Genomic DNA, 230,686 nt, shown 5'->3' on the forward strand with positions numbered 1-230,686 from the left:
AAATAGAAAAGACAGGCCCGAACTCCTTGTAAATCAAGGTTTTTCGTCCTGTCATTAATATAACATGTGCTCCTGTAACTGATATCAGCAAAGCACGTTTCCTCTGCTCCGTTATCTTATCGATTATCAATTTTCTCCGGAAACATATCATGATTACTCATACGATTCCAGGCAACCTGCTCCCAGTTGGTACCTGGCTTTCCATAATTACAATACGGATCGATGGACAAACCTCCACGTGGAAGGAATTTTCCCCAGACTTCTATATATTTTGGTTCAAGAAGCTTGACAAGATCTTTCATAATTATATTGATCACATCTTCATGAAAATCTCCATGGTTTCGGAATGAGAACAAATACAATTTCAAGGATTTACTCTCCACAAGACGTTCGTCCGGAACATAGGAAATCGTGATCGTTGCAAAATCTGGCTGTCCGGTGATTGGGCACAGACTTGTGAATTCCGGACAGTTGAACTTGACGAAGTAATCGTTTTCAGGATGTTTATTCTGAAATGCCTCCAATACAGACGGATCATAATCCATACGATATTCTGTTTGCTGATTTCCCAATAATGTTAAATTTTCTTTTTCTCTCATTGCTTCCTCCTCTATCTCAACGCAGGGTCTTCTACGTGATTCGCCTGAAATGCTGCTGCGCGATCAATGCATGTTCCGCATTTTCCGCAAGGCTTCTCTCCACCTTCGTAACAGGACCATGTCAATTCATACGGAACTCCCAGTTCTAATCCAATCCGTACTACTTCGGCTTTGGATACATTTACAAAAGGAGCTTCTATTTTCAGCTGATGTCCGGAGCCTTCCCAGATTGCTTCATTCATCGCCTGATTGAATACAGGTGAGCAATCCGGATAAGCAAAACCGGCAGAATCATCTGCATGAGCTCCATAATAAATCACTCCACATTCCTTGCTCAGTGCGATACTTGCTGCCGAAGAAAGAAATAACCCATTTCGGAACGGTACGTATGTGCTTACAGGCTTATCGCCATTTGTTTTTGAAATCTGCTCTGCGTAACTCTCCTCCGGAATTTCTTCCGTGGACTGTTGAAGCAGTGAACAGTTGCTATATTGAAATATCTTGCTTAAATCCAGGAACAGATGCTCCACGCCATAATATTCGGCAACTGCTATTGCAGCCCTGATTTCTTTATCGTGCTTCTGTCCATAGGAAACCGAGAGTGCAATCACCTGGTCTTTCCCGTACTTTTTGATTGCCAGTCCTAATGCCGTTGTTGAATCAATTCCTCCACTAAAGAGAACTAATGCTTTCATCTCCATCACCTCACTACTTATTTATACGCCCCGTTCATTTGGATCCCAGATTACTTTATGCATCTGAATCTGCAGACGCACACCATTTAACCGATGTTTCAGCATAAATTCTACGATCTGCACTGGTTCTATGGATCCAAAAACAGGACTAAGATACACATGACACCTGTTTGTCAGATTATAAGTCTGAATCACGTCCAGTGCTTTTAACAGATCTTTCTGGCTGCCACATACAAACTTTACAGTATCATCCTTTCCTAGCAGTTCCATGTTCTCTGTTATCATATATTCTTCGCACCCGCTTGACGGTAACTTATAATCCATTGTAAATACCGGTCGTTCTTCACAAAATGCAGATAAATCAACTGCGCCATTTGTCTCAATTTCGACCTGTAAACCGGCTTGTAAAAGAAGGTGAATCAATTCTCTGATGTCTTTTTGCAGTAACGGTTCTCCACCTGTAAGTGTCACATTGCGAATTCCGGTTCCTAAAACATAATTTAAAATCTCTTCCGGGGTTTCCTCTTCATATGGGCAATCCGGTTCATTGGCCCACATAGTATCACAATAGCTACAACGCAGATTGCATCCTTTGAAACGAACAAAGACTGCCAATTCTCCTGCCCGTGTGCCTTCCCCATTAATACTGGTGAATTTTTCTACTACTTTCATCTACTCTTCCTCATAAACCGCACAATTATTCGGTGTCTCATATACTTCCACACAATGAACCTCATATCCCAATTCCGTTAATTCCTTGTAGAAATAATATGCAAAATTTTCTGCTGTGGGACGAAAGGAAACTTTCTCCAAATGAAAGTCCTCATTCTGAAGTGCAGCTACTGTTTCTGCTTTCAGTGATCCTGTCTCGTAAATCAGACTATGATCAAAGGAATCGCAAAGTTTTTTCAGATCCTTTTTCAAATTACCAAAGTCCACTACCATTCCCCGTGTCTGTCCTTCTTGCTCCAGCTCCTGACTTTTGATTTTTGCAACAACATTCCAACGATGTCCGTGGATATTTTTACATTTTCCTTCGTATTTCCATAAAAAATGCGCTGCGTCAAAACTGGCTTTTGTTTGCAAATAATACATATTTCAACTCTCCTGTATGTGAAATGTATGTACCTTTTAAGAGCTGTGTATCCTAAGCGGAGCGTTTTATATATATGGGAAAGTATTTCCTGAATATAAAAAGCTCTGCGTACTTCTTTGCACGCAGAGCCTAGAATCTTCTTAACTAGCCCTGGTTTTGTTTTTCGACAGGAAGGTACAAATGAACTGTCGGCTGTTTTTCACAGCATGAAAATTATACCACAGAAAATCAGTTTGTCAAATTGGTTTTTCTATTTTAACGAAATGGTATCCTATTTCCCATATTCTATTCTCCCAGGAAATATCTTCCGTAAGCATCTGCTGCCTTAATTGCTGCGCATACAGTCTCAGGTGTCACCTCAAATGGCATGTTATGAAGTGTATCATTCTCTGCACAGGCTGCTGTCGCAACTGCCATAAGCTTCTCGTCTGTCACTTCTGTGATACCAAGTTCTTTTAATGTAACAGGAAGTCCCAGTTCAATGCACCAATCTATAATGTCTTCCAGTTCTTCTGCCGGAATGTCTTCCAGAACAAGCTGTGTGATTGTTCCAAATGCAACTTTCTCTCCATGATACATATGATGACACTCGTCCAAAACTGTGAATCCATTATGGATTGCATGTGCTCCTGCAAGACCGCCACTCTCAAATCCGATTCCACTAAGCAATGTATTAGCTTCAATTACCTTCTCAACAGCTTTTGTGCAGGCTCCTGCTTCCAGAGCAAGTTTTGCCTTCACACCTTCATTCATCAATGTATCAAAGCACAGTTTTGCGAGTGACATCGCTGCCATAGTAACATTTCCACCAGCACAAGTTGTTGCTTCGCTAGCCTGACAGGCTCTTGCTTCAAAATAAGTTGCAAGTGCATCACCCATTCCGGAAACTGTCAGTCTGACTGGTGATTTTGCAATGATTTCTGTGTCCATCAGAACCATGTTTGGATTAGCTGGGAGGAATAAGTATTCTTCGAATACGCCTTCATCAGTATAAATAACAGAAAGTGCACTGCATGGCGCATCTGTAGATGCAATTGTCGGACAGATCAGTACCGGCACTTCTTTGTAATAAGCAACTGCTTTCGCAGTATCAAGGATCTTTCCTCCGCCAATACCAATAACAACATCACAGCCCTTTTCATTCATAACGGCTACCAAACGATTAATTTCTGTCTTGCTACATTCTCTGTTGAAATACTCATACACTGGTTCAATATCATATCCTTCAAATCCAACTTTGAGAACGTCTTCAATACGTTTATACCCCGACTCTGTGATCAGTACAAGTGCTTTTTTACCATACTTCTGAGCATATTCACCCAGCTTTTTCATCTCACCTGCACCTTGAACATATTTGCTCGGACTACATAAAATATTTGCCATTTTTGTCTGCCTCCTAAACTCTTTATTTGTATGTTATTAAATTAACAATCTAAAGATATTGTAGTCCTTATCTACAAAAGTGTCAATAAAATCCAATTGAATTTTCTGTAAGAAATCGGCTATATAATCACTACTCACAGCTGTCTGTATCAAACAACCCTTTTATTCATCTCAACGTGCAAATAGCCCCGTAAAAAATCCTCTTTTCTTCACCTGCTGAACTTCTGCTCCGCTTCTCATGATCAATGCAAACATTCCCATATTGCGAAGATCCTGCCGAAGGTTCACTGCCTGCCCCTCTGCCAAACCGTCTTTTACCAGGAAAGGCGTATCATTCAGACTCACATTCTTCGGGAAATCATATTTTCTCGCGATGCTTACAAACTCTGACCTCTTTCCGATGTAATCAACCATACTTCCAAGCGCGATCACCTGTTTTGAAGGATACACCGATGGCTCTACTTCATACACTTCTTTTTCATCACCGACTGGTTCAAACTTATATTTTGCTGTATAGAAATCCAGTGCCTCCTCAATATAAGAACACGCCTCTCCGTCAAGCTCTTCATACAAAACACACGGCAAACTTGCTACAATTCTTCTTGTTTCTGTTTTTTCCATTCCTGTTAAAATCTGCAGAAATTTAGCAACTTCCAATTCTTTTCCGTTACAATCAATTAATGTTACTTTATAAAATAGTTCTTTGTTTATCATAGCCTTGCTCCATTTTCATTTTTTATAACAAAAATTTTATTTTATTATAACTGAAACAGGGTGATACTGTCTACAGATTTTCTGTTTACAGCACCACCCTGTATTTTACTTATTTTCTCACTGAATAAAATTTAAAAATTCTCAGATTTCATTTCCAGCCTGATATCCGCTGCGGATTGCTGCTGAGATATCTGCTGTTCTCTCACCGCTACAGTCTCCAACATATACAAATGGAACTGTCAGCTTACTGTCGTCGAAGAGATTCTTCTTAGACCCAAGTGCATTCACAATTGTATCAGCTTCAATTGTAACCTCTGACTCGTCTTTTGTATTCACAGCATGAATCACATTATTCTCGATGGAATTCACTCTTGTATTCACATACTCTTTTACATCGTGTTCTTCAAAGTCTTTTTTGATCAGTGGCATTACTGTCTCGGATTCTCCTGTTGCAATCTGATCCAGCATCTCGACAATGCTTACTTTGAGACCTTTCTGTGCAAGGAATTCTGCTGTTTCAGTTCCAACTAATCCTCCGCCAAGTACTGCACATGCTCCACTCACTTCGCATCCTACAAGAACATCCCAGGCAGAAACAACATTGCTGTCTGTAACAGACATTGGAAGATCCATGTTATGCGCACCGATAGCAAGAATTACATGATCAAACTTATTCAGCTCTTCACAATCTGCTTCTGTATTTAATTTCACATCCACAGAGAGTTCCGGGAGAATCTTCTCATAATATTCAATAGATCTTAAAATCTCGCTCTTTCTTGGCGGAACTGCTGCCAAATGAATCTGTCCACCAATCTTATCTGATTTCTCAAATACGGTTACTTCATGTCCACGTTTTGCTGCAACTCTTGCTGCCTCAAGTCCGGCGATTCCGGCACCTACAACTGCAACCTTTTTCTTCTCGTCTGCAGGTTTGATAAATATAGTTCCTTCGTTTCCGTTCTCTGCATTTAATACGCAGGAAATGTATTTACGTCCCTGAATTGCATCTACGCATCCTTTATTACAGTTCAAGCATTCTCTGATGCACTCTCCGGATATAGCTTTATTGGCAATATCTGCATCTGCAAGCATGGAACGTCCATAAGCTACGATATCGGCATCTCCGTCTTCGAGGATCTTCTCTCCTGCTTCTAAGCTGACAACACGACCAACTGTTGCAACCGGAACGGATACCAGTTTTTTCACTTCTCTGGCTACCGGAAGTGTCCAGTTATATGGAACATCTCCCATTGGCGGGATTGTATCTCCCATATTTCCTGTATGGTTCGCCTGAGCAACCTGGATCATATCGATTCCTGCCTCTTCAAGCATCTTGGCAAAACGGATTCCTTCTTCTGCCTCAAGTCCACCTTTTCCACGAAGTGTTCCATCTGGATTTACGGTGATGATTGGCAACTTGTACTCGATCATAAGATCCGGTGCTGCTTCTTTAATTGCTGCTACTACTTCGAGTGCATATCTTGTACGGTTCTCAAGACTTCCCCCGTACTGATCTTCTCTGTGATTCAGAATTTTTGAGCAAAGGGAACCAAGAAGACGATCTCCATGTACTTCAATCGCATCGATTCCTGCTTTCTGCGCCTTTGCTGCACATGCAGCGATACTGTTTTTAATATCTTCTAACTGTTCAACCGTTGCCTCTGTTACAAAATGCTGCATATCATGATGAAGTTTTGCATAAGCGCCTTTCGTAAGTCTGTCGCATTCTTCCATCTGTTTCTTTGCTTCTTCTGCGTTTCCCTCTGCCTGTGCTTTTGCCGCAGCCTGTCTTGCAATACCTGCCTCCATGATCATGCGTCCAACTCCAGGAACATCATACTCCGGATGGAATAACTGAAGTGCAAGCTTACAGTCATACTTATGTAATGTGTCTGCCAGATTTTTATATACCGGAATCTGGCTGTCATCATAAAGCTTTGGTGTCGGTGAAGCTGTTCTTACAGGAGCTACATCTCCGATAACAACATATGCTGCTCCACCTTTCGCAAGTCTTTCATAGAAATTCAGGCTTCTCTCCCCAATCGATCCGTCTCTTTCTTCATATCCTGTTGTGAGTGGTGGAAACATGATTCTATTTTTAAAAGTAAGATTTCCAACTTTAATTGGTTCTGATAATTTATTCCCCATCTTTTTTCTCCTTTTTTCAATTACAGTTCTTCTGCCAGTTTATGTCCTGCAGCAATTGCATCTTTCAAAGTTCCGACTTTGTCACAGTCTCCGATAAAATGAACTCTCTCTTCTGTAGTCTCTACCTTGTTCGGTGCATAACCGACTGCAAAGATCAGTGTATCCGCATCTGTGATATGATATTCCTGTCCGTCTTTCTCATAAGTGATCGTAGTCTCATCAACCTTCGTCACCTGACTGTTCAATTCAATCTTCACACCTTTTCTCTTGAGTCTCATTGTCAGCTGGCTCTTAGCTGCTCCGCCTTCTCCCGGCATCAGTGACGCTGTCATCTCGATCACTGTAATGTCACGGTTTGCAGGGAACATATCATCAATCAGTGGTGCAAGATAGTCTGCTGTCTCACATCCAACAGATCCACCACCAAGAATAACAATCTTTCTTCCCGGATATTTTCTTCCTGCAAGTACATCATCTGCTGTCATTGTCTGCTTAAATACTTTGAATGGAGGGATTTCTTTCGGAACTGCTCCTGTAGAACAGACAACCTCATAATCCTTAAATTCTCCCGCAAGCATTTCCGGTGTTACTTCGCAGTTCATACGAACTTCAATTCCTTCATTTCTCAGACGACGTGCCATGAATTTAATCACTTTACAAAGTTCCTGCTTAGCGATTGGGACTGCTGCAAGTCTTAAAAGACCTCCGAACTCTCCGCTTTTTTCGCAGAGAATAACTTCATGTCCGCGTTTCTTAGCAACGTAAGCTGTTTCCATTCCTGCCGGACCTGCACCGATCACAAGAACTTTCTTCTTCTCATCTGCTTCTTTGATCTCGTCAGACTCTACAGATGGATTCACTGTACAGCTGATCGGATTACCAAACATAATTCCTGTCAGGCAGCGTCCACATCCGATACATGGACGGATATCATCTGTTTTTCCTTCTGCAGCTTTATTAACAAATTCACTGTCACATAGGTTCGGACGACCGATCATACAGATATCTGTCTTTCCGTTTGCGATAAGTTCTTCCGCCACCCATGGTTCATTGATTCTTGCAACTGTAGATACCGGAATGTTCACATGCTTTCTGATCTCCTCACTTGCGTGTGCATGCGGTGCCGGTGATGTACCAGGTGCAGGCATGGAACTTCCTCTCTTGATTGTATTTCCTCCGGAAACATGGATGAAATCAACACCTGTTTTCTCAAGCTGTTTGGATACATAGATCATGTCGTTCAGTGTCAGACCACCTTCACTGTACTCATCTCCTGAAATACGAACATCAATAATGAAATCATCACCACAAAGTTCACGGATCTTTGCAATTACTTCAAGTGTCAGTCTGAGACGTCCGTTAATGTCTCCGCCGTACTCATCTGTTCTCTTATTATAAAGTGGTGTAAGGAATCCACCGAGCAGTCCATGCGCATGTGCACACTGAATCTCAACTCCGTCTCCGCCTGCGATCTGAAAACGGCGTGCAGCCTCTCCAAACTGCTGAACAAGTACATGCAGTTCTTCTACTGTTACTGCTCTCGGTGCTGATTTTGCATAATAAGGACCAACATTGGACGGTGCAATCAGCTGAGGTGTTCCCGGAATTGGAAATGCCATATAAGCCGGATGAAATAGCTGTGCTAAAATCTTCGTATCATACTGATGTACTGCATCTACCAGTTTCTTCCATCCCGGAATATAAGAGTCATCATAGATTGACATATCTCCCGGCAAGTATGTATATACCGGCTCTACTGTCGTAACTTCTGTAACAATCAGTCCAACTCCGCCCTTCGCTCTGGCTGAATAATGCTCAACCAGCGCATCTGTCACATAGCCTTTATCTGCCATGTTTGTGGAAATCGGCGGCATAAAGATTCTGTTCTTTACCGTTGTCTTTCCAATCTTAATTGGTTCAAATAAATGTGGAAAATATTCATTCATCTTCTGTTCCTCCAATTTGTTTTCTTTTCCCGTTCTTTTATCATCTCGCTGCAGATTGAAATTGATAAATTTTTCACTATTATATTATACCAGTTTTTTAATAATTATGGTGTTGTATTTGTATGATTTTTATAACTAATTCTCTTACAAATCAATATGATTATGCAAATAATCAAAAAGAGTTTCTGAATCTTGTGAATTTTCACACAATCCAAAAACTCTTTTTGTTCATCTTGTTCTTTTGTCTTACGATTATTTTAACTTATAATCATTTCTGCTTCTGTGTATATCTTAACTTTAGACATTGAATACTGACGAATCTTTTTATCCAGTAAATCCATTGTAAGAAGAACACCTTCTATTTCAGATATCCTTATTTGTACCAACTTTAGATCCTGATATATATAGTCAGGAATCATACCAAATCCGACAACTTTCACTTCCTGTGGGATGTTCACTCCATACTTTCGAAGCGCCGTCAACGCACCGATTGAAATCTGTTGATTTTCAAATAAAATTCCTTGCGGAAGCGGATTTTTTCTCAACCAGTCTAACAAAGTCTCCGTTATCTTTGGAATTTCATCTCCAAGATCAAGAATATGTTTTGCAGATGCAGTATCTTCGTTAGACTTTGTATTTAAAAATGCTTCTTTACGAACTCGATAATTATAATTATCTTTCCCTGTGCAGAAATAATAAATATCTGATGCACCTTCCTTGTACAGATAATCCACAGCACTTTTTAGCATTTGTCTATTGTCTGCACATACGCTGCTATACCGACTATTTGGAAGTTCACAGTCATAAAGAACCAATGGTTTTTTGATTCTTTCAAGCAGGTTTTGATCTTCTTCTTTTAATTCGGTTCCAAAAAGAAGAACGCCTGCCACAAAATCCATATTACATTCCGTAATTACTGCTTCTGTTTGCGCAATGTCATCATTTAAATACGTCACTCCATAAAGATATCCAAGTCTTCTTGCTTCAGAATCAAATGTAGCAAATACATCTGACCAGAGATCTGTTTCTGAATTACACGCAGCACCTTTGCTGTGATTAACGATCACTATTTTGATCATCTGATTCACCGGATGGCCAGACACTGTAACAATATTCTCTTTTACCGGAATTACTCCGTTATTCTTCTTCATTTCTTCCAGACATTCCAAAACCATTCTTCTGGTTTCTTCATTGACTCCCGGCTTTCCGTTCACCGCAAGCGAAACTGTCGCTTTGGAAACTCCGAGATGCCTTGCAATGTCTACCATCTTTATCTTCATGTGTGATGCCTCGTTTTTTCTAGATTGTAGTAAAATTAATTTCAAAATCGTCATATATTCAAACTTTAACTATTTCTGAAAATGAATACTGTTCGTAATCATTAATTCTTATATTCCTTTATTATCCTATATAACTCATTGTTTTAATTATTATAACAAACTATCTTGAAATAAGACAGTTTTTTGTGGGTAATATTTATGGATTAAAATATTTACGGATTATATTTTTGTTGCTCTTCATTTCATACATGTAGCTATGAACACATTTTTAGGAAAAATAAAAAATAGACAATGAACACTTTGAATTGCGAACATTGTCTATTTTCAACCTTTGATTTTACTGGGATTCTTAGAATTTACCAGCCTTTGCAGCTTCTTCTACAGCAACTGCTACAGCAACAGTCATACCAACCATCGGGTTGTTTCCTGCTCCGATAAGTCCCATCATCTCAACGTGAGCCGGTACAGATGAAGATCCAGCGAACTGTGCATCAGAGTGCATACGTCCCATTGTATCTGTCATTCCGTAAGAAGCCGGTCCAGCTGCCATGTTGTCTGGGTGAAGTGTACGTCCTGTACCACCACCTGAAGCAACTGAGAAGTATTTCTTTCCAGCTTCGATACGCTCTTTCTTATATGTTCCTGCTACTGGGTGCTGGAATCTTGTAGGGTTTGTAGAGTTACCTGTGATAGATACGTCTACATTCTCTTTCCACATGATCTTAACACCTTCTACTACGTCGTTAGCTCCGTAGCAGTTAACTTTCGCACGAAGTCCTTCAGAGTATGCTTTACGGAATACTTCTTTCAGTTCTCCTGTGTGATAGTCAAGCTCTGTCTCAACATATGTAAATCCGTTGATACGTGCGATGATCTGAGCAGCGTCTTTTCCAAGACCGTTCAGGATAACACGCAGAGGTTTTTTACGAACTTTGTTTGCTTTCTCAGCGATACCGATAGCACCCTCAGCTGCTGCGAATGACTCGTGTCCAGCCAGGAATGCGAAGCACTCTGTATCTTCTTCAAGAAGCATTTTTCCAAGGTTACCATGTCCAAGACCAACTTTTCTCTGATCTGCAACAGATCCCGGAATACAGAAAGACTGAAGTCCTTCTCCGATTGCTGCTGCTGCATCAGCTGCCTTTGTACATCCCTTTTTGATTGCGATAGCAGCACCTACTGTGTAAGCCCACTTAGCGTTCTCGAAACAGATTGGCTGAATTCCTTCAACCATCTTGTAAACGTCAAGACCAGCTGCTTTAGTTACTTCTGCAGCTTCTTCGATGGAGTTGATTCCATACTCAGCGAGTTTTGCAAGAATCTGTTTTTCTCTTCTTTCATATGATTCAAATAATGCCATTGAAATAGTCCTCCTTACTCTTTTCTTGGGTCAATGATCTTAACAGCATCGTCAACACGTCCGTACTGTCCTTTTGCTTTCTCAAGCGCTACAGCCGGCTCGTCTCCAGCTTTGATGAAGTCCATCATCTTACCGAAGTTTACAAACTGATATCCGATGATCTCGTCATCTTCGTTCAGTGCGATTCCTGTTACATAACCATCTGTCATCTCAAGATAACGAGGTCCTTTTTTCAGTGTTCCGTACATTGTACCAACCTGTGAACGAAGTCCTTTTCCAAGGTCCTCAAGTCCTGCTCCTATCGGAAGTCCGTCCTCTGAGAATGCACTCTGAGTTCTTCCGTAAACAATCTGAAGGAACAGTTCTCTCATAGCTGTGTTGATAGCATCACATACAAGGTCTGTATTCAGAGCTTCAAGAAGTGTTCTTCCCGGAAGGATCTCAGAAGCCATAGCTGCGGAATGTGTCATTCCTGAACATCCGATTGTCTCAACAAGTGCCTCCTGGATGATTCCGTCTTTTACGTTCAGTGTGAGCTTACAAGTACCCTGCTGTGGAGCACACCAGCCTACACCGTGTGTAAGTCCGGAGATATCTTTGATTTCTTTTGCCTTTACCCATTTAGCTTCTTCTGGAATTGGAGCTGCGCCATGGTTTACGCCCTGGGCTACCGGACACATCATTTCTACTTCGTGTGAATAAATCATGTTAATACTCCTTTCAATATGTATGATTTTCTTCGTATACGGTACACTATTTTTTTCGCACAAAAACTGACAGCTCTGCATTATTTTTTAACACTGAACTGTCTGCGCGGTGAGAAGTTGATTTGTCACCTGCCACAAACTCTTTCTCCCTGCACCATATGTATTTATTTTCGCACAATTTGTCGCATTCGTCAATCACAACTTTGACAAGATTTTCACCATCTGAGGGAAAGAATTATATAAATATGACACTTGACAAATTTATGTATAAGAAAAGCAGCTTCTGTATCCTTTTGGAAACAGTTACTGCTTCAACTTAATCTTTTCTTATTACACCGACATCTCTTCCACCAGACGTTCCTTCAGCATCTCCAATGCTGCTTTCACAGTATCCAATCTGTTCTCCATCCGGCTTCCATTCCAACGACACTCTTTCACTGTCGTCTTCCCATTCAGATAACACCCAATATATACAAGACCAACCGGCTTTTCTTCTGTTCCACCTCCAGGCCCTGCAATTCCTGTTGCACTTAGTGCCGCATCCGCATTCGCAGCCTTTGCAGCACCCTCAGCCATCTCATGCGCTGTCTGTTCACTCACGGCACCGTAAGTTTCAAGTGTCTCATGAGAAACGTGAATTAGACGTTCCTTTGCCTCATTCGAATACGTAACGTATCCCTCGTTCAGCACATCTGATGCTCCTGCCACATTGACTAACGTTCCTGCAATCAATCCACCTGTACAGGATTCTGCTGTTGTCACATGAAGTTTACGCTCTGCAAGAAGATCTACTACAACTTCTTCCAGACTTTTCTCACCTGCAGCTTTCTCTTTAAAAAACCACTCCAGATACATCTCTTACATGCCTCCCTTTGTAAGAACCTCTCTGTTTGCCCACACATAGTCTACCAGAGAAATCACAGTAAGTGCTGTGGCAATCCAGATCAGTACTGTTCCAACCATGTCGAATACACCGCCAAAATCAGCAATCAGAACAATGATCATTGCCATCTGGGATACTGTCTTGAATTTTCCCCAGTAATTTGCTGCGATAACAACGCCATTATCAGATGCTACCAGACGGAAACCACTGATAATAAACTCTCTTGCAATAATAACAATAACAACTGCTGTCGGAAGTTTTCCTGAAGGAATCAGACAGATCATTGCTGAGCAGACAAGAAGTTTATCTGCCAGCGGATCCATAAACTTTCCAAAATTTGTTACAAGATTGTATTTTCTTGCAATCTTACCATCCAGCATATCTGTCAGACTTGCAACAATAAAAAGTACAAGTGCGATCCATTTATTCGCAGCTCCGCCTACATCTGTCAACATAAAGAAAACAAAAAACGGAACCATAATCACACGTAATACTGTTAATTTATTTGGTAAATTCATACTACATCAACTCTCCTATCAAATCATAATCTAATGCTCCGGTCACTTTAACCTTTGCAAAATCTCCGGAAATCAATTCTACGTCAGTATTGATAAAGATCAGGCCGTCTACATTCGGTGCATCACGATAAGTTCTTCCAACGTAGGCATTCTCATCTGCGACTTTACCTTCGATCATGACAAGAACTTCTCTTCCAATCATGTCTTCCGCTTTATCGAATGCAATTTCCTGCTGAAGTTCCATGATATCTGCCTGACGATTCTCTTTCACTTCTTCATCAATCTGATCTTCGAATGTGGCTGCCGGTGTATCTTCCTCCGGAGAATACGTAAATGCTCCAAGACGATCAAACTCAAGTGTGTCAATGAATTCCATCACCTCTTCATGCTGCTCCTGCGTCTCTCCCGGAAATCCTGTGATCAGTGTTGTTCTAAGACAGATATCCGGAATTTCCTTACGAAGCTTCTGCACAATGTCGATCAGCTCCTGTTTTGAAGTTCTGCGTCCCATTCTCTTCAAGATGGTATCATTCGCATGCTGGATTGGGAGATCAAGATAATGACAGATTTTCGGTTCTTCTTTCATTACCTGGATCAGTTCATCTGTGATTTCCTCCGGATAACAATATAAAATACGGATCCAACGGATTCCACTGATCTTGCAAAGTTCACGGAGCAGCTTTGGAAGAGATTTCTCTCCATAAAGATCTTTTCCATAAAGCGTTGTCTCCTGAGCAACAAGAATCAATTCTTTTACGCCCTGCTCTGCCAGATCCTGTGCTTCTTTCAGAAGGCGTTCCATCGGTACACTTCTAAAGTTTCCACGGATTTTCGGAATGATGCAGTACGTACAATGTTTGTCACATCCTTCTGCGATCTTCAGATATGCAAAATGTCCTCCTGTTGTTACAAGACGCTTCGTCTCCGGTAATGGAAGAGCATCAAGGTCAGCTGTCATAACTTCATGCTGTCCGGCAAGTGCCGCATCTACCGCATCCAGAATGCGATCATATGCAGTTGTTCCAAGAACTTCATCTACCTCCGGAATCTCATCAAGAATCTCCTGACGATAACGCTCTGCCATACATCCTGTAACGATCAATGCCTTTGCACTGCCATTCTTCTTATATTCTGCCATCTCAAGAATATTCTGGATGCTTTCCTCTTTCGCATCATGGATAAAACAACAGGTGTTGATCACAATAATATCAGCCTCCTGTTCATCATTCGTCATCTCGTAACCTCTTGAAGCAAGCATTCCAAGCATTACTTCTGTATCCACCAGATTTTTATCACATCCTAAGGATATAAAAAGTATCTTCATATATTAGTAAAACCTCCTGGTCATCCTCTCTAAAAAATATAAATAAATCTCACCTTCTGTGCATCATTTCATACATTCCATGCATGTACAAAACGTTCAACAACAACGTCAAAAGAGCAGATTGCACTTTTCTGCATCTGCTCCGTTACTGTTCTGATTCTACTCTTCGTCAGTGTCCTCAGGTAAGATCTTAAGCTCACCTTCATTCAGTTCTTCGATTGCAATGGAAAGCGGCTTCTGTCCGTCTTTCACAGGTACAAGCGGAAGTTCTCCGGCGATCAGCTGTCTTGCACGCTTAGATGTAGCCATTACGATAGAATAACGGCTGTTTACAACCTTAGAATCTCCCTCTTCAACGTCTTTGTTAACTACTTTCATCAAGTCAGTATAAGATGGATGCAGCATATTAATTTTCTCCTTTCAACTCTTCCAATTCTTCTTTTATGTCATTCATAAAATTCACATTGCGTGAACTTCTGTGGTGTTCTCCCTGGATAATAGAATGCATCTCTTCAACACAATCATCCAGTTCATCATTCACGACAAGATAGTCATAAGCACTCATTCCCTCTGCCTCTTCACAGGCACGGTTCATTCTGGACTCAATAACCTCCATCGTCTCTGTCCCTCTTCCTACCAGACGGGACTTCAATTCTCTGGCATTCGGCGGTGTCACAAACATCAGAAGCGTATCCGGGAACTTTTCTTTCACTTTCAGTGCTCCCTGAATCTCAATCTCAAGAATCACATCTTTCCCTTCATCCAACATCTTCTCAACATATGCACGCGGTGTGCCATAATAGTTTTCCACATATTTAGCATACTCTATCAATTCATTATTGGCAATCATTTTTTCAAATTTCTCCCTGGAAAGGAAGAAATATTCTCTGCCATCTACTTCCCCGTCACGTGGACCTCTTGTTGTCGCAGAGATGGATAAAGCATAATTCTCCGGATATTTTCTCATTAATTCTTTCATCAATGTACCTTTTCCGGCTCCTGAGAATCCGGATACGACAATTAAAATACCTTTCTTATTCATGATCCTGCCCTCTTTTACTCTATTCTATATTCTGTATCTGCTCTCTGATCTTCTCAATCTCTGTCTTCAGACTGATCGCATGATTGGAAACCTCGATATCATTCGCTTTAGACAAAATCGTATTTGCTTCGCGATTCATCTCCTGCGCAATGAAATCCAGCTTACGCCCGATTCCTTCTTTCTCCTCCAATGTTGCTCTCATATGCTGAATATGGCTCTTCAACCGCACAACTTCCTCATCTGTACAGATCTTATCTGCATACAGAATCACTTCTGCTGCCAGGCGGTTTTCTTCCATCTGTGTATCTGCCAGCAACTCAGCCACTTTCTCTTCCAGCTTCTGTCGGTATTCTGCCACAATCTGTGGAGAACGTTCTTCTACCGCAGAGACTTCCTGCTCCAGAAATGTAAGCTTCGCAAGAATATCTTTCTTCAGGTTCTCGCCCTCTGTTATTCTCGTCTCAACAAACTGTGTAAAAGCCCCTTCCAGTGCTTTCTTCAGTCCATTCCAAAGCTCCTCTTCATCTTCCACTTGCTCTTCCATCGTAAGAACTTCCGGAAATCTTGCAAGTGCAGATACGCTGATGTCATTTTCCAGCCCGAATTCTTCTTCCATCTGCTTAAAATACTTCATATATTCCGCCGCGATCAATGGATTATATTTCACAGAGCTCTGCGCCTGTGACAGATCTTCATATGTAATAAAGATATCAACTTTCCCGCGGTTCGCATAAGACTTCAGAAGTGTCCGGATGGATGTTTCAAAAAAATTAAGTTTCTTCGGCATTCTGATGTTCACATCAAGATAACGGTGGTTTACACTCTTTAACTCAACGGTAAACTTCTTGGAATCCTGCTGAATCTCACATCTGCCAAAGCCTGTCATACTTTTGATCATTGTCTTCATCCTCTGTTTACTATAATCTAATCTATTATACATCAAATGTTTGTAAATGGTCAACAAGTCTTTTATAAAGATTCGATTTATGTTACAATAAAAAAACATGAAAATAAACGTTACTGTTCACTCCCGTGTCAATCACTCCGCTGATTGACACGGAGGATGCGTGTTTTGACTTGAATGCATCTCGCCCCATCGCCAAAGGCGATTTAAAATGGCGAGATGCGTTGCTGGTCGCACATCGTGTGAACAGTAACAAACCTTTTATTCAGGAGGAAACAATATGGCTTTTGATGGAATCGTTGTGGCGAGTCTCGCCAGCGAATTAAAACATAAATTATTAAACGGAAGAATTTCAAAGATTGCACAACCGGAAGCGGATGAGCTTCTTCTGACAGTCAAAGCAACGGAAGGTCAGTATCGTCTGTCGATTTCGGCGGATGCTTCTCTTCCGCTGGTCTATCTGACCTCGAAGAATAAGCCAAGTCCGATGACTGCCCCAAACTTCTGTATGCTTCTTCGTAAACATATCAGCGGCGGCCGCATTGTTGATATCTGGCAGCCGGGACTTGAGCGTATTATTCATTTTACAATTGAACATCTCGATGAACTTGGTGACCTCTGCCGGAAAGATCTGATCGTCGAGATCATGGGAAAACACAGCAATATTATTTTCTGTAACGATCAGGGTAAGATCATTGACAGTATCAAACATGTATCTGCACAGATGAGTTCTGTCCGGGAAGTTCTTCCGGGAAGAGAGTATTTCATTCCGGACACCATGCAGAAAGTAGATCCGCTCACGGTAACTTCTGAAGAATTCGCAGCGCATCTGACAGGTAAACCAATGCCACTTGCCAAAGCAATTTACACAAGTTTTACCGGAATCAGTCCTGTAACCGCGGAGGAGATCTGCTCCCTTGCAGGAATGGATTCTTCTGTCCCGGCCCAGGAGTATTCTGCTGATATTTTACTTCATCTATATACACAGTTTGAGATTTATTTATCCGCGATCAAAGAAGATACCTTTTCACCCGGTATTTATTTCGATGGAAAAGAGCCAAAAGAATTCTCTGCTCTTCCACTGAGTCATTTTGTCAACTATACAAGGGTAGAATATGATTCTGTTTCCGAAGTACTTGAAACTTATTATTCGACACGCAGTCTCATTACCCGCATCCGACAGAAATCGGTTGATCTGCGTCACGTAGTTCAGACTGCATTAGAACGAAACCGGAAAAAATATGACTTGCAGCTGCGTCAGTTGAAAGACACAGAAAATCGTGAAAAATATAAAGTGTACGGCGAATTGATCAACACTTATGGATACAATCTGGAGGAAGGCGCAAAGACTCTTGAATGCCTAAACTATTACACCAATGAAATGGTATCCATTCCGATGGATCCATTAAAGACACCGCAGGAGAATTCCCAGCGTTATTTTGCAAAATATAACAAGCAAAAACGTACTTTTGAAGCACTTTCTGTTCTTTGCAAAGAGACATTGGACGAGATCACTTATCTGGAATCCATTCAGACGGCACTTGATATTGCACTGACAGAAGATGATCTTGCTGAAATCAAAGAAGAGCTCACAAACTCCGGCTATATCCGCAGAAAATATACAAAGAAAAAAGTCAAGATCAAAAACAAACCACTCCATTACATTTCCAGTGACGGTTATCATATGTATGTCGGAAAGAACAATCTTCAGAATGAAGAACTGACATTCCACTTTGCAGTCGGAAATGACTGGTGGTTCCATGCAAAACAAGCTCCGGGATCCCATGTCATTGTCAAAACACATGGGGATGAACTTCCGGACCGTACATTCGAAGAAGCAGCCAGACTTGCAGCTTATTATTCCAGCATGCGTGGTTCCGATAAAGTTGAGATTGACTACGTGGAGAAAAAACAGGTCAAAAAACCAAATGGTGGGAAACCTGGATTTGTCGTCTATTATACAAATTACTCCATGGTGATTGACAGCGATATCAGCAATATAGAAGAACTTGAGTAATATGAAACCTGTATAATATGAAATAGGTGGTAATAACAAAAAGAAGGAAGACTTCAGCGGCATGTGCCCGGTCTGAAGCTTCCTTCTTTTTATATACCATCAGCCCATGGGATTTCTGGCAACGTTTCTTTTATTTCGCAGAATTCTTTATTTCATCCGGAACATGGATCTCATCCACCTTGTTATAGTCCGTAAACTGAAGCACGATCGAGTAAAGATTTACTTTCGTAGTCTCTCCGTAAGACTTATATAAATCTCCCATTACATCACTCATGTCTACAACGATCTTCGCCGGAAGCAGTTCTTCTTTGTAAATGTCAAAAATAACAGGAATTTTCAAATTACGGATTGCATCCTCCTCCGGGAGATTCACCAGATGATATGCTTCTACCATCTCTTTGCCAAGAAGACCCATAAGCTCCGTTCCTGTTACATCGCCATACAACTGATAACATGCCTTGCCATTTACTGTTGTCTCCTGCTCGGACAGGTGGAAAGACTCAAGCGCTTTCCCCTCCTGTGCGAAAATATTTCCGTCAATACCAAGGTGATTCTCGCTGCTTCCTTCTGCACTCTCTTTCTTCCAGGATCCATTCGTGCCACTATATGTCACTTGTTTTCCGTCTTCCTCCACCTGATAAAGTTCCAGATCTGCAGATACCTCAGAATCTTTAATCGTCACCCTGGCAGTTCCTTTCGCATGACCAGCCGGAGGCTCTGTCGTGTTCTCCAGGTCCATCTCCATGTTTACTTCCATCAGATTTAAAATATCAGACATCTGAATTGCCAGCTCCACATGGTTTGCTGAAGAAGTTACTTTCTGCATATTTTCCGAAGACTGACGAAAAATCTTCTTTGCATTCATCTTCCCGGCACATCCAGAACAAAACAGCATAACCGCAACAAGTACGATCAGTAACTGTACAGATATCAGCTTTTTGCGAAATCCACTCTTGTTTTTCTCTTCTGTTATTCCATTTTCCAAGCTCTGTTTGACTCTAAAAGCCTTCCACACAATGCATTACTCCCGTCCTGCCAGATAATCAATAAACTGCTGTGCTGTTCTTCCAGACAAACCGCCATGAGACAGTTCCCATGCATTCGCCTCAAGAAGCAGCTGCTCTTCCGGCATATTGATTCCATTCTTTTTCGCAAGTACACGCACGATCTCCTGAAATGCCTTCTTATCCGGTGAACCGAAATAAATCGTAACGCCAAATCTTGCAACCAATGACAGCTTCTCCTGTACTGTATCATTTGTATGCATATCTTCATCTCTGTCCTGCTTATCACGGAATGTCTCACGGATCAGATGACGGCGGTTTGATGTCGCATAGATCAACACATTCTTCGGTTTCTTCTCCAGACCACCTTCGATTACTGCCTTCAAATATTTGTATTCAATTTCAAATTCTTCAAAAGAAAGATCGTCCATATAAATAATGAATTTATAATTTCTATTCTTAATCTGAGCGATTACATCATTCAGATCCTGGAACTGGTGTTTATACACCTCGATCATACGAAGTCCCTGGTCATAATACTGATTTAAAATAGCCTTGATCGAGGAAGATTTTCCTGTTCCGGCATCTCCGAACATCAGACAGTTATTTGCTTTCTTTCCTTCTACAAATGCTTTCGTGTTATCAACCAGCTTTTTCTTTGCATCTTCATAACCTACAAGATCATCGAGATGTACATGTGCAATGTTTGTAATCGGTATGATCTCCACATCAGAATTCTCCGGATGCTCCACACGAAATGCCTTGTGAAGTCCAAGTTTACCAACTCCAAATTCCTTATAAAACTGCGTCAGTGTACGCTTGAAATGATCTACGTTCTGCGTCGCGGCAAGGGCACGGCTGAGATCACAGATTCTGTCCCTGACACGACGGTTGAACACTTTACCGCCACTGTTACCGCTCTTATAATCCATGATGATCTTCAGGCAGTCAGCGTCCAAACTCTTTTCCAGTTCCTCGAAATCATAGTCAAACATTTCCTTAAAAATAGCAAAATCATGAAGTGCAATCTCATTCAGACTACCTTCAATCTCTCCTACGATCTCACAGGAAGTGCTGTATGCATTCTCATCACTTGCAAGAAGAAATGTCAGATAAGTATGCCACAGATTCCCTTCAAAACCGTGGCTTACTGATAATTCCAAAAGTTCATTGATACAATCAAAAAGGAGTCCTCTTAAATCTTCTTTGTTATAAAATTCACTCTCATAATTATCAATCAGGAATGTGATATCCTTTAGAATCTCTCCATATTCCATATTTTTATACAGCATCAGTTCGTTTGTACGCATTCTAAATAACCTCTTTTCCAGTAAATTCCTCTGGAGTTTTCGCTCCACCTGCTCTGTATTCTGTTTTTCTATCTATTCTAAATCTAGTAATTTCCAAGAATTCTCAAATTCGTTGCTTCTTCTCTCAGTCCACGCAATGCATTCTTCACTGCTGCGTCCTCCAGACTTCCATCAAAATCTACAAAGAAACGATACTCCCACTGTTTTCCTTTCACAGGTCTTGATTCAATCTTTGTCATATTTATATTATTGTATACAAAATGTGACAGAAGATCATAAAGAGACCCACTCTGAGCCCCACTCTGATGCGGAAGTTCGAATTCAATACTGATCTTTGACGCATGCTTCAGATAAACCTTCTGATTTGTCACCACGATAAAGCGTGTACAGTTATCCGGCTCGTCATTTATATTATCTGCGAGAACTTCCAACCCATGAATCTTCGCCGCATAGGCACTACATACAGCTGCCTGTGCCTTATCTCCATCTTTTACTACTTTCTGCGCAGCGATTGCCGTATTCACTACACTGATCTGCTGCCAGTCTGCATGGTCATTCAAAAGCCCTGTCGTTTGCATAAGGGCTTCTGCTTTCGAATAAACACGTTTGATATCTGTAAGTGTTGTTCCCGGAAGTCCTGACAAAGTATGCACTACCGGAAGGATCGTCTCAGCAACAATATAATTCTCAAATTCATCCAGAAGATCATACATCTCGTTCACCGGACCTGCAGATGAATTTTCAATCGGAAGAACCGCATAATCCGCAGCACCTTCTTCAATCGCAGTCATCGCATCACGGAATGTTCTTACATGAAAGCAATTCACATCTTCTCCAAAGAACTGATGCATTGCTGCTTCTCCGTAAGCACCTTCTGTTCCCTGGAACACAACTCTGGCAGTATCCTTCTCAAGAGAATCAATCTGAATAAAAGGAAGCCTTCCAAGTGCGCCTGCTTCTACCAGCTTCTGATACTGCAGTTTTCTGCTCATAGACATCAGCTGCGTATATAATTCACGAACTCCGTTCTTATCAAAATCATTGTCAACCTTTGATGCCACATCTGCAAGTTTCTCCTGCTCCCGCTGCCGGTCATACACTTTACGTCCGGCTTTCACCTTATAATCTCCAACTTCACGGCAGACATTCATTCTCTTCTGATAAAGTTCCACCATCTGGTTATCTATCTTGTCGAGCTCTACTCTCAGTTCTTCAAGTGTTGCCATCCTAACTTCTCCTTACTAAAAAACTCCATCCATACTGCATCTCTTTTATACTGATTTGTAACACAATTAATTATAGTAAAAACACTGCATGAACAGTACCAAGTATAATACATTTTTTCCACAAAATCTATCCTTTGAAAAAAGTTTATTTTCCTGTTGAAAATCTTCTCGTTTTAGTATATCATGGTATGGAATACGAGAACAATCGGTTTTTATCTGATTCAAGCGTCTCGAATAAAACATTGGGAGGTATACAAATGAACGTTTCTGATTGTATCAAGATGCGCAGAAGCATAAGGAAATATAAACCTGATCATATTGATCATTCTATTATTGATTCTATTATTTCTATTGCTTCCTATTCTCCATCTTGGAAAAACACACAGATCACTCGTTATATCGCAATTGAAGACCCCTCTATTCTCAAAAAGATCGCTGATGATTATACCCCTGTTTACAATTCTAATATTATCCGTCAAATTCCTATGCTGGTTGCTGTTACTTTTATCAAAGGCAGATCCGGTTTTGAACGTGACGGATCCTACAGCACAAAAAAGGGAGACAGATGGCAAATGTTTGACGTTGGTGTTGCTTGCCAGTCTTTCTGTCTTGCTGCAAAAGAACAGGGACTTGGTACTGTGATCATGGGCATCTTTGATGAAGAAAAAATTACAGAACTTTTAGAGATTCCGCCAGAGAGGGAACTGGCAGCTCTGATTGCAGTCGGCTGGCCGGATGATGATCCACAAGCACCTAAGAGAAAAGCCGTTACTGATCTACTAGAATATAAATAATGTGATTCAATCACACAAGGAGGTTACTTATGAGACATTTAATGAGCCCACTGGACTTCTCAGTGGAAGAACTGGACGAACTGTTGAAACTTGCGCAGGATATTGAGGCACATCCTGACAAATACGCACATGCCTGCGACGGAAAGAAACTTGCGACTTTATTCTATGAGCCAAGTACTCGTACACGTTTAAGCCATGAAGCCGCAATGCTGAACCTTGGAGGAAGCGTTATGGGGTTCTCTTCCGCAAGCTCCAGTTCTGCTGCAAAAGGAGAAAGTGTATCTGATACAATCCGTACAATCTCCTGCTACGCAGATATCTGTGCAATGAGACACCCAAAAGAAGGTGCTCCGATGGTTGCCTGCCAGCATTCCAAAATTCCGGTGATCAACGCAGGAGACGGTGGACATCAGCACCCGACACAGACACTGACAGACCTTCTCACAATCCTTAACGTAAAAGGCAGACTTGACAACATGACAATCGGTCTGTGCGGAGACTTAAAATTCGGTCGTACTGTTCACTCACTGATCACAGCACTCGTGAGATACACAGGCATCCGTTTTGTACTGATCTCTCCAGAAGAATTAAGACTTCCGGAATACATCCGTCATGATGTACTTGACAAGATGAACATTCCTTACGAAGAAGTTGTACGTCTGGAAGAAGCAATGCCAAAACTTGATATTCTGTACATGACACGTGTTCAGAAAGAACGTTTCTTCAACGAAGAGGACTATGTACGTATGAAAGACTTCTACATTCTCGACAAAGAGAAAATGAAACTCGCTCCGGAAGATATGTATATTCTTCATCCGCTTCCGCGTGTAAATGAAATCTCTGTTGACGTTGATGACGATCCACGTGCTGCTTATTTCCGTCAGGTTCAGTACGGAGTATATGTACGTATGGCTCTGATCCTTACACTTTTGGATATTCACGTTGACTAATATAATCATATTTCATAGTACGAAAGGGGTAACAAAATGTTAGAAAATACATTAACTGTAGGACGCATCTCTGAAGGATTCGTTCTTGACCATATTGAAGCCGGCAAAAGCATGGAGATTTATAAATACCTTCACCTGGATAAATTAGACTGCTGTGTTGCCATCATCAAAAATGCAAAAAGTAATAAAATGGGAAAAAAAGATATCATGAAGATTGAATGCCCGATCGATTTCATGGATCTTGATATTCTCGGATTCATCGATCACAACATTACTGTAAATATTATTGAAAACGGAGAGATCATCTCCAAGAAACCTCTGACTCTTCCTAAGAAGATCAAAAATGTGATCCGCTGCAAGAACCCAAGATGTATCACATCAATCGAGCAGGGACTTGATCATGTATTTGTACTGACTGATGAAGAGAATCAGGTATACAGATGCCAGTACTGCGAGGAGAAATATAGCCGCAGATAATCCATCGTTTATCTATATCAGATGTGGGATTGACTCCCACATCTAATATAAGAGCCAGAGCAGTTACCGTGTGTGGTATCTGTCCTGGCTCTTATAAATTTAACACTCTTCTGCAATTTTATAAATCAGCTTCTCTGTATCTTCCCATCCCAGACATGGATCTGTAATAGATTTTCCGTAAGTCATATGATCGCAGATCTTCTGATTTCCTTCTTCGATATAACTTTCGATCATAACTCCCTTGACCATCTTCTTCACATCATCATTATATCTTCTGCTGTGAAGAATTTCGCTGACAATACGAATTTGTTCTTTGAACTGCTTATTGGAGTTGGAATGGTTCGCATCAATGATCGCTGCCGGGTTTTTCAGGTCTTTCTTCGCATAAACATCTACCAGACGGACAAGATCCTCATAATGGTAGTTCGGAATACAGGTTCCATATTTGTCAACACCACCACGAAGAATTACATGTGCAAGATCATTTCCTTCTGTTGTAACATCCATTCCTCTGTAAATGAAGTTATGGGAGTTCTGAGCAGCAATTACGGAGTTCATCATAACTGAAAAGTCTCCACTGGTCGGATTCTTCATACCAACCGGAATGTCCATTCCACTGGCTGTCAGACGGTGCTGCTGGTTCTCTACCGAACGGGCACCGATTGCCTCATAAGAAAGGATATCGTCAAGATAGCTTCTGTTCTCCGGATAAAGCATCTCGTCTGCGGATGTCAGTCCTGTCTCTTTGATCGCGCGGATATGCATTCTGCGGATTGCAATGATACCCTCAAGAAGGTTTGGAGCCTGATCCGGATCCGGCTGATGAAGCATTCCCTTATATCCTTCTCCTGTTGTACGTGGTTTGTTTGTATAAATACGAGGAATGATCATCAGACGGTCTGATACCTTCTCGTTCACTTTTGCAAGACGATTCACATAGTCGCACACAGAATCTTCATTGTCTGCGGAACATGGTCCCACGATAACAACAAATTTATCGGATTTTCCTTCAAAAATCTCCCGAATCTCCGCATCACGTTTCTTCTTGATCTCTGCCAGTTCTTTCGGAAGCGGGTATTCCGCCTTCAGGTTTGCAGGTAATGGTAATTCTGCATTAATTTTCATTCCCATGGTCTTAATTCCTCCGTTGTCTGTCTCTTGCAAAAGAATCTATCTCAAATAACTTCTTCCGCATTATTAATAACTGAAATACAAAAGGAGTTTCTAAACAGAAACTCCCTCCATTGATTGAGCAAAACGATAAGCCGGGTTATGTCGTTGAACAATCATCTATCTAGGCGCCACGTTACCGCTGCGCTCAAGCGACCCACCTTAAGCGTGACGGGCAGCCACATTGCTTATATTCGGTCTTGCTTCGGATGGGGTTTACATGTGCCCTTCCTGTTACCAGCAAGGCGGTAGTCTCTTACACTGCCTTTCCACCCTTACCTGCACAAAATGCACAGGCGGTTTATTTCTGTTGCACTGGCCTGGGAGTTACCTCCACCGGACGTTATCCGGCATCCTGCCCTATGAAGCCCGGACTTTCCTCACCTGCGGCCTTTCGGCACTTGCAGCCGCGATTGTCTGTCTTACTCAACACAGTTTTCAATTATACTAAGAAATCCCTCTGTTGTCCACTGTTTTCAAGATTTTCTTCTTGATTTTTATTAATCAGTTACTGTTCACACGATGTGCGACCAGCAACGCATCTCGCCATTTTAAATCGCCTTTGGCGATGGGGCGAGATGCATTCAAGCCAAAACATGCATCCTCCGTGTCAATCAGCGGAGTGATTGACACGGGAGTGAACAGTAACATTAATCAATCATTGTTTTCGAATTCTTACAGCCCTTCATCTACGATAAGATCTGTTCCGTCTGCTGCAGTTGTCGCAAGCTCATCACATCTTTCATTCTGTGGATGTCCATCATGCCCCTTTACCCAGTGAAATGTCACGCTGTGTTTCTGCTTTGCTTCTAACAGACGTTTCCAAAGGTCTACATTCTTCACCGGTTCATTCTTCCCGCGTTTCCATCCCTTCTTGATCCAGCCGTCTACCCAGTGCTGGTTAAACGCATTCACAACATATTGTGAATCCGAATAGACTTCTACTTCACAGGAACGGTTTAAAGCCTCCAGACCTGCAATTACAGCCATCAGCTCCATTCTGTTATTCGTTGTCTTCTCATATCCCTGGGACAATTCCTTCTTATGAAGCTGTCCCTTCGTGTCGACATACTCAAGCACTGTTCCATATCCGCCCGGTCCGTCCGGGTTTCCGCGCGCTGCACCATCTGTATATATTTTTACCAGCATTTTCAATCTCTCCTGTTATTCCATCCTTCTGTTTTTATCTTAATGAAAAAGTATCTACCACCTGTACCACTTCTGGAAGTATATATTCTAGATCTTCCTTTGCCATCTTGGCACTCTCCGGCAGATTGATCATCAATGTCTTCTTTCTGATTCCAGCCTCTGAACGATCCAGAATCACTTTCTTTGTATGACGAAGATTATAAGCCCTGAGTGCTTCCGGAATACCTGGAAGCAGACGGTCTGCTGTCTCCCTCACAGCATCCGGCGCACAATGCTTCTCCAGGAATCCAACTGCTCCGGTTGTCAGAACCAGCTCAACCATTCCCGCATCTGCCAGCTTACAGAGCACTGTTTTCAGCATTTCTTTATCCTCTGGAAATGCTTTTGCTGCCCGAACTTCAATCCCAACCTGCTCCAGCATTCTTTTGAGTGATGCTGCCGCTGCCACATCCGCTTTTGCTTTATATGCCCCTGTATCTAATGATAAAATAACCGCTCTCATCTTCTGTCTGCCCCTTTCTTAATTCTACTATGATCTCCACTCGTACTTTCTCATTATACAAAACAATAAACTTTTGTGCAACCAGAACAAAGAATGTGCCTCGGCACATTCTTGCGCCTGCGGCGGTCGCTTGCGACGCCTACATTATACGCCACAGTGCGCATCCTAAGCGGAGCGTTTTATCAATAAAAACAAAAAGATGTCCTGACAGATCTTTCTTCCGGAGGGCTAATCCTTATTATCGATCTGTTAAAACATCTTTTCTTAACTAGAAATTAAATGAGTATATGTATGACTTTCTCTTACAGGTTTGCTTTGAAGAACTCTTCCATCTTAGCTGCTGCAGCTTCTTCGTTCTCACCTTCAACTGTCACTTCAACTTCCATGCCTTTTTTGATACCCATAGCCATGATAGCCATCAGTCTTGTAGCGTCAGCTGTTTTTCCGTTTCCAGCGATTGTAACCTTAACTCCCTCAAGAGCTTTTGCTTCTTTTGCAAGCATTCCTGCCGGTCTTGCGTGGATTCCTTCGTTGTCCTGTACTACATAAGTAAATTTTGCCATGATACATTCTCCTATCTTTAATTTATTTTATTTATCACCTATTTGTCCAGACAGGTCTGGAAATGCCTGCTCCAGTACAGCCTTCGCATCCATTGCTCCGAAATGCTCCGGATCAATCCTGTCTATGCGGATGCCTTTAGACTCATACTGTTCTTTCAGGCTTTCGAACCGATGTCCCAGCTGCGGACCAAGCAGCAGAACATCTGTCTGACCTGTGTAACCCTGAAATGCACGTTCCGACATCGCTGTGACTGCGATTTCAAGATTCTCATTCCGAATCAGCCGTTTCATCTTATTCACTAAGAGGCTCGTTGAAATACCTGCCATACAGATCAATGTTAGATGTCTCATCGTCATTTCCTTTCCTGTCCCTCGACTGACCTTAATTTAACATATATTTTTAAAAAGCTCCACTCAAAAAATGACCACAATGAATGTGGTCACTTTTGAGTTACTGTTCACTCCCGTGTCAATCACTCCGCTGATTGACACGGAGGATGCGTGTTTTGACTTGAATGCATCTCGCCTCATCGCCAAAGGCGATTTAAAATGGCGAGATGCGTTGCTGGTCGCACATCGTGTGAACAGCAACACTTTTGAATCACTGAATATATGATCACATTCATCAAGGAGATTAAATACATTTTATTCTTCTGCTCTGCGCAATAACTGGATCAACCTGTCATAATCCGGATGACGAATCAGATTCTGCACATCTGCCGGACGAAGGATCAGATCTGTCGTTGCCTCATAGAACTGCTGCAGATTCTCATCCTCTTCCCTTCCGATCGCTGTCAAAAATACAACCTGCACCTTTTGCCGGAACCAGAATATCGGTTCTTTCAGAACTGCCACTGCAACAAAAGCACGCTCCTGGAAGGCACGCTCCGGGTGTGGAAGTGCCACCAGATTACCATAATCTGTTGGTGTAAGTTCCTCTCTCTTCAAAACAGATGCAGTAAATGTCTCTGGAAGTCCCTTCTCCTGCTCAACCCTCCGGCACAGATTCTTTAGAACCTCTTCCTTCGTCTTTCCTTCCACATCCGTAAAAAATAATTCCTTCTTAAAATATTTCTGTAGAAAATCCTTACTCTCTCTTACAAAAAGCTTTCTCACTCTGTCAATGTCATTGTCCTTCAGAAATGAACCAATCTCTAAGATTGGTACCGGTACATAGGAAGAAATGTGTACCGTTGTAAACACATAATCCACTTTTTCAAACGGAAAGTTCTCCAGCTCATAAAGATTACATACATAAATCTTTTCAATATACTCTTTAAATTCTTTGCTGTACTTATATCTGAGAATTTCTGAACTCGTCTTCCCAGATGCACATACGATCAGAATTGAAAACTTCTTCTGTTCATTCTCCTGCTGCTCCAATGCCAACTCAAAAATCTCTGCCAATCCGGCAATCTCATCTTCTGAAATCGACTGCTGAAAGTATTCTCCTAATGCAATTGCCGCCTGGGATGCCATCGTATAAGAAAGTACATAATTCTTGCGAATCTCCTCCAGCATCGGATTACGCAGAATCATATGATATTTCATACGAAGGACAAACGGAACCATATGTCGGTTCAGCTTCATACGCAGATGAAAATCATTCCTGAAATCAACATGGAATTCCCGGTAGATCATATCCAACATCTCCGTAACAAGACGATCGATCTCGCTTTCCATCACAAAATTTTCCTGTTCTTTCGAATCTTCATTCCATTCACTGTCGATATAAACCTTTCCCGCAAGCTGCAGCGCCAGATAATTCTTCTCATCCTGAGAAAAACGAATCTGATAATGCGCTCCCACCAGTTCTGTCAATTCTTCCACAAACTGCTTCTCTTTTCTTCCAAGCATATCCGCTGCCTGCGGTTCAACATATTTCTCCTGACGGATTCTTCGCATCGCCACATAAATATGTTCCACAAAGTCATTGTAAGTAATCTCAGAAAGTTCGATTTCATATTTCTTCAGGCACTGATAGACCATCTTCCCCAGTGTCTCGATCTCATCCGTCTGATGCCGTCTTCCGATTCCTTCCAGACTGTCCTGCTTTACAAAGACATCTACCATGCACTGACGCAGATTAAATTCGCTGCCTTCCACACGGATACCATATCCCGGCTTCTTATGAACTGTAATACCATACTTCTGATAAGTTTCCTCAACCTGCCGGAGTGTATTCGTCAGCGTTCCTTTAGAAATGTAAAGGAAATCACACAACTCCTCTGACTTGATATATTCCGTTCTGTTCAGAAGATATGCAAGGAGAAAATGCACTCTCTCCTGATTGTTCGACGGAATCACCGGATCTTCATTCTCCTTCGGATTCAGCAGTCCTTCGATACCTTCCGGCTGTCTTGGATCCAAATAATATCCGTACCTGGACTTTGATAAAATCTGGATCCCATTCTTCTCAAGCTCTGGATTCAGTTCTTTGATCCTGACTCTTACCGTCTTCACGCCAATTCCAAGCTGACCGGCCAGTTCACTCGCAGTCACATGTTCTGTTTTACACAATAATTCAAGAATCTTTCTCTGTTGGTGATTCAGCAACACTGAATTCCTCGCTTTCTTTTGCATATTTTACTTACTGTTTATCTTATCATATTTCCCTGTAAAAAAAAAGCTCACGATCACTATATAATAATACACGCTATATAATAATGCAGACCAGACCACCATTGCTGTCATTTACGATCTTCTGCATAGAATCCTGCAGTTTCACCTGACTTTCTTCGTTGATCAGTGTAATCTTATTACGCATACCATCCATTACAAGATCTTCGATTGATTTACCGAAAATATTTGTTCCCCAGACGCCTTGTGGACCTTCGCTCTCTTTTTTTATATATGCAACAAGGTCTTCTGCCTGTTTCTCACTTCCCACAATCGGTGCGATCTCCGTTTCTATATTCGCACGAATCATATGGATCGATGGTGCCTCGGAACGGATCTTTACTCCATATCTGCTTCCCTGCTTGATGATTACCGGCTCATCCAGATGAATCTCTTCTTTCTTCGGGCTGACTACTCCGTAGCCTTTCATCTTCACATCCGCAAATGCATCCTTGATCTGACTGAATTCTTCTTTTATAGAAGAAAGCTCTTTCATCAGAGAAATCAATTCATACTCACTGCGGATCTGAGTTCCTGTCAACTCACTCAACACTTCATAATAATACTTCTGGCAGAAAGAAATCCGCAATATAACCTTGCCTGTGTCCATCTCTACCTGATCCAGCAGGATCTGGTCTATGTATGGACTTTCTGTCTTCCAGTCTTTTCCGGAGACACTTCGCAGATCCGACATCTGAGCCATAATTTTCTTCACATTCTCAATCAGATCTTTCTTGATTCTGTGATCGCATGACAACATTTCCACCCATTTCGGAATATAAAATTCTATTTCCGTGACAGGAAATTCATACAGTACCTGGCGCATCATTTCATAAATGTCGTCTTCCTTGAGCTGTTCACAATTCACCGGATAAACAGGTGCCGCATATTTCTCTTCAAGCGCTGATTTCAGACGTTCCGTCTCTTTCGAATACGGTTTCTGGCAATTTAATAAAATAAGAAATGGCTTCCCAATCTGTCGAAGTTCTTTCACTGTCCGCTCTTCTGCTGCCACATAGTTTTCTCTTGGCAGATCTGTCACACTTCCATCTGTAGTCACAACAAATCCAATCGTCGCATGATCGTGTATCACCTTTTGTGTTCCAATCTCGGCTGCCTTTGTAAATGGTATCTCATAGTCATACCATGGCGTCTTCACCTGACGCTCCTGCCCATTCTCGGTATGGCCATTCGCTCCATCCACCATGAACCCAACACAGTCTGCCAGCCGGATCTTCACCTCTATGTCATCTGAAAGCTTTACATCCGCTGCTTCTTTTGGAACAAACTTCGGCTCTGTTGTCATGATCGTAGTTCCCGATGCTGCCTGAGGAAGTTCATCTTGTGTCCGCTGCTTTACATACTCTTCCTTAAGATTCGGCAAAATCAAAAGCTCCGCAAGACGCCTGATGAACGTTGACTTGCCTGTCCGAACCGGCCCCACAACTCCGATGTAGATTTCTCCGTTTGTCCGTGCTTTCATATCTTTGTATACCTGAAATGAATCCATAAAAATACCCCCTTGTTCTGCTGATACCAATGTATGCAGCCAGACAAAGGGGTATGACTTTTAATTTTATATTCGTTTCGTTCTCTTATTCTTCCCAGAGAAGAGAAGAGTTCTCAATCTTAGACTCGCGAAGCATCAGATCATCTACTGCCTGTTTTGGATCCTTTCCTTCAAAAAGAACCTTGTTAATCTCATCTACGATCGGCATTGGAACCTCATATTTCTGTGCAAGCTTTGCAGCTGCTTTCGCAGAATAGACACCTTCAACAACCATGTTTACTTCCTTCATAGCCTCTTCCATAGACTTGCCCTGTCCCATTAAGTAACCGGCTTTACGATTACGGCTATGAACACTGGCACAAGTAACGATCAGATCACCGATTCCGGTAAGTCCACAAAAGCTCTCGAACTTGCCGCCCATCTTCACGCCAAGTCTTCCGATCTCAACAATACCACGTGTGATCAGAGCAGCCTTCGTATTATCTCCATAGCCGAGACCATCTGCAATTCCTGCCGCAAGTGCGATGACATTCTTAAGAGAACCTCCAAGCTCGATTCCAAGCATGTCAGGACTTGTATACACACGGAATACTTTACTGTTAAATGCGGACTGCAAGTACTCTGCTGTCTTTTTTGTCTTTGCACCGATCACGCAGGATGTTGGAAGCTTTCTTCCTACTTCTTCTGCATGTGTCGGTCCACTGAGCACTGCTACGTCTGCCTGCGGAATCTCCTGGCTGATCTGCTGAGACAGCGTCATCAGTGTATCTTCCTCGATTCCCTTCGCTACATCAACGATCATCTGCCCATCAACAACATACGGCTTCATCTTTGCCGCTGTACTCCTTGTAAAGATAGAAGGAACTGCAAGAACTAAAAAATCTTTTCCTTTAATAGCCTCTTCCATCTCATTTGTGATCATAATCTCTTCTGAAATATGGACACCCGGAAGTTTTGATACATGCTCCCGCTTCTCGCTCAACATCTCCACTTCTTTCGGATCGATCGACCAGACAGTTACATCATGTCCATTATCATGAAGAAGGATTGCCAGGGCTGTTCCCCAGCTTCCTGCCCCAAGAACTCCTACTTTTGCCATATCATCTCTCCTTTTCTTCGCTTCTTTTATTTCTTTGAACCGAATTTATTCTCTGTTCCATTCAACAGACGTTTAATATTGGCGCGGTGTCTGTACCATGCAAGTGCTGTAAGTAAGAACGTGATCACATATAACTCATATACCGCACCCTTCGCCATATCAAACCATCCAAGCTGTCCGAAGATCACCATCTGGATAAAAAACACTGCATAAGCAAGCAATGAACCAAGGGAAACATATCTTGTCACAAGCACCGGCACAAGAAAGAATGCCAGTGTGACAAAAAACAGGATGGAACTGTACGGCAGATGCCAGAAACAGTTGCTTACCACAAGTGCTGCCATAACAGCGATTCCCTTCCCACCTTTAAAATTCATATAAAATGGGAAGTTATGTCCCAAAGTAACTCCTGCTCCTGCATACATTATCAAAAGCGGAAGAATATTACTTCCATGATATATTGCACGGACAATGAGCACTGCTGCAAAACACTTCAACACATCTCCTGCGAATGTCATAAGTCCTGCTTTCAATCCCATAACACGCAGTGCATTCGTCGAACCGGAATTTCCGCTTCCTGCTTTTCTTATATCAATATGATGCATCTTTCCGACCAGATAACCGCTCTGCAGAAGTCCGCAGGCATATCCGATCACCAGACAGATAATACGTTCCATTCTACTGATCCTTTTCCTTTCTCTCACGGATGAAGAACTTCAGTGAAGTTCCTCTGAAGCCAAATGCCTCTCGGATCTTATTCTCAAGATATCTTGTATAGGAGAAATGCATCAGCTCCTTGTCATTTACAAAGATAACAAATGTCGGTGGCTTAACAGCAACCTGTGTAATATAATAAAGTTTTAATCTCTTACCTTTATCTGACGGTGGCTGCTGCATAGCAACTGCCTCTGTCATGATCTCATTGAGAACTCCTGTCGCAATACGAAGTGTCTGGTTCTCAATAACCATATCGATCATATCATACAGTTTCGGAAGTCTCTGTCCTGTCAGTGCAGATACATACATGATCTCTGCATATGGCATATAAGAAAGTACCTGACGGATCTTTCCTTCGTATTCTTTCATTGTCTTATCATTCTTCTCAATGGCATCCCATTTATTAACGACAATGATAACTCCCTTGCCTCTTTCATGAGCGATTCCGGCAATCTTCGCATCCTGTTCTGTGACACCTTCTGTCGCATCGATCACCATAAGGACAACATCGGCACGCTCCACTGCACTTACAGTACGGATGATACTATAACGCTCCAGTTCTTCCTTGATCTTATTCTTTCTACGAAGACCTGCTGTGTCGATAAAAATGTATTCCTTTCCGTCATGCACGATCTCTGTATCAATCGCATCTCTTGTTGTACCTGCGATATTGGATACAATTACGCGGTTCTCACCAAGCAGACGGTTTACGATAGAGGATTTACCAACATTTGGTTTACCTACGATTGCGATACGCGGACGGTCGTCATCCTCTTCTGATGGATCCCACTCCGGAAAATGTGCTGCAACCGCATCAAGCATATCTCCAAGACCAAGTCTGGATGCTGCTGAGATCGGCACCGGATCTCCGATTCCGAGATTGTAGAATTCATAGACATCAGCCATATATTTATCAAAATTGTCAACCTTATTTACAACAAGGACAACCGGCTTACCGGAGCGGCGAAGCATATCCGCAACCTTAGAATCTGAATCCACAAGCCCCTGCTTTACATCTGTGATAAAGATAATAACATCTGCTGTGTCAATGGCGATCTGAGCCTGCTCTCTCATCTGGGAGAGAATGATATCACTGCTGTCCGGCTCAATACCACCTGTGTCGATCAGTGTGAACTCTCTGTCAAGCCAGTCAACATCTGCATAAATTCTGTCTCTTGTAACACCCGGTGTATCCTTAACGATGGAGATCATCTCTCCTGCCAGGACATTGAAAAGTGTTGATTTACCCACATTCGGGCGCCCTACAATGGCAACTACTGGTTTACTCATTCTATTCTTACCTTCCTGTTTTCTCTTATTTTCTCTTAAATAGTTTCTCTTAAGCCGTAGTGATCCTACGGTCTTTCATCTGATTCTCATCTATATCTGTGGGATTCGGACCTGCGACACCTAAAATAGCATCGATCAGATCCTGTCCGCTTGATTTTACAATATCTATAGGAACTTGTAAAGTATCTGATACTTCTTTCAATGTAAAGTCATCAAGGAAAATGTCCTCGTCCATCTTCAGCATATTGCATGGGATCAGAAGCCTGCTTCCAAGTGGCTGATCTTTTAACTGCTTCATCAGATCCTGTCCTGTGATCAGACCAGAGACTGTGATACGCTCTCCGAAGAAATCATTCCGGATACAATATGTGTGAACCTTAAGTCCCTCATACTTCTCCTCCATCTTCTTCGCCATACGCTCAAGATACGGATATGCAAGCTTTGCTGTTGCAAGAGAAATCTCTTCCTGATGTTCTCCGCTTTCCAGCTTCGCATAACCTTCTTCAAACTCATTAAATAAAAGACGAAGCATTCCAACTCCATTCTCCAGCTGAAGATATCCGTCATAACGTTCCTCTTCCGGAACTTCTTCCTCTGCCAGCAGATACCACTCATCTCCTGCATGAATAAAATGGATCCCGTATTCTGCGTAGACTTTCTTCTGCCACTTCTCAATCGTGCGAATGACTTCCTTCGCCTCTTCCTTTGTAAATGGCTCTAATGGGTACAATCCATCTCGATACTTGGAAAGTCCAACCGGCACAACTGACACACTGCGTAAAAGCGGCAGATACTGCGTCAGATCACGAATACTCCGTTCCAATTCTTCCCCGTCATTCACTCCACGGCAAAGAACAATCTGTCCGTTCATCTCAATGCCGCCCTGATACAGAATATCAACTTTCTTCAAAGCCTCCCCTGCAAAACGGTTATGAAGCATCTTACAACGAAGCTCCGGATTCGTCGTCTGGAACGAAATATTGATCGGTTCCAGTCTATAGCGGACAATACGATTCATATCCTTCTCACTCATATTTGTCAGTGTGACATAGTTTCCCTGAAGGAATGACAGTCTGGAATCATCATCCTTAAAATACAGCGTATCACGCATCCCCGGCGGCATCTGATCGATAAAGCAGAAAATACATTTATTATGGCAGGAATGATACTCATCCATCAGTCCCTTACCGAAATCAATTCCCAGATCCTCATCAACATCTTTCTCAATTTCAAGCTCCCATTCTTCCCCGTTCGCTTTTCGGATCACAACAAGCAGCTCCTCAGATTCCACATAAAACTGATAGTCAAAAATATCCTCGATCACCTGACCATCAATCTCCAGCAGAACATCTCCCGGTTCAATTCCAAGCTCTTCCGCAATGCTTCCTGGCCTCACACTTTCTATGATGTGTTCGTGCTTTTTCTTCATCTATAAAAATAAACTCCTTTATTCAATTCCATAAAAATCCTTCTGTTAATTTCTTTGCAGCAAAAATCCCCATATTATAGAAGAAAGACTTTCATGATTCTTAATTTTACACCATATCTTATAATATCACAATTTTCCAGACGAATAAAGCATTGTTTTTTTGCAACATTTTTTGCAAGAATCTTGCATTTTTGTTCCATTTTCACTTGACGTATCAAATAATCGTGCTATAATTTAACACATGACATCATACAGTTTAGTACTTTAAAGCGTAACGGTTTAAAGCGTAGATTGTATGAATCGAAAAAGGGAGGACACAATCATGAAATCTAAGAAAATTTTAGCAGTACTTATGGCTGCCGGAATGACACTTTCACTTGCAGCATGCGGAAGTTCATCCGACTCTACAGATAAGAGCGCAGACAACGGATCCGATTCAGGAAAGACTTATAAGATCGGTATCTTACAGCAGTTAGAGCATGCTGCTCTTGACGAAGCAACAAAAGGATTTGAAGATGCCTGTACAGAAAAGTTCGGAGAAGGCAATGTCAAATTCGACCTTCAGAACGGCCAGGGCGAGCAGGCTAACTGTGCTACAATCGCAAATAACTTTGTAGCGGATAATGTAGATCTGATTCTTGCAAATGCAACAACAGCACTCCAGTGTGCAAGCGCAGCAACAAGTGATATCCCGATTCTTGGAACATCTGTTACAGACTATGCTACAGCACTTGATATCTCTGACTGGACAGGAACAACAGGAATGAATATTTCCGGAACAAGCGATCTTGCACCGATTGATGAGCAGGAGGCAATGCTGAAAGAACTCATTCCTGATGCTAAAACAGTCGGACTTCTCTACTGCTCCGCTGAACCGAACTCAGCATATCAGGCAAAGCTTTTCGCTGAAGCATTAGAGAAAGATGGAATCGCATACAAAGAGTACACAGCTGCTGATTCTAATGAAATTCAGTCTGTTGTAACAAATGCAGTTTCCGAATGTGATGCACTTTACATTCCTACAGATAACACAATGGCTTCAAACACAGAAATCATCAATAACATCTGTCTGCCGGCTAAGGTTCCTGTAATCGCCGGTGAGCAGGGAATCTGTGAAGGATGCGGTATTGCAACACTTTCTATCAGCTACTACGATATCGGATACAAAGCTGGTGAGATGGCTTACGACATCCTTGTAAACGGTGCTGACATTACTACAATGAAGATTGAAAGTGCCCCGAATGTAACAAAGATGTACAATTCTACCATCTGTGAAGAACTTGGAATTACTATTCCAGACGGATATGAGGCAATCGAAGAATAAGATTCTTCCATTCAACCGGAACATATTAATTAGAAGATATTAAACAGAACATATTTTTCTCAAGAGCGAGCTTCATCCAGATGAATGGTCGCTCTTGATTCTAGTTACTGTTCACTCCGTTCACAGCAACTTGGTCAAAATTCATTCCAAATCACCTTCGGTGATGGAATTATCTATTTATATGAAACAATAAAAAGAAAGATTAGAGGGATAAATCATGGCAGCATATTTCGCAGCCCTTGATCCAATGACTCTGGTACGTGCTCTCCCGGGCAACGTGGCCCAGGGCATTATCTGGGGAATTATGGCACTCGGTGTTTACATTACATTTCGTATACTTGACTTTGCGGATCTGACCGTAGACGGTTCACTTGCAACCGGCGGTGCAGTCGCAGTTATGCTCATCCGCGCAGGTGTGAATCCTGCACTTGCACTTGTCTTTGCATTTCTTGCAGGTATGGCAGCAGGATTTGTAACAGGAGTCTTACATACATTTTTCGGAATTCCTGGAATTCTGGCAAGTATCCTGACACAGATCGGACTTTACTCCGTAAACCTTGGCATTATGGGAAAATCCAACCAGGCGGTCAATGTCATGCAGTACAAACTGGTTGCTTCTCTTCGTTATGTAACCGGAGAAGGCAACTGGATCTTTTTCCTGAAATTAATCCTTGCAGCACTGATCCTGATCGCACTCTGCTACTGGTTCTTCGGAACAGAACTCGGTGCATCCATCCGTGCGACAGGATGTAACGAACAGATGGCTCGTGCTCAGGGCATCAACACAGGATTCAACAAAGTTCTTGCACTTATGATCTCCAACGGTCTTGTAGGACTTTGCGGTGGAATTTATGCACAGTACCAGGGCGCAGCTGATGTCAATATGGGACGTGGCGCGATTGTTATCGGACTTGCCGCCGTCATCATCAGCGAAGTGATCTTCGGAAAATTCTGTGCACACAGAAAAGCAGCTTTTGCCTTCACACTCGGTGCAGTCTTCATCGGAGCAATCCTTTACTACCTTGTAATCGCATTAGTACTCTGGCTGAAGATGCCATCTGATTATATGAAACTGTTCTCAGCTGTAGTTGTTGCATGCTTCCTTGCAGTTCCTTATATGAAAGATACTTACTTCAAGAAAGGACGGGCAAAATAATGGGATACATGTTAGAAATCAAAGATATTTATAAAACATTTAACGCCGGTACAATCAATGAAAAACGTGCCCTCAACGGAGTTAACCTCAACTTAAACCCTGGCGATTTTGTAACGATCATCGGTGGAAATGGTGCTGGAAAATCAACAACACTGAATGCGATTGCAGGTGTATGGGGAATCGATAAGGGAAATATCATCATCGACGGTACTGACATCACAAAACTTTCCGAACATAAACGTGCACTCTTCCTTGGCCGTGTGTTCCAGGATCCTATGACAGGAACCGCAGCAACGATGTCTATTGAAGAAAATATGGCCATCGCTGCACGCCGTGGTCAGAAAAGAGGACTTGGCTGGGGCGTTACAAAGAAAGAACGTGAACACTATAGAGAAGCGTTAAAAGAACTTGATCTTGGACTTGAAGACCGCTTAAGCAGTAAGGTTGGTCTCCTCTCCGGCGGACAGCGTCAGGCGATCACACTTCTGATGGCTTCCCTTAAAAAGCCGAAACTTCTGCTCCTTGATGAGCATACAGCCGCTCTTGATCCAAAGACTGCCGCAAAAGTACTTGCACTCTCCGACAAGATCATCAGCGAAAATAACCTGACAGCCATGATGGTAACACATAATATGAAAGATGCCATCGCACACGGCAACCGCCTGATCATGATGCATGAAGGAAGAGTCATCTACGATGTATCCGGTGAAGAAAAGAAAAACCTCAAAGTATCCGACCTTCTTGCAAAATTCGAGGAAGTCAGCGGCGGAGAATTCGCAAATGACCGTATGATGTTAAGTTAATCATCTGCGTTATAATTATGCCATCTTCATAATAAACTTTTTATAACCTTAAAAGGAAAGACGATAGGTTCACATGAGCTTATCGTCTTTCCTTAAATAATCTTTAGTATAAATCAAATTCTTCCAGCAACTTTTTCTGATATTCCTCATCAGCTGCTGCTTTCACGATATCATCTGTACGTCCAAGCTTTGATAATTCAAGAATTAATTGATTAATCCTGCTTACTCCCAAAGTAAAGTGTACCCCTTGTCAAGGACAAATTAAGAAGAAGGGATTTTTATTTTCCGGCCAGTAGATGGCTATATCATTACCTTTCTTTACCTTCTTCATCTTTTATATCTGTTAAAGGGACTCGCCCTTTTATCGGATATATACCTGTTATTATATACTGGTAGTATTCATTGGGGGATAGTCTGGCCAACCTCCATTGATATCTGTCATTATTATAATAATCCATCCAGTCATCTATAACGTTTTGTATTTCTTTATATGTTGTACATTTTCGTATTCTTTCTCCTATATGATCTTTCATACGTCCAAAGAAGCTTTCCTGCGGTGCATTATCCCAGCAGTTACCTTTCCTGGACATGGACTGTCTCAGCCCTTTATCCTTTACCAATTGAATAAAGCTACAGCTTGTATAATGGCATCCCTGATCACTATGTATGATAGTATCTGTTGCAAGAGAAATTCCGTGTTTTTCAACCATCCGATTCACTGTTTCAAGTACAAAATCAACATCCAATGATTCACTCAACACATAGGATAATATCTGCTTCGTAAAAGCATCTATGATCGTTGACAAATAGCAGAAACGCCCATCATATGGAATATACGTAATATCCGTAAGCAGTGTCTTTCTTGCTCCATATTTCTCAAATTCCCGCTTTACAAGATTCTCTGCAACATTATTTGTCTTTATTGCTTTTGCTATCCGTCTGTAAGGATTTGCTTTTCGTATACTGCATATAAGTCCATACTTTTTCATTAATCGTCTTATTTTCTTGACGTTCATGATTACAGGTGGTTCCATATGCAGCAATCTCATATATATTCCCTGGGCTCCTTTATCATATCCCCTGAAGCTATAAGCCATTAAGATCAGTTCGAAATCAGCTCTGTCCTGCCTTTCCTTTTCATTCCGTTTATCTGCTGCTTTTACCCAATTATAATAACCAGATCTCGAAACGCCAGCGATTTCACAAAGCATTTTTACCGACAATGTATTATTGGCTTTACCAAGGGTTTCATGGATGATTGCAAATTTATTTTCTGCTGTTTCCATGATTACTTTTTCTTTCTCGAATTGTCCGCAATAATAATTTTTTTTAGAAATTCTACTTCTTGTCTCAGATATAAAAGTTCATTTTGCATACGTTCTATAGACTGTGGTGACGACATGTCTTCTTCAGAGGTTGCTTTCATAGGAATTCTTTTGTTTCTATTTTCACCTTCTGTAAAACCATTACCTGACAATGCCTGATGTTTTATTCTTTGTACCAGACTATCAATTTGCTTTTGTTCAAAATATTCCAGATTATACCCAAAATCTTTAAGGATTTTTCTAGGAGCATTTCCCGCCTGATAGCTGGTCCAAAAATCTTCTTTGAATTTAATTGTGAAATATAGCTTGTTCTTGGTTACTTTTAATGTATAAGGATTCGCTTTAAGTTCTTTGATTTGTTTCGCTGTATATTCTCTCATATTCCCTCCAGTAGACATTTTTATTATACATCATCTACCAGAAGAAATCCCCACCTTTTACTGTCCATAATCCGGGTTTTTATCCCTTCTTCTTATGTCCATTTTTCAGGAACCCTTCTTCTTATCATGTCCACTTTATAGGGTATATTTTATCCATCATAAGCCGTATCCCGACTTTCAGACCTTCCTCAAAAGCAGTCTTCTCCCATGCACAGCACACCGTCCCCTGCCGGTCCATGATCTTTTCCCAAAGTGGAATCTTATCTCCGACATAATCATCTACCAACCTATCCATACCATCTAGCCCACGCAGCCACTCTTCCAGTTCCTTTTCCTTTGCCTTTGCTGCCTTCCCGGCAACTGTGTTTTTCTCTGCGGGGTTGTTCTCTGTGTAATGCTCGTAAATCAGATCCAGCAGATTTTCTACAGGCGGATAATACTCTGGCTCTGTTTTCTTCAAATACTCCTCCAGCATTTCCTTCAATTTTTCTATAATGCTACCATCCTTCCCAACTGAGATTCACATCCTCAGTTACGGCACATATTACCGTAGACTTTTGCACATAGCAACCTATTTTTGGCGTTTTTCGGATGACCCATCTTCTCCTTTACTTCATCCGGCACATCGATTAGTCCGAACCGATAGAACATCCCGTAGATGTAAGTCACGCCCCGGATATCACCCAGAGCTTTCGGTCGGTCTACCACTTCTCCCACCTTTTTAATATTCTTCAATGCCAACAGCACTGAACTCCACGCCAAACTTTTACTCTTCTCCCGGCGGTCGATCCACAGCTCTTTTGTGTACTCACCGTTCCTGCCTTTCCGTACCTCATAAGAAAATGACAGCCCAGAGTAAGTTTTGAATTTTACACCGGCATAAGCCACAACCACACCCCAGAAGTTTTCTTCTGTCGGATCAGTCTTCCACCGCTTCATCGCTCTGTATCTCCGTTGCCGCTCTGCTCCGACACTGATTTTCTTTTTATCTGCTGTACTTGGAAAGTACACACCTTTTTTATATGGCAGGTACGAGGTGACTGAGGCTTTGGAGATCTGGAGAGCATTTGCGGTTGAGAAAATTGCTTCTTTATAGTTCTGTGTTTCTCGATACTCCTCAAAGGTATCCCGCACCTTCTCCGCCACTTCCGATTCATACACGTCGGCTGTGATGAGCAGCTTCCGTACCTTTATTGGATTTAATCCCAGTTCCTCACCGATGGCCTGCAAGGACATCTCAGAATTATAAAGGGTCACAGCAGCGTCCATCTGCTCTTTCAGATTTTTCCCGGCATCGTACTCCGGCTTCAGCTTCTTTCGGCCCCCGCCGGGCTTCCGTGGTTTATATGCTCTTTTCTCTCCCATAATTACTCATGCAACTCCAGCGGCAGTCCATCCGGGTCATGAAAGAAAGTCATCTTCTTGCCGGTGTAATCATCCACACGGATTGGCTCACATTCAATGCCAACTTCCACCAATTCTTTGACCGTCTGCTCCACACCGTCTACGCAGAACGCAAGGTGACGCAATCCACAGGCTTCCGGGCGGTTCACACGCTTTGGAGGATTTTCTTCAGCAAAAATCTCCAGCTCTGTGTGCTCGTTAACATACAGATCCAACTTCCAGTCCTTACGCTCTAGGCGGTAGTTTTCCCTGATGACAGAGAAACCCAGTTTGTTTACATAGAAATCCTTTGCGGCTTCGTAGTCAGATACGATGATTGCAATATGATGTATTTTTGATAAGTTCATTTTTCTCACACTCCTTTTTATTTTCGTTATAAACTATATAGTTACCTTCATAATATACCGTGTGAACTTCTGGAGTTCAGTTTGTCCACACGGCATTTCTTTTTTTCTTGGGTTCTTGTTTATTTCAGTTTTTCGAGGATCTCATCCGCACTCATCACACTGGCTAACAATCTCTCAACCACAAACCACACTCTCGGCTTCAGCCTTCTTAGCTTCTTCAGCGACCTTAGCATCTGCCTTTGCCTTCTTCTCTTTCAGATCTGCCTTCAAAGTGTCGATGTTTGCGGTGATGGATGCGATCTCTGCAGTCAGGGAAACGATAGATTCCTGCCTCTCTGCAATCTGGGATGCGTAGTCTTTGGTGGTGTTGGTTTTGGGACGGTTTTTGTTGCCTTTCGTTCTGGGCATAGGTGATAACCTATTTCCTTTCATAGTGACTTATGTAAATTAAACATTAGGATTTGGATAGATTTTATCATTTGCTAATGTTGCCAAACCATACTTAATAAGTCTTTTCAAGGGCTTTGATATATCATTTTTTACTAATAGATTACCATGATATTGATTATTGTTCGTAGGTCGTCTCTCATAACTCAATCTTCCCGCTAAAAAATGTGCCTTCATTTTTGTAGCGATTTCTATTCGATCCAGTTCCGCTGCACCTGCTTGAAATTGTATTTCATTACGTCTATCGCTTTTTTGTGACATTATAACATCGAAAGCTTCTTGATTATCATACCATGTAACTGATATTTCGCAAAAGCCATCATCCCTCACTGGATCCAAATTAAATGCTTCCTCCGTCAAAACGCCTTCAAGAATAAAATTATTTGAAGAAATTCCACAAAGCATTTTTTGTGGGTAAACTTCTTTACTATTCTCCATAATTAGTACACTCTAAAAATAAAATCTAAAACTTCATGGATAATTTCATCGACATTATTTAAAACTATACTTCCACTTCTTGATTCAAAATTTCTTTTTAAATCATCATTCCAAACCATTCCAAAACTACTTTCATCTTCATCTTTCTCAAATGCGAAATACAAAGATGCATTTCCACTCTTCCATGAAGACGCTAGCTGAACTACTAACGCACCTTCTTCATCCTCATAACACCTTAATTTAGGCATAACAAGGGTTGATTCTTTTTGACATATACAGCGAATATACTCTCTTTTAAATTTTGTCATTACGCTTGATATCTGTCTTCCAGACGATTCCGAAAAAAGTGATAGTGGAATATCTGAAAATATGTCAGCTTCTGATTCAATGCTCATCGTGTATATATCCTGCAAAGAAATCATATTTGGCTGACTTAAATAACTTTTCTTTTCATTCATCGAATCTGTTTTTATAAAATAATTATTTTCCATTTTTATTTTAACTCTTGCGGGTCCATTGCTTCATGAAGTTTACAGGTAATTGATTTTCTAAAAAACTCTGTTGACTTTTGGTGTAAACCTTCGGCAACTTCACCAATTTTATCCATATCAACTTTTCCAACTTGGTAATAGTCACAGTCCAAAATAAATGCATTATCCGGTTCTTTATTATCGGTATTAATAATTCCTAAACCAGAAGATATTCTAACAGATGTTCCGTCCATCACAATTTCCGCTCTTAAAGTGCTTAAGTTGACCTTTTCTACTTCTTCTTGCGAAAAGCTTAAACATCCCAACAAGTGAGGCTTAATAAGTTCTTTCCATTCTACGCCCACGAGCCCCAGTTCCGAACGCTTTATGGCATCCACATATCTCAGACCAACACGTTCAAAATAGGATTGATCATATACTTCACTGAACGCTTTTAAAGGTTTTTCAAAGCGTCTCATCATATCTTCCCACTGTTCATATTTTAATGTTGAAATAGCCAACTGATTCTTTGCCAGCGTAATTTTCCACATTCCATCTTCTGAAATAAATTGGTGCAGCTTTCTTACTGGGCTGTGTCTGAACATAGGATTTATATCTTCACCAGTGATATTCACCGTTATTTCATTTTCTTGTTCAGTTTGCATTTGGTACTGTGGAAATGCTTTTCTTATTTCATCTTGAAATTTGACAGGCATTTCAGCCTCAATAGATAGAATGGTTGGAAAATTTAGCTGATACGCGACCTCGACTAATGGGCATTTTCTATACCTGACTCTCTCAATTTGACACACAGTGCTTTCCTCCTTTTCCACCATTGATAATATTAAACATTTTGTTCCTATGACAAAAGTTCTGTTCCATTTTATTCTTCACATCTTCGCCAATCATAATAGATTGTTGCCTGCTGCTCACCATGGAGAGGTGTGTGATTATTTATAGAGCAGCGTAGGGAGCTTCCGCTCCCAGTATATCACAATTTCATCCAGTTTTACAGACGTTTTCTTGCCTTTATCACTGCACAATACATCATTCCACCAAGTGTGTTATAGAAGATGTCTGATAGCTGAAACGTTCCTAAGCGAAGCAACAACTGCAACATCTCAATGCTTATCGAGAAGATGAACGCTATCTTACCGCTTTGCCACAGTATTTTCTTCCAGCCGTTTCCTATCTTCTCTCCGAATGTCCACATCACTACTGCTGAGAACGGCACCATCATGATTACATTCTCAATACACTCCGTTGTCACAGCTTCTGTTCGCCGTTCACTGTCTCCCAGATGCCCCAGCCGCCCATGACATCGGATAAAGGATTCATCCACAGCTGACGGTTTAACAGGGTTCGGAACAGAATAAGTGAGGTCACAAAAAATAAGAAAAACAACTTCCGAAAGAATACACTCTCCTTGAATTTCTGATACCATGTCACTATGGCACTCTTCCAGCCTTTGCCAGCATGTATTGGCTCATACGCATACAGGTAGAAAAACATAGCAAGAAAAGAAAGCAAGAGCGAGAATCCAAATGGCTCATAAAGAACAGTTAAAATGTTTGTGAGGATCCTTCCGAGTAAATCGATGGTTTCTTTCATCGTCGTTTACAGATCACTGAACAGGTCAGCCTTGTACATGCCATCCGCCAGCATCTTCTTGAAGCTGTCCTTTACTGCTGCAACATCTTCATGATAGGTCATGCCATACCAGGTATCGTTGGTTTTCAGAACCTTCACGGACATTTTACCCTGCTCCAGCAATTCACCGATGAAGATGGGAATTAAGTATTCCGCTTTCAGCGGATTGCCCGGGACTTCCTTCTCGAAAAACTCTTTGAAGCCTTCCTCCAGAACATCCAGAAAATCAGGAGTTAATCCCCACATATTCATAGAAACCAAAGAATTCACATCAATCACTTTTCCGTCTACTTCTGCTCCATCTTTACTTTTTACAATATTCTTTGTCTCCACAACTTCGGTCAGGTTGTTCTGCTCATCCATCTTGCAGATGCCGCGGGTCACACCACCATTATCGGACAGTGTGTTCTTCAGCACAAAACCTGCCATACAGGACTTACCGCCGTTCACCAAATAGTCATGGACGGCTTTAAAGCCCTCTTTGCCGTAGTAATCATCTGCATTAATCACAATGAATGGGGTTTTGATTGCTTTCTTCGCCGCAAGCACGGCCTGTCCAGTTCCCCACGGCTTTGTACGTCCTTCCGGCAGAGCTCCCGAGATGTCGTTGATATCCTGGAAAGCGTAGTCCACAGTGACATCATGAGAAGCGCAAATGGAAGCAATGCGGTCACCGATGACCTCTTTGAACTCTTTCTCGATATCCTTACGGATGATAAATACTACATGGTTGAATCCAGCCTCAATTGCATCATGGATTGAGTAGTCCATGATGATATGGTTAGCATCATCAACCGGCTCCAACTGTTTGATTCCTGTTCCGAAACGGCTGCCGATACCGGCTGCCATGATAAGTAATGTTGTTTTCATGTCCTCTCCTATCTAATTCGACATACCATTGTATGCACTCGTTCATATACTTATAATACATTAATTGTTTCTTGCTTCTATATAGACGACTTACAATGCAAGACTGTGCAGTCAGGGAGGCAGAAGTGTCGAAATCTATGTGCGGTTCGTGCCTCCCACAATGTGCCGTCTGACAGCATTACCCACTAGCCATCCAAAAAATACCCCTCTATAACATCTAATTCATCCGAAGATAAAACATTAGCATGATTATTGATTCGCCAGGCAATGTAGTCAATAAAATCCTGCGATTCTTTATGTAAATATTCCAAGATTTCTATAATATTTTCAAAGTCATGCCAATTACATACCCACGGATAAGGCTCATCCGCATCTTTTTCTAATATTAAAGATGTATTTACTGCCAAGTCTCCGACTTGATTTAAAGTAAGTACAAGTGGTAATATAATCTTCGGAGGAACATTTTCAATGTGAAATTTGTTGGTTTTATTTTCATATAAAATTATGTCCTTCTGCCTTTCTATCCCTGATAACTACCTTGACAATCAGCACCTTCGCATCAATCATTTTTATCTTCTCTTAATATTCGTATTTCAGAACAAATATTACGTGTGCTTGCTTAATGCTGCATAATCAAAGTCGCTAATATACTGCCAGTAATACCTTCTGCTATATTTAACGTTTCCCTTCCCATACATTTCACTGCTTTCATAAACTTTGACTCATCTACATCTTTAACCGCAAGAAGTGCCTCCTCAACAATTTTTACTTCTTCTTCATGTGATTTACTCTCCAACACTTTTTTGATTTCTTCCAATTCTTTTTCGAGCCTCATATATGTTTCTTTATTGCTCCAGTCTATGGATATAGTACGATTATCATTTCCTATAATGGTACTTCCTGATTCCACTTTTTCAATAATATTTCCAACAGATCCATAAACTTTAATATCCATAAAATTTGTTCCCCCCTTCTTCTTTTAATTGTGATTTTCTATTTTTGCATTTGAACCATTTTCAATAATAGCCCCAACATCTCCATAAATAGAAGTTTCACCCCTATGTTTTCTTGATGTCAAAAAATGTATATCATAATTAGAAAGAAAATAATTATTCTGTATAGCAACAGTTTCCCCTTTTTTCTCCAGTCTGAATAATTGAGACTTTAATTCGAGTGGCAATTTTTCTGTAACTTTACAAACAAAAAATTCCAACTCTCCTCGACCATTTAATTTTTCCTTTTTTGTAACATCTCTTACAATTTTTTCAATGAATCGTCCAGTAGCATCATATCCACTATATATCATTGCTTCATACCAAACCCTAGCTGAATGATAAATCAACGTGATTTCTGAATCCTCAATTATCTGTTTATCCTCCATTTCAGAAAATTTAGTCATTAACATATCAATATCTTCTGTTAATCTTTTAGATATTTTATCTTTCTCATAATTTTTATCATCAACTATTCTAAAACATCTAAAAAACCTAGTTTTTTTTACCCCAACCTTCCCTGTTCTCGACTGATTGTAGTTGCATGATGAAGATGAAATTTGAAGTTCTTTTAATATATCTGGATTATTAGCACATATTATAAGCGTATGGTAACATATTTTATAATCAAATGCTTTTTGCTTTAAATACAAGTCACAAATGTCAAGCATAGCATTTGCCTCTCTTTTTAAATCCCGCAAATCTTTTCTTGATTTTTCCTCTATCTTATTTGTAGGGCAAGCATTATATTCATTTAGTATTTGATGTCTTAATTTTTTATAACGTCTTTCAAATTTCAACCGATCAGGTATACTACACTTTTCTTCAAGATTAATCCTCTGCGAATGTTCATTTATGCTCAGCAATGTATAATATGTCTTGTAAAAAAATGTTCCACAATCTGAAAGAAACTTTTCAATACCAGTATTTCTATCAACTCTACCAGAACCCTCAACGTGAGTAGCGAAAATTTTTTCTATATCACGACAATCTCTAGAAGACCTTCCCTGTTTCAGCATCTCCTGAACACAGAATAGGGAATCATCTCTTACATAACATCTCCCTTTCCACATTCCTTCTCTGATACATTCCATATTATTTTTAAAATAATTCATTGCTGACTGAGGACGCTCTGTATTCATATCAGCAATTACTTTAATCTCTGCAATAATAGAAAGTGTACGCTGCATTTCATTTTCACCAATTGACATTATTGTTAATAACTGCTCAAATGTACGCACTTTTGATAAAACATTTCTTTTAAGTTTTTCCTCGTCAGTCTTATCCTTTTTTTTGTTTTGTAATACAAAAAATGCTTCCCGTTCTTCCGGAGTCGGAAAACAATATTGCAAAAAAGTCATATCATCCGAAAATATATTAGCCTCACGTTTCCAGCCGTCAGTTAATTCTGAATAATCCTTTTCATCAATTACATATTCATCCCTATTAAGATTATGAACAAGCCCATATTCCACCAAATTATCAAATAAAGATTCTTTTTTACCCACTTCATATTCTTTCCCTTTTGCCTTTGAAACAAGCGGACCAAATACCGAATAATAAACAGAATAAGCGTCATCTGTGCCATCTATTTCATCATATAAACTGCCAAACAATTTTTTCTTTGCCGCATTTCTAAAAAACAATACACATAATTGTTCTGCTTCAATTTTCCCAATATGTTTATCACTTTCTACATTTTTTTCAATTAAATCTCCATTTTCCCATTTAAAGCTTGCGTATCGGGCAAGCATATAACTAAACAAATCAAACTCTTTATCCGTCAACCTGGCTACTTCTCCACAACGATAAGCTCTTACAATACTATCGTCCTGAGTATGTACTAAAATTGGCACAAGCATCCCCCGGTCTATAAGTACATCAATTATATTTGATACAATGCAAAAATCCACTTCATTATTTTTCTGCTCTGCTTCGTCATTTTTCTGTTTGGAAAAAGCATACTTTCTTAACTTCTCATAAAGGCATTGATAAGTTATTACTTTTTTGCTAATCAGATTTCCTTTTGCATCAAAAAAACTTTGTTTTTCTCCTTCGCTGCAATTTATATCTCCAAAAATCATAACATAAGCAGCACCTAAATATTCATTAAAAAATAATTGCCTTACTTGTGTTTTTTGTTCCAATTTATATGGCATTTGTAAATCAGATATTTTCTCAATCAGTGTATTTTTTACATAGTCTGAATTTAGCAAACTCTTAGAAAACAATATTTTTTCGTTACTATCAACCCAAACATATTTAAAATCACGTCCATGCACACGCTCACACCATAAGAATCTACTTAAAATATAATGATTCACCGCATAGATCAGAACTTTTGTCCTGTTTTCTTCTATAACAGCCTTATTTTCATTCCAAATAAATTCGTCCAACTTTTCTGTTTGAATATAACTATAAATATGATCAATCGTTTTAGCAGAAATAATAGGAAACAATATTATTGGAAAAATCATCAGTTGATGACTATCTAAATCATGAAAAATCCTAAGTTTTATGCAAATTTCATCAAGATTGATATTAACTCTGCCCAATATTGGACGCAAAATTTCTCCACTATAATGAATTACCTTATTTTCTATACCGTACTTTTTTTGAACTGTACTTGTAATATCCGTCAGCCTATGTTCATGCAAAAAATCATCTAATTCTTCCGAACCATATTCAACAAGCACCGTTGGCTGGTCAATATTATATGGCAACATAGATGCCTCTATGTATCTTGTAATATAATTAGCATAGGAATATATATCCGTTTCATCTAAATATACAAATGGCTCCTGCAAATCTTCACGTAAGTCGGAAAGATTTTGTCCTCTTTCATCTTTCTCAAAATCATTATCCATCCATGCAGAAATATATATATCAGCAATAATTCCATGCTTTAACAAAATCTGTCTTGCATCATTCACAGAACTACCATGAATTACAACATCATCTACCAAAGCTACTATTTTCCCCGATAACTCATCCCATACATTATAAGAAAGAATCCGACTGGAATAAACTTCGCAAGAATACTCATTTGTGATAACTCCATTAAGAAGCAGTGCTTTAAAAAAGCAAATCGCTTTCCGCGCCATAAAGATAACTACATCATAGTGGACAAGAACCTCCTCTAATTTTCTCACATATGAATACGAAATATCGTAAAATTTGTTCGGAAAAATATCGGCAATGTTGACGCAAATATGTTCCCACGCCATTCCCTCAATATCTGATTCTTGAGGAAGTTCATATATAAATTCTTCAATTTTACGCTCATCGATACTCATATTTTCGCTACCTTTGATTTTTTCTTTTGTAATTCCAGTATATGCCTTTATTGCACAATTAACAAATGTTATTTTTTCTGTTATTTAATCCCTCTGGCCCCAATGTGGTCAACTTAAGTATTTTAGAAAAATTTCAGAATTCCTTCAGCCCTGATTTCATCGACATTTGAAGAAATTCTTTTCTTTTTTTACAAAAAAGTACTTGACAAAACCTCTTGAAAGTGAGGTCGCTTCGCGACCTATTAATTAAGGAATTGTTCGTCTCGCCACGAACCTTAATTACACTTTAGGAGGTATGTCATATGAATCGAATTGACATCTGCAAAAATATCATCCAATCCATTAAGGAGTATATCACAACCCCAGAAAAACTGGAACCTCATCGTGCGAAAAATCATTTTGTTCGTAAACGAAAACTTTCTCTTTTTCAAGTAATTATGTATCTGCTTTACACTTCAAAGGCCTCCATGTTTCAAAATCTTTCCCGTATTCGGGAAGATCTTGGAAATCTTGATTTCCCTGACATTTCAAAACAGGCTCTGTCAAAGGCTCGCCAATTTATTAACCCTGCCTTATTTAAAGAGCTCTACTATTTATCAGTTGATTTATTCTATAAGCAGCTCCCATCTCGTAAACTTTGGAATGGATATCATTTATTTGCCATTGATGGTTCCAAAATAGAATTGCCTAATTCGAAATCGAATTTCGAGTTCTTTGGTGAAATGTTTGGATATCCTGATCCAAGCCGGCGTTTTACTATGGGACTTGGTTCCATTGTTTATGATGTTCTTGATGATTATATTGTCCATGCTTCTTTTCAACGGTATCTTGCATCTGAACGTTCCGCCGCTTTAGAGCATTCGCATAATTTAGAAGATTTAAATATCTATCAAAACAGCGTTGCAATCTTTGATCGTGGCTATTATTCTGAAGATATGTTTCGTTACTGTGTCGAGCATCAGCACCTTTGTCTTATGCGCTTAAAACAGAATTATAACATTGCTAAGAAATGCTCTGGAGACATAATCACAATTCTTCCTAGCAACGAAAAAGACGGGACTGAGGATATCAGGATAAGAGTCATCGAAGTTATTCTCGATGATGGAATGAAAGAGCATCTTGCCACCAATCTTTTTAATTCACATATTTCTCAACAGATGTTCCGCGAACTTTACTTCTATCGCTAGCCAGTCGAAGCAAAATATAAGGAATTGAAAAGCCGCCTTGTTATTGAAGAATTTTCCGGTGCAACAACTACTTCAGTGCTTCAAGAATTTTATATCAACGTACTTCTTTCAAACCTGTCATCTCTTATTAAAAATCAAGTTGATGAAGAAATTCAGATTACCTCTAAAAGTACGAATAAATATCGCTACCAAGTAAACCGAGCATTTATTATCGGACGTATCAAAACAATAGTTTCCAAAATCCTGTGTAATCTTTTCAATTTATCTGCAATTGATAGACTATATAAGGAATCTCTCCGATGCCGATCTCAGATTATGCCCGGAAGAACATTCAGGCGGAAAAAGAACAAAGCAATAGGCAGAACACATTTTAACAATAAAAAAGTTGGATTCTAAAATCAATAGCTGTTAATAGGGCTTTTCTGTGAAGCTCTATTAAAGTGCGTCTTCTTTTCAAATCTACCTTCCTCTTTTCTCGATTTCGCACCGTTATTCATTAACCTGAGCAGGCACTTGTCTTAAGTTGACATTAGGTTGACCACATTGGGGTCTGACCCCAATGTGCCCCTTAGCCATCTACTTTATGTACTTCCCTTAACGGTGTCAGTCTGGCCTGCAGTGACTTCATAACAATTTTATTAATATTTTGTGTAAAAAGTACACTTTACTTCCCAAAATTTTATCCATCAACATTACGGCCTGTTTAAATTCTTTTTTGTGTCGATATGCTAATAAGTAAAAAGCATTTGGAATAATGCAACAAAGTATTAATCTAACAACTATACTCATAATACCATCCACAGGTATAGCTTCACAAACCAGATACGTTAGTAATACATTTATGCATGTTACTCCTATATAAAAAACAAAATTGCGTAAAAATTCACCCATTTTTACATGAAATATAACAGTAAATATATTATTTAAAAGCCAAGGCATTCCTACAACAAGTGTACTGATTACTGTTGAAAGCAGTACACCATAAATTCCAATAATTTGAACCAAAATAAGATTTAAAATTAAATTTGTTAATGCTGTTGCTAGCGGTCTAAATCTGTCTTCATGCCACATACCTGCTGCATCTTTATATACGATAAACAGCTGATTAACACATCTGAAAAAGAAATATATAACAAAACAAACTACGCAGCTAATAGGAAAAATATTCTCTTCGCCAATCCATATCTTCATAAACGGCTGATAAATACACATAAGACAGCAGGAACAAAATCCAGTAATCCACGTCACTATTAATGTCAATTTTTTTAAGTCGTTGTAGTTTTTTTCTGGTGTTTCCACAATTAGACTATTTCCAATTCCTGCAGTACACGCTTGTAAAAAGAGCAGAACAAAACCCAATATAGCCGAGAGAATATAAAAATAACTATTATAAGATGCTAAAATTGTTAGTCCCAAAAAAGCAGAAATCACAATACTATCTGCCGAGTTAACAATAATTTCTCCAATCTTTGATGTAAATAAGTCCTTTATTCTTTGGTTAATATCTTTCGACAATTTTTTATTAAAAATTTTAGATGGTCGATATTCTGGAAACATCCTATCAGCTGTTATTGCTGTACCAATATTAAGCAATATCTGGCCTAAAAGAGCTATTATTAGATAGATATAATAGTTCTTAAACAAAAGCAGTGCTATAATTTGACCAACATACATTACTGTATTAGTAATAATAGTAACTTTACTAATCACATCATTTCTCTGATGTGCTGTTAGCAAGCAATTTTTATAGGCAAAAAGCCAATAAGATATAACTGTTGCACCCAAATTCAAATAATACAATATATATATATTCAGCCCTGATGGTATATCGCTTTTAATTAATTTAGGTATAAATGGAGTAATGATAATTCCCACAGTAAGAATAATTATTCCAATAATTCGATAATAAAACTGATAAAGTCTCATTAAATCATTAATTGTTGCGCTATCATCCTCTGCGATAGGTTTATACATACTAAAGACCATAGCTGACCCTACGCCCAATTCCGCCAAATTCAAAACTTGTAGAATTGAGGTAAATAAGCTATTAAGCCCTAAATACTCCATTCCCAACATATGAATCATTACTGTTCTAATGACAAACGGAACAAGAAGCTGATAAATTTTCAGTATCATACCTACAACTATATTTCTCGTTGCATTTTTAGTTCTCTCTATACGCATAAGTACTTATCTCCACAAATTATTTTTTGTTTGGAAATAGATATTCATGCGCTCTTTTCCAAACAATTAAAAGCGTCTTGTATTTTCCTTTTTTATCTGGCTTCCAATACTTTTCTAATACTTTTGCAAAGCCACCATCATAATATGTGTTCCAAAAGTTTTTATAATCGGTTGGAATAGTATTCGGTTTTGTAAACTGAAGATTCGATATATATGCTTCTTTCCAAGTATGCTCTTCCTTTTTGATCTTATTTCCAACACTTTCAAAGTATCTTTTTCCAAGTTCAGTATTAATCAAAACAAGACTAACACCCTTCTCTGATCCTCTACTTGAATAAGTTTTAGCCCTATACTGCCAAAAATCAGCCAGCGTAATATCTCCAACTCGCTCCGGGGAGGTGAAGTGACACTTAAAGCAGGACTGCCTTAACGTCAGATCGCCCCCCCCAACGAGAAAAAACAGTGATAAGGATCTTCATATTTAGATGAGACATATGACTTTCCATTTTCAAAATCCGCCTTCATTGAAAACACAGTCCATCCAGGCTTTTTATAACGAAAATCCAGCTTTCTAATTTTACTTTTTTGCTTATTCTCAAGCCACTTCCGATAGTCATCATAAATTAGCGGCGATGGTACTCCGTGACACATAATATCTACAAGGAGAAGGTTCTCATAATCTTTTCCTAAATAGTTTTTCAATGCAGCTACTTGGCAAGGAGTTCCCGAAAATAGCACCTTTTTTCCTATACTTAAATCTGCTTTGACCTTTTTATAAATCTGAGATGTATCACTTTGTACATACTTTGAACCACGCATTTGAGTAACTTCATTCAACGATGTAATTCTTTTATGTACCACCTTCATGCTACTATCATAAGCGGCTCCATATGCTACTCCGCCGTCTTCCACAAATTTTTTAGCCAAACACGTAAAAAAGCCGCCAGACGTTGCTGATTTTCTTTCCTTATCATCTTTATCCCAGCATGCAAAAGGAACTGCAGCAGCCTTATTTTTTTTCTGAACATTAACCGGACAAACAGATACGCATTTTCCACAGCGCACACACACAGAATCGTTAATGACCGGATAACTAAATCCCTGTCTATTCTTCTTTACTGAGATTGCCTGCATTTTACAAGTATCAGCACAAGCCAGGCAACCCGTACATGATAATTCGTCACATATTTTCATGCTCTTCTCCATTGTTCTATCACATCTTTCAGCTTTGAATAATATTCTTCTTTAAAATACGGCTTTAATTCATGATAATCAAATTTATCATAAATGCTTCGTATCGTAGGCGCAGCTCTATTTATATCAGAAATATAACATACATTACTATCATATATTCCTTTAAACCAGTCAACACCAGTTACCACCTTATGATCATTTGATTTAATAACAATGACCGGTGTTCCTGCAATTAATGAAAAAATTGTTCCATGGTATCGATCTGTTACAACAACCCTATATTTTCCAAATTCTTTTATCATTGTTTCAACATGTCCATTGATATTTGCTTTTAGATTCTTAAAATCATCTTGAACTGTTGTATCAGATATCTCTACCTCATCAATCTTTTCTAACTCTTTTTTCAAACCCTCGATTTCACCATCGCTATAGAATCGTTCCGAGTCATTGCGACAACATATAAGTATCCCTTTTCGATTTTCTTTTGGTGCAGCTTTCATTGTTCCAATAAGTGATGTAACAATATCCGGATATAATTCTAATCTATTTTTTGAAAAAATACTTTGAGCCATCTGATATGATACTTTGTCACGGCACATTAACATCACATGACTATTTTGCGCATACACTTTTTTAGCCTGTGCTTCTCTATTTTTATTTTTATACATGATGGTTTGAGGCAACATCACTATTGGTACATTATGCACACTTTTTACAATCAATTTATGAATATAGTCATGTGATCCACCTAAGTCCTGTGTGCAATATCCGCTTTGAAAGAAAATTATATTTTCTTTGTCATCATGCGCTTTTATAAAAGACACAAATTCATCTTCCGCATATGTAATAGTCTCAGCTGACACTTCAATTAAATTATATTCCGAATAATTTTCAGCCAGCCAATTTTTTATACAACAATATTGAGCGAGATCTCCCATATTAGGGTGAGTTGGTACATCAAGGTAAAAAAGAACTTTATCTGTTTCATTCACCTTAAGCATCGCCTTTTCAATTTCTAATATGGCACTTTTTCTTAACCGTTTTTCCTTTACCATCATATAAATTTTTTTAATTGTTGCTTCGACAATTGGATTTGACCCAATTTTTTTTCTTATTGAATATAATTTACTCATAAGCATACTCCCTTCCTATAATGTCAATAAAGTATTGATTGATTATACGGACTTTTTCCTTAAATATCACCTTTCTTACTGACCTTATGATTCTACAAGGTGCGGTTTCCCGCAGACACTTACTCTGCCTCTCTCAACCAGTCATTTCGTCATGATCCGCTTTCCTTTACACGTTTATGCGGTTAGACCTTCCTAGTCGGCTCCTTGCTGGATGTCTTTTCGCATCTTTCAGAAACCCATACCTGACTCCCTTCCGTTTTATGCTTACCGGAACTGTTTTCCAATTATAATTTCTCAAATTATACCTTGCTGCCTAATAAAAACAAGTCAATACGGTTCATTACACTAGCAATCAATAGCGTAACACCAAATGCAATTGCTGTCTTGTAATCATTATTTACCAAATCCATATTTTTTTGTACGCATAAGAAAACAATGCCATGATATAAATATAGTTCATAAGATATTTTTCCCATAAATAAACATATTCTAGATAGTTTATTTTTTCTACATTGAAGCTTTGAAAAAAGCAAATATATAAAAGAAAAAAAACAAACTGAACTAATACAGGCAAACACAACCGAAATTATTTGATACCCTATATAATCACCTATAATCTTTAAAAGGAAGCTGATTCCAAAAGCGACTAGCGTACTCAATACATGCCATACTTTCACCTTAATATTCGGGTGTATCCACCAAAATATTCCTACGATAAAAGCAAAAGCAGAATTATACCAATGTGATCCATACCTTGCTAAAAGTATAAGCACGATATAAAGAATTAAACTAATTCCAATCCAAATAATTCCACTATTTCTCTTCTTATATTTTAAATATACTATTGCAAAAACCTCATACAAATAAAAAAGTGCTATAATATACCAAAAATTTTGATGTATTGGCTGACCTACAGCCAACCAAGATTTAAAGTCAATATCAATTCCAAGTGATTTATAAACAAATAAATAAATCACACAAGCAAGAGTAAATGGAATCAGTATTGTTTTTAAACGTTTTTTTGAAACAATCTAATATCTCTATACTTGTCTTGTTGCAATTGCACAGTTAATCCATATCCTGACAGCCCGAAGAAAATCGCAGTTGTAATATACCCCGTAAACTTAAAAAACCATAAGTATGTAGTGCCAAATATTAAAACAGCGTGATATAACATTATTAATATAGCACATAAACCTTTTAGAAATATATTATTTTCCCTGTCTACCCCCCCTCTCCATTTTTATGGGTTAATGAGAAACATATAATTACTGTTAAAGCTGTAATAAAAACAAGGCTCTTAATCATTTCTATCAAATCTCTCCATTCTTTTTCATGCATGTCCAACTAAAAGCCTTAATTTTCCTAATTTTGTCGAACAGTTAATAAGTTACACTCTACTTTACAACTTTATAAATGATCCTCCTGTTGGTGAATCAGCCTTTTTATTTAGCTCGTCCTGTTTTTCTTCTCGTTGCCAATTAAACATATATATCAAATACAACAAAATCCCCAATGCCCCACCTTCTGAATTAACGCATAACAAAAAGAACACAAATACTAGCAAATAAAACATTGTTCCTGCATTTCTAAAGCTGTTTTTCATCCCACGGTAAATCAAACTTAAATATCCCACACCCAAAAGTAAACCAGCATCAACCAGAAAACTGGCTAAACCGTTTGAAATATTAACAACACCAAATGACTTGAGAGTTTCAACCATTGTCGTATTGAATAAACCATGCCCCATAAAAGGTTCTCTAAAAGCGATCATATATCCCACCAATGTGTCATTATATCGAGTTGCTGCTGACGAGTGACCCGTGTACATTCCATCAAATTTATATTCTATAACATGAGTAGTACTTTCTACGGCGACTAACACAAGTAATCCAGCAACGGCTATATAACGGAGATTTCTTATTAATTGCTTTTCTGAATTATTGTTGTTATTAGCCTTCATAAACATAACTGCCATCATAATAACAAACAAACACATATATCCTGTTGTAGATAGAGTAGTCAGCACTGTTATAAGCACTACTACAACTCTTGACCTGTACTGTCTTTTTGAAAAACCTAGTTCTGATCCATTTGCAAGTAAAAACAATAATGCAAAATTGAGGAAAATTTGATGGGCACCTGGCTCCAAGAACCACCCCGCATTACGATGGAATACAGGGATATTTTTCCATCCAATTGTATAATATGGAGTGAGATAGTAGCCATTAACAGTTCCTTGAGTGAAATGCTGCATTGGCAGTGATCCTATTGTAAGAATATCAGCATATAAAAAACAAACCAAACTTAATACCGCTTCAAAATACATTATATCAACAAAAATTTTTTGAAACCTTTTCTCACTCAAATTGCTTTGAATCATTATACAAAAAAGCATTCTTAATATTACAAGAATAAAGTCATTTAAATCAAACCCATTCATAAATGTAAATGCTGTATTTATCATCATTATGATGATGTAAATCAACAAAAGCTTGCCATTAACTTTTGTTATCTTCCATCCGCAAACAGCCATCAAAACTATTGTGAATCCTATTATGAGCATTGTCGGTCGTATTCTCAAAACTTGAAAATATAAAGACCCGGAAAACAAAATAAACCATAAAATCCCCCAATACTCAAGGAAGTGATTTTTATTTATCTTAAACACAATTAGATTATTCCTTTCCAACCATTTCCTGATAAATTTTTAGCAACTGTTTCATATTCGTTTCTGGACAATGTGTGATTTTCGCATGCTCTCTTGCCTTCTGTGCCATTTGGATTGCTTTTTCACTATCTGAAAAAATGCAATTCACATAATATGCTAACATATATATCTCATCAGCTGGATATGTATAACCTTCAATCGCATGAGTCATCATATTATGAACACCGCCAACCTGAGATGATATACATGGAACCCCCAGAAGCATCGCTTCTCCTAAAGAATTTGGCGAGTTTTCTATAGAAGATGCAGAAATAAAAACATTGCTTTTCAAATATCTGTTTTTCATTTGCTCTGCATTTAAAAAGCCAGTAAAACTAACATTTTTCTCCAAACCGTATTGTTTAATCAGGGATACTAAATATTTTCCGTAACTGCTCTGTTTATAAAAAGGCAAACTTAAATAATCTTTTCCACCAATATATAAGTGCGCATCTGGGTATTCTTTTACGATTCGATTGAGGGCTTCAATTACTAAATGAATACCTTTAATAGGATAATGTCCTTGGCTGCAAAAAATAGAATGTTTTTCGCAATCAGAATAGTTCCATTCTCCCTCGTAAAATTCATCTCTCAGTGTCTCATTATTAAAATGATATGTCACATTAGGATTAATGTCCCAGGCACACCCTCTATCCCAGTCGGTTCTTCCTATAACATGTTTTACACGGCGAATCGCCTCTTTTTCAAGGACTCCTCGCTTATAAAATACATCTTTTCCTTTTTGAAGATTGCCTTTGAACAAATCTCTTAATGTGTATCGTGTAACAATTTTATGTGGCAAATATGCTGTATAATGATAATAATATTCAGACACTAAACCTTGAATAGAGATTACAACTCTGTCAATAATGCCCACTCTTTCACATGCTTCAACCATTGCCAGACTATGCGAACCTTCTGTTCCCCAAATATGCACAATATCAGGATTCTCTTTTTTTAATATTTTCATTGCCGGTATTATATAACTATCACCAAATCGCTCCACCGATGTCTTATCACACATAATACCATAGTAATTATAGAATTCAGTGCTTCCCTTAATTTCTCGATCAGAATCAAACACATACACCAAAGACGTCCCCTTTGGCATATTTTCAGATGTTTTTATCAGCCAACCATTCATGTTATTAAGTGGGAGGCCTTCCTTTTTTGCAATCCTAGGAAGAGCAATTCCTCCTAACCATAATATTTTCATAGCCTACTCCTCTAATTCAGTACTAAGTACAAAATTCACAAGTCTCTTTCTATGCATTTCTTGCTCTTGTAAATACTTATCAATACTATCAATAAATATTTGATATTGATTTCTTTCTAAACTAGCAGAAAAATCAAAGTCACTAATATCATCATAAACAAACCCAATATTATGAGTTTTCACAAACTCTGCATATTTTCTCTTCCTTACAATCACCGGAGTTTTCCTATATATAGCATCTAAAATCACACCGCTACTTCTAAGAGCATATGAATCAGAATAATTCAAAACTATAAATTTCGTTTCTCTAATATAGGTATCATATGCTTTATCCGACAGATAACCAATTTCTAAATCAATATTATTGTGTTCCGCACATAGTCTTTTTAACTTTACAATCATCTCTTGATCTTCGGCTAAATTTGCAACCTTCCCTGCTATTTTAACCTGAAAATTGGTCTTAGCTAATGCTTCTGCTGCTTCATATATACCTTTACCATATGCAAGAATGCCAAACACGCCAAAGTCATACTTTTTTTCAAACTGTTCATTACATTTATTATTTTCACAATAAATGTAATCTGGCACTACACATTGCCTAACTTGTAAAGCTTCACCAATTTCGCTTCCAGGGCAAATAATACCTTTAATTCTTTTCCTTGCTAAATTGAAAATTAGTTTTTTCATTCTAGATGCAAGCATATATGTATCATATTGAATCAGATAAACCTCACTTTTAGGTTTAATTAAAGCCAATGCCAAACAAACAGTGCTGACTGCACTACACTGAAATACGATGACACTATTTTTAATTTTTTTCAAAACAAAACAAGCGTTAATAAATGTAGCTATTTTGTTTCGATATTTTCCTTTAGAAGAAATGGAATCGTACGGAAGTGCATAATAATTGGCAAATCTATCTTTATAAACGGGTCCACCAGCAACAAACACATCTGCATATTCCTTAAAAAGTCTGGTATAATTTTCCGCAACAGAAAAATAATGACCCACGGATTTTCCCTTACTATTTGCGCTTTTTATATCAGCAATATATAAATTTTTCATTGACCACTCCTTAACAATCACTGTTCAGCAGAACACATTTTTAATAATTCCTGAGCTAAATTTTCCATAACTTTTTTAGTTGAATAATTTTCAACTATTTCTTCAGATGCTGCGGACATTGATTCTAAATCTGTTTGATACATTGTTTCCAAAACTTTAATTACTTCCGGTTTGTTCAATGTGTCAAATATATATCCATTTCTACCCTCTTCTACAAATTGTCGTGCTCCGTTATAAACCGTCGTTAATACAGGTTTCTTTGCCGCCATAGCTTCTAACACTGATAAGCTACACAAATCCTCTAAAGTAGGAAGAACAAAAACATCACCACACTGCAAATAATGTGATACCTCTTCGTATGACTTATTTCCAACCAATTTCACATTCTTTAACCCATTCTCAATAGTATATCTGCAAATATCATTTTTTAGAATACCGTCTCCGAGAATAAATAAATCCGAATCACGTTGAAATTCTATTTTCATTTCCTTCCATGCTTCCAAAAACTGCAAGATTCCTTTTCTTGGAATTAAACCGGCCACCAAAACATAATTACATTTTTTTATCATGCCATACTCGATCTTCTTTTTCTCAATCTCTGCTTGTGATAAATCTCTAAAGAAATCCACATCCATACTCCAAGTACTTCTAATAAAAGGACCCTTTATGCCATTTGCTTCTAAGAAAGCAACTGCATCATCACTAAATGGCAAGTAAAAATCTGCTGTCTTTAGCATCATTTTTTTAATAAAAGCATCAACGGTTGATCGACCTTCAGCAGCCCTTAAGGTATCTTCTACGACGACACCCAATTTGTATGTTCTTTTCTGTCCAAGAAGTAACATAAGTTGCGTAGAATTACATGCTAATACAACATCAGGTTCAATTTCCTTAATCTTCTTTCTCAATTCGGTAGAAAAAACTCTAGATTTTTGCATCTTATAGCCATCTTTTCTATTTTTTATTTCAAAACTTTTTGTGATTTTTCCTTGAAGAAGATAAGTTTTTACACCTTCTATATTTTGAAAGTGCCAGCCCGCTCTTTCCGCATTGGTATCTCTTTCTGCAATTACATGCACTTCAATATCTTTATTTTTTGCTAATTCCTGATATCTAGGAATTGCGTATGGAGCAATAATTGGCACGACATATACGACTTTTATCATAACAATCCCCTTTTCACTTAGATTTCCCATACAATATCTTTCTTCAATATTTTAGGAGGATTTCCACCAACAACAATATTATTTTCCTTAAATGATTTTGATAACACAGTACCTTCCGCTATAACAGTATCATTTCCCACTATAACGCCTTTAAGTGTTTTTACATGTGCTGAAAACCAAACTCTATCGCCAATAATAATAGGTTTATTTACATTTTTTCTTTCCTTCTTATCGAAATCAGTACTATCGTAAATTTTATGTGCATCTCCATCTGCAAATTCACAGTCCCATCCAATCAATACATTACTGCCAAATCGTATATGCTTATAACAAATTATCCTAGATGGTGCAGAGATATGAAATTTATTACCCATAATCAGATGTCCATAATTTCTTATTACTGATCCATTTCTAATGCTTGCTGTATTTTCAAATTCAACTAATCCATCGTTAATCCAAACAAACGATAATTTAGAGTTGTCATACATTTCTGGTGCTTGAAACCCTAATTTTATCATTCCTGTTTTATAAGGAGCATTTATTAAAATAGAACCCTTCATTTTTCTCATCTTTGTTTTAGAACTAACTAAAACTGGTAGTTTTATACCTTTAAGACCAAAATAATGCAAATTAAATAGGATACTCTTAGGAATTCCCAATAACACCTGCACTATCAAGACTAATTTTGTCTTCTTAGACTTTTTTTCCCAGTATTCCTCTGGTTTCTCATATGAAGAATAATCCATCATATATTCCTTCCCACTACTTTTGAATAAATTTCTATAAGTCTTTGATAATTTATGTTCTGAGAATACATTCTCTCAAACATATTTTTTACTTCAAGATTATCAATTGAATCTATTTTAAGAATACTCTTAATCAATGACTCAACATTATTCAATATAAATGTATATCCAGTCACACCGTTTTCAATTAGACTTCCCACATTACCCATCGCTGTACCAACTACAGGCGTACCTACACTATATGCCTCAACTATTGTCATGGGAAAACCTTCATACCACTGGGTTGGTAAAACGAGAGCTTTTGATTTGGCAATAATTTTTCTAACTTCTGTATTAGCTACAAAACCTTTCATCACAATCTTAGTGCAATCATGCTCTGCAATAAACTTTGAGCACCATTCCTGCATGGGACCGGATCCGTATATGTGTAACTCAGGAATACTATCACCATATCTTCTTTCAAATTCCAACCAGGCTTCCATTAGGAAATCTATTCCTTTTAACTTATCTAACCGCCCCACGAATACAATTTGATTTTCCCTTTTCCTATCGCATAATGGAACATCTAAATTCAAAACGAAATTAGGTTTAACAAATACCTTTTCTGGTTTAATTTGATTTATTTCTAACAGCTTATTTTTATTAAACTCTGTAAGACATATATAATTTAATTTTCCATATACCCTCGTCATCCTATGAACAATTGTATTTACTGCACAAAACAACGTTTGAGCTCTGCTATTTCTATAACATCCGTGTTGAATTGAACAAAATATATTTTTTTTTACACAATCTTCACATATATGTCCATTTCGATATAAAGTTGCCCCCGGACACATAAGTCTAAAATTATGTATTGTTTGCACAACAGGAACCTTGCACGAAAGTGCAGAATAATATACTGACGGACTAACAAGAGTTAATGTATTATGCACATGAACAACATCTATATTATTTTCTTTGATTATCTGACGAACTTCAAAATATGTTCGCATAGAAAAAAGCGCAGAAAAAGGCAATAGTATTTTCTTTAACTTTGAAATATTCTTTATTTCCGAATTGTTTCTTGTATATAGTACTACGTTATGCCCATTCGCTTCTAGAAGATGCTTTTCATTATTTACAACTGTATCTTCTCCTCCTGGGACTTGATAATAGTTGTGTACAATCAGTATATTCAAAGCACTCCCTCCGTTCTAATATCTTCTCTTTTACTTAATTAAGCCAATATAGTTTGCTAAATACTTAATATAATATCTAATGCGACCTTTTAAATTAAAACCAGCATACTTACTAAGAATTGCATCAAATCCGTATTTACTCATATATTCTCTAAAAGCCTCATTATCGTTCGGCTTTACAGTTGGAGAATTTAGACCTGTTTGATACTTAATAAAAGAATCATCAATACATTTATGAAGAATCCAATTGAACTCAACAGACATATTTGTTAACAATTCAATGATACCCTTTCCCTTATCAGAGTTTACTGTAATTAAACTTACACCAGCTTCTTTTTGTTTTTGAGTAATAATTCCCGAAAAAATGTCTTCTGCACCCCAAAAATCACCTAGCGTAATATCTCCAGGTCTATCTGTTGATGAAAATTTACATTGATAGCAGCTTCGTCTCATTATTTGATGGGTAAAGTATAAATCCATATAGACCTGTAAATCGTGCGAGTTAACTATTCTTTCTCCATCTTCAAATTCAGCCATTAGCGAATATCCGTGCCAACGCATACCCTTATATCTAAATGAAAAACTTTTGATTTTTTTTTCATGTCGTTTTTCTAACCATTCTTTATACTGCCGCCACAAACTTTTCTCTGGTGATCCATGACAAATCAAATCAATTGTTAATAGATTGTTTGTATTAAAATTCTCTCTGTCTAAAAACGACTTTAATGCATACACTTGACACGGAGTTCCCGTAAATATTACATATGCACCCTTTATTAAGTCTTCTTTAACTTGCATTAACGACTTGTTATATTCACTAAATACATATTTTGATCCTCGTAAAGAACTATAGTCCTCTTTAGCCTCATATCTTTGATGAACTAAATTTAAATGTTCATCAAATGCGGCACCATATACAATCACATCTTGATTTTCTTTCTTTGATACCGCAGTAACAATAGCTGAAAAAGCTCCACCAGAAGAAGATTCTTTTATAATCTCTGGAGTGTTGCAAAACAAATATCCCTTCATTCCTTATCCCCACTTATACATTTTTCTAAAAACATGATAGATTTCTTTCTTTCAGCCTTAAGTATCTGCTCGACTGCGGTATAGTCTGGCTCTATATCATACATTTCATCTGCAAGGCGGCTTTCCAATTCTAGCTTTGTCAAGATACTATTTAATCTATCTGAATATTTTGGAGGCATTACAACCGTAAATTTTTTGTGTAGATTAATAGAAAACGCTGTTCCGTGGAAAGAATCTGTAACAATATAATCGGCATTTGCAATCATTGAAACAAAATACTCTGGACGCTGGAATGCCATATTAATATCTACTCCTGCTTTTTTCACAACATCACGGCTAAACTTCACTACTTTAAGGTTATGTTCTTTAGCTATTCGATTTGCAATTTCCAGCAATTTAGGATTTGGATTAAGCTGATATACCAACACATACTTCTCTTTAACCAAACGTTTATTGGAAAAAGTTCTCCACTCATTCCCGTCGAGTAAAAAAGTAGGATCAAGTAAATACTCAGCATCAAGCCCTAAATTTGTAATAATTTCTTTTCCAGACTTCTCTCTCACTGATATATAATCATATCGACTAAGTAACTTTTTTACCTCTGCTGCCTCTATATCTGATAAACTACCCTTTCCAAAACTTGATGCATACGCAACCTTTCGCACTGTATCCGGTGCGAACTTCAAAAAAAATGCGGAATCAATGCGACCTTCAAATTCTGGATTCCACACCTGATCGCTTCCTGACATATACACATCATATTTAGGAATCTTTGTTTCTAAGTCTTCTTCTGAATAATAAACATTCTTACCAACTGGCAGATATTCTTTCAAAAATGTGTTATATCTATAATAAATCAAGGCTCTAATAGGAAGCGATGCCGCCATAATAATATATTTTTTTAAAGTACTATTATATCTACGCGGATGAACATAAAAAAACTGTACAGATGTTTTAAATCGCTCAGGAATATAATTTATAATTTCCGCCTTTGCTCCAACTTTTTCAATTGCTTTTACTAACGCATAAGATTGTAAGACTGCACCATAGTTATCAGATTTATGCATTGTAATGATTCCAACACTGGTTAATTTCTTTTCCATACTTATTTCCTTCTAATCATTGCATTCCAAATAAACTTTGTATTAGTGCTCCAATATCTCTTAAACAGTCTCTTCGGATCTTGTACTAAGCGATATACCCATTCCAGGTTATGTTTCTGCATCCACATCGGAGCACGCTTAATATTCTCTGCATAATAGTCAAATCCAGCTCCGACACCTATCATCAACCCATTTACTTTTCCATGATGTTCCGCCATCCATTTTTCCTGTTTCGGAGCGCCAAGACCAACCCATACGAAATCTGGCTTCACTTCATTAATTCTCTCTACAACTGCCTTGTCTTCCTCTTCTGTCATTGGACGAAATGGAGGGCTGTACATTCCTGCAATCTGAATTCCCGGATAATTTTCATTCAACTTTTTATAAAAAAGTTCCAGGGTTTCCTCTGTACTTCCGTAAAAATAATGACGGTATCCTTTCTCCGCTGAGATTTTGAATATCTCTCCCATCAGACTTGGCCCCGTCGTACGTTCCATGTTTTGATATCCACGTTTTCGACCTACAGAAGAAAGTGGTCCTCCATCTGGAATTGCCATAAGTCCTCCGTTTTGAATGGAACAATAGGATGGATGTTCATAACTTGTTACTGTCGTGTGTACATTCGACACGCAGATGTAATCTCCTTTTATATCATCCAGATTCTTATCCAGATACTCCAACAACCATTCCATATTGATAGCTGCTATATTAACGCCCATAATATTGCAGGTAGGTATCTGCTTCTTGTCCACTTTTCTCTGATAGGTACTTCTCATTTCTATCTTGTCTCCATAAACATTTTCAATCAAACTTCTTTTATACTTTTCTCACAACTTCCAGCCCCACCGTAACTTTCGTCTTCCTTCCCAGAAACTCCAGTTCCAGCACAGCTGTCCGTTTATGCCGGTCGATCTTCATGACTTTCCCCTGATAATCTTTCAGAGGTCCGTCTGTTACAACCAGCTCAGATCCAACCAGATATCCTTCGGACATCTTCAGAATCCGTTCTTCACCCGTATATCTCTGAAGGAATTCTACTTCCTCCTGATACAACGGAATTGCTCCGTCATCATCACCTAGTGTTTTTGCGAACTCCGGAATTCTTTTCAAAAGTTTCTGGAGTTCCTGCGGATGGTCACTGACAAAGAAGAGGTATCCGGGCAATAAATGAGCCAGCTGTTTTGTCGGCTGGCCTTTTACTTTTCTATATTTTTCATACGTCGGAATAAAGCATTCCTCGTATGCGTCCGGATAATAATGACGGAATGTCTTACATAACTCCAGAACTCTGTCTTCCTGTCCACTTCGTACCCATACTGCATACCACATAACTTTATTCACTCAACTTTCCCTGCTTTTAAGCGTGCTTCGCCATATCACAGGGAATTCATTGAACATATCATTTCTTTCTCTGTGACTCTCTTCTTTCCCTATGACCATATACACTGGAAACGCGGCGATGCGACGATTTCTTCCTGTATAATCCTGCCTGCCGCTCACCTGATTCCGATAAACTGCAGGGAATCATTTCTGTCCATCTCAACTAGTCTTAATTTCCTGACATCCTGCTTCTACCTGTAATTCTCCGTTCACTTTCCGAACATTGAATACGAGCGGATGCTCCTTTCCCCACTGGGGATCTTCCTGATCTTTCTGATTCCATTCCTTCCATATATTAATGAAACTGTTATGGATCAGATTTTCTGCTTCCAGACGCGCCTGAACTGCTTCGTCATAATCTTCAAAGAGTCCGACGTAATACCGCTTCCCTTTGAATCCGATATCCACACGGTAACGGTTGCTGTTCTTCAGATAAAAGACACCTCGGAAACCACTTTCGTTGTCTCTTCGCTTCTTTCTCTTCTCCAGAACTTCCACACAGGTTCCATCGACAAGATGTCTTCTCTGTGCAATCTGCTTCTGGTTCTTGTCTTTCAGACATCCACAGCTTCTGTTATTGCCATCCAGTAATGCACCGGCAGCTACATCAATCTCATTACCACATTCACAGACACAATGCCAATACACAGAACCTCTATGATCTCTGCGTTCTGTCGGATATACTGCTGTAAGTAGTCCAAACTTCTGTCCGCTTAGATCTCTGGGTCTTCTTCCCATACTCATTCCTGTCCTTATTCTGCTTTTAAATTTCGTAGAGTATACAACTCTACGAATTCCTTTATAGTTAATTTACGGTTTAAAAAGACTTTAATCATTGATATCTTACTCTCATTATACGTTCAAGTCAAGGAAGAAATGTCGAAATTTGTGTATTTTTATCAAAAATACGCAAAAATCATTTTCATTACACAACACTGCTTATTTTTTTGTGATTATTGACTTATTTACCGTCAAAAAAATGGTCAAAATGGAGGAGAAACACATGCCACGAAAAGGAGAAAATATTTACAAAAGGAAGGACGGACGCTGGGAAGCCAGATACATTTATGCATTCAAAGAAGATGGGAGTCCCAGATACCGTTCTATCTATGCAGCAGATTATTTAACTGTTAAGAAAAAGCAAAATGATGCAAAGCGAAAAATGGATCCACGTCTTTTTCAAAGTGTCCGTATGAAGAAAAACATTTCCTTTTATGGACTGCTCTGGCTGGAGCGACTGAAGCCTTCCAGCAAGGAATCTACTTATGTAAGATACCATTATCTTTTCAGCCACTATATCAGTCCTATGATTGGTGATCGTCTTGTCTATACGTTCAGCAATAAAGATTGTGAAGTATTTCTGAACAGGTTGTTGGTTTCAGGGAAAAGTGATGGTTCTGGATTGGCTCCGAAAACAGTTACCGATATCCGTTCTGTTGTCAAATTAATTTTAAAGACTGCTGAAAAGGAAGGGGAACTGTCTCTTTGTAACCCGGAACTTTGTCCTGTTAAGCCTGTCAGAAAACCGCTTCGGATTCTCTCTTTAAAGGAACAGCAGACCTTGCAGGACTACTTATTGGGGAATCCGACACATAAAAACATCGGGACACTGATTGCACTATATACAGGAGTACGTCTTGGGGAACTTTGCGCAATGCAGTGGAAGGATATTCATTTTCAGGAACAATATCTGGAGATATCTAAGACTTTACACAGAGTTAAGGACCACACAGATGATTCGGAACATAATACAAAAATCATTATCACTCCACCAAAAACAGAAAGCTCCATCCGTAATATTCCGATTCCCGATTTCCTGTTTGAGATCTTGCAGCAATACGTCCAATCTCACAAGATAGATCTCGAAGCATATATCCTCACCGGAAAGAAGATGAATTTTCGCGAACCGCGGTCGATCGAATATTATTTCAAAAAAACTCTGAAAAAATGTCAGATCGAACCACTTCATTTTCACTGTCTGCGACATACTTTTGCAACCCGTTGCGTAGAACTTGGATTCGATATGAAGACGTTAAGTGAGATTTTAGGACATTCCAATATTAACACAACTCTAAACCGGTATGTGCATCCTTCTATGGAGCAGAAACATCAAAACATGGATAAGCTAAACGCTGTATTTACCGTCAAATAATTGGTCATATCTTTTAAAAACCCCATAAATTCAACTTAATTTCATTTTTTCGTAGAGTTGTATACTCTACGAATTTTTTCTAATATAACATTTTTTGAAGCAGATGAAAATCTGCTTATTTGTCGTGGAAAAATATAATATCATTCATTTATAATTGAACATCCAACTGCATTTAGAACATACAACAAAAAGGAGATACTTATACATGAATACACTTATTACCATTACTGAAAAATACCTTGAATACTGTAAATCACAGAAAAGACTAGACTATAAGACAATTAAAGCATATCGAATTGATTTAAAACAGTTTACATCCTTTTGCAACAATACAGATATACACACTTTATCTGCAGCCGATATTGAAAACTTCATCGGATATTTACATCAAAATTTCAAACCTAAAACAGTAAAAAGGAAATTAGCCTCGTTAAAAGCCTTTTTTCACTATTTAGAATACAAAAGTATTATAGAGATAAACCCTTTCAATAGAATTAAAACTAAATTTAGAGAACCATTGCTTCTCCCTAAGACAATTCCTTTACATACGGTTGAAAATCTATTATCAACAGTGTATAAAGAATACTCCCTTTCCCATACTGATTACCGAAAAAAACGTACACTCCTAGATATTGCTGTTTTAGAAACATTATTCTCTACCGGTATGAGAATTTCTGAGCTATGTAATTTAAAAAGTTCTGATGTTGATATGCATGATGCAGTAATTCGAATATATGGCAAAGGTGCCAAAGAACGCATAATTCAGATTGGAAATGAAGATGTTATTAGCCTACTTAAAAGCTATGAAAATAAATATGTTTCAGAAATACAAGATTGCGGTTATTTTTTTACAAACCAAAATGCAACATCACTCTCCGATCAAGCGGTTAGGCGAATGATTAATAAATACTGCTCACTCGCAGCAATTGAATTACATATAACACCACATATGTTCCGACACACCTTTGCTACAAGCCTGTTAGAAGCTGATGTTGATATCCGATATATTCAGGAAATGCTTGGACACAGTTCTATTACAGTGACTGAAATTTATACACATGTTACACTTTCTAAACAAAAAGACATCCTTACTACAAAACATCCAAGGCAGAATTTTTCTTTTCCTGAAATGTATGCTAAATAAGTGATAGATAATTCTGAGTTATCCGTCAGAAATACAATACAAGGGAGAAAATGCAGATGCTAGAAATAATTGGACAATCTTTATTAGAGGCGGCAGCTCAAACTTTTGTTGGTGCTATTGCTGGATACTCTTTTGATAAAATGAAAAACAGGATTTACGGAGACAATAGCTTTGATGGTCCTTTTGATTTATGGCAAAGAGGAATTCATTGCCAAAACATTACATATGAAGATACTATTGCATTTGATGGATTGTTGTCTCCTTACATTCAACTTTTTCCAAGAGATCCATATGAAAATGCCGTTCGATGGAATTCACTATATAGTTTTGAAGGAAAAATTGATGCGAAGGAATTTAGCAACTTGGAATTTTATGCCGGCTCAGATGAGACAATCCGTACAGGTTCTCTCAATGGTGAAACATTAGTCGGATTATATAGTAGGTATGGATATATCGGAGAAGGGATATTAGGTGTAATATCTACATCATATTTATTGAAACATATTCCAGAATTTTTTCAAGAGGATTTTTATGGAAAACATGTAAGAATTACAGCTACATTATCAAAATGTCCTGCCCAACATGGATTTGTAGCTCAAGGTATGTTTCAGAAAGCGGGATTGACTTTAAATACGGATCAATATAGTGAAATCCCTTATTTAAAGATAAATTCGATTAAATTATATAATAAGGATAGAGATAATATTTGTTCTTTATTAGGTTCACCATGGGCTGCAACAGCACAAGAAAATGAGCCATATTTAGTCCAATATGGTTATATTAGCAATCGCAACGAAATAAACTCTTGTATAGGAAGAATGATTAATTCTCCTTCATGGGACAAGGTGAAGGTGTATTATGATGCGATAAAATCACCTTCACCATCAATAAGTTTTACTAATCAGTTTATTCTATAACATTGCCTTTATGTATGGCGGTAAATATAAATAATAGGGCAAATTTTGTGGTGAATAGAACTCAAATGGTAAATTATTGGTTTCCAAACACTTTTTTTGAAACGAATTAAGGGTACTCTTACATGTCTGAGCAATATTTTTGTTTTTTCCCCAAATTGTTTGAATATGTAAGATGCCTGGATATTCAGGGACTGTGACCAACGATAATGCAATGTTGCTACATTTTTTGATTTCCTGAATAGAATCATGAGTTATGGTTCCGTCAAAAATATGTCGGTATATGATGTCTGAACAAACTCCTTTATCAGTAAGCATATCATTCATTTTTTTAAAGAATGAATATCCGTATGTGTTGCTTTCTTTCAATAAATTAAAGCAATCATTAACGATTACATCATAATGTGTTTTATCACTATCCAAAAATTCCACACCATCATTTTCTACAAAGTGAAATCTTTTATCAGCAAGAACCGTCTTAGCATGATTGTAATAATGCTCCATCAGCTTTAATACAGTGTAATCGTGGTCGCATAATGTTATTGCTTGTATTGATGGATATTTCAGCAATTCATAGGCAGCAAATAATGAGCCTCCACCAAGTACAAGAGCTGTTTGTGGACAGTCACAAAAGCTTATAGGTAAATGAACCAGTTGTTCATGATACATACATTGGTAATTTTCGATATGTTGTATCTCACCATTTATTACCAAGACTAAACCGAGTGTATCGTGACGATATATTTTAATTTTTTGTTTTAGAGTAACCATAGATTCCAGTAGTTTCAAATTATCCAAATATAGTGAGATATTCTCTTTTTCGTAAAAATTCAAATCTTATCCTCCCCTTGTCTATATTTCTGACAGATAACTCAGAATTATCTATCACTCATATTATAATATCATAATATATCTTCCGCAATACCACTGTATCGTTCAGATATTAAAGCTCTTTTTATTCCTTTTATTTTTCTTATACTACAGCTTCTATGATCGTCTTAGAATCCACTTCTACCTGCCGCACTCCGATCTCTTTCTTCTGATTGAAACTGAATGTCACCATATAGCCCTTATCCAGATGATAGCTGTTCAAGTAATCAACCAACTGTTCTTCTCCCTGTCGGTTATACTCCTCCCCATGCCAGATCTTCAGTTCGATTATATATCGTTCTCCAAGATAGTCTACAATCACATCTGTCCTGCGCTGATCCCTTGTCTCAGCTTCAATATAATAATTACCGACTCCATTAATAATTGGTCTGAGATACAACAGAAAGTATTTTCTGCCTTCTTTTTCAATGAATTTCTCATCCCGATCTCCGTAAATATCATGAAAATGAACAACGAACCGTTCTAAGATCAAATCCATGTTCAAGTGCCCATTCATCACAAATTGATTTTTATCCAGCAAGGATTTATCATAAATATCTTTACTCTGCATTTCAACGGTTGACAGATAATAGTTGTATAATCGTGTCTCAAAGATTCGGTTCGCAATCACAACTTTTCCATTCTGATTTTTCACAAAGCCAAACATTGTCGCAATATCAATGGATGTCTCATCTGCATTATATGCAATACTCTTCCCTGTGAAGAGAATCGTTTGAATGGTCTGGTTCAGTTCCGGATAATCCTTTAACTTATTGAACAATGATTCGAACAACGTATTTTTTTCTGATAAAAGCATGCGGACAGCTTCCTCAAAGCCTTTTTTTGTCCACACATCACTAAGTGAAGGATATGACTCTTCCTGACTTATTCTTTCATCCATCAATTGACAAAGGCGTGATACAAGAAATGGGTATCCTGAAGTATAATTATGCAACCATTGTGCCATATCATTTATGTTCATGCCGGTATGATAATCCGCTTCATATTCTTCCAGCATTCCTGCAATTTCTTCCTTGGAAAAGCTCATATCGACTGTAAACTCTGCTGCGATATTCCATGGACTGTTATATTTATGTTCTTCTTCCGGTCGGAGTTTTCTTTTCAGATTCTTAATATCATACACTCCTGCAAGGATGACAGATTGAAATGCAGGCTGAATATCTCTGTCGATATATTGAGCCCGCAACTGTGCCAGAAAGTCTAAAAAGACCTGATTATTCGACGCACTGTCTACTTCATCAATCATAATTACAATCGGTTTATCAGCGGAAGCACAAAGATCACTAAGATAGCCAAAAAGTGAACGGAGTGTAAAGTTCTCATTTAATGGACGCTCACTGATCTTTCTTCTTAAGTTCTCTAAAGATTCTTCCATTTTCTTTGGAAACTCTCTGTATCTTCTCTCAAACTCCTCCAAAATGGAATCTGCAAATGAATTTGCAAATCTGCTTTCTGTTTCGAACTCAGCACTTCCAAATGTCTGGAAATCCAAGGAAACCACATAATAGTCTTTCATCAGATTTCTATACAAAGCTCTCAGCGTGGTCGTCTTTCCATACTGCCGCGCACGGTTGATCGTAAAATATTTCCCTGCATCAACCAGTTTCTTTATCTCTCTCACTCTGCTATCCAGATTAATCATGTAATGTTCCTGTGGGATACATATTGCTGCTGTATTGAATACTTTCGGCATATTATCGCTCCTTTTTGTCCTGCACATTTTCCTACTTAAGATTCTACCATTGCACCTTATAAAAGGCAAGTTTGTTATTTTCTGTCTTGTTCTGCAAAAAATACATTTTATCGTCCACTCTCCGCCCTGCCCTCCTTGAATTTTCTCCTGAAAAATGGTATAACGTTAAATGTATAATGATTAATCTGTTAATTCTAATTAATCAATTCACGTTACTGTCTGATTTCTTAAGACAGTTAAAAACTAATTCACACTGAGGAGAAGAAAATGACGAACATCGAAATGTTAGAAAACACACTCCCGATTGCACCTCTGAAACTGATTGCTATGGAGAGTTGCAAACCTCTGGGACAGAAGGTAAATGATTATATTGTTTCCTTCCGTGAGAACACGATCAACGAAGTAACAGAATCCCCACTTTACAGAAACTATAAGGCCAACAATTACCAGGTAGACTGTAGTTGTCCGAGATTCGGTTCCGGTGAAGCTAAGGGTATCCTGAAAGAGACAATCCGTGGTACTGACCTTTTTATCATGACTGATGTATGCAACTACAGCCTGACTTACACAGTAAACGGACATCTTAACCATATGTCTCCAGATGACCATTATCAGGATCTGAAGAGAATTATCGCTGCTGCAACAGGTAAGGCTCGCCGTATCAATGTTATCATGCCTTTCCTTTACGAAAGCAGACAGCACAAGCGTACAAGAAGAGAGTCTCTGGACTGTGCTCTTGCACTGGAAGAACTGGACGCAATGGGCGTTTCCAACATCATTACATTTGATGCTCATGACCCACGTGTACAGAATGCAATTCCACTTAGTGGATTTGACAGCTTTAACCCACAGTATCAGTTCTTAAAGGCACTGTTCCGTGCAGTACCGGATCTGAAAGCTGACAAAGAACATCTGATGATCATCAGCCCGGACGAGGGAGCTATGCACCGTGCGGTTTACTTCTCTAACGTACTTGGTGTTGATATGGGTATGTTCTACAAGCGTCGTGACTACTCTACAGTTGTAAACGGAAAGAACCCGATCGTTGCCCATGAATTCCTCGGTGATGATGTGACAGGAAAGGATGTTCTTATCGTTGATGATATGATCTCTTCCGGAGAAAGTATGCTTGATGTTGCAAAACAGCTGAAAGAGCGTAATGCCGGACGTGTCTTTGTATGTACAACATTCGGACTGTTCACAGACGGATTTGATAAATTCGATGAGTATTACAATAAGGGATATATCAGTAAAGTTATTACAACAAACCTTACATATCTCCCACCGGAACTTTATGAGAAACCTTACTTTGTAAAAGCTGATATGAGTAAGTTCATCGCACTGATCATTGATTCCCTGAACCATGATGTGCCGATCAGCTCTGTTATCAGCCCGACAGATAAGATTCATGCTCTTCTTGAAAAGCGTGAAAAAGGGCTTCTGTAAAAATCTATAAAAATACCTGCAAGATGTCAAAATTGATATCTGCAGGTATTTTTTTAATGCTTGAATTATTTTATTTCATCTCCGCAACGCGGTCCTGAATCGTCTTATTGAAATTCTCAATCTGTCTGGAATAAGGCTCGTTCATGAACTTGGAGTTCAGCATGAAGTCTGCTGTTGCAAGGTTGTTCGCAACCGGAATGTCATATACTACAGCAATTCTAAGAAGCGCCTTAACATCCGGGTCATGTGGCTGTGCCTCTAACGGATCCCACAGGAAGATCATGAAATCAATCTGTCCTTCTACGATCTTCGCACCGATCTGCTGGTCTCCACCAAGTGGTCCACTGCAGTATCCCTTTACCGGGAGTCCTGTTTTCTCTGCGATCAGACGGGCTGTTGTTCCTGTTCCGCAGAGGAAATGTCCCTGTAATACTTCTTTATTTCTATCGCACCATTCAATCAGTTCTTTCTTTTTTCCATCATGGGCTACAAGTGCAATGTGTTTTGCTTTTCCAATTTCCATTGTCACAAAATTATCTGTAAGCATTTTTGTGTCCTCCTTCAAGTCTTCCTGTTGTTGATCTTTTTTATCATTTTCAACAGTTTTCCTTCTGGTGTCTATTATATTTTCTTTTCCCTGTTACTTCAACCTGTTTTGTTGATTCTTAATAGAACTTTTACGGTTATCATTCACAGATTTTTTACTCTTCCATGTTCCGATGTTCTTCATCATAGAATTTCATCAACGCCTGTGTTCCGAGATCTCCGAATCCTTCCTGCTCAAGTTCTTCGTAATTGGCAAGAACCATACTGAGTACATCAAGGGAAAGTCCTTTTCTGTTCGCTTCGATCAGTGCAAGCTTCATATCTTTGATGAAGTGTTTCATAAAGAATCCCGGTGCATAATCATCTTTTAAGATCTTTGGTCCGAATGTATCAAGCTGCTTGCTTCCTGCTGCCCCTGTCGCAACGGACTTCATGAATACTTCCGGATCCAGTCCCTGTTCTTTTGCATAAGTAAGTGCCTCGCACACACCGGACAGTGTTCCGGCGATCATGATCTGGTTCGCCAGCTTGCAGTGCTGTCCGCATCCAGCCTTCCCCTGATAATTAATGTTTGTTCCCATCGCCTCAAAGAGTGGCATACAGGCTTCATAATCTTCCTTTTCTCCACCAACGAGAATAGATAATGTTCCGGCTTTCGCTCCTGTATCTCCGCCTGTGACAGGTGCATCCATCACATGGAAACCTCGTTTTGTACCTTCCTCGTAAATCTTCTCAGCAATCTGCGGACTTGTTGTTGTCATATCGATCAGATAAGCGCCTTCCTTTGCACTGTCTAAGATATTCCCCTCATCAAAATATACTTCTTCTACATCCTGTGGGAACCCAACGATCGTAATAACTGCATCACAATCCTGCACGCAATCCTTGATTGACTCATGGAACTGTGCTCCTTCGCCGATCACATCTTCTACTTTACTCTTTGTTCTTGCATAGATATGTAATTCAAATCCGGCTTTCATAAGATTTCTGACCATGGATTTTCCCATGATCCCTACACCGATAAAACCTACTTTATTCATCTGCTTCATTCCTCCTGTCTAAGATAGCTCCCATGTTATCACACAGGAGCCATTCTTATCATTTTCTATTTTCAACTATCTTTCTTCTTTTGTCACAACTTCGCCCTGTTTTTTGTAAATGCTGTTTGACGGAACAAATCCACGTACAGAAGAAAGTGGATAGATATTGCTGTGATTTCCAACAACTGTTCCCGGATTCAGAACGCTTCCGCATCCTACTTCTACTTCATCTCCGAGCATTGCGCCGAACTTCTTCATACCTGTTTCAATCTTCTCATCTCCGGCTTTTACTACAACAAGTTTCTTATCTGATTTTACGTTAGATGTAATTGATCCGGCTCCCATATGAGATTTGTATCCAAGAACAGAATCACCTACATAATTATAGTGCGGAACCTGAACTTTATTAAAAAGGATCACGTTCTTAAGCTCTGTGGAATTTCCTACAACAGCTCCTTCTCCTACGATCGCATTTCCACGGATAAATGCACAGTGACGAACCTCTGCATCCTTTCCGATGATTGCCGGTCCATTGATAAATGCAGTCGGAGCAACCTTTGCAGATTTCGCTACCCATACATTTTCTCCGCGTTTCTCATATTCATCCTCACTCAATGTAGCTCCAAGTTCAAGGATGAAGCTACTGATCTTCGGAAGTACTTCCCACGGATAAGTAACTCCGTTGAAGATATCTTTTGCGATTGTCTGGTCTAATGAATAATTTTCTTTTACTGTTAATGCTTCTAACATGGTAATTCCTTTCTGCCGGTTAGAACCGACTTACATTTATGCTTTTTAATTGTGTCATTTACTTTTGTTGCCTGTTTTTGTTCTACCTGTCGTTTTATTACTGTTTACAGACGGATAAAACCCTGCTGCTTTTTCATAGCAGGCTCTAAGCTGATATTGATTGTTCAATCCTTTCACCCCAACGGTTCTGCTGGTGATGAAATGATCGAGTTTTCTCATATATTCATCTGATGTGATGGAACCTTCTGCCACATAGTTCAGCCCCTTCTCCCAGCTTGCTGTAAGTTCCGGGTTCAGGAGTGACCGGATGGAATGATCAACAACATCATAGATCATCTCTCCCTGCAGCGTCGGTGTGATCACCTGTGTCTTCTTGTTCAATGCGAGATACTTGATATTCACAAGCTTTTTCAGAATCTCTGCTCTTGTCGCACTTGTTCCGATTCCGCTTCCTTTGATCTGGGCACGAAGTTCTTCGTCCTCGATCAGCTGTCCTGCATTCTCCATTGCCAGGATCATGGAACCGGAATTGTAACGCTTCGGAGGTGATGTCTCTCCTTCTTTGATATCCAATGCTCTGACCTGAAGGACTGCACCCTTCTTTAATGACTTGATCACTTCGAACAATCCGGTGTCCAGGCTTTGATCGGAAGAATCGGAACCTGCCTCGTCATTTGTATCATTGTTATTATTCTCACTGTTTCCATTCCCGCTATCTTTTGTGGCTGTCTGAGAAGCTTTCTTCTTCGGAATGCCTGCCACTTTCAGATAACCTTCCTCAGCAAGTACTTTGAAGCTTGAGAAGAAGCTTTCTTCTTTGATCTTCGTCACGATAGCAACCTTCTGGTAAACTGCCGGCGGATAGAAGATACTCAGGAATCTTCGCACGATCAGGTCGTACACACCCTTCGCAGTAGATGAAACAGTAGTCAATGCATTCAACCCTTGTCCTGTAGGAATGATTGCATAATGGTCTGTGATCTGCTTGTCATTCACATAACGTGTCTTTGCAAGTGTCTTATAACTTCCGAAATTCAAGATATCCTGCATATACGGTGCCGCCATCGGATATTTTGACAGCCCGTTCAGATTTCTTGTGATTTCCTTTGCCACTGCAGTAGACAGAACACGGGCATCTGTTCTTGGATAAGTCACAAGTTTTTTCTCATACAGTTCCTGCACGATTCGTAGTGTCTCATCCGGACTGATCTTAAATCTCTTGGAGCAATCATTCTGAAGCTCCGCAAGGTTGTACAAAAGAGGAGGATTCTTCTTCTCTTTCTTTTTCTCGATCGACTCAATCCGGCAGTTTAGTCCTGATTGTTCCTGCATTTCTGCTGCTACATTTACAGACTCGTCATCCGGTGTCTGCAGGTATTGAATCAATTCTTCTGCTTTCTTGCGCTCCTTGAATCCATTTTCCTTATAAAGGTCATAGGACTCAAAATAGCGAGAGCCTTTCACTGCTCTCCACTCACCCTCGAACGTATGCCCCTGTGCATCGATCGTGCTAAGTACGCGGTAAAACGGTGTCTTGACGAAATCACGGATCTCGCGTTCTCTGCGCACAACCATGCCAAGAACACACGTCATAACGCGTCCTACAGATACAACGGAATACTTCGTTTGCAGAAAATTTGAAATACTATTTCCATACTTCAAAGTCAGCAGACGGGAGAAGTTAATTCCCATCAGATAATCTTCCTTGGCACGCAGGTATGCAGATGCTCCGAGGTTATCATACTCTGACAGATCTTTGGCTTCACGGATTCCTCGAAGAATCTCTTCTTCTGTCTGGGAATCGATCCACACTCTCCGGCGCTTTTTTCCTTCCACGTGTGCTTCCTGTTCTACGAGACGGTAGATATATTCTCCCTCTCGCCCGGAGTCGGTACAGACATAGATCGTATCGACATCTTCCCGGTTCAGGATCCCGCTGACGATCTGGAACTGCTTTGCCACTGACGGAATGACTTCGTATTTGAATTCTTCCGGGATAAATGGCAGCGTCTGCAGGTTCCATTTCTTAAGTGCCGGATCATATTCCTCCGGATAACTCATCGTCACCAGGTGACCTACGCACCAGGTGACAATGGCTTCGTCTGACTCAAGATATCCGTCCCGTCGTTTTGTATTTAGTTTCAATGCTTTTGCGAATTCCTGGGCAACGCTCGGTTTCTCCGCAATGTATACTGATTTTCCCATAAATTAATTATTTATCTTCCATTCACTTATTTTACACGAAATCTGTAGGTAGTACGAGTATCATATTTCTCGCCTTTCTTACAGATCGGTCCCGGGAAGTTTTCATGGTGGATTGCATCCGGATAGTACTGTGTCTCCAGACAGATCGCATCTCTCATCTCATAAACCGCTCCGTCTCTTCCTTTCTCTCCGTCAAGGAAGTTCGCAGTATAGATCTGCACACCCGGAAGATCTGTCAGTACGCTCATATGGATTCCACTTTCATCCCCGGCTACTTCTGCTACTTTATCAAATTCGCCTTCATTTTTCAATACCCAATTGTGGTCGTATCCATTTCCGAATACCAGCGGTTCATAGTCTGCTTCAATATCTTTTCCGATTGTCTTATCTATTCTGAAATCCATCGGAGTTCCTTCCACACTGCGGATCTCACCTGTCGGAATGGATGCTGCGTCTGCCGGTGTAAATGCATCCGCATTCAGCCATAATGTGTGATTCAGAACATCTCCGCTCTTATGTCCGTTCAGGTTAAAGTAACTGTGATTTGTCATATTGATGATCGTATCCTGATCCGGCTCTGCTTCGTAGTGGATCATCAAAGTATTCTCTTCATCCAGAGAATAGGTCACTTTCATAACAAGTGCTCCCGGATATCCCTGATCCCCATCTGGGCTGTCCATCTCAAATGTTACATGAGTATCATCTGCATCCGCAACCTTCCACAATCTTCCGTGATAGAAATCAAGTCCGCTGTGTAAGTTATTCTCTCCGTCATTCTTTGTCAAGTGATATTCTGTTCCATTGATCTCGATCACTGCCCCACCGATACGATTTGCGTTACGTCCGACAGATGCTCCAAATGCATTTCCAAGTCCGGCTTCATATCCAGCTGCATCATCATATCCCAGTGTCACTTCTACCGGATTGTTATCCTTATCCGGAACAAGTACACTTGTCAGTGTTGCTCCGAAGTCGGATACACTGATCTGCATTCCTGCTTCGTTTTCAAGAATGTATAATGTTGCCAATTCCCCTTTCGATGTCTTTCCAAAGTCTTTTTTCTGTAACGGTTTCATCTTTCTCTGCTCCTCCATCTCTCGTCCTTCTATTGTTTTTTTCTGAAAATCTTCAGTACAGCTGTTAAGAATCCTTCTTTTTTCTTCTTCGGCACATTGGCTGCAGCCGGACGTTTTGCCTGTGATGCTTCTCGCATAAAGGTCTCCTGTGCATTCACAAGATTTGCTCCGTCTTCCACCGGTTTCTTCACATATGTTCCGTCACTTGTCATCGCACGGGCTTTCACATTGTCAGAGAGCATCACATGAAGCTGATGGAACAGGCGTTTCCGGATCTCTACATCATAGACCGGGCACGCGACTTCTACACGCTTCTCTGTATTTCTCGTCATCATATCTGCAGAACCGATATACATCTTGGCATCTGCTCCTTTTCCGAAGACGAAAAGTCTTGGATGCTCCAGATATCTTCCGACGATACTTGTCACACGCAGATTCTCTGTCTTTCCCTTGATTCCCGGGAGGATACAGCAGATTCCACGCACGATCAGATCTATCTTCACCCCTGCCTGAGATGCTTCTGTTACTTTGCGAATGAAATCCATGTCCGTAACAGAATTCATTTTCATAATGATTCTTCCGCTCTCACCTTTTGCAATTTCTTCATCCATCAAGGCAAGTACTTTCTGTTTCAGGCTTGTCGGTGAAACAATCAGATGCTTGTAAACTCCATTCAGATTGCTGATCGACATATTCTGGAAAAAGACTGCTGCGTCTTCACCAATCTCTTGTCTGCTTGTCATCAGCGAGTAATCGGTATACATCTTCGCTGTCTTTTCGTTATAATTTCCGGTTCCAATCTGTGTAATGTAATGAATTCCGGTACGGTTTCTGTATGTGATCAGGCAGATCTTGGAGTGTACCTTATAACCCTCGAATCCGTACAGAACACGGCATCCGGCCTCTTCCAGACGCTCGGACCAGTCAATGTTGTTCTGCTCATCAAAACGTGCTCTCAGCTCGATCAGAACCGTAACCTCTTTTCCATTCTCAGCCGCTGCACAGAGATATTCTACAAGTCGTGCTTTCTTCGCCAGACGATAGATTGTGATCTTGATCGTCAGAACTTCCGGGTCTGTTGATGCTTCTTTGATCAGCTGGAGGAACGGTTCCATGCTTTCGTATGGATAGCAAAGGAGTACATCTTTCTTCTTTATCTGCGGAATCACCTTACCCTCTGCAAGCATGGAAGACGGCTGCGGAGAAAATGGTACATCCACGAGCGTTGTTTTCTTCGAATCCGGAAGTTTATCAGCGATTGCAAAGATAAAGTCCAGCTTCATCGGCATCTTTGTTCGGAAAATGCATTCCGGATGGATATTGAATTTCTCACAGAAATATTTCTCCATCTCTTTACTCAGAGAATTGGCTGCCTCAAGACGGACAACGGCCATCCTTCTTCTCTTGTGAAGTGTCTCCTGCATCACATGACGGAAATCTCCACTGTCTGCATAAGCTTCATCATCCGGTGATACATCTGCATTTCTCGTTACACGAATATAATTCTTGTCTGAGATCTGATACTGGTCAAAAACAAGATCAATAAATTCCAGGATAATCTTTTCCATACGGATATAACGGATGTCATACCCCGGAAGATAGAGAATATTAGAAATATATTGTGGTACCGGGATGATTCCGAGCATCGTCTTGTCTCCCTGCTTCAGATTCGCAACCACATACAGTTCTTTACTTAACAGATGTGGGAACGGATGGTTCGCATCTACGATCTGTGGGGAAAGCACCGGCATTACTTCTTCTTTGAAATATTTCTTTACAAACTTCTTCTCCTGCTGTTCCAGTTCCCTGAAGTCAAGACCGCAGACACCATACGGACTTAACTGTTTCTTGATCTCTGCATATGTCTTATCTCGTTCCTTGTAAAGTGGGGAAACAGCTCGATAAATTGCATCTAACTGCTGTTTTGCTGTCATACCAGATCGCTGATCGATCTTTTTGCTGTCTGCTGATGCCATATCATACAGACTTCCTACGCGGATCATAAAAAACTCGTCTAAGTTGCTTGTGAAAATAGCTACAAATTTCATACGTTCCATCAAAGGAACTGTCTCGTCCCGTGCTTCTTCGAGAACGCGCTGGTTGAACCGAAGCCACGATAATTCACGGTTCTGAGTTTCTTCTAAAATCTCTCTCATATAACTCAACTCCCTTTTCTCTCTTCTTTTAACAAGTCGATTTATTTTTATTACTGTTCAAGATACTTCAGCATTTCTTCTGTCTTTCGCTCCATCAGATGATATCCATGCTCATAAAATGCATGCAGGACATCCGGATGCTGTTCGAGCCGTGATACTGGTTTTACATGTGGACGAAGAACATAAATCTCTCCTCGCTTTTCAAGCTGGTCCAGATAATTCATCGTCTTATTATAGATAAAACTTCTTCTGAAGATTGTCCGGACTGCATTCGGATAGGACTTATATGCCTGTCTGTAAAGCTTCTGCACTGCCGATGAGATTACTTTCTTACGATAGCCCTGATTTCTCGTCAGGATCACTATGATCTTCTCATTCCCAAGCTTCTGTGCACGACGGATTGGAACAGAATCTGCAAGTCCGCCATCCAGATACGGGACACCGTCAATATTCACCATCGGAGTCACAAGCGGCATGCTGCTTGATGCACGACAGATCTTCATCAATCGGTCAGGATCTTCTGTTTCCGTCATATATTCTGCATTTCCAGTCAGACAGTTTGTCGTTACCAGCTCACAGTGCATCTCTGACTGAAAATATGTATCAAAATCAAATGGGATCAGTTCATTCGGATATTTATCAAAAATCAAATCCATATTCATCAGACTTTTCTCCCTGATCGTATCTTTCACTCCATTAATATACTTCATATCTTTTGTATTCGGAATCATACAGTCTCTTGTACGTCCCGGCTGTCTGGAAACATAATCTACTGCATTACATGCGCCGGCAGACACACCGATCACATCTGAAAAATAAATATCCTGTTCCATAAGGTAATCCAGAGCACCAGAAGTAAATATGCCTCTTGTTGCTCCACCTTCCAGTACGATTGTTGCTTTCTTAAGTGCCATGGTTTCTCCTCTTTTCTACTGCTATTTATATTGTGAGATTCTTAGTAACATTATAACTTTTTACAATGGAAAGAACAAGGATTAGTTCTTATACATTTTCACACAGTTTGCCCTGCTTTTTCGTATGCATTTTTCTATTTCAGTACTTGTCAGCACCCTTTCTTCTATGTTAATATATGGATTGGTATGTTCTTATTCACACGTATTTGAAAAAGGACAATTATAACAACGTAATCACAATTCTAATTTATTTACAAGGAGACTTTCAAATGATTAGTGCAAATAACGTAACCCTTCGCGTCGGGAAAAAGGCGCTGTTCGAAGATGTTAACATCAAATTCACAGAAGGGAACTGCTACGGAATGATCGGTGCGAACGGTGCCGGTAAATCTACATTTCTTAAGATTCTTTCCGGACAGCTTGAGCCGACATCCGGTGATGTAGTTATCTCCCCGGGCGAGAGACTTTCTTTCCTTCAGCAGGATCATTTCAAATATGACGAATTCCCTGTTCTTGATACAGTTATCATGGGAAATGCACGTCTGTATGAAATCATGAAAGAGAAAGAAGAAATTTACGCAAAAGAAGATTTCACAGATGAAGACGGAATCAAAGCAAGTGAGCTGGAAGCTGAGTTCGCTACAATGGATGGATGGGAAGCAGAATCTGATGCTGCCAACCTCCTGAACGGACTTGGTATCGAGACAGAGCTTCATTATAAACTGATGAAAGACCTGACAGGTTCTGAGAAGGTCAAGGTTCTTCTTGCACAGGCATTGTTCGGAAATCCGGATATCCTGCTTCTTGACGAGCCTACCAACCACTTGGATCTTGATGCAATCGCATGGTTGGAAGAATTCCTGATCAACTTTGACAACACAGTTATCGTTGTATCCCATGACCGTTACTTCCTGAACAAGGTATGTACACAGATTGCCGATATCGATTACGGTAAGATCCAGCTTTACGCAGGAAACTATGACTTCTGGTATGAGTCAAGCCAGCTGCTGATCCGTCAGATGAAAGAGGCCAACAAGAAAAAAGAAGAAAAGATCAAAGAGCTGCAGGAATTTATTTCCCGATTCAGTGCGAACGCTTCCAAGTCCAAACAGGCTACTTCCAGAAAGCGTGCCCTGGAGAAAATCCAGCTTGATGAGATCAGACCTTCCAGCCGTAAATATCCTTACATTGACTTCCGTCCGAACCGTGAGATTGGTAATGAAGTTCTCACTGTAGAAGGACTTTCCAAGACAATTGACGGCGAAAAGATTCTTGATAATCTTACATTCACACTTGGCCGTGAGGATAAAGTTGCTTTCGTTGGTGGAAATGAATTTGCTAAGACAATCCTCTTCAAAATCCTGATTGGCGAGATGGAACCGGATGAGGGAACATATAAATGGGGAGTTACAACTTCTCAGGCTTACTTCCCGAAGGATTTCGGCGGAGAATTCGACAATGACTACAATATCACAGAGTGGCTGACACAGTACTCTGAGGAAAAGGATGTAACTTATGTTCGTGGATTCCTTGGAAGAATGCTCTTCTCCGGTGAAGACGGAGTGAAGAAAGTTGCTGTACTTTCCGGTGGTGAGAAAGTTCGCTGCCTGCTCTCCAAGATGATGATCTCAGGAGCAAATGTACTGCTTCTTGATGAGCCAACGAACCACCTGGATATGGAGTCTATCACAGCACTCAACAATGGTCTGATCAAATTCCCTGGAGTACTTCTCTTTACTTCCAGAGACCACCAGATCGTACAGACAACAGCGAACCGTATCATGGAGATTGTTCCGGGCGGTAAGCTGATCGATAAGATCACAACTTATGATGAATATCTTGAGAGCGATGAGATGGCCAGAAAGAGACAGACTTACTCTGTACAGACAGATGATGAGGATTAAGATATAATGATCAAGAGCCAGAACAGACACCGTGTGTTGTCAATGTGTAATCTAATTTTGCACTTTTGGGGCAAATAATTTTTGCGTTTTATAAAAGGGTACTAAACCAGCAATTCGCTAAGTCTAGTACCCTTTATTTTTACTTTTTCATGTGGATTTTGAGTTTGAATGAAATTGGTATTTCATTATGTTTTTGACCCTCGAAAATGCCTTAAATTCAAGGACTTTACAAAATCAACATAGAGGAAAAATTGGGTACTAAAACCATTTTCTTAGATTTTCCCAAAAACACTATCATCTATGTCTGTTTTGTAAACTATTTCGTTTATTTGACGTTCGACAAAAGTGCAAAAATAATTTACACAATTTTGATGAAAAAATGCAAATTTGGATTGCACAGCGACATGTGTTGTGCCTGTCCTGGCTCTTTCTAATCTTTATCAATTATTCACTCCATGGTGCGCTGCCACACTATCAACGGTCAGTCCTTTGAATGTGTATCCCTGACTTCTATAGTAATCAATAATCTGTGGCAATGCCTGTACGGTTGTATCTTTTGCATCTGTATCATGCATCAGAATATCAACATGATTTGCCGTGCAGGATGTTGCGTTGGAAACCAGCTTTTCTACCGGCACATTATTTCCGCTTGCGTCAGTAGAATCACAGTTCCAGTCAAAATACTGATATCCTTTGTCTCTCACTGCTTTCGTAAGTGTTGTCATCAATCCTTTGACATATTTTGCACTGACGGTGTTGCTGGATCCTCCCGGGAAACGAATGATCATGGATTTCGTTCCTGTGATACTCTCTACCAGATCCGATACTTTCTGCAGATCTGCGAAGTATGCATCTTCGGATGCGTAAACTGTTGCATAATCATGTGTATAGGTATGAAGTCCAATCGAATGTCCTTCGGAAAAGGCTCTTTTTATCATAGCATCATGTTCCTGATTATTTCCTGTGACGAAGAAGGTTGCCTTTGCATTTTTTTCTTTCAGGATATCAAGAATCTTTCCGGTATTCTCTGACGGACCATCATCGAAAGTCAGATAAACAACTTTCTCATTCCAATCCGGATTCTCTTTCACTTTGATCTTTCGCTCAATCTTTGTCTCGTTTCCGGAACGGTCTTTTGCAAGATAGGTAACAATATAGGTTCCCGGTGTTGCAAAATCCACTTTGTCAGCACCCTGTACTTCCAATGTTGGCTCTGGATCCATATCATCCTTTATCGTAACCCCTTCATTAAAGTCCATCGTATCGCCCTGTGCAAGTTCTTTATCATCTGCTCCTTCAATCGTCGGTCCTGTTGTATCCTCTTCCAGATTCAGTGTTGATTTACCTTCTGTTTTATGACCGTCACTATCTGTTGCAGCAACAGTTACTCCGTATTTTCCTTTCTTCTCCCAGGAATCCTGTCCGACAAATTCAAGTGTGACATCTGATGCATCTTTTACTGATTCTACAAAATCTTCCGGCTTGATATCTTTCGGAAGTTCTGTTGTATAACTGTCTTTCATTTTAAGCTCAGGTGCTTTTGTATCCTTAACTTCGACTTCAGCTTTTACTTTTTGTTTACCATAGACATAGTAAACCGTATATTTTCCTTCTTTATTCGTATCTACTTTCCCTTCTGTCTTCACATCTTTCGCTTTCCCACCAACAACGAAACGGATGTTGGACATTAGATCCATACTTTCCTTCTTTTCCTGCGCGATCACTTTACTCCGTAATACAATCGGATTCATTTTAAAATAAGTAAATGTTGAAACTGCCGGAACTAATACAACGAACAGAATCAATATGATTGCAATTCTCCTTCGTCTCTTGAGGCGTCGAATGCGTTGTTCATTCCTCTTGCGCCTCTCCCACTCTTTTCTAATGGAATCTGTGCTTTTTCCCATCGCGCCATAATGTTCATAAAACGCTTGTTCTTTCTTGCGTTCTTTTTCTTCTTTTGTTTCTTTAGACCACATGCTTATCCCTTTTTTTCTTTTCTATTCTTAGAATCAGGGGACAATCAAAATTGTCCCCTGACTTTTTCTTCCATATTAATCATAGCATTCCTTTTTTGCAGAAACAAGGGAACTTTAACAATCCTAATGATTTATTAAGAATCTTAAAGATTGTTCTTTAGAATTCTTCATCTTTCCAGTGTTTCAGACGCTTTACTGCATCTGGATTCTGTTTCTCAAGTCTTCGCTCCAGCCGCTCTCTTCGCTCTTCAATATGCTCAACAATCTCTGGATGCTCTTTCAGAAGACGATCTCTAAGTTTTCTTCTTCTACGCTCGATCAATTCAATGACGAGTTTTTTGTTTTCTTTTACATCACTTGGAAGATCATCTAAGTGAAGCTCCATTCTGCGGAGCAACTCATCTTCATCAAGTGCTCCAAGTGAATTCCAAAATTCCAGTTTTTCTTCGATTCCTTCTTCGGAAAGTTTCTCGAGATCTGTAATCTCATGGATCTGCTTCACAATAGAAAGCACTCGTTTCTCAATTTCTTTGACTGCATCATCACCAAATGCCCATGCAAACTCTTCCAGTGTATTTTCTTCTTCTGCAGGAAGGGAAAAATATTCTCTTCGCTTAAGTTTTTCGAGATCTTCTTCTGGAATATCCAATGGGCAAGGCTGCTCAATCCCCGCATCATGAAGTGCCGCAAGAATTGTTCTTCGCACAGCACCTTCTTTGATCAGATGTCCGATTCCAAGCTTTCTCATCTGATCGTTAACTTCTCTGGAATGTTCTGTGATATAGAACTTAATTCCACGTTTTTTCAGACTTGCTGCAAGCATTTCGAGAGCATCTGCCGCTGTAATATCCAGGCTGTTGATTGCTGATGCGTCCAGAATTACGGCCTTTGTATCCTCTTTGATACTGTTTTCAATATCTGAAACCAGCACTTTGATATTTGCAAAGAAAAGGTTCTCGCTAAATCTGTAAATAATCACATGCTTGATTGGATATGCAAAACGGTTTCTCTCCAGATCATAATAAACTTCTTTTCCCGGAATCATTCCACGGAAAGATCTCGGAGGGTTTGTAGCCCTTAAAATCACTGCAACAAAAGATAACAAAATTCCGATCACAACTCCGTAAATCGTACCAAGGAACAGCACACCGATCCCTGCTGCAATAAAAATATAGAATTCGTTTCTGCTTACTTTAAACAAGCGTACTGCAAGATGTGTCTCTACAACATTCATCAGTGCAGAGATTACGATTGCCGTCAATACCGGAACCGGAAGATATTCGATAAATCCGGTTGCACCTATAAGTACAACTGCCATGGTCAGTCCCGCTGTAATGGATACAACCTGTGTCTTTCCTCCATACTGTTCATTCATGGAAGTCCTGGAAATACTTCCATTTACCGGGCAGCATCCAACTGCACCGGCAGCAAGATTTCCTGCGGCACAGGCAAGGATTTCCTGACGGTCATCCAGTTCATATCCGTTTTTGGATGCAAAATTGTTCTCTGACAAAAGTGTCTCTGCCATGATCACAACAGCAACCATAAGTGCTCTTCCCACAGCCTGGGTAAGATTGATCCCTGTAAAATCCGGGAAAATAAGCCGCGGAAGCCCTGGTTGAACTGCCTGCAGGAGAACTACACCATACTGGTTTACATGAAAGACAATTGTCGAGAGAACTCCGACAATCATAATAACGATTGCCATCGGGAACTTTGGAATCAGTTTTTTGGATACAATCAAGATTACAAGTGCTCCAATTCCCATTCCAAAGGACAACCAGTTTATCTTTGTGATTGCCAGAAAAATGTGTTCTGCAAGTTCTATGAATTCTCCAGTCCCCGCCGGGCTTCCCATCAGTTTCGGAATCTGCATCATAATAATTGTCACTGCAATACCACTGATAAATCCACCCATAACCGGTGTTGAGATAAAATCAACAATCTTATCTGCATGTAAAAGATAAAACAACAATAACCAGAGTCCTGTAAACAATGCGATCAATGGTACATACTGCAATGCCTGGGCTGATTCTGCCGTCACTCCAAGTGTTGCCAGTGCAGCTCCGACAATTGCCGCCGGTGCCGCATCTACTCCGAAGATAAACTGTTTTGAAGTTGAGAGCATGGCAAATAGCAGGATCGGCAGAACAGATCCATAAAGTCCATACACCGCCGGAACACCTGCGATCTGTGCATACCCCATAGAGATTGGAATTGAGACCGCTACCATGATAATTCCGCTTAAAATATCTTTTGGCAAATATTCTTTTTTATAATTTTTTAATGTTGGAAATATTTTTACAGACACTTTTATGTCACTTCTTTCTTTTACTTCTTTTTTGCTGTTAATTCTCTACGCTTCCAAATGGTCCGATGTCCAGAGGATTCTGGTTCTGAACTGCGTCTGTCCCATCAGCATCTTCTGATATACCGTAACCTTTTTTATCACCTGCTGTCACTTCTTGAATCTTATCAAGAAAAACTGCTCCGTACTGTTCATATTTCTTAAATCCCATACCGTGTACTTCAAGCAATTCCTCTTTTTCAAATGGAACAAGTACACACATCTCATGTAAGGTACGATCTGAAGCGACCATATATGGCGGAATTCCTTTTTTCTTTGCCAAAGAATAACGCACAGAGCGCAATTCTTCGAATAATTCTCGGCTTTTATCTGTAAGATTCCCGAAACTCTCTCCCTTTCTATGAGACGCTTTCTTTCCACTTCCGGACTTTTTCTTTTCTGTAAGTTCTGACTTCTTGCAACGAAGTTTCAATTCTCTCGATTTCAGTAATTCTTCTGACCGGTCTGTTAGTTTCAGGATCGCATAACGATCTGCGCTCTGTTGAAGGTATCCGTGTTCGAGCAGTGTATAAACTACGTCTTTCAGCCTCTGCTGAGAGCATTTACTCTGTCTTCCATAAACAGAAAGTTCATTCATCCCTGCACTTCTGATCTTCGCTGTATTCGCTCCCGCCAGTGTGGAAAGGATCATTGTCATACCGTATCTCTGTCTGGATTCGCGCGCACACTCGATCACGTCTGCCGCAATCTCTCCGACATCAAGCTCTACGAATTCTTCCAGACAATTGGAACAATTCCCACAATGTTCTTCTGTCTCTTGTCCAAAATAATTCAATATGTATTTTCTAAGACACATGCTTGTCGTACAATAATTACTCATCTTACGCAGCCGGAGAACATCCTGTTCCCGGATCACCCGGAGTTCTTCTTCTGTGTATTCTCCAATCTGCTCTTTACTATCCAGCAGGAGCTGATTGATCATGATATCCTGCGGTGAATAGAAAAGGATACATTCTGCCGGTTCTCCGTCTCGTCCGGCTCTGCCTGCCTCCTGGTAATAATTTTCCATGCTCTGCGGCATATTATAATGAAGTACAAAACGGACATTGGACTTATCTATTCCCATTCCAAATGCATTCGTTGCGATCATAATCTCTATCCTGTCATAAATGAAATCTTCCTGACTTTCATTTCTTGCCTCTGTCCCCATTCCTGCATGATATCTTCCGACAGAAAATCCGGCATTCTGCAATTCCAAATAGAGTTCATCTACATTTTTTCTTGTTGCACAGTAAATAATTCCACTGTCTTCTCTGTGCTGTGTAAGATATTCCTTAATTGCATCCTTCTTCCCACGCGCTGGTCTTACTTCGAAGTAAAGGTTCTCTCTGTCAAAACCGGATACATTTATATAAGGAGATTCAAGATCAAGTACTTCAAGAATATCTTCTCTTACTTTCTGTGTTGCTGTTGCTGTAAATGCACTGACGACCGGGCGTCTTGGAAGCTGGCGGATGAATTCTGTGATCTTCACATAACTTGGGCGGAAATCCTGTCCCCACTGGGAAATACAGTGAGCCTCATCGATTGTCACCATAGAAAGTTCTGTATGACATGCAAAGTCCAGAAACCGTGGTGCCAACAAGCGTTCCGGAGCGACATAGATCATCTTATATCTGCCTGCCGCTGCCAGTTCTAATGCTTTTGTAATCTGCCGTTCTGTCAGTGCACTGTTAATATACGCTGCATGAACTCCTGCTTCATTCAGTGCCTTCACCTGATCGATCATCAATGAAATCAGCGGTGATACTACGATCGTGATCCCAGACATCAGAAGTGCCGGAACCTGATAACAAAGTGACTTTCCTGCTCCGGTCGGCATGATTGCCAACACATCTCTTCCATTCAAAATCTGATCTACAATCTCCTCCTGTCCTTTACGGAAAGAATCGTATCCAAAAATTTCTTTTAATATCTGTGTTTTTCTACTGTTGCTTTCCATCTACTGCTGCCTTTCACCTGTTGTTAACTTTCACTTCTAAAATCCAAACATTGCATTCAGTCGTTCCAGTCTTTCTTCAAATTCCGGATAAAACTGTGCTTCTTCCTCTGCCTGATAAGGCATTTGATAAAAGTTGCGGAGAACCACAACCGTCAGTACTTTCGCGTTCTGCTCATCAAGTTCTTTCATTCCTTCTTCACAGTTCTTAAGAAATGTATGCCATCTCCACACGAAATCTTCGTATCTCTTCTGATCTGCAATTCCAAGCCACTTCTTAATCTTCACTTTACCACGTTCCTGCTTCTTACACTCATGGACCTGGATAAAATACTTGAATCCATTCTCCTCATAAATACGTCCAAGAGGGAACAAACGGCAGATTCCCGGTCTGTATCCATGAATAGAACATCTTCCACCTTTCAAGAACAGACAGGCTTCTTCCTCTCCTGCCATCTTTAAATTAGGAAGTACCATCCCGTCAACTACATTCAATTCCAGATAGTTTGCAAGCAGTGTATCAAAATTCTCTTTTTTTCCGAGTTGCAATCTCCACAGATCCATTGGATCCAATATGATGGAATTTCCCATTCCCTGGCAGCATGCAGAGCAGCCTTCACAGTCATGACAGTCCACCTTAACCATATCTCCAGAGGAATACAGACGTCCGTCTGAAATTTCATTAAGATCTACTTTGCGCTTCATTTTCTATCTATCTCCATTTTTTCTGAATTTAATCGTGTTCTATTAGTATAATACAGATGGACTGTTGGTTGCAAGAGCTGTGTTATTGTTCGCGGTTGGTCAACATAATTTACAAATGATACAAAAAAGTTGTTGATGGCACAGGAAACCACACTATCATCGCGCGCCCCTGCTCATCAACAACTTTCCATTTCACATTATAAATGATTAATCAATCTTAATCCTCGTATCCGTTTGGATTCATGCTCTGCCATCTCCAGGAATCTTCACACATCTTGTTCAGATCTCTCTCAGCTACCCAGTGAAGTTCTTTCTTTGCCTTGGAAGCATCACAGTAACATGTAGCAATGTCTCCTGCACGGCGTGGTTTGATCTGGTAAGGAATCTCTTTTCCACAAGCTTTGGAGAATGCTTTTACCATATCAAGTACGGAATATCCATTTCCTGTTCCAAGATTGTAAACAGAAACTCCTGCTTTCTCTTTCAGTTTCTCTACTGCACGGACATGTCCAACTGCAAGATCAACTACGTGGATGTAATCACGGACACCTGTTCCGTCGTGTGTATCATAATCATCTCCAAATACACCGAGGCACTCAAGTTTACCGATTGCAACCTGTGTAATGTATGGAATCAAGTTGTTCGGAATTCCCTTTGGATCTTCTCCGATCAGTCCGCTCTCATGAGCTCCGATTGGATTGAAGTAACGAAGAAGTACGACATTCCACTCCGGATCAGCTGTATGAAGATCTGTCAGAATCTGCTCCAGCATCCATTTTGTCCATCCATATGGGTTTGTGCATGTTCCCTTCGGGCACTCTTCTGTGATCGGGATAAATGCCGGGTCACCATATACTGTTGCAGAAGAACTGAAGATGATATTCTTCACGCCGTGATTTCTCATTACATCACAGAGAACCAAAGTTCCGGCAATGTTATTCTCGTAGTATTCGAGTGGTTTAACAACTGATTCACCTACTGCCTTGAGTCCTGCGAAATGAATAACTGACTCGATCTCTTCTTTCTCAAAGATCTCGTTCATTGCTTCTTTGTCGCGGATATCTGCTTTATAGAACTTCAGATCTTTTCCTGTGATCTGTTTTACTCTGTCTACAGCTTTCTCTGATGCGTTGTAAAGGTTATCTGCGATTACAACATCATATCCTGCATTCAAAAGTTCTACACATGTGTGGCTTCCGATAAATCCGGCGCCTCCTGTTACTAAAATTGCCATTTTTAAAATCCTCCTTTGAGCTTTGACTGCTCAGGCTGCTGCTCCTCACAGTAACTGTGTTCAGTAGCTTGCTTATCTTTGCTTTGTTGTCTCTGATTATAACACATCCACCACAAAAATCTTTATACGAATAGTTCCTCTTATGGTAAAAATGTTGCATGATCATTATGATTCACAAATTCTGTAACTGACAACACATAATCTAATCCCACAATTTTTGTGGATAAAGACCTTCGTCTTTCAAAGCCTGTACCGCTGCAACTACAACCGGCTTGTCCTCTTTGTATGTAACTCCATACCATTTATCTTCGGATTCAAGCACTCTTACGGTTGCTCTGCCCTCTGCCAGAAGGTCACTGACTACGGATGGCAGGAAGTACTCACATTTCATCGGATTCTCCTTAATACCTTTCTCAAGGAATGCCGGGAATCCTGCTTTGATCTCATCTAAAATACTTCTTGTGAATCCCCACATATTCATGGATACAAGAGTATCTCCGTCGATAGTTGTCCATGTCTCTCCGTCGTCTTCTAAAAAAGCGATTCCACCGTCACGTTTCTCGATCTTTGTACGCTCTGTGATTCCAACCAGCTCTTTCGCCTCATTGAGTTCACATACGCCACGAGCAACATGTCCGTTATCTGTAACTGTATTCTTCAGACGATAACCTACCATTGTATAACGGTACTTATCATCATCTTCATGTGTTGTAAGGAATTCATAGATTGTCTCAAATGCATGGCGTCCGTAATAATCGTCCGCGTTGATTACTGCAAATGGTCCATCCACCTCATCAATCGCACTTAAAACAGCATGTGCTGTTCCCCAAGGCTTTACACGTCCTTCCGGAACTTCGTAACCTTCCGGGAGATTGTTCAGATCCTGGAATACATACGCTACATCCATGATCTTCTCAATTCTCTTTCCAACAGCCTCTTTAAAATCTGCTTCATTTTCTTTCTTAATAATAAATACGACTTTCTCAAATCCTGCGCGTTTTGCATCAAAGATCGAGAAATCCATAATAATATGTCCTTCCTGATCTACCGGGTCAATCTGCTTCAGCCCGCCATATCTGCTTCCCATTCCTGCTGCCATAATGACCAGAACCGGTTTCTTCATAATGAAATCCTCCAAATATTTTTAAATATTATGTTGCCTGATGGCAATTACATTTCTATTGTATGACATATAGATAAAAAAATCTAGATGAAAATCAAAGAAATATATACACAAAAATCCATGCATTTCATCCCACTGAGATCATAAAATGCATGGATTTCCTGACTGTCAGGTTATTTTACTGATGTTATCTCACATTAAATGCGTCATTTCCCGGATATACTGCGCTTGTTCCAAGTTCTTCCTCGATGCGGAGTAACTGATTATATTTCGCTACACGCTCCGAACGGCTCGGCGCTCCGGTCTTGATCTGGCAGGTATTCAGCGCTACTGCAAGATCTGCAATCGTTGTGTCCTCTGTCTCACCGGAACGGTGGGAAGAAATTGCTGTGTAACCTGCTTTGTGTGCCATCTTGATTGCTTCAAGAGTCTCAGATACAGATCCAATCTGATTCAGTTTGATCAGAATAGAATTTCCGCATCCAAGCTTAATTCCTTTCGCCAGTCTCTCTGTGTTTGTGACAAAAAGATCATCTCCAACCAGCTGAACTTTATCTCCCAGCTCTGCTGTCAGCTTTTTCCAGCCTTCCCAGTCTTCCTCATCAAGTGCATCTTCGATTGAGATGATCGGATATTTCTCTACCAGTTTCTTCCAGTGGTCAATGAGCTGTTCTGAAGTATAGACTGTTCCTGCCTTTGGAAGTTTATACTCTCCAACCGTTCCTGTCTTCCATTCTGAGGATGCCGCATCCATTGCGATCTTGAAGTCTTTTCCAGGCTCATATCCGGCCTTCTTCACAGCCTCAAGAATTGTCTCGATCGCTTCTTCGTCTGATTTCAGTGCCGGGGCAAATCCACCCTCATCACCTACAGATGTTGCAAGTCCTCTGTCTTTCAAGATTCCTGCAAGTGCATGGAATACCTCTGTACACCAGCGGATGCATTCTCTAAAAGACGGCGCTCCAACCGGCATGATCATGAACTCCTGCACATCCAGTCCGGAAGAAAGTGCATGACACCCGCCATTTACAATGTTCATCATTGGAACAGGAAGTCTGTTTCCATTCACTCCTCCAAGAAAACGGTACAACGGAATCTCAAGTGCATCTGCTGCCGCTCTTGCACATGCGATTGAAACCGCAAGAATTGCATTTGCGCCAAGATTCGATTTATCTTTTGTTCCATCTGCCTGGATCATAGCCTGATCAATTGCATAAGTGTCGCCTGCATCCATTCCAACTAACGCACTGTTGATCGTTGTATTAATATTTTCTACCGCACGGGAAACACCTTTTCCACCGAATCTTGACTTGTCTCCATCACGAAGTTCAAGTGCCTCAAATTCTCCGGTAGAAGCACCACTTGGAGCCGCACCTCTTGCTACAGTTCCATCTACAAGATGCACTTCTGCCTCAACCGTTGGATTTCCGCGTGAGTCGATAATTTCTCTTCCAATTACTTTTTCAATTTCCAGATAATTCATAGTTGTCCATCCTTTCTGAGGACTCCCTCGCCTGTGTTCAGGTATTACAGACAAAGGAGTATACATGATTTATTCACACAGTTAGTTTTCTCTAACCATATGTATTCTATCAAGTTTCTTTGCAAAACGCAATATTTCTACATGATAATGATTCTCATTTTATAGGCTTCTACATATTATCTGCACTTGCTATTATTTATATTCTTACTTTTTTATAAATACTCCCTCAGCTTCTCAACCTTCCCCATATCTGTCGCCCAGCTCGTAGCAAATCTGACTACCGTATGTTTCTCATCCGTCTTCTCCCAGAAGCTGACCCTGACATTCTTCTCAAGTTCTTTCAGCTTCTCATCTTCCATCTCAACAAAGATCTGGTTCGTCGGAGAATCAATATAGAAGTCATATCCTTTTTCTTTCAGGATTTCCTTCAGTCTCGCAGCTGTTTCGATTGCATTCTTACTGATTTTCATATACAGATCATCTGTAAATAACGTATCAAACTGAACACCAAGGAACCATCCTTTGGCAAGCAGTGCTCCGTGCTGTTTGATCAGTGTCACAAAATGTCTCGGTGCATTTTCTTTTGTAAATACAACTGCCTCTCCGCAAAAGGCACCTACCTTTGTTCCACCAATATAGAAAATGTCACAGTATTCTGCGATATCTTCCATTGTCACATCTGTATCTTCTACTGCAAGACCGTATCCAAGACGTGCTCCATCAAGATACAGCGGAATATGGTACTGCTGACAGATATCAGAAAGCTCTGCGAGTTCACCACGTGTATACAGTGTGCCATACTCTGTTGGGTGAGAGATGTAGACCATCCCCGGGAAAACCATGTGTTCATGATTCCCATCACTATAAAACTGATTCAAATAATCTGCCACATCTTTGGGCTGAATCTTTCCTTCCAGCTGCGGAAGGGTCAGTACTTTATGACCGGATGCTTCAATCGCACCCGCCTCGTGTGATGCAACATGACCTGTCTCAGCCGCGATAACGCCTTCATAGCTCTGGAGCACGGAATCAATTACTGTCTGATTTGTCTGTGTTCCTCCCACAAGGAAGTAAATGTCTGCCTCCGGGCATTTACATGCCTGACGGATCTTTTCCTTTGCGGATTCACAATATGAATCATTTCCGTATCCTGTAATTCCTTCTTTATTTACTTCTGCCAGTCTGCGCAGGATTTCCTCATGTGCGCCTTCTGAATAGTCATTTTCAAATGAAATCATTTCTTAGCTTTTCCTTTCTTTCTGAATGTTGCATTTTTATTTACAGTTCTTTTCTCTGGAGATTTCTTGCTCCTTGATTCATTTTTTGTTGTGATCTTCTTAGCAGTTCGTTTGTCAACGGTCTTCTTTTTTCTCACGCTGTACCCAAACGTTCCGATCTTTTTTCCAAGTCCAAGATATTCTCCATGGGAATATGCCAGAAGACCTGTCTTATTGAGTTCGAATTTGCCTTTCTCATCCATATAGGACTCGTCCACCTGAACCGCCTTCACCTCTGCAAGAAACATGTGATGGCTTCCAAGTTTCTCAATTTTTGTCACTACACATTCAATATTGACCGGTGCTTCTTCAATGACCGGTGCGTAAGTAAGCTTCTCTGCCTTTTTCGCAGTCAGATGACACTCTTTCCATTTATCCACATCCCGGCCGGAGCGCACACCACAGTAATCAGTCGCATGGGCGAGCTGTTCGGTTGTCAGATTGATCACAAACTCTCCGCTCTCTTCAATCATATGATACGAATATCTTTCCGGTCTTACGGAAATGTATACCATCGCCGGATTTGTACATACAGTTCCTGTCCATGCAACGGTAAAAATGTTCGTATTTCCTTCTTTATCTGCCGTACTTACCATAACTGCCGGAAGCGGGTAGACCATATTACCGGCTTTCCATACCTGTTTCGCCATTTCTCTTTCCTCCTGAAAACCGTCCCCTGTTACGGAGACGGTTCTGACTTTCTATTTGAAAATATCTTGGGCTTCTTACTGCTGCAGTGCTGATACAAGTGCCGGAACGAGCTGTTTCTTACGTGATACGACACCTTTGAGCATCAGTTTCTGTGCATTGTCTTCCAAATCATAAGCTCCGATAATCTTTTCTCTTGCTTCATTACCACTGCAGATCAGTTCAGAAGACTCTGCAATAATATTTGTCAGCATAAAGAAAATCATATCCAGACTGTGATTTTGTCTTGTCTTTTCCATCTCCGGAAGTACTGTTGCCTTAATCTCTTCAAGCTCTTCTTCGCTCATTGAATTCACCTGACCAACACCAAATACCGTATCATTCACTGTAAACTGTTTGAAATCAAGGAAGAGAATCTCCTCGGCTGTCTTTCCTTTGAGGTTACTTCCTGCCTTGAACATCGCTTGTGCAAGTTTCTCTATATTGATCCCGGCAATCTCTGCAAGCCTTTTCGCTGTGCTTTCATCAAGTGGTGTACAAGTTGGGGAACGGAACATCAATGTATCGGAAATAATTGCGGAACAAAGAAGTCCTGCATTCACCGGATCTATTTCGACACCATTTTCCTCATACATCTGAGATACAATTGTTGCTGTACATCCAACCGGCTGATTTCTGAAAAATACAGGTCCGATCGTCTCGATACTGCTCAACCTGTGGTGATCAATAATCTCCTGGACATCTGCCTCTTCCACTCCGTCGACTGCCTGATTCTTCTCATTATGATCGACAAGGATCACCTGTTTCTTGCTGACATTAAGAAGTCTTCGTCTGGAAACAAGACCTAAGAATTTTCCATCTTCATCTACAACCGGGAAATCACGGAAACGCTTGCGTGCCATGACTTCTTTCACATCATCTACATAATCATTCTTGCGGAATGTTACGAGGTGATCTTTCGTCATGAAAGATCTGACCGGAATACTCTGGCTGATATGCTGCGCTGCGGTAAATGTATCATGCCGTGTCCAGATAACAACAATTTCTTTTGCCTCTGCCTGACGCAGAATATCTTCTGAGATCGGATCATTCTGGCAGACTACCATACAGCTTGCATCTAGATCAACTGCACACTGCTGTGCATCAATTCGATCCCCAATGATAACAAGATCATCTTTCTCGATAAAGCTTGTCATCAACTCTTTGCTTGATGCTGCAACAGTTACTTTTCCTTTATAAAAATAACCATGTTCATTTCCTGTTACAATTTCACCTTCTACTGCCGCTGCAATATTACGGTACTGTGTTCTTGCCTTCGCTAGCATTGTGTTATCATAGACTTCCATATAAGATTTCGCAATATCACCTTTTGTGATCACACCTTCCAGCACACCGTTACGTGTGATTGGAATTGTATGAGTATTCATCTCTGACATCTTTTCCCATGCTGTACGGATTGAGAGGCTTCCTTGAATTTCCTGACTTTCTTTCAGTTCCACATTCTTTATCTGTTCTCTAAGATCAGAAAGCAATGTCGGAACTTTTACACCAAAGTGTTCCAGTACATATTGTGTCTCTTCGTTAAGCTGCCCTGCACGACGAGGCTCATACGTTTCTCCGGTGATCTTTGTCTTAAGATTTGCATAAGCAATTGCTGTACAGATAGAATCTGTATCCGGATTCTTATGACCTACAACATACACCTTTTTATTCTCAGCCATTTTTCTATCTCTCCTTCTCAAATTTATCTCTTATTTACTTTTACACTCACATCAATTTATCTCTGTATTCTGTCATCTTACATGAACAGCTTCTTCATTAAGTATTAAACCTGACAATTTACTATTCAATAAGTAGAGTAACATTTTTTTTCTATTAATCCAACCGCATTTTTCATTTTCTTCACGGATTTTGGCTCTTTTGTTGTATTTTTTCTCATACATATGTTATACTTTTGATTAACGAGAAAAAGAAAATGAGGTGCTTTTAATGAGCGAAGAAATGAAAGAATTACAGACAAATGAAGTAACAGAAACAATGGCAGACTATGAAGATCATTTCGATGATGCGAATCCATGGAACAGAGTCCAGGATTATATGGATAAGAAAACTGTTCTTCCTGTTAAAATTGAAGGTGTTGTCAACGGTGGCGTAATTGTAATGGTAGAAGGACTTCGCGGATTCGTTCCGGCTTCTAAGCTGTCCCTTTCCTATATCGAGAATCTGGAAGATTATCTTCTCAAGGATATCGAAGTACAGGTTATCGATGTTGATCAGGCGAATAACCGTCTTGTCCTTTCTGCACGTGAACTTCTGAAAGAAAAAGAGAAAGCCGCACGTGATGCACAGGTTGCAAGTCTGAAAGTTGGAACTGTTCTGAAAGGAACTGTAGAGACACTTCAGAACTATGGAGCATTTGTGAAATTAGAGAACGGCCTTTCCGGTCTGGTTCACGTATCCCAGATTTCCCAGAAGCGTGTGAAAATGCCTTCTGATGTTCTCACAGTTGGTGACGAAGTTGAAGTAAAGGTGATCGGTATCAAAGATGGTAAGATCAGCCTGAGCATGAAAGCTCTCGAAGAAGACAAAGAAAAAGCTGAAGAGAAAGCGGAAAAGGTAGTGATCCCGAAAGCGGAAGATATCGGAACAAACCTTGGGGATCTCTTTAAAAATATCCAGTTATAAGAATTGATGCTGTGATCCTGTTCAGATTGATAATCTACGTAATTGGCAGCATGATACAGAAAAATCCCTTTCAGAAGTTTATTTCTTCTGAAGGGACTTTTCTATTTTCATTGTTTCAATAACTCAGATATATTTATCTTGAATTCAGAGTAAATCCCAACAGGAATCTCTTCTTCAAATGAATACTGCATGAAATCTTCCTGGTTTCCAAATATATATACTAATATCTTTTCTTGTGCAGGATCAACGATCCAATATTCCCTTACACCGGCAGTACGATACTTGAACAACTTTGTCATATAATCCATTCGCTGACTGCCTGGCGATACTATCTCGATAATCCAATCAGGAGCTCCGCTACAGCCTCTATCATCAAGTTTATTCTGATCACAGATCACAGAAATATCTGGTTCTACATATGTTTTATCATCTTTATTTAAAAATACTGCAAATGGTGCAGGATACACTTCGCACGCTCCATGATTCTCACTGATATAACGATCAATAATGCTCGTCAATTTTGTTACAAGTTTTTGGTGCATTCGACTTGGTGGAGCCATATCATAAATAGTTCCGTCAATTAATTCTGCCCTCTCTCCTTCTGGTAAATCATAAATATCTTTTATTGTATAATTACTTTCCTTTGATAATGGCATAATATTCACCATCCTTTCGCATTCCAGTCAAGAACTGATATAGCATACAGCCTTTTGAATAGTATATCATATCTCCATGAATCTGTCATACCCTTTTAGATGGTGCTTATAACGACATTTATTCGTTACTGTTCACTCCCGTGTCAATCACTTCGCTGATTGACACGGAGGATGCGTGTTTTGACTTGAATGCATCTCGCCCCATCGCCAAAGGCGATTTAAAATGGCGAGATGCGTTGCTGGTCGCACATCGTGTGAACAGTAACAATTATTCTATTATGCACAAGCATTCTCCAAAATTTCTTCCAGCGCATTCTTACTGCTGGTGTGACAACGAATCACATCCGCATTGCATCTGCCGGCTTCTTCTACCGCACAGCGAACCATTTTATGGGATACTGTGTTTGTGAAAAGAACGATCAGATCAGGACTTCCAATCTGTTTGCTTAAGCTTGCTGACATCTGGGTGAAGATCTTCGCCTTACAATTAAACTGTTTACAGACTTTCTTATACTGACATACCATTCTGTCATGTCCTCCAATGATTACTACACTCATACTGAATTACCTCCTGAAATCTGAATCTGATTGTCTATTACTTTACCTATTTTTTTCCTGTATGTTTTATGAATTCATTTCCACATATCTTCCTCGTTTGTTAGTTGTGTCTAACCCATGTATTTACTATACTATAACGAAAACGTAATATCAATATCATTTACTGATAATGTTTCTCATTAGAATAAAGAATGTGCCTTGGCACATTCTTGCGCCTGCGGTGGTCGCTTGCGACACCTACCTTGTACGCCGCAGTGCGCATCCTGAGCGGAGCGTTTTTTATATGTTAGGAAAGAACTTTCCTAACATATAAAAAAGAACTACCGGGACAAACCTCTACAAAAGTTAATCCCGGCAGTTCTTTTTCTTGCCTTTTTTATTTTATGTTGTTTCACTCAAGATTGCTGTTCACAGTAACTACTCAAGTTCTGTTCTATTATTTTCATCCAGCAGATTCTTCATACTTCCAAGGCTTATCATCAATGTAGACGCATTGTGCAAAAGTGCAGATACTGTCGGCTGGACAATTCCTGTCACGCCAAGCAGAATCAGTCCTGAATTGATTCCGACGATATTTCTGTAATTCTTATGTATCCGCTTCATCATGGCATTTGCCAGAAGTTTCAGTGTCACAACTTCACGCAGGTCATCTGCCGCAATCGTGATATCTGCAATCTCTCTTGCAATCTCAGCGCCATCACTGATCGCAATTCCTGCATCCGCCGCCGAAAGAGCCGGTGAATCGTTGATTCCATCACCGATCATAATTACTTTTCTTCCTTCTGATTTCTCTTTCTCAACAAAATTAGCTTTGTCTTCCGGAAGAACTTCTGCATAATATTCGTCAACACCAACACGTTTCGCAATTGCCGCTGCTGTACGTTCACTGTCACCTGTCATCATAACAACTTTACGAATACCGGCTTTCTTCAAATCACGAACCATTTCCACAGCCTCTTCACGAAGCGGATCTTCTATACAGATAACTGCAACAAGTTGTTTCTCGATTGCCAGATACAGATGAGAGTATTCTGGTTTTAACGAATCGTATCTATCCTGATATTCGGATGGAATCGTACATCCTTCATCTTCGAAAATGAAATGACTGCTTCCGATCAGAACCTTTTTATCATCAATAGAGGAAGAGATTCCATGTGCCACAACATATTCTACCTTTGAGTGCATTTCTTCATGAAACAAATGTCTTTCTTTCGCTGCATCTACAACGGCCTTTGCCATAGAATGAGGAAAATGTTCTTCCAGACATGCTGCAATACGAAGCAGATCATTTTCTGAGTATTCACTGAAAGCAACAATCTCTTTCACTGTCGGCGTTGCCTTTGTCAATGTTCCTGTCTTATCGAAAACGATTGTATCTGCATCGGCCACGGCCTCTAAGAACTTACCACCCTTTACTGTGATATTGTTCTCGCCTGCCTCACGGATTGCCGAAAGTACAGTGATCGGCATCGCAAGCTTCAATGCACAGGAGAAATCTACCATCAGAACAGACAGTGTCTTCGTAATATTTCTTGTCAGAAGCCAGACTGCACCTGTCCCCAGTAATGTATATGGAACAAGTCTATCTGCAAGATGTTCTGCCTTACCTTCTACAGAAGACTTCAGTTTTTCAGAATCCTCGATCATTGTCACAATCTTCTCAAATCTCGTAGAGCCTGATACCGCTTTGACAAGAACTTCAATCTCGCCTTCTTCGAGAACTGTTCCGGCGAAAACAGACTGTCCTACACTTCTTCTTACAGGAAGTGACTCACCTGTAAGAGATGCCTGATTGACCATTCCTTCACCAGTAACTACTTCCCCATCAAACGGGATCACATTTCCCATACGGATCACAACATGGTCTCCCGGCTCAATATCGGATGATCTCACAAGAATCTCCTGTTCGTCTCTCTTCAGCCAAACTTTGTTGACATTCAGTGACATACTGCGCGCAAGATCTCCCACAGATTTTTTATGTGTCCACTCTTCAATGATCTCGCCAATTCCAAGCAGGAACATGACAGATCCAGCTGTAGCATAATCTCTACGGAATACGGAAACGCTGATTGCTGTAGCATCCAGGACAGGAACCTCTATCTTACCATGCATCAGGCAACGGATTCCGTGCCAGATATATTTCACTGATTTTACAGATGTAATCACTGCACGGACCGGCATTGGAAGGAATAACTTGCTTCCATAATGAAGAACTGTCTTCATGACCAACTTTTCCTGATAAACAGCATTCAGCTCTCTTCCAGAACCTGCGGCAACATGTTCCGGAAGAATTGCATTTTCATAAGAAAACTGCTTTAATAAATTCAAGACCTCTTCCTTATCTCCAACATAACAGATCACAGCATCTGCGGTGCGTTCATATACTTTTACATCTGTTACATTCTTCTGATTGGAGAGAAACCAGGATAGAGTATCCGCCTCCGTATATGTCATCCTTTTCTGGACGACATGGATACGAAGGCGGCCATTGATCTCATGCTTTACAATGAATTTCATAGAGAATTAAACTTCTTCCTCTTTGAAATCCTGCGCACCTGTATTCTCTTCCTGAGTTTCTGTCTCTTCTGCTTCTTCTGCTTCTTCTGCTTCGTAGACAGCCTCAGCCTCTTTTGCTGCACGTGACTCATTGATCTGCTGAGCCTCTGCAAGGATATCCTCTGCATTCTCCTGAACAGTTGTTGCTGTCTTCATCACACAGTCTTTTGCTCTTAAAACTGCTGCTGTACAGTTTGTGTAAACTTTCTTTGCATCATCACTCGCAAGAATTTTCACTCCCGCTGTTCCGAAAAGAACACCTCCTGCAAAGATTCCTGCTTTTTTCAATTTAAATATATCCCACATTGTATAAAACCTCCTAAATTTTTTATACATCATATCAACCCAGTATACAGATAGTCAATTCTAACTGCATTTATCGATAAATTTTATCGTTTATTCTCCGGTAATTTAATCGATGTTACTTTTTGGTCTTTTACATAACCGCAATGTTTTAATCCTTCGCGAACCACCTTATTCCATCCTGTTTCTGTGAGTTTAAAAATCGTATCATCATCCAACATGATAATACAGCCTCCCTCTTCCGGGCAATCCTGCGCACAATCAACTTTATACATATTTTTTCTGTTGATTGCTCCGATTTCTTCTAATGCATTGATCATTCTGTAAACAGTTGCCACACCGATCTTTTCATCTGCCTGGGATGCCTTATAAAAGATTTCTTTACAGCTTGAGCATTCATTTTCTAAAATAATATCAATCAACATCTTACGCTGTTTTGTGATCCGGCATCCGTTTTCTTTTAATTTTTCAATAATTTGCTCTTTCTTACTCACGGTACACCTCCTGCTTTCTGGTCTTCGCTGTATCAGTTACTTCGCCATCTCACAGAGAGTTTCGCTCTCATGAGATAGAGGTGACCTCATAACCTGCATTTTTTACTGCATTTTTTAAATCTGCCAGATCAATTTCTCTGTCATAGGAAACTTCTGCACTATTTTCCTTCAAACTCACCTTTGCAGTAACACCATCCAATCCATTCAATGCATTCGTTACGGTATTTGCACAATGCTCGCAGTGCATTCCTGAAATCTTCAACGTCTTTCTGCCAATCACCGGACCGTCTAAAAACTTTGTTTTTGCTTTCTTGCTACTTCCTGAACCGCCTCCGCAACAAGGACCTTCTCCTTTAAAATGTTTGATTGATCCTTTCAGAGCCAACCCAAGCAAGATGATTACAATTAATATAATGATAATATCTGCCATTTTGTGATCCCTCTTTTAGTCTTCTTTCTCTTCTCTGTTTTCTCGCCATTTCTTGATCCACAGATAAATCTGATAGATGGATACACCAACAAGGTAAATCAAAAGAAATGCACCAAATGCGTAAAACATAGAACCTGTTGAATTTCCCATTCTAATCACCTTTTACTTTTTCTTTGTATATTGAGATTTTCCAGCTGCCGCACTGCATCCGCCGCAGCTTCCACAATTGCCGCTGCATCCGGCGCATCCGACATGTTTCCCTTCTTTATGGTTCTTATATCCTTTATAAATGAGAAAAATACAATATCCGATAATTAAAGTTATTATTACAATATTTGCTATCATTGTCATCAACACCTCTTTTTTCTCTTATTATAACAGAGAGCCGGATACATTTCCTGCATCCAGCTCTATTTTTCAAGAACGCTTTCACGTTCTTGTTTCTCTCATATTACGCTGCCTGCACAGAACGTTTTGAGTATACTTTCTGATCTTTGTACGGATCTGGTCTGAAGAGCATGAACAGAAGGAAGATCAATAAGATAAATCCTACTGCTGTACCTACGCCAAATGCTCCGCCTGTTACGAAAGATCCTACCTGGTATACGATCAGGCAAACAACATAAGCAAATACATTCTGGAACAGGATTGCAAACCAGAACCATTTTCTGGACTGCATCTGCTGTGCCATTGTCGCGATTGCTGCAAGACAAGGTGAGTCAAGCAGGTTGAACAGAAGGAATGTAAATGCTGCAATTGTTGACGGGAACCAGGAAGCAACTCCCTGCGCTACTGTCACTGCGTCTTCTGTATCTCCGGACACATTTGCAAGAACTCCCATTGTAGAAACGATTGCTTCTTTCGCTGTAAATCCTGAGATAGATGCTGCTACAGGCTGCCACTCACCAAATCCAAGTGGTGCGAACAGTGGAGCGATCACTCCGCCGATTGCTGCCATTAAGCTGTCTGCGCTGTCTTCTACAAGTCCGAATCCATCTGCTGTAAATCCGAATCCTCCAAGGAACCACATTACTACGCATGCAAGGAACAGGATTGTTCCGGCTTTGATGATGAATCCTTTCAGTCTCTCCCAAACATGAAGGAGAACTGTCTTAGCCTGTGGAATATGGTACTGTGGAAGCTCCATTACGAACGGAGCCGGTTTTCCTGAGAAAGGTTTTGTCTTCTTCAGGATGATTGCAGAAACAAGTACTGCAACGATTCCTACAAAGTACATCAGTGGTGCAATGAAGGAGCTCTCCTGATATCCTGCTACTTCACCGGCAATAACTCCACCCATCATAGCGATAACCGGAAGTTTTGCTCCACATGGAATAAATGTTGCTGTCATGATTGTAAGACGTCTGTCGTTGTCCTGCTCAATTGTCTTGGAAGCCATGATTCCAGGGATTCCACATCCTGAAGAAATCAGAAGAGGAATAAAGCTCTTGCCTGAAAGTCCGAAATGTCTGAACACACGGTCCATGACGAATGCAATACGTACCATGTATCCACAGTCTTCAAGAATAGACAGGAAGAGGAACAGAATCGCCATCTGTGGAACGAATCCAAGTACTGCTCCAAGTCCGCCGATGATACCATCCACTACAAGTCCGTTAATCAGGTCACTTGCTCCGATATTCGTAAGGAATCCTCCGACTGCATTCTGGATTGCTCCAACGAATGTATCATTTGTCCAGTCTGTTACAAATGTACCTACTGTTGTGACAGATATGTAATATACAAGCCACATAACTGCGATAAAAATCGGAATACCAAGGATTCGGTTTGTAACGATACGGTCAATCTTATCCGATGTTGTCAGTTTTTCTTTTGCTTTTTTAACAGTAGTTCCGACAATCTTCTGGATAAACTGATAACGTCCGTCAGTTACAATACTTTCCATATCGTCATCATGTTTCTTTTCCAGTTTTGTTCTTTCATCTTCAACAACTGCTTTTGCTGCACCTGAGAGCTTTATCTGATCTACAACTTTGCTGTCATTTTCAAGGAACTTTACAGCGTACCATCTTTTTTTATCTTCTGTAATTGTATCAGGAAGGATTTCCTTTACGCTTTCTACAGCAGCTTCTATATCTTTTGCAAAGATCTCACTAGGAAGTTTTACTTCCTTCTGCTTTGCAACTTTGATTGCTTCATCGATCAGTTCATCCAAACCTTTCTGCTTCAATGCTGAAATCTCAACAATTGGGCATCCGATCAGCATGGAAAGACGTTTGACATCAATCTTAATACCTCTCTTAGCGAGAAGATCGCACATGTTCAATGCGATTACAACCGGTACCCCTGTCTCAACAAGCTGTGTTGTAAGATACAGGTTACGTTCAATGTTTGTTGCATCAACAAGGTCAACGATTACATCCGGATTCTCATTCAGAACATAATCACGGCTGACAACCTCCTCAAGTGTATATGGAGAAAGGGAATAGATTCCCGGAAGGTCAGTTACTGTAACATCTTCCTTTTTATACTTCTTGTTCTTGATCTTACCTTCTTTTTTTTCTACCGTTACGCCCGGCCAGTTACCAACATACTGGTTTGCTCCTGTAAGAGCATTAAACAGTGTTGTCTTACCACAGTTCGGGTTTCCTGCAAGTGCAATTGTGATTGCCATTACTCTCTTTACCTCCTTAAGTTATATCAATCAGGCTATTCTGCATATAAGGTTTTATTTAACTTCTACACACTGTGCATCCGCTTTTCTGACAGTAAGTTCGTATCCACGGACTGTAATTTCAACCGGATCACCAAGTGGTGCAACTTTTCTGATAAAAAGTTCACTTCCTTTTGTGATCCCCATATCCATAATACGGCGTTTGTAAGCACTGTCTCCATCGATTTTTGTAACTACAACAGTAGTTCCTACTTTTGCATCACCCAAAGTCATAACACATACTCCTTCCTTTCTTTACTTTACTTATCACTTTTTCGGCGTCTCAATCAGATCATAATATGGCGCGCCATATCAGCATTTACTGCTACTCTCGAATCTTTAATATTAACAATAACGTTACCGCCAATTGCAGATAGCACGATCACTTCTGCTCCGGGCACAAATCCAAGATTTGCAAGAAAACGCTTCGTCTCATCATTTCCGCTTACTCTCTTAATTGTATTGGCTTCGCCAATGTTGGCCATTGTAAGTGGCATAATCTCACGCTTCTTTCTAAAATGATATTGGAATCCATTTCCATTTGATATAGATTATTAAAAACAGTTGAGATTGATAATTTTTTTCATTTTCTCTTCTGTTCGTAAGTTAGTATATGCTAATTCTCATTAGTTGTCAATGACTAATTTGCAGTTTTTCTAATTTTTTCTGTTCAACGCCAATGTTGAATTTGTCTGGCAAATTGTTTGCTGTCAGGAATAAATTATGATATACTAAGAAAAGACATGAAAATTCACTGTGAATAGTGATACGAATAAATTCTAATTTATATAGAGGAGGCCATTACCTATGCATGTAAATGAATCATCTGAAAATTATCTGGAGACAATCCTCATGTTAAGCAAGAAGCTTCCTGTCGTACGTGCCGTCGACATTGCAACAGAGCTTAACTTTAAGAAATCAAGTGTCAGTGTAGCAATGAAAAAACTCAGAGAAAGCGAACATATTATTGTATCTCGTGAGGGCTATATTACATTGACAGAATCTGGACAGGCAATTGCTGACATGATATATGAGCGTCACACGCTTCTCTCTTCCTGGCTTGAGAGACTCGGTGTTGACCCACAGATTGCCGCTGATGATGCTTGTCGTATGGAGCATGTAATCAGCGAGGAAAGTTTCAACGCAATTAAAAAACATATTGTTTCTCATTCTTAAAACGAAAAAGCACCTTCAGAAGAGTGATATCTCTTCTGTTAGTGCTTTTTTCTTACTTTTACTTATCGTTATAATGATACCTACATGGTAAATACACAAACGGAGTTGGTGGGATTCGAACCCACGTGCCCCGGAGGGCTAACGCATTTCGAGTGCGCCCCGTTATGACCACTTCGATACAACTCCATATGATATTTTTGTCTTAACAGACATCTTTTTAATTATATCATTTCTTCTTGAAAAATCAAGTGATAATTCCCCTTAAAAATTTGTTAAGTCACTCATAAATTTTGTCATTACAAATATAATAAATACGTATATAATAGATATGATATCAAGAACAGGCTCTTCCTTCTTATCTACATTACTTTTTAAGGGGGACTCTCATGAACCACAATACACTCGTAATTGAAATCAAATCTACACTTGATAAACTTATTGCTGCCAGAACTAGTCTTGGTTATGATTACATTGTGTATGGATTACTCTTGATAAACGAGGATCAGACTCGTGTATCCAATATTACCAAAGCTTTGTACATCGATATTGCTGCCCATTATGAGACAAGCTGGTCTTGTGTAGAAAAAAACATCCGCAACACGGTCAATGCAATCTGGACTTCGGAAAATAAAACTATTCTTGAAATGATTTTCAACAGAACCTATATGGACAGAAAACCAACGAATAAAGAATTTTTTGAATATTTATACGATTTTATTTTCTTATCACAAGAAACCGTCCCGACCCAATCAGAAGAAAATGTATCTTCCATCCTCTGCCCTGTCTGTAACAATAAATGTCAGGTACTCGAAAGCATGCTTTCTTTTGTGGCAAAACGACTTCAACCTGAACCTGACTGCACGCATGTATAAGATATAATAATCAATCCGTTTTTCAAAAAGGACCTCCCTTCAATCATGGGAAGCCCTTTTTATATCTGAAATAATTATAACTTTTCTCTTTCTTCCATAATCCAGTCCATCACTCTCTCAATTCCTTTTCCCGTCTTCGCGCTGACTGGAAAAACAACTGCATTTGGATTTAATTTCAGAATCCGTTGTTTCGCAACTTCGAAGTCAAAATCAAAATACTCCAGAGTATCTATTTTATTGATCAATACCAGATCACTTACCTGAAACATCAACGGATATTTCAGTGGTTTGTCATCTCCTTCCGGCACACTAAGAAGCATCACGTTCTTATGAGCACCTGTGTCAAACTCTGCCGGGCACACCAGATTCCCTATATTTTCAAGAATTAACAGATCAAGATTCTCTGTATCATACTCAAGCAATGCACGGGATACCATATCTGCATCAATATGGCACAATCCACAGTTATGGATCTGAATAGATTCTACCCCTGTCAGATCTGCGACTCTCTGTGCATCTAAACTTGTCTCAATATCTACATCCATCTCACCGATTCTCAGCTGATCTTTCATTCTGTTGATCATTGCGCTTAGCAGTGTAGTTTTTCCACTCCCTGGTCCGGACATAACATTTAAAAATAGTGTTCCCTGCGCACTCATTTTCTCGCGGATTGCCTTTGAAGTAGCATCATTATCTGCAAACACGCTTTCTTTAATCTCAATCACTCTGACATTTCCCATGTTTTTATTCCCTTTCTTCAACATCTTATGCATTCACTTCCTGTATCTTTTCCAACAGATAATCAGCCAGTTCCTTCACACCCTCTCCTGTCTTTGCAGAGATGTAAAAAATCTTAATCTGTGGATTCAATCTTCTTGCACATGCTTCAACATAGTCTTTTCGGAAATCAAAAACAGGTAATGCATCGATTTTGTTTATCACTAACACGTCAGATACTTCATACATCAGCGGATATTTCGCCGGTTTGTCATCTCCTTCCGGAACAGAAAGAATCGTCAGATTAAAGTTTGCACCTGTATCAAACTCAGCCGGACAAACAAGATTCCCTATATTCTCAAGTACAACAAAGTCCAGATCATCTCTTTCAAACGCTCTGATTCCCTGTCGTGTCATATCTGCATCCAGATGACACATCCCACCGGTATGCAGCTGAATCGATGGAATTCCAGCATCGATCAGTGTATTCGCATCCACGTCAGAATCAATATCTGCTTCCATCACGCCCCATTTGATTTTTCCTTCAAAATGAGGTTTCAATGCCAGAAGTGTACTTGTCTTTCCACTTCCCGGACTGGACATCAGATTCATCAGACATGTCTTCTGTGCCTTTAATTCCTGGCGCAGTACCTGTGCATCTGCATTGTTGTCTTCAAGAATTGTCTCTTTTAATTCTATTACTTTTGCTTTTTCCATGCGTTCTCCCCCTGGTGTCGGACACCATTTTGTTTTTTTGCTTTTATCTCCAACTACAATACCTGCGGATTGTTTCATATAAAGTCATTATATGTTACTGTTCACTCCCGTGTCAATCGCTCCGCTGATTGACACGGAGGATGCATGTTTTGGCTTGAATGCATCTCGCCCCATCGCCAAAGGCGATTTAAAATGGCGAGATGCATTGCTGGTCGCACATCGTGTGAACAGTAACCATTATATCAAATAGGCACAATTTTGTATATTTTTTATAATGCCTTTCTTACATCTCTGTGATATAATTTTGTTAGATATAACTAACAATAACTATTCTTTTCTAATATGTGTGAGCTTTATCTATCTTTCTTGAAGTCAGAGTATTCCTAACTAAGATAAACTCCATTCTCACACAGAACAGGGGGCGAACTATGTTTTTATCCTTAACCAATATCAAAAAATCCTTTGGACAAGGCGACAGTCGTGTAGAAGTCTTAAAAGGCATTGATCTATCGATTGAAAAAGGAGAATTCTGTGTTCTTCTTGGACCTTCCGGCTCGGGAAAATCCACTTTGCTGAATATCATCGGAGGTATTGACCGTGCAGACAGCGGGCAGATCACAATTGAAGGCGAACTGATGGAAAAAATGACTGCAAAACGCTTGAGTCAATACCGAAGGAAGCATCTCGGATATGTTTTCCAGATGTATAATCTGATTCCGAATCTTACCGTGCGCGAGAATATTGAAGTCGGTGCTTACTTAAGTGATCACGCGTTAGATGTAGATGAACTTCTTGATACCCTTGGTCTTTCTGCACATCAGAAAAAACTGCCGAATCAGCTCTCCGGAGGTCAGCAGCAACGTACTGCAATTGGGCGGGCGATTGTTAAAAATCCTGATATTCTGCTTTGTGATGAGCCAACCGGCGCGCTTGATTATAAAACGTCGAAAGAAATACTGAAGCTGATTGAAACAGTCAATCAAAAATACGGCAATACAGTTGTAATGGTAACGCACAACGATGCGATCAAAGATATGGCAGACCGCGTTGTCCGGATTCGTGACGGTATGATACGAAAAAATTATCTGAACGATCATAAGGTCAGTGCGCAGGAACTCGACTGGTAAAGGAGGCTGCAGACAATGAAAAACCCATTAAACAAACGTCTCCCCAGAGAATTCCGGAAAGACTTTGGTAAGTATCTTGTCATTTTCCTTCTCCTTGTGATCACAATCGGATTCGTCTCCGGATTTCTTGTTGCCGATGGCAGCATGATCAAGGCTTATACTGAAGGAATTGACAACTATAATACAGAGAACGGACATTTCCGCACTTCTGAAAAAATGAATGATGCGCAGATTCAGTCTGTGGAAGAAAATGGTATCCGGATCTATAACAATTTCTATCTGGAACAGGATTTAACAAATGGCAGCACAATGCGTATCTTTGCAAACAGGGAGCAGGTGAATCTTGCCTGCCTCATGGAAGGAGTATTTCCAAAAGCGGCAAATGAAATCGCCATCGATCGTATGTATGCTGACAACAATAAGATTTCCATCGGAGACACACTGAAAAGTGATACACAGAGCTGGAAAGTAACCGGATTCATTGCTCTTCCGGATTACAGCTGTCTCTTTCAGAACAACAACGATTCCATGTTTGATTCTGTCAAATTCGGAATTGGAGTTGTAACGTCCGAAGCATTTGAATCTTTGGATTCTCCACTTGTAAAATACTGCTATGCGTGGAAATACAACGATGAACCTACGACAGAGAAAGAAGAAAAAGAAGTATCTGATGATCTGATGAAAGCAATCAACAAGGATGTTTCTCTGGAAGAATTCGTTCCGCGTTATCTCAACCAGGCAATCACATTTACCCGGGATGATATGGGAAGCGACCGCGCAATGATGATCGTATTTCTTTATATCGTAATTGCGATCATGGCGTTTGTCTTTGGCATTACGATCAGCAACACCATTGCAAAAGAGGCAAATGTCATCGGAACTCTTCTTGCCAGCGGCTACACCAGAAATGAACTGATCCGACATTATATGGCCATGCCGATCCTTGTCACGCTAATTGGTGCTTTCATTGGAAATATTCTCGGCTATACCATCATGAAAGATGTCTGCGCCGGTATGTATTATGGAAGCTACAGCCTTCCGACATATGTAACCGTCTGGAACGCAGAAGCATTTCTGCTTACTACGATTATTCCAATCTTGCTAATGCTTCTCGTCAATTACACAGTACTTCGCAGAAGACTATCACTTTCTCCTTTGAAGTTCCTCCGCAGAGACTTAAAGAGAAGGCAACAAAAGCATGCATTATCACTGAACAGAAGAATTCCATTTTTCAGTCGTTTCCGACTGCGTGTGATTTTCCAGAATGTCAGCAATTACCTTCTGCTGTTCCTCGGAATCTTATTTGCAAACCTTCTGTTGATGTTCGGTCTGCTCTTCCCTGCTGTACTCGATCATTATCAGACTGTTCTAAAAGATAATCTGCTTTGTAACTACCAGTACATTTTGCAGATACCGATCAACGCCATGGACGAAGATCATAAACTGGAAAGCCTTGTAAATATGCTCTATTTTCAGCACGAGGTAGAAACCGATAACCCTGATGCGGAGAAATTCAGCGCTTATTCACTGAAAACAACAGATAAGAAATATAAGGAAGAGGAAATCCTGCTCTATGGACTTGCAGATAACAGCCGCTATCTTCCGATTGATTTTCAGGAAACTGTATCTGACAAAGATGTTTCAAAGAAAGAGGATGCTTCTGATGCAACTCCTGCATACATCTCTTCTGCTTATGCAGATAAATATCTTCTGGATATCGGTGATGAAATCACTTTAAAGGAAGCTTATGAAGATGATACATACACGTTTTCTATTGAAGGAATCTACGATTATGAAGGTGGTCTGACCGTTTTTCTTCCACAGGATACGTTCAATGAACTGTTTGACCTTGGTTCCGATTACTTCAGTGGTTATCTCTCTGACAGCGAGATAACCGATATTGACCAAAAATACATCAGCTCTGTGATCGACCTCGACAGTCTGTCTAAAATCTCCCGACAATTGAATGTTTCGATGGGAAGCATGATGTATCTGTTAGACGGATTTTCAATCGTGCTCTTTATGATTCTGATCTATCTTTTGTCAAAGATCATTATCGAAAAGAATGCACAGTCAATCTCTATGACAAAAATACTTGGATACTCTGACCGGGAGATCAGCAGTCTGTATCTGCTGTCTACAACCATTATGGTCGTAGTCTTCCTGCTTCTGAGTTTTCCGATAGAAACAGTTCTCATGAACGCTCTCTTCCGTGGAATTATGATCAGCAGTATTTCCGGTTGGATCCCATTGTACATTGATCCGGTCCTGTATGTAAAAATGTTCCTGCTAGGATTCGGAACTTACCTGCTTGTTGCATTGATCGAATACCGCCGGATCAAGAAAGTACCTATGGATCAGGCATTAAAAAATATTGAATAATCGTGATTGTACCTGTATCTGCTGCCTAAGGACTTCTAAGTTAGGCATAACAGTGCAGGTCCCATTTGAAAGGAGAATTTCTCGTGAAAAGAAAAATGTTGCAAAAATTAGTTCCCGGTCTGTGCGCCAGTCTTGTCCTGGTTTCTGCCACAAGTCTGACAGGATGCTCCACTGACACAAAGACAGCTGCCACAGCTTCAGATGCTGACAAATCAGAAACGGTATATGTAAAAGCTGATGCAAGCGGAACGATAAATGAGATCAAAGTCCAGACAGACTTGAAAAATAACGGAACATCAAAGGAAATCAAAGACTTCTCAACTCTGAAAGACATAAAAAATACGAAAGGAAATGAGTCCTTCACCCAGTCCTCTGACGGAACGATCACCTGGGAAAACAAAGGGGAGGACATTCATTATGAAGGTACTTCTACAGAAGAACTTCCTGTAAATGTAAAAATCAGTTACACATTGGATGGAAAATCTATACAACCGGAAGATCTCGCTGGGAAAAATGGAAAGCTTGGAATTCGTTTTGATTATGAAAATACTACCGAAGAAAATGTAACCGTAAATGGTGAAGAGATGACTTCTCCGGTTCCATTTGCAGTGATCTCCGCCATGATCCTTCCGGAAGACACCGCTTCTAATATCCAGGTAACAAATGGTAAAATATTTACAATGAATGACCAGAGCGTCGTTGTCGGTTATGCCTGCCCGGGACTTAAGGACAGTCTGAAGCTTACTGATTATGAACCTACGGAAGATATCTCTATCCCAGAATCAGTGGAAGTAACTGCAGATGTAACAGATTTTGAGATGGACTTTACTGCAACCGTGGTCTCCTCCGGTCTGTTTGAAGATCTCGAAGAGGATTCCTTTGACGATATGGAGGATGCCGCTGACAGCCTGCAGGAACTCGGAGATGCATCCGGCAAACTTGCTGACGGAGCAGCACAGCTGCTAGGCGGCGCTTCTACTTATCAAAGTTATCTTGGGCAATATGTAGACGGTGTCTCACAACTTGCCGAGGGAACAGACACTTTAGATGACGGTGTAACTGCACTTAATGAAAATTCCGGAAAGCTGGTTTCAGGTGCTTCTTCTCTTCAAACTGGTCTTGAACAGCTGAATTCTGCTCTCTCTGGCCAGATATGCACGGATTCTGGTTCTCTTCCGTCTGCTGAGACACTTTCAGCACTTCAGGAACAGATTAAATCACTCGGCCAACAGCTGGATTCTGTTGACTCCTCTCTTGCAGAGGCAAAATCTTCTTTCGCATCCGTCAACTGGGATACTCTGAAATCTTCTATCACAGAGGACGCAAAAGAACAGTCCAAAACTGCTGCGACAGATGCTGTCCAGTCTGCGATCGATCAGATTGTTTCTGAAACTGCATCAGATTCAGAATTATCAGAAGAATCTAAAAATGCTGTCAACGATAAGATGTCACAATTGAAGAATGAAATAAATGATACGATTGCATCTGCAATTGATCAGAACCTTGATCTTTCTTCTTCCTCCACAGATATCGATCAGCTGAAATCCGCCACAGAAGGAACATTAAACAGCCTGACGGAACTGATTACTTCCTGCCATACTACGCTTGACCAGATGTCTTCCGGTGCCGGTTTCTTTGCTCAGGCAGCACAGAGTCTTTCTTCTCTCAGTGAGACATTAAAAACTTTGCAGAGCTCACTTTCAGCTTTATCTGCCGGCAGTTTACAGCTCACTCAGGGACTTACCTCTTTCCAACAGGGAATCAGTCAATTGTCTGAAGGCAGCTCAACGCTCTCTCAAGGAGCTACTAAACTGGGCACAGCCGGGAAAGAACTAAAAGAAGGATACACAACCCTTGCCGAAGGAATCTCTTCTCTCTCTGAAGGACTTACTCTCTTTGATAAAGAAGGAATCCAGGAACTTGAAAAACTAGGCGGGGATGATCTGAAGAATCTCTCCAAAAGAATGAAAGCTGTCAAAGAAGCGGACGCTGAATACGATAATTATGGCGGTAAGTTAGAAGAACAGACCGGGGACGTACGGTTTATTATTGAGACAGATGTGATTGATTAAGAAGAAGGCTTTGGGTCATTTCTATTGACCCAAAGCCTTCTTTCTATAATTCTTTTTCTACATTCCACTACCTGCCCAAAACTCCATCTAGTTGTATTTGTAGATTTACAAACTCCACTTCCACTTTCAATAATATCCTTCGCTTCTAATTCTGCAAATTTTTTATCAGCTTCAGCTTTAGCCCGGTTGTTTTCAATAATTTGTTCCCTCAAATTCTTTTCGAATTCCTCTGGTGTAATATCTATCTTTTGCTGTTTTTCCATTGAATATGCGCAAAATTCTTCCGAGTTCATAAAATGAATATCCATCGAATACTCTTTATTCAATTTATCAATCACTGCCTGATACGGATCTTCTGATGCTGCACTTACAGAAATAGCTGTAAAAGTACTTAAAACCAATGCCATAAAAGTTACCATTAATTTAATTTTTATTTTCATATTCTACCTCCAAAACATATTTTTATTTCCAAACAGTAATTTACTTTTTTAGTGTAACAATACATTTTCCATTTACTAATTCAAATTTTATAACCTCCTCATATAAAATTTCTTTATTTTCATTGTAAACTACTATTTCAAATTCACATTCGTTCACACAATTTGGACTACTATTTATTAACTTCTCATTTTCACCACTATAAATTTGTTCAAATATATTTGACTCGGGAATCCAATATATTTTTTCCCCTTTTGGTAAATTGTAAAAATACTATTTTCTTTTTCTAATGACTTGCAATTATACATGTAATTCTCTGGTATATCTATCTGAAAAATATAACCATTTCCTACCGGCGTTTCCATCAATTTTAAAGTCTCTTTATGTTCTGGTATTAAAACAGAACCTTTCTCATTTCCATCTTGCGTCATCGCATAAACTGTAATTATTGATTTATTTTTTTGCAAGATATTTGTAAACACACACAAAAAAACTATGGCAGTTGCAACTATCCCCGTTGTAATTCTCTTTATGTGAATTTTCTGTTTCAAATTTTTTCTTCTTTCAATCCCATCAAAAATTCTCTGTTTGGATTCTTCAGTAAATTCAATTCCAGTCACAGCACTTTTAATTGAATTTTTATCCACACTCATTCACTCCCAACTTCTTTTTTAATAATTTCCGACCTCGTTCCAAACGCTTTTTCACAGTCGATTCCGTAATTTTCAAAATCTTACTTATTTCAAAGCATTTATATCCTTCTACATAATACAATAAAAGCACTTCCTTATATTTAGATGGTAATTCTAAAAGGATAGCAAGTATCTGATTATCTATACTATCCTCAGGATATGTAGTCTTAATTGTTTCGATATTTATATATGGATGTTGTTTATAGAAACGCAATTTATCTTTACAAAGATTTATTGTAACTCTAATTAACCATGCCTTTTCATGTTCATAAGTTTCAAAAAGAGGCTTTTTTGTCATATATTTTATTAATACATCTTGCACTGTATCTTCTGCATCATACGTATTTTCAAGCATTACGATACATATTTTATATAGCATTTCTCCATATTTCTGAAACATCTTCTCAACTGAAGCTTGTTCAAGCATACCTTTCACATTCCTCCCCCGATATCCTACTCAATTCCTTTTATAATAAAACGTTTCAAAATTTAGAAAAGTGACAAATTTAATCAAATATTTTTTCCTACCGTATCGACATAATATCCTCTGCACCCAAAATGTCTGTTACCATATTTATACATGAAAAATCTCCGTCATTCTACAACAGAACAACGGAGATTTCAAAATAACATATTTTCTTTTACTCTTTTACAATCCAACTGCCTGTTTTCTTTGAACCAACTCTTTCTAATCGTCCTAATTCAGACAACTCTTTAATCATTCTCTGAACAGCGCTTCTCGACAAAGAGACTCGTTCAATAATTTCTTTTTGCGTAATTGTTGGATTATTGCGCAACATATCAAGGAGCATTTTCGTATGCGGTACGGATTTTACTTACGCTCTTTACTTTTCTTGAAAAAGTACTATACTTATTTATGGTTTAAATCAGTTCTATTATGAAAGACTTTACAAGAATACGGAGATAATTTTATGACCATCAGTATACTTCTCATGAAACAAATTGCACAGCTTTTTCTTATGATCTTTATGGGATACTTAATTGTAAAAACAGGTATTGTCGAGGATACCGACAGTAAGGTATTGTCCAAAATCATCCTTTATCTGGTCATCCCTTGTGTAATTATAAACGCTTTTCAAGTTGATTATACTTCTGACACTGTGAGAGGATTGCTACTGGCTTTTATAGCATCTGTTCTCACACAGATTGTCCTTCTTATTGTTGTCTCTGTTTTAGGGAAACTTTTTCATTTAAACGAAGTAGAAATTGCCTCTATCTATTACTCTAATTCTGGTAATCTGATTGTACCAATCGTAACTTTTATTTTAGGAAAAGAGTGGGTATTATATGGATGTGTATTTATGAGCGTGCAACTCATTTTTATATGGACTCACTGTAAGAAAATTATCAGCCAAGAGGCTTCTTATGACTGGAAAAAAATTGTCCTCAATATAAATATGATTTCTATTTTTATTGGAATCCTGCTTTTCTTTACAAAAATCCATTTACCGGAAATCATAAATGATTCGATAAGTTCTGTCGGTAATATGATTGGACCAGCAAGCATGATCGTAACAGGTATGCTTTTCGCCGGTATGGATCTGAAACAGATTTTTACAAATAAGAAAGTATATTTTATCTCTGTTCTCCGGTTAATCGTATTACCCGTATTTGCACTGATTCTGATTAAGTTAAGCCATCTCGCCGCTTTTTCAGCAGATGGAGATAAAATCATGCTCATTGTATTTCTTGCAATCATTACTCCATCTGCCTCAACTGTAACCCAGATGTGTCAAGTATACGGAAATGATTCTCAATATGCCAGTGCGATCAATGTTGTTACAACACTGTTTTCTATTGTTAGCATGCCGCTTTTAGTGATGCTATTTCAAATGTTTTAGCTATGAAATTCTGCCGTTCTCCATTTCGTAGACCATATCTGCCACGTTCATTGTGGACACTCTGTGGGATACCAGGACAACGGTTTTCTTTCTGGCGGATTCTTTTAATGATCTTAAAATAATTCCCTCATTTAAAGAGTCAAGGTTTGATGTAGGCTCATCAAGCAGGATCAGAGGGCAGTCATGCAGAAATGCTCTTGCAATTCCGATTCTCTGTTTCTCACCGCCGGACAGCGTATCACCCAGTTCTCCGACTTCTGTATCATATCCTTTCGGAAGTGTCATAATAAAATCGTGGATAGAAGCTTTCTTTGCGGCTTCCATAATCTCTTCTCTGGATGCTCCCGGCTTTGCGATTGCGATATTATTTGCAATGGAATCATGGAACAGGTGTGTTTCCTGCGTGACATAACTTTCCATATCTCTTAAATGCCTGGTCGGAATCTTTCGGACATCTGTACCATCTACCGACATGCTTCCACCCTGCACATCCCAAAAACGCATCAGCAGTTTTAAAAGTGTAGATTTTCCGGAACCGCTCGCACCATGAATCCCTGTGATTTTACCCGGCTGTAATTTCATTGAATAGCTATCTAAAATGGTCTCCGCGCCGTATGCAAATGTAACGTTCTCTGCCTCTGCTCCTGCGAATGCACGATCTGCACGATCTGCACTCTCCTCAGAATTCACACCCTGATCAGCAGAAGTTTCCACATCACCCGGAATTTCTTCCACAAGCGGTGTCTCTTCCAGAAGGGAAAGAACACGCTCACCACTTGCCAGTGTCTGGTTCAGGTTGTTGGAAAGGCTTGATAATGCTACTACTGGTCCGAAAGAACCCATCATTGCGATCGTACAGGTTAAGATTCCTTCAAACCCCATCTCGCCCTTCGCATAGAGCCAGATCGTCAGTGCCAGCATTCCGAAAGATGCAAGCAGGATAACCATGTTCGTAAATGAACGCTGTGAGCCTTCCATTTTGCTTAATGATTCCTGCATTTCGGCAAGGTTCTTGGATTGCCCTGTCATCTGCTCTTTTCTCTTTTCACCCTGTCCGTACTGGATGGTTTCATCTAATCCACGTAAGGAATCCAGAACAAAACTGTTCAGTTCTCCGAAGCTTGTTCTAAACTCCATTCCCTTCTGGCTGCCACGTTTTCCATTCCACATTGGGATGGCTACACCGACAATCAGATAAGCTGTCAGTGCAAGCAGTCCTGCTAACCAGTGATATCTTCCGATAAAGATTACCATGATAATCGAGGTCAGTGTTGCGATCGCAATCGGGGAAATGGTATGTGCATAGAACACTTCCAGGAGCTCGATATCTGTTGTGATGATCGAGATCAGATTTCCCTTGTCTCTGCCTTCCAGTTTCGCCGGGCAGAGCTTTCTTAAGGAAGCAAACACTTTATGACGAATGATCGCCAACAGTTTAAACGCAATAAAATGGTTACAATACTGTTCCACATAATGCAGGATTCCCCGGAGCACTGCGATCACGATCATGATTGTGATAATCGTCTTTACCGGGGTAAATACTAACCACATCTTCTCTACCGGAACGATCATTCCTGCTATCCCTGTCAGAAGTCCATGCACGATGACCTGTCCTGCCAGTATTGTCAGGAAGATCGCACACAAGTAACCCAATGTTCCAAGGATAATTGCTGCCAGCATGATATGGAGCAGGGGTTTTACTAACCCGATCAGGCTTCCCATGATCTGAATGGCACTTCTGCGTTTCGTTGTATTTGTATGTTCACTCATTATGCCACTCCCCCTTTTCCATAGTTTTCCAGAGCCATCTGGCTTTCATATAGATGTCTGTATGCACCATTCTGGCTCATCAGTTCGTCATGTTTTCCACTTTCCTTGATTTCCCCGTCTTTTAAGAAATAAATCTTATCAGACTTCACAACATTTGCCAGTCTATGGGAAATCAGAAGCACCGTCTTTGTCTTTGCCAGATCATGAATCACATTCATGATCAGTTCTTCACTTTCCACATCGATATTAGATGCAGCTTCATCAAAAATGTAAACCTTGCTGTCTTCTTTTAATAAAGCTCTTGCAATCACCAGTCTCTGACACTGACCGCCGGACAGGTTGCTTGCTTTTTCTAATAACCGTGTCTGCAATCCATCCTGCGTCTGTAAGAATCCTAAGAGATTGACTTTCTGAAGAACTGCTTCCATCTCTTCTTTCGTTGCATCCGGTTTTGCCATCTTCAGATTTTCTTCTACTGTACCTTTGAACAGGTAGCTGTTATGGCGAACCAAAACAACCCTCTGCATCAGATTGGTTTCATTCACTTCATTCAGCGGTACACCACCGATGGTGATCTCTCCGCTGTATTCCCGGTTCTTTGCTGCTAGGATTCCTGCAATCGTACTCTTACCACATCCGGATTCACCAACCAGTGATACAAAACTTCCTGCCGGGAGATTTAAGTTGATGCCTTTTAAAATCTCTCGGTCCGCTTCGTAAGAAAAATGAACATCCTTCAACGACACATCCAATGCGCCATTCGGCAGACATTTTTCTCCCGCCTGTGGTTCCGGCAGATCCAAGATCTTAAAGATCTTGTCACTTGCTGCCATTCCATTCATTGCGATATGGAAAAAGGAACCGAGCAGACGAAGCGGCAGGAAAAACTCGCTGGCAAGCAGGACGATACATAACGTTCCTGCCACACTGATATTTCCTTTTAAGAATTCGGACACCGCAACTGCCATACCAATCGCTGCACCACCATACGCCACAATGTCCATCACACTTGTGGAATTGAGCTGCATGGTCAGTACCTTCATAGTGATCCTGCGGAAGTTCTGGGATTCCACATCCATCTCGTCCGCTTTCTGTTGATCTGCCTGATAGATCTTCAACGTCGTCAGTCCCTGCAGATTCTCAAGGAACGAATCACCCAGCCCGGTATAGATACTCCAATATTTGCTCAAAAGTTTCTTTGCGATCTTCTGTACCACAACGATCGAGATCGGGATCAGTGGCACACAGATCAACAGGATCACACTTGCCTTTACACTCACTCTGCAAAGAATGAGAAATAAGGTCAGTGGTGCGATCAGGCTGTAGAACAACTGCGGAAGGTATTTTCCAAAATACGTTTCCAACTGCTCCACACCTTCGGTTGACACCTGTACGACCTCCGAAGAGGATACTTGCTCACTGTAGGAAGCTCCCAGCTTCAACATTTTCTCATAAATCTTTTCTCTTAAAATTCTCTTTACATCTACACATGCAAGATACGAAGACCTTGCCCACATCCGTTCGCATACAAATCGTATGATCACCACCAGTGCGAGGATCAGGATTGTCTTCTCAATCACCGGCACTGTCACCGCACGATAGACCACGCGCTCCAACAGGTCGGCAAGCGTAAATACCGCCAGCACCTGTGAGAGCAATGCCGCCCACTGCCACAGGATGGTGTAGACAATGTACTTTTTTGCGTGGGATAAAAGTCCCACCAGTCTTGTTTTAATCATAAAAATCTTATCCTTTTGTTTATTTCTTCGATTCTTTTTTACTGCATATCAGATGCCATACCGCCAGCACCGGATGATACAGAAGCATCCTCGGTCCGGAAAACCGCATGACCACTCGAATCTTCTCCCTCATCTCCGGCTTGTAGCAATGCACTTTACAGTTTGCACAGAATGTTTTCTCTTCCATAAAGGGACATTTCTGGCTTCTGAGTCTGGCATAATCTGAAAGTTCCTGACAGGAAGGACACATCTTTCCTGTCGTTTTGTCATATTCCTTATGATTCTTCCGGCAGTACAGCCGGATCATCTCTTCCACGACATACTGTTCTTTCTGCCGCTTTTTTTCTACTTTATTCTTTTTATTCATATTGTTATTCGTAAATTTCTCCCAGTTTTACTGTCTTTACCCTCAAGAAGAAGTACAGGATATGACATACCCACACTACTGCGATACAGATTCTTCCAACCGGCACATTCTTCATACAGATAAATCCGATTACCATGACTACTGTTACCATTCCGATAATCTTGCACTTTGTTCCCATCGTCATGGCTCTTTTCTGGACGAAGCTGTCCAGATGTTTCTTATATAAATTCGTTCCTATGAACCAATCATGCAGTTTCTTTGAACTCTTGGCAAAGCAGAACAGCGTTGCCATGTAAAACGGAACAGTTGGCAGGATAGGAAGTACAATTCCTATCGTACCAAGTCCCAGACAAAGAAATCCAAGCACGATCCAGACTATTTTTAATGGATTTTTCATCTTCTTTCTTTTCTCCTGTGGAGTTCTCTCCCTTTTTCCTCCTCTTTTCTTTTGTTGCGCCCTGTACGGCAATAAGATATGGCTACTCACTGTTTGTTGTATCTATCCTATTTGAGCATAATTCACTCTGCTTTCTTATGTCAATCTTTTTTACTTTTTTGGTGCGCTCATGCACCGTTTTATTCTCATAAATTATTAGGTTTTTTCAAGGCATTTCAGAGTTTTTAATATTTTTTATCATTTATTTTCTTCGTTTTTACTTTAATTAGCATTATTTCTATATGAATTCTATAAGATGCAACGCACCTTCTATTTTCTAATTACAATTCAGAAATCTATGCTTTGATACCCAATAACAGACGTATCGACAATCCAGCCAATTATTGATGAAGTTCTGGCAGGTAAAGAATAGTTTTACTAACTATAAAGCAAGCCTCCTCCGACTGTGTGATTGCACAATCGGAGGAGGCTTTTATCATTCATATAATGATTCATTTCCTTCACATCATCATTTTATAATTTAAACACCACCCTGGCCGTACTTTCCGGCATATGTGCATTTCCTACCGAGCAGGTCACGGTGATCATTACATTTCCTCTCAGAACACCATTATCAAAGTTCTGATAATAACAGGCATCCAACGGAATCTTTACCTTTCCGTTTTTGATATCCGCATATCTGAATATCCCCTGGTGAAGATATTTTAATGTAGCCAGATGTCCGGACATATCCTCTCCATTTACTCTTGACACTGCATCTATTTCCCGGATCGTAAGTTCGAGATAAGCACCTCTTTTGTTATACTTAATCAAGGCAACTGGTTCAAATCCTCTGTCTGCCATCGACCTTTTTGCACCATCATGCTGTAAGATCGTAACTGCTACTTCATAATTCCCATATTCCAGAATATCTCTTATATCCGTGATGACATCCTCGCGTTTCCGCATCTTTGTCTCCGGGTTCGTTCTACGGTCACTCTTCACCAACTTTTCTAACTGAATGTAATCTATATTTTCAATCATCCCTTTTAGGACTTCTTCTGTTCCTTCTGTGATGCCGCTTCGTTCCAGATAGTCACGGACATCCCGCATCATCTTGCAGCGCCAGTCTAATTTTCTTTTCCCATTTTCCGTGAAATCCAGACTCTCTGTCAGTTCTCCTTCTTCGATACATTTTTTGAAGAAACGGCTGACCTGGGAATGATTTACTCCGCACTTTGCCGCGATCATCCGGACTGCACCTTTCTTTTTTTCAAGCTTATTAAGCTCTATCAGGTATTGTATCTGCAGCATTGTAAGATTTTCAATCTTATATTCCTTTTTTCTGTCCATACTCCACTCCTCTTACCAAATCTCTACTTCCAGTTGCTCGCACCCCCATCTATCTGGTTCTCCATCTTTCTCATTCATAAATGTAATCAGGATGGTTCCTTCCATCACACGGTCGTTTGGCTTGATGACAAATTCAAACATACTCGCCGGGATCCGTTCTCCGTATTCCCCACGCTCTGCCTGAACCCATTCATTTCTGGTATTCTGATACCACAATGGTTTTTTAGGAAATGCTTTTGTTCTTTTCAATTCAAAAAAGCCTCTGCTCTCATTGATTTCGAGAAAGATGTCTCTGGAATAGCTTTTATATTCTTTTGCAAGTCTTCTTGGGTGGCACAGTTCCATGCTATACATCTGCATAACAAATGTATAGACTCCCGGCAGGTAACGGTCTGTCAACTCAGAATTACAAATTCTGCGCTCATAATACATATTTTCATAGTTGGCAAACTGGCAGACTGCCCGTACCGACTCTTCGGACATAACATGTTCGATTCTGCACGCATCCTGCTCAGCGATTGTTTCATTTACACCAATAAACTGTAAATGCTGACTGATTGAAGTGTGACGATATATGTAATCATTTCCAACAGATCTTCCATATGGTGTCAACACAACTTCCCGGTTTGCTCTCGGCTTCTCTATATATCGGTACTCGTACATACGTTTTAAACAGATCAGACTCTCTTTCTTCTCCATTCCAAAATACTCACTTATCTTCATAACATCCAACGGGATTTTCTGATTCTCCCACTGACATAGTAATTCCAATATATCTTCTTCCCGTTCCAGCTTAGAATACGGAATTAACTCTTGTTCATTCTCTGTCATTTGCTTCCCTTTGCTTTCCATGATCATTCCTCACTTGTTTTCTGTGTATCTATACATACCGCATGAACTGCGAATCGTTTGCTGCTATCATCATTATGGAATGCACCTATACTTCCACCTCAAATGGCAGAAGATCCAGAACATCTTTCTGTACATCAATCCCCGGATAAACCTCTATCAGTTTCAGTCCCTTCGGTGTCAGGCGAAATACACAGCGTTCTGTCACGTAAAGCACCTTTTGACCATTTGCAATTGCACGTCTGGCTGAAAAACTGGTACTCTTGACTTGATCCACGAATTTAGGAATTGTCCCTTCCTTCTCAACCGTTACAATTCCTTTTGTCTGTGAAACCTCAAGGCCTTTTGCAGTAAAACTAAAACAAAAAACAACTGTCGGCGTCTTAGATGTGATATTCGCAAAACCGCCGATTCCTCCTGACTCAACCGTCAATGTCACCATGTCAAGCATTCCACTCTTTCTTGCAAAACGAGAAACCATCTCCGGAATGCCGATTCCAATATTTACGATATCATCCACACGTAATTCCTTCGATGCACGTTTTCCGATGATATTTGCCACCGTACTGTTCTTTGACTGTTTCACTGAAACAGAATCTAAACGCTCACTCCATGTGTTCCACTCTTCATATGGAATCTCAAAGCTTCCAGTCAGTGCTGTATAGGCTTCATTTCTTGCTTCCGGTTCTGCTACAACGATTGCATCTACCAGACATCCCGGAATAATTGCATTTCTCGGTCGTGACGGGGTGTCCACCAAACGGTCTACCTGCACGATTACCTTCCCGCGATTCGCTTTTACTGCCTGACAAATAGACAGCGCATCACCGGACATAAACATATCGTCAAAAGTAATATTTCCCTTTCTGTCTGCTGCTGTTCCTTTAATCAATGCAACATTAATCTTTGGCAATTTATAATAAAGGAATTCCTCCCCATCCACTTCTACATGCTTAACCAGCGAATCATCAATTGAGATTCTATTAATTCCGGGTCCTTCTCTGATATACCTTCTGCATTATGTTCATCATCCCAGACACCAAATCCGGCACTGGAAATCATTGTCAGATGTGTGGGGGACTGCATCTTCTGGTATCTTCTGTAAATTGCTTCGTGAAGTTCAATTGGACTCTCTATTCCGACAAATTAATTCACACAGATACAGTCTCCGTCCCGAATCAGCCAGATTGCTTCATCGGCAGTCATTATTTCATACATGGTGTAATTTCTCCTTATCCCAAATATTCTTACCGTTCATTATACACTATCTCAGGAAATCAATCATCATAAATTAAGAAAAGCTCGCAGCTGATTGCCTTCAACCCGCTGTGAGCCTTTCTTATAATATTCTTTAATGTAATTTAGTTATGGCATAATTGAATTTGCACCATCCACAATTACGCTCTGACCTGAATAATAGCATGAATCTGGTCCTGCCAGAAATGCAATGACTGGAGCAATATCAATTTCAGGATCTCCAAAACGTTTCATAGGATTTAAATTCACCTGTTTTGCATATTCCTCCGGGAATTTCTCAGCCCATGCTTTTGCTGCCGGTGATTCTGCTCCTGGAAGTACGATATTTACACAGATTCCATACTGTCCCCATTCTTTTGCTGCAATCTTAGTCATACCTCGTAATGCTTCTTTATTAGAGCCATACGCTAACTGTCCTGCTATACCAAACATACCTGTTGCCGAAGCAAAGTTGATCACTCTTCCTTCGTGCTGTTCTTTCATATAAGGAAATGCTGCCTGCATATAGTTAAGAGAACCAATCACACCACTTTCCCAGGCTTTAAGCATATTGTCATATGTAGTATCCTCAACTGAAGCCGATGGAACGATTGCCTGTGCATTGTTTACAATAACATCTACTGTTCCATATGTATCAGCTGCTGCTTTAACAACTTCTTCTACTCTTGCTCTGTCTGCTGAGTCACAAGACATAGCGAAGCCTTCTCCACCAAGTTCTTTAATCTCAGCGATTGTCTGCTCGATTGGTTCAAGACGTCGTCCTGTTGCAACAATCTTTACTCCTCTCTTTGCAAGACAAAGTGCAATTCCTTTTCCAATTCCCTGTCCGGCTCCTGTTACAATAGCCACTTTTTCATTTAACTGTTTCATCTCAAAATCCTCCTATACGTACAATACTCAATAGGACAATTATAACATTTATTGTTGATTATGCAATAGAATTTTTATAAAAATGATATTTCTTTTATAGACTTTCACCAACTTCATGAGATTCTATCGTTCTCCATTTCATATACCATATCTGCCACGTTCATTGTGGATACTCTGTCCTTTTTACAGCTCTAATGTGTCAATTATATTCTTTAATGCGTCTGCTGATTCTTTTAGCCTCAATGCTTCTTCTCCACTAAGATTAATCGGAATGTCAGATTCAATTCCGTCTACACCCATAATAACAGGCATACTTAATACAACATTATCAATCTCATATACTCCATGTATCATGTGTGATACAGGTAGGATTGATTTTTCGTCACGCATAATCACTTCACAGATACGTTTTACTGACATTGCAATTCCATAATATGTCGCATGCTTCTTGTTAATAATCTCATAGGCACTATTTTTGACGGCAGCTGCGATTTTCTCTGTGTTTTCCTTATGATTATAATGTCCTCTCATCTCACACATGTCACTAAGTGGAACACCTGATACATTGGCAGATGACCATGCCACAACTTCACTGTCTCCATGCTCTCCTACTATAAATGCATGCACACTTCGACTATCCACTGATAAATGCTGTCCAAGCTTGCTTCTGAGTCTTGCACTGTCAAGAACTGTTCCTGAACCGATAACTCTCTTCTCCGGAAGTCCTGACAATTTGATTGCAACCTGTGTCAGAATATCTACAGGATTTGCTACAACCAGAAGGATTCCTCCAAAATCTCTTTTGGCGATTTCCGGAATAATAGACTTAAATATTGCCACATTCTTATTTACCAGATCAAGTCTTGTTTCTCCAGGCTTTTGCCCTGTGCCTGCTGATATAATAACAATCGTAGCATCTGCCACATCATCATAGTCACCGACATATATCCTCATAGGGCTAGCAAACGGTATTCCATGACTGATATCCATAGCCTCTCCCTCTGCCTTATTCTTATCCGCATCTATTAACGCAATTTCAGTAAATAATCCACTCTGCATAAGCGCAAATACAGATGCTGAGCCTACGAATCCGCAGCCTATCATAACTGCCTTTTTTGAATTTGATTTTTTCTTATTCATGCAACCATTCCTTCCTTTTGTTTTTCATCTGCTTAATTCCTGCAGCATTTTTCCAGGATCATACGCTGCTTTTACTTTATCATTAGCTTTTACTATTATTCCATGTTCGTCAATAAAATATGTTATTCTGACCACACCCATGGATACTTTTCCGTAGTTTTTCTTTTTTACTTTCTTTCCAAGATATTCGCTTAATTTATGTAATTCTCCATTCTGATCCGGTAATTCAAAATCTGGTGCTTTTGTTCCTACTTCTAACATTTTCTGGAGAACACTGTCTGTAGCTGTAATACATCCGTGAAGAGGCAAGAAGGATGTTGACAACATAAACTGTCCGTATCCGGACAATTGAAAAAGCGTGCTTGTTATCTATACAACTAACAAGCACGCTAAGAAACAAAGTTAAATCAAATTTCTTTCTTCCACCCCTATCACACAATCCATCTCCTGATAATCTGCCGGACAGCAATCTGTCAGAATCTTTGCATTCACAAAAGCAGAAAATGTCACAGAACTGATACATCCGAATTTCGAATGATCTGCAAGAATATATCGATTCTTACATCTCTCAATCGCTGTTTGTTTCACCAGGGCTTCATTCGCATCTGGTGTTGTGAATCCTTCTGCTTTTGTGATTCCATTTGCTCCAAAGAAGCCTTTCGTAAAATGATACTCCTGCAGATTCTTCATTGCCTGAGCACCGATCACTGCTTCTGTAGAACTCTTGAGTTCTCCGCCGATCAGAAACACTTTGATTCCCTTCGCTGCCAGTCTCTGCGCATGTGAAACAGCATTGGTCACAAAAACTGCATCGGTATGCCCAAGAGCATCAATCATATAACCTGTCGTTGTTCCGGCATCAAGATAAATAAAGTCTTCCTCCTCGATCAGTTCTGCCGCATATTGAGCGATTTTTCTTTTCTCTTTCACATAGAGTTCGCTCTTCTGCTCAACTGTCGGTTCATATGCCGAAACAGTTTCTCCTTCTTCCAGTGCAACCGCTCCGCCAAATACCTTGATGAGCTTTCCGGCTTTATGAAGTGCAGTAATATCTCTTCTTACCGTAGACTCTGATGTATCTAAAATTTCTTTCAATTCTGTCGCTGTGACACTTTTCTTCTCTTTCAGTAGATCCAATATAATCTGATATCTTTGTTCTGTAAGCATTTTAGTATCTCCTTTTAAAAAGAACCTGAAGCCATGAATCTCAAGCATCCGCTTCCAGATCCACAACTTCAGGTCCTGATTCTTATATTTCTTTTATTGGTTTTGACAGATTATCTTATTCGGCATTTCATCCAAATGGTGATTGCTTTATGCAACTTTCTTCTTAAGGAGTCCAAGCAGTACTGCGGAAATGACTGTTCCTACTACGAGGGAAACAAGATACATTACTGCATTTCCAACAACCGGGAATACGAAGATTCCACCATGTGGTGCCATCAGTGTACATCCAAACAACATTGACATTCCACCGGCAATTGCTGAACCGATGATACAAGATGGAAGTACATGCAGCGGATCAGATGCTGCAAATGGGATTGCTCCTTCTGTGATAAATGCAAGACCCATGATAAAGTTTGTCGGGCCTGCATCTCTTTCTTCTTTTGTAAACTTATCCTTAAACAACAGTGTGGAAAGGGCGATGGCACATGGCGGAACCATTCCTGCAACCATAACTGCTGCCATAATATCATAATTACCAGCTGCGATTGATGCTGTACCGAACACATAAGCTGCCTTGTTGAACGGACCACCCATATCGATGGACATCATTCCTCCAAGAATCAGTCCTAATACTACTTTACTTGAATCTCCCATGCCTGTCAATGCATTATTCAGGCCTGTGTTGATTCCACCCATGATTGGCTCGATTACAAACATCATAGCAAGTCCGATCAGAAGAACTCCGATCAATGGATAAATAAGTACCGGCGCGATTTTTTCCAATGCATCCGGAAGCTTATCGCATACTTTACGAAGAAGTACAATGATATATCCTGCAAGGAATCCGGCTACAAGAGCTCCGAGGAATCCGGATTTTCCGCTTGCTGCCATCATACCGCCTACAAGACCAACTGCAAGCGCCGGTCGGTCACCGATTGCCATTGCGATAAATCCTGCAAGTACCGGAAGCATGAATCCAAATGCAGTTCCACCGATTTGTTTAAATACTGCTGCTACCGGAGTGATCATACCAAAGTTTGCTCTCTGATCAGCCGGAAGTGCATTCAGATCTACACATATTCCGTCGATCAAAAATGCGATTGCAATCAGTATACCACCACCAACAACGAGTGGAAGCATATGAGAAACACCGTTCATCAGCTGCATGTAGATCTGATGTCCGACACCGCCGCTTTTCTTTCCTGTAGAAGAAGAGGCTGCTGCCGGATTATTTCCATGGAAGACCGGAACATTTCCTGATTTTGCCTGTGCCACCAGCTCATCTGCCTTGCTGATTCCGTCTGATACCTGACAGATGATTACTTTCTTTCCGTCAAAACGGTCCATCGGAACCTGTGTGTCTGCTGCAACGATAATACAATCCGCATCAGCAATTTCCTGGTCTGTCAGCACATTTTTCGCTCCGCCGCTTCCTCTTGTCTCGATTTTCACGAAACAGTCGGCAGCTTTTGCTGCTTTCTCGATTCCTTCCGCTGCCATATATGTGTGTGCGATACCTGTCGGACATGCTGTTACTGCAAGAATCTTGAAATCACTCTCTGCATTTCCTGTATCTGCCAGCTGCTCATCAATGTCAGCTCTCTCATCATCTGCTTTATCAATAATAGAAAGGAATTCCTCCGCAGATGTTGCATTTCTCAGAGCTTCTGTAAACTGCTCATCCATCAGCATCATTGATAATTTACTAAGTACTTCCAGATGAACGTTATCCTCTGTATTTGGTGCTGCGATCAGGAATAACAGTGTTACCGGTTCTCCATCCAGAGAATCGAAATCAACACCATTTTTAATGACCATTGCTGCAAGTCCCGGCTTGCTTACGCAATCACCTTTTCCATGTGGAATAGCAATTCCCTCACCAATTCCTGTTGTACTTTCCTCTTCTCTTAAGTAAACCTGTTTTCTGTAGGCTTCCGTGTCATTGATCTTACCACTTGCACACATCAAATCCACGGCCATATCCAAAGTTTCCTGCTTATTCGCCGGATTCTTGTCAAAGGCAATGCTTCTTTTATCGAGCAAATCCGTAATTCTCATCCTACCGCTCCTCCTTTACAACCTGTTGATATACTCCGGCAATCTCCTCTTTTGTTGCCAGATTCTCTGAAAATGCACTTGCACTTCCTGATGCAACTCCCATGTGGAATGCGTGTCTGTATTCATGTTTCTCCATCCAGCCTGCCATAAATCCGGCTACCATAGAGTCTCCTGCTCCAACACCGTTTTTTAATTCTCCTTTCGGCGCCGGAGTGTCATAAACACTTCCATCTTCTGCTACAAGAACCGCACCTTCTCCTGCCATGGATACAAGAACATTTCTTGCTCCTTTTTCCTGCAGTTTCTTTGCATATGGTACAACAGATTCTCTTGTCAGAAGCTCCACATCAAAAATCTCTCCAAGTTCGTGGTTGTTCGGTTTGATTAAAAATGGATGATATGCAAGAACGTTCAACAGAAGATCTCTCGTTGCGTCTACAACGATCATGACGCCTTTACCGTCGAGCTTCGCCATAATCTTCTGGTACATATCATCCGGCATAGATGATGGAATACTTCCTGCCAGGAATAAGACATCACCTTCTCCAAGTTTGTCAAGCTTCTCCATCAGCTTCTCTACATCTTCCAGAGAAATCACCGGTCCACTTCCGTTAATCTCTGTTCCGTCGATTGATTTTAACTTCAGGTTGATTCGAGAAACACCTTCATTGATCTCAATAAAATCGGATGCAACCCCCATCTCTTTGAGTCTTCTTTCAATCTCTTTTCCGGTAAATCCGGCTAAAAATCCAAGTGCAGTATTCTCGATGCCAAGATTACCAAGCACTGTAGAAACATTGATGCCCTTTCCACCAGGAAGGATCAGCTCCGAACTCGTTCGATTTGTAAGTCCAAGCTTAAAGTCCTCAACAGAGACAATGTAATCCAATGACGGATTAAATGTTACTGTGTAAATCATTTTACATTCTCCTTCTCTCTGACTCATTGTTTTTCTTTATGCTTGTATTATACGTTCAAACTCGTTCACAGTCAATCAAACTAATCAACAAAATTCGTGACTGTTTTTGGTTGATTTTGCACAAATTCGGTTGTCTTCGGAATTTAATATTGCCATAACCCAATTTACTTACTGCCCGTAATATGCGTTTGCTCCATGCTTTCTAAAATAGTGTTTGTCCTGCAGTTCTTGTGGTGCTGGCTGGTTTGTTGGATTAATCATCTCACATCTGGCAGCCATTTTTGCCACTTCTTCTACAACAACCGCATTATGTACAGCTTCATGTGCATCTTTTCCCCAGGTAAACACACCATGATTTTTGCAAAGAACACCCGGAACAGCAATGTAATCTTTGTTCTTCTCTTCAAAATCATCTGCTATCAGCACTCCTGTGTTTTTCTCATATGCTTCCTCGATTTCTTCTTTTGTAAGATTTCTCACACATGGAATCGCACCATAGAAATAATCAGCATGTGTTGTTCCGTAACAAGGAATATCTCTTCCGGCTTGCGCCCAGCTTGTTGCCCATGATGAATGAGTATGAACGACTCCACCAATTTCCGGAAAACGATTATACAACACTACATGTGTTGCTGTGTCTGAAGACGGATTGTATTTTCCTTCTACTTTATTTCCCATCAGATCAACAACTACCATATCCTCCGGTGTCAATTGATCATATTCCACACCACTTGGCTTAATTACAAACAACCCAGATTCTCTATCGATTCCACTTACATTTCCCCATGTGAATGTTATAAGATGATATTGTGGGAGAAGCATATTTGCTTCATAAACTTCTTTTTTTAATTGTTCTAACATGATAACTTTCCTCTTTCTATTTTGAAATCGTATACATCGCTACCTCATCTGTCTCACGATTTGCAGAGATAATAATATCTTTTCCGTTTTTCACATAATGAGCCACATTTGCCGGACCGCAGTCATGATCGATCACTTCCGACTCATACTGCTTTGTCTCCTTATTATATGCAAATACAATCAGATCTCTTTCTGCTTTTCTGTGTCCAATCACAACTACTGGTTGTCCACACAGATTACCTCCATAAATTGCGTGTGTGAATTCTGCCGGTTTTTCATACTCATAAACTTTCTCGAATGCTCCGTCATTCTTCTTGTAAATAGAAATTTGATTTCCATGAAATGGAGATAATACTGCAAGCTCTTTCTCTCCGTCCTCATCCAGATCAATTAATACCGCATCGCTCGCTGCTGTCTCAAGAAGTGTACGAATCTCCCATTCCCCATCTTTCTCTTCTGGTGGAATAAACTGAAACACTCCGCAATCAGCTGAGATTACGCTCGTATCCATGTCATTTTCTCTCACACGATAGTAACCGTGATTCTTAAGCATATCTTCTTTAATCACTTTTAATTCTAATTGATTATCTTCATTATAAGAAGAAAGATCCTCTGGCAATACTGCTGCATAAACCTTGCCCGGCATAGACCAGTCATCTTTATACTCATGTCCTGACTTTAATGCGCATGCAATTAAGTAATAAACTCCATTTCTCTCAACGATATCAAAGCGATGTACATGTGGAAGATTAACTAATGTACGTACTTCCCAGTTTCCTTTTTCAATTGGAGTCACGATTACAATCTTTGCTTCTTTTGAATCATTTGGAGAATAGAATTTATGAGTTGCAAGAAACTGTCCATTTCTTCCCGGAACTTGCACCATGCTCATAACTCCACCTGGTTCACTCCAGATTGTATCTTCTTCATTTCCATCCTGATCAAATAAAATACAACGGTCTATTTTCTCTGCTGCTACCATAAAATGTTTCTTTCCCTGGTATTCCAGTGGAGCGATGGAATAGCATTTGGTCAGATTTGATATTACTTTTTTCTCAACTTTCCACATTTTTCTCATCCTTTCTTGTCATCTGTTCATCGAGCATTTTTTCAAACATATCATGTGCAAATACAAGATCTTCTTTCCAGTTCTCATTTCCTACATACCAGAATTCTGTCACATATTTTCGTATTCCAAGCTGCCATGCAAGAGCAATTGCCTCTTTAAAATTCACATGTCCGGTTCCAAATGGAATCTCACGAAATTTACCAGGCACTGTCTCTTTTAGGTGCATTGCACAAAGATGACCTTTACCAATCATCATATCTTCAAGCACATCATTCTTATATTCTATTGCTGCATTGGTAATATTTCCGATATCGGGATAGACATTAAGATAAGGTGAATCTACCAGTGTGGTATATTTCATTGCCTTTTCCACTGTGTTCATGAACTCTGTTTCCATTGTCTCGAATCCGAGAACAACGCCGGCTTTTTCTGCCATATGTGTTGCTTTCTTTAAATTCTTAAGAAAACGCTTTTTTGTCTCAAAAGAAGAATCTTCATAATAGACATCATATCCTGCAAGCTGAATAATGCGAATTCCAAGATCTTCTGCAAGCCGGATTGCTTTTTCCATAATTTCCATTCCACGTTTTTCAATTTCCGGATCATTGCTTCCAAATGGATATTTCCTGTGTCCACTCAAACACATGGAACGAATCGGTACCCCGGTCATCATCATTAATCGAACCAGTTCTAAACGTTCTTCCTTTGACATATCAAGTCTTGCAAGCTTTGTATCTGTCTCATCAATACTGATTTCAATATAATCAAATCCTGCTGCTTTCGCTGAGAGCATCTTCTGCTCCCAGCTCAAGTCTGACGGCATGGATTTTTCATACAAACCTAATGTATATTCTCTTTCCATAACCTGCCTCCGGATCTTATTCGATCACTCCATATTCTTTCAGTTTCTCTTCAATTTCCTGTGCAGACATAATATTTCTCAATGGAATTACTTTTACGCCTTTTTTCTCAGCATCTTTAAACATATTTGCAAAATTCTGTGCACAAAGAACTACATCAAATTGCGTTGCAGCACTTTTTCCTTCAGATAATGCACAATGGTGCAATCTTCCCGGAGTAATATTTACTTTTTTTAATACTTTCTGAAGTGTCATTTTCATCATCATACTGGAGCCTGCTCCGTTTGCACAACATACCATAAATTTAAGATTTTTTGTACTCATAATTTCTATCTCCTTATTTCTTATCAATTAATTATTTTTTGCTGCTTTCATCTCTTTATATGCTTCATAATCTTCTGTAATCTTGAAATATCCTTCCTTATCCAATCGATACTGGATCTGAGGGATTGCGATCAGTACAACTGCAACAATCACGATACCTGCATAACTTAAGAACTTCATTACTGCGGTCATAACCGGCCACACAACTGCCCAATCCCACATTCCGATATATCCGCCATACGCTGCCATTCCTACCCATCCTGCGATGATTGCAGAACCAAACACCTGACAAAGACCTGAGATAAATGGCAGGATCAAGGCTGCTTTAACTCCGCCTTTTTCATTTGCGAAAATACCGATTGTTGCGTTATCAAAAAATACCGGAACGAATCCACAGATCACAAGTACCGGACTCTTTAATACAATCAATACTGCAATTGCAAGAATCTGCCCTACAAACCCTGCAAGGAACCCAATCGGTACTGCATTTGCAGAACCAAATCCAAATGCTACTGCACAGTCAACACCTGGAATTGATCCCGGAAGAAGCTTGTCTGCAATACCCTGGAAGGACTGTGTCAGCTCTGTTACGAAAGTGCGTACACCAAGCTGAAGGATTGCAAGATAAACTGAAAAATACAGGCAAGTCTGGATCACATAAAATACCATGCTCTGTCCTTCTGTCATAAATCCTTGTTCTGTCAGATAATCTCTCCCGAGGATCACAAGAATCGCACCAAAGAAAATCAGCATCAAGATTGATGTACATACCATATTGTCATTAAAGATAGACATGAATCCCGGCAGCTCTACATCATCAATTTTCTTTACTTCTTTACCGTTTTTCTTTTTTCCGAAGAATTTCTCTGCAATCCATGTATTGAGTGCAATTCCAAACATCTGCTGGTGTGCAAGACAGAAGCCTGCACCATCAGATAACTCCTGACATGGCTTAATCGTAAGGTTGGCACCTACAGCCCAGTAAAGTCCAAGAACAACTGCCATAACTACTATCATTGCTACATTCTTTGTTAAAAGGAACGGACATGCAAACATGATCAGCCAATAAGCAGTTGCTGCCTGCTGCACCTGCACGTGTCCTGTTGTGAACAGCGCACGCATTTTTGTTACTTTACTAAATCTTACTAAAATGATATTTACGATAAAAGCAATAAGAAGAAGAACCATTGCTTCTCCAAAGCCTTTTCCAAATACTTCTTCAACTCCTGCGGTTACTGCATTTTGTCCAAAATATGGATCAATAACCATTGCATCCATATTAAAACGATCTTTCAATCCAACCAGTACCGGACGGAAATTACTTACCAGTCCGCTAGAGCCAACTGTCAGAATTAAATATCCTACAATTGCTTTGATCACACCTGCAAGCACATCGTACCATGGCTTTTTCAAAAGGATATATCCAAGGGCAACGATCAGACCTATCATAAATGCCGGCTGCTCTAATATATTGGTCGCAAAATAAGACCAGGCTCTCATTAAAAGTTCCATATGTATTTCCTCCTCAACTCCCCGCTGCCACCTTCATCATCTGAATAGCAGCGACTCTTGCTTATTCTGTGATATATTTTTCTTCTAATTTCAACAGATCTTCCGGTGTCTTTGCCTGTGCAAGTTCTTCTACAAGATCTTCATTCATCAGCATTTCAGACAATCTTGACATATTATCCAAATGTTGTTCTGGATTGCAGGATGCCAGCGTAAAGAATAACTGTGCATCCAGTTCCGAATCTCCAGGTTCAAAACTTACCGGAGTCTCCAGTTTCATAAAAGAAACTGCTGTCTTATTAACCCCCTCTGCTCCTTCCTGAGAATGCGGCATTGCGATATTCGGAGCAATCACAATATATGGACCATATTTTTCAACACACTTGATAATATCTTCTTTGTAGTTATCTTCTACTGTTCCATCTGATTCCAACGGTTCGCAGCTCATGCGGATTGCCTCTTTCCAATCCGCCGCTGAGTCTGCAAATTTATAATGCTTTTTCTCAACAAATTCTTTTAACATCATTTACTTCCTCCATATTCTCACTTAAAGCGCTGCTCTTGCCTGATACATTTTCATGCAATGAAAAGCTTTTACAGACAGGAACGATATGGGATATTCTGTGGTGCTTCAAAGCAATCCTCGAATCCTCTTCTGTGGTGATAATAAATCTTATCCTTATCTGCCGGATATGTATATTTTCCGCCCACCTGCCAGAAGAATGGATGGAATTTGTATTCATTTCTATCTTTCTTGAAATCATAAAGAACTTTAATCTCATCGCAGTCAGCCTGGAAATTTGTCCATACATCCCAGTGGATTGGAACAACAACCTTGCACTGCAGGTTCTCAGCCATTCTCAATACATCAATAGAAGTCATCTTGTCCTGCATACCAATCGGATTTTCTCCAAAAGAGCCAAATGCTACATCTACGTCGTAATCTTTTCCATGTTTTGCAAAATAAATTGAAAAGTGAGAGTCTCCACTATGATAAATATTTCCACCTGGTGTTTTGATCAGATAATTAACTGCCTTATCATCCATATCTGTTGGGCAAACTCCTGTTAGTTCTTCTCTTGTCTCATCTGTCTTATCTGTTGTCACGATACAGGTACGATCAAAGGAATCAAGTGCAATAATTTCAAGATCTTTGATCTTAATCGCATCTCCCGGCTTTACAGTAATACATCTGTCTGCCGGAACACCCCATTTCTGCCAGAGCTCAACTGATTTCTTAGGACCGATAAATGGAACCGGAATTTCTTTCCCATTCTCATCTACTGTTGTCATACCACTCTGGATCACGTGTGCTGCCCACTCTGCGGACATATGATCCTGATGATAATGTGTTGCAAGCACTGCATCTACTTTCTTGAATGCAAATGGGTCGATCACAAACGGAACATTTCTTAAGTTTGGCTGCATTGCGCGACCACCACACATATTCGCCATCTGATGTCCGACTTTCATCTTACCGTCGCCGTGAGTTCTTTTACCATTTCCACACCAGAGATCAATCGTGATATTTGTGTCCTCTGGTGTTTTCATCCAGATTCCTGTACATCCAAGCCACCACATTGCCACATTACCAGGTGCTACCTTCTCATTTTCAATATCCTCTACAAGCCATGTTCCCCACTCAGGAAATGTACTCATGATCCAATTTTCTCTTGTGATTTTTTCAATTTTACTCATTACTTTGTTCTCCTTCATAATTCTTGTTTCACACTATTTATATCTTATTTTCTATTTTTCAGCCGGCTTTGTTTTTGTGATTTCATCATAGCATCCAGGTTTTGCAAAGAAAAGTACAAGAAATGTTATGTTATTGTGCAAAAAATTATATGCAAAAAAAGAAGACCGTCCACGGTAAATTTTTTCTCTTATCGTGAATTGTCTTCCTTTTTACTACTTACAATATTCTATTCCGTTGTGTTTTCTTCTCGTAATATCTGGTTAATATATACAAGAATCTCATCCTTTGCACATTTCTGCATTATTTCGTGCAAACCATTGTGTTCTTCGAACAGATTCATAATATCTCGAAGGATTTTCAAATGTTTTTCCTGGTCTTCTACCGCCAGCATAATGATGATCTGTGCATCATAAAACTCTGTGAAATGTACTGGTTTCTCAAAAACTGTCATTGATACATCCAGACAGTTTGCTCCATCCTCCGGTTTTCCATGTGCCAGTACAATTCCTTTTGTGATAAACATGTACGGACCGTAATACTGGATTTGAGAAATGATATTATCTAGATAACATCGTTCAATACTCCCTGCTTCTAAGAGCATTTCTCCTGATTTTCGAATGGCTTCCTGCCAGGAATAGGTTTCTCTTTCTATACGAATGCGATCTTTTGCAAGAAACTCTACAAGTCCTGTCTTTTTATTCCCATCTGAAATCTGCCGCTTTACAGATTCTCCCTGCATATATTTAGCTAAATCTTTTTTCAAGCTTTCATAGTCTTCTTCATCAACATATTTTCGAACCACTTCAAAAAGTTCTGTAACATCTGTTGTTTTCTTTTGCCTCTCAATCAGACGATGATTTAAAATTGCTTTTCTGTCATAATCTGTCAGAATCGGACGTACAATAATTACCGGAACGATAGACTTCAATTTTACAGTTGAAATAATCAGATCGCACTGCTCATGGACATTGAGCAGATCAACTGCCGCAACCACATCAAGAATCTCCGCATACGGCAAAAGTTTCTGAATCTCTCTTTTAAGCATATTTCCAGTAGACACTCCATTCACGCAGACGATCAGAATCCGCAAATGATCCTCTGGACGTTCTGCAATTTTCATATGCGAGCCAAAATGAAGTGCAAGATATGCAATCTCACTGTCTGGAATTGGAAGTCCGATCATTTGTTCCAAATACTTTGATGCAATCTTTGTTATATCAAATAAATTCGGATATTCTCTCATAATATCATCACTGAGTGGATTCCCAATCTGAATACCATACTGATAACGATACATCGATGAATTAATATGTAAAAATAAGGCTCTTTCCAATTCTTCTTTATCTTCAAATTCAATACATGCTTTCTTTTCAAACTCTGACACAAGTGCTTTTGAAATTTCATAAACTGACTGATCTGCATGGTTATCAAACATCTCATCAATCACAGATTCCGCCACTCTGGAACCAAGAAGATGCAGACACAGATAAATATGTTCTTTTTCATCAAGATCAGGAAAATATCTCTGAACAATCTGATATTCTGGTGTAGGAAGGAGTTTATCCATATTTAAATTTGGAAAATACGGTCTTCTCGCTCCTTTATACATCAGTGGAACCAGAGACGCCAAGGCAAAGAGAACCCCTTTCACATATTTTGTGTTTAATTCTTCTGCAATTGCCTGTAGTTTTTCATAATGTTCACGAATTGGCTCTTGATAGAGAAAATCCAAAACTCCGGCCTCGAATAAAGGATACAGTGAATTAAAATACATAAAAAATAATGCTCTGATTCTCACAACATCTCCGGAAATCTTATATCCTTTTTTCTTCTCATATACCAAAGTTAAATTGTATTCCTGAAGCTGGGCCACCACCGCACGCATATCATTAAAAATCGTGTTACGGCTCACCTGACAATACTCTGCAATCTTATCAATATAAACCGCTTCACTTAGATGCGTAATTAAAATATAACAATAAATAATTTTCACTCTCTCTGACGGTGAAAACACGTAGCTTTCTTCTACTTCTTTATGATCGATCACCTCATTGATCATGTTCTTATCTTTCTCTGAAATCAGGATTCCTTTACCACGAACCACTTCTAATTCGGAGATCCCCTGTTCTGTCAACCATTCATTTACCTTACAAAGATCATAATAGACACTTCTTTTAGATACCCCTGTTTCTTCTGCCAACTGTTGCAGAGATATATAATCTTCTGCCATAAGCAGCAATGTAAGTATCTTCCTGCAACGTTCATTGATATAAGCAGTTCCCATTGTATTCATCCCTTCTTTCTATTTATTTGGCGGATACGCCACACCGACGAAATGCGTAGCATTTTGGAGGTTGGCTCTGAACAGTTACAGTTATTTTAGAATAAAAACTCTGCCAGCACACAGTTGCTGACATCCATCCCCCGATGCGTCAGTCGGATTCGATCTCCACTAAATTCCAGCAATTGTTCTTCTTCTAATTTATCAAGAATTTCCCCATAAACATCATCCACATTCTTTCCAAAATAATTCTGGAAATCTGTTCTCGAAACTCCCTCTATTTTGCGAAGTCCTAGATACATGAATTCTTCCATCTGTGATTCCACAGAAAGGATTTCTCTGTCAATAAGAATCGGCTCGCTATTTCTAATCTTTTCAATATATGCTTTCCGATCACGGATATGGTCAAACCGTTCCCCTTTGATCAGCGATGAGGAACCTGCCCCAATCCCAAGGTACTCCACTCTGTCCCAGTAGCCGAGATTATGTCTGCATTCTTTTCCCGGCTTTGCATAATTGGAAATCTCATATCGATGCATTCCTGCTTCTGCAAGTCTTTGTATTGTCAGTTCTCCCATCGCATACTCTTCTTCCTCTGACGGAAGTTTCCATGCACCGCGGTCTAATTTCCCTTTTTCATACCAGTCGTAGAATACTGTTCCTTCTTCCAATATCAAACTATATGCAGATATATGTTCCGGCTCAAGTGCCAGAACTTTTGAAAGTGTATCTTCATAACTTTCTATCGTCTGTCCCGGAAGCGCAGACATAAGATCGATATTTCTGTTTTTGAAACCTGCCTGTTCTGTCAGTTTCCATGTCTCAAGGAATTCCTCATAGGTATGGATCCTTCCAAGCATCTTCAGTTCTTCGTTCTGTGCAGACTGAAGTCCGATACTCAACCTGTTTACGCCTGCTGCTTTCATAGCACGAAGCTTTTCAATATCAACGGTTCCCGGATTCATTTCCATTGTGATCTCTGCATTCTCATTTACTGAAAATATATGGTAAATTGTAGTAAAAATCTTTTCTATCTGTTCCGGAGTCAGCAGAGACGGTGTTCCTCCTCCCAGGAAAATTGTCTGAACTTCATACTCTCCAGATAATTCCTGATAACTCTGAATCTCCTGAATCATAGCACTGACATAATCCGCCTGTTCTTTCGGTGTTCCACTTGCTGAGAAAAAATCACAATAATTACATTTTCTTACACAAAATGGAATATGGAGATATAATTCTAAATTTCTCTTTTTCATCTTTAAATACAGAAAGATACTGTCTGACAAAAACAGTACCTTCCCCTTCCTTCTTTTATCTAGTTCTCATCCAGCTTCAGGACACTCATGAATGCACTCTGTGGAATCTCTACGTTTCCAACCTGGCGCATTCTCTTCTTTCCTTCTTTCTGTTTTTCAAGCAATTTCTTCTTACGTGAAATGTCACCGCCGTAACATTTCGCAAGAACGTCCTTACGCATTGCCTTAACTGTCTCTCTCGCAATAATCTTACTTCCGACTGCTGCCTGGATCGGAATCTCGAAAAGCTGTCTCGGAATCTCTTCTTTCAGCTTCTCGCACATCTTTCTTCCACGCTCATAAGCGCTTCCCTCGAATACAATAAAGGAAAGAGCATCCACTTCTTCTTTGTTAATCAGAATGTCAAGTTTGACAAGCTCGGAACGTACATAACCAAGCATCTCATAATCAAAAGATGCGTATCCTCTGGATCTTGATTTCAATGCATCAAAGAAATCATAAATAATCTCGTTGAGTGGCAGATGATATGTCAACACGGCTCTTGTCTCTTCAATATATTCCATTCCCTGATAGATTCCACGGCGTTCCTGACACAGATCCATGATCGCTCCGATGTACTCGGATGTCACCATGATCTCTGCCTTTACCATAGGCTCTTCCATATATTCAATCTCTGCAGGATCCGGCATATTTGTCGGGTTCGTCAGGTCGATCACATCACCGTTTGTCTTATGGATCTTGTAAATAACACTCGGTGCTGTTGTAACAAGATCAAGGTTGTACTCTCTTTCCAGACGTTCCTGAATGATCTCCAGATGAAGGAGTCCCAAGAATCCACAGCGGAACCCGAATCCAAGTGCCACGGATGTCTCAGCCTCAAACTGAAGTGCCGCGTCATTAAGCTGCAACTTCTCAAGTGCATCTCTCAGGTCCGGATACTTTGCTCCGTCTGCCGGATAAAGTCCACAGTATACCATCGGATTTACTTTCTTATATCCCGGAAGCGGCTCTGCACATGGATTTAATGCATTCGTGATCGTATCTCCGACACGCGTATCCTTTACATTCTTAAGGCTGGCTGTAATATATCCTACCATTCCCGCTTCGAGTGCATCACATGGAATAAACTGACCGGCACCAAAAGTTCCGACTTCTACAACTTCTGCTTTTGCTCCTGTTGCCATCATGAGCATCGGTGTACCTTTTCTGACCGTACCTTCCTTGATACGGCAGAATACGATAACTCCCTTGTATGAATCGTACTTGGAGTCAAAGATCAATGCCTGCAGCGGTGCATCCGGATCTCCGACCGGTGACGGAATCTGCTGTACGATCTGCTCGAGAACATCATGTACATTAAGACCTGTCTTTGCAGAAATCAGCGGCGCATTCTCCGCATCAATTCCAATCACATCTTCAATCTCTTCTTTTACTCGTTCCGGCTCTGCACTTGGAAGATCGATCTTGTTGATAACCGGCATAACGTCCAGATCATGATCGAGTGCCAGATATACATTCGCAAGTGTCTGTGCCTCAACTCCCTGTGCCGCATCAACAACAAGAATCGCTCCGTCGCAGGCTGCCAGGCTTCGGGATACCTCATAGTTGAAATCGACGTGTCCAGGTGTATCGATCAAGTTGAAAATATACTCTTCTCCGTCATCTGCCTGATATACAGTACGGACTGCCTGTGCTTTGATCGTGATTCCACGCTCTCTCTCCAGATCCATGTTATCGAGAACCTGTGACTGCATTTCTCTGCTAGTCAAAAGTCCTGTCTGCTCAATGATACGGTCCGCCAGTGTAGACTTACCGTGATCGATATGTGCTATAATGCAAAAATTTCTAATATGACTCTGATCAATTGTTGACAATACTTCTTCCTCCATCTATCTTTCTGACTGTTTTACAATAAAAAGTTCTACTGCAAGATTGTTTGTCAGCAATCCTGTCTTTACATCCTGCTCCAGCTGTGCCCCTTCTTCCATCACACGGCGCAACTGTCCCATCTTAAACCGCTTCGCCTGTTCCATATTCTTTCCTGCCACAAACGGATGTAATCCTGCTTTAGACGCAATCTCTTTTCTTCCATATCCCTGGTTCGCAAGTGCCTTGACATGGAAAAGCATCCTGTACTGACGTACCAGCAGAAAAAGAATACGCATCGGCGGTTCTTTTAAAGCCAGCAGTTCATAATACAGATCCAGTGCTTTCTGCTGATTTCCGGCTGCAACCGCATCTACCATCTCAAAAATATGATTCGTGATCTGCGTCACACAGACAGCATCAATATCTTCCTTCGTGATCGTATCTCTCTCCAGTGCATAACAGAATACTTTCTCCAGCTCTCCCTGGATATTTTCCATGTCTGTTCCAACTTTATCCAGAAAATACACGATCACAGACTCCGAAATCTGCTTCTGCTCTTTTCGGACCAGACCTGCAACCCAGCGTTTCAGTGTTCCTGCATCCTGCGTGGACAGCTCTGCAATATATCCTTTCGCTTTCACTGCTTTGTAGAGCCTGTTCCTCTTATCAATCTCTTCTTCCACGAAGATAAAACAGGTTGTCTCTGGCATATCCTTGATATAATCCGCCAGATCTGCCCCTGCCGCAGTTTTAAAAAATCCCGTATTCTCAAATACGATCAGTCTGCGCTCTGCAAAAAAAGGTAAGGTCTCTGCAAGATCGATTGCTTCTTTCACTGGCGTATTCTTCCCTTCATAATACGAATAGTTCATCGTATCGCCTTCCGGAAGCATTGCCTTCACAAAACGGTTCTTATACTGTTTCTTCAGATATCCTTCTTCTCCGCAGAGAAGATATACCTGCTTAAATTGTCCTGATTTTAAATCTTCATTTAAGGTCTTCATAACTATTCTATTATAAATGAATAACCAATACTTTGACAAGAGCCTTTTTATCACCTATTCCTGTTTTATAAATACTTGTGAACCTTTATTTTTCGTCCATCGCTCCTTAGTGTAATTGCACCACATTCCTGCGTGGACAATACTTCACTTCCGATTTCCTGCAGGCGTTCCAGCGTCTCCTCATGTGGATGTCCATAGCGGTTCTCTATCCCCGCTGAGATTAATGTTAATCTGGGGTTCACAATCTGAAGGAAGTCTTCACTCCCTGAATTCTTCGACCCATGATGTCCTGCTTTTAAGATTGGACAGCTTTCCAACGTTCCGCTTTCCACCAGCTGTTCCTCTCCTCTTCCTTCCAGATCTCCAGTCAGAAGCATTTGAAATGCCCCATCCTTCAATTCAAGTACAACAGATGCTTCATTTCCTGCTTCCAGACGAGGTACCTCCTCTTCCTTGCCACGAATACGCTCGTTTTTCCTCGTTGTCAACGGAGCGATGCATTTTAAATATATTCCGACTTCTTCTCCTGAATAAATTGTCAGCACTCTCGTCCCGTTTTCTTTCGCCATTTCTGCAAGATGGAGCAATTTCTCATCCATATATTCTTCCGGCGGAAGAACAAGCGCATCGATTTCCACTCCCTGTTTCTGATTTTGCAGAAGTTCCTGAATTCCATTGACGTGGTCCGCATCACCATGTGTCACAAAAACATACTCCAGTTTTCTGACCCCCTGCGATAATAGAAACGGCTCTATCCGGTAAGTACCGACAGAAGACAGATCACTGCTCCCTCCATCCACCAGCATTTTCTTTCCTTCTCTGTCTCTTATAAAAATACAGTCCCCCTGTCCAACGTCCAGGACAGTCACCTGAAGGTGTTTTGAATCATTCATAAGAATTCTGCACCCACCGATTGATCCTGCTATGACAATGCAAACAAGCAGCGAAAATCCTGCCTGTTTTCTTCGGTTATCTGTCTTATTTTTCATTGCATGAAACAGGAAGCACAAAAAGAATAGTACACCATAGTAAATAAGCACCCACCATAACTCTGGCTGTCCGGTCACAATCCTGCTGCCCGGAAGCGCTGATGTCAGCTCACATAATTTATCATAGAAGGACAACAGGCGATCACAGATTCTGAATCCAATTTTTCCTACGGTTCCCGATAATTCTGAAAATAAAAGTCCACCTATACCGGTCAACATCACAAATGGAAACAACGGAATTAAAATAACATTCAAAACGAGTGCATACGGCGGCACCTCAAAATAATAATACAGCATGATTCCCAGAAGCATTCCATTAACAGCTAAACTAATCTTAAATCCTTCCCATGCTTTCAAACGTGTTTTCTGTTCAAAAATTGGATACAATAATAAAATTCCAAGAATTGCACCAAACGAAAGTAAAAATGCTGCATCTAACAGATACAGCGGTTGATATATGCTTAAGATAGCTGCTGTAACCGCCAGGCTTGTAGGTTGATCCACATCTCTTCCGGTAATTTCTGCCCCCATACGGATAAAAAACATAAGAAGTGCACGAAGACTGGATACCTGTGGCCCTGTCATAACCAAATAAAAAAACAGAATCCCTCCTCCGACAATTCCGGAAAACAGAAATGAATTTCCCATTCTTCTTAATAACCGGTAAACAGACATTCCGATCAGTGACATGTGTAATCCCGAAATTGCAAGCAGATGTCCTAATCCGTTCTTCTGATACAATTTTTTCATCTCCGGATCAAGTCCGCTCTTTTCTCCCAACAAGATTGCTGAAAGCATCGCGCCATGTGTTTTTCCCATCTGGCTCACCATCTTCCAGTTCCAGTAATTTTTCAGCCGATCCAGCTGATTCCGTATGCTATTCCATCGTGATACAATCCAGTTCTTGTCTTTTTCAGACAAAACGATCTCAACCTGTTCTGCCTTTGTTAAAACCCCAACATGGATTCCCTGTTTTTGATAATAACTTTTTTGGTTAAAATTACCCGGATTCCTTGGCAGATGAAACGATTGTTTTATCCCCCACACATTCAGCTTCTGTCCTATTTTCATTCTGATTTTTTTACCGGATTTATTATTTTTTATTGTTACAAGGATTTTCTTTTCTTTGATTATCTGATTCTTACTCTTTTGATCTGTACAAGAAACAACCGCATCTTTCAGATAAATTGCAGTTGATTGTGATTTATTTTCAATTCTATAAACCGTGCCCTCGCAAATCACATCTTTTTCATCCAAAATCAATGTTTCTGCAAGGGACGGTTTCTGATCTTTTGTATTCTGTAAAAAACTCACTCTTACAAGCTGTATGGCAAGCAGTACAAGACATACCATACAGAGCGGGCGTTTTCTCATTCTTTATTATCTGCTGCTATCCAGTCCTGCTCTTCATTCAATGGCTGTGACAAGTCCACCTTCTCCATGTATTTTGCATTCGATTCACCATTGATCGTAATCTGTACCTGCCTTACTCCTGCTCCCTCTACAAGAGAATCCACAATAGAATAAATCGTGATCTCAGGCAACACATCATACGCACTGATCAGAAATGTGCTGTCAAAATTCACATAACAAATCCCATCCTTTGTCGTTACGCTCAACAGGTTAGCGGCTGGATTGATCGTTGGATAAGCCCCCTCCTCAGATGGACCTTGCATCAACTTTTCTACAATCAGCTTTTCTTTCAAAACATTACTGCTGTAATGAACATCAACCTCTTGCTTGACCAGTTTGGATCCATTCTGATCTGCAAAATACAATGTCAGTGTATCCGTTTGATAAGAACTTAATGAAGATCCTGTTGCATCAACAATGTCATCCTCATTCATTAAGCCAACATCATTTCCTTCATTATCTTTGAGTGGTTTCCCTTCCACACGGACAGATACCGCATCAATTCCGTCAATCTGAAACAGTGACTGTACGATTGCTGCCCGCATCAGTTTCTCATCCAGAGGTTTCACTTCATAATATTCTTCGCTGAAATTAATCTCAAGGATACTGCCCTTTAAAGCACAATCGAGCAATTTCACCTGTTCCGGAATTGCCTGTGTATATTCAATTTCATTCGTTGGTTTCTTCATCTCATCGATTACAGATTCCGCCTTTTTTATCGCAGAATTGCCGCTGATCTTAGTCGCGACCTTTACAAGTCCTGTCTTGTCTGTATTCATACAGTAAATGTAAGATTCGCCTTCCTCTACTCCATAATGATCCCCACACGCAGTTACTGCGAGAGAAAGAATCAGAATAAGCAACACTGCGATTCCTTTTCTTTTTTTCATAACTTTTCTCCTAAGAAGCTGTATAGATCAGTGGGATTCTCACAGTAAATGTTGTTCCTTCACCTTCTTCACTAAATACTTTAATCGCACCTCTATGTGCAATCACAGCATTTCGCGCAATTGCAAGTCCAAGTCCCGTTCCTCCGATCTCTCTGGAATGAGATTTATCCACACGGAAGAAACGTTCAAAAACATGCGCCTGATCCTCTTTTGGAATTCCAATTCCTGAATCTTCTACTTTTACATAGAAAAATTTGTGGTCTGCATTCAACGATACATGAACCCATCCATTATCATGATTATACTTTACTGCATTTTCTACCAGATTAGAAATCGCAAGTGACAGTTTTGTCTCATCGATTTCAGCTGTGACCGGCCGAAAACTTTCCATTACGATCTCCACATTCTTTTTCTCTGCAATTGGTTTTAATCTCTTCAAAATCTGTTCCAGAAGTTCATTAATATTAACGGATTCAATATTCAGCGTCTGACCCTTCTTGTCCATCTTCACAAGTGACAAAAGATCTGTAATGATCTTATTCTCACGGTCAATCTCTTTTGCGATATCACCCATGAATTCCTGATACATCTCAACCGGAAGATTCTCCTGCTCCAGAAGTGAATCCGCCAGTACTTTCATTGATGTCATCGGGGTCTTCAGTTCGTGAGATACATTGGATACAAATTCTTCCCTGGAATCATCCAAAAGCTTCAGCCTTCCCATCATCTTATTGATCGCTTCGCTGATACTCTTTGTTTCTGTAAATGTATCCACATGCAGAACATCGTCGCTATACCCTGCACTTACATTCTCGATCGTAGCTGCAATCTGATGTAGCGGACGTACTACACGATCTGCTGCAAACACTGCAACAATCGTCAGAAAAATCATGACAAGACCAATAATCACGCTTCCCTGTGTGTATAATACATCCAGAGAATCCTCAATACTATCGGTTGAAACACTTGCCAGTATTACACCGCGAATCTGATCCTCTCCGGGTATTGTAATCGGTGCAGTCACCTCGATATAATGATTCTTCTTATCATAATTATTCGTGCTCGTCCCCTTCATACAGCGCACTACACTTTCAGATACATCCAGCTTTCCCTCATCCAGACTGTAAGTATCCTTGACTACCCTCAGCAGATCGTCAATCACCATAACTCTTCCGTTATAAATGTTAGTCAGCTGATTCAGACTGTCATTGACCACCTCTTGTGAGGTGTCCTCAAAATAATGACTTGCACTGATCTGATTCGTTAAAATTGTACATTGATTCTGAATTTCTGCTGTTCGAAGTGACACAGCACGTGACTCATAGACTTTTACGATTCCAAATAGTGCTACTACGCTGGGCACAAGCCCGGCAAGGAGCACTATGATAAAAATTCGAAATCTAAGATTGTTAAAGATCTTTTTCTTAAATGAAAATGTATTCTTACCCCTGGAAATAATAACCCACTCCCCACTTTGTATGTACGTATTTTGGTTCACTTGGATTCTGTTCTATCTTCTCTCGTAAACGACGGATATGTACATCTACAGTTCTTGCATCACCCGGATAATCATATCCCCAGATCAGATTCAGCAGATTCTCTCTGCTGTAAACCTTGTTCGGATTCATTGCCAGAAGCTCAAGCACATCAAATTCCTTCGCTGTAAGATTGATCTCTCGTTCTCCGATAAAAACACGGCGTCCTTCGCAATCAATCTTCATATTCCCTTTCACAAGCACCGGACTGCCGGCTGGCTCTTCCTTGCGTTTCGCTGTTCTGCGCATGATTGCCTTGATTCTTGCCTTCACTTCAAGAATATTGAACGGCTTTGTAATATAATCATCCGCACCATATTCCAGACCAAGGATCTTATCCATATCCTCACTCTTGGCAGTCAACATAACAATCGGCATATCTGAAAATTCACGAATCTGCTGACATACCTGGAAACCATCCAGTTTCGGAAGCATGACATCAAGAAGTACAAGATCGTACTCACATCTTCTCGCATATTCTAATGCTTCTTCTCCATCATAAGCACAATCCACTTCCATTCCTTCCTGTTCCAGACTGAACCGGATTCCCTTTACGATTAATTTCTCATCATCAACAACTAATATCTTCTTGCTCATACTCCTCTTTCTGGCCGTTCTTCTGCCTTCCCACTCCTATACCGTAATATCGTCTTTTATCTTATTAAATACGCCATCCTTGATTCCCTCGATCTTCTTGAGATCCTCTATATTCTGAAAGTTTCCATGCTCCTGCCTGTACTTCAGAATACTCTCTGCCTTTGATGCTCCGATTCCACTCAAGGTCATCAATTCTTCTTTCGCGGCTGTATTTATATTAATTTTATCACTGACTGATCCACCTGCATTTCCATTCGGATCTGCCCACTGACCGGAAACAGATTGTGCTGACTCCTCTGCTTCTTCCTGCGTTGGCACATAGATCCGTTCTCCATCACTCAACGCTTCTGCCTGATTGATCCAATCTGCGGCAGCATCTTCTGTCATTCCACCGGCCGCTTCCAATGCTTCATAAATCCGTGCATCTGTCTTCAGTTCGTACACCCCCGGAGCATTCACAGCTCCACATACATGAACATATAACGTCTCCGGCAGTCCTTCTTCTGCATCTGTGCCACCCTGAGATCCTTTTTCTGACTCTGTTTTGGGATTTTGGGAATTCTTTTCTACATCAGATTCCCCCTCCAGTGTGAACTCTTCAAGTTCTTCCGCTGCGTCTTGCTTCTTAGCACAGCCACACAATCCCATGGTCAAAAAAGCCAAAGTTAAAGTCAATACAATTCCTTTTAGCATCTGCCCTTTACGGCATCTGCATAATTTCTTCCATCCGTTCTTCATCCTATTGCCTCACTGTTCTCAGACAGCCAGACTTCCCCTTAATTAAAACCGGACATAAATATTGTAACGAATTTTTCTCAAAAATACAATAGACAATTTAACGCTTTGTTACAGACTTATTACAATATCCGCAAAACTGTCTATTCCCATTGGAAAAGAACAATTCCACCGGCTGCAATCAGCAATCCAATCAGTTTTCTCCATGAAAATGGTTCTTTTTCCATTCCGAACATTCCGGATAATGAGATCAGATAAGCAACCGCCAGCTGGGAAACAACAATGAAAAGTGCTGACCTTGCAGGTCCCAGAGCATCCACACTTTTAATCACAGTCCATGTGATCCCTGCTCCGATCACACCTCCCAGCAACATATAACGCGGCTGGACTTCCATAAGTGCTGTAACAGAGTCTCTTCCTGTTGCCAGCCAGATAAACAAACACAAAAGAAATGCTGAAAGCTGTACCCACCCATTGCTTACCCAGACTCCTGTCGTCTTTGTCACCTGCGTGTTGAACACTCCCTGTACACTCATCAGCGCGCCTGATAGCAGTGCAATCAAAAAACCGGCCATAAGCTCATACCTCCCTATAGAAATAGTATAAGCAAATGCCGGCTTTTTTATGTATAAGATTTCTTATACAAGTGCACGTTTCAGTTTTTCGATCATCTCATCGATATGCTTTTCTTCTACAATCAGCGGTGGAACAAAACGGATGACATTTCCTTGCGCCTGAATGATCAAAAGCCCTTCTTCGATTGTCTTTTTATTTACTTCTGCAAGAGGTTTTGTAATCTCGATTCCCTGCATCAGACCTTTTCCTTTTCTTTTGACAACACAGTCCAGCTCATCCACAAGCTCATCCAGTTTTTTTGTCAGATATGGAGCAACCTGATTCACATGCCCTACAAGATCTTCACGTTCAAAAATCTCGATCACTGTCTTAACGGCTGTACATGCCAATGGATTTCCTCCATAAGTTGCGCCGTGATCTCCCGGCTGAAGAGAATATTTTGCCACTTCTTCCGTCATTGCAAATGCACCGACCGGAATTCCGTTTCCGATTGCCTTTGCCATCGTCAGAATATCCGGTTTTACACCAAATCCCTGCCATGCAAACATATTTCCGGTTCTTCCCATTCCACACTGCACTTCATCACAGATCATCAGGATTCCATTTTCATCACAGATTTTACGGATTCCTTCCATAAATTCCTGTGTTGCAAGATTGATTCCCCCTTCGCCCTGCAGCGGTTCCAAAATAATTGCACAAGTCTTATCATTTACCAGTGCTTTCACACTATCAAGATCATTAAACTCTGCAAATCTCACACCTGGAACAACCGGCTCAAACGGTTCACGATAAGAATCATGTCCTGTCACAGAAACTGCTCCGAAGCTTCTTCCATGAAAAGAATTCTGCATCGCTATAAATTCATATCTTCCTGTCTTCTTCGTATAAGCATATCTTCTGGCTGCTTTCAAGGCACCTTCGTTTGCCTCACCACCACTGTTTGTAAAGAAAACTCTGTCCATTCCGGAAATGCGGTTCAGTTCTTTTGCTGCCTCTCCACAGCTCTCGTGAAAATAAAGATTTGATGTATGGTATAACTTATCAATCTGGTCTTTTAATGCCTGATTCAGTTCTTTATTATCATATCCAAGTCCTGACACAGCAAATCCTGCTGCAAAGTCAAGATATTCTTTTCCTTCTGTATCATACAGATACATTCCTTCTCCGTGATCCAGTGCAATCGGAAATCGATTGTATACATGGATCAGGTTCTCTTCTGCCGCCTGTATTTTACTGTTCACCATCATAATACCTGCTTTCTTTCTGATTTAAAATTGCTGTACCGATTCCTTTGTTTGTAAAGATTTCAAGCAACAGGCAATGTGGGATTCTTCCGTCCAGAATATGTACACGTGACACACCATTTTCAATCGCATCAATACAATTCTGAAGCTTTGGAAGCATTCCACCTCCAATATATCCGTCTGTAATCAATTCCTTGGCTTCTTTGATCTCCAATTCAGAAATCAATGTAGATGGATCTTTCGGATCTTTATAAACTCCTTCAATATCTGTCAGGAACGCAAGCTTCTCAACCTTCATGGCACGAGCAATCGCACAGGCTGCATCATCTGCGTTGATATTATAAGTATTGTATTCCTCATCCATACCAACCGGGCAAATGATCGGAAGGAAATCTTTTTCCAAAAGGTCATACAAAATCTCTGCATTTACTTTCTTGACATCTCCTACGAATCCGATATCCTGTCCGTCTGAAAGCTTCTTCTCAACCTGGAGTAGATTTCCATCCTTTCCACTGATTCCGATCGCACGCACGCCAAGACTCTCTACAAGCTGTACAAGACTCTTATTTACACGACCAAGAACCATCTCAGCAATCTCCATTGTCTCTGCATCTGTCACTCGAAGTCCGTTGATAAACTCTGCTTCTTTTCCAACTTTTCCAACCCACTTGCTGATTTCCTTACCACCGCCATGCACGATGATCGGTTTGAATCCACACAGTTTCAGAAGTGTAACATCCTCGATTACTCTGCGTTTCAGACTTTCATCCACCATGGCACTTCCGCCATATTTTACTACGATGATCTTACGGTTAAAGCGCTGGATATAAGGCAGTGCCTCAATCAGCACCTGCGCTTTATCCAGATATTTCTGCATATTGCTTGTCATTTTTTCTGTCTCCCTTTTTTATCTTTTCAGCGTCTTTAAAGAAATAATAATTTCTCTATAAATCAACTTCTGTAATCCGCATTGATATCAATGTATCCATGTGTCAGGTCACAGCCCCACGCAGTAGCTTCTGCATCTCCGGCTTTTAAGTCAGCAATGGCTGTCACTTTTTCCTGTGAAAGGATCTCTGTTGCCTTTTCTTCGCTATAATCTGTTGCTGTTCCATTAGCAATGATCTGAAGCTTTCCTGCACAGCTCTCGAAGAAAAGATCTACCTGCTCCGGATCAAACTGCGCTCCGGAATATCCCATTGCACAAAGGATTCTTCCCCAGTTTGCATCGTGTCCTGCGATTGCAGCCTTTGTAAGATTCGAGCATACAACAGATTTTGCAAGAACTTTTGCCTGCTCTTTTGTCTGTGCTCCGACAACCTTTACTTCAAAAAGTGCTGTTGCACCTTCTCCGTCTCCCGCCATTGCCTTCGCAAGTGTCTCATTTACATAATGAAGAGCCTCTTTGAACGCATCGAATTCCGGTGTGCCTTCTTTGATCTTCTCATTTCCGGCCATTCCATTCGCGAGAAGAAGTGCTGTATCATTTGTTGAAGTATCTCCGTCAACAGAGATCATGTTATAAGTATCCTCAACATCACTGCTCATTGCTGCCTGAAGTGCTTTTTTGGAAATTTTTGCATCCGTTGTAATAAATGCAAGCATTGTACACATATTCGGATGAATCATTCCGGAACCTTTCGCCATTCCTCCGATCGTTACTTCTGTATCTCCTGCCATAAATGTAACCGCAACTTCTTTTTTCTTCGTATCAGTTGTCATGATTGCTTTTGCAGCTTCTGTTCCACTTGCCAGATCATCTTTCTTTCCCTTGGCAAGTTCTGTAATTCCGGCTTTGATCTTATCGATTGGGATCTGCATTCCGATGACTCCTGTAGAACCTACAAGAACACCTTTCTCATCGATTCCAAGAACTTTTCCTGCCTCTTTTGCTGTCTCTTCACAGTATTTCATACCTTCCTCTCCGGTACACGCATTTGCAATTCCGGAGTTTACAATAACTGCCTGTGATTTCTGTTTGCTCTCTACAATCTGTCTGTCCCACTTCACCGGAGCTGCCTTTACTACATTCGTTGTAAATGTTCCGGCAACTTTACACGGTTTCTCACTGTAAATGATCGCCATATCTGTACGACCCTGGTATTTGATTCCTGCTGCTGTTGCTGCTGCTTCAAATCCCTTTGCTGCGGTAACTCCGCCTTCGATTATCTTCATATGATCTGCTTCCTTTCTACTGTTCATTAAATGCTGTAATATTTTCTTCATTTAAAATAAAATCATAATAATTCACATCAAGTCGTTCCGTCCATCCGATTGTATTCCAAAATGCATTTCCTACATTATTCTGTGCAAATGCGATCAGGCAGACTTTATTAATTTTCTCTTCCTGAAGAGCTTTCATGCTATGTACGACCATGTCTTTTCCGATTCCATGTCTTCGGTATGCCTCATCCACACATACATGATAGAGACTTCCCTGTCTTCCATCATGACCACAGAGAATACTTCCGACGATTTTTCCTTCTTTCACTGCGACAAAACTCGTTGTCGGATTCCGTCGCAGAAACCTTTCGACACCTTCTTTTGAATCGTCGATACTGCGAATTCCGAATCCCCGGATCTTCTTCCACAATTTATATACTTCATCATAATCCTCTATTGTCATTACACGTATCATACATACCACCTTTATCAATATATCCTATGGGAACATCGGAACGAGTTCAAGTCCTTCACTCTCCGGAAGACCAAACAGCAGATTCATATTCTGAACCGCCTGTCCTGCGGCACCTTTTACAAGGTTATCAATAGCTCCCATCATAATGATCCGTCCTGTTCTCTCATCGATCTTAAATCCAATGTCTACATAGTTGCTTCCTTCTACCCATTTGGTCTCCGGACACTGATCTTTCTCTAGAACACGAACAAATTTCTCATCTGCATAATATTTATCATAAATTGCTTTTACTTCTTCATATGTAACTTTTTTTGTAAGCTTTGCATACTCTGTAGCAAGAATTCCACGATTCATCGGAACTAAATGCGGTGTGAAGTTCAATACAACTTTCTCTCCTGCTGCGTATCCAAGCTGTTCTTCTATCTCCGGTGTATGGCGATGTGTAGCTACTCCATATGCTTTGATATTTTCATTCACTTCACAGTAAAGATTCGGAAGCTTTGCTCCTCTTCCTGCTCCTGAAGTTCCAGACTTCGCATCGATGATCAGAGTGCTCATATCGATCAGTCCTTCCTTTGCAAGCGGATATGCTGTCAGGATAGAACATGTTGTATAACATCCCGGATTGGCCACGATACGTGCATCCTTCACTTTGTCCCGGTTGATCTCGCACAATCCATAGACAGCTTCATCAATATACTGCGGTGCTTTGTGTTCGATTTTATACCACTCTTCGTAAACCTTCACATCTTTCAGACGGAAATCTGCACTGAGATCAATGATCTTTGTCTTTGAAAGGATTTCTTCATTAATCAGAGATGCGCACAGTCCCTGCGGAGTTGCTGTGAAGATCACATCTACCTGCTCTGCAAGCTCATCCATGTTATCATCCATGCATTTTGCATCTACAATCTGAAACATGTTTCTATATACATCTGCATATTTCTGATCTACATAACTTCTGGATCCGTACCAGACAATCTCTGCATCTTTATGTCCCATCAATATTCTTACGAGCTCGCCGCCTGCATAACCGGTTGCTCCAATAATTCCGACCTTAATCATCGTTCTCAAGTCCTTTCTTTTACCATTTCCATGGGAGCCAATAGAAGTTCCCTGGGAATTGCATATTTACTGTGCTGTGGTAACGTGTTACCGCAATCATTTCTCCTTATAATATACCACTTTAATCGGGATGTAAAGTATTTCCTGAAATTGAATGTATAAAAATACACTTCCCGTGCTTTACTTGCATAATAATACATCTTTCATGTATAATATGCAAGCGTTTTTTCAAAAAAGTTTGTATATAGTATTTTCCTACTATATAAAGATATATAAAGAAGGCGATGATATTGGCCTAAATATTTTTTTGATTTTCTTCTTATTTCATTCTTTTCATCATATCTTGTATATTTTTTCTTATAGCCTATTGTTTTATGCATTCTTTTTGTTTATTATGTGTGTCTTTATGCATTTTATTCATTTTTTTAAAATAATACTTGCATAATTATAAAATGTGGTGTATAGTATGTTTTAGCTTGTTAAAGCAGAAATCTTTAGAACTCAAGAAACTGAGAAACAGAAATTGATAAAATACATTCAGGAGGCAATAAAATGAGTAAAGAAAAAGTTGTATTAGCATATTCAGGTGGTCTTGATACTACAGCAATTATCCCGTGGCTGAAAGAAACATTTAACTATGACGTTATCTGCTGCTGCATCGATTGTGGACAGGGAGAAGAACTTGACGGACTGGATGAAAGAGCAAAACTTTCCGGAGCTTCTAAATTATATATTGAAAATATCATTGATGAATTCTGTGATGACTTCATCGTTCCTTGCGTAAAGGCCGGAGCTGTTTATGAGAACAAATACCTTCTCGGAACTTCCATGGCTCGTCCGGCAATCGCTAAGAAACTGGTTGAGATTGCACGTAAAGAAGGCGCTGTTGCTATCTGCCATGGTGCAACAGGAAAAGGAAATGACCAGATCCGTTTCGAGCTTGGTATCAAAGCTCTTGCTCCGGACATCAAGATCATCGCTCCATGGCGTATGACAGATGTATGGACAATGCAGTCCCGTGAAGACGAGATTGATTACTGTAAAGCTCATGGAATTGATCTTCCATTTGACGCAAAGCACAGCTACAGCCGTGACCGTAACCTGTGGCACATCAGCCATGAAGGACTTGAACTTGAGAATCCGGCAAATGAGCCAAACTACGATGATCTTCTCGTACTGAGCACAACACCAGAGAAAGCACCAGACAAAGATGAATACGTTACAATGACATTTGAAGCAGGTGTTCCAAAGAGCGTAAACGGAAAAGAGATGAAAGTTTCTGAAATCATCACAGAACTGAACCGTCTCGGAGGAAAACATGGAATCGGAATCGTTGATATCGTTGAGAACCGTGTTGTTGGAATGAAATCACGTGGTGTTTACGAGACTCCTGGTGGAACAATCCTTATGGAAGCACATGACCAGCTTGAAGAGCTCGTTCTCGACCGTGCTACATATGAAGTTAAGAAAGATCTTGGAAATAAATTTGCTCAGATCGTATACGAAGGAAAATGGTATACACCACTTCGTGAAGCAATCCAGGCATTTGTTGATGTTACACAGCAGTATGTAACAGGAGAAGTTAAATTCCGTCTCTATAAAGGAAATATCATCCGTGCCGGAGAGACATCTCCATACTCACTGTACAGCGAATCCCTTGCAAGCTTCACAACAGGAGATCTGTATGATCATCATGACGCTGACGGATTCATCAACCTGTTCGGACTTCCTCTGAAAGTTCGTGCTATGAAAATGCAGGAAGTAGAATCACAGAAGAAGTAAGAGGAATTTGTTGAACTTGGATTCATACAATTAAATCGAATACTTTCATTAGAATGATACGCAAGGACAGCCCTACTATTACCATGGGCACCGGCCCGCTCTACCTCATCCCTTTGAAAGTATGTAACATAAGAGCCAGAACAGTTACCGTGTGTGGTGCCTGTTCTGGCTTTTATTAACATACTGAACAAAGTGTATTTGGAATTATCTCTTACCCCAAAGTTCGTCCGCTTTTGTTTTCCACTCTTTGGCGTAATGTTCACATTTTCCACAGAGGTGTTCTACAGTTTCCGGGGACTGGAGGTCTGTTGATTTTGCGCCGGTTTCGTGTACCATCTGCTGCAGTTTTTCTGGATTTTCGAGCATTGGGCACGGGCGCAGATGATTGTTGTTAAATGGCTGATTGTTATGGTAAGCCATAAACAGTGGCTGGCGTAATGCATCAAGAACGCTTACTTCTTTAATATTTGCGCTTGAATAATGAACAAATACACATGGCTCTGCATCTCCATTTGCATTAATATGGAAGTAATTTCTTCCGCCGGCAATACATCCTCCTACAAACTCTCCATCATTCTGGAAATCGAATGCAAAGAGCTGTTTTCCACCTGTCAATCCACGGATCTCACGGATGCGGTGATACATGTATTCTCTCTGCTCTTTTGTTGGAAGCAGATCCAATGCTGCATCATTTCCAACCGGCATGTAGTGGAAATACCATGCATAGCGACATCCTTTTTCAATGATCATATCAAGGAATTTGTCAGATGTTACAGTTTCAATGTTAGCGCGTGTATAGCAGATTGATGTTCCGAAAATCAAGCCGTATGTTTTCAAAAGATCCATTGCATGCATAACTTTCTGATAAACGCCTTTTCCACGGCGGCCGTCGTTGACTTCCTCATATCCTTCCAGACTGATGGACAAGGACAGATTGCCTACACGCTGCATCTCCTGGCAGAACTCATCATCTACAAGTGTTCCGTTTGTAAATGCATGGAATACACAGTCGTTGTGTTTCTCGCACAAGCGGATGACATCTTTCTTTCTCACGAGAGGCTCTCCGCCTGTCAGCATATAGAGATAAATTCCAAGTTCTTTTCCCTGTGTGATCACACGATCCATATCTTCAAAAGAAAGATTCAAAAGATGTCCGTACTCTGCTGCCCAGCATCCGGTACATTTCAGATTACATGCGCTGGTTGGGTCCATCAGGATCAGCCATGGAATGTTACACTGATATTTTTCACGTGACTCGTGCATTAACTTTGTTCCATAAAGCATTGCGTCAAATCCAAGATTCAATGCTGTTGTCTTAAGGACATGCGGATCTACTTCATCAAAAAGTCTGTTCAGATACTGAACCCATTTGTTGTCCGGATCCTGAATCATCTTTCTTGCAGCTTCATAAGACCCTGGCTGGAAACGATCTTTTGCAAAATTTTCTGTAAGATCTACAAGCTTAAGAAGTGCTTTCGTTCTATCATCTGTCTTGTTCATATATTTAAGTACTTTATCTGCTGCCAAACCAAATGCTGCTCTTTCTGCCTGAAATTTTAATCCTGCCATTTTTTTCACCTTTTCCTTACTTTTCAAGGAACCTTTCTTAAGTATAAGCTATTATTCCATACTTTAGCATTTTCCTTTTTTTCATGTAAGATTCAGATTTTTTTGAATGTGTTGTGGTTTGAACATTTTCTTTCTGTTGTTCTTTTTCGGCTACAAATCATGTGAAATGTATCCGAAATATCAAGAAATCTCAACACTATGTTCTTGAAAAGTCACGTTAAAGAACTGTCAATCTTAGAAACTTTTTTAATCACATTCTCTTTTTTATGGTATAATATTTCCATTGTAGAAAGGATTTGAACAAATGACAGAAGAGAAAAAAGAACTGACAAAAGACCTGCTGACACTCTCTTTCAAGGAACTTATTATGAAGATGCCTTTTGAAAAGATTACAGTTAAGATGATCACCGACGGAGCTGATGTAATCCGTCCGACTTTTTATAAACATTTTCAGGACAAGTATGAAATTCTCGAATATATCCTCGAAAAGGAAATCAAAGATAAAATCCGGGTACTCATTGAAAATGACATGGAAGACAATCTTCTCCGTCTTCTTTTCACCTGTCTTTCTAAAGACAAAGAATTTTATAAGAAACTTTATTTAATCGAAGGAGCCAACTCCTTTGACAATCTGATGTTCCAATTTATTTATGATACATTGCTTACATTATTAAACAAATATCCATTGAAATCACCTGCGAAGCTCCAGATACTCAGCCGCGAGACGATTGCACGCTTTTATACCTTTGGGCTCGCAGATTCTGTAAAATATGCAATCATGCATGATATCACATATACCCCGGAAGAGATTGCAGCTGCTTATGATTATCTGATTCATAACTCTGCATTTGATCTTGTGGAACATCCAAGGATTTAATAATACACAAAGGGCTTAGGAACAATTTTTAGACATATTACCGCTGTCTTCCATTTACTCCTAATTTCATCATAAGCGCTTCTTGAAGAATCTGAGAGAAATTAAGATTCTCTCGAATAGCCGCTTCATTTAACCATTCTGGAATACTGAGCGTCTTTTTTACAGCCCTTGATCTGTGCTTTCTCCGATACTCTGCCATATCAAATTCTATAATTACCAAAATCCCATCTTCGGGATCCACCGTTTCAAATTCTGATGCTTTTGGGATATCAGTTCCTTCATCTTCTATACTGGACAATAACAAACCTAATGCATCTATCGCCATTTCATATGCTTCATCCATGCTATCGCCCTGTGTCATGCATTCAGGAAAATCTGGAAAGCTAACCCAGAAACCGCCTTCTTCTGCTTTATGAAAAACAGCTGGATAAAATAATCTATTCTTCATCAAATAACCTCTCTTTCAAGCGACAGGACTATCTAAGCCCTGCTTGTTTAAGTAATAATACTACGTAAAAATACGTGTGTCAACGTATTTTTACGTATCATTGCAAGGACGCTGGAAATCTTTAACCTTACTATATTTCTCTCCTCTTAGAAACTACGAAATCATAAAGTTAAACATCAAAAATAACGCAGACAATATCTCTACCATCTGCGCCATTTCTCATTTATTCGAATTATTTCATTACAATATTGATAATCTTCTTCGGAACATAGATCTCCTTGATCACATTTCCTGTCAGCTTATCAGCGATTGCCTCTTTACCTGCTGCGATTGCATCATCTTTAGAGATATCAGCTGGAATCTCGATTACAGCTTTTGTCTTACCGTTGATCTGAACCGGAATCTTGATCTCATCATCTTTCATCTCGTTCTCATCATATTTTGGCCATCCTGCATTGAAGATTGTCTCTTCATGTCCAAGCTGCTCCCACATCTCTTCTGCAAAGTGTGGTGCGAATGGAGAAAGAAGTACTGCGATTGTCTCGAGTGTCTCTTTGTCGATTCCGCCCTCTTTCTTTGCAATTTCCATGAACTTGTTGTTATATTCCATAAATCCGGAAATAACTGTATTCAGGCTGAAGCTTTCAAGTCTTGTTGTGATGTCATAAACCATTCTGTGACGAAGTTTGATCATCTCTTTTGTAGGCTGAATATCCTTCTCTTTGCTATCCATAAGGATGTTCCAGAGACGTTTCAGGAAACGGTTTACACCGTCAATTCCACGGTCATCCCACTCTGCATCCAGCTCCGGTGGTCCTACGAAGAGCTCATACATTCTCAGGGAGTCACATCCGTAATCACGTACGAGATCATCCGGTGATACAACATTTCCTTTAGACTTACTCATCTTAATTCCGTTCTTACCTGTGATCATTCCTTGATTAAACAGTTTGCGGAACGGCTCATCAAAGTCAATTGCTCCGATATCGCACAGGAATTTTGTATAGAATCTGGAGTACAGAAGGTGAAGTACAGCATGTTCTACACCACCGATGTACATATCTACCGGAAGCATCTCGTCTGCTTTCTCTCTGGAAACGAGTGCTTCTGAATTATGATTATCTACATAACGCAGGAAATACCAGGAGGAGCCTGCCCACTGTGGCATTGTGTTTGTCTCTCTCTTGGAATCGCTTCCACAAACCGGACACTTGCAGTTTACCCACTCATCGATTGCAGCAAGCGGTGACTCACCTGTTCCTGTTGGCTCGTAGGAATCTACCTCCGGCAGACGAAGCGGGAGTTCTTCTTCCGGCACCGGAACATTTCCACACTTCGGGCAGTGAATGATCGGGATTGGCTCTCCCCAATAACGCTGACGGGAGAATACCCAGTCACGCAGCTTGTAGTTTACTGTTGCGCGTCCGATTCCCATCTCTTCAATCATATGCGGAGCTTCTTTCTTAAGCACAGAAGACTCCATACCATTCCACTCACCGGAGTTGATCATTGTTCCGACCGCATCTGTATATGCCTCTGTCATATTCTCGATCTCTTCTCCGTCTTTTGCGATAACCTGAATGATCGGAATATTGAATTTTGTTGCGAACTCGAAGTCACGGTCATCATGTGCAGGTACACACATGATTGCTCCTGTACCGTAGTCAGCCAGTACATAATCAGACAGCCAGATTGGTGTCTTTGCACCATTCAGTGGGTTGATCGCATAGCTTCCTGTGAAGACACCTGTCTTCTCCTTATCCTGCATACGGTCAACATTGGACTTCATAGATGCATCATAAATGTATTTTTCTACAGCTTCTCTTGTCTCATCTGTTGCGAGAGATGCTGCCAGTTCATGTTCAGGAGCAAGTACCATAAATGTAGCTCCGTGAAGTGTATCCGGTCTTGTCGTATAAACAGTGATTTTCTCCTCTCTTCCTTCTACCGGGAAGTCAACTTCTGCACCGTAAGATTTTCCAATCCAGTCAGCCTGCATCTTCTTAACCTTCTCCGGCCAGTCAAGTTTATCAAGATCATTCAACAGACGGTCTGCATATTTTGTGATACGAAGCATCCACTGACGAAGGTTCTTCTTTGTAACCTCTGCACCGCAACGCTCACATTTACCATTCACAACCTCTTCGTTTGCAAGACCTGTCTTACATGACGGACACCAGTTGATCGGGAACTCTTTCTCATAAGCAAGACCTTCCTTGAACATCTTCACGAAGATCCACTGTGTCCACTTGTAGAACTCAGGATCTGTTGTATTTACTTCCATATCCCAGTCATACAGTGCTGCAATATCATTGATCTGTCTCTTGATGTTCGTGATGTTCGCCTCTGTTGATTTTGCCGGGTGAACGCCCATCTTGATCGCATAGTTCTCAGCCGGAAGACCGAAAGCATCCCATCCCATTGGATGAACAATGTAATATCCCTGCTGTAATTTATAGCGGCTCCATACATCAGAGATTACATATCCTCTCCAATGCCCTACATGAAGACCATTTCCTGATGGATACGGGAACATATCCAGGCAGTAATATTTTGGCTTCTTGTTTCCGTCTTTTCCATTTCTTGGATTGACCGGTGTCTCTTCCCATTTCTCACGCCATTTTTTCTCAATGGCTTTGTGATTGTAAACAATCTTTGTACCCATGTACGTAATTCCTCTCTTTCATCAATATAAAGAAAGCCTCTTCTTCTCATATATTCAAGAGACGAAAAGGCTTTAATTCCGTGGTACCACTCTTATTCATCCGGCTCAACGCCAAATGCACTCATTTATTCTATAACGGGAACTCCCGCCTTCAGCTAATCAATATAACATCTTTTCACCGAAAGAACTCCGAGGTCAGTTCAAAGTCTGTGCTGCTGCCTCACACCTGCCGACAGCTCTCTGAAAAGCATCTTTTCCTTCTACTACTCCTCATCTGCGTTTTTACAATATACCTACTTATTATAAAAACTATATGAATATAAGTCAAGGCTTTTTTCCGCTTAAAGTCCTCTTTTTATTGCCGGTTTCCATTCTACAACCTGTCCCTGTTCCAGTGATTTCTTCACATCAATCAAGCGCTGATTTTCCGAACCTCTGAACAGCAGTGTAATATTTTTCTTATCTTCCTCAAATCTTCCATCCACAAGTACGTCCAGCATAGAAAGCATCTCATCTGTATACTCACATCTTGCCCTGCTTTCTTTCTTCAGTTCCTCATCGAACAAATAACCGCTGTAACACCAGATGTTCTTCTCCGGATAACGTTCCTTCACTTTTCTTAAAAGCTTCACAAGCACTTCCTGATTCTCCGGTTCGAATGGTTCGCCACCAAGCAATGACAGTCCATCAATATAATTCGGCTTCAACGCTTCCAGAATCTCTTCTTCTGTTTCTTCCGTAAATTTCTTTCCATAATTAAAATCCCATGTCATACTGTTAAAACATCCCTTACAATGATGCCTGCAGCCTGACACGAAAAGGGCAACACGAACACCCTCTCCATTTGCAATATCACATTTTTTAATTTCTCCGTAGTTCACTTTGAATCCTCTTTTCTATTTCTTATTAATATCAGGATCACATCTTCCCATGTTATTTCTTCAGTTGGTTCGAAATTGTCCTTATGAGACTGTCTATCTCTATCGGCTTTGTCAGATGTGCATTCATCCCTGCTGCCAGAGATGCCTGCATATCTTCCGCAAAAGCATTTGCTGTCATGGCAATGATTGGAATCTTTTCTCCATCTGGACGATCTTTCATGCTCCTTATTCTTCTCGTTGCTTCATAACCATCCATCTCCGGCATCATAATATCCATAAGAATTGCATCAAAACTCCCTTCCGGATGAGCAGCAAACAGATTCAACGCCTCTTTTCCATTTTCAGCCCTGACATATTGTATTCCTTTATCTTGAAGCAACGTTTCCAGAATCTCCGCATTCAGCTCATTATCTTCTGCAATCAAAACACACTTTCCCTGTAACTGCATTTCAGAATTCTTTTGATCCGTCTGATCTGAGTTCTCCATTTCGTTAACAGATAGAATTTCCATCGGTAACTCTACAACAAATGTGGTTCCCTCGCCAAGCTTACTTTCAACCTGAATTGTCCCACCCATCGCATCAATGTAATGCTTTGTGATCGCCATGCCAAGTCCTGTCCCTTTATACTGTGTTCTTGCTCCAGACCGTTCCTGTGAAAATTCATCAAAAACATGAGGAAGGAACTCACTGCTCATTCCACGCCCCGTATCGGTAATGATATACTTCACTATTATATGCTTTTCATCTTCCCCTGGATTTATCTTCATAATAAATGAAATCGTACCACCAGCATCTGTAAATTTCACTGCATTTCCAAGAATATTGACCAATACTTCCTGAATACGAAGTGGGTCTGTAAGTACCATACACTTCTGATTTGAAAATGGTATCTCTGTATGAAAGATCAATTCTTTTTCACCAGTCAATCCCTGTATGATATCTCGTACCTTGTCTGCTGCAGAATACAGTTCTGTCGGAACAGGGGTATAAACCGGCTTCCCATTCTCTATCCTGCTGATATCAAGTACGTCACTGATCAATGACAGTAAATGTTCTGAACTATTTGAAATCTTCTGCAAACAGTCTCCTACTTCTGCATTTGAATTCTGTTTCATCGCAATTTTAGTAAATCCGACTATCGCATTCATCGGTGTTCGGATATCGTGCGACATGCTATGCAGAAATTGGCTTTTCGCCTGTGTTGCTGCCTGCGCCTCAGCTACCGCCTCTTCTAACTGATGATTGCTTTTTTCCAGCTCTGCATATCTGCGCCGCGCATAAACAGTACGAATCCTCACCAGTATCGCAAGCATAATAACTACTGAGATACTAAAAACAGCAAGGATCACTTTACCATACAATTTCCAAAATCCATCTTTCTGATTGATCACTTCCGCAACATTCGGTATCAGATTTTTAGAAATATTAAATTCATCTAACACTTGTTGGTCCAGATAATATTCATTCGGACTTTCATCCATCATTGATATCTCAGATAAATCAGTGCCTTTAAATATCTCCATAACCATTTGCGCAGCAATCTCACCAGATTTCCTATGTGATACAATATTTCCGCCTAAAACGCCTTCACCGATTCCCGCCTGAACAAAACGAAAAACCGGAACCTTTGCATATTCCTTTATAATCTGGCAAACCTGTTCATTCGTATAGATATTTCCATTCACATCTTCCGAAAGAATCAGGTAAATTAAAATAGTATCCTTATCTATCGCAGAAATACGGTCAAGAATCTGCTGCTGTGTCAGCAGTGAACCATTGATCACATCAAACGTGAACTCTGGATATTCCTCTTCCTGGGCATAAAATTGCTGCTGCTCACCAATTCCTGTCACTGTATTATCTACAATTGCCACAATATTTTTTGCCTGTGGTTCAATCTTCTTTGCAAATTCCAAATTTTCTTTATAAGAAAACCTTTCGATCACACCTGTAACAAACGGATCCTGACTCACCTCTTTGGCATATTCAATATTATTAATCCCCTCAAACACGATCGGAGTTTTGTAGAATAATTCATCCTTATATAACATAGCAAAAACAAGTGCCGCATCATCACCTGCGATCACCGCATCATACTCCCCGTCATGCTGCTCTTTATAGCGTAATTTATCATAAAGCAGTTGTTCCGCCATTTCAGTGTTTATTTGTTTTGTATCCATAAATTCAATATCCAAAGAAATATTTGAATCCAACTTCGACTGAATTCCTTCTATCTGTGAAGGAACCGTAGACCAATTATAAGAATAAGAACTGATAAATAAAAGTCTGTGATTTTTCTGCGCACTTAACGAATTTTTGTTTTTCGCTAAAACGGATATAGGACAGCATAAAATAATCAAAAGTAATGTTACCATTAAAATCTTACTGTAATTTCGTTTTTTATGCATCTTTTTTCCAAAGCTGTCCATCCGAAAGCACCTCTCTCACTATAATAAGTTGCAATAATATAAAGCTTCTCTGTTCGTAAAAAATTTGCACAATTATCTTTACGCATAAAGCTTTTTATTCTTGATTCTATCATAACACAATTCTCTTTTTTTGTGTAAAAAGATGTTGTAAGTTATTATCAAAACGCATTGAATATTGTACATAAATATGTTATTCTATTTCAAAGCATATTTTCTAAAACATCTAAATTCATATAAAAGTTTCATTACAGGTAGAACGTACCTGCCAAATCAGAAAATTCATGCTTTTAAAATCCATTATTTAAAGCAGAGGTTTTCTGATAGAGAGAACTTCTGTGAAAATCACATAAGGAGGTCTCTTAGATGAAACAAAAGAGAAAACAATTGCCGGAAAAACAACAACCGACAGATGGAAAGCTGCTTCAGTGGCACCCTGCATTTTATGCAGACTTACAGATTGAATTCAGAGAAGAAAAAGAAAAATTAAAGTTTGAGCGAGAGTATCTATTAAGTTCAAAGCCAATGGCAATTGATGTGTTGATTATTAAAAAGAAGAATGCGGAGCCGATCCATAAAAATATCGGAAAAATATTCCGCAAGTATAATATTATCGAATATAAATCACCATCCGATTCACTTTCTGTGGATGATTTCTATAAGGTATATGGATATACGAATTTTTATAAAGCAGATACAGGGAAGGTAAATGAAATTCCGATTCAGGAGCTGACGATCACCTTAGTGTCAAAACGATATCCAAGAGAACTGATCCGACATTTGAAAGAAGTACGCCACTACACTATTGATAATCCGGAAGAAGGGATTTATTATGTAATTGGAGATATCTTACCGATTCAGGTTCTTGTAACAAATCAGTTGTCACCGGAGAAAAATCTTTGGTTATATAGTTTGACAGATACCCTGAAAGATATGTCTGTTACCAGACAGCTTTTAGAGGATTATAAAAAGAACAAAGAAGATCAGCTGTATCAGGCTGTTATGGAGATCATAGTAAAAGCAAACGAGAATCGACTAAAGGAGGGAAAACAAGATATGTGTAATGCGTTATTAGAATTAATGAAAGATGAATTAGATGAAAAAAGAGAAGAAGGGATAAGAGAAGGCATAAAAGAAGGTATAAAAGAAGGGGAATCTTAAAATATACCCTATAAAGTGGACATGATAAGAAGAAGGGTTCCTGAAAAATGGACATAAGAAGAAGGGATAAAAACCCGGATTATGGACAGTAAAAGGTGGGGATTTCTTCTGGTAGATGATGTATAATAAAAATGTCTACTGGAGGGAATATGAGAGAATATACAGCGAAACAAATCAAAGAACTTAAAGCGAATCCTTATACATTAAAAGTAACCAAGAACAAGCTATATTTCACAATTAAATTCAAAGAAGATTTTTGGACCAGCTATCAGGCGGGAAATGCTCCTAGAAAAATCCTTAAAGATTTTGGGTATAATCTGGAATATTTTGAACAAAAGCAAATTGATAGTCTGGTACAAAGAATAAAACATCAGGCATTGTCAGGTAATGGTTTTACAGAAGGTGAAAATAGAAACAAAAGAATTCCTATGAAAGCAACCTCTGAAGAAGACATGTCGTCACCACAGTCTATAGAACGTATGCAAAATGAACTTTTATATCTGAGACAAGAAGTAGAATTTCTAAAAAAAATTATTATTGCGGACAATTCGAGAAAGAAAAAGTAATCATGGAAACAGCAGAAAATAAATTTGCAATCATCCATGAAACCCTTGGTAAAGCCAATAATACATTGTCGGTAAAAATGCTTTGTGAAATCGCTGGCGTTTCGAGATCTGGTTATTATAATTGGGTAAAAGCAGCAGATAAACGGAATGAAAAGGAAAGGCAGGACAGAGCTGATTTCGAACTGATCTTAATGGCTTATAGCTTCAGGGGATATGATAAAGGAGCCCAGGGAATATATATGAGATTGCTGCATATGGAACCACCTGTAATCATGAACGTCAAGAAAATAAGACGATTAATGAAAAAGTATGGACTTATATGCAGTATACGAAAAGCAAATCCTTACAGACGGATAGCAAAAGCAATAAAGACAAATAATGTTGCAGAGAATCTTGTAAAGCGGGAATTTGAGAAATATGGAGCAAGAAAGACACTGCTTACGGATATTACGTATATTCCATATGATGGGCGTTTCTGCTATTTGTCAACGATCATAGATGCTTTTACGAAGCAGATATTATCCTATGTGTTGAGTGAATCATTGGATGTTGATTTTGTACTTGAAACAGTGAATCGGATGGTTGAAAAACACGGAATTTCTCTTGCAACAGATACTATCATACATAGTGATCAGGGATGCCATTATACAAGCTGTAGCTTTATTCAATTGGTAAAGGATAAAGGGCTGAGACAGTCCATGTCCAGGAAAGGTAACTGCTGGGATAATGCACCGCAGGAAAGCTTCTTTGGACGTATGAAAGATCATATAGGAGAAAGAATACGAAAATGTACAACATATAAAGAAATACAAAACGTTATAGATGACTGGATGGATTATTATAATAATGACAGATATCAATGGAGGTTGGCCAGACTATCCCCCAATGAATACTACCAGTATATAATAACAGGTATATATCCGATAAAAGGGCGAGTCCCTTTAACAGATATAAAAGATGAAGAAGGTAAAGAAAGGTAATGATATAGCCATCTACTGGCCGGAAAATAAAAATCCCTTCTTCTTAATTTGTCCTTGACAAGGGGTACACTTTAAACAGGATTAATCAGCTGATTTTGAAATTGTCCGAACTAAACAGAACTGATGAGATTCTCAAGGCAGCTGCTGACAGGGAATATCAGAAGAAATTATTAAAAGAGTTTGGGCTTTAAAAAAGTCCAAACTCTAGGGATGGCACTACTTGCTGAAACTTTACATCCGTATCATCATGTTATAAACAAACAGACACAAGATTTTTGAACGTAGAAAAACAAAATACATTAAACCACACTTTGCTTTTGTTAAGGACATTTATTTCATACTCTCTAGCAACATGTAAAAAGAGCCTGACGATTAGTCGTCAAGCTCCATTTTTACTTTTGAAAACAATTCCTGTTACAAATACAATTGTGATTCTACAGATGCAGAACTCTCTCCTTGATCTCCTGCGTTCTTCCCTGATTCCAAAACTGTGTTCCGATATATCCGCAGGTACGTCTTGCAACATTCAGTGTATCCTGGTTGCGGTTTCCGCAATGTGGACACTCCCATACGAGCTTTCCTTCCTCATCTGTTATAATCTGGATCTCTCCGTCATATCCACATTCCTGACAGTAATCACTCTTTGTATTCAGCTCCGCATACATAATGTTGTCATAAATGAAACGGATGACCTGAAGTACGGCTGCAATGTTGTCTTTCATGTCCGGAACTTCTACATAGCTGATGGCTCCACCGGAAGAAAGTGCCTGGAACTGAGATTCAAACTTCAGTTTTGAGAAAGCATCAATCTCTTCTCCGACAAATACATGATAGCTGTTTGTAATATAACTCTTATCTGTAATTCCAGGAACAATGCCAAATCTCTTCTGCAGACATTTTGCGAACTTATAGGTTGTACTTTCAATCGGTGAACCATAGATACTGAAAGCAACGTTCGTCTCCTCTTTCCACTGGTTACATGCATCGTTCATGTGCTTCATAACATCCAGTGCAAATGGTGTAGCATCCGGATCTGTATGGGATTTTCCTGTCATATATTTCACACACTCGTAAAGTCCTGCATATCCAAGAGAAATCGTTGAATATCCTCCATAGAGAAGTTTATCAATCGGTTCTCCCTTCTTCAGGCGGGCAAGTGCTCCGAACTGCCACAGAATCGGTGCTGCGTCAGACAGTGTTCCTTTCAGACGGTTGTGTCTGCACATCAATGCGCGATAGCAAAGTTCCAGTCTGTCATCAAAGATCTTCCAGAACTTATCCATATCTCCACCGGAAGAAAGTGCAACATCAACAAGGTTGATCGTAACAACTCCCTGATTGAAACGTCCGTAGAACTTGTAGTTTCCGTTCTCGTCTTTCCATGGGCTTAAGCAGCTTCTGCATCCCATAACCGGGAAACAATTTCCTTCTTTAAGCTCTTTCATCTTTTTCTCGGAAATATAATCCGGAACAAGACGCTTTGCAGTACACTTTGCAGCAAGTTCTGTCAGATAATAATATTCGCTTCCTTCTTCGATATTATCTTCTTCCAGAACATAAATCAGTTTCGGGAATGCCGGTGTCACCCATACTCCGGCTTCATTCTTAACTCCCTGATAACGCTGACGAAGTGTCTCTTCGATAATCATCGCCAGGTCTTTCTTCTCTCTCTCGTTCTTTGCTTCATTCAGATACATGAAAACTGTAAGGAACGGTGCCTGTCCGTTAGTTGTCATCAGTGTGATCACCTGATATTCGATTGTCTGGACACCCTTTGTGATCTCTTTCTTCAGTCTTCTCTCTACGATCTCATTGAGCACATCTTCCGGATATTCCATTCCGACCAGCTCCTGCTCAGTGATCACTTCCTTACGGATCTTCTCTCTGGAAACATCTACAAACGGTGCTAGATGAGTAAGTGAGATACTCTGTCCACCATACTGGTTACTTGCAACCTGAGCAATGATCTGCGTTGCGATATTACATGCTGTAGAGAAGCTGTGTGGTTTTTCAATCATTGTACCGCTGATCACAGTTCCGTTCTGAAGCATGTCCTCAAGATTTACAAGATCACAATTGTGCATATGCTGTGCATAATAGTCAGAATCATGGAAGTGAATGATTCCTTCTCTGTCTGCCTCCACAATATCATGTGGGAGAAGCATTCTTGTTGTCAGGTCACGGCTGACCTCTCCTGCCATATAATCTCTCTGTACGCTATTGACTGCCGGGTTCTTGTTCGAGTTCTCCTGCTTTACATCCTCGTTGTTGTACTCAATCAGTGACAGAATACGATTGTCTGTTGTATTCGCCTTACGTACGAGGGATCTCTTATAACGATATCTTACATACTTACGTGCAAGTTCAAAAGCTCCGGTAGCCATAATCTGATTCTCTACCATATCCTGGATCTCTTCTACGGATACTGCACGATTCAACTTGTTACACTTAAATTCCACATATTCTGCGATATCTTCAATCTGGCTGTCTGTCAGCGTACGCTCCCCATTATCCTTATCCGCTTTCGTCACAGCAACCACGATTTTCTGTATATCAAATATCTCTTCCGACCCATTTCGCTTGATAATTTTCATTGATCAGTCTCCTCACTTTTCTTATTCTCGCACGATATCTTGTGTTTTATTCGTTTCTATCGTGCTGTCTGATACTTATTCTAATACAAAATATAGTATAATGCAATCCCTAAAACACAGTATCATGTATTTTCAGAACATCTGCTACATTTTTTGAGTTTTTCATTTAACTGATAATCTTTTCTCTATCTGTTATACAAAATCAAAACTGCCTATGAATTATCTGTCTACTCATTCTCCTTTCACACCTGTGGAAAAGGCAGCCAAACAGTCCTTATTCAAGGGCTTTGGCTGCCTTTTCTTTCGTTTTATTTCAGGTAATAATTCTATTTATTTTTCGAATTCACAGACAATTCGGTCAATTCTTTTTCTAATAAGATCCGTTATGTTTTGCATGGAAATCTCTTGTCTCTTTGACGATCACTCCGTTCAATGCAAGAAGTGCAATCAAGTTCGGGAATGCCATCAGTGCATTGAAGATATCCGCGATATTCCATACTGCTTTTACTGTCATATATGGTCCAATGAATACTGCAAGGATATACAGGATACGATATCCCATTACAACAGCCTTATTTCTGTTAAACAGGTATTCCACACATCTCTCGCCGTAATAGTTCCATCCGAGAATTGTTGTGAATGCAAAGAATACAAGACACAGCATCAGGGAGAACGTCGCTACAAACGGTGGGAATGGAAGTCCTTTCTGGAAAGCATCCATTGTGATTGCCACACCTTCAAGTTCCGGGTTCAGCCAGGAACCGGCGATCACGATAGAAAGTCCTGTCATTGTACAGATTACAATTGTATCAATAAATGTTCCTGTCATAGATACAAGGCCCTGACGAACCGGATCTTTTGTTCTTGCAGCAGCTGCTGCGATCGGTGCACTACCAAGTCCGGACTCGTTCGAGAAGATTCCTCTTGCAACACCTTTCTGCATTGCTACAAACATGGATCCAACAGCTCCTCCCGCAAGCGCACTTCCTGTAAATGCAGATTTCACGATAGAAGCCAGTGCTGCCGGAACAGCTGTGATATTTGTAATAATGATGATTACTGCAAGTCCTACATAAAGAACCGCCATAAATGGTACGATAATCTCAGATACTTTTGCAATTCTCTGGATTCCTCCAAGAACAACAAGACCTACACACACTGTCAGGAATAATCCTGCAACTACAGTCGCCCATGAATAATTTCCACCAAACAGTGAAACTGTATGTGCCATATCCGGATCAAAGAAGTTCTTAACCGCAGATGCGATACTATTCACCTGTGTAAATGTACCGATTCCAAAGAGACCAACTCCGGCTCCGAAGAATGCGAAAATCTTCGCAAGCCATGTCCACTTCTTACCCATTCCGTTTTCAATATAATAGAATGGTCCACCAAGTACATGCCCATCTTTATCAATTGTACGATATTTGATTGCCAGAAGACCTTCTGCGTATTTTGTCGCCATTCCAAAGAATGCCGCAATAACCATCCAGAACAACGCTCCCGGACCACCAAGTGCGATTGCTGTTGCAACACCTGTGATATTACCGGTTCCGATTGTTGCTGACAGAGCTGTACAAAGTGCTCCAAAGCTGGTCACTTCTCCGCTACCGTCTTCTTCATCTTTAAACATGAATTTGAAAGCTTTGCCAAGATGCCTGATCTGTACAAGACCAAGTCTGGCTGTTAGAAAGATACCTGTTGCCATGATGAGGCAGATTAACGGAAGCCCCCACACAGCATTGTCGATTGCAGTGATAATTTTGTCGATTTGTGCAAACATTTCTTTATTCCTCCATCCTTTTGCCTGAGAGACTCGCGGCATGTAACTGCATCCATGACCGCTTACACCTTCGGCGCTCTTTTTAAAGAGACTCTCCTGAGTATTGTTGTCATTTACGTCAGATGTAAATGACAACAAATTTTTCTCTTTCGTGCTTTAACACGATAGAAGTAAGAATAGCACTATGTTATAAGAAATGCAATATATTTCCGGCAGTTTTTTCAATTAAGATTACTAATATTCATTAATAAGATACTATTGTTTACTCTGCCAACTCTTTTCCTGCTGCCTTCAGCTCTTCCAGCACATCATCTTCTGGGGCATCATTTGCAATGATTCCTTCTTCACGGATCAACTGAGCTCCGGCATTTTTCATGCGATCTGCCCAATCTCTCATCCATTCTCCGTCTCCCCATCCATAAGAACCAAACAAAAGAATCTTCTTTCCTGAAACAAGAGATTCCAATTCTTCTACAAATGGCTCCATCTCAGATTCTTCGAGCACCTCGGCCCCCATCGCCGGGCATCCAAGCGCTAACGCATCTACCGCCGCCACTGTTTTTGCATCTGCATTTCCTACTTCCAGAAGTTCTGCTTCCTGACCTGCCGCTTTGATTCCTTCGACAACCGCCTCTGCCATTGCCTGTGTATTACCGGTTCCACTCCAATATACAACTGATATACTCATTTTATAAATTCCTCCACTTTCTTTGATTCAATGCGATTTCACGGATGTTTTTCCCATCCAGATACTCATTTACCGCGCAATCTTTTGCTCGGTCATATTCATGAAAAATCATTCTCGCTTTTTCAGGATTACTATATACTTTCCAGTATCCTGTCATAATAAAATCTTTGCCATCTTTTTCAATAAAGCTCTGCACATCTGCCGTCGGATATCCGAGAAAAGCTCCAATCTCATGTGGGAATCCAATTCCTTGTGCAGTACACTCGCAGATACGTTCTGACAGATGTGCCAGCATTTCCTCGATATTGCTTTCCTTATATCCGTATTGTCCGATCAGTTCGCGGAGTTTTGGCTGGTTCATATATTCTTCCAGCTCTTTGGGGCGATAGAAAAGGACAAGGCATTTCCCCTCTGAGCAGGATAATTTATAAAAATTGATCTCCATCCCGGAAAACATTTCTTCCAATTCAGAATATGATTCATTTTCCATTGAAATCAGGCCTGATACTTTAAGCCCTTTCAGAAAAGGCGCACACTGTAATATAACCTGAAACCCAAGCCTTACCTTCCGGTCTTTATTTTTTAGATAGTAGGATAATACTTCCGTCGGCATATCGTTCTCCTTAGCTTTATTTTGAGAATGGTTTTCATTCAATCATTATGTTAACATAAATGAAAATGATTTTCAATACAGTTTTTGAGAACTTTTCTCATTACCATGGTGGCATCTTACCACTCATTTCTTATGGTAATTCCGCATAAAACTTTTTCAAATTTTAACACTTTTTTAGTTGTTACTCACATATCTTTAGTGTATAATAAATTTATAAATATTTGAGAGGTGAGAAAATCTCAAACATTATACACACTTACATAAAGGAGAGATTCGCCATGGTAAATTTAATCACAGGCCCAAGAGGCAGCGGAAAAACACAGCAGATGATCGATCTTGCAAACGAGAAGGTTAAGACTTCTTCCGGTAATGTCGTATTTATTAAAAGGAGCAGCAAAGACACTTATTCTGTAGATTTCAATATCCGTGTCATCAAGATGGCTGATTATCCTGACATCCTTACCTTAGAAGAATTCGTAGGTTTCCTCTATGGTATGGCTGCTGGCAATCACGATATCGAGGCTGTTTTCATTGACAGTATCTTAAAGCAGGCTAATATCACATTAGAAAGTCTTCCGACATTTATCGAGAAATTAAATAAGATTTCCGAAGATGCCAAGATTGACTTCTACCTCAGCGTCAGCGCAGATAAAGCTGCGATTGCAGATGTTGACACACTTGGATGCACAGTTCTGTAAGCATTTACAGCGTAGTGTAACACAGGATTCGCCCTTCTGGGTCTGAATTAAATGTTTTCAGGAATCAAAAAAGAAGTACTTCCGTTCTCCGGTTGTACTTCTTTTTTTCGCTTCTTTCTCTTATTCTGTCTGTGCAGAATCCCCTGCCGTATCTTCTGCCTGCTCTTCTTTCGCAGCTTTTGTGCTGATCTGTTCACTCGCTTTTCCATTCAGGGAAAGAACTGTATCCACCTGCTCCCCCTTCTTATACTCAACTGTGACTTCATCTCCGACATTAAACCGGATAATATCAATAAAATCTACAACAGATACATCAAAGATCTCATCCGAACCTTCAAGCATGATATAATAATGAGAATCACCGTCTATAACGCCCTGGGCGATCTTTGTGATCTTAGCTGTCAGTGTCTCTACGGATCTTGTATCCTCAGCTTCTGTCTTGATCCCATTCTTATACATCAGATTAGTGTAAGACTCCTCGCATTCACTGACCGTATCTCCAATTGCAACAATCTGATATTTCTGCACATTTACCATCGCATACTTCTTCACCAGACCGGCATCATCCTTCAATGCAATGAAATAGGTCGGTTCACCGGAAATATTTAAAAGCAGTGGGAATGTTGCCGTATAGTGCAGATTCTGTACCTGCCCTTCTGCGGAAGACATCGCTGAACTCTCTGTTGCTCCTTCAATCTCATAGAACTTTGTCTCCATTGTTCTCTGATTCATCAGAACAAACCCTACATTCGACTGGTCTCCGGTAATCGAGGTAACACCTGTGTATACCCATACATCGTCATCGATTGCAAGATAATTGTATCCGTCAGTTGTATTCAGGCAGTCTTTCTGCCCCAATACACTATTAAAGAAACCATGTTTCAATGTTCCGTGATAATTATAAAGCTCAACTAACAGATCTGCGGAATATACTCTGTCAACCCACTGTGGGACATCCTCAACTGCATAATCCTTCGTTTCTCCTGTGATTGCATTGCAAAGTACAACTCTTCCGATTGTTGTTCCACCGAATAATCCGATATTGTATTTCTTCACCGGGCAGATCCAGTACGGAACCCCGTCTTCATCAATTTCAAAACTCAGATCATTAAAAATATAGGTCGGATAGTTAAATCTCAGATGACGGTAAATATTTCTGTTAAAATGATCACTTGTCGTGTACTTCATCCCTTCACTCAGTTTTACGAGTTCCGTATTCTGTGTTGCCATATCAATCTTGATATAGGCCGGGATTCCTTCTCTCATGTTCGTAAACCATTTGATCACGCTGGCATATTTCAAAGGAGAAACTCTCACCGGCTGATCCTGATAGTTGATCTGGGAATACAGTTCATCTACCTCGAACTGGGATACCATATCTACCATACTTCCCATCTTCCTGTCACCGAGAAGCTCTGCTGAATCCTTATCCAGCAATGGAATCTGATCAAAAGATAATTCTTCGATATCTTTCGTAAATTCTCCATTCTTCACCGTCAAAAGTTCCTGATACTTCTTCGCATTCACAATTGGAGAAGACAAAACTGATCCTGCCACATATGCGATCACAAGCACCGCAAGGATTCCAAGGATCACCTTTAATCCCTTTGACTCTTTCCAGTCGTAACGGTTTAAATTTTTCTTTCTGATAAATACCACAGCTGCCAGAATGACCAACACCACAAGATACATCCAGAATTCTGATGCATGAATATTGATCGCCGGGAGTGTCACATAGTAATAGATTCCAATCAACAGAATCACTCCTATGACAGCTGTCACTTTCATTTTAAATTTGTTCATCTCACCTCTTCCTTTCTTCAACAAGGTTCTTTCATTTTACCATAGAACAAAGAATGTGCCAAGGCACATTCTTGCGTCTGTGGCGGTCGCTTGCGACACCTAGCGGAGCGTTTTTATATATTAGGGAAGCTTTCCTAATATATAAAAATAAAATGTGCGAAAAAATCTGTTTCATTCCAATTTTCCCGCACATGATTAACAAAAAATCGTCTAGAATCTTCTTCTCCAGAGTTCCGGAGAAAGAAGAAGCAGGTATGGGAAGATCTCTAATCTTCCGATTAGCATATCAAAGCAGAATACCAGCTTGGATAATGCTGAGAATGGGTGAAAATTCATCACCGGACCAACCTTTGAAATACCTGGTCCTACATTGCTCATCGTAGTAAGTACGCCACTAAATGTTGTCGCAAAATCAAAATTATCAATAGAAACGAGTAAAATTGATACGATCAGAATCATAATGTAACACGTCAGATAGAGATTTACATTCTTCAATGTATCCTGTCCGATTTTTTTACCATTGACTTTAATGATCGTAACTGCATTTGGATGTAACATCTTACGTACTTCTCTGCGGATTGATTTCACGATGATCAATAAACGGCTTACTTTAATACCTCCTCCGGTGGATCCTGCACAGGCTCCCACAAACATAAGTGCCAATAATATTGATTTCGAGAGTTCCGGCCACTGGTCATAATCTGCGGTTGCAAATCCGGTTGTCGTAATGATCGAACCGACCTGGAAAGATGCATAACGGAATGCATGTGCAACCGTTCCATAAATCTTGAGGATATTTCCTGTGATTATAGCGATTGACACACCTACTATTCCAAGATATGCCCACAGCTCTTCATTTTTCAGAATGGATTTCCAGTCTTTGAGCAATATGAAAAAGTACAAGTTAAAGTTAATTCCAAACAAAATCATAAATACTGTGATCACACCATCAATATATGCACTGTCGTAGAAGCTGACGCTTGCAGCTCTATTAGAAAATCCTCCCGTTCCGGCAGTACTGAATGCATGTAAAAGTGCATCATACAGGTTCATTCCGCCAAAGAGCAGGAAAACCACTTCTGCTGCTGTCAGTACAAAGTACATTCCATACAAAATCCGTGCCGTATGTCTTGCCTTTGGTACAAGCTTATCCGCCTCCGGTCCCGGTACTTCCGCACGCATGAGCGGCATTGCATTCTCATCATCCAGAGATGTGAGCATCATAACAAATACAAGTACTCCCATACCACCGATCCAGTGTGTAAAGCTTCGCCAGAAGGAAATTCCCATTGGCAGAGCCTCGATATCTACCAGAATTGTAGACCCGGTTGTAGTGAAACCGGAAATTGTCTCAAAAAGTGCATCAATATAATATGGAATACTTCCCGAAATCACAAACGGAAGCGCTCCGAATGCGGACCATAAAATCCATGCAAGCCCAACAATAACAAAACCTTCTTTTCCGTAAATCTGCTTTGAAGCCGGAAGCTTCCTTCCGAACACCATATAAATTACGAGCAGGATTGCTGCTACAATCAGAAAAGAAATTACGCTTTTTTCATGATATATCAGGGAAACCAACGCTGGGATCAGCAGAAGTAATCCTTCGACTCCCATCATTTTCCCCAAAATATATACTATCATCTTCTTATTCATCGCGCTGCACCTACATTAAAATATCTTTAATATCTTCAATCTGTTTTTCCATCGTGATAATGATTACATTATCTCCTACCTGAATACAATCATCTCCGCTCGGAAGAATGATCTGGCGTTTTCTTGCAATACATGCAATCAGATTATTCGGTTTCAATGAGAGATTCTTCAATGGAATTCCTGTATAATTTGTCTCAGCCTTAACAATAAATTCCAGTGCTTCAACTTTGTCATCAACCAATTGATACATTGTCTCAACATTCGCACTTCCCTGAGAGTTTTTACGCGCTCTGACATAACTCATGATTGCGTCTGCTGTTGCTGTTTTAACAGAAACAATACTATCAATTCCAAAGTCTTCTACCATACGTGCACGTCTGTCTTCATTGACTTTCGTAACAATTTTGTCCACATTCTGACTCTTTGCAAAAAGAGAAAGTATAATGTTCTCTTCATCCATCCCTGTCAGGGCAACAAATGCATCCGCTTCATCAATCCCTTCTTCTACAAGAAGATCGTGATCTGTTGCATCTCCATTAATGATCGTTGCTTTTGGAAGTAATTCGCAGAGTTCTTCACATCTCTGGCGATTCTGTTCTATGATCTTTATCTGCATACCAAGTGTGCTAAGCTGAAGTGCAAGATAGTAACCAACTCTTCCGGCTCCACAAATAATGACTTTTTTGATTTTGTCCTTACGCTTTCCATTTGCTTTAAAAAATGCCTCTAAATCTTTATGAGATGCTGCAATATGCAGACGGTCTCCTGCACGCATCCTGTATTCTCCATCTGGAATGCAAACTTCTTCTCCGTGTTCCACTGCACAGACAAGCAGACGGATCTGGAACCGGTTATACATTTCCGCAAGGCTTAACCCTGCCAGGCTGCTTCCCTCCGCAACCGGTAATTCAATTAATTCTACACGTCCCTTCACAAAAGTCTCCACCTGACTCGCATCCGGGAAGAGCAGAAGTCTGCTAATCTCATCTGCCACGATAAGTTCCGGGTTTACAGCCATGCTAAGATGCAGATCTTCTTTCAGAAGTCCGATCTGACGATAATAAATCGGATTACGCACACGGGCAATCGTATGTTTTGCACCTAATTTTCTGGCGATCAGACAGCTTAACATATTGCATTCATCTGCTGATGTACAGGCAATCACCAGATCGGCATGCGCCACATCTGCCTGTTTAAGTACTTCTGCGTCTGCGCCATCTCCCGTCACGCAGGCAATATCCAGACGATCCATAGCAAATCTCAACTTATTTTCATTACTGTCAATCATTATAATGTCATATTTCTCGGCGGAAAGTTGCTTGGCAAGCTTGTAACCAACCTTTCCGTCACCGATAATAATAATCCTCATTTTCTTATCCCTCATATTATTATAATAATCTTATAACTGCTCTACACAGTCACTTTATGTCACTGTTCACAGGATTTCATAAACAACAACATACCTGTCTAATGCAGACAGGTAGATGAATTATAGCACCTTTGTTTTGAAAGTACAACCATATTCGCAAACTTGTGATTTTTTTGTAAAATACAATGTTACCGTTTTTTCTAAAACAAGCAATAAGAGCGTGCTATCCACTCCTTTTTATCAGCCGGATAACACACTCTTTATATTGCCTGAATCTTTAATTATGCTTCTTCTGCTCTTGCAGCAATTTCTTTCTCCTGTACATCAGATGGAGCCTGCTCATATCTTGCAAATGTATATTCGTAAGATCCTCTTCCACCTGTCATGGAGCGAAGTGTTGTGCAATAGCCAAACAGTCCTGTCATTGGAATATCTGCTTCAATAACCTGCTTTCCTCCGGCTACCGGTGTCATGCCAAGCACACGTCCTCTGCGTTTGTTCAGGTCTCCCATGATATCTCCTGTGTAATCATCCGGAACTGTAACTTTCAGGGATGCGATTGGTTCAAGAAGTACCGGAGATGCTTCCAGAAATCCTTTCTTGAATGCCTGGATCGTAGCTGTCTTAAATGCCATCTCCGAAGAGTCTACCGGATGATAGGATCCGTCGTATAAAGTAGCTTTCACACCAACTACCGGATATCCGGCAAGAGGTCCTTTCACTACAGATTCCTGCAGACCTTTCTCTACTGCCGGGAAATAGTTCTTCGGAACTGCTCCTCCAACAACACATTCTTCGAATACAAATGGAGTTTCGAGATCTCCTGATGGTTCGAATTTCATCTTAACATGTCCGTACTGTCCATGTCCGCCGCTCTGTTTCTTATACTTGGAATCAACGTCAGAATTCTTACGGATCGTCTCACGGAATGCAACTTTTGGTGTCTCCAGTGTGATCTCTACTTTATATCTTGCCGCCAGTTTACTTGCTACGATCTCAAGGTGCTGCTCACCCATTCCATAAAGAAGAGACTGTCTGTTCTCACTGTCATTCACAGCTTTCAATGTAACATCTTCTGCTGTCATTCTTGCAAGAGCCTGTGATACCTTATCTTCATCGCCTTTATTCTTTACGCGATACTTCATATATGTATATGGTACAGAATAATCTGTCTTTGCATAAGATACCGGTGTTCCCTTTACAGAAAGAGTATCTCCTGTTCTTGTATTTGTCAGTTTACCTATTGCTCCGATATCGCCTGCAAAAAGCTCTGTCACTTCGCTCGGCTTACTTCCGCACATGGTATAAAGTTTACCTGGTTTCTCTTCTGCGTCTGTGTCTGCATTATAAAGTACATCATCTCCTTTAAGTACTCCGGAGCATACCTTTACAAAAGAGTATTTTCCAATAAATGGATCCACCATTGTCTTAAATACATACGCTGATTTTGCTTTTGCGAAATCATAATTCGCTTCAAAGATCTCGTTTGTTCTGCGGTTGATTCCTGCACAGGTTCTCTTATCCGGACTCGGGAAGAAACGAACAATATCTGAAAGCAGGTTGGCTACTCCCTGTGCCTGGACATTGGATCCCATCGCAACCGGTACGATATCTCCATCCATTACTTCTGTTCTCATGGCTGCACGGATCTCTTCTACAGAGAATTCCTCACCATTAAAATAGCGCTCCATAAACTCTTCACTTGTCTCTGCTACAGCTTCCATAAGAGAATCTCTCAAAATCTCAAGGTTCGGCATACAGTAATCCGGAATCTCGCACTCTTCTCTCTGTCCAATGCCTGTATATCTTCTTCCGGCATTCTTAATAATATTAATGTATCCTACAAGTTTCTCGTTCTCACGGATCGGCTGGAAATGTGGTGCGATTTTCTTTCCATATCTCTCTGTCAGATCTGCTACTACCTGACGGAAACTTGCATCATCCACATCCATCTCTGTCACATAGATCATTCTCGGCAGATTATATTTGTCACAAAGCTCCCATGCTTTTTCCGTTCCAACCTGTACTCCTGCCTTACCAGATACTACGATAACCGCTGCATCTGCTGCACTGACTGCCTCTTCTACTTCTCCGACAAAATCAAAATATCCCGGTGTGTCAAGAATATTGATCTTCGCTTTCTCCCACTCGATCGGTACCAGACTTGTGCTGATTGAAAATCCACGTTTCTGCTCCTCTTTATCAAAATCGCTCACCGTATTGGATTCGGAAATCTTTCCCATACGATTCGTTGCACCTGATACGTAGAGCATCGCCTCTGCAAGACTTGTCTTTCCGCTTCCACCATGACCAAGTAATACCACATTTCTGATTTCATCTGTTCTGTAAACCTTCATACTGCTGCCTCCTTGTTATGTAGCTATTATGCACATCGTTTTTTGTCGTCGATATACATACCATGGGTATATTGTACTAAATATTCTGATTAATTACAACTATTTTTTACATTTTATACAATTTTAACTTTTATCCACAAAGTTATCTGGTCAAAGATTAGAAGCAGAGGCATTTGTGAATAATAATTTACTTTTACAGAGCAAAGTGTTAAAATACGAATATATGTTTCTTACTGATTTAAGATTTCTGAACAGTAAGATATGTTTTGCACAACAACAGAAAGGATTTTACAACTATGAATGCTAAAAAAATTGGATTTATCGGACTTGGACTTATCGGCGGCTCTATTGCAAAGGCAATCCGCCAGTATTATCCGGATTACGACATCATCGCATTCGATAAAAATAAAGAATCCCTTGCACTGGCAATCCAGGAAGGCACGATTCATACTTCCTGTTCATCCATTGATGACAATTTCAGGGGATGTAACTACATTTTCCTCTGTGCACCGGTCACTTACAATGCTGCCTATCTTTCCCAGCTGAAAGATCTCCTGGATGAAAACTGTATTCTCACAGATGTCGGAAGCGTGAAGACTTCCATCCACGAAGAGGTAATTCGTCTGGATATGGAAGCAAATTTCATTGGCGGACATCCGATGGCTGGTTCTGAGAAGAGCGGATTTATGAATTCCAAAGCTCATTTGATTGAAAATGCATACTATATCCTGACTCCTTCTGCTAAAGTAGCGGAAGAAAAAGTGGATGCTTACAAAGACTTTGTTTCATCTCTAAAAGCTCTTCCTGTTATTCTGGATTACCACGAGCACGATCATATTACCGGAACGATCAGCCACCTGCCGCATATTATTGCATCCACACTTGTGAATTTTGTACATGATACGGATTCGAAGGAAGGGATGATGAAAGCGTTGGCCGCAGGGGGATTTAAAGATATTACGAGAATTGCTTCTTCCTCCCCGGTCATGTGGCAGCAGATCTGTCTGAAAAACAGTGAGAACATCTCCCAGATCTTAGGTGAATATATTGAAGCTCTTTCACATGCAAAGAATCTTGTGGATGAAGGAAATGAACCTGCCCTGTACGCTCTGTTTGAGAATTCCAAAGATTACAGGAACTCCATGCCGAACGGATCTGCAGGACCGATCAAAAAGCAGTTTGCACTTTATTGTGATATCATCGATGAAACAGGTGGAATTGCTACGATTGCCACAATTCTTGCAAGTAATAATATCAGTATCAAGAATATCGGAATCATCCACAACCGTGAATTCGAGGAAGGAGTTCTTCGTATTGAATTTTATGATGAAGATTCTGCAAACAGAGCTTCTGTACTTTTGCAGAAATACCGCTATGTCATTTATGAAGTCTGATAGCAGAAATGAGGAATAAGATTATGGAATTATGTAATATTACAGGATTAAAAGGAAAAGTTACAATACCGGGAGACAAATCCATCTCCCACCGCTGCATTATGTTCGGCTCAATTGCAAACGGAACGACGCAGATCCACAACTTTCTCTCTGGTGCCGACTGTCTCGCGACTATCCGTTGTTTCAGAGAGCTTGGTATTGAGATTGAAGTTGAGAGCGATTATTCTTCCGTTATCGTACACGGAAAGGGATTGCATGGACTGAGTGCTCCGGAGAAGATCCTTGATGTGGAAAACAGCGGAACAACAACGAGACTGATTTCCGGTATTCTCGCCGGACAGCCGTTTGACTCTAAATTGTCCGGAGATGAATCACTGAACTCCCGCCCAATGAAAAGAATCATTGAACCATTGACACAGATGGGCGCACATATTTCCAGTATTCTCCGCAATGGATGTGCCCCGCTTTATATTACCCCTGCGCAGCTTCATGGAATCCATTATGATTCGCCGGTTGCCAGTGCGCAGGTAAAATCTTGTCTGCTGCTCGCCGGTCTTTACGCAGATGGAGAGACCTCTGTCACAGAACCGAGTCTTTCCAGAAACCATACAGAATTAATGCTGAAAGAATTCGGTGCAAATATCCGCTCTACTTTTGAGATTGGTTCTTCCAAAGCAACCGCTATCATCCGTCCTTGTGAAGAACTTTACGGACAGAAAATCACAGTTCCGGGAGACATCTCTTCCGCTGCTTATTTCATTGCTGCCGGACTGATCGTCCCTGATTCTGAAATTCTTGTAGAAAATGTAGGAATCAACCCGACACGTGCAGGAATCTTGAGAGTATGTGAAGATATGGGTGGTGATATCACCCTCCTTAACGAACGTACAGAAGGTGGGGAAAGAATTGCAGATGTTCTTGTCCGCACAAGTAGACTGCATGGAACTACAATCGAAGGGGACATCATCCCAACTTTGATCGATGAGATTCCGGTTATTGCGGTCATGGCAGCTGTAGCAGAAGGAACAACCGTAATCAAAGATGCTGCTGAACTGAAAGTCAAGGAAACAGATCGTATTGAGACTGTAACAGATAATCTGAAAGCAATGGGCTGTGATGTAACACCTACTGAAGACGGAATGATCATCAATGGCGGAAGACCTCTTCATGGTGCTTCTATTCATACTTTGTTAGACCACAGAATTGCAATGGCATTCAGTATTGCTGCACTTGTTGCAGAAGGTACTACAAAGATTCTTGACAGTAAATGCGTAGATGTGTCTTACCCAACATTTTATGACACCTTTGAGCAACTGCTCTAAAAGAGTTGCTCAGACATTTTTCAACCACAAAGAGCTGAACAGAAGTTTTCAATATACTTCTGTCCAGCTCTTGATTTTTTCTATTTTTATTTTGATATCTTTCTGACGTCATTCAATCCCATTTACAGGAATGCATATTTCAAAACAAACAGAATTGCTAAAATATACATCAGAAGACTTAGTTTCTTCTCTTTTGCTTTTCCTGTTAACAGATTCAGAACCACATATGTGATGATTCCCATTGAGATTCCTTCTGAAATACTATAGAAGAATGGCATTGCAATGATACATACATAGCAAGGAATTGCTTCTGACAAATCATTGAAATCAATGTTTGTAATATTCGTCAGCATGTAAAGTCCTACAATGATCAGTGCCGGTGCTGTAGCAAATGCCGGAATTGCAAGGAAAATTGGTGACAGGAACAATGCAAGACCAAACAAGATTGCTGTTGTCACTGCTGTAAGACCTGTTCTTCCTCCCTCAGATACTCCTGAAGCACTCTCTACGAATGTTGTAGTTGTTGATGTTCCAAGAACAGCTCCCGCTGTTGTTGCAAGTGCATCTGCAAGAAGCGCTCCTTTGATCTTTGGAAGTTTTCCTTCTTCGTCAAGCATTCCTGCCTTTGAAGAAACTCCTACAAGTGTTCCGATCGTATCAAACAGATCGACAAATAAGAACGCACAAAGGATTACAACAAAGTCCAAAGTAAAGATTCCCTTAAACTGAAGTTTACAGAAAATCGGTGTAATACTTGGAATAGATAATCCGTGACTGAAATCCGGAAGCAGGCTGAAGCATCCAACTTCTGCATTCGGAACATAAATTCCTGCGAACTGACAAACAATACCGATTGCCCATGTGATCAAAATACCCCAAAGAATATTTCCTTTCACATTCTTGATTACAAGAATTCCAGTGATCAAAATTCCAACAAGCGCAAGAATAACTGTGATTCCGATATCGTTCATTGTTGCACTCACACCATTCAGCTGATTATATCCATCTAAAGAGAACAATTCAACTAATGTAGCACCACCCATAACGATATGTGCATTCTGGAGACCTACAAATGCGATAAATAATCCGATTCCTACACTAACTGCAGATTTCAGATTCTTCGGAATTGCATTAAAGATTGCCTCACGTACATTTGTTACAGACAGAAGGATAAAGATAATACCTTCTGCAAATACTGCAGTCAATGCATATTCCCAACTGTATCCCATACCGATAACAACTGTATAGGCAAAGTATGCATTCAGTCCCATTCCCGGTGCCAGTGCAAATGGATAATTCGCAAGTGCAGCCATGAGAAGTGTTCCTATAAATGCAGCTAATGCTGTTGCAGTAAATACTGCACCTGAATCCATTCCTGCTGCTGACAGGATACTCGGATTCACCGCCAGGATATACGCCATAGTCATGAATGTCGTAATTCCGGCAAGAATTTCTGTTTTTACATCTGTTTTGTTTTCTGAAAGCTTAAACATTTTTTCTAACATTTCGCCCTCTCCTTTCCCTCTGGTTCCTTTTCATAACCTCGGATATTGTAACATATTTCTTCACACTTTACATCAAAAAGGCTTATCACCTTTTATCATAACTGGTAATAAGCCTTTTTAATAATTCGATTAATTCTCTTTTTCATTCAATTCAGCAAGCATCTCACAAACTCTTTTTCCATTGATCGGATGACGCTTATACGGAGCGATCTCTCCCAACGGCTCCAGCACGAATTTTCTCTTGTGCATCTCTACATGCGGAATACACAAATCCGCCTCTTCAAGAACAAGATCGTCATAAAAAATAATATCCAGATCTAATGTTCTCGGACCCCAGTGAATGATTCGCTCTCTTCCTGCTTCTTTCTCAATTCTGTTCAATTCAGCTAAAAGCTCATATGGATAAAGTAGCGTGCGAAGTTTCAGACAGCCGTTCAGGAAATCCGGCTGATCCGTCACTCCGTAGGGAGGTGTCACAAGATATTCAGATACGACCTCAACTTTACTTGTCGGAAGTTCATTCAATGCCTTTACTGCATTATCCAGATACATCTTACTGTCCCCAATGTTAGATCCTAACGCAATGTATGCTGTGTGCCATCCACGCTCTATCTTCACGCTGACTGTTTTCAACGGAAGTCTTACAGGCGCCCATGGTTTCTTGATCTCTATAGATATTTTTTCTATTCTGTCCCACTCAAGAAGCAACGCTTCAGCCAGTTCTTCCGCTGCACGTTCTAATAACTGATAGGTATTTTTCTGTAAAAATTCAGTAATAAATGCACTAACTTCTCCGTAGTGGATGGACGCTGTCAGATCATCTGTTTTTCCCGCCATCCTGGTATCTGTAAAAAGCACTGCTGAGACAACAAACTTCTGTCCTAACGTATTTTCCTCCGGAAACACCCCATGATTTGCAAACACTTCCAGATCTTCAATTCTGATTTCATCGAACTTCTTCTGCATCTGTCCTCTATACCTCATGTTCTCTCATTAATGCTCTTGTCATACGGATTGCTCTCTTATTTTTCTCCACATCATGAACACGGACAAATGCACAACCCTTCTGCACTCCGTAAACTGTTGTAACCATCGTTCCCTCTTCACGTTCTTCTACCGGAAGATCCAGTGTCAGACCAATCACTGATTTTCTTGAAGTTCCAAGAAGTACCGGATATCCAAGTTCTTTCATAATTTCAAGTTTATCAATAATTTCAAGATTCATCTCGTATGTCTTGCCAAATCCAACGCCTGGATCAAGAATGATCTTATCATCCGCAATTCCTGCATTCTTTGCAAGCTCCACACATTCTCTCATATCCTCCATAAAATCTGTAAGGAACTCCTGATATTCTGTATTGTCACGATTGTGCATCAGACAGCAGGCTACTCCTGTTCTTGCGATCAATCCTGCCATCTCCGGATCATATTTCAATCCCCAGATATCATTTACAAGATCTGCGCCCGCCTCGATTGCCGCTGCTGCAACTGCACTTTTATAAGTATCGATCGATACCGGAATATCAAACTCTTCTTTCAGTTTCTTGATAACCGGAACAACACGAGCAATTTCTTCCTCTTCTGTAATCTGTACATGTCCCGGACGAGTTGATTCTCCACCGACATCAATGATGTCCACGCCTTCCTGAATCATCTGCTTCGCATGTTCGATCGCACGATCCAGTCCGTCGTATCTTCCTCCGTCAGAAAAGGAATCCGGTGTTACATTCAGAATTCCCATGATATAGGTATTTTTTTTCAGGTCAAATTCTTTTCCGCCAATTCTCATATCTCTATCTCCATATTCTTCTCTTCTTCCGTCCAGTTACACTGTTTCTGTGCCGGACAGGAATGGCACATACGCGAGCGTTTATCACTATCATAAAACAATTCCTCAATCGGTTCCATTCCCTCATGTTTTCTGCGATGACCACGGATAGCCAAAAGAATCTGCTGCTGTTCCTCTTCTGTAAACTGTGCATCTTCAGGTAATGTTGTTAAAATCTCTTTTGCAATCTTTTCTCCAGCTACTTCATGCGGAATTGTCCATTTATATTGAAATGATTTTCCAATGTCATGAAGTACTGCTGCCGTATAGATCACATCTTTCTCAAACCCAAGGTTCTCTTCCAGATTTTTAATATATGCGATCCTTGCTACATCCAGAAGATGTGTCATCTGATGACAGCAAAAGATACGCTCCTTCTCTAACCGCTTGATTCTTCCATAATAATCCTGATAGATCCAGTGATGGACCACTTCATTTAACCGATACATATTTTCCTGTTTCAAGTCTGTTCACTTCTTTTCCTTTACGTATTCTTTATCTTCCAAGCATACGGAAGAATCTTTCTTCTAATGTCGGGTCTGTCTCAAACACACCTCTCCGTGCCAATGTAACTGTCTGACTTCCCGGTTTCTTGATTCCGCGCATTGTCATACACATATGCTCTGCTTCCACCATAACGAGAGCTCCCTTCGGCTGCATATACTCCATCAATGCGTCTGCAATCTGTCCTGTCAGCTGCTCCTGGAGCTGAAGTCTTCTTGCAAATACTTCTACCGTACGCGCCAGCTTACTCAGTCCTACCACCTTACCATCCGGAATATAGGCAATATGGGCTTTTCCATAAAAAGGCAGTAAATGATGCTCACAGGTTGAATAGAATGTAATATCTTTCTCTATCACCATCTCACTGCTTTCTACCGTAAATGTCTTCATAAGATGAACTCCCGCATCTTCTTCCATTCCACCATATATCTCTTCATACATTCTGGCGATCCTGTCAGGTGTATCTATAAGACCTTCGCGGTTCACATCTTCACCGATTCCTTCCAACAAAAGACGGACTGCCTGTTCTACTTTTTCATGATCTATCATTTTATATTTCTCTCCTATATCTCACTGCCGGTTATTCAACACGATCCGCTGAACCTCCCCAAGATAAGACAGGGATCCGCATGCAAGAATCACAGTTTTCTGCGCAATATCCTTGCCTTGGGTCATTGCCTCTTTACTTGCATCCTCAACAGCTGTTCGGATGGTCTGTTCAGCTTTCACTTTCTGACAATGTTTCTTCACTACTTCTGCCAGCTTTTCTGCCGGAAGCGTCCTCTCCTTATTTGGAAGACTAACAGTATATATACTTTCTGCCAACGGGCAAAGAATAGATGTGATTTTCTCATATTCTTTATCTTTAAAGACTCCCATGATAAAGATTTTCTTATAATCCGAAAAATAACGTTCTACCGTCACTTTCAGCTTTAATGCTGCGTCTTCATTATGCGCTCCGTCTACGAAAAATAACGGGGACTCTGACAGGCAGGTAAATCGTCCTGTCCATCTCGTCTTTGAAAGCCCCTCTCGCACCTGCGCTTCTGTAATTCGATACCCCAATCTGTTCAGACAGCGGATAACTTCGAGCGCTGTTGCAAGATTCTCTCTCTGGCACTGGCCTGCAAGCGGACTATGCATCTTTTCATATTCTTTATAAGAAAATGTAATTCCGTGGTAGGAATCTTCAAAAATCATCATCTGTTCAGGCTGCGCTTCTGTGAAAGGACATCCTTTTTCTTCTGCAGTTTTTTTCAGAATCTCCCGGACATTTTCTTTCTGCTTCGCAGATACTACTGCACATCCAGGCTTAATGATTCCAGCCTTGTTCTGCGCAATCTCTTCCAACGAATCTCCGATCACACCAAGATGATCCACACTGATCGTTGCAAATGCTGCACACACCGGTGCTCCGATGATGTTCGTCGCATCCAGAATTCCTCCCAGACCGGACTCCAGTACGACCAGATCACATTTTTTCTTCTTAAAATACAGAAAAGCTATTGCCGTTTCTGCTTCAAAGACTGTCGGAGATTCCTCTCCGGCCGCCTCCATCCGGGCAATAGCTTCTTTTACATTCTCTGTCAATTCTGCAAATTCATCTTCCGGAATCCATGTTCCGTCAATCTGAATCCGCTCCAGATAAGAGATTACTGTCGGTGAGACATAGCGCCCGGTTCTGTATCCTGCCTCACTTAATATTGTTGAAGTGTATGCAAGCACAGATCCCTTGCCATTCGTTCCTGCAATGTGTATAAACTTTAAGTCATCCTGTGGATTCCCAAGCTCACGCAACAGACCTCGAATCGTATCTAAGCCAAGTACACTTCCGTATTTCGACATCTCGTCCAAATATACCCTTGCTTCTTTATAGGTCACGTTTTGTTCCCTCTCTATTCTTTTTTCTAATCAAACAGTCTTATAATACCACTATTCTATCTTTCTAACAAGTTCTAACAAAGTTTTTTTGCATCTGTTTTACATCTGATATAATAAAGCATTGCAAATACATGCGGCAATATTGCTTCCACCTTTTCTTCCCCGTGCCACGATCGACGGTGTATCTTCCAGACTTAAGATCAGTTCCTTTGACTGCACGACATTTACAAACCCTACCGGAACTGCAATGATTAATTCCGGATTAATCTTTCCTTCTTTGATCAACTCATAAAGCCGTACTAAAGCTGTCGGTGCATTTCCAACTGCAAAGATAGCCTCTCTTCCCAGTGCAGCTGCCTTATCCATACTTGCCACCGCTCTTGTTGTGCCATTCTTTTTCGCCATCTCTGCCACATCTTCATCCGACATAAAACAAAGCACTTCACTGTCATACTCTGCCAGACGTTTCTTATTAATTCCTGCTTTTCCCATCTGTGTATCTGTAATAATCGGCACACCTCTGCGGATAGCATCCTTTGCTTTCTCCACAACACCTTCTGTAAAAACAAGACTGTCCGCATACTCAAAATCAGCGCTTGTGTGAATACAGCGTTTCACGATCAGTTCTGTCTCCGGACAGAGAATCTTTCCCATCTCTTTTAATTCTTCTGTTATAATCTCAAAACTTCTCTTCTCTATTTCAGAAGGAAGTACCTGTTCTATCTCTGAAAGCATCTCTAATTTCCTTTCACTTTATTCTCTGCGGAATCCCACACACAACACGTTCTACACAATCTGCCTGTTCTGCAAGTTCCGTCATGACACGCCCGTGAAATTCCCTGTATTCTCTTTCAAAATCATCGATAGGTACAAGACCGTATCCTATCTCGTCACTAATTAATAATTGAAGGCTTCTATTGTTCTCAAGTATCGTCAGTAACGCTTCCTTTGTTCTTCCTTCTGAAAGCCAGCGTCTTGTAAAAGAATTGAATTTATTGATTGCCACACAATTTTCAATCTCATCCAGCGGACAATTGAATCCGTCTGTCAGCCCAAGTCCCGGATAAATTTTCGTTGCATACTGTGTTTTTCCCTGAAATGCACCACCTATAATTATATGAGCTCTATTTTCTTTCTGACACATCACAAACTCTCCTGATTTGTTACTGTCCACGCCCGGTTTTTCTGTTCTATTGACCATCGTATCCGTTTCCTTTTTCTGCTGTGCAATTCCATAAATGACTTCTGTCACCTGATCTGCCATCGCTGCAATTTCACAGTTAATCCTGCCAAGAATCCTTTTGTATTCTTTCATCTCCGGCGAATCCGGAACCGATTCAGAAAACACTTCATTTGTCACAATCACCAGATTCGAACACTGTTGATTCAATTTTCGGATTCCTTCCAGAATGGCTTGATCTGCATGACATCCTGCACCGGATTCCATATACATTTCATTTGCCACGAGATTCGACATACATTCGAGAAGCACATCTGAGCCTTGTAATGATCCCTCTTCCAAATGTAGCTTAAGTCCTGTATACCACTCTAATGTCTCAAATCCTTTCCCTTTACGAAGCATCCGATGTCTCTCAATCTTCTTTTCTGTCTCTTCCCCATAAGGATACATGGTTGCAATATAAAAGAGAGGCTTCGGATCCTGCCTGTTCCATTCACAGATCCGGCTTTCCGCATAAGCTGATTTTCCGCTTCCGCTGCCTCCTGTTACTAACTCAAGCATTCTCCTTCACCTCTCCCTGAATTTATCAATTCAACCTGATTATAAACAAAGTATAGCATATAACAAACTTGCTGTGGGATTAAATTTCTTATAGTTCTATCACATCCAGATCATCCGGCACAAACAGATTTCCATCATAATAAACTTTGCCTTCTTCCAGATACAACTCCTGTCTGTGTTCAATATTCTTATCTTCTGTATGATACAGAATCAGATTCTCCACATTCAGGTCTGATGCCATCTCACATGCATCTTTTACTGTGGAGTGATGCTTCTCATATGGCTTGAATTCATCCGCCTGTCCGAAGAGACAGAATGCCTCATGCAAGAGCCATGTACTGTTCTCAGCATATTTCTGCTCCAGTTCATTGTACGGCTCATCTCCGCAACAGGTCAGTTTCTCATCCTCATCTAACTGCATACAAAATCCAAACTGTTTTGCCTTTGTAGAATGAATATCGAAAAATGTTACTTTCTTTCCAATAATCTCACGTTCTTCTCCATCTTCTACTACGACCATGTGAAGACGATCATCTATATATTTCATCTCCTTCGCCGAAAGAACTTCACCTGCCATCTCTTTCAGAATACGGATTACTTCTTCGTGTCCGTAAATTGTAGCTTCTCCTTCGTATTTTCCTCTATTCATATTCTGAAGAATCATACGCATCATCCAGATAATTCCAAGAAGATGATCGATATGCTTATGTGTCACAAAAATATCTCTCATATTCATCCAGTTAATTCCCGCTGCTTTCAACTGATGAAGAATCGTATTTCCGCCACCACCGTCTACCATAAAATGACGGTCGTTATCACTGATCACAAAGCATGTGTTATAGCACTCCGTAACGGTTGCATTTCCTGTTCCAAGTATTGTAAGCTTCACTTTTTTCTCCTTTTTGTCTGACCTGACAGTTATTTTCCAAATCCAAATTCTTCATAATCTTCCGGCAGGAATCTATGGTAAATGATATGGCATCCTTCATCTTTAAAGCAATACCGGTAAGTATCCTCCGGATCATTTTCAAAGCAGATCATATAATCAAATTCATCGCTGTGCATCTCTTCGATCGTAATCTGATCCGAATGCTGACGAAACAGTTCAAAGATATCTTCCATCTTGCAGCCATGATGAGAGATCAACCCGATCAGATCTTTGATGAATTCATTCTCTTTCATATTATTGTGTACATATTCTGCACCTTCCTCCGGAATATGAAAACAGAACCGCTCCCCCTTATTTGTCACTTCAACACTTCCAAGCTTCCCTTCTTCATACTCAGAAAACCGGCTCAATTTTTCCTGCATTCCTGTCTCATCCACATCTAACTGAAAGAAATGATTCAGAGAACTCAGCGGATAATACAGACGAATCTTCTCCTTACGGTAGCCCAGCTTCGCCTGTTCTTCCTTTATTACATCTATAATATTTTTCTCAAGTCTTGCAAAATCCATGATTTTATAATCCTTTTCATCTGAAATATATTTGGCTTCAAACAGTTTCTATTCTTTTTCTTCCGGTCTTTTATTATAGAAGAACATCCATGCCGCCATTGTGAGAATGATCACATATCCAAGCACACTGTACTTGTCCGGAACCTGTCCAAAAAGAAAGTATCCGAGAATCGTAGAGAAAATAATCTGAGAATAATCATAGATTGATATCTCTTTCGCGGGTGCATGATAATATGCTGCAGTAATTCCAAATTGTCCTCCTGCTGCCGCAAGTCCGGCACCAAACAGTGCCAGAATCTGCGCTCCTGTCATTGGATGGAAATTAAATAACAGATACGGAAGTGTCACGAGGCAGGAAAACCCTGAGAAAAACAGAACAACAGAGCTTCCTTTCTGACCTCTCTGACCAAGAATTCTTACCATTGTATACGCAATGCCGGCACCGATTCCTCCGCACAGACCGATTACTGACGGAAAGAGTTCCATATTTGCAAAGGTTGGCTTAATGATAAACAAACTTCCGATAAATGCAACAAATATTGCAATTGCCTGCGCCGGTTTCAATTTCTCTTTCAACAGAAGAAACGAAAATAAAATAACAAAAAACGGAGACATTTTGTTCAGCATAGATGCATCAGAAAGTACCAGATGATCTACCGCATAAAAATTACAAAGGATTCCCAACGTACCAAATGTTGCACGCAAAACCATATAACCTAAGTTTCCCTTCTTGATTTCAAATCCGTCACCACTTCGCACGATCATTATAAGTGCAACAAAGAATGCAACCAGATTTCGGAAAAAGCTTTTCTGTATGGACGGCACATCCCCCGCAAGCCTGACACAGGCACCCATTAACGCAAATGAAAATGCCGACAATATAATAAAGCAAATTCCTTTATTTCTGGAACTCATAATTTCTAACCCCTTTTCTCTTATTACAAAACTACAATTTCAAACAAATTCCATCTCCTATTAGTATAATTTTCGTCTTACAAACTGTCAATCCAAAATATTGTAACTGTTCAGAGCCAAGCAAAATTTCAAAAAAAGTATAAAATGCTTGCATTTTTTAGATTGTTTTTGAAATTTTATTTGGCGGATACGCCAACCTCCGAAATGCGTAGTATTTTGGAGGTTGGCTCTGAACAGTTACAAGTTATCTACAGAACAATATCATCCATCTTCTCAAATCCATTCATAGAATATGATTCTATCATATTTCCGCTTACAAGATAGAATACGTCACCAATATACAGTCCTCTACTGCCTTCATATCCGCTCAGCTGTCTGCTCATGACTTCTTTGAATCCTTCTGCCTCGTCATACGTATACAACTGATAAGTCACTCCATCATGATAGGTAACAAACCCGAACAGATTCTTCTGAACATCTACAAATACACCTTTATAATTGTATCCTACATCTGTGCCATAGCTTTCTTCAATCGTATACTTATTTTCCTCTGTTACATTGGATGGATCTGTAACATTAAACATCGAAAGTTTCACACCTTCTGTTGTAAATCCATCTTCACTTACATCCATCCCGATGCCAAGCAGTTTTCCGTCTCCATATGGATGCAGATATTCGGAAAATCCAGGAATCTTAAGCTCTCCAAGAATCTTCGGATTCTCCGGGTCTGAAAGGTCTACCGAGAACAATGGATCCACCTGCCGATAAGTAACGAAATATCCTGTATCTCCCATAAATCTTGCGGAATAGATTGTTTCATCTTTTGCCAGATTGTGAATGGAGCCAATGATCTCCAGTTTGTCATTCAGCACATAAAGTGAATTTGTACCAGGTACCGCATCCTTTACATTTTCTGCCACAGCCTTCTCAGTCACCTTACTTGCATCTGATTTATCCGTTGTTCCATTCTTATCAGCCGTCTCATCTGCGGTCTCATTCAACGGCATAATATCATCATTCGAATAAATTTCATCAATTGTTGTAACTAATCTAAGGTTTCCTTCATACTCGTCAATGCTGAAAGAATCGTTCAGCATTCCCTTGATCTTCGTCTGCGCAACACCAGCAAGCTTTCCGTCTGTATAAGAAATCTTGCGGATCAGCGTTCTGCTCACATCTGAATCTTCATAATAATTACTTGTAATATAAATATTATTTTCGCTTACATAGCACACATCTGAATAACCAAAGACTGCCTTACTGTCTGTTTTTTCTGACGGATCATCTAATGAAAATGCTGTAATGATCGTATATTCATTTCCTTCTGCTTCCTGTGGCATATAAATATTTTCTGCTTCAATAGATTTTCCCTGCACTTCCGGAATATACCACAGATCTCTTGCTGTAACATTGTCTTCGTAAGGATGGAACTGACTAAGCACATAGACATATCCATCAACAATCCTGGATGTATTATATCCTCCGCTCTGTTCCATGTTACCGATCTCTTTCGGATTTGACGGGTCACTGATGTCATATACCTGGACATACGTATTGTTCTCATAATATCCATCATAAGCTTCTGAATCCTCTGAATTTCCGACTTGTCTTCCTAACGTACCGAACAGAACTAATTTATCATCCTGTACATAAATGTCTTCTACATAGCGTTCTGCATCCAGTTCGATCGAGGCCAGCTTTTCCATGGACCCATTGTCAATAGCTGTGATTGTCACAACACTCCGACACAGTGTATAAATGTTTTTTCCATCGGTTTTGACAATATCGGCTTCCCCCACGCCGTTCTCACGGACATTCGTATCCGAATAACCCCCCGTGTCACTAACATTACTGCTTTCTGCTGTTGCTGCATCTGCCGAAGACGCACTTTCATACAGTCCGATAGCCATACTGTTGTTATCCCGTGCCATCTGCTTATTATATTCTTTGATACATTTTTCAATTTCTTTATAATCTTTCGCTGTTATAAGTGTCTGGGTTGTCTCTTTCTGATCTGCTGCTGATGCGATAGTCGCTGCATCTAATGTTTTGTTGTTTCCTTTGTTGATCTGCTTGATTCCAACTGTCGCTCCAACTATCACACAGACACATGCCGCCGCTGCGATCGGAACGATACGTTTCCAGTTCTTTTTGTTCTTTTTCGTTTTTGATCCCTGCTGCTTTTCTTCCTGTCTTGCCTGAAGCATTTTCTGAATTGCCTCCGGCTCCAGTGAGTCCGGAAGGATCACATCATCTGCCATCTGTCTCAAATCTTGTTCTAAACGCTTTTCATTCTCAATCTTCTTATTGTTCTTTTCTCTATTTTCTTCCATCTTTTCCGCCTCCTTCTTCTATTTTTTTCAACTCCAGCTCTTATAGATCATCCTGCTTCCAACATCTTACGCATCTTCCCAAGTGCCCTGCTTTTCTTTGATCGAACCGTTGCTGCATTCATCTCAAGCATCTGCGCAATTTCCTCACTTCCATATCCAGCGAATACAGAATACGAAAGGATCATACGCTCTTCTTCCTCAAGCCTTGCGAATGCCTCCTTCACATCAAAATGTTGCTCATAGTCCGGTTCGTGTCCAGCCTCTGGTGTCTCTTCCTCTGACACATGATTTCCACGCTTTCCCAACATTTTTCTGCATTGATTTCCTAAAATTGTAAAGATCCAGCTTTTAAAACTACTCTCATTCTTGAGCTTCGCAATATTTTCAAATGCAGATATAACGGTCTCACTTACCGCGTCTTCTGCATCTTCTGTATGCTTCATCATATATAATGCGAATTTATACATTTCCTTGCAAACGCCGGCATATAACAGGGAAAATGCTTTCGTATCTCCATTCTTCGCCTTGCGAACCAATTCCTCTTTGAATTGTATTTCCCTTGAATTTTCTTTATCCTTCATTCGTTCCCTCCTCTCGAATCATCTTTTTCATTTGAAGATTCTTATAACCATTTTTATGAATCACCTGTATTGGTTCATGAAGTCTATGAATAGTTTCACATTATCTTTATTATAGGTTATATACACTAGAGTCTTCAAATAGAAAAACTGTTGCAGATGAAAACTAAGAATTCCTTAATATTTTCATATGCAAAACAATAAAAAGACAGCGAGATACCGGTATTTTGTGTGTAACGCACAAAGTGAATTGACTTTTTTTGTACGCAAGAATAAAATAAAAGCGTTGATTTTGCATTTTATTGACTGTATTCTGACCGGATGCTATGATTTGTGCGTAAAGAACAAATAGCAACCTAACGGTAATGACATTATTTCAAATCATTACTGTTAATAAGAAAAGAGGAATACGGTATGAAGGGTTCAAAATTATTTAAGAATGTAAGGCTAAAAGGTCAAAAAGAACTTGTTTCTATATTAGTTGAAGATGGAATTTTCAAAAAAATCGCAGCAGATATACCACAGGAAAAAACTGTGGGATGTGAAGAAGTAGATTTAAATGGACAACTGGTGGTTCCACCATATGTAGATCCACATTTGCATCTTGATTATGTATTTACAGCAAGCCTCGGTGAGGAAAACGGATCGGGAACTCTTTTTGAAGGAATCCAGCGTTGGAGTGAATCAAAAGGAAATATGACTGTTGCACAGATGAAGGAACGTATTTACAGTGGAATAAGAAAAGAAATGCTGCATGGTGTTCAGGCTATCCGAACACATATTGATGTGACAGATCCGACATTTACGGGTCTTAAAGCTGCACTTGAAGTAAGAGATGAAGTAAAAGATATTCTTGATCTGCAGATTGTTGCATTTCCTCAGGAAGGAATGTACGCATACAAGGGCGGTGACAAACTGGTAGAGGAAGGACTTAAGATGGGGGCTGACTGTGTTGGCGCGATACCTCATTTTGAACTGGCCCGAGAGTTCGGTGAAAAATCAATCCACAAGACAATCGAACTGGCTGTCAAATATAATAAGCTTATCGATGTACATTGTGATGAGACAGACGATACGCAGAGCCGCTTTTTGGAGTTGTTGAATGCATTGGCACTTATGGAAGGTATAGGCACAAGAACTACAGCCAGCCACACATGTTCCTTTGGTTCAGCAGATAATAGTTATGCATTCCGAATGATGAAGCTTTTCAAAAAATCAGGCATCAATTTCATCTCCTGTCCTACTGAGAATGTATATCTTGAAGGACGTCAGGATACCTATCCGAAGAGACGAGGAATCACAAGAGTAAAGGAGCTTTATGACAACGGGATCAATGTATGTTTTGCACAGGATTCCATGTCTGATCCATGGTATCCGCTTGGAAACGGAAATATGATGATGATTCTCGATCACGGAATCCATCTGGCACAGATGATGTCACCCGAAGAGATTACGAATGTTCTTGATCTTGTGACAACGAACGGAGCTGTGACCATGAATATTACAGATCACTACGGAATCGAGGAAAATAAGCCTGCAAACTTTATCGTGCTTGATGCAAAATCAGAATTTGAAGCAATATGTGAGAGAGCAGGAATCACTGCTTCTGTCAGACACGGTGAATTTTTGTTCAAAAAAATTCCTGCAAAGGTAACAGGAGCTATTGACCTGCTGAAATAAAAGGTGGGAAAACAATGTTTCAGTGCAAGGATCTTCTATCACTTACGACAATGTCACAGGCAAATGTAATAGCCGGATCAGGTGGCATGGAAAAGGGCATACGCTGGTCTTATAAGGCAGAGAATATTAATTTTGAGAAATGGGTACGTGGAAACGAACTTTTAATAGTAAGTGCTCCGGTAACACAGCGAAAAAATTTTGATCTGTATCAAACAATAAAAAAGGCAATTGAACTTAATATGTCGTGTGCTCTTTTATTGATGGGCGAGAATTATGTAACACAGATTAACCAAAAGGTAATAGATTTAGCAGAAAATAATGATTTTCCGCTTTTCACCATGCCTTGGAATGTGCCACTTTTAGACTTTTTTGAGGAACTGGGACACGCCATATCATATCTGGATGACAGAAAAGATATAGAGGACAGTCTGCTTGCAGAGATTATTTTTGGAAACTGTATCAATACATCCAGTATCGAGCAGAAATGCAGGCAAATGGGAAATGATCCAAAGATGTTAGAACAGGTTTTCGTGTTACATCTATGTAAAAAAAGTTCGGAAGAGACATGCAATGAATTAAATCAGGGAATTACAAATGACAAGATAAGAAACTATGCACAGACTCTAAAAGAATATTTTGCTGAATGTGATTATCCTGCAATCATTTCCTGCTATGGCGACAGGATCATAGGTTTTATGAAAGACTGTACAGATGATCGCAGGAAGATAATAGAAATTTTTGAACAGTTTGGTGAGTTTTTGCAAAATGACCTGAACGGAATTGAATACACTCTCAACATAGGTGAAAAATGTGAAAGCATATCCAAATTGCAAAAGAGCTTTCATGAGACATCTAAAATGAACTCTGTATTGGAGCATATTAACAGGAAAAATGAAATCATTTTCTATGATGAGATGGGATTTTACCGTATGCTGATGTCGTATGAGAACACTGCGCCAATGCAGCGATTTGCGGATGAAGTGCTTGATCCTATCATACAGTATGAGAAGAAAGCTCATACACAGTTGATGGAGACAATGTGGGCCTATTTCGAGTGTGACTGTAATCTGCAGAGAACAGCTGATAAACTGTTTTCACATAAGAACACTGTGAAATACAGATTACAGAGAGTAGAACAGCTTACAGGAAAGAGTTTTGCGAACAGGTTTCAGAGTCAGGAGCTGTATAATGCACTGATGATATATTATTTTCTTGATTGAGGGGATTTTCAGTGGAGAATCTCTTTCAGTGAATGATACACCCCCTACTCTCTTCTGCATAATCTGGAATACTTGCTCTATAAACAGACAGCGGAACACTTGTATCACTTATATCCAATATGTATATCTCGGTACCACCTCCATAATTTTCTACTGGTGGTTTATAACTCAGCCTATACAATATCTGGTCAACATATAATGAATTCTCTTCCTCAATTACGTCCCAGTACCCAATCCAGTCTTCTGGAACATCAATAGAAAAATACTTATTTTCATAATGCGTTTTAGCAGCCACATCTTTTTCATCATAAGCCAATAGCATCACTTCCCATTTTATTAGGTTCAGAATAATATTCTTCGCCTGTGTCCAGACATATAGCAGCAAGTCTTCCGCCCGGATAGGTAGCACCACAATCAATTGCTATATGATTGTTTTGCCGATAAATATATCCTGGATTTGGATTATTTCTAATTGCTTGTGTCGGCGTATGTCCTGTTATAACATATTTATCTGAAAAATACTGTATATTATAATCTGCTCTCGACCATATCAATTCATGAAGTGAATAATCGTCTATATCCTTTTCTGGAGAATAATTCCCCAAACCTCCATGAACTAGAAGATAGTTTTTGTCATTGACTGACACCTCTTCATATATCAGGAATTCCTTTATAAAATCAATCACATCCTTTTTAGACTCGAAATCCATCTGAGTGAACTCATCAACCGTTGATCTACTTCCGTTATATTGCCATGTCTCCAGATTATCCAGCATTTCATCGTCTAACTCTTCTATGGACTTATCTGTAATTTCTTTCATCAAAAATTCCAGACATTTCATCGCCATAAATTCATGGTTACCGACCAGGCATATTGCATTTGGCATTTCCATAAGCTTTCTTATTGTCTTAATAGGATGCGGACCCCTATCAAGCACATCTCCCAAAATGTATAAAGTATCCGTATCTTTTAGATCACTCTTATCGAGTAATTCTATAAACATGTTGTACTGTCCATGAATATCCGAAATAACATATGTAGCCATAAAACTGTCTCCCTTCTAGCATCTAATTCATTGTGGATAGGACAATAATTCTGTCAATGTTCGCGGTTCATAATTCATCCAGGGTTTCATGCATCCTACATTTATTGCTTTAACTTCTGTTTTATACACATGCTGACAATCGCTTTCCACCATTTTCATCAAACAGCTTTGATAATAAGTATCCTCATTACTGTCATGCGTATGACCATATAATAAAATGAATCCTTTTCCCATCCTTTTCCAACTAAAAATTGGATAATGGCTTAAAACGAGATTATAATTCTTTCCATTAGCTGAATCATGAACTTCTTTATAATCACAAACTTCTGCAAAAAGCTGATGATATCTATAATCCGACACATCATCATGATTTCCTTTCACAAGTATTTTTTGTCCCTTCAATGTAGAAATATAAGCAATCAAATCTTCATTTTTACCTCTATAACTTATGTCTCCAAGAATAAATACCCTGTCTCCATTTGTTATTTTACTATTCCATCGTTTCTTGATCGTCTCATGCATTTCATCCAGACTGTCAAATGGTCTTTCATCAAACTTAATCGAATTTTCATGAAACAAATGTAAATCACTGATATAATAATTCATTACGCATCGCTCTCCATATCATAATTCTTCCTTAAAGGCTTGTACTTTTCACCTGTGATCTAATCTGATCGATCGTAAGATTCTCTATATTATCCTCTACATAAAAGCACAATTTTCCATCAATCATCTCAGCCCATGGCACTTCTTCTCCAAGAAATATATTTAATGGAATTTTATATATTTCAGGTTCTTCCGGATATTCCAGAGCCATACACCTTCCATCTTCGTTTATAAGTTTATCATAAGCCTCTATCACTAGTTTCTCATCTGTATAAATCCCCATAATACTAAGTTCTCCATAGGGCTATATTATTCCTATCAAATATACATAATTTCCATTATTTCGCCCTACATAATCTCATCATACTCTTCAAACATAATCCGGACTCCACCTTCTTCACATTCCACATGATAATGTCCTGCATACCACTCTGTTGTAGTTTCATATTCATAGCAAAAATCTTCAATACGATCAAAGCTCCGATGTGTATCACCTGTAATATAAAAATGCACCTATCCTTCCTCCCTCTCAATTTTCACAATTTCATCCATCCATTCCTCTGTCGGCAGATTTATTTTCTACTTGACTTTTTACTTTGTCATCTAGTTGTTCGTCCGGAAACCATGGAAGACCTGTTATAAGTCGGTATTCTTTATCCTGGCTATATGCCCCACCTATTGCAATCGCCTTTTTCCCATCAAAATCATAAATTTCTCCGTCTTTTGCAAATAATATATTCGGATATTCCGGCTCATAATATACCTCTCCTCCACGCCTGATTTGTGTTCTGTAAGTTTGTATATGATAAGGTCTTTCCTCATGATTTCCATGAATACACAGGAAATAATTTGGAAAATCCGCAAGTTTTTTTTGTTTTCCCGATCTTTGTCAGCTCCAAAATAGTTTAATCCGACATCCCCCAATAAAATGATCACATCCTCTTTTCCAAGTTTTTTATTAAATCTCGCCAACCAGATTAACTTATCAAAATGTGCATGACAATCTCCTGTTATGTAATAACCCATTTCCTACCACCTTACATATATCATTCATCTTCTGTTCTATGCTTAAAATTGTAAACCGCCTTCAAAATCTCAATTATATTTATCTGTAATTTCCATTCTCATTTATAGCGTTTTGAATATATAGATTCATTTCGTTTCTTATTTGTTCCATCTGTTTTCCAGTATCTGGATTTGTATACGGAATCCTTCCTATAATTTTATCCACATAATGGTTATCTCTTATACTTTCATATGTCGCTTTAAAATTTATATCATAAAAATATGCAAGATAAGATATCCAATAATCCATCTTTGTCTTTCTTGTCTCTAATAGAACTGATTTATGATTTTTGAATTGCCGCATAACTTCTGGCGTAATTTCTGACATTCCTACCTGTTCTGCAGTAACTCCCATGAGAATATCAATTGCTGTTTCGAGCTTCACTCTGCAATTGTCAAGTTTATCTGCATCACGTATGATTTGAGCATGCATCAATTCTCGCTCATTCGTAATTCCTTTTAAGCAGTAATCACTATGATGTCCTATTGCTGTTTTTATAATTTCATCCCACTTATTTTCTTCGACAAAACGCCGAATCAGTCTCTCCTCAAATAAAATTCTCACACCGAATGCTGCATGATCCATCGTTCCCGGTTCAAAACTGTTGTAACATTTCAATTGTTCAAATCTTCCAATATCATGTAACAATCCAATAATCTGAGCGAGCTCACAATCTTCTGCGGACAGTTTCATATCTTCTGTAATTTTTTTACTGCATTCCATCACTCCATAAGTATGCACAATCTTCAACTTTATCTTTTCATTTTTTTGGTCATAATCATTCAAATAGTTTTCAAAAGCTTTCTTCGCATATTGTAAATCAATCATTTCGTTTTCCCACCTTATTTTCAAGATTTTTCAACATAATATTCCCGTCCTGTATCTAGACAAACTGCATTTACAGAATCATCCAATCCATTATGAAAGTTACCCTCTGGCTCGATTTCAGCTCCAGGCGTAGATTTCATATTCGCACTCTCCCAGCCAGTCAATCATATGAATCAGTGCTGCATTCGACTTCGGAGCCATTTTCACCTGACTGTTTTTTATATAAAAAGGTTGTTCTAAAGCACATTTGCACCAAAAGGCATAAAAGACAAACGTGCCATTTTAAAGAATTGTTTTCCAAACGGGATTCCTACAATCGTGATACACCACATACATCCTAAGACAATATTTCCAAGAGCCATTCCCCATCCAAAGAAAACAATCCAAATTAAATTCACAAGAAATGAGAAGGTTCCATTCCCATATACAACCTCTTTTCCAAAAGGCCAAAATGCTAAGGATGCAAATTTGAAACATTGCAAACCTATAGGAATTCCAACAATTGTGACACACCATATACATCCTGCAATGATCCATGCAAGACCTCCGATTATCCCGCCACAAAGAAACCAAAGTATATTTCCTAATAATTTCATCTAATCCACTCCCCTGTTACTCCACAATTACGGTAGCCTTAACACATATATTCCACTGATTTTCCATATAAAATCTGTCTTGATAAACTTTAATCACCCCTGGTACAGCGACTTCTTCAACGGGTTCTTTCCCAAACCGTCTGCGTGCAATCACGTCTATGATTACATCGTCTTCTTTCGCCAACCTTTTAAGTTCATTTAAATACACTTGATATAGCTCTGAATCTATAACGCAGCATCTCACTATATATTGTTTTACTATTTTCCTAAAGACCCTGCCAACATCAAGTTCCTTCATTTCGCCTTTGATCTTGATATATTCTGCTTTTTTACCAAACTATTGAATAGCTGTAGAATTAGTATATCATAAGCAACGACATATAGTGCATCTTATTATGTAAATCGCAAATCCAACCCAGCAAATAGTTCTCCAAGCGTACTGCTCAAGCGCTCTGACGGTTTATCCGGCATTTCGTAACTTACCAATTGATACTCTGGATTCAATTCCAATTTTTCTATTAGATATCCTATATTAACAGCATCATCCAATCCGTCATGGAAGTTACCTTCCGGTTCAATCTCAACTCGTCCCAGAGCTTCTTCCAGCTTAGGAGCATTTTTAACCTGGCTGTTCTTTATACCTGTCAGATTCTCTATAAAATAATCAATCACACCATGTTCTGGATGAACACATTTTTCGTTATCTCCATCTCCTTCTTTTCATTTTTGAGGCTCTTTTTACAAACCTTACATATTGTTCCTACTGGTGTTACCAACTCAACTTTTGCATAAGCGCTCTTTCCGATCTTGTCATATAAACGACCAGCACTCATACGCCGAACAATATAATTACTTATAGATCATGCAATATACCAAGTAAACAATTCCCGCCACTACTAATCCTGGTAAAAACATTTCGTTTTCTCCCTTCGGACTAATCATTCATGTACTCATAGTAATCAGATTCACTGGCAAATAAAATATATCTGCCTTCTACCAATCCCATGTATCCATCACTTGTATTAAATCCCTTCATTGCCAGTTCCTCCATTCCTCAAAATCTGTTCATTTATTTTATTTGATAGGTATAGTCTAAATCTGGAACTGTGCAATAAAAATCCCTGTTTATTCTATAAAAGGACAGATCCTATTATCCAAACCTGTCCTTTTGCTCTCTTATTTTGTTTATACATGTCCGTTCATAGCAACGGATTTACAAACTGTGGCATTTGATAATCCTCATAAGGATCATCTTTTCCTAAAAATATATTGCTTTGCTCCAACATATCATTAATCAACTTCTTTTCAACTGATAAAACATCTAAATCAGGAAATTGATACAATAGATACGCACTGAATTCGCGGATAAAATCACAATAGTCTTTTGTGAATTGAATCGTGTCTTTCGTTCTCTCTCCTGCATATGATCCGGAAAACCTTCGCAAAGTATAAACTCTCCAATGCTGTAATTCCACAAATCATTTACCATATATGTATTATCCATAACTTGCTCTCTGTATCCACTTTCCACCGAAATTCTGTTATATAAATTTTGAAGCCTACGGATTTTTGAAGCTAATGTTACCTCTAAATGATTCTGCATAGCTACTCTTTCATTATCTAACTGGGTTTCTCGTTCCTCTTTTTCCTCTTCATCCTTCTTCTTTTTAAACATTTGAAATGCCATGAAAGCTTTGAACATATTTGTCATAATGCACCACTCTATATTCCGTACTGCTCTTAATCATCATAATGACTCCAACTTCCAAACATTCCCGGGCTGCTATGCCCTACCTTTTTCCCATGTGAATCATAATGATTTACAGATCCAAACCAGCTTCTGCTACTGTAACCTTTCTTTTCCATAGAAATTCTCCTTTCAACTTCTTAAATGAACTTTGTACTATTAATAGTTTCTAACACTTTCCTTTTGATATTTCAATTCTAATAGAGATGCAGACTATTTATTCTATAATCAAAAGAGACCGTACTTGGGTTGATATTGATGTTTTATCAACTAATCACAATCTTCATTGTACACTTTAACCAATTTCCCATCTCTTATTTATCTTTTTTGACGTTTTTATTAATTTTCCCTTGACACACCACTAAATCCATTATATATTACATCATAGAAATTGACTTGTATAAGTTCATGATAGGATGAGCGTGTCTACCAACTGCCGTAACAGTTGACTACAAGTTTTTGGGAAACCAAAAATTTGCAGTCAGTTGTCACGGCAGTTTTTTATTTGTCATAAATATCCTGTCATCCATTTATCAATTCCCATATTTTCGCCGGCGGTTAGAATTGAACTTCTTATACATTTCGCGAGATTTCTGTCATTATTTCAACAGTTATATCTTTGTTATTAACAAAGAATAAAACAAATACAGGAGGTTGTAATATGAGCAGCTTATTAATTAAAAATGCGGATGCAATTGTTACCTGTGACAGCCAGGACGCTGTTTTAGAACATGCCAATCTTTTGATGCAAGACGGCATCATTACATACATCGGAATAGAACCGCAGACCGCAGACGAAGTCATTGACGGAACGGGATGTCTCGTTTATCCAGGACTAATCAATACTCACCACCATCTTTACCAGACGTTCAGCCGAAATCTTCCGCAAGTTCAGAACATGGAATTGTTCGACTGGCTTACAACATTGTACGAGATTTGGAAAAATCTGAATCAGGATACGATTTACCACAGCTCCTTAACAGGAATGGGTGAACTATTAAAATCCGGATGTACAACTTGTTTTGACCATCACTATGTATTTCCGGGCGGTAATTCCGATGCGCTTCTGGACGCACAGTTTTCTGCTGCAAGAGAGCTCGGGGTTCGTATGTACGCTTCCCGCGGAAGCATGGATCTGAGCAAGAAAGACGGTGGGCTTCCGCCTGACAGTGTGGTACAGAACGTGGATAAGATCTTGAAAGATTCTCAGAAATCCGTAGAGAAATACCACAATCCTGCTCCAAATTCCATGGAAATGGTTGCTCTAGCTCCATGCTCTCCGTTCAGTGCAAGCGAAGAACTGTATCGTCAGTCAGCAATCCTTGCGAGAGATTTGGGCGTACGCCTCCACACACATTTATGCGAAACAATTGATGAAGAGAATTATGTTCTTGAGAAATACGGCAAACGACCGCTTGCCTATATGGAAGACATGAACTGGGTTGGAAATGATGTCTGGTATGCACATGGAATTCATTTTAATGATGAGGAACTGAATCTTCTGGCACAGACCGGAACCGGCGTAGCTCACTGCCCAATTTCCAACATGAAACTTTCTTCCGGTATCTGTCGGATACCGGATATGTTAAAACTAGGTGTACCGGTTGGTCTTGCAGTAGACGGAAGTGCAAGCAATGACGGTTCTAACCTGTTAGAGGAACTTCGTGTAGCGTTCCTGTTGCACAGACTGAACTCAAGCAAGCTTGCTCCGAGTGGATATGATCTTCTGAAGATTGCCACAAACGGCAGCGCTAAAATCCTCGGCAGAAACGATATCGGTTCTCTCTCAATCGGCAAAGCTGGAGACTTATTCATGATTCGGAGAAATCGTCTTGAGCTTGTAGGGGCCGACCTGGATGTAAAATCCATGCTCGGCACAGTCGGCTTCAAGGGCACTGTTGATTATACGATTGTCAATGGAAAAATCGTAGTAAAAGAAGGTCATCTAACAGGAATTGACGAAGAAAAGGCTATATACAACTGTCGTCAAGAAGTCAACAAATATTTGAATCATTAAACTCTCCATCCAGATGCAGTGGCACAGCTTCCATCCGTATTGAAGTTCGTATTCAGTGATGCAGTAACTGGAATCTGTATCGTAGCGATTATCGCCAACTTACTCTTCCCAATGAAAGATGCTGCTGATATTGCAAAAGCAAAAGAAGCTATGATGGGTTAAATCTATTTCCCTTTATTTACCTATGGGTGCCGTAATGCGGCACCCATAAATTATCTGTATATCCACCGTTGCTCTCCACAAGGCTCTTGCTTGATCTAGTTTTCCTTGATCCTCGTTTTCCGGACATATTTTATATATAATTCTCATATTCATTTCAGGGTTCATATTGCCTCCCTGACATTAACCTTTTATCTGCTTAGCTGTGTCTATCAACTTAACCAAATTTTCCTTCAACTCATTTTCTGAAGTATCTGATCCCCAACTGATTCGAACAGAGCACTCAATTTCTTCCTCTGGAATTTCCATTGCTTTTAATACATAGCTTGGTGAATAGTTTTTAGATGTACACGCGGAGCCATTTGATATACTACAAAGTTATTGGTTTTTTATGATAAGTCATTTTCATCAAACACTCCGGTAAAACTCCAGTTCTCACCCTGATCTTCTGATGTGAACACAAGACCTTCCATCTCGCCACTTTGGCTCATCACATGGATCGTGTAATTCTCTCCATCCTGCTGTGGCATTTCCAGATACTGATAATCTTCAAGCGTGAGGCCATATTCCTGCATATGCGGCGGATATTCCGTCACAGTATCCATTGGAAGCTCTATCTCCTTCAGCATCTTTCCACCGTCTTTTGTAACATAAATAGATGAATGTGTCTGTGATGCCCCACTTAGACCGATGAATCCAAACTGTTCGTTGAAGAATTGTATCCCTTCTCCTACTCCGCCATTTCCGTCGAATGGATCTTCATTTACTGTTGTCCAGTTATATCCACCATCTGACGTAGTTTCCAGTTTGTAATAACGTGTTCCAAGAGCCGCATCAACAACTGAAAGTTTCCAGCCTTTCTGTTCGTTTAAGAAGAATCGGACAACACCGCTTCCGTCCGTATCAACCGTCCAGGTATTATTCTCTTTTCCCTGTTCTTTTGCCTGCGAATCTTTCTCCGCCTGCTCATTCTGGCTAATCGTATCAAGACTGATATATTCCGGTTCCATCATGTAACGCACCGGGGTTACAGATTCATCCTGCGGAAGATACAGAGACACTTCATATCCAAGTGCTTCCCCACCGCGATCCAGAGCTGTGAAATCGGTCATGCCGCTGACTTCTCCGTCACCATCCACATCTCCCGGAAGATAAACGAGACCTTCCGAAGAATCGAAGGAGCGTTTTCCATAATACAGAATCTCATATTCCGGTAGATTATCTGCAAATGCATAATTCAGATTCCATTGTGTCACCTGCATCTTACAATCTGATTTTTCCAGAATGGTAAACATCGGATCTAATTTCTTATCGTCATCATAATCTGCATTTGCGTAACCTGCGATCTGCACAACAATCTTATCACTTTTATCGATATCATAATCAATCAGATAGGTCTTATCTTTTCCCTTTTCATTCTGTCCGTAGAGATAGGCCGACACGCGGGTTATCGTTCCGTCTTTATCAAAAGACACCTCGAAACTGTCTGTAATATACAACTCCTCCGGAAGTTTCAGTTTCTTATTGATATCTTTTATCAGTCCTTCTGCGCCATCACGAAAGAAGTTGTTATGTTCATACTCTATTTTCTTTGTCTTAAACAGGCTGTCTACCTTCCAGGACAATGCGCCATTATAAGGAATCGCTGTATATACGATATAAGAAATACATCCAACTGTAACTGCAAGCAAAATCAGAAGCTCTGTACCAAACACTGTTTTCCTAAATGCACCTTTCATTTTAAAAGGGTTTTCCTTTTCCGCGATCAGGCAGCCGATCCAGATACAAAGACTGAGTACCAGAAGGATACCTAAAGCCAAAAATGCAAACTTCAGCTGTCTGATGCTTCCGTACTTGCAAAGTACACAGGTCACGAGCAAAAACAAAATGTAATAGAGAACACTAAGCTTGCCAAATATAAATTTCAGTTTTTTCATTCAATCACATCCTAATAATACTTCCAGGTCTACTATTTTTAAGTATTCTACTCAAAAAAATTTTATATCGCTCATTTATTTTTACACTTTTTCTTGACCAAAATGTAAAAGCTTCATGATTTTTTCTATATTCTCCTTTGTCCAGGCCGTAATCTCGAGCACTGCATCCGGTATCTCCTGGTCTCCGGAATCCGGATTATGCATCCAGATACATGGCATCTTAGCCGCCTTAGCAGCCTTTCCTCCATTCGTTGAATCTTCGATTACAATACACTCCTCTACCGGTACGCCCAGCTGTTTCGCTGCAAAGAGAAATGTATCCGGTGCCGGCTTTGGATTCTTCACTTCATCTCCACTTGTCACGACATCGAAATATTTCATCAGATCCAGCGTTTCCAGCGTCTCTGTGATTACAGGTTTTGGAGAAGAAGAGGCCACGGCCAGGCGATACCCCGCATCTTTCAGACAGCAAAGCATCTGCCCAACTCCCGGCATCTCAGGAAATCCGTCTCTTGCAATAATTTCATCCTTCTTTTCTTTCATAATCTGATTCATAACTTCAAGATTTTCAAATGTGATTCCATAATTTTCTTTGATCAGATTCATGAAATGGAGTCTTGTAGATCCGATGCATGGCTTATATACCTCATAATCCAAATCAATTCCATATCGTTCTTTAAAAATTTCTACCCAACATTGATAATGAAGCGGTTCTGTATTGATCAAAACCCCATCCATATCAAAAATCACTGCTTTTATCATTCTTATATCCCAACTTTCTATAAAAGATCAATGTTAATGTGGTCGCTACGATCCAACCAAATGGCCATGCCATCCAGATCCCGGTACTTCCAAAACTTTTTGTCAAAATCAATGCAAATCCGATTCTCAAAATAAGATCCGGAACTGTTGCAACCACAAAATAAACCATCGCTCCGGAGCCTCGGATAATTCCATCTGTCATCAGCTTAATTACAATCATAAAATACCACGGCGATACTATTTTCAAAAATGCCATTCCTGCGCTGATAGCCTCTACACTCTCCGCACCTAAGAATAGCCCCATCATCTGACGACTGAAAATGAAATACAGAATAACAAACGGTAATGCCGTAAGCTCTGACAATTTCACTCCGGTACGGAATCCCAATGGAATTCGTTCTTTCTTTCCCGCGCCGATATTCTGTGCCGTATAACTGGATAGACAGGAACCAAGTGTCATAAAGATATTAATGGCAAATGTATTCAGCTTGATCGCTCCCGAATATCCCGCAACAACTGCTGAACCGAATTGATTTACAATTCCCTGCACGAAAAGATTTCCTACACTCAATACGCTCTGCTGAAGAATGCTTGGAATTGCAATCGCCATGATCTGTGCAAATAATTTCTTATCAAACCACGGCTGCTTTTCTTTCCCGGCAAATTTCTGCAATCTTCCGAGAAGTGTTACTAATGCAGAGCACAGCTGACACACCTTGCGCGATAAATGTTGCCCAGGCAACACCGCTCACACCCCACTGGAATTTTGCTACGAAGATGTAATCAAGAATAATATTTCCAGCTGAGGATCCTAGCAGAAAATATAACGGTGTCTTAGAATCCCCGAGTGCTGTAAATACTCCGGTACACACATTATAAAGCATCAGGAAGATAATTCCGAAAATGTAAATTTTCAAATATAAAACTCCATCTGCCATAATATTCTGTGGTGTGCGGATCCATCTCATCATCTGATGATTAAAGAAATACCCGAATAATGTCAGTATGATTCCCAGCACCATAGAACTAAGAAATGCTGTTGTAACCGCACGCTTCACACCGCCCCGGTCTTCCGCTCCGAACAGTCTTGATACGACTACGGATGCCCCCAGATTCATTCCCACGGCAAATGCCATGAAAATAATTGTGATCGGATAAGATGCGCCGACTGCTGCCAACGCATTTTCTCCTGCAAATCTTCCTGCAATCATACTATCTGCGATATTGTAAATCTGCTGGAACATCACGCTGAACAACATTGGCAGAAGGAACCGCCATAATGTCTTATTCGGATGTTCTTTCGTTAAATCTGTAACCATACTTTCCCCTCTCTCATTACAAACTCTACAATCCAATAATTCTATAAATTTCTTTCATATCCAGACTAGCACGAACGATATCTGCAAGCTTATCATACTGTTCTTCCTTATAAGACTTCCAGTCTACTGCCTGTACCGTCTCCGGATCATAGCCTTTCTCTTTCAATAAAGCGGAGAGAAACCCACCTGACATTTCCGGTGAATCAAAGATTCCATGCACATAACAGCCATAGACATTTTCCTTCTGTGAACCATCCGGATGTCCTTGTTGTAGCGTATCAGAATCATTTTCTAATGTTATAAGCCCGGATGCGTGCTCATCAAGAATCGTCTCTCCCATATGGATCTCGTATCCTTCGAAAGGAAGTCCCTCCATCTCTTTCAGGATTCCTTTCATCTCGCCAAATGTTCCATGTACTCTGGTTCTGTGTTTTTCCGGGCGGAACACGGTCTTTGTATCCAAAAGTCCCATTCCCTGTACAGTTCCTCCATACTCTTCTCCTGTTGGATCTGAGATTTCCATTCCAAGCATCTGATACCCGCCGCAGATTCCAAAGACCGGTTTGTTCTGTGCGCTGTGTTTCAGAATTCTTGCTTCTAATCCATTCTGACGCATCCACAGAAGATCGCTGATCGTATTCTTTGTTCCCGGAAGGATCACCGCATCCGGATTTCCAAACTCAGCCGGAGATGAAACATAACGCACGCTCACCTCTTCCAATGCTTCTAAAGGTGCTAAGTCAGTAAAATTAGAGATCCTTGGGAATCGGATCACTGCCAGATCAATCAGTCCCGGTTTTTCTTTTTTCTGAAATCGTTCCGTCAGACTGTCTTCCTCATCCAGATCTAAATAAAAATACGGAACTACTCCCGTTACAGGGATATCCGTCTTATCTTCCAACATTCGAAGTCCCGGCTCCAAAATGGATACATCTCCACGGAATTTATTAATGATCGTTCCTTTGATCCGCGCTTTTTCATCCTCTTCAAGAAGCATTACAGTTCCGGCGATCTGGGCAAATACTCCACCACGATCAATGTCTCCGACAAGAAGAACCGGTGCGTCTGCAAGCTTTGCCATTCCCATATTTACAATATCATCTTTTTTCAGGTTAATTTCTGCGGGACTTCCGGCCCCTTCAATTACAATGATATCATACTTTTTTTCTAACTCATGATATGCATCCATAATTGCCGGAATATATTCCTTCTTATGACGGTAATACTCTCTTGCAGCCATCACTCCGATTGGTTTACCATTAATAATCACCTGAGAGCCTGTATCATTCGTCGGCTTAAGTAAAATTGGATTCATTATTGCTTCCGGTTCAATCCCTGCAGCTTCTGCTTGCATCACCTGGGCTCTTCCCATCTCCAGTCCTTCTTTTGTGATAAAAGAATTGAGTGCCATATTTTGGGATTTGAAAGGTGCAACTTTGTATCCATCCTGTTTCAGGACACGGCAAAGACCTGCTGCCAGTGCGCTCTTTCCGACATTCGACATCGTTCCCTGTATCATAATTGATTTCGCCATATTTTTCGCCTCCTTCACTGCTTTGACAGGATTGTTTCAAGTGCCCGTAAAAGAACATCATTTTCCTCTTTTGTCCGCACTGCAATCCGATACCAGCCTTTCTTCAACCCTCTATAGTTCTCACAATTTCGAATCAAAACCCCCTGCTCTAACAATCGTTCAAACAATGAGCTTTCACTATATAATAAGAAGAAATTTGCCTTTGTTGGAATAAATCTAATCCCAAACTCACGCATTTTCTTTTCCATGCGCATTTTTTCTTCCACGATTTTGTTTCGTATTTTCTGAACTCTCTGTTCTTCTCTCTCTGTCAGTGCTTCTATCCCTGCTGCCTGCGCCGGAACCGACACACTCCACGGCTGACGGATCTGCTGCATGCTCTCTCGCAACTTTGCATCTGATGTCATCGCATATCCAAGTCTTAATCCCGGGATTCCATACATCTTTGTAAATGCCTGTACGAGAAAAAGGCTCGGATGATCCGTCACCTTTTTCACCATGGTATATTTCTGCGTTTCTTCCAGAAATTCGATAAAACACTCGTCTAAAACAAGACGAATCTTCTTTTCTTCACATCGCGTAAGGATCTGTTTCATCAACTCCGGTTCGATCACCTGGCCTGACGGATTCGATGGGGAGCATAAAAATACAAGATCAATATCCTCTGTCAGTTCTTCCAAAAAGCTTTCTGTCAATGCAAAGTTATTCTCTCTTTTCAACTCATGATAAATGATTTCGCAGTCTACCGTCCGAAGTGCCTGTTCATATTCTGCGAAAGCCGGAATTGGAAGCAATGCTTTCTTTGGTTTTTCTGCAAGAACAATAGAAAAGAATAGCTCCGCTGCTCCATTTCCGAAAAGGAAATATTCTTCCGGCAGACTTTTTTTCTCTGCCAGTCTCTTTCTGAGCCGTCTGCATTGACTGTCCGGATAAAGACTCACTTCATCCATCGATCTTTTTGCCGCTTCAAGAACTTCTTCTGACGGACCGTAAGGATTTACATTAACTGAAAAATCCAGCACATCTCCATATGTATAAATGTCTCCTCCGTGTACATATTCCATGAATCTTACTCCTACTTCTCTATGTGTTTCGTTTTTAACCTTAAAGTACTGCCTCCAGCTCCTCGCGATTCTCTTCCATCCATTTGATTGGCTTTGGATGTTTAATCTCCGGATCCAAAAGCTTTTCCATCCAGACCATATTATACCAGCGGTCAAATTTGTATCCGCAATGATAGAATTCTCCCACCATACGGTATCCAAGATGTGCATGGAACTGTGCGCTGTTCTTTGTCAGATATTCATCTTCAACCTCTGGATATCCAATGCATGCATATAGATTGCAAATGTTCTGAGCGTGCAGTACTTTCTCCAGTGCCTCATACAGCTTTTTACCAACTCCGGTTTTCTGCCGGTCTTTTCTTATATAAATTGTTGTTTCCACTGCCCAGTCATATGCTGCACGACCTTTGAATGCCCCTGCACAGCTATATCCAAGAATCTCGCCATTCTGTTCTGCGACCAGATACGGGTACTTTTTCATCGTCTGACGCATTCGATCTTTGAATTCTTCCAGTGACGGAACTTCATATTCAAATGTAATCACTGTATCCGTTACATACGGTGTATAGAGCGCCAGAAGTTCTTCTGCATCTTCCATTTTTGCAAATCGAATCAAAAAATCCATAACAATAAACCTCCAAAGACAACCATCATCAGTATCGTTGTCATATACATTAATTTCCCGGCACGAAGAATATCCTCCGGTTCAATCTTACGGATTGCATCGCCGATATAATCCTTTTTATAGACTTTCCCGAAATAAACCGCATCCCCGGCTAACTGTACATCAAGCGCTCCGGCGCATACCGCCTCTGACTGGGCGGAATTCGGACTTGCATGTTTTCTCTTATCCCGTAAGTAAATCTTCCATGCATTCTTTCCATCCATTCCTGTCAAAAATGCTGCAACAATCATAAACCACGCTGTCAACCTCGCCGGAATGTAATTAAACACATCATCCATCTTTGCTGGTATTCTTCCGAAATACAGATATTTTTCATTTTTGTATCCAAGCATAGAATCCATCGTATTCACTGCTTTGTATAAGAATCCAAGCGGTGCGCCGCCGATCAGAAGAAATAAAAGCGGAGCCGTCACGCCGTCGGAAGTATTCTCCGCCACTGTCTCTACCGCAGCTTTCGTCACACCTTCTGCTGTAAGGTTCTCTGTGTCTCTTCCGACAATCATGGATACAGCTCTTCTTGCACCAGGCAAGTCGTCTTCTTTTAATTTCTGATAAACCTTCCTACTTTCTCCTACAAGACACCGCGCCGCAAATATCTGGTAACACCAGAAGGTTTCCAAAAGAAACCGTACTGCCGGATGAACCTTTCCTGCAGCAAATAAGAGTACCGCTGGTACAAGAAAGGATAACAAAACTGTCAGAATCCATAAAATCCCTCCTGCCAGAACTTCTCTTTTATTTTTCTTCTTTTGTTCTGATGCAGGAATCCGACTGCACAACAACTTCCGCAATCCTTTTTCCAACACACTGATCAGGTTTCCGATCACGCGTATCGGATGGTACATCCAGACCGGATCTCCGAAAATGCAATCTAACAGAAATCCTGTAATGCATGCCAAGATTGTCATCTTCCCATTCATTCTATCGCGCCTCCCAGTTTTTGAATTTCATAAAATCTGTGAACGCCGGACTTCCACTCTTCTTCGTCAACAAGCATTCTATATCCTCTGCCATTTTCCACCTGCCAGTGATAAAAATCTTTTTGGTCTTCCGCCAGTTGTTCCAGCACCGCCATAATCGTTCCTCCATGAACGACAAAGGCTGCACTTTCTACATTTTCTTCACATAATCTATCAACCTGACAGAGCATGCCTCTCACACAACGTAAACGGAATTCCTTCTGCTCCTCCCCTTCCGGAAATGCAATCGTTCCACCGGAATCCAGCCATGCCTGATATTCTGCTCTGTCTTTCAGCTCTTCATATGTCTTTCCTTCAAAAATACCAAAATCACATTCTTTCAGCAACGATTCCTGTTGTATCTGCACCTCTGGATAAATCAACTCTGCCGTTTGAATACATCTCTTCATTGGACTGACAATCACTTGCTGTACCTGTGGATAGCTATCTATTTTATATTTCTGTTTAAAGTTCAGTACTTCCTGTTCTGACAGTTCTTCATCTGTACTTCCGATATATTGTCTCTTTTCATTGCCCGGTGTCTTCAAATGCCGGATCAAAATAAGCTCCATAAATCACTCCAAAAAAATCTATTTTATTTCATTTTCATTTCTATAATAAAGCATCTATCATAAAACATTGATATGCAATAACATTTCTAGAATAATGCAGAGCACTGCCAGCATAAACAGCTCACACAACTGCAGGAAGTATCCGGCAAGATCACCTGTAATACCTCCAAACTGTTTTCTGCTAAACTGATCATAATAAAAGAAAACAGCAAGTCCGACAACTGCTGCTGCCACTCCGCATAAACCTGCTGTCAGATAGAATCCGACTACTGTTGCAAATAGCCAGAAGATCAATACAATCCTTACATTTCTCTTCTGTGCACCGTCTTGAAATGTCCGAAGCAGTCCACTGTTCTTCGCTGCCTGAAACGTCACAACAGAAATTCCACTCAGCGAACGCGAGAACACAAACACGAGTGCTGCCGCAAATAAACGTTCTGTTCGCATTTCACTAAAAATCCCCACACACAGAAGGAAATAACAGCAAAGACTGATGATCGCAAATGCTCCCGTATGAGGGTCTTTCAGAATCTCCAGCTTCTTCTCCCGGTCTCCATAAGAACTTTTTGCGTCCATTGTATCTGCGAATCCATCCAGATGAATTCCTCCTGTTATAAAAACCGGAAGCAAAGTCAATACAACTGCATAAAAGAAAGTTCCTTCTCCCTTCCATATTGTGATCAGATTCCCGGCAACTATTTCCAATACTCCAATTATAACTCCGACCAATGGGAAAAAGCACATCGCATATCTCATATTTTTTTCATTCCAGTCTACCCGCGGCATCGGAATCTTAGAATACATAGCGATTGCAATGATCATTGCGTTCAATAACCACATTTTTCTTACTCCTCATCTTCACTTAAGTTCTTCATACTGCTCTACTTTAATCTCTTCAAAGGTACTCATCTTCCGATAAACATTCACACCCATCTCAAGAAGTGGAATTGCTGCAACTGCACCACTGCCTTCTCCAAGAGACATCTTCGCATCAATCAGATATGGAAGTTTCAGCTCTTCTAAGACCATTCGCCCCGCCGGCTCTCCGGAGCAATGTGATGCCAGGATATAATCCGCCGTCTCAGGAACCATACGCACTGCGCACAATGCTGCTGCAGAAGAGATGAACCCATCAATCAGAACCGGAATATGATAGATCGCACCTCCGAGAAATGCACCTGTCATTCCGGCAATATCAAGCCCTCCGACTTTGGACAAAACATCTAAAACATCTTCCTTGTCCGGCTGATGCTTTTCAATTGCTCTCTTAATTGCACGAATCTTTCTATTCAGCCCTTCTGAACTAAGGCCTGCGCCTCTCCCTGTCACATTTTCCACACTTTCATCAAGCAGAACGGACACAACAGCACTGCTGGTCGTTGTATTTCCAATCCCCATCTCACCGGTTGCAATCAGATCATACCCTTGTTCTGCCAACTCTTTGACCTTTCGTATGCCAATAAGAACGGCTTGTGCAGCCTGTTCTCTTGACATTGCAGGTTCCATCGCCATATTCTTTGTTCCGTACATCACTTTGTCTTTCGGATCTGTCACCGACGGAACATCTGTCACCATTCCAATATCAATTGGAAATAAATCCGCTCCGGCGGTCTCTGCCATAATACATACGCTCGTCGCACATTTTGTAAAATTATCCGCAACGATTGCGGTCACTTCCTGTCCGGTCTGGGTCACTCCCTCTGAAACAACTCCATTATCCGCACAAAAGATCAGCAAGCCTTTCTTTTTAATCTCAAAATCTGCTTCTCTTCGGATTCCTGCCATTCGGATCACGGCATCTTCCAGTTTTCCTAAGCTGAACAGTGGTTTTGCAACTGTTTTCCATCGTCTTTTTGCCTGTTCTTCATAGGATTTCTCCACCGGTTTTATCGTTTTGAATTTTTCAATCAATAATCTTTCATTTTCTTTCATCGACATCTTTTCATTTTTTGTCGTTTTTCTTTCATCATCTACCATTGTTATGTCTGCTTTTCTTATTATTTTCTTCTGATCTATAGTTTGTCTTTCTAACTTCACAAGCCAGTTTTTTCGCATTTTCTGGCATTATTCTCCTATTTTATCATAATTTTTTTCATTCTGATATATAAAAAAGCAACGGAATCTGTCATATTTTCCTTGTAATTTTTCATTATTTGACATTTTTCTTTTTTCTTCTTGCATTTTTAATATGAAATCTTTCATTTTTCCCAGTTCTTTGTTAAAAAATTTACGGGATTTTTATTGATTTTCTTCACATAATATGTATAATTAAAAAAGGATATGAAAAGCTTGCATGAGCAGCATTTTATTCTATCATTAGAAAGAAAGAGGTATATGTAAGATGGCAAAAATTGATTTAAGTAAGTATGGCATTACTGGAACAACAGAAGTCGTATACAATCCTTCCTACGAATTATTATTCGAAGAAGAGACAAAACCGGAACTTGAAGGTTTTGAAAAAGGACAGGAAAGTGAACTCGGTGCTGTCAATGTTATGACAGGTGTTTACACAGGACGTTCTCCTAAAGATAAATTCATCGTTATGGATGAGAACTCCAAAGATACAGTTTGGTGGACATCTGATGAATACAAGAACGACAACCACCCAGCTACAGAAGAAGCTTGGGCAGCTGTTAAAGATATCGCAATCAAAGAGCTCTCTAACAAGAGACTTTTCGTTGTAGATGCATTCTGCGGTGCTAACAAAGATACTCGTATGGCAATCCGTTTTATCGTTGAAGTAGCTTGGCAGGCACATTTCGTAACAAATATGTTCATTCAGCCAACAGAGGAAGAACTTGAGAACTTCGAGCCAGATTTCGTTGTTTACAATGCTTCCAAAGCTAAAGTTGAGAACTACAAAGAGCTCGGACTTAACTCTGAGACAGCTGTACTTTTCAACATCACAAGCAAAGAGCAGGTTATCGTTAACACATGGTACGGCGGAGAGATGAAGAAAGGTATGTTCTCTATGATGAACTACTTCCTTCCACTTAAGGGAATTGCTTCCATGCACTGCTCAGCTAACACAGACCTCAACGGAGAGAACACAGCAATCTTCTTCGGTCTTTCAGGAACAGGTAAGACAACACTTTCCACAGATCCTAAGAGACTCCTCATCGGTGATGACGAGCACGGTTGGGATGACAACGGAGTATTCAACTTCGAGGGTGGATGCTACGCTAAGGTTATCAACCTTGACAAAGAGTCTGAGCCAGACATCTACAACGCAATCGTTCGTGACGCTCTTCTTGAGAACGTTACACTTGACGAGAACGGAAAGATCGACTTTGCCGACAAGAGCGTAACAGAGAACACTCGTGTATCTTACCCGATCAACCACATTAAGAACATCGTTCGTCCAGTATCTTCTGCACCGGCAGCTAAGAATGTAATCTTCCTGTCTGCAGATGCTTTCGGAGTACTTCCTCCGGTATCTATCCTGACAGAGAATCAGACACAGTACTACTTCCTGTCTGGATTTACAGCAAAACTTGCTGGTACAGAGCGTGGAATTACAGAGCCTACACCAACATTCTCAGCTTGCTTCGGACAGGCATTCCTTGAGCTGCATCCTACAAAATATGCAGAGGAACTTGTTAAGAAGATGGAAGTTAGCGGAGCTAAGGCTTACCTTGTTAACACAGGATGGAACGGAACAGGAAAACGTATCTCCATTAAAGATACTCGTGGAATCATCGACGCTATCCTTAACGGAGCAATCAACAAAGCTCCTACAAAGACAATCCCATACTTCAACTTCGAGGTACCTACAGAGCTTGAGGGTGTTGACACAGGAATCCTTGATCCTCGTGACACATACGCTGACGCTGCTGAATGGGATGTTAAGGCAAAAGACCTTGCTCAGAGATTCATCAAGAACTTCGCTAAATACGAAGGAAATGAAGCTGGTAAAGCACTTGTTGCTGCAGGTCCTCAGCTGTAAGATTGTTCTTGTATTCCAAAATTCTGGGATTGATAGAATAAATATATGAATAGAAGCTGTGAAAGATGAAATTGCTTATCTTTCACAGCTTTTTCTTTTTGTAGACTTGATTTGCGGTTGCATTGATTTTGTTAAATTTCTTGGTTTTATCCAAAAATTATTGACTTCTTTTTCAAAAGTGATATCATAATGATATCAAATAAATTTCATTTTATTTCCAGAGGAGGAATCACTATGAATGAAAAAATATTATCAAATAAGAAAAATGGAATGGGAATGCTTTTACTATTTTGTCTGCTCTATCTGATTGCAATAGCAGGATGCGTTCTGTCCGCAATCGCACTGGAACATGAATTCTCAGCTCCACCGGTTATCGCTGGACTGGTTGTCAGCATTATCTGGCTGTGCATCGGATGGGTTCCATTTCTTGGATTGAAGGTGCTGAAACCACAGGAAGCTCTGGTTCTTACACTTTTTGGAAATTATATCGGTACACTGAAAGAAGCCGGATTCTATTTTGTCAATCCATTCTGTACCAGTGTAAACCCTGCTTCCAAGACAAAGTTGAGTCAGAGTGGAGATGTTGATAACAATTCCAAGAAGGGAGCAAATCTTTCCAGTCTCCTGGGTGTTTCTACAACAGGAACCACTGAAGAGTCTTCAAGCAAAAAGATTTCTCTCAAGGTTATGACACTGAACAACTCCCGTCAGAAGATCAATGACTGTCTCGGAAATCCGATTGAGATTGGTATTGCCGTAACATGGCGTGTTGTAGATACTGCGAAAGCTGTCTTTAATGTTGATAATTACAAAGAATATCTCTCACTTCAGTGTGATGGTGCTCTTCGTAATATTGTCCGCATCTATCCATATGACACTGCTCCTGATGTCGATACAACCGGTGATGGAAAGGCTGATGAGGGAAGTCTCCGTGGCTCCAGTGAGATTGTTGCAGCGCGAATCCGCGAAGAGATCCAGACGAAAGTGACAGACGCAGGGCTTGAGATCATCGAAGCAAGAATCACATATCTTGCTTATGCACCGGAAATCGCTGCTGTCATGCTCCAGCGTCAGCAGGCTTCTGCTATCATTGATGCAAGAAAGATGATTGTAGACGGAGCAGTTGGCATGGTTGAAATGGCTTTGGATCAATTAAGCGAGAAAGAAGTCGTAGAGCTGGATGAAGAACGTAAGGCTGCTATGGTATCCAATCTACTTGTTGTTCTGTGTGGAAACCATGACACACAGCCGATCATTAATTCCGGAAGTCTGTACTAGAAATGGCTGAAAAAGATAATAAAAAGAAGCAGGTTCCTCTCCGTCTTTCCGCTAAACTGTATGACGCAATCGCAGCCTGGGCAGAAGATGATTTTCGTTCCGTAAACGGTCAGATTGAATATCTTCTGACTGAGTGCGTCAGGCAGCGGAAGAAAAATGGAAAATATGTTTCCGAACATTTGGACGAACCGATTGATCTGGATATTTCATAGAGCCTAAAAAAACAGCAGCAGATGTTATTATAACGACATCTGTTGCTGTTTCTCTTTGTTCTATTCTCTGTAACCGCTTCTGCATTTTTCTACAAAATGCTCCGCAAATTCTTTACAAGATGGGTAATATAAATGCGGATATCCGGCTACAAGATTCTCTTCCAGATGCATGCATTCCCATCTTCTCTTTCCATCCGGCTTGACAGCAAGACAGTCATTCCCACTGTCTGTGCTATCCCAGTAATGAAACTCGTGTGCACGGATGTTCTCCCCCGGAAGAATCCAGCTGTTCGCTAAGCTCATCTGTTCTTTAAACTCAGAGATTGGATTCTCATCAGGACTTCTCTGTAAATTCACATATCCAAATCGAACCAGTTTACCTGTCGGAAAGGTTCTCCCTTTGATTCGCCCAACTAGTTTCCAGACATTTCCAGCGGTGTCTTCCATCTCTTCATGAAGATACATGAAACCACCACACTCTGCCAGACATGGAATCTTATCATCCAATGCTCTTCTTATTGATTCAAGCATGCTCTGATTTTCTGCCAATTCTTTTCCATACAGTTCAGGATAACCGCCACCGAGAAGAATTCCTTTCACATTTTCAGGAATTTTTTTATCATGAAGCGGACTGAATTCTATCACTTCACAGCCAAGGCTTTCTAATAGTTCAAGATTATCTTTGTAATAAAAACAGAAAGCTTCATCACGCGCCACTGCGATTCGAACTGGATCGTTCTTATTTTTTAAATTTCCAACCTTCTCCGATTCTTCAATAACTTCTGTTTTCCATACTGCTGCTTCACCGGCAATCTTTTCCAACAATTCAAGATCCACTGTTTTTGCCAGAATTTCTCCCGCCTGTCTTACCTTCTCCTGCAGATTTTCCATTTCCTGCGGTGTTACAAGTCCCAGATGACGGCTTTCCAGATGAAAAGCTTCATTTTCCGGCATGTAACCGACAATTTTAATCTCGTCATGCTCGATTCTCGCCAGTTCATTCTCCAACATTTCTTTTAATCTTGGATATAGCATTGCGGATACTCTGTTTAAGAGAATTCCACGAATATTGCTATCCGGACGAAATTCAACGATTCCTTTCACCGTAGCTACAAGTGTCATTGCTGCACCTCTCGCATTAATCACAAGGATCACTGGCAATCCTAGCGTCTGTGCGACATCATAAGAACTTCCTTTTACAGAATCAAGTGACATTCCGTCATAGAACCCCATAACGCCTTCGGTTATAGTAATATCCGCATCTTTCGTATGCTTTAGGTATCCCTCTTTCAAAATGTCTTCTTCCGAGAAGAACAGATCCAGATTCTTAGAATCAACGCCAAGAACTTCTCTATGAAACATAGGATCTATATAATCCGGGCCGCATTTACACGCACATACACGCTTTCCCTTTTGCTTAAACGTAGACATCAGACCACAGGCTGCAGCTGTCTTTCCGCTGTTACTGGAAACAGCAGACAACAAAAATCCTGGATTTTTTTTCTGATTTTTATTATTGCAAGCATTCTCTTTCATTTTTCTCATGATTCTCCTGTCTGTTTGTTTCCTTTTCTCTCATCTTATACCTGTCTAGGCTTTCTTCCACCTGCGGAAATAATATAAACCGGATTCTGTCCCATCATCATATGATATCTTCCAAGAACCTTTGATCTTGCTGCACTCACTTGTAGAATCTCCGCATCTGGAAGGATTCCCTCTTCCACAAGCCCCATCACTTCACTGACTGTCTCAAGTGAAATCGCATTGATCACGATTCGCACATCCGGATTTTTCTTCTGAAGCAATTGAACAATCTCTCTTAAGTTTCCGGAACTCCCGCCGATAAATGCATGTGTTGGTGCTTCTAAATCTTCCATTGCATGTGGCGCAAGCCCTTCTATGATTCGCACTCCGTCTGTCCTAAATTTCTTCCGATTCTGATCGATCAGTTTCACCCCTTCCGGATTCTTCTCAATCGCATACACACGGATCTGCTCACCTGCACGTGCAATTTCAATAGAAACGGAACCTGTTCCGGCGCCGATATCATACACAATTGCATCCTCGGTTAATTCAAGCTCTGCTATACTGACAGAACGCACTTCCGACTTCGTCATTGGCACCTTTCCTCGGAGAAATTCTTCATCTTTCAGATGCATACCGGCCGCCTTACAA

General features: G+C 40.1%; 219 protein-coding genes, 1 tRNA gene, 1 other RNA gene, 2 pseudogenes, 2 riboswitches and 1 other annotated feature (1 of these 226 running past the window's edge). Of the genes and pseudogenes, 35 read left to right on the forward strand and 188 right to left on the reverse strand.

From position 1 onward, the window contains the following. Positions 1 to 116: 116 nt before the first annotated feature. The 17 genes from queF to ACZ47Z_RS08905 form a co-directional block, all read right to left on the reverse strand. The gene (queF, locus tag ACZ47Z_RS08825; RefSeq protein ID WP_015529797.1) at positions 117 to 599 is read right to left on the reverse strand and encodes a preQ(1) synthase; all 483 of its coding nucleotides are present in this window, start codon (positions 597 to 599) and stop codon (positions 117 to 119) included. Between the two features lie 11 nt (positions 600 to 610). Further along, positions 611 to 1,294: a 7-cyano-7-deazaguanine synthase QueC gene (gene queC / locus ACZ47Z_RS08830; protein WP_054751316.1), complete on the reverse strand. Its 684-nt coding sequence runs from the start codon at positions 1,292 to 1,294 to the stop codon at positions 611 to 613. A gap of 21 nt (positions 1,295 to 1,315) precedes the next feature. Beyond that, positions 1,316 to 1,966 (reverse strand): putative 7-carboxy-7-deazaguanine synthase QueE, encoded by a 651-nt coding sequence (queE, locus tag ACZ47Z_RS08835; RefSeq protein WP_055165240.1) that lies wholly within the window; start codon positions 1,964 to 1,966, stop codon positions 1,316 to 1,318. Then, the gene (gene queD / locus ACZ47Z_RS08840) at positions 1,967 to 2,389 is read right to left on the reverse strand and encodes a 6-carboxytetrahydropterin synthase QueD (RefSeq protein ID WP_054751320.1); all 423 of its coding nucleotides are present in this window, start codon (positions 2,387 to 2,389) and stop codon (positions 1,967 to 1,969) included. 286 nt (positions 2,390 to 2,675) lie between these two features. After that, positions 2,676 to 3,773, reverse strand: coding sequence for a glycerol dehydrogenase (locus ACZ47Z_RS08845; RefSeq protein ID WP_015529793.1), 1,098 nt, complete (start codon positions 3,771 to 3,773; stop codon positions 2,676 to 2,678). Positions 3,774 to 3,944: 171 nt separating this feature from the next. Then, positions 3,945 to 4,487, reverse strand: a complete 543-nt coding sequence (locus tag ACZ47Z_RS08850; RefSeq protein WP_464525467.1) for a hypothetical protein — start codon at positions 4,485 to 4,487, stop codon at positions 3,945 to 3,947. A 141-nt stretch (positions 4,488 to 4,628) separates the two neighbouring features. Then, a complete protein-coding gene (gene bilR, locus ACZ47Z_RS08855) occupies positions 4,629 to 6,635 on the reverse strand; it encodes a bilirubin reductase, long form (RefSeq protein ID WP_464525468.1) in 2,007 nt (668 codons plus the stop codon). 20 nt (positions 6,636 to 6,655) lie between these two features. Then, positions 6,656 to 8,581, reverse strand: a complete 1,926-nt coding sequence (locus ACZ47Z_RS08860; protein WP_464525469.1) for an oxidoreductase — start codon at positions 8,579 to 8,581, stop codon at positions 6,656 to 6,658. Positions 8,582 to 8,838: 257 nt separating this feature from the next. Beyond that, positions 8,839 to 9,861 (reverse strand): LacI family DNA-binding transcriptional regulator, encoded by a 1,023-nt coding sequence (locus ACZ47Z_RS08865; protein ID WP_054751326.1) that lies wholly within the window; start codon positions 9,859 to 9,861, stop codon positions 8,839 to 8,841. 349 nt (positions 9,862 to 10,210) lie between these two features. Further along, positions 10,211 to 11,221, reverse strand: coding sequence for a GGGtGRT protein (locus ACZ47Z_RS08870; protein WP_020435632.1), 1,011 nt, complete (start codon positions 11,219 to 11,221; stop codon positions 10,211 to 10,213). A gap of 14 nt (positions 11,222 to 11,235) precedes the next feature. Continuing rightward, on the reverse strand, positions 11,236 to 11,928 hold the full coding sequence (locus tag ACZ47Z_RS08875; protein WP_023923083.1) for an iron-sulfur cluster assembly scaffold protein: 693 nt from the start codon (positions 11,926 to 11,928) through the stop codon (positions 11,236 to 11,238). A gap of 330 nt (positions 11,929 to 12,258) precedes the next feature. Beyond that, entirely contained in the window at positions 12,259 to 12,783 is a 525-nt protein-coding gene (locus tag ACZ47Z_RS08880; protein WP_464525470.1) for a CinA family protein, read from the reverse strand. A 3-nt stretch (positions 12,784 to 12,786) separates the two neighbouring features. Beyond that, positions 12,787 to 13,329, reverse strand: a complete 543-nt coding sequence (pgsA, locus tag ACZ47Z_RS08885; RefSeq protein ID WP_015529784.1) for a CDP-diacylglycerol--glycerol-3-phosphate 3-phosphatidyltransferase — start codon at positions 13,327 to 13,329, stop codon at positions 12,787 to 12,789. Between the two features lies 1 nt (position 13,330). Continuing rightward, the gene (gene rimO / locus ACZ47Z_RS08890) at positions 13,331 to 14,653 is read right to left on the reverse strand and encodes a 30S ribosomal protein S12 methylthiotransferase RimO (protein ID WP_464525471.1); all 1,323 of its coding nucleotides are present in this window, start codon (positions 14,651 to 14,653) and stop codon (positions 13,331 to 13,333) included. A 159-nt stretch (positions 14,654 to 14,812) separates the two neighbouring features. Continuing rightward, on the reverse strand, positions 14,813 to 15,058 hold the full coding sequence (gene rpoZ, locus ACZ47Z_RS08895; RefSeq protein ID WP_020435635.1) for a DNA-directed RNA polymerase subunit omega: 246 nt from the start codon (positions 15,056 to 15,058) through the stop codon (positions 14,813 to 14,815). 1 nt (position 15,059) lies between these two features. Then, positions 15,060 to 15,695 (reverse strand): guanylate kinase, encoded by a 636-nt coding sequence (gene gmk / locus ACZ47Z_RS08900; protein WP_015529781.1) that lies wholly within the window; start codon positions 15,693 to 15,695, stop codon positions 15,060 to 15,062. A gap of 19 nt (positions 15,696 to 15,714) precedes the next feature. Continuing rightward, positions 15,715 to 16,593, reverse strand: a complete 879-nt coding sequence (locus tag ACZ47Z_RS08905; RefSeq protein ID WP_015529780.1) for a YicC/YloC family endoribonuclease — start codon at positions 16,591 to 16,593, stop codon at positions 15,715 to 15,717. A gap of 286 nt (positions 16,594 to 16,879) precedes the next feature. Between ACZ47Z_RS08905 and ACZ47Z_RS08910 the strand changes: the two genes are divergently transcribed. Then, a complete protein-coding gene (locus ACZ47Z_RS08910; protein WP_464525472.1) occupies positions 16,880 to 18,616 on the forward strand; it encodes an Rqc2 family fibronectin-binding protein in 1,737 nt (578 codons plus the stop codon). A 130-nt stretch (positions 18,617 to 18,746) separates the two neighbouring features. Here the strand turns inward: ACZ47Z_RS08910 and ACZ47Z_RS08915 are convergent, their stop codons facing one another. From ACZ47Z_RS08915 to pheA, 3 genes are all read right to left on the reverse strand, one after another. After that, positions 18,747 to 19,631, reverse strand: a complete 885-nt coding sequence (locus tag ACZ47Z_RS08915; RefSeq protein ID WP_464525473.1) for a DUF6612 family protein — start codon at positions 19,629 to 19,631, stop codon at positions 18,747 to 18,749. A gap of 6 nt (positions 19,632 to 19,637) precedes the next feature. Continuing rightward, a complete protein-coding gene (locus ACZ47Z_RS08920; RefSeq protein ID WP_015529778.1) occupies positions 19,638 to 20,930 on the reverse strand; it encodes an ATP-binding protein in 1,293 nt (430 codons plus the stop codon). Positions 20,931 to 21,013: 83 nt separating this feature from the next. Next, complete coding sequence (pheA, locus tag ACZ47Z_RS08925) at positions 21,014 to 22,156, reverse strand: prephenate dehydratase (RefSeq protein ID WP_464525474.1); 1,143 nt, start codon at positions 22,154 to 22,156, stop codon at positions 21,014 to 21,016. A gap of 257 nt (positions 22,157 to 22,413) precedes the next feature. On the opposite strand from pheA, the gene ACZ47Z_RS08930 reads away from it, so the two are divergent. From ACZ47Z_RS08930 to ACZ47Z_RS08940, 3 genes are read left to right on the forward strand one after another with little or no spacing between them, the layout of a single operon-like run. Continuing rightward, positions 22,414 to 22,950, forward strand: coding sequence for a nitroreductase family protein (locus ACZ47Z_RS08930; protein WP_020435640.1), 537 nt, complete (start codon positions 22,414 to 22,416; stop codon positions 22,948 to 22,950). Positions 22,951 to 22,979: 29 nt separating this feature from the next. Then, positions 22,980 to 23,900: an aspartate carbamoyltransferase gene (gene pyrB, locus ACZ47Z_RS08935; RefSeq protein WP_464525475.1), complete on the forward strand. Its 921-nt coding sequence runs from the start codon at positions 22,980 to 22,982 to the stop codon at positions 23,898 to 23,900. Positions 23,901 to 23,936: 36 nt separating this feature from the next. After that, positions 23,937 to 24,377, forward strand: a complete 441-nt coding sequence (locus tag ACZ47Z_RS08940) for an aspartate carbamoyltransferase regulatory subunit (protein ID WP_015529774.1) — start codon at positions 23,937 to 23,939, stop codon at positions 24,375 to 24,377. A 99-nt stretch (positions 24,378 to 24,476) separates the two neighbouring features. On the opposite strand, the gene ACZ47Z_RS08945 is transcribed toward ACZ47Z_RS08940, so the two are convergent. The 12 genes from ACZ47Z_RS08945 to ACZ47Z_RS09000 form a co-directional block, all read right to left on the reverse strand. Next, complete coding sequence (locus ACZ47Z_RS08945; protein WP_015529773.1) at positions 24,477 to 25,508, reverse strand: 3-deoxy-7-phosphoheptulonate synthase; 1,032 nt, start codon at positions 25,506 to 25,508, stop codon at positions 24,477 to 24,479. A gap of 114 nt (positions 25,509 to 25,622) precedes the next feature. Next, positions 25,623 to 25,976, reverse strand: an RNA gene (rnpB, locus tag ACZ47Z_RS08950) — RNase P RNA component class A. Positions 25,977 to 26,222: 246 nt separating this feature from the next. Next, positions 26,223 to 26,696: a ribonuclease HI gene (rnhA, locus tag ACZ47Z_RS08955; RefSeq protein WP_464525476.1), complete on the reverse strand. Its 474-nt coding sequence runs from the start codon at positions 26,694 to 26,696 to the stop codon at positions 26,223 to 26,225. Between the two features lie 34 nt (positions 26,697 to 26,730). Further along, positions 26,731 to 27,198: a molybdopterin-binding protein gene (locus tag ACZ47Z_RS08960; protein WP_020435645.1), complete on the reverse strand. Its 468-nt coding sequence runs from the start codon at positions 27,196 to 27,198 to the stop codon at positions 26,731 to 26,733. A 302-nt stretch (positions 27,199 to 27,500) separates the two neighbouring features. Beyond that, a complete protein-coding gene (locus tag ACZ47Z_RS08965) occupies positions 27,501 to 27,761 on the reverse strand; it encodes an HPr family phosphocarrier protein (protein WP_015529770.1) in 261 nt (86 codons plus the stop codon). A 27-nt stretch (positions 27,762 to 27,788) separates the two neighbouring features. Further along, complete coding sequence (locus tag ACZ47Z_RS08970) at positions 27,789 to 28,118, reverse strand: PTS sugar transporter subunit IIB (RefSeq protein WP_242987586.1); 330 nt, start codon at positions 28,116 to 28,118, stop codon at positions 27,789 to 27,791. 288 nt (positions 28,119 to 28,406) lie between these two features. Beyond that, positions 28,407 to 30,320 carry a PRD domain-containing protein gene (locus ACZ47Z_RS08975; protein ID WP_167549893.1) on the reverse strand — a complete coding sequence of 638 codons (1,914 nt, stop codon included), beginning with the start codon at positions 30,318 to 30,320 and terminating at the stop codon, positions 28,407 to 28,409. A gap of 97 nt (positions 30,321 to 30,417) precedes the next feature. Further along, positions 30,418 to 31,890, reverse strand: a complete 1,473-nt coding sequence (gene spoIVA, locus ACZ47Z_RS08980) for a stage IV sporulation protein A (RefSeq protein ID WP_464525477.1) — start codon at positions 31,888 to 31,890, stop codon at positions 30,418 to 30,420. Between the two features lie 85 nt (positions 31,891 to 31,975). Next, positions 31,976 to 32,989: an NAD(P)H-dependent glycerol-3-phosphate dehydrogenase gene (locus ACZ47Z_RS08985; RefSeq protein WP_020435649.1), complete on the reverse strand. Its 1,014-nt coding sequence runs from the start codon at positions 32,987 to 32,989 to the stop codon at positions 31,976 to 31,978. Between the two features lie 26 nt (positions 32,990 to 33,015). After that, entirely contained in the window at positions 33,016 to 33,666 is a 651-nt protein-coding gene (gene plsY / locus ACZ47Z_RS08990; RefSeq protein ID WP_054754360.1) for a glycerol-3-phosphate 1-O-acyltransferase PlsY, read from the reverse strand. Between the two features lies 1 nt (position 33,667). Next, positions 33,668 to 34,996: a ribosome biogenesis GTPase Der gene (gene der / locus ACZ47Z_RS08995; RefSeq protein ID WP_055148103.1), complete on the reverse strand. Its 1,329-nt coding sequence runs from the start codon at positions 34,994 to 34,996 to the stop codon at positions 33,668 to 33,670. A 49-nt stretch (positions 34,997 to 35,045) separates the two neighbouring features. Then, positions 35,046 to 36,425: a DUF512 domain-containing protein gene (locus tag ACZ47Z_RS09000; RefSeq protein WP_117890960.1), complete on the reverse strand. Its 1,380-nt coding sequence runs from the start codon at positions 36,423 to 36,425 to the stop codon at positions 35,046 to 35,048. A gap of 322 nt (positions 36,426 to 36,747) precedes the next feature. Here ACZ47Z_RS09000 and ACZ47Z_RS09005 point away from each other — a divergent pair, with 322 nt between their 5' ends. From ACZ47Z_RS09005 to ACZ47Z_RS09015, 3 genes are all read left to right on the forward strand, one after another. Continuing rightward, entirely contained in the window at positions 36,748 to 37,749 is a 1,002-nt protein-coding gene (locus tag ACZ47Z_RS09005) for an ABC transporter substrate-binding protein (protein WP_172675359.1), read from the forward strand. A gap of 217 nt (positions 37,750 to 37,966) precedes the next feature. Beyond that, positions 37,967 to 38,905, forward strand: coding sequence for an ABC transporter permease (locus ACZ47Z_RS09010; RefSeq protein ID WP_015529762.1), 939 nt, complete (start codon positions 37,967 to 37,969; stop codon positions 38,903 to 38,905). 8 nt (positions 38,906 to 38,913) lie between these two features. After that, positions 38,914 to 39,708 (forward strand): ABC transporter ATP-binding protein, encoded by a 795-nt coding sequence (locus ACZ47Z_RS09015; protein ID WP_172675360.1) that lies wholly within the window; start codon positions 38,914 to 38,916, stop codon positions 39,706 to 39,708. Between the two features lie 103 nt (positions 39,709 to 39,811). Here the strand turns inward: ACZ47Z_RS09015 and ACZ47Z_RS09020 are convergent, their stop codons facing one another. The 15 genes from ACZ47Z_RS09020 to ACZ47Z_RS09090 form a co-directional block, all read right to left on the reverse strand. Then, entirely contained in the window at positions 39,812 to 39,940 is a 129-nt protein-coding gene (locus tag ACZ47Z_RS09020) for a hypothetical protein (RefSeq protein ID WP_464525478.1), read from the reverse strand. A 76-nt stretch (positions 39,941 to 40,016) separates the two neighbouring features. Continuing rightward, the gene (locus ACZ47Z_RS09025) at positions 40,017 to 40,994 is read right to left on the reverse strand and encodes an IS3 family transposase (protein WP_464525479.1); all 978 of its coding nucleotides are present in this window, start codon (positions 40,992 to 40,994) and stop codon (positions 40,017 to 40,019) included. Positions 40,995 to 40,996: 2 nt separating this feature from the next. Next, a complete protein-coding gene (locus ACZ47Z_RS09030) occupies positions 40,997 to 41,413 on the reverse strand; it encodes an HTH domain-containing protein (RefSeq protein ID WP_054754429.1) in 417 nt (138 codons plus the stop codon). A 124-nt stretch (positions 41,414 to 41,537) separates the two neighbouring features. Further along, positions 41,538 to 41,873, reverse strand: a complete 336-nt coding sequence (locus ACZ47Z_RS09035; RefSeq protein ID WP_464525480.1) for a hypothetical protein — start codon at positions 41,871 to 41,873, stop codon at positions 41,538 to 41,540. A gap of 68 nt (positions 41,874 to 41,941) precedes the next feature. Next, positions 41,942 to 42,778, reverse strand: a complete 837-nt coding sequence (locus tag ACZ47Z_RS09040; RefSeq protein WP_464525481.1) for a hypothetical protein — start codon at positions 42,776 to 42,778, stop codon at positions 41,942 to 41,944. 2 nt (positions 42,779 to 42,780) lie between these two features. Further along, entirely contained in the window at positions 42,781 to 43,164 is a 384-nt protein-coding gene (gene gloA2, locus ACZ47Z_RS09045; RefSeq protein ID WP_054754089.1) for an SMU1112c/YaeR family gloxylase I-like metalloprotein, read from the reverse strand. A gap of 174 nt (positions 43,165 to 43,338) precedes the next feature. Then, positions 43,339 to 43,572, reverse strand: a complete 234-nt coding sequence (locus ACZ47Z_RS09050; RefSeq protein WP_464525482.1) for a hypothetical protein — start codon at positions 43,570 to 43,572, stop codon at positions 43,339 to 43,341. Positions 43,573 to 43,611: 39 nt separating this feature from the next. Continuing rightward, entirely contained in the window at positions 43,612 to 44,049 is a 438-nt protein-coding gene (locus ACZ47Z_RS09055) for a hypothetical protein (protein ID WP_464525483.1), read from the reverse strand. Between the two features lie 2 nt (positions 44,050 to 44,051). After that, positions 44,052 to 44,540 (reverse strand): hypothetical protein, encoded by a 489-nt coding sequence (locus ACZ47Z_RS09060; protein ID WP_054754082.1) that lies wholly within the window; start codon positions 44,538 to 44,540, stop codon positions 44,052 to 44,054. Between the two features lie 2 nt (positions 44,541 to 44,542). Further along, the gene (locus ACZ47Z_RS09065) at positions 44,543 to 45,331 is read right to left on the reverse strand and encodes a TIGR04255 family protein (RefSeq protein WP_464525484.1); all 789 of its coding nucleotides are present in this window, start codon (positions 45,329 to 45,331) and stop codon (positions 44,543 to 44,545) included. A 197-nt stretch (positions 45,332 to 45,528) separates the two neighbouring features. Continuing rightward, positions 45,529 to 45,963, reverse strand: a complete 435-nt coding sequence (locus ACZ47Z_RS09070) for a VanZ family protein (protein WP_464525485.1) — start codon at positions 45,961 to 45,963, stop codon at positions 45,529 to 45,531. A gap of 173 nt (positions 45,964 to 46,136) precedes the next feature. Continuing rightward, complete coding sequence (locus ACZ47Z_RS09075) at positions 46,137 to 47,039, reverse strand: sugar phosphate nucleotidyltransferase (RefSeq protein ID WP_464525486.1); 903 nt, start codon at positions 47,037 to 47,039, stop codon at positions 46,137 to 46,139. Between the two features lie 185 nt (positions 47,040 to 47,224). Next, complete coding sequence (locus ACZ47Z_RS09080; protein ID WP_464525487.1) at positions 47,225 to 47,446, reverse strand: hypothetical protein; 222 nt, start codon at positions 47,444 to 47,446, stop codon at positions 47,225 to 47,227. A 212-nt stretch (positions 47,447 to 47,658) separates the two neighbouring features. Beyond that, positions 47,659 to 47,994: a hypothetical protein gene (locus ACZ47Z_RS09085; protein ID WP_054754076.1), complete on the reverse strand. Its 336-nt coding sequence runs from the start codon at positions 47,992 to 47,994 to the stop codon at positions 47,659 to 47,661. A 24-nt stretch (positions 47,995 to 48,018) separates the two neighbouring features. Next, complete coding sequence (locus ACZ47Z_RS09090; RefSeq protein WP_464525488.1) at positions 48,019 to 51,327, reverse strand: phosphoribosyltransferase; 3,309 nt, start codon at positions 51,325 to 51,327, stop codon at positions 48,019 to 48,021. 302 nt (positions 51,328 to 51,629) lie between these two features. Between ACZ47Z_RS09090 and ACZ47Z_RS09095 the strand changes: the two genes are divergently transcribed. Next, the gene (locus ACZ47Z_RS09095) at positions 51,630 to 52,514 is read left to right on the forward strand and encodes a transposase (RefSeq protein WP_464525489.1); all 885 of its coding nucleotides are present in this window, start codon (positions 51,630 to 51,632) and stop codon (positions 52,512 to 52,514) included. Positions 52,515 to 53,138: 624 nt separating this feature from the next. On the opposite strand, the gene ACZ47Z_RS09100 is transcribed toward ACZ47Z_RS09095, so the two are convergent. The 16 genes from ACZ47Z_RS09100 to ACZ47Z_RS09175 form a co-directional block, all read right to left on the reverse strand. Then, positions 53,139 to 54,698 carry an oligosaccharide flippase family protein gene (locus ACZ47Z_RS09100; RefSeq protein ID WP_464525490.1) on the reverse strand — a complete coding sequence of 520 codons (1,560 nt, stop codon included), beginning with the start codon at positions 54,696 to 54,698 and terminating at the stop codon, positions 53,139 to 53,141. A 19-nt stretch (positions 54,699 to 54,717) separates the two neighbouring features. After that, positions 54,718 to 54,996: a hypothetical protein gene (locus ACZ47Z_RS09105; protein WP_054754064.1), complete on the reverse strand. Its 279-nt coding sequence runs from the start codon at positions 54,994 to 54,996 to the stop codon at positions 54,718 to 54,720. 134 nt (positions 54,997 to 55,130) lie between these two features. After that, positions 55,131 to 55,892, reverse strand: a complete 762-nt coding sequence (locus ACZ47Z_RS09110; RefSeq protein WP_464525491.1) for a 4Fe-4S dicluster domain-containing protein — start codon at positions 55,890 to 55,892, stop codon at positions 55,131 to 55,133. Next, complete coding sequence (locus tag ACZ47Z_RS09115) at positions 55,889 to 57,025, reverse strand: polysaccharide pyruvyl transferase family protein (protein ID WP_464525492.1); 1,137 nt, start codon at positions 57,023 to 57,025, stop codon at positions 55,889 to 55,891. Before ACZ47Z_RS09115 ends, ACZ47Z_RS09110 begins: the two co-directional genes overlap by 4 nt. Positions 57,026 to 57,324: 299 nt before the next feature. Then, on the reverse strand, positions 57,325 to 58,056 hold the full coding sequence (locus ACZ47Z_RS09120) for an acyltransferase family protein (protein WP_083475152.1): 732 nt from the start codon (positions 58,054 to 58,056) through the stop codon (positions 57,325 to 57,327). Between the two features lie 371 nt (positions 58,057 to 58,427). Next, complete coding sequence (locus ACZ47Z_RS09125) at positions 58,428 to 59,696, reverse strand: hypothetical protein (protein ID WP_464525493.1); 1,269 nt, start codon at positions 59,694 to 59,696, stop codon at positions 58,428 to 58,430. A 7-nt stretch (positions 59,697 to 59,703) separates the two neighbouring features. Then, on the reverse strand, positions 59,704 to 60,951 hold the full coding sequence (locus tag ACZ47Z_RS09130) for a glycosyltransferase family 4 protein (protein WP_464525494.1): 1,248 nt from the start codon (positions 60,949 to 60,951) through the stop codon (positions 59,704 to 59,706). Positions 60,952 to 60,954: 3 nt separating this feature from the next. Then, the gene (locus tag ACZ47Z_RS09135) at positions 60,955 to 62,016 is read right to left on the reverse strand and encodes a glycosyltransferase family protein (protein WP_054754043.1); all 1,062 of its coding nucleotides are present in this window, start codon (positions 62,014 to 62,016) and stop codon (positions 60,955 to 60,957) included. Positions 62,017 to 62,033: 17 nt separating this feature from the next. Further along, positions 62,034 to 63,182, reverse strand: coding sequence for a glycosyltransferase family 4 protein (locus tag ACZ47Z_RS09140; RefSeq protein ID WP_464525495.1), 1,149 nt, complete (start codon positions 63,180 to 63,182; stop codon positions 62,034 to 62,036). 17 nt (positions 63,183 to 63,199) lie between these two features. Further along, the gene (locus ACZ47Z_RS09145; RefSeq protein WP_054754038.1) at positions 63,200 to 63,931 is read right to left on the reverse strand and encodes an acyltransferase; all 732 of its coding nucleotides are present in this window, start codon (positions 63,929 to 63,931) and stop codon (positions 63,200 to 63,202) included. Next, positions 63,928 to 65,109, reverse strand: coding sequence for a glycosyltransferase family 4 protein (locus ACZ47Z_RS09150; protein WP_464525496.1), 1,182 nt, complete (start codon positions 65,107 to 65,109; stop codon positions 63,928 to 63,930). Before ACZ47Z_RS09150 ends, ACZ47Z_RS09145 begins: the two co-directional genes overlap by 4 nt. 30 nt (positions 65,110 to 65,139) lie before the next feature. Beyond that, complete coding sequence (locus ACZ47Z_RS09155; RefSeq protein ID WP_464525497.1) at positions 65,140 to 66,141, reverse strand: Coenzyme F420 hydrogenase/dehydrogenase, beta subunit C-terminal domain; 1,002 nt, start codon at positions 66,139 to 66,141, stop codon at positions 65,140 to 65,142. Beyond that, positions 66,138 to 67,244, reverse strand: a complete 1,107-nt coding sequence (locus ACZ47Z_RS09160; protein WP_464525498.1) for a polysaccharide pyruvyl transferase family protein — start codon at positions 67,242 to 67,244, stop codon at positions 66,138 to 66,140. The genes ACZ47Z_RS09155 and ACZ47Z_RS09160 overlap by 4 nt, the downstream gene beginning before the upstream one ends. 2 nt (positions 67,245 to 67,246) lie before the next feature. After that, positions 67,247 to 68,020: a WecB/TagA/CpsF family glycosyltransferase gene (locus tag ACZ47Z_RS09165; protein ID WP_054754024.1), complete on the reverse strand. Its 774-nt coding sequence runs from the start codon at positions 68,018 to 68,020 to the stop codon at positions 67,247 to 67,249. A 40-nt stretch (positions 68,021 to 68,060) separates the two neighbouring features. Further along, positions 68,061 to 68,585, reverse strand: coding sequence for an antiterminator LoaP (gene loaP, locus ACZ47Z_RS09170; protein ID WP_118109602.1), 525 nt, complete (start codon positions 68,583 to 68,585; stop codon positions 68,061 to 68,063). 198 nt (positions 68,586 to 68,783) lie between these two features. Next, positions 68,784 to 69,362 carry a hypothetical protein gene (locus ACZ47Z_RS09175; RefSeq protein ID WP_118113654.1) on the reverse strand — a complete coding sequence of 193 codons (579 nt, stop codon included), beginning with the start codon at positions 69,360 to 69,362 and terminating at the stop codon, positions 68,784 to 68,786. A 265-nt stretch (positions 69,363 to 69,627) separates the two neighbouring features. Between ACZ47Z_RS09175 and ACZ47Z_RS09180 the strand changes: the two genes are divergently transcribed. From ACZ47Z_RS09180 to ACZ47Z_RS09190, 3 genes are all read left to right on the forward strand, one after another. Then, the gene (locus tag ACZ47Z_RS09180) at positions 69,628 to 70,776 is read left to right on the forward strand and encodes a tyrosine-type recombinase/integrase (protein WP_215640887.1); all 1,149 of its coding nucleotides are present in this window, start codon (positions 69,628 to 69,630) and stop codon (positions 70,774 to 70,776) included. 205 nt (positions 70,777 to 70,981) lie between these two features. Then, positions 70,982 to 71,920, forward strand: a complete 939-nt coding sequence (locus ACZ47Z_RS09185; protein WP_117568956.1) for a tyrosine-type recombinase/integrase — start codon at positions 70,982 to 70,984, stop codon at positions 71,918 to 71,920. Between the two features lie 56 nt (positions 71,921 to 71,976). Further along, positions 71,977 to 72,837, forward strand: coding sequence for a hypothetical protein (locus ACZ47Z_RS09190; protein ID WP_054754012.1), 861 nt, complete (start codon positions 71,977 to 71,979; stop codon positions 72,835 to 72,837). Here ACZ47Z_RS09190 and ACZ47Z_RS09195 read toward each other — a convergent pair. After that, positions 72,832 to 73,668 carry a spermidine synthase gene (locus tag ACZ47Z_RS09195; protein WP_278461802.1) on the reverse strand — a complete coding sequence of 279 codons (837 nt, stop codon included), beginning with the start codon at positions 73,666 to 73,668 and terminating at the stop codon, positions 72,832 to 72,834. The genes ACZ47Z_RS09190 and ACZ47Z_RS09195 overlap by 6 nt on opposite strands. 139 nt (positions 73,669 to 73,807) lie before the next feature. Continuing rightward, entirely contained in the window at positions 73,808 to 75,418 is a 1,611-nt protein-coding gene (locus tag ACZ47Z_RS09200) for an AAA-like domain-containing protein (protein ID WP_464525499.1), read from the reverse strand. A gap of 267 nt (positions 75,419 to 75,685) precedes the next feature. Between ACZ47Z_RS09200 and ACZ47Z_RS09205 the strand changes: the two genes are divergently transcribed. Beyond that, positions 75,686 to 76,864, forward strand: coding sequence for a ribose-phosphate pyrophosphokinase (locus tag ACZ47Z_RS09205; protein ID WP_117826679.1), 1,179 nt, complete (start codon positions 75,686 to 75,688; stop codon positions 76,862 to 76,864). A gap of 70 nt (positions 76,865 to 76,934) precedes the next feature. Here the strand turns inward: ACZ47Z_RS09205 and ACZ47Z_RS09210 are convergent, their stop codons facing one another. From ACZ47Z_RS09210 to ACZ47Z_RS09240, 7 genes are all read right to left on the reverse strand, one after another. Next, a complete protein-coding gene (locus tag ACZ47Z_RS09210) occupies positions 76,935 to 77,411 on the reverse strand; it encodes a methylglyoxal synthase (protein ID WP_020435679.1) in 477 nt (158 codons plus the stop codon). A gap of 154 nt (positions 77,412 to 77,565) precedes the next feature. Then, complete coding sequence (locus ACZ47Z_RS09215) at positions 77,566 to 78,450, reverse strand: NAD(P)-dependent oxidoreductase (protein ID WP_464525500.1); 885 nt, start codon at positions 78,448 to 78,450, stop codon at positions 77,566 to 77,568. A 75-nt stretch (positions 78,451 to 78,525) separates the two neighbouring features. Further along, on the reverse strand, positions 78,526 to 79,200 hold the full coding sequence (locus ACZ47Z_RS09220) for an acyltransferase (protein ID WP_054754006.1): 675 nt from the start codon (positions 79,198 to 79,200) through the stop codon (positions 78,526 to 78,528). A 54-nt stretch (positions 79,201 to 79,254) separates the two neighbouring features. After that, positions 79,255 to 81,405 carry a DNA topoisomerase gene (locus ACZ47Z_RS09225; protein ID WP_054754004.1) on the reverse strand — a complete coding sequence of 717 codons (2,151 nt, stop codon included), beginning with the start codon at positions 81,403 to 81,405 and terminating at the stop codon, positions 79,255 to 79,257. A 26-nt stretch (positions 81,406 to 81,431) separates the two neighbouring features. Continuing rightward, positions 81,432 to 82,481 carry an aldose epimerase family protein gene (locus tag ACZ47Z_RS09230; protein WP_464525501.1) on the reverse strand — a complete coding sequence of 350 codons (1,050 nt, stop codon included), beginning with the start codon at positions 82,479 to 82,481 and terminating at the stop codon, positions 81,432 to 81,434. Positions 82,482 to 82,510: 29 nt separating this feature from the next. After that, a complete protein-coding gene (gene ppk1, locus ACZ47Z_RS09235; RefSeq protein ID WP_464525502.1) occupies positions 82,511 to 84,637 on the reverse strand; it encodes a polyphosphate kinase 1 in 2,127 nt (708 codons plus the stop codon). 50 nt (positions 84,638 to 84,687) lie between these two features. Then, positions 84,688 to 85,551 carry a patatin-like phospholipase family protein gene (locus ACZ47Z_RS09240; RefSeq protein ID WP_054754002.1) on the reverse strand — a complete coding sequence of 288 codons (864 nt, stop codon included), beginning with the start codon at positions 85,549 to 85,551 and terminating at the stop codon, positions 84,688 to 84,690. A gap of 269 nt (positions 85,552 to 85,820) precedes the next feature. Here ACZ47Z_RS09240 and ACZ47Z_RS09245 point away from each other — a divergent pair, with 269 nt between their 5' ends. Continuing rightward, entirely contained in the window at positions 85,821 to 87,455 is a 1,635-nt protein-coding gene (locus tag ACZ47Z_RS09245; protein WP_015529731.1) for an ABC-F family ATP-binding cassette domain-containing protein, read from the forward strand. 440 nt (positions 87,456 to 87,895) lie between these two features. Here the strand turns inward: ACZ47Z_RS09245 and ACZ47Z_RS09250 are convergent, their stop codons facing one another. From ACZ47Z_RS09250 to ACZ47Z_RS09295, 10 genes are all read right to left on the reverse strand, one after another. Beyond that, the gene (locus ACZ47Z_RS09250) at positions 87,896 to 89,434 is read right to left on the reverse strand and encodes a polysaccharide deacetylase family protein (protein ID WP_464525503.1); all 1,539 of its coding nucleotides are present in this window, start codon (positions 89,432 to 89,434) and stop codon (positions 87,896 to 87,898) included. Positions 89,435 to 89,591: 157 nt separating this feature from the next. Continuing rightward, the gene (locus ACZ47Z_RS09255; protein WP_464525504.1) at positions 89,592 to 91,745 is read right to left on the reverse strand and encodes a SulP family inorganic anion transporter; all 2,154 of its coding nucleotides are present in this window, start codon (positions 91,743 to 91,745) and stop codon (positions 89,592 to 89,594) included. A 37-nt stretch (positions 91,746 to 91,782) separates the two neighbouring features. Next, a complete protein-coding gene (recQ, locus tag ACZ47Z_RS09260) occupies positions 91,783 to 93,744 on the reverse strand; it encodes a DNA helicase RecQ (protein ID WP_464525505.1) in 1,962 nt (653 codons plus the stop codon). Positions 93,745 to 93,780: 36 nt separating this feature from the next. Next, positions 93,781 to 94,446, reverse strand: coding sequence for a YkgJ family cysteine cluster protein (locus ACZ47Z_RS09265; protein ID WP_117915538.1), 666 nt, complete (start codon positions 94,444 to 94,446; stop codon positions 93,781 to 93,783). A 217-nt stretch (positions 94,447 to 94,663) separates the two neighbouring features. Further along, on the reverse strand, positions 94,664 to 95,680 hold the full coding sequence (gene galE, locus ACZ47Z_RS09270) for a UDP-glucose 4-epimerase GalE (RefSeq protein ID WP_054753996.1): 1,017 nt from the start codon (positions 95,678 to 95,680) through the stop codon (positions 94,664 to 94,666). A gap of 202 nt (positions 95,681 to 95,882) precedes the next feature. Continuing rightward, positions 95,883 to 96,803, reverse strand: coding sequence for a nucleotidyltransferase family protein (locus ACZ47Z_RS09275; protein ID WP_464525506.1), 921 nt, complete (start codon positions 96,801 to 96,803; stop codon positions 95,883 to 95,885). Positions 96,804 to 96,990: 187 nt separating this feature from the next. After that, positions 96,991 to 98,286 carry a phosphopyruvate hydratase gene (gene eno / locus ACZ47Z_RS09280; protein ID WP_464525507.1) on the reverse strand — a complete coding sequence of 432 codons (1,296 nt, stop codon included), beginning with the start codon at positions 98,284 to 98,286 and terminating at the stop codon, positions 96,991 to 96,993. A gap of 212 nt (positions 98,287 to 98,498) precedes the next feature. Beyond that, positions 98,499 to 99,524: a threonine aldolase family protein gene (locus ACZ47Z_RS09285; RefSeq protein ID WP_412291782.1), complete on the reverse strand. Its 1,026-nt coding sequence runs from the start codon at positions 99,522 to 99,524 to the stop codon at positions 98,499 to 98,501. Next, the gene (locus ACZ47Z_RS09290) at positions 99,521 to 100,213 is read right to left on the reverse strand and encodes a flavin reductase family protein (RefSeq protein ID WP_054753988.1); all 693 of its coding nucleotides are present in this window, start codon (positions 100,211 to 100,213) and stop codon (positions 99,521 to 99,523) included. Before ACZ47Z_RS09290 ends, ACZ47Z_RS09285 begins: the two co-directional genes overlap by 4 nt. Before the next feature lie 75 nt (positions 100,214 to 100,288). After that, entirely contained in the window at positions 100,289 to 101,932 is a 1,644-nt protein-coding gene (locus tag ACZ47Z_RS09295; protein WP_270376646.1) for a putative manganese-dependent inorganic diphosphatase, read from the reverse strand. A gap of 268 nt (positions 101,933 to 102,200) precedes the next feature. Between ACZ47Z_RS09295 and ACZ47Z_RS09300 the strand changes: the two genes are divergently transcribed. Beyond that, positions 102,201 to 102,896, forward strand: a complete 696-nt coding sequence (locus ACZ47Z_RS09300; RefSeq protein WP_054753985.1) for a S1 RNA-binding domain-containing protein — start codon at positions 102,201 to 102,203, stop codon at positions 102,894 to 102,896. A 107-nt stretch (positions 102,897 to 103,003) separates the two neighbouring features. Here the strand turns inward: ACZ47Z_RS09300 and ACZ47Z_RS09305 are convergent, their stop codons facing one another. The 11 genes from ACZ47Z_RS09305 to ACZ47Z_RS09355 form a co-directional block, all read right to left on the reverse strand. Continuing rightward, positions 103,004 to 103,552, reverse strand: a complete 549-nt coding sequence (locus ACZ47Z_RS09305) for a Uma2 family endonuclease (protein ID WP_054753983.1) — start codon at positions 103,550 to 103,552, stop codon at positions 103,004 to 103,006. 276 nt (positions 103,553 to 103,828) lie between these two features. After that, positions 103,829 to 104,110 (reverse strand): DUF2325 domain-containing protein, encoded by a 282-nt coding sequence (locus ACZ47Z_RS09310; RefSeq protein ID WP_015529719.1) that lies wholly within the window; start codon positions 104,108 to 104,110, stop codon positions 103,829 to 103,831. A gap of 417 nt (positions 104,111 to 104,527) precedes the next feature. Further along, positions 104,528 to 106,627: a heavy metal translocating P-type ATPase gene (locus ACZ47Z_RS09315; protein ID WP_464525508.1), complete on the reverse strand. Its 2,100-nt coding sequence runs from the start codon at positions 106,625 to 106,627 to the stop codon at positions 104,528 to 104,530. 6 nt (positions 106,628 to 106,633) lie between these two features. Then, positions 106,634 to 106,972: a DUF6110 family protein gene (locus ACZ47Z_RS09320; RefSeq protein WP_054753976.1), complete on the reverse strand. Its 339-nt coding sequence runs from the start codon at positions 106,970 to 106,972 to the stop codon at positions 106,634 to 106,636. Between the two features lie 83 nt (positions 106,973 to 107,055). Continuing rightward, positions 107,056 to 107,463, reverse strand: a complete 408-nt coding sequence (locus ACZ47Z_RS09325) for a Fur family transcriptional regulator (protein WP_054753974.1) — start codon at positions 107,461 to 107,463, stop codon at positions 107,056 to 107,058. Positions 107,464 to 107,530: 67 nt separating this feature from the next. After that, complete coding sequence (locus ACZ47Z_RS09330; protein WP_054753972.1) at positions 107,531 to 107,893, reverse strand: heavy-metal-associated domain-containing protein; 363 nt, start codon at positions 107,891 to 107,893, stop codon at positions 107,531 to 107,533. 15 nt (positions 107,894 to 107,908) lie between these two features. Continuing rightward, positions 107,909 to 108,043, reverse strand: coding sequence for a hypothetical protein (locus ACZ47Z_RS09335; RefSeq protein WP_015529715.1), 135 nt, complete (start codon positions 108,041 to 108,043; stop codon positions 107,909 to 107,911). 12 nt (positions 108,044 to 108,055) lie between these two features. Beyond that, positions 108,056 to 108,238: a FeoB-associated Cys-rich membrane protein gene (locus ACZ47Z_RS09340; RefSeq protein WP_054753981.1), complete on the reverse strand. Its 183-nt coding sequence runs from the start codon at positions 108,236 to 108,238 to the stop codon at positions 108,056 to 108,058. 106 nt (positions 108,239 to 108,344) lie between these two features. Further along, entirely contained in the window at positions 108,345 to 110,528 is a 2,184-nt protein-coding gene (gene feoB / locus ACZ47Z_RS09345) for a ferrous iron transport protein B (RefSeq protein WP_226871666.1), read from the reverse strand. A gap of 54 nt (positions 110,529 to 110,582) precedes the next feature. Further along, positions 110,583 to 110,801, reverse strand: a complete 219-nt coding sequence (locus ACZ47Z_RS09350; protein ID WP_117568902.1) for a FeoA family protein — start codon at positions 110,799 to 110,801, stop codon at positions 110,583 to 110,585. Positions 110,802 to 110,854: 53 nt separating this feature from the next. After that, a complete protein-coding gene (locus ACZ47Z_RS09355; protein WP_015529711.1) occupies positions 110,855 to 111,064 on the reverse strand; it encodes a FeoA family protein in 210 nt (69 codons plus the stop codon). Positions 111,065 to 111,374: 310 nt separating this feature from the next. On the opposite strand from ACZ47Z_RS09355, the gene ACZ47Z_RS09360 reads away from it, so the two are divergent. Further along, positions 111,375 to 111,743: a metal-dependent transcriptional regulator gene (locus tag ACZ47Z_RS09360; protein WP_015529710.1), complete on the forward strand. Its 369-nt coding sequence runs from the start codon at positions 111,375 to 111,377 to the stop codon at positions 111,741 to 111,743. A 100-nt stretch (positions 111,744 to 111,843) separates the two neighbouring features. Here the strand turns inward: ACZ47Z_RS09360 and ACZ47Z_RS09365 are convergent. Then, positions 111,844 to 111,929: transfer RNA gene (locus tag ACZ47Z_RS09365), tRNA-Ser, on the reverse strand. A 200-nt stretch (positions 111,930 to 112,129) separates the two neighbouring features. Here ACZ47Z_RS09365 and ACZ47Z_RS09370 point away from each other — a divergent pair. Further along, complete coding sequence (locus ACZ47Z_RS09370) at positions 112,130 to 112,615, forward strand: sporulation initiation factor Spo0A C-terminal domain-containing protein (RefSeq protein ID WP_054753967.1); 486 nt, start codon at positions 112,130 to 112,132, stop codon at positions 112,613 to 112,615. A gap of 74 nt (positions 112,616 to 112,689) precedes the next feature. On the opposite strand, the gene hypB (ACZ47Z_RS09375) is transcribed toward ACZ47Z_RS09370, so the two are convergent. Together hypB (ACZ47Z_RS09375) and hypB (ACZ47Z_RS09380) are read right to left on the reverse strand one after the other, a co-directional pair. Further along, entirely contained in the window at positions 112,690 to 113,355 is a 666-nt protein-coding gene (hypB, locus tag ACZ47Z_RS09375; RefSeq protein ID WP_464526052.1) for a hydrogenase nickel incorporation protein HypB, read from the reverse strand. Positions 113,356 to 113,380: 25 nt separating this feature from the next. After that, the gene (hypB, locus tag ACZ47Z_RS09380; protein ID WP_464525509.1) at positions 113,381 to 114,049 is read right to left on the reverse strand and encodes a hydrogenase nickel incorporation protein HypB; all 669 of its coding nucleotides are present in this window, start codon (positions 114,047 to 114,049) and stop codon (positions 113,381 to 113,383) included. 428 nt (positions 114,050 to 114,477) lie between these two features. Between hypB (ACZ47Z_RS09380) and ACZ47Z_RS09385 the strand changes: the two genes are divergently transcribed. From ACZ47Z_RS09385 to ACZ47Z_RS09395, 3 genes are all read left to right on the forward strand, one after another. Beyond that, positions 114,478 to 115,176, forward strand: coding sequence for an ABC transporter ATP-binding protein (locus tag ACZ47Z_RS09385; RefSeq protein WP_054753965.1), 699 nt, complete (start codon positions 114,478 to 114,480; stop codon positions 115,174 to 115,176). Positions 115,177 to 115,191: 15 nt separating this feature from the next. Beyond that, a complete protein-coding gene (locus ACZ47Z_RS09390; RefSeq protein WP_464525510.1) occupies positions 115,192 to 117,558 on the forward strand; it encodes an ABC transporter permease in 2,367 nt (788 codons plus the stop codon). An 83-nt stretch (positions 117,559 to 117,641) separates the two neighbouring features. Continuing rightward, on the forward strand, positions 117,642 to 119,630 hold the full coding sequence (locus ACZ47Z_RS09395) for a hypothetical protein (protein WP_464525511.1): 1,989 nt from the start codon (positions 117,642 to 117,644) through the stop codon (positions 119,628 to 119,630). On the opposite strand, the gene ACZ47Z_RS09400 is transcribed toward ACZ47Z_RS09395, so the two are convergent. From ACZ47Z_RS09400 to ACZ47Z_RS09420, 5 genes and pseudogenes are all read right to left on the reverse strand, one after another. Next, on the reverse strand, positions 119,627 to 120,070 hold the full coding sequence (locus tag ACZ47Z_RS09400; protein WP_054753959.1) for a hypothetical protein: 444 nt from the start codon (positions 120,068 to 120,070) through the stop codon (positions 119,627 to 119,629). The two genes, ACZ47Z_RS09395 and ACZ47Z_RS09400, sit on opposite strands and share 4 nt — an antisense overlap. A gap of 177 nt (positions 120,071 to 120,247) precedes the next feature. Next, entirely contained in the window at positions 120,248 to 120,715 is a 468-nt protein-coding gene (locus tag ACZ47Z_RS09405) for a hypothetical protein (protein WP_464525512.1), read from the reverse strand. After that, positions 120,708 to 121,187: an RNA polymerase sigma factor gene (locus ACZ47Z_RS09410; RefSeq protein WP_054753952.1), complete on the reverse strand. Its 480-nt coding sequence runs from the start codon at positions 121,185 to 121,187 to the stop codon at positions 120,708 to 120,710. Before ACZ47Z_RS09410 ends, ACZ47Z_RS09405 begins: the two co-directional genes overlap by 8 nt. Positions 121,188 to 121,276: 89 nt before the next feature. Next, positions 121,277 to 121,339, reverse strand: a pseudogene (locus ACZ47Z_RS09415) (IS200/IS605 family transposase); the annotation flags it as partial. 62 nt (positions 121,340 to 121,401) lie between these two features. Then, complete coding sequence (locus ACZ47Z_RS09420; RefSeq protein ID WP_083475145.1) at positions 121,402 to 121,572, reverse strand: MarR family transcriptional regulator; 171 nt, start codon at positions 121,570 to 121,572, stop codon at positions 121,402 to 121,404. Positions 121,573 to 121,692: 120 nt separating this feature from the next. On the opposite strand from ACZ47Z_RS09420, the gene ACZ47Z_RS09425 reads away from it, so the two are divergent. Beyond that, positions 121,693 to 122,622, forward strand: a complete 930-nt coding sequence (locus tag ACZ47Z_RS09425) for an AEC family transporter (RefSeq protein ID WP_054753950.1) — start codon at positions 121,693 to 121,695, stop codon at positions 122,620 to 122,622. On the opposite strand, the gene ACZ47Z_RS09430 is transcribed toward ACZ47Z_RS09425, so the two are convergent. The 36 genes from ACZ47Z_RS09430 to argC form a co-directional block, all read right to left on the reverse strand. Beyond that, complete coding sequence (locus ACZ47Z_RS09430; protein WP_464525513.1) at positions 122,623 to 124,392, reverse strand: amino acid ABC transporter ATP-binding/permease protein; 1,770 nt, start codon at positions 124,390 to 124,392, stop codon at positions 122,623 to 122,625. Next, positions 124,392 to 126,131 carry an ABC transporter ATP-binding protein/permease gene (locus ACZ47Z_RS09435; protein WP_464525514.1) on the reverse strand — a complete coding sequence of 580 codons (1,740 nt, stop codon included), beginning with the start codon at positions 126,129 to 126,131 and terminating at the stop codon, positions 124,392 to 124,394. Before ACZ47Z_RS09435 ends, ACZ47Z_RS09430 begins: the two co-directional genes overlap by 1 nt. Before the next feature lie 19 nt (positions 126,132 to 126,150). Continuing rightward, positions 126,151 to 126,498, reverse strand: coding sequence for a nitrous oxide-stimulated promoter family protein (locus tag ACZ47Z_RS09440; protein WP_054753945.1), 348 nt, complete (start codon positions 126,496 to 126,498; stop codon positions 126,151 to 126,153). Positions 126,499 to 126,502: 4 nt separating this feature from the next. Then, positions 126,503 to 126,895, reverse strand: a complete 393-nt coding sequence (locus ACZ47Z_RS09445) for a YbaN family protein (RefSeq protein ID WP_054753943.1) — start codon at positions 126,893 to 126,895, stop codon at positions 126,503 to 126,505. A 513-nt stretch (positions 126,896 to 127,408) separates the two neighbouring features. Next, positions 127,409 to 128,227, reverse strand: a complete 819-nt coding sequence (locus tag ACZ47Z_RS09450) for a hypothetical protein (RefSeq protein ID WP_117890073.1) — start codon at positions 128,225 to 128,227, stop codon at positions 127,409 to 127,411. Between the two features lie 12 nt (positions 128,228 to 128,239). Beyond that, a complete protein-coding gene (locus ACZ47Z_RS09455) occupies positions 128,240 to 129,079 on the reverse strand; it encodes a metal-dependent transcriptional regulator (RefSeq protein WP_054753940.1) in 840 nt (279 codons plus the stop codon). 85 nt (positions 129,080 to 129,164) lie between these two features. After that, the gene (locus tag ACZ47Z_RS09460) at positions 129,165 to 129,989 is read right to left on the reverse strand and encodes a malonate decarboxylase subunit alpha (protein WP_464525515.1); all 825 of its coding nucleotides are present in this window, start codon (positions 129,987 to 129,989) and stop codon (positions 129,165 to 129,167) included. A gap of 32 nt (positions 129,990 to 130,021) precedes the next feature. Continuing rightward, entirely contained in the window at positions 130,022 to 130,162 is a 141-nt protein-coding gene (locus ACZ47Z_RS09465) for a hypothetical protein (RefSeq protein WP_288598307.1), read from the reverse strand. A 279-nt stretch (positions 130,163 to 130,441) separates the two neighbouring features. Then, positions 130,442 to 131,203, reverse strand: a complete 762-nt coding sequence (locus ACZ47Z_RS09470; protein WP_117890074.1) for an SDR family NAD(P)-dependent oxidoreductase — start codon at positions 131,201 to 131,203, stop codon at positions 130,442 to 130,444. Positions 131,204 to 131,386: 183 nt separating this feature from the next. Continuing rightward, the gene (locus tag ACZ47Z_RS09475; RefSeq protein ID WP_054753938.1) at positions 131,387 to 132,343 is read right to left on the reverse strand and encodes an L-lactate dehydrogenase; all 957 of its coding nucleotides are present in this window, start codon (positions 132,341 to 132,343) and stop codon (positions 131,387 to 131,389) included. A 24-nt stretch (positions 132,344 to 132,367) separates the two neighbouring features. Beyond that, entirely contained in the window at positions 132,368 to 132,604 is a 237-nt protein-coding gene (locus ACZ47Z_RS09480) for a hypothetical protein (RefSeq protein WP_083475148.1), read from the reverse strand. Between the two features lie 141 nt (positions 132,605 to 132,745). Continuing rightward, on the reverse strand, positions 132,746 to 133,510 hold the full coding sequence (locus tag ACZ47Z_RS09485) for a DeoR/GlpR family DNA-binding transcription regulator (protein ID WP_117890076.1): 765 nt from the start codon (positions 133,508 to 133,510) through the stop codon (positions 132,746 to 132,748). Between the two features lie 147 nt (positions 133,511 to 133,657). Continuing rightward, positions 133,658 to 135,568 carry a PTS fructose transporter subunit IIABC gene (locus ACZ47Z_RS09490; RefSeq protein ID WP_054753934.1) on the reverse strand — a complete coding sequence of 637 codons (1,911 nt, stop codon included), beginning with the start codon at positions 135,566 to 135,568 and terminating at the stop codon, positions 133,658 to 133,660. 1 nt (position 135,569) lies between these two features. After that, complete coding sequence (pfkB, locus tag ACZ47Z_RS09495; RefSeq protein ID WP_464525516.1) at positions 135,570 to 136,487, reverse strand: 1-phosphofructokinase; 918 nt, start codon at positions 136,485 to 136,487, stop codon at positions 135,570 to 135,572. Positions 136,488 to 136,655: 168 nt separating this feature from the next. After that, the gene (locus ACZ47Z_RS09500; protein ID WP_226870861.1) at positions 136,656 to 137,348 is read right to left on the reverse strand and encodes an L-ribulose-5-phosphate 4-epimerase; all 693 of its coding nucleotides are present in this window, start codon (positions 137,346 to 137,348) and stop codon (positions 136,656 to 136,658) included. Between the two features lie 16 nt (positions 137,349 to 137,364). Further along, complete coding sequence (locus ACZ47Z_RS09505; protein WP_054753930.1) at positions 137,365 to 138,417, reverse strand: hypothetical protein; 1,053 nt, start codon at positions 138,415 to 138,417, stop codon at positions 137,365 to 137,367. Then, positions 138,404 to 139,279 carry an L-ribulose-5-phosphate 3-epimerase gene (locus ACZ47Z_RS09510; protein WP_464525517.1) on the reverse strand — a complete coding sequence of 292 codons (876 nt, stop codon included), beginning with the start codon at positions 139,277 to 139,279 and terminating at the stop codon, positions 138,404 to 138,406. Before ACZ47Z_RS09510 ends, ACZ47Z_RS09505 begins: the two co-directional genes overlap by 14 nt. A gap of 16 nt (positions 139,280 to 139,295) precedes the next feature. Then, complete coding sequence (locus ACZ47Z_RS09515; RefSeq protein WP_054753924.1) at positions 139,296 to 139,601, reverse strand: PTS sugar transporter subunit IIB; 306 nt, start codon at positions 139,599 to 139,601, stop codon at positions 139,296 to 139,298. Positions 139,602 to 139,628: 27 nt separating this feature from the next. Then, entirely contained in the window at positions 139,629 to 141,113 is a 1,485-nt protein-coding gene (locus tag ACZ47Z_RS09520) for a PTS ascorbate transporter subunit IIC (protein ID WP_054753922.1), read from the reverse strand. A gap of 61 nt (positions 141,114 to 141,174) precedes the next feature. Beyond that, complete coding sequence (locus ACZ47Z_RS09525; protein ID WP_331468631.1) at positions 141,175 to 141,636, reverse strand: PTS sugar transporter subunit IIA; 462 nt, start codon at positions 141,634 to 141,636, stop codon at positions 141,175 to 141,177. 68 nt (positions 141,637 to 141,704) lie between these two features. Continuing rightward, positions 141,705 to 142,808 carry an L-ascorbate 6-phosphate lactonase gene (gene ulaG / locus ACZ47Z_RS09530; protein WP_464525518.1) on the reverse strand — a complete coding sequence of 368 codons (1,104 nt, stop codon included), beginning with the start codon at positions 142,806 to 142,808 and terminating at the stop codon, positions 141,705 to 141,707. Between the two features lie 227 nt (positions 142,809 to 143,035). Continuing rightward, positions 143,036 to 145,093: a BglG family transcription antiterminator gene (locus ACZ47Z_RS09535; RefSeq protein WP_464525519.1), complete on the reverse strand. Its 2,058-nt coding sequence runs from the start codon at positions 145,091 to 145,093 to the stop codon at positions 143,036 to 143,038. Positions 145,094 to 145,188: 95 nt separating this feature from the next. Continuing rightward, entirely contained in the window at positions 145,189 to 146,346 is a 1,158-nt protein-coding gene (hemW, locus tag ACZ47Z_RS09540) for a radical SAM family heme chaperone HemW (RefSeq protein ID WP_464526053.1), read from the reverse strand. Positions 146,347 to 146,405: 59 nt separating this feature from the next. Continuing rightward, positions 146,406 to 148,220 carry a translation elongation factor 4 gene (gene lepA / locus ACZ47Z_RS09545; RefSeq protein WP_118187873.1) on the reverse strand — a complete coding sequence of 605 codons (1,815 nt, stop codon included), beginning with the start codon at positions 148,218 to 148,220 and terminating at the stop codon, positions 146,406 to 146,408. A gap of 15 nt (positions 148,221 to 148,235) precedes the next feature. Continuing rightward, entirely contained in the window at positions 148,236 to 149,219 is a 984-nt protein-coding gene (gene holA, locus ACZ47Z_RS09550; protein WP_464525520.1) for a DNA polymerase III subunit delta, read from the reverse strand. 65 nt (positions 149,220 to 149,284) lie between these two features. Then, positions 149,285 to 151,582 carry a DNA internalization-related competence protein ComEC/Rec2 gene (locus tag ACZ47Z_RS09555; protein ID WP_464525521.1) on the reverse strand — a complete coding sequence of 766 codons (2,298 nt, stop codon included), beginning with the start codon at positions 151,580 to 151,582 and terminating at the stop codon, positions 149,285 to 149,287. Next, complete coding sequence (locus ACZ47Z_RS09560) at positions 151,579 to 152,511, reverse strand: GerMN domain-containing protein (protein ID WP_117834953.1); 933 nt, start codon at positions 152,509 to 152,511, stop codon at positions 151,579 to 151,581. Before ACZ47Z_RS09560 ends, ACZ47Z_RS09555 begins: the two co-directional genes overlap by 4 nt. A 10-nt stretch (positions 152,512 to 152,521) precedes the next feature. After that, a complete protein-coding gene (locus tag ACZ47Z_RS09565; RefSeq protein ID WP_464525522.1) occupies positions 152,522 to 154,009 on the reverse strand; it encodes a sensor histidine kinase in 1,488 nt (495 codons plus the stop codon). Beyond that, positions 153,954 to 154,643 carry a response regulator transcription factor gene (locus tag ACZ47Z_RS09570; protein ID WP_015529686.1) on the reverse strand — a complete coding sequence of 230 codons (690 nt, stop codon included), beginning with the start codon at positions 154,641 to 154,643 and terminating at the stop codon, positions 153,954 to 153,956. Before ACZ47Z_RS09570 ends, ACZ47Z_RS09565 begins: the two co-directional genes overlap by 56 nt. Positions 154,644 to 154,679: 36 nt before the next feature. Further along, positions 154,680 to 155,381: a helix-hairpin-helix domain-containing protein gene (locus ACZ47Z_RS09575; RefSeq protein WP_464525523.1), complete on the reverse strand. Its 702-nt coding sequence runs from the start codon at positions 155,379 to 155,381 to the stop codon at positions 154,680 to 154,682. Between the two features lie 140 nt (positions 155,382 to 155,521). Continuing rightward, on the reverse strand, positions 155,522 to 155,953 hold the full coding sequence (locus ACZ47Z_RS09580) for a DMT family transporter (RefSeq protein ID WP_054753909.1): 432 nt from the start codon (positions 155,951 to 155,953) through the stop codon (positions 155,522 to 155,524). A gap of 63 nt (positions 155,954 to 156,016) precedes the next feature. Further along, positions 156,017 to 157,198, reverse strand: a complete 1,182-nt coding sequence (locus tag ACZ47Z_RS09585; RefSeq protein WP_181966411.1) for an aspartate aminotransferase family protein — start codon at positions 157,196 to 157,198, stop codon at positions 156,017 to 156,019. Beyond that, positions 157,185 to 158,087 carry an acetylglutamate kinase gene (gene argB / locus ACZ47Z_RS09590; protein ID WP_054753907.1) on the reverse strand — a complete coding sequence of 301 codons (903 nt, stop codon included), beginning with the start codon at positions 158,085 to 158,087 and terminating at the stop codon, positions 157,185 to 157,187. Before argB ends, ACZ47Z_RS09585 begins: the two co-directional genes overlap by 14 nt. Positions 158,088 to 158,149: 62 nt before the next feature. Next, entirely contained in the window at positions 158,150 to 159,373 is a 1,224-nt protein-coding gene (gene argJ / locus ACZ47Z_RS09595; protein WP_464525524.1) for a bifunctional glutamate N-acetyltransferase/amino-acid acetyltransferase ArgJ, read from the reverse strand. Between the two features lie 16 nt (positions 159,374 to 159,389). After that, positions 159,390 to 159,836: a GNAT family N-acetyltransferase gene (locus tag ACZ47Z_RS09600; protein WP_020435716.1), complete on the reverse strand. Its 447-nt coding sequence runs from the start codon at positions 159,834 to 159,836 to the stop codon at positions 159,390 to 159,392. Positions 159,837 to 159,860: 24 nt separating this feature from the next. Beyond that, positions 159,861 to 160,901 carry an N-acetyl-gamma-glutamyl-phosphate reductase gene (gene argC, locus ACZ47Z_RS09605; RefSeq protein ID WP_015529679.1) on the reverse strand — a complete coding sequence of 347 codons (1,041 nt, stop codon included), beginning with the start codon at positions 160,899 to 160,901 and terminating at the stop codon, positions 159,861 to 159,863. A gap of 552 nt (positions 160,902 to 161,453) precedes the next feature. On the opposite strand from argC, the gene ACZ47Z_RS09610 reads away from it, so the two are divergent. After that, positions 161,454 to 162,683 carry an argininosuccinate synthase gene (locus ACZ47Z_RS09610; protein ID WP_015529678.1) on the forward strand — a complete coding sequence of 410 codons (1,230 nt, stop codon included), beginning with the start codon at positions 161,454 to 161,456 and terminating at the stop codon, positions 162,681 to 162,683. 204 nt (positions 162,684 to 162,887) lie between these two features. On the opposite strand, the gene ACZ47Z_RS09615 is transcribed toward ACZ47Z_RS09610, so the two are convergent. Continuing rightward, positions 162,888 to 164,252 (reverse strand): radical SAM/SPASM domain-containing protein, encoded by a 1,365-nt coding sequence (locus tag ACZ47Z_RS09615; RefSeq protein ID WP_464525525.1) that lies wholly within the window; start codon positions 164,250 to 164,252, stop codon positions 162,888 to 162,890. Positions 164,253 to 164,556: 304 nt separating this feature from the next. On the opposite strand from ACZ47Z_RS09615, the gene ACZ47Z_RS09620 reads away from it, so the two are divergent. Next, a complete protein-coding gene (locus ACZ47Z_RS09620; RefSeq protein ID WP_117827461.1) occupies positions 164,557 to 165,129 on the forward strand; it encodes a TetR/AcrR family transcriptional regulator C-terminal domain-containing protein in 573 nt (190 codons plus the stop codon). A 37-nt stretch (positions 165,130 to 165,166) separates the two neighbouring features. Here the strand turns inward: ACZ47Z_RS09620 and ACZ47Z_RS09625 are convergent, their stop codons facing one another. From ACZ47Z_RS09625 to ACZ47Z_RS09645, 5 genes are all read right to left on the reverse strand, one after another. Beyond that, complete coding sequence (locus ACZ47Z_RS09625) at positions 165,167 to 165,577, reverse strand: type II toxin-antitoxin system HicB family antitoxin (protein ID WP_054753901.1); 411 nt, start codon at positions 165,575 to 165,577, stop codon at positions 165,167 to 165,169. A 232-nt stretch (positions 165,578 to 165,809) separates the two neighbouring features. After that, on the reverse strand, positions 165,810 to 168,242 hold the full coding sequence (leuS, locus tag ACZ47Z_RS09630) for a leucine--tRNA ligase (RefSeq protein ID WP_054753899.1): 2,433 nt from the start codon (positions 168,240 to 168,242) through the stop codon (positions 165,810 to 165,812). A gap of 54 nt (positions 168,243 to 168,296) precedes the next feature. After that, positions 168,297 to 168,528 (reverse strand) — a binding site (T-box leader). Between the two features lie 55 nt (positions 168,529 to 168,583). After that, positions 168,584 to 169,123, reverse strand: a complete 540-nt coding sequence (gene nrdG / locus ACZ47Z_RS09635; protein ID WP_054753896.1) for an anaerobic ribonucleoside-triphosphate reductase activating protein — start codon at positions 169,121 to 169,123, stop codon at positions 168,584 to 168,586. A gap of 52 nt (positions 169,124 to 169,175) precedes the next feature. Then, positions 169,176 to 171,305 (reverse strand): ABC transporter substrate binding protein, encoded by a 2,130-nt coding sequence (locus ACZ47Z_RS09640; protein ID WP_226870846.1) that lies wholly within the window; start codon positions 171,303 to 171,305, stop codon positions 169,176 to 169,178. A gap of 194 nt (positions 171,306 to 171,499) precedes the next feature. After that, a complete protein-coding gene (locus ACZ47Z_RS09645; protein WP_464525526.1) occupies positions 171,500 to 171,667 on the reverse strand; it encodes a hypothetical protein in 168 nt (55 codons plus the stop codon). A gap of 250 nt (positions 171,668 to 171,917) precedes the next feature. On the opposite strand from ACZ47Z_RS09645, the gene ACZ47Z_RS09650 reads away from it, so the two are divergent. From ACZ47Z_RS09650 to ACZ47Z_RS09660, 3 genes are all read left to right on the forward strand, one after another. Next, positions 171,918 to 172,712 carry a hypothetical protein gene (locus ACZ47Z_RS09650; RefSeq protein WP_054753893.1) on the forward strand — a complete coding sequence of 265 codons (795 nt, stop codon included), beginning with the start codon at positions 171,918 to 171,920 and terminating at the stop codon, positions 172,710 to 172,712. A gap of 149 nt (positions 172,713 to 172,861) precedes the next feature. Next, positions 172,862 to 173,278 carry an HTH domain-containing protein gene (locus ACZ47Z_RS09655; RefSeq protein ID WP_054754429.1) on the forward strand — a complete coding sequence of 139 codons (417 nt, stop codon included), beginning with the start codon at positions 172,862 to 172,864 and terminating at the stop codon, positions 173,276 to 173,278. 2 nt (positions 173,279 to 173,280) lie between these two features. Beyond that, a complete protein-coding gene (locus ACZ47Z_RS09660) occupies positions 173,281 to 174,258 on the forward strand; it encodes an IS3 family transposase (RefSeq protein ID WP_464525479.1) in 978 nt (325 codons plus the stop codon). Between the two features lie 434 nt (positions 174,259 to 174,692). Here ACZ47Z_RS09660 and nrdD read toward each other — a convergent pair whose 3' ends face one another. The 4 genes from nrdD to ACZ47Z_RS09680 all read right to left on the reverse strand — a co-directional run bounded on the left by nrdD (position 174,693) and on the right by ACZ47Z_RS09680 (position 179,936). Beyond that, positions 174,693 to 176,852 (reverse strand): anaerobic ribonucleoside-triphosphate reductase, encoded by a 2,160-nt coding sequence (gene nrdD, locus ACZ47Z_RS09665; protein ID WP_464525527.1) that lies wholly within the window; start codon positions 176,850 to 176,852, stop codon positions 174,693 to 174,695. Positions 176,853 to 177,222: 370 nt separating this feature from the next. Next, positions 177,223 to 178,635, reverse strand: a complete 1,413-nt coding sequence (locus tag ACZ47Z_RS09670; RefSeq protein WP_118173980.1) for an alanine/glycine:cation symporter family protein — start codon at positions 178,633 to 178,635, stop codon at positions 177,223 to 177,225. 2 nt (positions 178,636 to 178,637) lie between these two features. After that, positions 178,638 to 178,744: riboswitch (glycine riboswitch) on the reverse strand. Between the two features lie 153 nt (positions 178,745 to 178,897). Next, positions 178,898 to 179,323: a flavodoxin gene (locus ACZ47Z_RS09675; RefSeq protein ID WP_118173981.1), complete on the reverse strand. Its 426-nt coding sequence runs from the start codon at positions 179,321 to 179,323 to the stop codon at positions 178,898 to 178,900. A 1-nt stretch (position 179,324) separates the two neighbouring features. After that, positions 179,325 to 179,936, reverse strand: coding sequence for a DUF3793 family protein (locus ACZ47Z_RS09680; RefSeq protein WP_464525528.1), 612 nt, complete (start codon positions 179,934 to 179,936; stop codon positions 179,325 to 179,327). A gap of 278 nt (positions 179,937 to 180,214) precedes the next feature. Here ACZ47Z_RS09680 and ACZ47Z_RS09685 point away from each other — a divergent pair, with 278 nt between their 5' ends. Further along, positions 180,215 to 180,634, forward strand: a complete 420-nt coding sequence (locus tag ACZ47Z_RS09685; RefSeq protein WP_054753565.1) for a hypothetical protein — start codon at positions 180,215 to 180,217, stop codon at positions 180,632 to 180,634. Between the two features lie 120 nt (positions 180,635 to 180,754). On the opposite strand, the gene ACZ47Z_RS09690 is transcribed toward ACZ47Z_RS09685, so the two are convergent. The 4 genes from ACZ47Z_RS09690 to ACZ47Z_RS09705 form a co-directional block, all read right to left on the reverse strand. Continuing rightward, the gene (locus ACZ47Z_RS09690) at positions 180,755 to 182,437 is read right to left on the reverse strand and encodes a hypothetical protein (RefSeq protein ID WP_055170889.1); all 1,683 of its coding nucleotides are present in this window, start codon (positions 182,435 to 182,437) and stop codon (positions 180,755 to 180,757) included. A gap of 210 nt (positions 182,438 to 182,647) precedes the next feature. Further along, complete coding sequence (locus ACZ47Z_RS09695) at positions 182,648 to 184,093, reverse strand: TrkH family potassium uptake protein (protein ID WP_054753563.1); 1,446 nt, start codon at positions 184,091 to 184,093, stop codon at positions 182,648 to 182,650. A 10-nt stretch (positions 184,094 to 184,103) separates the two neighbouring features. Further along, positions 184,104 to 185,462 carry a Trk system potassium transporter TrkA gene (gene trkA, locus ACZ47Z_RS09700; RefSeq protein ID WP_464525529.1) on the reverse strand — a complete coding sequence of 453 codons (1,359 nt, stop codon included), beginning with the start codon at positions 185,460 to 185,462 and terminating at the stop codon, positions 184,104 to 184,106. 281 nt (positions 185,463 to 185,743) lie between these two features. Further along, entirely contained in the window at positions 185,744 to 187,819 is a 2,076-nt protein-coding gene (locus ACZ47Z_RS09705; RefSeq protein ID WP_054753561.1) for an elongation factor G, read from the reverse strand. Between the two features lie 296 nt (positions 187,820 to 188,115). On the opposite strand from ACZ47Z_RS09705, the gene ACZ47Z_RS09710 reads away from it, so the two are divergent. Together ACZ47Z_RS09710 and aroA are read left to right on the forward strand one after the other, a co-directional pair. Continuing rightward, positions 188,116 to 189,213 carry a prephenate dehydrogenase gene (locus ACZ47Z_RS09710; RefSeq protein WP_117890097.1) on the forward strand — a complete coding sequence of 366 codons (1,098 nt, stop codon included), beginning with the start codon at positions 188,116 to 188,118 and terminating at the stop codon, positions 189,211 to 189,213. Between the two features lie 23 nt (positions 189,214 to 189,236). Next, entirely contained in the window at positions 189,237 to 190,535 is a 1,299-nt protein-coding gene (aroA, locus tag ACZ47Z_RS09715) for a 3-phosphoshikimate 1-carboxyvinyltransferase (protein ID WP_117539375.1), read from the forward strand. A gap of 122 nt (positions 190,536 to 190,657) precedes the next feature. Here aroA and ACZ47Z_RS09720 read toward each other — a convergent pair whose 3' ends face one another. The 13 genes from ACZ47Z_RS09720 to ACZ47Z_RS09780 all read right to left on the reverse strand — a co-directional run bounded on the left by ACZ47Z_RS09720 (position 190,658) and on the right by ACZ47Z_RS09780 (position 203,281). After that, the gene (locus tag ACZ47Z_RS09720) at positions 190,658 to 192,040 is read right to left on the reverse strand and encodes an NCS2 family permease (RefSeq protein ID WP_054753557.1); all 1,383 of its coding nucleotides are present in this window, start codon (positions 192,038 to 192,040) and stop codon (positions 190,658 to 190,660) included. A gap of 129 nt (positions 192,041 to 192,169) precedes the next feature. Continuing rightward, positions 192,170 to 193,006 (reverse strand): 2-amino-4-hydroxy-6-hydroxymethyldihydropteridine diphosphokinase, encoded by an 837-nt coding sequence (gene folK, locus ACZ47Z_RS09725; RefSeq protein WP_270840849.1) that lies wholly within the window; start codon positions 193,004 to 193,006, stop codon positions 192,170 to 192,172. A gap of 7 nt (positions 193,007 to 193,013) precedes the next feature. Further along, positions 193,014 to 193,829 (reverse strand): dihydropteroate synthase, encoded by an 816-nt coding sequence (gene folP / locus ACZ47Z_RS09730; RefSeq protein WP_117890101.1) that lies wholly within the window; start codon positions 193,827 to 193,829, stop codon positions 193,014 to 193,016. Next, positions 193,826 to 194,317 (reverse strand): HD domain-containing protein, encoded by a 492-nt coding sequence (locus ACZ47Z_RS09735; RefSeq protein WP_054753579.1) that lies wholly within the window; start codon positions 194,315 to 194,317, stop codon positions 193,826 to 193,828. Before ACZ47Z_RS09735 ends, folP begins: the two co-directional genes overlap by 4 nt. A 46-nt stretch (positions 194,318 to 194,363) precedes the next feature. Then, the gene (gene folE, locus ACZ47Z_RS09740; RefSeq protein WP_015527868.1) at positions 194,364 to 194,921 is read right to left on the reverse strand and encodes a GTP cyclohydrolase I FolE; all 558 of its coding nucleotides are present in this window, start codon (positions 194,919 to 194,921) and stop codon (positions 194,364 to 194,366) included. Positions 194,922 to 194,942: 21 nt separating this feature from the next. Further along, positions 194,943 to 196,253, reverse strand: coding sequence for a bifunctional folylpolyglutamate synthase/dihydrofolate synthase (locus ACZ47Z_RS09745; protein WP_242999464.1), 1,311 nt, complete (start codon positions 196,251 to 196,253; stop codon positions 194,943 to 194,945). Positions 196,254 to 196,352: 99 nt separating this feature from the next. Continuing rightward, entirely contained in the window at positions 196,353 to 196,988 is a 636-nt protein-coding gene (locus ACZ47Z_RS09750) for a precorrin-8X methylmutase (protein ID WP_412309241.1), read from the reverse strand. A gap of 13 nt (positions 196,989 to 197,001) precedes the next feature. After that, complete coding sequence (locus tag ACZ47Z_RS09755; protein WP_054753551.1) at positions 197,002 to 197,994, reverse strand: bifunctional adenosylcobinamide kinase/adenosylcobinamide-phosphate guanylyltransferase; 993 nt, start codon at positions 197,992 to 197,994, stop codon at positions 197,002 to 197,004. A gap of 88 nt (positions 197,995 to 198,082) precedes the next feature. Continuing rightward, the gene (locus ACZ47Z_RS09760; RefSeq protein WP_054753549.1) at positions 198,083 to 198,883 is read right to left on the reverse strand and encodes an MBL fold metallo-hydrolase; all 801 of its coding nucleotides are present in this window, start codon (positions 198,881 to 198,883) and stop codon (positions 198,083 to 198,085) included. 29 nt (positions 198,884 to 198,912) lie between these two features. After that, positions 198,913 to 199,452: a DUF3877 family protein gene (locus ACZ47Z_RS09765; RefSeq protein WP_015527865.1), complete on the reverse strand. Its 540-nt coding sequence runs from the start codon at positions 199,450 to 199,452 to the stop codon at positions 198,913 to 198,915. A gap of 48 nt (positions 199,453 to 199,500) precedes the next feature. Further along, a complete protein-coding gene (locus tag ACZ47Z_RS09770) occupies positions 199,501 to 200,367 on the reverse strand; it encodes a DMT family transporter (protein WP_464525530.1) in 867 nt (288 codons plus the stop codon). A gap of 248 nt (positions 200,368 to 200,615) precedes the next feature. Beyond that, on the reverse strand, positions 200,616 to 202,700 hold the full coding sequence (locus ACZ47Z_RS09775) for a beta-propeller domain-containing protein (RefSeq protein ID WP_464525531.1): 2,085 nt from the start codon (positions 202,698 to 202,700) through the stop codon (positions 200,616 to 200,618). Between the two features lie 47 nt (positions 202,701 to 202,747). Then, complete coding sequence (locus ACZ47Z_RS09780) at positions 202,748 to 203,281, reverse strand: RNA polymerase sigma factor (RefSeq protein WP_054753541.1); 534 nt, start codon at positions 203,279 to 203,281, stop codon at positions 202,748 to 202,750. 411 nt (positions 203,282 to 203,692) lie between these two features. Here ACZ47Z_RS09780 and codA point away from each other — a divergent pair, with 411 nt between their 5' ends. Further along, positions 203,693 to 204,958 carry a cytosine deaminase gene (gene codA / locus ACZ47Z_RS09785; RefSeq protein WP_054753539.1) on the forward strand — a complete coding sequence of 422 codons (1,266 nt, stop codon included), beginning with the start codon at positions 203,693 to 203,695 and terminating at the stop codon, positions 204,956 to 204,958. Between the two features lie 14 nt (positions 204,959 to 204,972). Beyond that, entirely contained in the window at positions 204,973 to 206,178 is a 1,206-nt protein-coding gene (locus ACZ47Z_RS09790) for a PucR family transcriptional regulator (protein ID WP_054753537.1), read from the forward strand. A gap of 25 nt (positions 206,179 to 206,203) precedes the next feature. Here ACZ47Z_RS09790 and ACZ47Z_RS09795 read toward each other — a convergent pair whose 3' ends face one another. From ACZ47Z_RS09795 to ACZ47Z_RS09850, 12 genes are all read right to left on the reverse strand, one after another. Then, on the reverse strand, positions 206,204 to 206,494 hold the full coding sequence (locus ACZ47Z_RS09795; protein ID WP_226865593.1) for a hypothetical protein: 291 nt from the start codon (positions 206,492 to 206,494) through the stop codon (positions 206,204 to 206,206). Further along, complete coding sequence (locus ACZ47Z_RS09800) at positions 206,484 to 207,224, reverse strand: metallophosphoesterase family protein (protein WP_464525532.1); 741 nt, start codon at positions 207,222 to 207,224, stop codon at positions 206,484 to 206,486. The genes ACZ47Z_RS09795 and ACZ47Z_RS09800 overlap by 11 nt, the downstream gene beginning before the upstream one ends. Before the next feature lie 27 nt (positions 207,225 to 207,251). Beyond that, positions 207,252 to 207,830 carry a metallophosphoesterase gene (locus tag ACZ47Z_RS09805; protein ID WP_054753533.1) on the reverse strand — a complete coding sequence of 193 codons (579 nt, stop codon included), beginning with the start codon at positions 207,828 to 207,830 and terminating at the stop codon, positions 207,252 to 207,254. A 31-nt stretch (positions 207,831 to 207,861) separates the two neighbouring features. Then, positions 207,862 to 208,113, reverse strand: coding sequence for a hypothetical protein (locus ACZ47Z_RS09810; protein WP_054753531.1), 252 nt, complete (start codon positions 208,111 to 208,113; stop codon positions 207,862 to 207,864). 65 nt (positions 208,114 to 208,178) lie between these two features. Continuing rightward, positions 208,179 to 208,343 carry a hypothetical protein gene (locus tag ACZ47Z_RS09815; RefSeq protein ID WP_155512112.1) on the reverse strand — a complete coding sequence of 55 codons (165 nt, stop codon included), beginning with the start codon at positions 208,341 to 208,343 and terminating at the stop codon, positions 208,179 to 208,181. Between the two features lie 162 nt (positions 208,344 to 208,505). Further along, on the reverse strand, positions 208,506 to 208,856 hold the full coding sequence (locus ACZ47Z_RS09820; protein WP_464525533.1) for a hypothetical protein: 351 nt from the start codon (positions 208,854 to 208,856) through the stop codon (positions 208,506 to 208,508). Between the two features lie 79 nt (positions 208,857 to 208,935). Further along, positions 208,936 to 209,724 carry an HD domain-containing protein gene (locus tag ACZ47Z_RS09825; RefSeq protein ID WP_172675365.1) on the reverse strand — a complete coding sequence of 263 codons (789 nt, stop codon included), beginning with the start codon at positions 209,722 to 209,724 and terminating at the stop codon, positions 208,936 to 208,938. 236 nt (positions 209,725 to 209,960) lie between these two features. Continuing rightward, the gene (locus ACZ47Z_RS09830; protein WP_054753526.1) at positions 209,961 to 210,320 is read right to left on the reverse strand and encodes a YccF domain-containing protein; all 360 of its coding nucleotides are present in this window, start codon (positions 210,318 to 210,320) and stop codon (positions 209,961 to 209,963) included. 16 nt (positions 210,321 to 210,336) lie between these two features. Next, on the reverse strand, positions 210,337 to 210,618 hold the full coding sequence (locus ACZ47Z_RS09835; RefSeq protein ID WP_054753524.1) for a hypothetical protein: 282 nt from the start codon (positions 210,616 to 210,618) through the stop codon (positions 210,337 to 210,339). Between the two features lie 95 nt (positions 210,619 to 210,713). Then, complete coding sequence (locus ACZ47Z_RS09840) at positions 210,714 to 210,992, reverse strand: 3'-5' exonuclease family protein (RefSeq protein WP_054753522.1); 279 nt, start codon at positions 210,990 to 210,992, stop codon at positions 210,714 to 210,716. 527 nt (positions 210,993 to 211,519) lie between these two features. Next, positions 211,520 to 211,795 carry a hypothetical protein gene (locus tag ACZ47Z_RS09845; protein WP_157050536.1) on the reverse strand — a complete coding sequence of 92 codons (276 nt, stop codon included), beginning with the start codon at positions 211,793 to 211,795 and terminating at the stop codon, positions 211,520 to 211,522. Positions 211,796 to 212,060: 265 nt separating this feature from the next. Continuing rightward, positions 212,061 to 212,186 carry a hypothetical protein gene (locus ACZ47Z_RS09850; RefSeq protein ID WP_441911811.1) on the reverse strand — a complete coding sequence of 42 codons (126 nt, stop codon included), beginning with the start codon at positions 212,184 to 212,186 and terminating at the stop codon, positions 212,061 to 212,063. Between the two features lie 257 nt (positions 212,187 to 212,443). Beyond that, positions 212,444 to 212,539, forward strand: a riboswitch (purine riboswitch). Between the two features lie 189 nt (positions 212,540 to 212,728). Between ACZ47Z_RS09850 and ACZ47Z_RS09855 the strand changes: the two genes are divergently transcribed. Beyond that, complete coding sequence (locus ACZ47Z_RS09855; protein WP_226865584.1) at positions 212,729 to 214,084, forward strand: 8-oxoguanine deaminase; 1,356 nt, start codon at positions 212,729 to 212,731, stop codon at positions 214,082 to 214,084. Positions 214,085 to 214,102: 18 nt separating this feature from the next. After that, positions 214,103 to 214,246 carry a hypothetical protein gene (locus ACZ47Z_RS09860; protein ID WP_226865582.1) on the forward strand — a complete coding sequence of 48 codons (144 nt, stop codon included), beginning with the start codon at positions 214,103 to 214,105 and terminating at the stop codon, positions 214,244 to 214,246. A 386-nt stretch (positions 214,247 to 214,632) separates the two neighbouring features. On the opposite strand, the gene ACZ47Z_RS09865 is transcribed toward ACZ47Z_RS09860, so the two are convergent. The 10 genes and pseudogenes from ACZ47Z_RS09865 to cobT form a co-directional block, all read right to left on the reverse strand. Next, on the reverse strand, positions 214,633 to 216,180 hold the full coding sequence (locus ACZ47Z_RS09865; RefSeq protein ID WP_464525534.1) for a WD40/YVTN/BNR-like repeat-containing protein: 1,548 nt from the start codon (positions 216,178 to 216,180) through the stop codon (positions 214,633 to 214,635). Positions 216,181 to 216,261: 81 nt separating this feature from the next. Next, positions 216,262 to 216,942 (reverse strand): HAD family hydrolase, encoded by a 681-nt coding sequence (locus tag ACZ47Z_RS09870; protein ID WP_020437156.1) that lies wholly within the window; start codon positions 216,940 to 216,942, stop codon positions 216,262 to 216,264. Next, positions 216,920 to 218,261, reverse strand: a pseudogene (locus ACZ47Z_RS09875) (MATE family efflux transporter). The gene ACZ47Z_RS09870 and the pseudogene ACZ47Z_RS09875 overlap by 23 nt, the downstream one beginning before the upstream one ends. A gap of 25 nt (positions 218,262 to 218,286) precedes the next feature. Next, positions 218,287 to 219,795, reverse strand: coding sequence for a cobyric acid synthase (locus ACZ47Z_RS09880; protein WP_418528809.1), 1,509 nt, complete (start codon positions 219,793 to 219,795; stop codon positions 218,287 to 218,289). Between the two features lie 14 nt (positions 219,796 to 219,809). After that, complete coding sequence (locus tag ACZ47Z_RS09885) at positions 219,810 to 220,859, reverse strand: pyridoxal phosphate-dependent aminotransferase (protein WP_464525535.1); 1,050 nt, start codon at positions 220,857 to 220,859, stop codon at positions 219,810 to 219,812. Positions 220,860 to 220,899: 40 nt separating this feature from the next. Continuing rightward, a complete protein-coding gene (locus ACZ47Z_RS09890) occupies positions 220,900 to 221,484 on the reverse strand; it encodes an N-acetyltransferase family protein (protein WP_464525536.1) in 585 nt (194 codons plus the stop codon). After that, positions 221,472 to 222,464: an adenosylcobinamide-phosphate synthase CbiB gene (gene cbiB / locus ACZ47Z_RS09895; RefSeq protein WP_464525537.1), complete on the reverse strand. Its 993-nt coding sequence runs from the start codon at positions 222,462 to 222,464 to the stop codon at positions 221,472 to 221,474. Before cbiB ends, ACZ47Z_RS09890 begins: the two co-directional genes overlap by 13 nt. Then, positions 222,461 to 223,075: a histidine phosphatase family protein gene (locus tag ACZ47Z_RS09900; RefSeq protein ID WP_464525538.1), complete on the reverse strand. Its 615-nt coding sequence runs from the start codon at positions 223,073 to 223,075 to the stop codon at positions 222,461 to 222,463. Before ACZ47Z_RS09900 ends, cbiB begins: the two co-directional genes overlap by 4 nt. A 57-nt stretch (positions 223,076 to 223,132) precedes the next feature. Then, the gene (cobS, locus tag ACZ47Z_RS09905) at positions 223,133 to 223,915 is read right to left on the reverse strand and encodes an adenosylcobinamide-GDP ribazoletransferase (protein ID WP_464525539.1); all 783 of its coding nucleotides are present in this window, start codon (positions 223,913 to 223,915) and stop codon (positions 223,133 to 223,135) included. A gap of 18 nt (positions 223,916 to 223,933) precedes the next feature. Then, positions 223,934 to 225,007: a nicotinate-nucleotide--dimethylbenzimidazole phosphoribosyltransferase gene (gene cobT / locus ACZ47Z_RS09910; RefSeq protein ID WP_464526054.1), complete on the reverse strand. Its 1,074-nt coding sequence runs from the start codon at positions 225,005 to 225,007 to the stop codon at positions 223,934 to 223,936. Positions 225,008 to 225,416: 409 nt separating this feature from the next. Here cobT and pckA point away from each other — a divergent pair, with 409 nt between their 5' ends. The 3 genes from pckA (at position 225,417) to ACZ47Z_RS09925 (ending at position 228,511) form a co-directional block, all read left to right on the forward strand. Then, positions 225,417 to 227,021 carry a phosphoenolpyruvate carboxykinase (ATP) gene (gene pckA / locus ACZ47Z_RS09915; RefSeq protein WP_054753500.1) on the forward strand — a complete coding sequence of 535 codons (1,605 nt, stop codon included), beginning with the start codon at positions 225,417 to 225,419 and terminating at the stop codon, positions 227,019 to 227,021. 234 nt (positions 227,022 to 227,255) lie between these two features. Then, positions 227,256 to 228,299: an SPFH domain-containing protein gene (locus tag ACZ47Z_RS09920; RefSeq protein ID WP_054753497.1), complete on the forward strand. Its 1,044-nt coding sequence runs from the start codon at positions 227,256 to 227,258 to the stop codon at positions 228,297 to 228,299. Positions 228,300 to 228,301: 2 nt separating this feature from the next. After that, entirely contained in the window at positions 228,302 to 228,511 is a 210-nt protein-coding gene (locus ACZ47Z_RS09925; protein ID WP_015527809.1) for a type II toxin-antitoxin system antitoxin, read from the forward strand. A gap of 60 nt (positions 228,512 to 228,571) precedes the next feature. Here ACZ47Z_RS09925 and ACZ47Z_RS09930 read toward each other — a convergent pair whose 3' ends face one another. Both ACZ47Z_RS09930 and cbiE read right to left on the reverse strand, forming a co-directional pair. Next, positions 228,572 to 230,056: a cobyrinate a,c-diamide synthase gene (locus ACZ47Z_RS09930; RefSeq protein WP_464525540.1), complete on the reverse strand. Its 1,485-nt coding sequence runs from the start codon at positions 230,054 to 230,056 to the stop codon at positions 228,572 to 228,574. Positions 230,057 to 230,091: 35 nt separating this feature from the next. Then, positions 230,092 to 230,686, reverse strand: the end of a protein-coding gene (gene cbiE, locus ACZ47Z_RS09935; RefSeq protein WP_464525541.1) for a precorrin-6y C5,15-methyltransferase (decarboxylating) subunit CbiE. 674 nt of this gene lie beyond the right edge of the window; only the last 595 of its 1,269 coding nucleotides appear in the window; the start codon falls outside the window, past its right edge; its stop codon occupies positions 230,092 to 230,094.

It is taken from the genome of Mediterraneibacter faecis (assembly GCF_055383675.1).

Excerpts from the sequence above, each read along its gene's own strand:
- queF (WP_015529797.1), bottom strand. The coding sequence starts at position 599 with ATGAGAGAAAAAGAAAATTTAACATTATTGGGAAATCAGCAAACAGAA.
- queC (WP_054751316.1), bottom strand. The coding sequence starts at position 1,294 with ATGAAAGCATTAGTTCTCTTTAGTGGAGGAATTGATTCAACAACGGCA.
- queE (WP_055165240.1), bottom strand. The coding sequence starts at position 1,966 with ATGAAAGTAGTAGAAAAATTCACCAGTATTAATGGGGAAGGCACACGG.
- queD (WP_054751320.1), bottom strand. The coding sequence starts at position 2,389 with ATGTATTATTTGCAAACAAAAGCCAGTTTTGACGCAGCGCATTTTTTA.
- ACZ47Z_RS08845 (WP_015529793.1), bottom strand. The coding sequence starts at position 3,773 with ATGGCAAATATTTTATGTAGTCCGAGCAAATATGTTCAAGGTGCAGGT.
- ACZ47Z_RS08850 (WP_464525467.1), bottom strand. The coding sequence starts at position 4,487 with ATGATAAACAAAGAACTATTTTATAAAGTAACATTAATTGATTGTAAC.
- bilR (WP_464525468.1), bottom strand. The coding sequence starts at position 6,635 with ATGGGGAATAAATTATCAGAACCAATTAAAGTTGGAAATCTTACTTTT.
- ACZ47Z_RS08860 (WP_464525469.1), bottom strand. The coding sequence starts at position 8,581 with ATGAATGAATATTTTCCACATTTATTTGAACCAATTAAGATTGGAAAG.
- ACZ47Z_RS08865 (WP_054751326.1), bottom strand. The coding sequence starts at position 9,861 with ATGAAGATAAAGATGGTAGACATTGCAAGGCATCTCGGAGTTTCCAAA.
- ACZ47Z_RS08870 (WP_020435632.1), bottom strand. The coding sequence starts at position 11,221 with ATGGCATTATTTGAATCATATGAAAGAAGAGAAAAACAGATTCTTGCA.
- ACZ47Z_RS08875 (WP_023923083.1), bottom strand. The coding sequence starts at position 11,928 with ATGATTTATTCACACGAAGTAGAAATGATGTGTCCGGTAGCCCAGGGC.
- ACZ47Z_RS08880 (WP_464525470.1), bottom strand. The coding sequence starts at position 12,783 with ATGTATCTGGAGTGGTTTTTTAAAGAGAAAGCTGCAGGTGAGAAAAGT.
- pgsA (WP_015529784.1), bottom strand. The coding sequence starts at position 13,329 with ATGAATTTACCAAATAAATTAACAGTATTACGTGTGATTATGGTTCCG.
- rimO (WP_464525471.1), bottom strand. The coding sequence starts at position 14,653 with ATGAAGATACTTTTTATATCCTTAGGATGTGATAAAAATCTGGTGGAT.
- rpoZ (WP_020435635.1), bottom strand. The coding sequence starts at position 15,058 with ATGCTGCATCCATCTTATACTGACTTGATGAAAGTAGTTAACAAAGAC.
- gmk (WP_015529781.1), bottom strand. The coding sequence starts at position 15,695 with ATGAATAAGAAAGGTATTTTAATTGTCGTATCCGGATTCTCAGGAGCC.
- ACZ47Z_RS08905 (WP_015529780.1), bottom strand. The coding sequence starts at position 16,593 with ATGATCAAAAGTATGACAGGCTTTGGCAGATGTGAGATTCAGCAGGAT.
- ACZ47Z_RS08910 (WP_464525472.1), top strand. The coding sequence starts at position 16,880 with ATGGCTTTTGATGGAATCGTTGTGGCGAGTCTCGCCAGCGAATTAAAA.
- ACZ47Z_RS08920 (WP_015529778.1), bottom strand. The coding sequence starts at position 20,930 with ATGCGTACAAACGAACTGATGCTGTATAAAAATATGGAATATGGAGAG.
- pheA (WP_464525474.1), bottom strand. The coding sequence starts at position 22,156 with ATGGCAACACTTGAAGAACTGAGAGTAGAGCTCGACAAGATAGATAAC.
- ACZ47Z_RS08930 (WP_020435640.1), top strand. The coding sequence starts at position 22,414 with ATGAACGTTTCTGATTGTATCAAGATGCGCAGAAGCATAAGGAAATAT.
- pyrB (WP_464525475.1), top strand. The coding sequence starts at position 22,980 with ATGAGACATTTAATGAGCCCACTGGACTTCTCAGTGGAAGAACTGGAC.
- ACZ47Z_RS08940 (WP_015529774.1), top strand. The coding sequence starts at position 23,937 with ATGTTAGAAAATACATTAACTGTAGGACGCATCTCTGAAGGATTCGTT.
- ACZ47Z_RS08945 (WP_015529773.1), bottom strand. The coding sequence starts at position 25,508 with ATGGGAATGAAAATTAATGCAGAATTACCATTACCTGCAAACCTGAAG.
- rnhA (WP_464525476.1), bottom strand. The coding sequence starts at position 26,696 with ATGCTGGTAAAAATATATACAGATGGTGCAGCGCGCGGAAACCCGGAC.
- ACZ47Z_RS08960 (WP_020435645.1), bottom strand. The coding sequence starts at position 27,198 with ATGAGAGCGGTTATTTTATCATTAGATACAGGGGCATATAAAGCAAAA.
- ACZ47Z_RS08965 (WP_015529770.1), bottom strand. The coding sequence starts at position 27,761 with ATGGCAAAATTTACTTATGTAGTACAGGACAACGAAGGAATCCACGCA.
- ACZ47Z_RS08970 (WP_242987586.1), bottom strand. The coding sequence starts at position 28,118 with ATGACGATGAGACATCTAACATTGATCTGTATGGCAGGTATTTCAACG.
- spoIVA (WP_464525477.1), bottom strand. The coding sequence starts at position 31,890 with ATGGATTCATTTCAGGTATACAAAGATATGAAAGCACGGACAAACGGA.
- ACZ47Z_RS08985 (WP_020435649.1), bottom strand. The coding sequence starts at position 32,989 with ATGGCAAAAGTAGGAGTTCTTGGGGCAGGAAGCTGGGGAACAGCCCTG.
- plsY (WP_054754360.1), bottom strand. The coding sequence starts at position 33,666 with ATGGAACGTATTATCTGTCTGGTGATCGGATATGCCTGCGGACTTCTG.
- der (WP_055148103.1), bottom strand. The coding sequence starts at position 34,996 with ATGAGTAAACCAGTAGTTGCCATTGTAGGGCGCCCGAATGTGGGTAAA.
- ACZ47Z_RS09000 (WP_117890960.1), bottom strand. The coding sequence starts at position 36,425 with ATGAAGAAAAAGCACGAACACATCATAGAAAGTGTGAGGCCAGGAAGC.
- ACZ47Z_RS09005 (WP_172675359.1), top strand. The coding sequence starts at position 36,748 with ATGAAATCTAAGAAAATTTTAGCAGTACTTATGGCTGCCGGAATGACA.
- ACZ47Z_RS09010 (WP_015529762.1), top strand. The coding sequence starts at position 37,967 with ATGGCAGCATATTTCGCAGCCCTTGATCCAATGACTCTGGTACGTGCT.
- ACZ47Z_RS09015 (WP_172675360.1), top strand. The coding sequence starts at position 38,914 with ATGTTAGAAATCAAAGATATTTATAAAACATTTAACGCCGGTACAATC.
- ACZ47Z_RS09025 (WP_464525479.1), bottom strand. The coding sequence starts at position 40,994 with ATGGAAACAGCAGAAAATAAATTTGCAATCATCCATGAAACCCTTGGT.
- ACZ47Z_RS09030 (WP_054754429.1), bottom strand. The coding sequence starts at position 41,413 with ATGAGAGAATATACAGCGAAACAAATCAAAGAACTTAAAGCGAATCCT.
- ACZ47Z_RS09040 (WP_464525481.1), bottom strand. The coding sequence starts at position 42,778 with ATGGGAGAGAAAAGAGCATATAAACCACGGAAGCCCGGCGGGGGCCGA.
- gloA2 (WP_054754089.1), bottom strand. The coding sequence starts at position 43,164 with ATGAACTTATCAAAAATACATCATATTGCAATCATCGTATCTGACTAC.
- ACZ47Z_RS09050 (WP_464525482.1), bottom strand. The coding sequence starts at position 43,572 with ATGCCCAGAACGAAAGGCAACAAAAACCGTCCCAAAACCAACACCACC.
- ACZ47Z_RS09055 (WP_464525483.1), bottom strand. The coding sequence starts at position 44,049 with ATGGAGAATAGTAAAGAAGTTTACCCACAAAAAATGCTTTGTGGAATT.
- ACZ47Z_RS09060 (WP_054754082.1), bottom strand. The coding sequence starts at position 44,540 with ATGGAAAATAATTATTTTATAAAAACAGATTCGATGAATGAAAAGAAA.
- ACZ47Z_RS09070 (WP_464525485.1), bottom strand. The coding sequence starts at position 45,963 with ATGGTATCAGAAATTCAAGGAGAGTGTATTCTTTCGGAAGTTGTTTTT.
- ACZ47Z_RS09075 (WP_464525486.1), bottom strand. The coding sequence starts at position 47,039 with ATGAAAACAACATTACTTATCATGGCAGCCGGTATCGGCAGCCGTTTC.
- ACZ47Z_RS09085 (WP_054754076.1), bottom strand. The coding sequence starts at position 47,994 with ATGGATATTAAAGTTTATGGATCTGTTGGAAATATTATTGAAAAAGTG.
- ACZ47Z_RS09090 (WP_464525488.1), bottom strand. The coding sequence starts at position 51,327 with ATGAGTATCGATGAGCGTAAAATTGAAGAATTTATATATGAACTTCCT.
- ACZ47Z_RS09095 (WP_464525489.1), top strand. The coding sequence starts at position 51,630 with ATGAATCGAATTGACATCTGCAAAAATATCATCCAATCCATTAAGGAG.
- ACZ47Z_RS09100 (WP_464525490.1), bottom strand. The coding sequence starts at position 54,698 with ATGCGTATAGAGAGAACTAAAAATGCAACGAGAAATATAGTTGTAGGT.
- ACZ47Z_RS09110 (WP_464525491.1), bottom strand. The coding sequence starts at position 55,892 with ATGAAAATATGTGACGAATTATCATGTACGGGTTGCCTGGCTTGTGCT.
- ACZ47Z_RS09115 (WP_464525492.1), bottom strand. The coding sequence starts at position 57,025 with ATGAGTAAATTATATTCAATAAGAAAAAAAATTGGGTCAAATCCAATT.
- ACZ47Z_RS09130 (WP_464525494.1), bottom strand. The coding sequence starts at position 60,951 with ATGAAAATATTATGGTTAGGAGGAATTGCTCTTCCTAGGATTGCAAAA.
- ACZ47Z_RS09135 (WP_054754043.1), bottom strand. The coding sequence starts at position 62,016 with ATGAAAAATTTATATATTGCTGATATAAAAAGCGCAAATAGTAAGGGA.
- ACZ47Z_RS09140 (WP_464525495.1), bottom strand. The coding sequence starts at position 63,182 with ATGATAAAAGTCGTATATGTCGTGCCAATTATTGCTCCATACGCAATT.
- ACZ47Z_RS09145 (WP_054754038.1), bottom strand. The coding sequence starts at position 63,931 with ATGATGGATTATTCTTCATATGAGAAACCAGAGGAATACTGGGAAAAA.
- ACZ47Z_RS09155 (WP_464525497.1), bottom strand. The coding sequence starts at position 66,141 with ATGAAGGGATATTTGTTTTGCAACACTCCAGAGATTATAAAAGAATCT.
- ACZ47Z_RS09160 (WP_464525498.1), bottom strand. The coding sequence starts at position 67,244 with ATGGAAAAGAAATTAACCAGTGTTGGAATCATTACAATGCATAAATCT.
- ACZ47Z_RS09165 (WP_054754024.1), bottom strand. The coding sequence starts at position 68,020 with ATGAGAAGTACCTATCAGAGAAAAGTGGACAAGAAGCAGATACCTACC.
- ACZ47Z_RS09175 (WP_118113654.1), bottom strand. The coding sequence starts at position 69,362 with ATGGGAAGAAGACCCAGAGATCTAAGCGGACAGAAGTTTGGACTACTT.
- ACZ47Z_RS09180 (WP_215640887.1), top strand. The coding sequence starts at position 69,628 with ATGCCACGAAAAGGAGAAAATATTTACAAAAGGAAGGACGGACGCTGG.
- ACZ47Z_RS09185 (WP_117568956.1), top strand. The coding sequence starts at position 70,982 with ATGAATACACTTATTACCATTACTGAAAAATACCTTGAATACTGTAAA.
- ACZ47Z_RS09190 (WP_054754012.1), top strand. The coding sequence starts at position 71,977 with ATGCTAGAAATAATTGGACAATCTTTATTAGAGGCGGCAGCTCAAACT.
- ACZ47Z_RS09200 (WP_464525499.1), bottom strand. The coding sequence starts at position 75,418 with ATGCCGAAAGTATTCAATACAGCAGCAATATGTATCCCACAGGAACAT.
- ACZ47Z_RS09205 (WP_117826679.1), top strand. The coding sequence starts at position 75,686 with ATGACGAACATCGAAATGTTAGAAAACACACTCCCGATTGCACCTCTG.
- ACZ47Z_RS09210 (WP_020435679.1), bottom strand. The coding sequence starts at position 77,411 with ATGCTTACAGATAATTTTGTGACAATGGAAATTGGAAAAGCAAAACAC.
- ACZ47Z_RS09215 (WP_464525500.1), bottom strand. The coding sequence starts at position 78,450 with ATGAATAAAGTAGGTTTTATCGGTGTAGGGATCATGGGAAAATCCATG.
- ACZ47Z_RS09220 (WP_054754006.1), bottom strand. The coding sequence starts at position 79,200 with ATGTTAGAAGCATTAACAGTAAAAGAAAATTATTCATTAGACCAGACA.
- ACZ47Z_RS09225 (WP_054754004.1), bottom strand. The coding sequence starts at position 81,405 with ATGGGAAAATCAGTATACATTGCGGAGAAACCGAGCGTTGCCCAGGAA.
- ACZ47Z_RS09230 (WP_464525501.1), bottom strand. The coding sequence starts at position 82,481 with ATGAAACCGTTACAGAAAAAAGACTTTGGAAAGACATCGAAAGGGGAA.
- ppk1 (WP_464525502.1), bottom strand. The coding sequence starts at position 84,637 with ATGAGAGAGATTTTAGAAGAAACTCAGAACCGTGAATTATCGTGGCTT.
- ACZ47Z_RS09240 (WP_054754002.1), bottom strand. The coding sequence starts at position 85,551 with ATGGCACTTAAGAAAGCAACAATCGTACTGGAAGGTGGAGCAACAAGA.
- ACZ47Z_RS09245 (WP_015529731.1), top strand. The coding sequence starts at position 85,821 with ATGATTAGTGCAAATAACGTAACCCTTCGCGTCGGGAAAAAGGCGCTG.
- ACZ47Z_RS09250 (WP_464525503.1), bottom strand. The coding sequence starts at position 89,434 with ATGTGGTCTAAAGAAACAAAAGAAGAAAAAGAACGCAAGAAAGAACAA.
- recQ (WP_464525505.1), bottom strand. The coding sequence starts at position 93,744 with ATGGAAAGCAACAGTAGAAAAACACAGATATTAAAAGAAATTTTTGGA.
- ACZ47Z_RS09265 (WP_117915538.1), bottom strand. The coding sequence starts at position 94,446 with ATGAAGCGCAAAGTAGATCTTAATGAAATTTCAGACGGACGTCTGTAT.
- galE (WP_054753996.1), bottom strand. The coding sequence starts at position 95,680 with ATGGCAATTTTAGTAACAGGAGGCGCCGGATTTATCGGAAGCCACACA.
- ACZ47Z_RS09275 (WP_464525506.1), bottom strand. The coding sequence starts at position 96,803 with ATGAAGAAACCGGTTCTGGTCATTATGGCAGCAGGAATGGGAAGCAGA.
- eno (WP_464525507.1), bottom strand. The coding sequence starts at position 98,286 with ATGAATTATCTGGAAATTGAAAAAGTAATTGGAAGAGAAATTATCGAC.
- ACZ47Z_RS09285 (WP_412291782.1), bottom strand. The coding sequence starts at position 99,524 with ATGATTTCATTTGAAAATGACTATTCAGAAGGCGCACATGAGGAAATC.
- ACZ47Z_RS09290 (WP_054753988.1), bottom strand. The coding sequence starts at position 100,213 with ATGGCGAAACAGGTATGGAAAGCCGGTAATATGGTCTACCCGCTTCCG.
- ACZ47Z_RS09295 (WP_270376646.1), bottom strand. The coding sequence starts at position 101,932 with ATGGCTGAGAATAAAAAGGTGTATGTTGTAGGTCATAAGAATCCGGAT.
- ACZ47Z_RS09300 (WP_054753985.1), top strand. The coding sequence starts at position 102,201 with ATGAGCGAAGAAATGAAAGAATTACAGACAAATGAAGTAACAGAAACA.
- ACZ47Z_RS09305 (WP_054753983.1), bottom strand. The coding sequence starts at position 103,552 with ATGCCATTATCAAAGGAAAGTAATTATACAATAAAAGATATTTATGAT.
- ACZ47Z_RS09310 (WP_015529719.1), bottom strand. The coding sequence starts at position 104,110 with ATGAGTGTAGTAATCATTGGAGGACATGACAGAATGGTATGTCAGTAT.
- ACZ47Z_RS09315 (WP_464525508.1), bottom strand. The coding sequence starts at position 106,627 with ATGAAATTCATTGTAAAGCATGAGATCAATGGCCGCCTTCGTATCCAT.
- ACZ47Z_RS09320 (WP_054753976.1), bottom strand. The coding sequence starts at position 106,972 with ATGTGGGATATATTTAAATTGAAAAAAGCAGGAATCTTTGCAGGAGGT.
- ACZ47Z_RS09330 (WP_054753972.1), bottom strand. The coding sequence starts at position 107,893 with ATGGCAGATATTATCATTATATTAATTGTAATCATCTTGCTTGGGTTG.
- ACZ47Z_RS09335 (WP_015529715.1), bottom strand. The coding sequence starts at position 108,043 with ATGGGAAATTCAACAGGTTCTATGTTTTACGCATTTGGTGCATTTCTT.
- ACZ47Z_RS09340 (WP_054753981.1), bottom strand. The coding sequence starts at position 108,238 with ATGATAGCAAATATTGTAATAATAACTTTAATTATCGGATATTGTATT.
- feoB (WP_226871666.1), bottom strand. The coding sequence starts at position 110,528 with ATGGCAATCACAATTGCACTTGCAGGAAACCCGAACTGTGGTAAGACA.
- ACZ47Z_RS09350 (WP_117568902.1), bottom strand. The coding sequence starts at position 110,801 with ATGACTTTGGGTGATGCAAAAGTAGGAACTACTGTTGTAGTTACAAAA.
- ACZ47Z_RS09355 (WP_015529711.1), bottom strand. The coding sequence starts at position 111,064 with ATGCCACTTACAATGGCCAACATTGGCGAAGCCAATACAATTAAGAGA.
- ACZ47Z_RS09360 (WP_015529710.1), top strand. The coding sequence starts at position 111,375 with ATGCATGTAAATGAATCATCTGAAAATTATCTGGAGACAATCCTCATG.
- ACZ47Z_RS09370 (WP_054753967.1), top strand. The coding sequence starts at position 112,130 with ATGAACCACAATACACTCGTAATTGAAATCAAATCTACACTTGATAAA.
- hypB (WP_464526052.1), bottom strand. The coding sequence starts at position 113,355 with ATGGGAAATGTCAGAGTGATTGAGATTAAAGAAAGCGTGTTTGCAGAT.
- hypB (WP_464525509.1), bottom strand. The coding sequence starts at position 114,049 with ATGGAAAAAGCAAAAGTAATAGAATTAAAAGAGACAATTCTTGAAGAC.
- ACZ47Z_RS09385 (WP_054753965.1), top strand. The coding sequence starts at position 114,478 with ATGTTTTTATCCTTAACCAATATCAAAAAATCCTTTGGACAAGGCGAC.
- ACZ47Z_RS09390 (WP_464525510.1), top strand. The coding sequence starts at position 115,192 with ATGAAAAACCCATTAAACAAACGTCTCCCCAGAGAATTCCGGAAAGAC.
- ACZ47Z_RS09400 (WP_054753959.1), bottom strand. The coding sequence starts at position 120,070 with ATGAAAATAAAAATTAAATTAATGGTAACTTTTATGGCATTGGTTTTA.
- ACZ47Z_RS09410 (WP_054753952.1), bottom strand. The coding sequence starts at position 121,187 with ATGCTTGAACAAGCTTCAGTTGAGAAGATGTTTCAGAAATATGGAGAA.
- ACZ47Z_RS09420 (WP_083475145.1), bottom strand. The coding sequence starts at position 121,572 with ATGCTCCTTGATATGTTGCGCAATAATCCAACAATTACGCAAAAAGAA.
- ACZ47Z_RS09425 (WP_054753950.1), top strand. The coding sequence starts at position 121,693 with ATGACCATCAGTATACTTCTCATGAAACAAATTGCACAGCTTTTTCTT.
- ACZ47Z_RS09430 (WP_464525513.1), bottom strand. The coding sequence starts at position 124,392 with ATGAGTGAACATACAAATACAACGAAACGCAGAAGTGCCATTCAGATC.
- ACZ47Z_RS09435 (WP_464525514.1), bottom strand. The coding sequence starts at position 126,131 with ATGATTAAAACAAGACTGGTGGGACTTTTATCCCACGCAAAAAAGTAC.
- ACZ47Z_RS09440 (WP_054753945.1), bottom strand. The coding sequence starts at position 126,498 with ATGAATAAAAAGAATAAAGTAGAAAAAAAGCGGCAGAAAGAACAGTAT.
- ACZ47Z_RS09445 (WP_054753943.1), bottom strand. The coding sequence starts at position 126,895 with ATGAAAAATCCATTAAAAATAGTCTGGATCGTGCTTGGATTTCTTTGT.
- ACZ47Z_RS09450 (WP_117890073.1), bottom strand. The coding sequence starts at position 128,227 with ATGGACAGAAAAAAGGAATATAAGATTGAAAATCTTACAATGCTGCAG.
- ACZ47Z_RS09455 (WP_054753940.1), bottom strand. The coding sequence starts at position 129,079 with ATGGAAAGCAAAGGGAAGCAAATGACAGAGAATGAACAAGAGTTAATT.
- ACZ47Z_RS09465 (WP_288598307.1), bottom strand. The coding sequence starts at position 130,162 with ATGCAGTCCCCCACACATCTGACAATGATTTCCAGTGCCGGATTTGGT.
- ACZ47Z_RS09470 (WP_117890074.1), bottom strand. The coding sequence starts at position 131,203 with ATGAAACAGTTAAATGAAAAAGTGGCTATTGTAACAGGAGCCGGACAG.
- ACZ47Z_RS09475 (WP_054753938.1), bottom strand. The coding sequence starts at position 132,343 with ATGAATAAGAAAAAATCAAATTCAAAAAAGGCAGTTATGATAGGCTGC.
- ACZ47Z_RS09480 (WP_083475148.1), bottom strand. The coding sequence starts at position 132,604 with ATGTTAGAAGTAGGAACAAAAGCACCAGATTTTGAATTACCGGATCAG.
- ACZ47Z_RS09485 (WP_117890076.1), bottom strand. The coding sequence starts at position 133,510 with ATGCTTACAGAACAAAGATATCAGATTATATTGGATCTACTGAAAGAG.
- ACZ47Z_RS09490 (WP_054753934.1), bottom strand. The coding sequence starts at position 135,568 with ATGAGAATTACGGATTTGCTCGATAAAAGAAGCATTGCCTTTGACAAG.
- pfkB (WP_464525516.1), bottom strand. The coding sequence starts at position 136,487 with ATGATTTACACAGTAACATTTAATCCGTCATTGGATTACATTGTCTCT.
- ACZ47Z_RS09500 (WP_226870861.1), bottom strand. The coding sequence starts at position 137,348 with ATGTTAGAACAATTAAAAAAAGAAGTTTATGAAGCAAATATGCTTCTC.
- ACZ47Z_RS09505 (WP_054753930.1), bottom strand. The coding sequence starts at position 138,417 with ATGTGGAAAGTTGAGAAAAAAGTAATATCAAATCTGACCAAATGCTAT.
- ACZ47Z_RS09510 (WP_464525517.1), bottom strand. The coding sequence starts at position 139,279 with ATGGAAAGAGAATATACATTAGGTTTGTATGAAAAATCCATGCCGTCA.
- ACZ47Z_RS09515 (WP_054753924.1), bottom strand. The coding sequence starts at position 139,601 with ATGAGTACAAAAAATCTTAAATTTATGGTATGTTGTGCAAACGGAGCA.
- ACZ47Z_RS09520 (WP_054753922.1), bottom strand. The coding sequence starts at position 141,113 with ATGGAACTTTTAATGAGAGCCTGGTCTTATTTTGCGACCAATATATTA.
- ACZ47Z_RS09525 (WP_331468631.1), bottom strand. The coding sequence starts at position 141,636 with ATGATGTTAAAAGAATTTGTTGAGAAAAAGCATTATAAATTTGCAGAC.
- ulaG (WP_464525518.1), bottom strand. The coding sequence starts at position 142,808 with ATGAGTAAAATTGAAAAAATCACAAGAGAAAATTGGATCATGAGTACA.
- ACZ47Z_RS09535 (WP_464525519.1), bottom strand. The coding sequence starts at position 145,093 with ATGGGAACTGCTTATATCAATGAACGTTGCAGGAAGATACTTACATTG.
- hemW (WP_464526053.1), bottom strand. The coding sequence starts at position 146,346 with ATGAAAAAGAGAAATTTAGAATTATATCTCCATATTCCATTTTGTGTA.
- holA (WP_464525520.1), bottom strand. The coding sequence starts at position 149,219 with ATGAAGACCTTAAATGAAGATTTAAAATCAGGACAATTTAAGCAGGTA.
- ACZ47Z_RS09555 (WP_464525521.1), bottom strand. The coding sequence starts at position 151,582 with ATGAGAAAACGCCCGCTCTGTATGGTATGTCTTGTACTGCTTGCCATA.
- ACZ47Z_RS09560 (WP_117834953.1), bottom strand. The coding sequence starts at position 152,511 with ATGAAAAAAAGAAAAGGAATCGCAGTGTTGCTTATTCTGATTCTTTCT.
- ACZ47Z_RS09570 (WP_015529686.1), bottom strand. The coding sequence starts at position 154,643 with ATGAGCAAGAAGATATTAGTTGTTGATGATGAGAAATTAATCGTAAAG.
- ACZ47Z_RS09575 (WP_464525523.1), bottom strand. The coding sequence starts at position 155,381 with ATGAAGAACGGATGGAAGAAATTATGCAGATGCCGTAAAGGGCAGATG.
- ACZ47Z_RS09580 (WP_054753909.1), bottom strand. The coding sequence starts at position 155,953 with ATGGCCGGTTTTTTGATTGCACTGCTATCAGGCGCGCTGATGAGTGTA.
- ACZ47Z_RS09585 (WP_181966411.1), bottom strand. The coding sequence starts at position 157,198 with ATGGTGAACAGTAAAATACAGGCGGCAGAAGAGAACCTGATCCATGTA.
- argB (WP_054753907.1), bottom strand. The coding sequence starts at position 158,087 with ATGACAAGCAATATGCAGAAATATCTGGATAAAGCGCAGGTGCTGATT.
- argJ (WP_464525524.1), bottom strand. The coding sequence starts at position 159,373 with ATGAAGATAATCGAAGGCGGAGTTACCGCAGCAAAGGGATTTGAAGCA.
- ACZ47Z_RS09600 (WP_020435716.1), bottom strand. The coding sequence starts at position 159,836 with ATGATACGTGTAATGACAATAGAGGATTATGATGAAGTATATAAATTG.
- argC (WP_015529679.1), bottom strand. The coding sequence starts at position 160,901 with ATGATTAAGGTCGGAATTATTGGAGCAACCGGTTATGCAGGCGGCGAG.
- ACZ47Z_RS09610 (WP_015529678.1), top strand. The coding sequence starts at position 161,454 with ATGAGTAAAGAAAAAGTTGTATTAGCATATTCAGGTGGTCTTGATACT.
- ACZ47Z_RS09615 (WP_464525525.1), bottom strand. The coding sequence starts at position 164,252 with ATGGCAGGATTAAAATTTCAGGCAGAAAGAGCAGCATTTGGTTTGGCA.
- ACZ47Z_RS09620 (WP_117827461.1), top strand. The coding sequence starts at position 164,557 with ATGACAGAAGAGAAAAAAGAACTGACAAAAGACCTGCTGACACTCTCT.
- ACZ47Z_RS09625 (WP_054753901.1), bottom strand. The coding sequence starts at position 165,577 with ATGAAGAATAGATTATTTTATCCAGCTGTTTTTCATAAAGCAGAAGAA.
- leuS (WP_054753899.1), bottom strand. The coding sequence starts at position 168,242 with ATGGGTACAAAGATTGTTTACAATCACAAAGCCATTGAGAAAAAATGG.
- ACZ47Z_RS09640 (WP_226870846.1), bottom strand. The coding sequence starts at position 171,305 with ATGGATACAAAACAAATAAACACTGAAATGGCGGAACAACTGCTTTAT.
- ACZ47Z_RS09645 (WP_464525526.1), bottom strand. The coding sequence starts at position 171,667 with ATGATAGAATCAAGAATAAAAAGCTTTATGCGTAAAGATAATTGTGCA.
- ACZ47Z_RS09650 (WP_054753893.1), top strand. The coding sequence starts at position 171,918 with ATGAAACAAAAGAGAAAACAATTGCCGGAAAAACAACAACCGACAGAT.
- ACZ47Z_RS09655 (WP_054754429.1), top strand. The coding sequence starts at position 172,862 with ATGAGAGAATATACAGCGAAACAAATCAAAGAACTTAAAGCGAATCCT.
- ACZ47Z_RS09660 (WP_464525479.1), top strand. The coding sequence starts at position 173,281 with ATGGAAACAGCAGAAAATAAATTTGCAATCATCCATGAAACCCTTGGT.
- nrdD (WP_464525527.1), bottom strand. The coding sequence starts at position 176,852 with ATGAAAATTATCAAGCGAAATGGGTCGGAAGAGATATTTGATATACAG.
- ACZ47Z_RS09670 (WP_118173980.1), bottom strand. The coding sequence starts at position 178,635 with ATGTTTGCACAAATCGACAAAATTATCACTGCAATCGACAATGCTGTG.
- ACZ47Z_RS09675 (WP_118173981.1), bottom strand. The coding sequence starts at position 179,323 with ATGAGTATATCAGTTGTATATTGGAGTGGAACCGGTAATACACAGGCA.
- ACZ47Z_RS09680 (WP_464525528.1), bottom strand. The coding sequence starts at position 179,936 with ATGCCGACGGAAGTATTATCCTACTATCTAAAAAATAAAGACCGGAAG.
- ACZ47Z_RS09685 (WP_054753565.1), top strand. The coding sequence starts at position 180,215 with ATGGTAAATTTAATCACAGGCCCAAGAGGCAGCGGAAAAACACAGCAG.
- ACZ47Z_RS09690 (WP_055170889.1), bottom strand. The coding sequence starts at position 182,437 with ATGAACAAATTTAAAATGAAAGTGACAGCTGTCATAGGAGTGATTCTG.
- ACZ47Z_RS09695 (WP_054753563.1), bottom strand. The coding sequence starts at position 184,093 with ATGAATAAGAAGATGATAGTATATATTTTGGGGAAAATGATGGGAGTC.
- trkA (WP_464525529.1), bottom strand. The coding sequence starts at position 185,462 with ATGAGGATTATTATTATCGGTGACGGAAAGGTTGGTTACAAGCTTGCC.
- ACZ47Z_RS09705 (WP_054753561.1), bottom strand. The coding sequence starts at position 187,819 with ATGAAGGTTTACAGAACAGATGAAATCAGAAATGTGGTATTACTTGGT.
- ACZ47Z_RS09710 (WP_117890097.1), top strand. The coding sequence starts at position 188,116 with ATGAATGCTAAAAAAATTGGATTTATCGGACTTGGACTTATCGGCGGC.
- aroA (WP_117539375.1), top strand. The coding sequence starts at position 189,237 with ATGGAATTATGTAATATTACAGGATTAAAAGGAAAAGTTACAATACCG.
- ACZ47Z_RS09720 (WP_054753557.1), bottom strand. The coding sequence starts at position 192,040 with ATGTTAGAAAAAATGTTTAAGCTTTCAGAAAACAAAACAGATGTAAAA.
- folK (WP_270840849.1), bottom strand. The coding sequence starts at position 193,006 with ATGCAGAAGAAGTTCGATGAAATCAGAATTGAAGATCTGGAAGTGTTT.
- folP (WP_117890101.1), bottom strand. The coding sequence starts at position 193,829 with ATGAGAATTGGCGGAAAAGAATTTGACCTGAAAAAAAATACCTATATC.
- ACZ47Z_RS09735 (WP_054753579.1), bottom strand. The coding sequence starts at position 194,317 with ATGTATCGGTTAAATGAAGTGGTCCATCACTGGATCTATCAGGATTAT.
- folE (WP_015527868.1), bottom strand. The coding sequence starts at position 194,921 with ATGATAGATCATGAAAAAGTAGAACAGGCAGTCCGTCTTTTGTTGGAA.
- ACZ47Z_RS09750 (WP_412309241.1), bottom strand. The coding sequence starts at position 196,988 with ATGCTTTCAGAGATAGAACAGGTACTTCCTTCTGAAATAGAGAAGAGA.
- ACZ47Z_RS09755 (WP_054753551.1), bottom strand. The coding sequence starts at position 197,994 with ATGCTTGAGTTAGTAACAGGAGGCAGCGGAAGCGGAAAATCAGCTTAT.
- ACZ47Z_RS09765 (WP_015527865.1), bottom strand. The coding sequence starts at position 199,452 with ATGGATTTTGCAAGACTTGAGAAAAATATTATAGATGTAATAAAGGAA.
- ACZ47Z_RS09770 (WP_464525530.1), bottom strand. The coding sequence starts at position 200,367 with ATGAGTTCCAGAAATAAAGGAATTTGCTTTATTATATTGTCGGCATTT.
- ACZ47Z_RS09775 (WP_464525531.1), bottom strand. The coding sequence starts at position 202,700 with ATGGAAGAAAATAGAGAAAAGAACAATAAGAAGATTGAGAATGAAAAG.
- ACZ47Z_RS09780 (WP_054753541.1), bottom strand. The coding sequence starts at position 203,281 with ATGAAGGATAAAGAAAATTCAAGGGAAATACAATTCAAAGAGGAATTG.
- codA (WP_054753539.1), top strand. The coding sequence starts at position 203,693 with ATGAAGGGTTCAAAATTATTTAAGAATGTAAGGCTAAAAGGTCAAAAA.
- ACZ47Z_RS09790 (WP_054753537.1), top strand. The coding sequence starts at position 204,973 with ATGTTTCAGTGCAAGGATCTTCTATCACTTACGACAATGTCACAGGCA.
- ACZ47Z_RS09800 (WP_464525532.1), bottom strand. The coding sequence starts at position 207,224 with ATGGCTACATATGTTATTTCGGATATTCATGGACAGTACAACATGTTT.
- ACZ47Z_RS09805 (WP_054753533.1), bottom strand. The coding sequence starts at position 207,830 with ATGAATTATTATATCAGTGATTTACATTTGTTTCATGAAAATTCGATT.
- ACZ47Z_RS09810 (WP_054753531.1), bottom strand. The coding sequence starts at position 208,113 with ATGGGGATTTATACAGATGAGAAACTAGTGATAGAGGCTTATGATAAA.
- ACZ47Z_RS09820 (WP_464525533.1), bottom strand. The coding sequence starts at position 208,856 with ATGGGTTATTACATAACAGGAGATTGTCATGCACATTTTGATAAGTTA.
- ACZ47Z_RS09825 (WP_172675365.1), bottom strand. The coding sequence starts at position 209,724 with ATGATTGATTTACAATATGCGAAGAAAGCTTTTGAAAACTATTTGAAT.
- ACZ47Z_RS09830 (WP_054753526.1), bottom strand. The coding sequence starts at position 210,320 with ATGAAATTATTAGGAAATATACTTTGGTTTCTTTGTGGCGGGATAATC.
- ACZ47Z_RS09835 (WP_054753524.1), bottom strand. The coding sequence starts at position 210,618 with ATGAAGGAACTTGATGTTGGCAGGGTCTTTAGGAAAATAGTAAAACAA.
- ACZ47Z_RS09850 (WP_441911811.1), bottom strand. The coding sequence starts at position 212,186 with ATGGAAAAGAAAGGTTACAGTAGCAGAAGCTGGTTTGGATCTGTAAAT.
- ACZ47Z_RS09855 (WP_226865584.1), top strand. The coding sequence starts at position 212,729 with ATGAGCAGCTTATTAATTAAAAATGCGGATGCAATTGTTACCTGTGAC.
- ACZ47Z_RS09865 (WP_464525534.1), bottom strand. The coding sequence starts at position 216,180 with ATGAAAAAACTGAAATTTATATTTGGCAAGCTTAGTGTTCTCTATTAC.
- ACZ47Z_RS09870 (WP_020437156.1), bottom strand. The coding sequence starts at position 216,942 with ATGATAAAAGCAGTGATTTTTGATATGGATGGGGTTTTGATCAATACA.
- ACZ47Z_RS09880 (WP_418528809.1), bottom strand. The coding sequence starts at position 219,795 with ATGGCGAAATCAATTATGATACAGGGAACGATGTCGAATGTCGGAAAG.
- ACZ47Z_RS09885 (WP_464525535.1), bottom strand. The coding sequence starts at position 220,859 with ATGGAATATGTACACGGAGGAGACATTTATACATATGGAGATGTGCTG.
- ACZ47Z_RS09890 (WP_464525536.1), bottom strand. The coding sequence starts at position 221,484 with ATGGATTTTTTGATTCGATTTGCAAAAATGGAAGATGCAGAAGAACTT.
- cbiB (WP_464525537.1), bottom strand. The coding sequence starts at position 222,464 with ATGAATGGGAAGATGACAATCTTGGCATGCATTACAGGATTTCTGTTA.
- ACZ47Z_RS09900 (WP_464525538.1), bottom strand. The coding sequence starts at position 223,075 with ATGGAGCTTATTTTGATCCGGCATTTGAAGACACCGGGCAATGAAAAG.
- cobS (WP_464525539.1), bottom strand. The coding sequence starts at position 223,915 with ATGTGGTTATTGAACGCAATGATCATTGCAATCGCTATGTATTCTAAG.
- cobT (WP_464526054.1), bottom strand. The coding sequence starts at position 225,007 with ATGAAAGAAAATGAAAGATTATTGATTGAAAAATTCAAAACGATAAAA.
- pckA (WP_054753500.1), top strand. The coding sequence starts at position 225,417 with ATGGCAAAAATTGATTTAAGTAAGTATGGCATTACTGGAACAACAGAA.
- ACZ47Z_RS09920 (WP_054753497.1), top strand. The coding sequence starts at position 227,256 with ATGAATGAAAAAATATTATCAAATAAGAAAAATGGAATGGGAATGCTT.
- ACZ47Z_RS09925 (WP_015527809.1), top strand. The coding sequence starts at position 228,302 with ATGGCTGAAAAAGATAATAAAAAGAAGCAGGTTCCTCTCCGTCTTTCC.
- ACZ47Z_RS09930 (WP_464525540.1), bottom strand. The coding sequence starts at position 230,056 with ATGAGAAAAATGAAAGAGAATGCTTGCAATAATAAAAATCAGAAAAAA.